Origin of the sequence: Peptidiphaga gingivicola, from assembly GCF_001652275.1 — a bacterium.
GTDB lineage: Bacteria > Actinomycetota > Actinomycetes > Actinomycetales > Actinomycetaceae > Peptidiphaga > Peptidiphaga gingivicola.
In genome coordinates this window covers 286,373-451,223 of record NZ_LVZK01000003.1, presented here as the reverse complement: position 1 = coordinate 451,223, position 164,851 = coordinate 286,373, and the positions used below count along the sequence as shown (strand labels likewise).

The 164,851-nt window shown below is 63.1% G+C and carries 125 protein-coding genes, 6 tRNA genes, 3 rRNA genes, 1 pseudogene and 1 CRISPR repeat array (1 of these 136 only partly in view); of the genes and pseudogenes, 84 read left to right on the top strand and 51 right to left on the bottom strand.

The annotated features are described in order from the left end of the window. The first annotated feature begins 276 nt into the window (after window positions 1–276). The 4 genes and pseudogenes from A4H34_RS10470 (at window position 277) to A4H34_RS11605 (ending at window position 6,395) form a co-directional block, all read left to right on the top strand. Window positions 277–1,814, top strand: a 16S ribosomal RNA gene (locus A4H34_RS10470). Window positions 1,815–1,979: 165 nt separating this feature from the next. After that, window positions 1,980–5,077, top strand: a 23S ribosomal RNA gene (locus tag A4H34_RS10465). Window positions 5,078–5,185: 108 nt separating this feature from the next. Then, window positions 5,186–5,306: ribosomal RNA gene (gene rrf, locus A4H34_RS10460) — 5S ribosomal RNA — on the top strand. Together the 16S, 23S and 5S rRNA genes form the textbook arrangement of a ribosomal RNA operon. A gap of 175 nt (window positions 5,307–5,481) precedes the next feature. Further along, a pseudogene (locus A4H34_RS11605) lies at window positions 5,482–6,395 on the top strand (endo alpha-1,4 polygalactosaminidase). Between the two features lie 246 nt (window positions 6,396–6,641). Here the strand turns inward: A4H34_RS11605 and A4H34_RS10445 are convergent. Both A4H34_RS10445 and A4H34_RS10440 read right to left on the bottom strand, forming a co-directional pair. Beyond that, window positions 6,642–6,989: a hypothetical protein gene (locus A4H34_RS10445; protein WP_009200044.1), complete on the bottom strand. Its 348-nt coding sequence runs from the start codon at window positions 6,987–6,989 to the stop codon at window positions 6,642–6,644. Window positions 6,990–7,230: 241 nt separating this feature from the next. Further along, the gene (locus tag A4H34_RS10440) at window positions 7,231–7,782 is read right to left on the bottom strand and encodes a TetR/AcrR family transcriptional regulator (protein ID WP_009200043.1); all 552 of its coding nucleotides are present in this window, start codon (window positions 7,780–7,782) and stop codon (window positions 7,231–7,233) included. 272 nt (window positions 7,783–8,054) lie between these two features. Between A4H34_RS10440 and A4H34_RS10435 the strand changes: the two genes are divergently transcribed. The 8 genes from A4H34_RS10435 (at window position 8,055) to A4H34_RS10400 (ending at window position 20,441) form a co-directional block, all read left to right on the top strand. Continuing rightward, window positions 8,055–9,500: a DUF1846 domain-containing protein gene (locus A4H34_RS10435; protein ID WP_064232079.1), complete on the top strand. Its 1,446-nt coding sequence runs from the start codon at window positions 8,055–8,057 to the stop codon at window positions 9,498–9,500. A gap of 230 nt (window positions 9,501–9,730) precedes the next feature. Next, the gene (locus tag A4H34_RS10430; protein ID WP_064232043.1) at window positions 9,731–11,479 is read left to right on the top strand and encodes an ATP-binding cassette domain-containing protein; all 1,749 of its coding nucleotides are present in this window, start codon (window positions 9,731–9,733) and stop codon (window positions 11,477–11,479) included. Next, the gene (locus tag A4H34_RS10425; RefSeq protein ID WP_231871038.1) at window positions 11,458–13,299 is read left to right on the top strand and encodes an amino acid ABC transporter ATP-binding/permease protein; all 1,842 of its coding nucleotides are present in this window, start codon (window positions 11,458–11,460) and stop codon (window positions 13,297–13,299) included. The genes A4H34_RS10430 and A4H34_RS10425 overlap by 22 nt, the downstream gene beginning before the upstream one ends. 67 nt (window positions 13,300–13,366) lie before the next feature. Further along, window positions 13,367–14,230 (top strand): iron uptake transporter permease EfeU, encoded by an 864-nt coding sequence (efeU, locus tag A4H34_RS10420; RefSeq protein WP_064232042.1) that lies wholly within the window; start codon window positions 13,367–13,369, stop codon window positions 14,228–14,230. Continuing rightward, window positions 14,223–15,431 carry an iron uptake system protein EfeO gene (efeO, locus tag A4H34_RS10415; RefSeq protein ID WP_064232041.1) on the top strand — a complete coding sequence of 403 codons (1,209 nt, stop codon included), beginning with the start codon at window positions 14,223–14,225 and terminating at the stop codon, window positions 15,429–15,431. The genes efeU and efeO overlap by 8 nt, the downstream gene beginning before the upstream one ends. 15 nt (window positions 15,432–15,446) lie before the next feature. Then, a complete protein-coding gene (efeB, locus tag A4H34_RS10410) occupies window positions 15,447–16,778 on the top strand; it encodes an iron uptake transporter deferrochelatase/peroxidase subunit (protein WP_009200036.1) in 1,332 nt (443 codons plus the stop codon). Between the two features lie 86 nt (window positions 16,779–16,864). Next, window positions 16,865–18,655 (top strand): dihydroxy-acid dehydratase, encoded by a 1,791-nt coding sequence (ilvD, locus tag A4H34_RS10405; protein ID WP_231871042.1) that lies wholly within the window; start codon window positions 16,865–16,867, stop codon window positions 18,653–18,655. Window positions 18,656–18,818: 163 nt separating this feature from the next. Beyond that, window positions 18,819–20,441, top strand: a complete 1,623-nt coding sequence (locus A4H34_RS10400) for an aspartate:alanine exchanger family transporter (RefSeq protein WP_064232039.1) — start codon at window positions 18,819–18,821, stop codon at window positions 20,439–20,441. Between the two features lie 127 nt (window positions 20,442–20,568). On the opposite strand, the gene A4H34_RS10395 is transcribed toward A4H34_RS10400, so the two are convergent. Then, window positions 20,569–21,906 carry a threonine/serine exporter family protein gene (locus tag A4H34_RS10395; RefSeq protein ID WP_082903212.1) on the bottom strand — a complete coding sequence of 446 codons (1,338 nt, stop codon included), beginning with the start codon at window positions 21,904–21,906 and terminating at the stop codon, window positions 20,569–20,571. Between the two features lie 289 nt (window positions 21,907–22,195). On the opposite strand from A4H34_RS10395, the gene A4H34_RS10390 reads away from it, so the two are divergent. The 5 genes from A4H34_RS10390 (at window position 22,196) to A4H34_RS10370 (ending at window position 26,845) form a co-directional block, all read left to right on the top strand. Further along, complete coding sequence (locus tag A4H34_RS10390) at window positions 22,196–24,016, top strand: acetolactate synthase large subunit (protein ID WP_064232038.1); 1,821 nt, start codon at window positions 22,196–22,198, stop codon at window positions 24,014–24,016. 11 nt (window positions 24,017–24,027) lie between these two features. After that, window positions 24,028–24,546 carry an acetolactate synthase small subunit gene (gene ilvN, locus A4H34_RS10385; RefSeq protein WP_064232037.1) on the top strand — a complete coding sequence of 173 codons (519 nt, stop codon included), beginning with the start codon at window positions 24,028–24,030 and terminating at the stop codon, window positions 24,544–24,546. A 131-nt stretch (window positions 24,547–24,677) separates the two neighbouring features. Continuing rightward, on the top strand, window positions 24,678–25,709 hold the full coding sequence (gene ilvC, locus A4H34_RS10380) for a ketol-acid reductoisomerase (protein WP_009200029.1): 1,032 nt from the start codon (window positions 24,678–24,680) through the stop codon (window positions 25,707–25,709). 298 nt (window positions 25,710–26,007) lie between these two features. Beyond that, complete coding sequence (locus A4H34_RS10375; protein WP_009200027.1) at window positions 26,008–26,571, top strand: flavodoxin domain-containing protein; 564 nt, start codon at window positions 26,008–26,010, stop codon at window positions 26,569–26,571. A gap of 4 nt (window positions 26,572–26,575) precedes the next feature. After that, on the top strand, window positions 26,576–26,845 hold the full coding sequence (locus tag A4H34_RS10370; RefSeq protein ID WP_064232036.1) for a hypothetical protein: 270 nt from the start codon (window positions 26,576–26,578) through the stop codon (window positions 26,843–26,845). 358 nt (window positions 26,846–27,203) lie between these two features. Here A4H34_RS10370 and A4H34_RS11125 read toward each other — a convergent pair whose 3' ends face one another. Next, window positions 27,204–27,494 carry a hypothetical protein gene (locus A4H34_RS11125; protein ID WP_040323521.1) on the bottom strand — a complete coding sequence of 97 codons (291 nt, stop codon included), beginning with the start codon at window positions 27,492–27,494 and terminating at the stop codon, window positions 27,204–27,206. 165 nt (window positions 27,495–27,659) lie between these two features. On the opposite strand from A4H34_RS11125, the gene A4H34_RS11120 reads away from it, so the two are divergent. Both A4H34_RS11120 and A4H34_RS10360 read left to right on the top strand, forming a co-directional pair. Beyond that, window positions 27,660–28,319: a SanA/YdcF family protein gene (locus A4H34_RS11120; protein WP_040323520.1), complete on the top strand. Its 660-nt coding sequence runs from the start codon at window positions 27,660–27,662 to the stop codon at window positions 28,317–28,319. A gap of 169 nt (window positions 28,320–28,488) precedes the next feature. Next, entirely contained in the window at window positions 28,489–30,093 is a 1,605-nt protein-coding gene (locus A4H34_RS10360) for a low temperature requirement protein A (protein WP_064232035.1), read from the top strand. 95 nt (window positions 30,094–30,188) lie between these two features. Here the strand turns inward: A4H34_RS10360 and A4H34_RS10355 are convergent, their stop codons facing one another. Then, window positions 30,189–31,061 (bottom strand): patatin-like phospholipase family protein, encoded by an 873-nt coding sequence (locus tag A4H34_RS10355; protein ID WP_009200022.1) that lies wholly within the window; start codon window positions 31,059–31,061, stop codon window positions 30,189–30,191. A 226-nt stretch (window positions 31,062–31,287) separates the two neighbouring features. Further along, window positions 31,288–32,784 (bottom strand): mannitol dehydrogenase family protein, encoded by a 1,497-nt coding sequence (locus A4H34_RS10350; RefSeq protein ID WP_064232034.1) that lies wholly within the window; start codon window positions 32,782–32,784, stop codon window positions 31,288–31,290. An 856-nt stretch (window positions 32,785–33,640) separates the two neighbouring features. Here A4H34_RS10350 and A4H34_RS10345 point away from each other — a divergent pair. From A4H34_RS10345 to cas2e, 10 genes are all read left to right on the top strand, one after another. Further along, the gene (locus A4H34_RS10345) at window positions 33,641–34,636 is read left to right on the top strand and encodes an SPFH domain-containing protein (protein ID WP_009200017.1); all 996 of its coding nucleotides are present in this window, start codon (window positions 33,641–33,643) and stop codon (window positions 34,634–34,636) included. A gap of 7 nt (window positions 34,637–34,643) precedes the next feature. After that, complete coding sequence (locus tag A4H34_RS10340; protein WP_009200016.1) at window positions 34,644–34,949, top strand: putative AT hook motif protein; 306 nt, start codon at window positions 34,644–34,646, stop codon at window positions 34,947–34,949. A 437-nt stretch (window positions 34,950–35,386) separates the two neighbouring features. Then, window positions 35,387–39,385: direct repeats of the CRISPR family, unit length 28 nt; unit sequence GGATCACCCCCGCATGCGCGGGGAAGAC. 118 nt (window positions 39,386–39,503) lie between these two features. Further along, entirely contained in the window at window positions 39,504–42,632 is a 3,129-nt protein-coding gene (gene cas3, locus A4H34_RS10335; RefSeq protein WP_231871036.1) for a CRISPR-associated helicase Cas3', read from the top strand. Further along, the gene (gene casA, locus A4H34_RS10330; protein WP_064232033.1) at window positions 42,632–44,281 is read left to right on the top strand and encodes a type I-E CRISPR-associated protein Cse1/CasA; all 1,650 of its coding nucleotides are present in this window, start codon (window positions 42,632–42,634) and stop codon (window positions 44,279–44,281) included. The genes cas3 and casA overlap by 1 nt, the downstream gene beginning before the upstream one ends. A gap of 59 nt (window positions 44,282–44,340) precedes the next feature. Next, a complete protein-coding gene (gene casB / locus A4H34_RS10325; RefSeq protein ID WP_231871035.1) occupies window positions 44,341–44,958 on the top strand; it encodes a type I-E CRISPR-associated protein Cse2/CasB in 618 nt (205 codons plus the stop codon). A gap of 49 nt (window positions 44,959–45,007) precedes the next feature. Beyond that, entirely contained in the window at window positions 45,008–46,147 is a 1,140-nt protein-coding gene (gene cas7e / locus A4H34_RS10320) for a type I-E CRISPR-associated protein Cas7/Cse4/CasC (RefSeq protein ID WP_064232032.1), read from the top strand. 3 nt (window positions 46,148–46,150) lie between these two features. After that, complete coding sequence (cas5e, locus tag A4H34_RS10315) at window positions 46,151–46,996, top strand: type I-E CRISPR-associated protein Cas5/CasD (protein WP_082903209.1); 846 nt, start codon at window positions 46,151–46,153, stop codon at window positions 46,994–46,996. Window positions 46,997–47,012: 16 nt separating this feature from the next. Further along, entirely contained in the window at window positions 47,013–47,945 is a 933-nt protein-coding gene (gene cas6e, locus A4H34_RS10310; RefSeq protein WP_064232031.1) for a type I-E CRISPR-associated protein Cas6/Cse3/CasE, read from the top strand. A 4-nt stretch (window positions 47,946–47,949) separates the two neighbouring features. Beyond that, window positions 47,950–48,897 (top strand): type I-E CRISPR-associated endonuclease Cas1e, encoded by a 948-nt coding sequence (cas1e, locus tag A4H34_RS10305; RefSeq protein WP_064232030.1) that lies wholly within the window; start codon window positions 47,950–47,952, stop codon window positions 48,895–48,897. 14 nt (window positions 48,898–48,911) lie between these two features. Next, window positions 48,912–49,316 carry a type I-E CRISPR-associated endoribonuclease Cas2e gene (gene cas2e / locus A4H34_RS10300; protein ID WP_064232072.1) on the top strand — a complete coding sequence of 135 codons (405 nt, stop codon included), beginning with the start codon at window positions 48,912–48,914 and terminating at the stop codon, window positions 49,314–49,316. A 141-nt stretch (window positions 49,317–49,457) separates the two neighbouring features. Here cas2e and A4H34_RS11115 read toward each other — a convergent pair whose 3' ends face one another. Next, window positions 49,458–49,826 carry a hypothetical protein gene (locus tag A4H34_RS11115; protein ID WP_138587077.1) on the bottom strand — a complete coding sequence of 123 codons (369 nt, stop codon included), beginning with the start codon at window positions 49,824–49,826 and terminating at the stop codon, window positions 49,458–49,460. A 1,153-nt stretch (window positions 49,827–50,979) separates the two neighbouring features. On the opposite strand from A4H34_RS11115, the gene A4H34_RS10290 reads away from it, so the two are divergent. The 4 genes from A4H34_RS10290 (at window position 50,980) to A4H34_RS10275 (ending at window position 55,371) form a co-directional block, all read left to right on the top strand. Then, the gene (locus A4H34_RS10290; protein WP_156510326.1) at window positions 50,980–51,945 is read left to right on the top strand and encodes a hypothetical protein; all 966 of its coding nucleotides are present in this window, start codon (window positions 50,980–50,982) and stop codon (window positions 51,943–51,945) included. Between the two features lie 228 nt (window positions 51,946–52,173). After that, the gene (locus tag A4H34_RS10285; RefSeq protein ID WP_064232027.1) at window positions 52,174–53,238 is read left to right on the top strand and encodes a 3-isopropylmalate dehydrogenase; all 1,065 of its coding nucleotides are present in this window, start codon (window positions 52,174–52,176) and stop codon (window positions 53,236–53,238) included. A 134-nt stretch (window positions 53,239–53,372) separates the two neighbouring features. Further along, entirely contained in the window at window positions 53,373–54,506 is a 1,134-nt protein-coding gene (locus tag A4H34_RS10280; RefSeq protein ID WP_064232026.1) for a branched-chain amino acid aminotransferase, read from the top strand. Beyond that, complete coding sequence (locus A4H34_RS10275) at window positions 54,460–55,371, top strand: lipoate--protein ligase family protein (RefSeq protein ID WP_064232025.1); 912 nt, start codon at window positions 54,460–54,462, stop codon at window positions 55,369–55,371. The genes A4H34_RS10280 and A4H34_RS10275 overlap by 47 nt, the downstream gene beginning before the upstream one ends. A 146-nt stretch (window positions 55,372–55,517) precedes the next feature. On the opposite strand, the gene A4H34_RS10270 is transcribed toward A4H34_RS10275, so the two are convergent. Both A4H34_RS10270 and A4H34_RS10265 read right to left on the bottom strand, forming a co-directional pair. Then, on the bottom strand, window positions 55,518–56,417 hold the full coding sequence (locus tag A4H34_RS10270) for a YggS family pyridoxal phosphate-dependent enzyme (protein ID WP_082903208.1): 900 nt from the start codon (window positions 56,415–56,417) through the stop codon (window positions 55,518–55,520). A 293-nt stretch (window positions 56,418–56,710) separates the two neighbouring features. Beyond that, window positions 56,711–59,599 carry a DEAD/DEAH box helicase gene (locus A4H34_RS10265; RefSeq protein WP_407946345.1) on the bottom strand — a complete coding sequence of 963 codons (2,889 nt, stop codon included), beginning with the start codon at window positions 59,597–59,599 and terminating at the stop codon, window positions 56,711–56,713. A 129-nt stretch (window positions 59,600–59,728) separates the two neighbouring features. Here A4H34_RS10265 and A4H34_RS10260 point away from each other — a divergent pair. Beyond that, a tRNA-Lys gene (locus tag A4H34_RS10260) sits at window positions 59,729–59,800 on the top strand. Window positions 59,801–59,860: 60 nt separating this feature from the next. On the opposite strand, the gene A4H34_RS10255 is transcribed toward A4H34_RS10260, so the two are convergent. Then, window positions 59,861–60,418: a DUF4865 family protein gene (locus A4H34_RS10255; protein ID WP_064232023.1), complete on the bottom strand. Its 558-nt coding sequence runs from the start codon at window positions 60,416–60,418 to the stop codon at window positions 59,861–59,863. A gap of 70 nt (window positions 60,419–60,488) precedes the next feature. Next, the gene (locus A4H34_RS10250; RefSeq protein ID WP_231871034.1) at window positions 60,489–61,055 is read right to left on the bottom strand and encodes a TetR/AcrR family transcriptional regulator; all 567 of its coding nucleotides are present in this window, start codon (window positions 61,053–61,055) and stop codon (window positions 60,489–60,491) included. Window positions 61,056–61,352: 297 nt separating this feature from the next. On the opposite strand from A4H34_RS10250, the gene A4H34_RS10245 reads away from it, so the two are divergent. The 3 genes from A4H34_RS10245 (at window position 61,353) to A4H34_RS10235 (ending at window position 62,910) form a co-directional block, all read left to right on the top strand. Next, window positions 61,353–61,425, top strand: a tRNA-Lys gene (locus A4H34_RS10245). Window positions 61,426–61,674: 249 nt separating this feature from the next. Further along, a complete protein-coding gene (locus A4H34_RS10240; RefSeq protein ID WP_064232021.1) occupies window positions 61,675–62,598 on the top strand; it encodes an ATP-grasp domain-containing protein in 924 nt (307 codons plus the stop codon). A gap of 236 nt (window positions 62,599–62,834) precedes the next feature. Then, window positions 62,835–62,910: transfer RNA gene (locus A4H34_RS10235), tRNA-His, on the top strand. 108 nt (window positions 62,911–63,018) lie between these two features. Here the strand turns inward: A4H34_RS10235 and A4H34_RS11110 are convergent. Beyond that, window positions 63,019–63,159, bottom strand: coding sequence for a hypothetical protein (locus A4H34_RS11110; RefSeq protein ID WP_156510325.1), 141 nt, complete (start codon window positions 63,157–63,159; stop codon window positions 63,019–63,021). Between the two features lie 159 nt (window positions 63,160–63,318). Here A4H34_RS11110 and A4H34_RS10230 point away from each other — a divergent pair, with 159 nt between their 5' ends. The 3 genes from A4H34_RS10230 to A4H34_RS10225 are packed head-to-tail and all read left to right on the top strand — an operon-like array spanning window position 63,319 to window position 66,230. Then, complete coding sequence (locus A4H34_RS10230; protein WP_231871033.1) at window positions 63,319–64,284, top strand: ABC-three component system protein; 966 nt, start codon at window positions 63,319–63,321, stop codon at window positions 64,282–64,284. Next, complete coding sequence (locus A4H34_RS11510; protein ID WP_082903207.1) at window positions 64,268–64,522, top strand: ABC-three component system middle component 6; 255 nt, start codon at window positions 64,268–64,270, stop codon at window positions 64,520–64,522. The genes A4H34_RS10230 and A4H34_RS11510 overlap by 17 nt, the downstream gene beginning before the upstream one ends. After that, window positions 64,509–66,230: an ABC-three component system protein gene (locus A4H34_RS10225; protein WP_064232020.1), complete on the top strand. Its 1,722-nt coding sequence runs from the start codon at window positions 64,509–64,511 to the stop codon at window positions 66,228–66,230. Before A4H34_RS11510 ends, A4H34_RS10225 begins: the two co-directional genes overlap by 14 nt. Window positions 66,231–66,550: 320 nt before the next feature. Here A4H34_RS10225 and A4H34_RS10220 read toward each other — a convergent pair whose 3' ends face one another. Further along, the gene (locus A4H34_RS10220; RefSeq protein ID WP_064232019.1) at window positions 66,551–67,378 is read right to left on the bottom strand and encodes a hypothetical protein; all 828 of its coding nucleotides are present in this window, start codon (window positions 67,376–67,378) and stop codon (window positions 66,551–66,553) included. A gap of 497 nt (window positions 67,379–67,875) precedes the next feature. Between A4H34_RS10220 and A4H34_RS10215 the strand changes: the two genes are divergently transcribed. The 6 genes from A4H34_RS10215 (at window position 67,876) to A4H34_RS10190 (ending at window position 75,267) form a co-directional block, all read left to right on the top strand. Then, entirely contained in the window at window positions 67,876–68,643 is a 768-nt protein-coding gene (locus tag A4H34_RS10215; RefSeq protein ID WP_082903206.1) for a TetR/AcrR family transcriptional regulator, read from the top strand. A 53-nt stretch (window positions 68,644–68,696) separates the two neighbouring features. Continuing rightward, complete coding sequence (locus tag A4H34_RS10210; protein ID WP_082903205.1) at window positions 68,697–70,316, top strand: MFS transporter; 1,620 nt, start codon at window positions 68,697–68,699, stop codon at window positions 70,314–70,316. Window positions 70,317–70,642: 326 nt separating this feature from the next. Next, on the top strand, window positions 70,643–73,063 hold the full coding sequence (locus A4H34_RS10205; protein WP_064232018.1) for a serine/threonine-protein kinase: 2,421 nt from the start codon (window positions 70,643–70,645) through the stop codon (window positions 73,061–73,063). Window positions 73,064–73,289: 226 nt separating this feature from the next. Continuing rightward, window positions 73,290–73,730, top strand: coding sequence for a PadR family transcriptional regulator (locus tag A4H34_RS10200; RefSeq protein ID WP_064232017.1), 441 nt, complete (start codon window positions 73,290–73,292; stop codon window positions 73,728–73,730). Then, entirely contained in the window at window positions 73,727–74,575 is an 849-nt protein-coding gene (locus tag A4H34_RS10195) for an ATP-binding cassette domain-containing protein (RefSeq protein ID WP_064232016.1), read from the top strand. The genes A4H34_RS10200 and A4H34_RS10195 overlap by 4 nt, the downstream gene beginning before the upstream one ends. Then, complete coding sequence (locus A4H34_RS10190; protein ID WP_064232015.1) at window positions 74,572–75,267, top strand: hypothetical protein; 696 nt, start codon at window positions 74,572–74,574, stop codon at window positions 75,265–75,267. The genes A4H34_RS10195 and A4H34_RS10190 overlap by 4 nt, the downstream gene beginning before the upstream one ends. 253 nt (window positions 75,268–75,520) lie before the next feature. Here the strand turns inward: A4H34_RS10190 and A4H34_RS10185 are convergent, their stop codons facing one another. The 4 genes from A4H34_RS10185 to A4H34_RS10170 form a co-directional block, all read right to left on the bottom strand. Further along, window positions 75,521–76,483, bottom strand: coding sequence for a PfkB family carbohydrate kinase (locus A4H34_RS10185; protein ID WP_064232014.1), 963 nt, complete (start codon window positions 76,481–76,483; stop codon window positions 75,521–75,523). Between the two features lie 28 nt (window positions 76,484–76,511). Further along, entirely contained in the window at window positions 76,512–77,903 is a 1,392-nt protein-coding gene (locus tag A4H34_RS10180) for a sugar porter family MFS transporter (RefSeq protein WP_050758855.1), read from the bottom strand. Between the two features lie 131 nt (window positions 77,904–78,034). Then, on the bottom strand, window positions 78,035–79,117 hold the full coding sequence (locus A4H34_RS10175; protein ID WP_064232013.1) for an alpha/beta fold hydrolase: 1,083 nt from the start codon (window positions 79,115–79,117) through the stop codon (window positions 78,035–78,037). Between the two features lie 20 nt (window positions 79,118–79,137). Further along, window positions 79,138–79,983, bottom strand: a complete 846-nt coding sequence (locus A4H34_RS10170) for an SDR family oxidoreductase (RefSeq protein ID WP_009199983.1) — start codon at window positions 79,981–79,983, stop codon at window positions 79,138–79,140. 487 nt (window positions 79,984–80,470) lie between these two features. On the opposite strand from A4H34_RS10170, the gene A4H34_RS10165 reads away from it, so the two are divergent. The 4 genes from A4H34_RS10165 (at window position 80,471) to A4H34_RS10150 (ending at window position 83,996) form a co-directional block, all read left to right on the top strand. Then, window positions 80,471–81,649 (top strand): transporter substrate-binding domain-containing protein, encoded by a 1,179-nt coding sequence (locus A4H34_RS10165; protein WP_064232012.1) that lies wholly within the window; start codon window positions 80,471–80,473, stop codon window positions 81,647–81,649. A gap of 133 nt (window positions 81,650–81,782) precedes the next feature. Then, the gene (locus A4H34_RS10160; protein WP_064232011.1) at window positions 81,783–82,442 is read left to right on the top strand and encodes an amino acid ABC transporter permease; all 660 of its coding nucleotides are present in this window, start codon (window positions 81,783–81,785) and stop codon (window positions 82,440–82,442) included. Further along, window positions 82,423–83,100, top strand: coding sequence for an amino acid ABC transporter permease (locus A4H34_RS10155; RefSeq protein ID WP_064232010.1), 678 nt, complete (start codon window positions 82,423–82,425; stop codon window positions 83,098–83,100). The genes A4H34_RS10160 and A4H34_RS10155 overlap by 20 nt, the downstream gene beginning before the upstream one ends. Next, a complete protein-coding gene (locus A4H34_RS10150; RefSeq protein ID WP_407946339.1) occupies window positions 83,097–83,996 on the top strand; it encodes an amino acid ABC transporter ATP-binding protein in 900 nt (299 codons plus the stop codon). The genes A4H34_RS10155 and A4H34_RS10150 overlap by 4 nt, the downstream gene beginning before the upstream one ends. On the opposite strand, the gene orn is transcribed toward A4H34_RS10150, so the two are convergent. Together orn and A4H34_RS10140 are read right to left on the bottom strand one after the other, a co-directional pair. Beyond that, window positions 83,993–84,637 carry an oligoribonuclease gene (gene orn / locus A4H34_RS10145; protein WP_009199976.1) on the bottom strand — a complete coding sequence of 215 codons (645 nt, stop codon included), beginning with the start codon at window positions 84,635–84,637 and terminating at the stop codon, window positions 83,993–83,995. The genes A4H34_RS10150 and orn overlap by 4 nt on opposite strands. 123 nt (window positions 84,638–84,760) lie before the next feature. Next, window positions 84,761–84,833: transfer RNA gene (locus A4H34_RS10140), tRNA-Arg, on the bottom strand. A 250-nt stretch (window positions 84,834–85,083) separates the two neighbouring features. Here A4H34_RS10140 and A4H34_RS10135 point away from each other — a divergent pair. From A4H34_RS10135 to ettA, 4 genes are all read left to right on the top strand, one after another. Beyond that, window positions 85,084–86,637, top strand: a complete 1,554-nt coding sequence (locus tag A4H34_RS10135; RefSeq protein WP_064232009.1) for a GTPase — start codon at window positions 85,084–85,086, stop codon at window positions 86,635–86,637. 11 nt (window positions 86,638–86,648) lie between these two features. After that, window positions 86,649–88,175 carry a GTPase gene (locus A4H34_RS10130; protein WP_009199974.1) on the top strand — a complete coding sequence of 509 codons (1,527 nt, stop codon included), beginning with the start codon at window positions 86,649–86,651 and terminating at the stop codon, window positions 88,173–88,175. A 213-nt stretch (window positions 88,176–88,388) separates the two neighbouring features. Then, window positions 88,389–89,084 carry a single-stranded DNA-binding protein gene (locus A4H34_RS10125; protein WP_064232008.1) on the top strand — a complete coding sequence of 232 codons (696 nt, stop codon included), beginning with the start codon at window positions 88,389–88,391 and terminating at the stop codon, window positions 89,082–89,084. Window positions 89,085–89,264: 180 nt separating this feature from the next. Next, window positions 89,265–90,947, top strand: coding sequence for an energy-dependent translational throttle protein EttA (gene ettA, locus A4H34_RS10120; protein ID WP_009199972.1), 1,683 nt, complete (start codon window positions 89,265–89,267; stop codon window positions 90,945–90,947). 103 nt (window positions 90,948–91,050) lie between these two features. Here the strand turns inward: ettA and A4H34_RS10115 are convergent, their stop codons facing one another. Beyond that, window positions 91,051–91,959 carry an acyl-CoA thioesterase gene (locus tag A4H34_RS10115; RefSeq protein WP_009199971.1) on the bottom strand — a complete coding sequence of 303 codons (909 nt, stop codon included), beginning with the start codon at window positions 91,957–91,959 and terminating at the stop codon, window positions 91,051–91,053. A 292-nt stretch (window positions 91,960–92,251) separates the two neighbouring features. On the opposite strand from A4H34_RS10115, the gene malQ reads away from it, so the two are divergent. The 3 genes from malQ (at window position 92,252) to A4H34_RS10100 (ending at window position 95,332) form a co-directional block, all read left to right on the top strand. After that, on the top strand, window positions 92,252–94,414 hold the full coding sequence (gene malQ, locus A4H34_RS10110) for a 4-alpha-glucanotransferase (RefSeq protein ID WP_009199970.1): 2,163 nt from the start codon (window positions 92,252–92,254) through the stop codon (window positions 94,412–94,414). Between the two features lie 225 nt (window positions 94,415–94,639). Continuing rightward, window positions 94,640–94,876, top strand: a complete 237-nt coding sequence (locus A4H34_RS10105) for a glucose PTS transporter subunit EIIB (RefSeq protein ID WP_064232007.1) — start codon at window positions 94,640–94,642, stop codon at window positions 94,874–94,876. A gap of 3 nt (window positions 94,877–94,879) precedes the next feature. Next, window positions 94,880–95,332: a PTS sugar transporter subunit IIA gene (locus A4H34_RS10100; RefSeq protein WP_064232006.1), complete on the top strand. Its 453-nt coding sequence runs from the start codon at window positions 94,880–94,882 to the stop codon at window positions 95,330–95,332. Here the strand turns inward: A4H34_RS10100 and A4H34_RS10095 are convergent. From A4H34_RS10095 to A4H34_RS10070, 7 genes are all read right to left on the bottom strand, one after another. Continuing rightward, entirely contained in the window at window positions 95,319–95,765 is a 447-nt protein-coding gene (locus tag A4H34_RS10095) for a very short patch repair endonuclease (RefSeq protein ID WP_231871032.1), read from the bottom strand. The two genes, A4H34_RS10100 and A4H34_RS10095, sit on opposite strands and share 14 nt — an antisense overlap. A gap of 15 nt (window positions 95,766–95,780) precedes the next feature. Further along, window positions 95,781–95,978 (bottom strand): DNA (cytosine-5-)-methyltransferase, encoded by a 198-nt coding sequence (locus A4H34_RS11310; RefSeq protein ID WP_009199966.1) that lies wholly within the window; start codon window positions 95,976–95,978, stop codon window positions 95,781–95,783. Window positions 95,979–96,004: 26 nt separating this feature from the next. After that, on the bottom strand, window positions 96,005–96,895 hold the full coding sequence (locus tag A4H34_RS10090) for a DNA cytosine methyltransferase (protein WP_197480476.1): 891 nt from the start codon (window positions 96,893–96,895) through the stop codon (window positions 96,005–96,007). Window positions 96,896–97,126: 231 nt separating this feature from the next. Continuing rightward, window positions 97,127–99,682, bottom strand: a complete 2,556-nt coding sequence (pepN, locus tag A4H34_RS10085; protein WP_064232004.1) for an aminopeptidase N — start codon at window positions 99,680–99,682, stop codon at window positions 97,127–97,129. 249 nt (window positions 99,683–99,931) lie between these two features. Next, a complete protein-coding gene (locus A4H34_RS10080; RefSeq protein WP_197480475.1) occupies window positions 99,932–100,783 on the bottom strand; it encodes a hypothetical protein in 852 nt (283 codons plus the stop codon). 92 nt (window positions 100,784–100,875) lie between these two features. After that, on the bottom strand, window positions 100,876–102,861 hold the full coding sequence (locus A4H34_RS10075; protein ID WP_064232066.1) for a M13 family metallopeptidase: 1,986 nt from the start codon (window positions 102,859–102,861) through the stop codon (window positions 100,876–100,878). A gap of 175 nt (window positions 102,862–103,036) precedes the next feature. Then, entirely contained in the window at window positions 103,037–105,112 is a 2,076-nt protein-coding gene (locus A4H34_RS10070; protein ID WP_064232003.1) for a M13 family metallopeptidase, read from the bottom strand. A 148-nt stretch (window positions 105,113–105,260) separates the two neighbouring features. Between A4H34_RS10070 and A4H34_RS10065 the strand changes: the two genes are divergently transcribed. Continuing rightward, complete coding sequence (locus A4H34_RS10065; RefSeq protein WP_009199960.1) at window positions 105,261–105,713, top strand: ribose-5-phosphate isomerase; 453 nt, start codon at window positions 105,261–105,263, stop codon at window positions 105,711–105,713. A 26-nt stretch (window positions 105,714–105,739) separates the two neighbouring features. Here the strand turns inward: A4H34_RS10065 and epsC are convergent, their stop codons facing one another. From epsC to A4H34_RS10050, 3 genes are all read right to left on the bottom strand, one after another. Beyond that, a complete protein-coding gene (gene epsC / locus A4H34_RS10060) occupies window positions 105,740–106,315 on the bottom strand; it encodes a serine O-acetyltransferase EpsC (protein ID WP_009199959.1) in 576 nt (191 codons plus the stop codon). Window positions 106,316–106,408: 93 nt separating this feature from the next. After that, on the bottom strand, window positions 106,409–107,344 hold the full coding sequence (gene cysK, locus A4H34_RS10055; RefSeq protein WP_009199958.1) for a cysteine synthase A: 936 nt from the start codon (window positions 107,342–107,344) through the stop codon (window positions 106,409–106,411). 423 nt (window positions 107,345–107,767) lie between these two features. Further along, complete coding sequence (locus tag A4H34_RS10050) at window positions 107,768–108,430, bottom strand: IMPACT family protein (RefSeq protein WP_064232002.1); 663 nt, start codon at window positions 108,428–108,430, stop codon at window positions 107,768–107,770. 318 nt (window positions 108,431–108,748) lie between these two features. On the opposite strand from A4H34_RS10050, the gene rpmF reads away from it, so the two are divergent. After that, window positions 108,749–108,916: a 50S ribosomal protein L32 gene (gene rpmF, locus A4H34_RS10045; protein ID WP_009199956.1), complete on the top strand. Its 168-nt coding sequence runs from the start codon at window positions 108,749–108,751 to the stop codon at window positions 108,914–108,916. A 162-nt stretch (window positions 108,917–109,078) separates the two neighbouring features. After that, on the top strand, window positions 109,079–111,481 hold the full coding sequence (locus A4H34_RS10040) for a MaoC family dehydratase (protein WP_082903202.1): 2,403 nt from the start codon (window positions 109,079–109,081) through the stop codon (window positions 111,479–111,481). A gap of 38 nt (window positions 111,482–111,519) precedes the next feature. Here the strand turns inward: A4H34_RS10040 and A4H34_RS10035 are convergent, their stop codons facing one another. Together A4H34_RS10035 and A4H34_RS10030 are read right to left on the bottom strand one after the other, a co-directional pair. Then, window positions 111,520–113,742 carry a YhgE/Pip domain-containing protein gene (locus A4H34_RS10035; RefSeq protein WP_064232000.1) on the bottom strand — a complete coding sequence of 741 codons (2,223 nt, stop codon included), beginning with the start codon at window positions 113,740–113,742 and terminating at the stop codon, window positions 111,520–111,522. 10 nt (window positions 113,743–113,752) lie between these two features. After that, entirely contained in the window at window positions 113,753–116,422 is a 2,670-nt protein-coding gene (locus A4H34_RS10030) for an MMPL family transporter (RefSeq protein WP_064231999.1), read from the bottom strand. 221 nt (window positions 116,423–116,643) lie between these two features. Here A4H34_RS10030 and A4H34_RS10025 point away from each other — a divergent pair, with 221 nt between their 5' ends. Then, window positions 116,644–117,279: a TetR/AcrR family transcriptional regulator gene (locus tag A4H34_RS10025; protein WP_175407083.1), complete on the top strand. Its 636-nt coding sequence runs from the start codon at window positions 116,644–116,646 to the stop codon at window positions 117,277–117,279. Window positions 117,280–117,599: 320 nt separating this feature from the next. On the opposite strand, the gene A4H34_RS10020 is transcribed toward A4H34_RS10025, so the two are convergent. Then, a tRNA-Gly gene (locus A4H34_RS10020) sits at window positions 117,600–117,673 on the bottom strand. A gap of 249 nt (window positions 117,674–117,922) precedes the next feature. Here A4H34_RS10020 and A4H34_RS10015 point away from each other — a divergent pair. The 4 genes from A4H34_RS10015 (at window position 117,923) to A4H34_RS10000 (ending at window position 120,242) form a co-directional block, all read left to right on the top strand. After that, window positions 117,923–117,995: transfer RNA gene (locus A4H34_RS10015), tRNA-Pro, on the top strand. A gap of 106 nt (window positions 117,996–118,101) precedes the next feature. Then, window positions 118,102–118,644, top strand: a complete 543-nt coding sequence (locus A4H34_RS10010; RefSeq protein ID WP_064231998.1) for a GNAT family N-acetyltransferase — start codon at window positions 118,102–118,104, stop codon at window positions 118,642–118,644. A 204-nt stretch (window positions 118,645–118,848) separates the two neighbouring features. Further along, window positions 118,849–120,000 (top strand): DUF222 domain-containing protein, encoded by a 1,152-nt coding sequence (locus tag A4H34_RS10005; RefSeq protein WP_064231997.1) that lies wholly within the window; start codon window positions 118,849–118,851, stop codon window positions 119,998–120,000. Then, complete coding sequence (locus A4H34_RS10000) at window positions 119,997–120,242, top strand: HNH endonuclease signature motif containing protein (protein ID WP_064231996.1); 246 nt, start codon at window positions 119,997–119,999, stop codon at window positions 120,240–120,242. Before A4H34_RS10005 ends, A4H34_RS10000 begins: the two co-directional genes overlap by 4 nt. Window positions 120,243–120,285: 43 nt before the next feature. Here A4H34_RS10000 and A4H34_RS09995 read toward each other — a convergent pair whose 3' ends face one another. After that, window positions 120,286–120,957, bottom strand: a complete 672-nt coding sequence (locus A4H34_RS09995; RefSeq protein WP_009199945.1) for a type III secretion system chaperone family protein — start codon at window positions 120,955–120,957, stop codon at window positions 120,286–120,288. A 379-nt stretch (window positions 120,958–121,336) separates the two neighbouring features. On the opposite strand from A4H34_RS09995, the gene A4H34_RS09990 reads away from it, so the two are divergent. The 8 genes from A4H34_RS09990 (at window position 121,337) to A4H34_RS09955 (ending at window position 128,619) form a co-directional block, all read left to right on the top strand. Then, window positions 121,337–121,981 (top strand): hypothetical protein, encoded by a 645-nt coding sequence (locus A4H34_RS09990; protein ID WP_156510324.1) that lies wholly within the window; start codon window positions 121,337–121,339, stop codon window positions 121,979–121,981. Next, window positions 121,978–122,616, top strand: a complete 639-nt coding sequence (locus A4H34_RS09985; protein WP_064231994.1) for an OmpA family protein — start codon at window positions 121,978–121,980, stop codon at window positions 122,614–122,616. Before A4H34_RS09990 ends, A4H34_RS09985 begins: the two co-directional genes overlap by 4 nt. A 170-nt stretch (window positions 122,617–122,786) precedes the next feature. After that, window positions 122,787–123,629, top strand: a complete 843-nt coding sequence (locus A4H34_RS09980; protein WP_009199941.1) for a LamG domain-containing protein — start codon at window positions 122,787–122,789, stop codon at window positions 123,627–123,629. 354 nt (window positions 123,630–123,983) lie between these two features. Next, window positions 123,984–125,453: a trigger factor gene (tig, locus tag A4H34_RS09975; protein WP_064231993.1), complete on the top strand. Its 1,470-nt coding sequence runs from the start codon at window positions 123,984–123,986 to the stop codon at window positions 125,451–125,453. A 166-nt stretch (window positions 125,454–125,619) separates the two neighbouring features. Then, on the top strand, window positions 125,620–126,213 hold the full coding sequence (locus tag A4H34_RS09970) for an ATP-dependent Clp protease proteolytic subunit (RefSeq protein WP_009199938.1): 594 nt from the start codon (window positions 125,620–125,622) through the stop codon (window positions 126,211–126,213). A 14-nt stretch (window positions 126,214–126,227) separates the two neighbouring features. Continuing rightward, window positions 126,228–126,905: an ATP-dependent Clp protease proteolytic subunit gene (locus A4H34_RS09965; RefSeq protein WP_009199937.1), complete on the top strand. Its 678-nt coding sequence runs from the start codon at window positions 126,228–126,230 to the stop codon at window positions 126,903–126,905. 146 nt (window positions 126,906–127,051) lie between these two features. Continuing rightward, complete coding sequence (clpX, locus tag A4H34_RS09960) at window positions 127,052–128,311, top strand: ATP-dependent Clp protease ATP-binding subunit ClpX (RefSeq protein WP_064231992.1); 1,260 nt, start codon at window positions 127,052–127,054, stop codon at window positions 128,309–128,311. Next, window positions 128,311–128,619 (top strand): chorismate mutase, encoded by a 309-nt coding sequence (locus tag A4H34_RS09955; protein ID WP_064231991.1) that lies wholly within the window; start codon window positions 128,311–128,313, stop codon window positions 128,617–128,619. The genes clpX and A4H34_RS09955 overlap by 1 nt, the downstream gene beginning before the upstream one ends. Here A4H34_RS09955 and A4H34_RS09950 read toward each other — a convergent pair. Both A4H34_RS09950 and valS read right to left on the bottom strand, forming a co-directional pair. Further along, complete coding sequence (locus A4H34_RS09950) at window positions 128,616–130,448, bottom strand: AMP-dependent synthetase/ligase (protein WP_064231990.1); 1,833 nt, start codon at window positions 130,446–130,448, stop codon at window positions 128,616–128,618. The genes A4H34_RS09955 and A4H34_RS09950 overlap by 4 nt on opposite strands. Before the next feature lie 288 nt (window positions 130,449–130,736). After that, window positions 130,737–133,421, bottom strand: coding sequence for a valine--tRNA ligase (gene valS / locus A4H34_RS09945; protein WP_064231989.1), 2,685 nt, complete (start codon window positions 133,419–133,421; stop codon window positions 130,737–130,739). A 661-nt stretch (window positions 133,422–134,082) separates the two neighbouring features. Between valS and A4H34_RS09940 the strand changes: the two genes are divergently transcribed. Both A4H34_RS09940 and A4H34_RS09935 read left to right on the top strand, forming a co-directional pair. Beyond that, window positions 134,083–135,381, top strand: coding sequence for an AAA family ATPase (locus A4H34_RS09940; protein ID WP_197480474.1), 1,299 nt, complete (start codon window positions 134,083–134,085; stop codon window positions 135,379–135,381). A 20-nt stretch (window positions 135,382–135,401) separates the two neighbouring features. Next, window positions 135,402–136,043 carry an RloB family protein gene (locus tag A4H34_RS09935; RefSeq protein WP_064231987.1) on the top strand — a complete coding sequence of 214 codons (642 nt, stop codon included), beginning with the start codon at window positions 135,402–135,404 and terminating at the stop codon, window positions 136,041–136,043. 61 nt (window positions 136,044–136,104) lie between these two features. On the opposite strand, the gene A4H34_RS09930 is transcribed toward A4H34_RS09935, so the two are convergent. The 3 genes from A4H34_RS09930 to proC all read right to left on the bottom strand — a co-directional run bounded on the left by A4H34_RS09930 (window position 136,105) and on the right by proC (window position 138,204). Beyond that, window positions 136,105–136,710 (bottom strand): DUF998 domain-containing protein, encoded by a 606-nt coding sequence (locus tag A4H34_RS09930; protein ID WP_064231986.1) that lies wholly within the window; start codon window positions 136,708–136,710, stop codon window positions 136,105–136,107. 14 nt (window positions 136,711–136,724) lie between these two features. Further along, window positions 136,725–137,144, bottom strand: coding sequence for a MarR family winged helix-turn-helix transcriptional regulator (locus A4H34_RS09925; protein WP_082903199.1), 420 nt, complete (start codon window positions 137,142–137,144; stop codon window positions 136,725–136,727). A gap of 247 nt (window positions 137,145–137,391) precedes the next feature. Then, window positions 137,392–138,204 carry a pyrroline-5-carboxylate reductase gene (gene proC / locus A4H34_RS09920; RefSeq protein ID WP_009199930.1) on the bottom strand — a complete coding sequence of 271 codons (813 nt, stop codon included), beginning with the start codon at window positions 138,202–138,204 and terminating at the stop codon, window positions 137,392–137,394. Between the two features lie 387 nt (window positions 138,205–138,591). On the opposite strand from proC, the gene A4H34_RS09915 reads away from it, so the two are divergent. Further along, window positions 138,592–139,416, top strand: a complete 825-nt coding sequence (locus A4H34_RS09915) for an SDR family oxidoreductase (protein ID WP_009199928.1) — start codon at window positions 138,592–138,594, stop codon at window positions 139,414–139,416. Between the two features lie 288 nt (window positions 139,417–139,704). Here the strand turns inward: A4H34_RS09915 and A4H34_RS09910 are convergent, their stop codons facing one another. After that, entirely contained in the window at window positions 139,705–140,724 is a 1,020-nt protein-coding gene (locus tag A4H34_RS09910; RefSeq protein WP_064231985.1) for a hypothetical protein, read from the bottom strand. Between the two features lie 1,014 nt (window positions 140,725–141,738). On the opposite strand from A4H34_RS09910, the gene A4H34_RS09905 reads away from it, so the two are divergent. The 3 genes from A4H34_RS09905 to A4H34_RS09895 all read left to right on the top strand — a co-directional run bounded on the left by A4H34_RS09905 (window position 141,739) and on the right by A4H34_RS09895 (window position 149,309). Continuing rightward, entirely contained in the window at window positions 141,739–143,766 is a 2,028-nt protein-coding gene (locus A4H34_RS09905; protein WP_064231984.1) for a DUF5979 domain-containing protein, read from the top strand. 512 nt (window positions 143,767–144,278) lie between these two features. Beyond that, a complete protein-coding gene (ileS, locus tag A4H34_RS09900; RefSeq protein WP_064231983.1) occupies window positions 144,279–147,533 on the top strand; it encodes an isoleucine--tRNA ligase in 3,255 nt (1,084 codons plus the stop codon). A 60-nt stretch (window positions 147,534–147,593) separates the two neighbouring features. Continuing rightward, window positions 147,594–149,309: a bifunctional folylpolyglutamate synthase/dihydrofolate synthase gene (locus tag A4H34_RS09895; protein WP_064231982.1), complete on the top strand. Its 1,716-nt coding sequence runs from the start codon at window positions 147,594–147,596 to the stop codon at window positions 149,307–149,309. Here A4H34_RS09895 and A4H34_RS09890 read toward each other — a convergent pair. Next, window positions 149,306–149,509, bottom strand: coding sequence for a hypothetical protein (locus A4H34_RS09890; protein ID WP_064231981.1), 204 nt, complete (start codon window positions 149,507–149,509; stop codon window positions 149,306–149,308). The two genes, A4H34_RS09895 and A4H34_RS09890, sit on opposite strands and share 4 nt — an antisense overlap. Window positions 149,510–149,534: 25 nt before the next feature. Here A4H34_RS09890 and ndk point away from each other — a divergent pair, with 25 nt between their 5' ends. Together ndk and A4H34_RS09880 are read left to right on the top strand one after the other, a co-directional pair. Continuing rightward, the gene (gene ndk, locus A4H34_RS09885; RefSeq protein ID WP_009199920.1) at window positions 149,535–149,951 is read left to right on the top strand and encodes a nucleoside-diphosphate kinase; all 417 of its coding nucleotides are present in this window, start codon (window positions 149,535–149,537) and stop codon (window positions 149,949–149,951) included. A gap of 18 nt (window positions 149,952–149,969) precedes the next feature. Continuing rightward, window positions 149,970–150,251, top strand: a complete 282-nt coding sequence (locus A4H34_RS09880; RefSeq protein WP_009199919.1) for an HPr family phosphocarrier protein — start codon at window positions 149,970–149,972, stop codon at window positions 150,249–150,251. A gap of 189 nt (window positions 150,252–150,440) precedes the next feature. On the opposite strand, the gene A4H34_RS09875 is transcribed toward A4H34_RS09880, so the two are convergent. Genes A4H34_RS09875 through A4H34_RS09860 form a run of 4 tightly spaced genes read right to left on the bottom strand, consistent with a single transcriptional unit; the run spans window position 150,441 to window position 154,075 of the window. Further along, window positions 150,441–151,424: a glycine betaine ABC transporter substrate-binding protein gene (locus A4H34_RS09875; protein ID WP_064231980.1), complete on the bottom strand. Its 984-nt coding sequence runs from the start codon at window positions 151,422–151,424 to the stop codon at window positions 150,441–150,443. A gap of 2 nt (window positions 151,425–151,426) precedes the next feature. Then, window positions 151,427–152,176: an ABC transporter permease gene (locus tag A4H34_RS09870; protein WP_009199916.1), complete on the bottom strand. Its 750-nt coding sequence runs from the start codon at window positions 152,174–152,176 to the stop codon at window positions 151,427–151,429. Then, on the bottom strand, window positions 152,173–153,525 hold the full coding sequence (locus A4H34_RS09865) for an ABC transporter ATP-binding protein (RefSeq protein WP_064231979.1): 1,353 nt from the start codon (window positions 153,523–153,525) through the stop codon (window positions 152,173–152,175). Before A4H34_RS09865 ends, A4H34_RS09870 begins: the two co-directional genes overlap by 4 nt. After that, the gene (locus A4H34_RS09860; RefSeq protein ID WP_231871031.1) at window positions 153,518–154,075 is read right to left on the bottom strand and encodes an ABC transporter permease; all 558 of its coding nucleotides are present in this window, start codon (window positions 154,073–154,075) and stop codon (window positions 153,518–153,520) included. The genes A4H34_RS09865 and A4H34_RS09860 overlap by 8 nt, the downstream gene beginning before the upstream one ends. A 308-nt stretch (window positions 154,076–154,383) precedes the next feature. On the opposite strand from A4H34_RS09860, the gene smc reads away from it, so the two are divergent. From smc to ftsY, 3 genes are all read left to right on the top strand, one after another. Continuing rightward, window positions 154,384–157,935: a chromosome segregation protein SMC gene (smc, locus tag A4H34_RS09855; protein ID WP_064232064.1), complete on the top strand. Its 3,552-nt coding sequence runs from the start codon at window positions 154,384–154,386 to the stop codon at window positions 157,933–157,935. A 379-nt stretch (window positions 157,936–158,314) separates the two neighbouring features. Then, complete coding sequence (locus tag A4H34_RS09850; RefSeq protein ID WP_040323497.1) at window positions 158,315–158,674, top strand: hypothetical protein; 360 nt, start codon at window positions 158,315–158,317, stop codon at window positions 158,672–158,674. 461 nt (window positions 158,675–159,135) lie between these two features. Then, the gene (ftsY, locus tag A4H34_RS09840; RefSeq protein WP_009199910.1) at window positions 159,136–160,353 is read left to right on the top strand and encodes a signal recognition particle-docking protein FtsY; all 1,218 of its coding nucleotides are present in this window, start codon (window positions 159,136–159,138) and stop codon (window positions 160,351–160,353) included. A gap of 399 nt (window positions 160,354–160,752) precedes the next feature. Here the strand turns inward: ftsY and A4H34_RS09835 are convergent, their stop codons facing one another. The 6 genes from A4H34_RS09835 to A4H34_RS09810 all read right to left on the bottom strand — a co-directional run. After that, a complete protein-coding gene (locus A4H34_RS09835) occupies window positions 160,753–161,448 on the bottom strand; it encodes a hypothetical protein (protein ID WP_231871030.1) in 696 nt (231 codons plus the stop codon). Then, window positions 161,445–161,801 (bottom strand): hypothetical protein, encoded by a 357-nt coding sequence (locus A4H34_RS09830; RefSeq protein ID WP_040323495.1) that lies wholly within the window; start codon window positions 161,799–161,801, stop codon window positions 161,445–161,447. Before A4H34_RS09830 ends, A4H34_RS09835 begins: the two co-directional genes overlap by 4 nt. Before the next feature lie 69 nt (window positions 161,802–161,870). Further along, a complete protein-coding gene (locus A4H34_RS11105) occupies window positions 161,871–162,968 on the bottom strand; it encodes a hypothetical protein (protein WP_156510323.1) in 1,098 nt (365 codons plus the stop codon). 3 nt (window positions 162,969–162,971) lie between these two features. Beyond that, the gene (locus A4H34_RS11100) at window positions 162,972–163,379 is read right to left on the bottom strand and encodes a hypothetical protein (protein WP_009199906.1); all 408 of its coding nucleotides are present in this window, start codon (window positions 163,377–163,379) and stop codon (window positions 162,972–162,974) included. Window positions 163,380–163,933: 554 nt separating this feature from the next. Next, window positions 163,934–164,641 (bottom strand): hypothetical protein, encoded by a 708-nt coding sequence (locus tag A4H34_RS09815; RefSeq protein WP_064231975.1) that lies wholly within the window; start codon window positions 164,639–164,641, stop codon window positions 163,934–163,936. After that, window positions 164,638–164,851 carry the 3' portion of a hypothetical protein gene (locus A4H34_RS09810; protein WP_064231974.1) on the bottom strand. The gene runs 209 nt beyond the window's last position, so only the last 214 of its 423 coding nucleotides appear in the window; its start codon lies beyond the right edge, outside the window; it ends in the stop codon at window positions 164,638–164,640. The genes A4H34_RS09815 and A4H34_RS09810 overlap by 4 nt, the downstream gene beginning before the upstream one ends.

Sequence of the window (164,851 nt, the reverse complement as noted above, 5' to 3'; positions counted from 1 at the left end):
GTCACGTGGGTGGGGGTTGTGGGGGTGGGGGGTGGGGGTGTAGTGTTGTTGTCTGCTGCCGGGCTTGGTTGTGTGGGTGCGGTGGTTGTGTTTCTTCCTTGTGCGTGTGCCTGTGGGGGTGTGTGTGCGGGGTGTGGGTGTGGTGGTTGATTGCTTGATAGTGCGTGTGGATGACGATTGTGTCGTCGGGTCTTTTTGGGGGTTCGGCGGCGTGTCCGGCCTGTTTGGGGTCGGGTTTTGGTGGGCCTGTTTTGGGCTGTCTGCAATGTTTTGTTTTTTGTGGAGAGTTTGATCCTGGCTCAGGACGAACGCTGGCGGCGTGCTTAACACATGCAAGTCGAACGATGAAGCGCTGTCTTTGTGGTGGTGTGGATTAGTGGCGAACGGGTGAGTAATACGCGGGCAACCTGCCCCTCTGCTTCGGGATAAGCTTTGGAAACGGGGTCTAATACCGGATGTGCCTGTCTGGTCGCATGGCTGGGCGGGGAAAGATGTTTTTCGGCGGGGGATGGGCTCGCGGCCTATCAGCTTGTTGGTGGGGTGACGGCCTACCAAGGCGTCGACGGGTAGCCGGCCTGAGAGGGTGGTCGGCCACACTGGGACTGAGATACGGCCCAGACTCCTACGGGAGGCAGCAGTGGGGGATATTGCACAATGGGCGCAAGCCTGATGCAGCGACGCCGCGTGGGGGATGGAGGCTTTCGGGTTGTAAACCCCTTTCGGCGCGGGACAAGGCTCCGTTTGGCGGGGTTGAGGGTACGCGTCAAAGAAGCGCCGGCTAACTACGTGCCAGCAGCCGCGGTAATACGTAGGGCGCGAGCGTTGTCCGGAATTATTGGGCGTAAAGGGCTCGTAGGCGGCTTGTCGCGTCTGCTGTGAAAACGCGGGGCTCAACTCCGCGCGTGCAGTGGGTACGGGCAGGCTGGAGTGCGGCAGGGGTGGCTGGAATTCCTGGTGTAGCGGTGGAATGCGCAGATATCAGGAAGAACACCGATGGCGAAGGCAGGCCACTGGGCCGTCACTGACGCTGAGGAGCGAAAGCGTGGGGAGCGAACAGGATTAGATACCCTGGTAGTCCACGCTGTAAACGTTGGGAACTAGGTGTGGGGTCTGTTCCACGGATTCTGCGCCGGAGCTAACGCGTTAAGTTCCCCGCCTGGGGAGTACGGCCGCAAGGCTAAAACTCAAAGGAATTGACGGGGGCCCGCACAAGCGGCGGAGCATGCGGATTAATTCGATGCAACGCGAAGAACCTTACCAAGGCTTGACATGTGCCGGGAGGGCGCGGAGACGCGTCTGCCTTCGGGCCGGTTCACAGGTGGTGCATGGTTGTCGTCAGCTCGTGTCGTGAGATGTTGGGTTAAGTCCCGCAACGAGCGCAACCCTTGTCCCGTGTTGCCAGCGCGTTGTGGCGGGGACTCACGGGGGACTGCCGGGGTCAACTCGGAGGAAGGTGGGGACGACGTCAAATCATCATGCCCCTTATGCCTTGGGCTTCACGCATGCTACAATGGCCGGTACAGAGGGTGGCGATGCCGTGAGGCGGAGCGAATCTCGTAAAGCCGGTCTCAGTTCGGATCGGGGTCTGCAACTCGGGCCCGTGAAGTCGGAGTCGCTAGTAATCGCAGATCAGCAACGCTGCGGTGAATACGTTCTCGGGCCTTGTACACACCGCCCGTCACGTCACGAAAGTCGGCGACGCCCGAAGCCCGTGGCTCTGCTTGTGCGGGGAGCGGTCGAAGGCGGGGTTGGCGATTGGGACGAAGTCGTAACAAGGTAGCCGTACCGGAAGGTGCGGCTGGATCACCTCCTTTCTAGGGAGTTTTTGTGGTGGTGTTGTCTGCGCGTGCTGTCAGGCTGTCGGGCGCTGTGCCTGTGCCTGCCTGTGGGGTGGGTGTGGTGTTTGGGAATCGTATAGCGGATGCGAGCATCTTGTAGTTGTGCGTCGTCTGCGTTCTGTTGTGGGGCGGGGCGGCGTGTGTTGGGTGTGTGCAGGGCGTTCGGTGGATGCCTGGGCATCAAGGGCCGAAGAAGGACGTGGCAGTCTGCGATAAGCCTCGGGGAGTTGGCAAGCGAGCGGTGATCCGGGGGTGTCCGAATGGGGGAACCTGGCCGGGGTTGTGCCTGGTCGCCCGTGTGTGAAGTTCATAGCGCGCGGGTGGGAACGCGGGGAAGTGAAACATCTTAGTACCTGCTGGAGAAGATATTCCGTTAGTAGTGGCGAGCGAAGGCGGAGGAGCCTAAACCGTGTGCGTGTATCAGCCGCCGGGCGGTGCGTGTGCGGTGTTGTGGGCATGCTTGTGGCCGTGCCGGTGTGCGGCCGGGCAGTGAGAAACCGTCGGGGTAGGCGAAGGGTCTGGGAAGGCCCGCCGGAGTGGGTGAGAGCCCCGTAGCCGAAATCGCGGCGGCTGTCTGAGTGTGTTCCTGAGTAGCACGGGGCTCGTGGAATCTCGTGTGAAGGTGGCAAGACCACTTGTCAAGGCTGAATACCCTTGGTGACCGATAGTGGATGAGTACCGTGAGGGAAAGGTGAAAAGTACCCCGGGAGGGGAGTGAAAGAGTGCCTGAAACCGGGCGCCTGCAATCCGTCAGAGCCCTTTGTTGTGGGGGTGATGGCGTGCCTTTTGAAGAATGAGCCTGCGAGTTAGGGGCGTGTGGCGAGGTTAACCCGTGTGGGGCAGCCGTAGCGAAAGCGAGTCTGAAATATGGCGGTCAGTCGTGCGTTCTAGACCCGAAGCGGGGTGATCTACCCATGTCCAGGGTGAAGCGCGTGTAAGAGCGTGTGGAGGCCCGGACCCACCGGGGTTGAAAACCCGGGGGATGAGGTGTGGGTAGGGGTGAAAGGCCAATCAAACTCCGTGATAGCTGGTTCTCCCCGAAATGCATTTAGGTGCAGCGTTGCGTGGTTCTTTGCGGAGGTAGAGCGACTGGATGGCTGATGGGCCCCACCGGGTTACTGAGGTCAGCCAAACTCCGAATGCCGCAAAGTGTGAGCGTGGCAGTGAGACGGCGGGGGATAAGCTTCGTCGTCGAGAGGGAAACAGCCCGGATCGTCGGTTAAGGCCCCTAAGGGTGTGCTAAGTGGGAAAGGATGTGTCGTTGCTGTGACAGCCAGGAGGTTGGCTTAGAAGCAGCCATCCTTGAAAGAGTGCGTAATAGCTCACTGGTCAAGTGGTGATGCGCCGACAATGTAGCGGGGCTTAAGCACACCGCCGAAGCCGCGGCGCCCTCCGTGTGGGGGGTGGGTAGGGGAGCGTCCTGCGTGGGGGGAAGCCGTCGTGTGAGCGTCGGTGGACTGCGTGGGAGTGAGAATGCAGGCATGAGTAACGAGTGGCGGGTGAGAATCCCGTCCGCCGATTGACTAAGGGTTCCAGGGCCAGGTTGATCCGCCCTGGGTTAGTCGGGTCCTAAGGCGAGGCCGTCAGGCGTAGTCGATGGGCAACGGGTTGACATTCCCGTACCGGACGGCGGCCGTCCGATGTCTGCTGGGTGGGGCGTTGTCGTCCCTGTGCGTCGTTTCTGCGCCTTTCGGGGTGTGGGGGGCGTGCGGGNGCGGGGCGTGCCTGTCTGGTGTGGCAAGCGTGGTAACAGGTGTGACGCAGTGAGGTAGCCTGTCCGTGTCTTATGGCTTGGCACGGCCAAGGGTGTGGCCCCTCGCCGTGGTAAATCCCGGCGGTGTGTGGGTGAGGCCTGATGGGGACCGTTGATGGGAAGCGGGTGATCCTGTGCTGCCGAGAAAAGCATCGACGCGAGGCCGTTGTCCGCCCGTACCCGAAACCGACACAGGTGGTCAGGTAGAGTATACCGAGGCGTTCGAGTGACTCGTGGTCAAGGAACTCGGCAAAATGCCCCCGTAACTTCGGGAGAAGGGGGGCCCTGCGCGTGGTCCGTCCGTGCGGCGGGGAGCGTGGCGGGGCCGCAGAGTCCAGGGAGAAGCGACTGTTTATCAAAAACACAGGTCCGTGCCAAGCCGCAAGGCGATGTATACGGACTGACGCCTGCCCGGTGCTGGAAGGTTAAGCGGACCGGTCAGCCCCTCTTTGTGGGGGTGACGCCGGGAAGTTAAGCCCCAGTAAACGGCGGTGGTAACTATAACCATCCTAAGGTAGCGAAATTCCTTGTCGGGTAAGTTCCGACCTGCACGAATGGCGTAACGACTTCTCCGCTGTCTCGACCACGAACTCGGTGAAATTGCAGTACGAGTAAAGATGCTCGTTTCGCGCAGCAGGACGGAAAGACCCCGGGACCTTTACTGCAGCTTGGTATGGGTGTTCGGCGCGGTTTGTGTAGGATAGGTGGGAGACGGTGATCCGCTCGCGCTAGCGGGCGGGGAGTCGCTGGTGAAATACCACTCTGGCCGTGTTGGGCTCCTAACCTCGGCCCGTGATCCGGGTCAGGGACAGTGCCTGGTGGGTAGTTTAACTGGGGCGGTTGCCTCCTAAAGGGTAACGGAGGCGCTCAAAGGTCCCCTCAGCCTGGTTGGTCATCAGGTGGCGAGTGCAAGTGCACAAGGGGGCTTGACTGTGAGACTGACAGGTCGAGCAGGCACGAAAGTGGGAACTAGTGATCCGGCGGTCGCGTGTGGAAGCGCCGTCGCTCAACGGATAAAAGGTACCCCGGGGATAACAGGCTGATCCTGCCCAAGAGTTCATATCGACGGCATGGTTTGGCACCTCGATGTCGGCTCGTCGCATCCTGGGGCTGGAGTAGGTCCCAAGGGTTGGGCTGTTCGCCCATTAAAGCGGTACGCGAGCTGGGTTCAGAACGTCGTGAGACAGTTCGGTCCCTATCCGCTGCGCGCGCAGGAGAATTGAGAAGGGCTGTCCCCAGTACGAGAGGACCGGGACGGACGAACCTCTGGTGTGCCAGTTGTTCCGCCAGGAGCACGGCTGGTTGGCTACGTTCGGGAGGGATAACCGCTGAAAGCATCTAAGCGGGAAGCCCGCTTCAAGACGAGTTCTCCACCACCCTCGCGGTGGGAAGGCCCCCCGAAGACGACGGGGTTGATAGACCGGACGTGGACGCCCCGCAAGGGAGTGAAGCCGACCGGCACTAATGGGCCGACCAACCCAACACACTTTTCCTCTCTCTCCATTCGTTGGGGGGAGGGCGATTCGCGTCCGCTATGCGATACCCGAACCCCACACCCCCCGCGGGGCAGGGGTGTGGCAGCCCGGGACCGCGTGGCGGCGGTCATAGCGGCAGGGACACGCCCGGACCTTTCCTTTCCGAACCCGGAAGCTAAGACTGCCAGCGCCGATGGTACTGCACCCGCCAGGGTGTGGGAGAGTAGGACACCGCCGCCCACACCACAAAGGGGGGGCCGCCCAGCGGCCCCCCCCTTTCTTGTCGCCTGCCACCGCACGCACGCGGCTGCCCCCGCCCCCGCCGCCAACCCGCCAGACACCGCGGCAGACAACGCACCGCCAGACACCGCGGCAGACAACCAACACACCGCCAGACGCCGACGCGGCTGCCGGCGTGCTCAGCGTGAACCCAGCCATAAACACCGCCCGCCAAACAACCAACACACACCGATGCAGTAGTGTACAAGACGTGCGTTTAACCCGATACTTCACGCTTGTTATCGCCATTCTCAGCACTGCGAGCTGCGCTCTCGGGGCGCGGCTGACATCGATTCCCGGCTCGACGTCGGGTACCGCAGACACATTTCAGGACTCTCGGATCAAACGGCCAAAGCCGGGCTCTTCCTTCCAGGTCGAGATCGCCTCTTACACGGGGAACGTCACGGCCCAGGTTGTAGATCTGGACCCGGAAGACGTCACGTCCGATCAGGTCCGCGAGCTTCGAGCCAGAGGCGCCTACCCCGTCTGCTACGTCAACGTCGGTGCGTGGGAAGACTGGCGAGCTGATGCAAAGTTGTTCCCAAAGGAAGTCATAGGGAAAGGCTATCCGAATTTGCCGGGCGCGCATTGGCTCAATGTCAGCAAGCAGAACGAGTTTTTCCACCTGATGGAAAGTCGGATCAAGGTGTGCGCGGACAAGGGCTTTCTGGGAGTGGACGCAGACAACGTCGACAGTTGGAAGCGCGACACCGGCTTTCGAATAACGGACCAAGAAGAAATTCGTTACATTGAAAAACTCTCAGCCACGGCCACAACCAAGGAATGGCCTTCTCGCTGAGAAACAATCTAGAACAAATCGATCATCTCATTGGCAACATCGATATGGCCATAGTCGAAGACTGTCACGGAGGCAACGCCTGCAAGTATTGGTCAACAGTCCTAGGAGACGGCAAGGCCGTTTTCGTCATCGAGTACAGCGATGAAAACTTTGCTCAGTGCAAAGACGACCCACCAGGAATGACGACTATTCGCAAGGCTATGAAACTCGACTCTTGGGTCAGGGATTGTTCGGGCAAGGAGCAGCCGTAGAGGGCAAACGCCATAAGAGGCACGTAGGCATATGGCCTTTAGAAACACGGCACGCCGAGTCTCGTTAGGCATTCGTTCCGAATTCGTTCCTCTGTTTACTCGAAGCGAACGCCAGCAAGGCCGTCGCTCTCTCGCTGCCGAAGCGGAAGCGGATGTGAAGACGCGTGGTGCTCGTCGGCGAGGGCCCGGCGTGGAGCCAAGGCGAGCCAAGGCCCACGCCGTGTGCTTGTCTAGCCGGGCCTGTGTCTACTTGAGCAGCTTCACGGTCAGCCATATTGCGAAGGCAATGAGCGGCACAAAACTTATGATCCTCACAGGCAGTTCCATTTTGGGCAGCCACCAGATGTAGATCATTGTGGTCAGCGTTGCCGCCCAAATCCCGACGACTGACACTGCGGTCGGGACTGCCGAAATAAAACATAGGCCGATAGCAGCAAGGATGATCCCGCTCGTCGCGAAGGACATGAATCTGGACTCGGTTAAATCGGGGCGGAACAAGGTCGCCCCCCAAATGACCGTGAGGACGCCGACAATTGTCAGGCAATAGCCCAGAATGCTTGGTCCGTTCATCGTAATTCCTTTCGATTTGGTCATGGTGTTTCCTGTCCGATATGAATGAACATAATTTATCGTTCATTCATTTGAGGGTGAAGAGGTTTCAGTCCTTTGGGAAGCCTTCGCCTCTTGTGGATCTACTGGCACATCCGGCATCGCGCGGTCCCGCTCCAAGGGCGGCCTCGTCGTTGGAAGGGCCTTTTAAGGTCGGTCGGAGTGATTGCGCGGGAACCTCGGCTCCGTCGTTAGAGGGCTCATCCCGGAAGTTGGAAGGCATCTGTTAGAAGAGTCCCTTGACGAAGTATGCCGCAAGGGTCTCGAGCGCCTGTCCGACGCCTGGAAAGTCCTTTTCGGTTACGTGTGTGTCCACGTAGATCACGAGTTCGCACACTCGCAGGACTTTGCGGGACTTTTCTTCGTCAAACCCTGCGTCGTGCATCCAGCTTTCGAATGTTGCGAGGAGGAAATGTAGGAAGAAGTCTTCCTTCCCGTCGCCTGCGCGGTAGTGTTCGCGCAGGCGTTTCCCGATGGCGGGGCTGTTCCACTCGGACAGTATCCTGTTGGCGGACATGCACTTGAAGGTGTAGTCGAAAATCGCGGGGATCACTTCCGTCGGATCGGCGGACCAGTCGATCTCGTTCACCATCTCGGCGCGAATCCGGTTGTTTTCTTCGGCGTATATTTCGAGGAAGATGGCCTCCTTTGACGGGTAGCAGTTGTAGAAGCTTCCGACGGCGACGTGGGCGTCGCGGCAAATGTCGGAAATGCTCGTCGCCTTGTAGCCCTTCTTGGCGAAGCTGCGCTTCGCCGCTCGTTGCAGGGCTTGTTTCATGTTGTCCACGAAATGCCTTACTCGACGGTCCCTCGAGAAGAGGTGAATGAATAGTTCGAAATGTTCATTCACATTCTAGACCGCACCAAATCACCCGTCAAGATGCACGTGCGGTGCTCGGGAATGCGCGGCTCGCGAGGGGCGACGGGCGATTGCAAGGCGATTTTGGGAGGCGCCGCGGACTTGGATGGCTTATCATTCCAGAGGTTGTCTACTACAGGAGGATTACGGTGGCGCAAGCGATCGGGTTTGACCGAGAACGATACATTTCGATGCAGTCCGAGCATATCGGCGAGCGGCGTCGGAAGATCGGAGGAAAGCTGTACCTCGAAATGGGAGGCAAGCTTTTTGACGACATGCACGCTTCTCGCGTACTTCCAGGGTTCACCCCCGACAATAAGATCGCGATGCTCGAGAGGCTGCGAGACGAACTTGAAATCGTCGTCGCCGTCAATGCCAACTTACTGGCCAAAGTCAGGGCGGATCTCGGAATCTCGTATCAGGAGGACGTGCTCCGGCTGGTGGACGTATTCCGTGAAAGGGGCTTCCTGGTTGAGAACGTCGTGCTCACTCAAATGGAGGATGACAACACGCCGGCAAAGACGTTCAAGAGGCGGATGGAGCGCCTCGGCCTGAAGGTCGCCCAACATCGGCGCATCGAGGGGTATCCGGGCAACACGAAGCTCATCGTGTCCGACGAAGGGTTTGGAAAGAACGATTACGTCGAAACGAGCAGGGATCTTATCGTCGTCACTGCGCCCGGGCCGGGGTCGGGAAAGCTCGCGACGTGCCTGTCGCAGCTCTTTCACGAGAATCGCAGGGGGATCAAGGCCGGGTATGCAAAGTTCGAGACATTCCCCATTTGGAACCTTCCCCTCGGCCATCCGGTCAATGTGGCGTACGAGGCGGCCACGGCCGACCTTGAAGACGTCAACCTCATCGATCCCTTCCACTTGCAGGCTTACAACGAGCAGGTGGTCAGCTACAACCGCGACGTCGAAGTGTTTCCGCTGCTGGTGACGCTGCTTCGGGAAATTGCCGGCGAATCGCCGTACCAGTCGCCCACAGACATGGGCGTCAACATGGCGGGCTACTGCATCAGCGACGACGCCGTTTGCCGCGAAGCGGGGAAGCAGGAAATCATTCGACGCTACTACAAGGCCTTGGTCGATGAGCGGCGGGCGGAAGCCGATCCGGTGGTCTCCGGGCGCATTGCGCTCATCATGGGGCGGTTGGGCCTGGCCAAGGAAGACCGCGTCGTCGTCGAGCCCGCCTTGAAGAAAGCGGAGGCCACGGGCGGGCCGGCCTCCGCAATCGAACTTCCCAACGGGAAGATCATCACAGGCAAGACCTCAGGGCTCCTCGGATGCTCGGCGGCCATGCTCTTGAATGCGCTCAAAGTTTTGGCCGGGATCGAGGACGACGTCGACCTTCTGGCTCGCGAGTCCATTGAGCCGATCCAAACCCTCAAAACCGAGCACCTCGGCAGCAGAAACCCAAGGCTCCACACCGACGAGGTGCTCATTGCCCTGTCGGTGTCCGCGACGCGCGACGACAACGCGCGCAAGGCCCTGGACGAGCTGCGCAACCTCCGAGGCTGCGACGCTCACACGACGACGATCCTCGGCTCTGTGGACGAGGGGATCTTCAGGAACCTGGGGGTGCTCGTGACGTCCGAGCCGATTTACCAGAGGAAATCTCTTTACCGCAAGCGCTGAGAGCGCCGCGAAGGACGGGTGCGCCGGAACGGCGGCGGCCCTTCCTCTGCGACGCAATGACGCCCAGGATTTCTTCGATTCGGCGTAAAAACGTCCCTGAGGCCAAATCGCCGCGACGGCACGCAGACCTTCCAAACTTTCCAATTTGAAGGTAAGGTTCCACTTACAACAGGCGGCCGAAATGGGGTAGCGTTGCCCTGTAGGAGACGCGTGTCGCTAAGGAGAGTGTGATGGCGTCGAAGACTCCGGTGATCTCACCCGCGGGAGTCCGCGATTCGTGCGTAGTCGCGGCGCTGAGAATCGCCAGCGCCGCATTCACGGGCGCCGCGCTGGTCGGCGTCGCCGGCATTGCAGACGGGCGGGAGAGTTTCGCCGGTCCTCTGGCCTGCGCCTGCGCAGCCGGCCTTGCGGCATTCGCCGAGATCCTTTTCGGGGGGCATGCGGCTCGAGCTGAGGAACGGCGCATCCGGCGAAGTCTGCTCTCACGTCTTTTTGCCTCCCGAAACCAGGAGTCTTCGGGAGCGCACGCGGTTCAGCTTCTGACCGACAATGTCGAAAGGGTGACCGAATACCGCCAGATCTATTTAGGATCGACCCTTGCCGCTTTTCTAATACCTTTCATCGCTCTCGCTTACATTTCAGTCTCGTTCGATCCTGTTCTCGGATTGACGATCATGGCTCTATGTCCGCTCATTCCCGTTCTGCTCGCAGTTTTCATGCGTTTCTTCAGGAAGACGTCGGCTAAATCGCGTAAGGAGCGCGCGATTTTGGCCGGAAAGTATCTCGACGCCATTCGCAACCTCGTGACGATACGCCTGCTCGGCGCCGGACCTCGAATTGAACGCCAGCTCAAAGACCAGGGAGAGCGCAACCGCGGGGCCATCATGAAACTGCTCGCGGGGAACCAGCTTGTCATCATCGTCGTGGACGGCCTCTTCTCTCTCATTCTCATCTGTGCCACGTGCACGCTGGCCGTTGTCCGCTTCAACGCCGGCGCAGTGACGGCGTCGCAAGTTCTCGCAACGGTGCTTCTGACTGCGCTTCTCATCGAACCGCTTGTGCAAGTCGCTGGATTCTTCTACATCGGAATGGGTGGAATCGCCTCCCAACGCGCGATAAGGGCATATATCGACAACCACGCGGATCCGAGTGCGGAGGGCGCGGCGGCCAAGGGCGGCGCGGGCGGCGACGCCGACGCAGGCGCGAACGTTGATGCGGCCACGCAGGCCGATGCCGGCGCAAGCGGCGACGTCGGCGCGGAAGACGGGGCGGACGAGGGCGGGGGCCCTGGCGCAGCTGACCGCGTCGGCTGCCCCGTCGTCGTGCGAAATGTGAGCTTTGACTACGGGCGCGGAGAGGTCCTCCACGGAGTCGATCTCGCGGTCGCATCGGGAAGCAAGATCGCCGTCGTCGGCCGTTCGGGCGGCGGCAAGTCGACGCTCATGGGGCTTATGGGCGGGGCGCTTCGGCCTGCCCGCGGGAGCGTGCTGATCGACGGCAAGAACCTCGCTTTTGCGAGCGCCGAAGAAGCGGCCGCCTTGACGGCCCGAGTGGCGCAGACGACGTGGCTTTTCACAGGCACGATTGCCGACAACCTTCGGCTGGCGAAGGAAGACGCGACCCAGGAGGAAATGTGGAATGCCCTCCGGGGAGCGCAGATCGCCGATGAGATTGAGCGGATGCCCAAAGGACTTGACACTGACGTGGGCGAGCAAGGCGCGTTCCTCTCAGGAGGCCAGGCTCAGAGGATCTCCATCGCGCGGGCCCTGCTTTCCGGGCGGCGAATCCTCCTCTTGGACGAACCGACGTCGCAGGTCGACATCGAATCCGAAGCCAGAATCGTCGACGCTCTGCGTTCCTTGGGCCGCGACCTGACCGTGGTTCTCGTCACCCACAGGTCTGCGCTGCTCGACGTCGCAGACAAAGTGTATGAAATGAAGGACGGCATGCTGTTCGAATGCGCGGGGGAAACGCTGTGAGCGCCGACGGTCCGAGGCTTGAAGAGGCGGCAAACGGCGAATCGGCAGAGAATGGGCGCGCGTTCTCTGCGGATCGTGTCGGCGGCGCCGCGGGTCGGGACGCCGCGGGGCTGGCGGAGCCGACCACGCGCGAGCTCATCAGATGGCTGACCTCCCAGACGCGGCCCGTCCACAGGCCTCTCTTCGTTTCGACGCTTCTTCGCATCGTCAATCTCAGCCTTGACGTGGTGCTCTTCGGGCTCGCTGCGGCCGGCGCCGTTTCCTCCGTCCAAGGAAAAGGCCTCGGAAGCTATCTTCCCGCGCTCGTGCTCGTAGCCATGGCCAAGGCCGCCGCATACTATCTGGAACAGCTCACAGGGCACTATGTGGCCTTCAAGGCCCTGGAGTTGCTGAGAACCATGGTTTTCTCCAACCTGTGGCCCAAAGCTCCTGCCATTGTCGGGGCAACGCGCTCCGGCGACGTGCTCGCGAGCCTCACGCGCGACGTCGACCGAATCGAGGTCGTCTATGCCCACACATTCGCCCCGGTCGTTTCCGCACTCGTCGTCCCGCCCGTTTTCGTGGTCGGCGCGGGACTCGCGGCGGGGTGGCAGGCCGTCGCAATTCCCGCGGCGTGCGTCGCACTGGCTCTGACGGTCGTCCCATTCGTCGGCCTGCGCGCTTCAATGCGGGCGACGCGGCGCACCCTCGAGCTGCGGCGGGAACTTGCCCATCACGTCACCGACAGCGTGTTCGGGGCCGAAGAAATCATTGGATACGGGCGTCAACTCAGGCGATTGGAGGAGACGGACGCCTTGGGGCGCTCGATCGGGCAGTCGGCGGGAACCGCACGCCGCGCAAACGCCTTTCGCAGGGGAGCAAACGTCTTCCTTGCCCTGGCAAGCTCCATCGGCGCGGCGGCGGTCGCGACGTCGCAGGGGTGCTCGCCTGTGACGGTCGCTGCCCTCGCGGCCGGGTGCCTGCGCTTGTTCGAAGGGCTGCGCGGGGTAGAAGACGCGGCAGGATATCTCGACCACTCGCTGGCGGCCGCTCGCCGTCTGTGGGAGATATGCCACGAACCTCCCCGAGTGGCAGACGGGCAAGAGACCCTTGAGCTTGCCGGCCCCGCCGAAGTGTCCTTCAACGGCGTCAGCTATACGTATGCCGGATCTCCTGCGCCCGCCCTTTCGGACTTTTGTCTGGACGTCGCCGCAGGAGGGCACGCCGTCCTCGTCGGCCCGTCAGGCTCCGGAAAAACGACGGCTGCCTCCCTCCTTTTGCGCTACGACGACCCCGACGCCGGCGAAGTGTTGCTTGGCGGGACCCCCCTCAGCCGCTACACGCTCGACTCCCTGCGGCGCTGCATCGTCGGCGTGTCCCAGAAGTGCGAGCTTCTCGACGCGAGCATTCTCGAGAACGTGACGTTGGGCATGCCCGATGCGAGCGAGGAAGAAGTGTGGAACGCACTTGAAATCGCGTGTTTGGCCGACGAAGTCCGTCAGATGCCCGATGGGCTGGCCACCGGCGTGGGCGTGGCGGGCCGCGAACTTTCGGGGGGCCAGGCCCAGAGGCTGTGCCTGGCTCGCGCGCTCCTCATGCGCCCCAAGATCCTTGTCCTCGACGAGTTCACCGCCAATCTCAATGCGGAGCTTCAATCGAAAGTACGCGTCAATCTGCGGAAAATTCCGTGTACGATCCTCGAGATCACCCATCGCCTCGACGCCGTTGCCGAAGCGGACCTCGTTCTCCTCCTCGATCGCGGACGCACGGTCGCTTCAGGTCCTCTTGACGCGATCGAAAGCGAAGGGTCTCTGAGGGACTTCTTCACGAAAAACCTCTGACGGGTTTCACTACCCCCTCCCGAGATAGTAAGGTAAGCAATGCCTAACTTAGTCCGAGGGGGTTTCCATGCTCAGCGCCTTTGTCATCGCTCTGAGAGAGGGCGTCGAGGCCTCGCTTATCGTCGGCATTCTGGTGGCCTACCTTGTCAAGGCCGGACGCAAAGACGTCCTGAAATACCTGTGGATCGGCGTCGCTGTCGCCGTCGCCGTTCCCGCAGGCGCCGGGGCCTTCATGACGTGGGGCCCGTCCACATTGACCTTTGCGGCTCAGGAGATCATCGGCGGAACGCTGTCGCTCGTCGCCGTCGGCTTTGTCACATGGATGATCTTTTGGATGGGAAAGAATGCGCGCACTCTTTCCAAAGAGCTTCGCAAGGCGGCGGACAGCGCCTTGCAGGGCGGGTCGGCGATGGGAATCGCATGGGTCGCCATTCTCGCAGTCGGCAGAGAGGGCCTCGAGACCGCGCTGTTCATATGGCCGACAGTCAAGTCCGGCGTCGAGAAAGGAAACGGCGCGGCGCCGATCGCCGGGCTCGTTTTGGGGCTCGCCGCCGCCGTCGTCATCGGGTATCTCGTCTACAAGGGGTCTGTCGCCGTCAATCTCAGGTCCTTCTTCACGGTGACGGGCTACCTCCTCATCGTCGTGGCGGCGGGAATAGTCGCATACGGGATCAACGACCTCCAAGAGTCCGGATTGATTCCGGGGCATGGACACACCGTCTACGACTTCACCGAGACGATCGCGAACCACGCCTCGTCGTGGTGGTTCAATCTCTTCGACGCTTTCTTCCAGCTAAAAGTCCTCATGGGCCCTACGCTCTTGCAGATCCTCGGCTGGGCCGTCTATCTCCTTGTGTGCCTGCCGCTGTTCACACGACAGGTGCGCGGAAAGTCCTCTGTTTCAAACCAGGTAAGGAACAACAATGCGTAAGTTGCTATCTTCGGCGGCCGTTGCGGCCGTTCTGCTGGCCGGCTGCGTGTCGAACGACAACGCCTCCGACAAGGGCGGATCGAGCGGCTCTCAGAGACTGAGCGTGACCATCGCCGACGACAAATGCGACGTTTCTGCGGCGAAGACGGAATCCGGCAGGGTCGTCTTCACCCTCAAGAACGAGGGCACGGTCAAGAACGAGTTTGAGATTCTGGCCCCGGACAAGCTTCGAATCGTCGGCGAGCGGGAGAACCTGGCTCCCGGAACCACCGTGAAGTACACCGTGGTGCTGGAGTCCGGCAGCTACTACACAGCTTGCAAAAAGAACATGGTCGGCGCGCTGGTCGGGGCGAAGAAGTTCACGGTCAGCGACTCGGGCAAGAAGGTCGAGGCCGGCGGCGACGAGAAGAAGCTCCAAGACCAGGCCGTTTCGAACTACAACGCCTACAACCGCGACCAGGCCGGCCAGCTCCTCGAGAAGACAAAGGCGTTTGCCGAGGCGTACAAGGCGGGCAATCTCGACAAGGCGCGCTCCCTCTATGCCGCGACCCGCCAGCACTACGAGAGGATCGAGCCGACGGCGGAGAAGTTCGGCGACCTCGATCCGGCCCTCGACGAGCGCGAGGCCGATTGGCAGGAGACGGAAGACAAAGACACCCGTGCGTGGAAGGGGTGGCATTACATTGAGAAAGACCTCTGGCGCCCCGACGGCTTCGAGGGGTTGAACGACGAGCAGAGGGCGAAGGCTTCCGAGCAGCTCGTCGCAGACACCCAGAAGCTTTACGATCTGGTGTACGCCAAGGACTTCTCCATCAAGCTCGCCGACATCTCGAACGGCGCCATCAACTTGCTCGAGGAAGTCGCGACCACGAAGATCACGGGTGAAGAGGAAGCCTTCTCCCACACCGATCTGTGGGACTTCCAGGCCAACGTGGAAGGCGCCAAGGTCGCCTACGGCAACGTCGAGGCAATCGCCAAGAAGAAAGATCCGGCGCTGGCCAAGGAGATCTCCAAGCGCTTCGACCAGCTCCAGGCCGAGCTTGACAAGTACAAGCAGGGCGACGGCTACGTCTACTACGACAAGCTCAACGAGGCGCAGCGCAAGCAGCTTTCCGACTCCGTCAACGCCCTGCGCAAGCCGTTGGCCAAGCTGACCGAGGCGATCCTCAAAGACGCCGGGGAATCGACGTCTAAGAAATGAGGTGGAATCGAAGCAATGAGCTCCGAGGATTCGGAATTTGAATCGTCCGAGGTTTCCGAGCCTAAGGAAGAGGCGCCCCGAGGAGTAAGCCGCCGCGCTGTGCTCCTCGGGGGCGGCCTCGCCGCACTCGGCCTCGGCGCGGGCGCCGCCGTCGGCTATCCGTTCGGGCGCTCCAGCGGCGTCGAGGAAGGCGAGAAGAAAGCCGACGTCGACGGGGTGCGATACCCGTTTCGCGGCAAGCACCAGAGCGGCATCGTCACTCCGCAGCAGCAGCAGATGCACACGGCGGCCTACGACGTCACGACGAAATCCCGCGAGGACCTCGTCGAACTCCTCAAGGATTGGACGCTTGCGGCCGAGAAGCTCATGGCCGGAGAGCTCGTCAATCCGATGAAGTCTTTCAAGGAGGTTCCGCCCGATGACACGGGCGAGACCATGAACTTGGGCCCTTCGGGCTTGACGATCACCTTCGGCTTCGGTTCGACCCTGTTCAGGACCGCCGACGGCGTCGACCGGTTCGGCATCGCAAGCAAAAAGCCAGAGCTCCTTCTCGCCGAGATTCCGCGCATGTCCGCGGAGAAACTCGATCAGGCCAGGTGCGGCGGAGACCTCGTCGTGCAAGCGTGCGCCGAAGATCCCATGGTCGCCATGCACGCGATCCACAACCTCTCGCGAATCGCCTTCGGGAGGGCCTCGGTGCGCTGGAGCCAGCTCGGCTACGGGCGGACGTCGTCGACGTCGAAGTCGCAGGCGACTCCCCGCAATCTCTTCGGCTTCAAGGACGGGACGAACAACATCAAGTCCGACGAGACGGACTATCTCTCCCAGAGCCTGTGGATTCAAAAGGGCGACCCAAACGGGGACGTCTGGGAGGGCGGCACTTACATGGCATGCCGCAAGATCAAAATGATGATGGAGGTGTGGGACGACCTCGTCCTCTCCGAGCAGGAGAACATCATCGGCCGCGACAAGATCGAGGGCGCCCCGCTTTCAGGCGGCAAGGAGTTCACCGCACCGAACTTCAAGAAGAAAGACGAGAAGGGCGAAACCGTCATCGACAAGGAGTCGCACATGGCGCTCATGCACCCCGACCACAACTCGGGGCACAGGATGCTCCGGCGCGGCTACAACTTCATGGAGGGCTCGGACAGCCTGGGGCGGCTCCAGGGCGGTCTGTTCTTCGTCGCCTTCGTGCGCAATCCTGAGAACAACTTCATACGAATCCTCAGGAAGATGTCGAGCGACCTGCTGACGGAGTACCTGCAGACCACGGCCTCGGCGCTGTTCGTGATTCCGCCCGGGATCAAGGAGGGGGACGAGTACGTAGGGCAGGCTTTGTTCTCTTAAGACCAAGAGTATGCTTGTGGCGTTGTTCTTCTGGAAGGAAACCAATGCCGCAGCTGCGATCCGCTACGTCCACCACCGGACGGAATATGGCCGGCGCCCGCGCACTCTGGCGCGCCACCGGAATGAAAGGCTCCGATTTCGGCAAGCCGATCATCGCCGTCGCCAACTCCTACACGGGTTTCGTCCCCGGGCACGTCCATCTGAAAAACATGGGTTCGCTCGTGTGCGAAGCCATCGCTGAGGCCGGGGGCGTGGGGCGCGAGTTCAACACCATCGCCGTCGACGACGGCATCGCGATGGGCCATTCGGGCATGTTGTACTCGCTTCCTTCCCGCGAGGTCATCGCCGACTCGGTCGAGTACATGGTCAACGCGCACACGGCGGACGCACTCGTATGCATATCGAATTGCGACAAGATCACGCCGGGGATGCTCATGGCGGCCCTCCGGCTCAACATTCCCGCGATTTTCGTTTCCGGCGGGCCCATGGAATCGGGGGCGCCGGTCGACGGCGTCATCGAGCACCGCACCGATTTGATCGACGCCATCGCCTTGTCAGCCGACGACGAGCTGACCGACGATCAACTCGGACTCGTCGAGGAAAGCGCGTGTCCCACATGCGGCTCGTGCTCGGGCATGTTCACGGCCAATTCCATGAACTGCCTGACCGAGGCCCTCGGGCTCTCGCTCCCGGGAAACGGCTCGACCCTTGCAACGGCGCGCCGCCGCCGCGATCTGTTCGTGGAGGCAGGGCGGCGCATCGTCGATCTGTGCAAGCGATACTACGAGCGGGACGACGATTCGGTGCTTCCCCGCAGCATCGCCACCCGCGACGCGTTCCTCAACGCCATGTCGATGGACATCGCCATGGGAGGATCCACGAACACGATCCTCCACACCCTCGCCGCCGCGCAGGAGGGCGAGGTTGACTTCAACCTGCGCGACATCGACGATCTCTCCCGCAAGGTGCCGTGCCTGGCGAAAATCGCGCCGAATTCCTACGACTGGCACATCGAAGACTTCCACCGCGCCGGCGGCATCCCGGCGCTTCTCGGCGAGCTCGACCGCGCCGGACTGCTCCGCCGCGACGTCCATGCCGTCCACGCCGACGACCTCGAGGCGTGGCTCGGCCGCTGGGACGTCCGCGGCGGCAATCCCTGCGAGGAGGCGCTCGACAGATTCAAGGCCGCGCCGGGGCGCGTGCGCACCACCAAGCCGTTCTCGCAAGACGCCACGTGGGAGAGCCTCGACACCGACTCCGTCTCCGGATGCATCCGATCGGTCGAGGAAGCCTATACGAAGGACGGCGGGCTCGCCGTGCTCTTCGGCAACATCGCCGAGGACGGCGCCGTCGTCAAGACCGCCGGCGTGGACGAGTCGCTCTTCCACTTCGAGGGCCGCGCCCGCGTCGTCGAGTCGCAGGAGGCCGGCGTCGAGCTCATCTTGTCCAAGGCCGTTGAGCCCGGCGACGTCGTCGTCATCCTCTACGAAGGCCCTAAGGGAGGCCCGGGCATGCAGGAGATGCTGTACCCGACGACGTTCCTCAAGGGCCTAGGGCTGGGGAAGGCGTGCGGGCTCATCACCGACGGGCGTTTTTCCGGCGGCACCTCCGGGCTGTCGATCGGCCACATTTCGCCGGAGGCAGCGGCCGGCGGCGCCGTCGGGCTGATCGAAGAGGGGGATCTGATCGTCATCGACATTCCCTCGCGAACGCTCAAGCTCGACGTCTCCGACGACGAACTCGCCCGACGCCGCGAAGCCAAGGGTTCGCTTCCGTGGAAGCCGAGCGCCCGCGACAGAAAGGTCTCCAAGGCTCTGCAGGCGTACGCTGCGATGGTCACGAGCGCGGACAAAGGCGCCGTCCGCCGGCTCCCCTGAGTCCGCCCCCGAGTTTCATCGCCGAGGTCTCATCAGGGGAAAAGTTGCATCCTGCTGCGGGAAAATGTGCGATTTTAGGACTCCCGCCCCAGACGCCCGTGTGTTGTAGGGAACACAATAGGTGGTGTTCCCCTCAAGGTGACTGACCGCTCGGAGGCCGTTCGTGAAAACTGTTCTGGAGTACCTGGCAAACCATCACGTCCTTTTCACCTTCCTTCTGGTGGGTGTTGGCATGTACCTGGGAGAAAGGAAGATAAAGGGGGTCGGCCTAGGCGCCGCGGCGGTGCTCTTCCTGGCCATCGCCGTCTCGGCCTACGGGGTTCACCTCGGCGTTCCGGCCAACGCGGACAAGGGCGGGATGATCATCTCCCAAGAGGTCGGCATTTTGGGCTTGGCCATCTTCGCCTTTGCCATCGGCAACAGTTCGGGCAGGAGCTTCTTCCAATCCCTTAAACACGCGGCGCAGCCGATTGCTGCGATGGTGGGAATCCTCATCGTCGCGGCCGCCTGCACCTTCCTCGTCGGCAGGTACGTGTTCGCGATGGACCCGGGAATCATAGCGGGAACGTTCGCCGGCGGCATCACGAACACCCCCGCGCTCGCCGCCGCGGGCGAGGCGTCCGGGCAGGAGTCGCTCGCGACAGTCGGGTACGCCGTCTCCTATCTGTTCGGGGTTTTGGGCATGATCGTCGCCGCGCAGCTGGCATTGCGCAAGGCCCCTGGAGACACCGACACGCCCGATCCCGTCACGCATTACAACGTGTGCGTCGAACGCGACGACCGCCCCACGATCGAGCAGGTCGAGGCCGAACTGGGCGGTCCCATTGAGATCTCGCGCATGCGCCGGGGAGAAGAGGGGCCGATCTGGATTCCCGACAATGACGAGGTGCTCGAGAAAGACGACCTCGTGACGGTCGTCGGCACGATCGAAAACGTCAACGACGCGCTCAAGCACCTCGGGCACAAATCGAGCCATTCGCTGCGCTCGGATCGCCGAATGCTCGATTTCCGGCGCATCACGGTGTCTAAGCACAGCCACGCGGGAAAGACGGTGGCCGAACTCGACAAAGAGCTTGAAGAGCGATGGGGCGCCAAGATATCGCGAGTTCGCAGGGGCGACGCCGACATGCTCGCCATGCCGAACTTCATGGTCGAGTTGGGCGACCGCGTGCGCGTCGTCGGCCCCACCCTCAAGCTCAAAGAAATCTCGAAGTGGCTCGGCGACTCGTCGAAGGGCCTGAGCGACATCAATCCAGTGACGCTGGGCCTGGGCCTTGCCCTCGGATACTTCATCGGCGAAATCGAATTCCCCATCCCGGGCGGGGGCCACTTCGCCCTGGGGTACGCCGCCGGCATCCTGATCGTGGGCTTGATCATGGGAAAAGTGGGCAGGATCGGGCCGTTCATAACCGCATTGCCGAGCACCTCGAACGCTGTTCTGGCCGAGTTGGGGCTGCTCATGTTCCTCGCGCGCGCCGGGACCAACGCCGGAACCCAGATCCTCGAGGCCTTCTCGGGAGGCCACTGGTGGAAGATCTTCATCCTGGGCTTCATCACGACGACGGTCGTGGCGGCCTTGCTCTATATCGTCATGCGCGGCGTGTTCAAGATGGGTGGGACGAAGCTTTCCGGCTTGCTCGGAGGCGCGCAGACCCAGCCGGCCGTCCTCGCCTTCGCAAACGGCAGGACCGGGGCCGATCCGCGCGTTGCGCTGGGATACGCGCTCGTCTATCCGGTGGCGATGATCGTGAAGATTCTGCTGGCGCACATCCTCGGAACTTTGTGACCGCTCGTTTGACCCCGGCTGCCGACTTGACCCGGCTGCCGGCCCAGCTGCCGTCAAGCATTCTCCGCAGCCAGGTTTTCTGCTGCCGGGCCCGTCGCAGCTGCCGCGATCCTTCGCCGCAGGGCGGTCAGTGGCGGAAAGGCTCGGGGATCGTCGGGGTTGAGTCTCCCAAGGTCGGGACCTCTGGGGGCTCCTCCATCCGCCAGTGGCGGTCGGTGACGACGCGGGCCAGCGCGAGGCCGACGCCGATCGCCGTCGTCGTCAAAAGCAGCGTGACCGTCGACTCGAGGGCCGTCAGCACGTCTTGACCGGCGCTCATGGCCGTCATCGCGCGGTAGAGCGGGACTCCCGGAATCATGACGACGACCGCCGGAACCGACAGGGTGACGCGTGAAAAACGGGAATGGCGAGAGAAGACATGGGCGATGATGCCGGCGAAAAATGCGGCAATGCCGACGGCGCCTACGGGGTTGAAGTCGGCGTCCTGGCCGACGAGCCTGGCGACGTTGATGATCGTGCCGTTCAGCCCGGCGAGCAGGCAGGCCTGCGCGGGCGCGTTGAACAGCATGGCGAAGCCGTAGGCGGCGATGAAGGTCGCCAGTGCCCGGCCCGCGGCCAGCGGCAACGGCTCGAGGCTGTAGCCGGGCTGGGTGGTGGAGATCGACCAGTCGAAGATGCTCGAGACGGCCCAGACGGACGCCGCCGTCGCGATGATCAGCATGACGACGTAGGTTCCCCGGGAGATGCCCGCTATGAAGTCTTGGCGTATGAGGTCCAGTATCGATGTGACGAGGGGGAAACCGGGAACCAGGAAGAGGACGGCTGAGACCATGCCCGCTTGATGCGTCGCGTCGATGACGTCGGTGCTCTGGAGGGAGCCGACGATGGCCATGTAGAGGCCCGACGCGGCGAAGCCGCAGACCATCCACGTCATGAAGTGGTTGACGTGGCGTTTGAGAAGCAGCCTGCGAACCGCCTGCCCGATGAGTGCGGCGACGAGCACGGCCAGGCATTCGACGAGCCCGCCTTTGTTGAGGAAGGCGAAGCCCGCGCAGGCCAGGCCGGAGGCGATGGAGGAGACGGGAATCGAATAGAGCACCGGTCGCCTGTGAATCTTTTCGATGTCCCTGATGGCGTCCTCGACGAGGAGCGAGGCGGGCAGGGACTGAACGTACGCGTTGAAACGGTCGATGCGGTCGGCGTTTACCCCGAGGTTTCGCTGTTCGACGACCTCCGTGCGGAAGGTCCCGTTTGCCCAAGCCGTCGCCGTGATGGTTGTGTACGTCATTTGGACGTGGAGCCTTTCGATGCCCACGGCTCGCGCGAGGCGCTCCATGCCGTCCTGCACTCGAAAAGCGGACGCTCCGGAGGCCAGCATGTACTGTCCAAGCCTGAGGACGACGTGCGTTTGATGAGCCAAACGCGTGTGCACGGCAAGGGATTCGGGGCGGTGTTTCTCGGTCACTCTTCAACTTTACTTCGCCTCGGAGAGTGTTTCACATCCTGATACCGTTATCCAAAATATGAGATAAAAACGCGGCGGCTTGGTTTATGGCGACATGCGAGTTAACCTCTTGTTCATGAAGATCCTTTCGGTACGAAACGGGCGCGTGGCAAACGCTTGCTAGTTTCGTGCTGCGCGCCCCTCGTCGGAGGGGCTTTTTTCATGCCCTTGCCCGGCTTGTGCCGGGCGAAGGCCCCCGGCGGGAGCCGGACAACTGAAAACGACGCAAAAGACGCATAAGGAGGAGCCCATGGCCAAACCGACACCGGCCGATGTGGCCGCCAGCCACGCCGAAAAGGCGCAAGGTCCGATTCGGGAGAAATCCACGGGTGCACGTTCGATCGTTCGCTCGCTCGAGGAGCTTGGCGTCGACGTCGTATTCGGCATGCCCGGAGGGGCGATCCTCCCCACGTACGATCCGATCTTTCAGTCGGACAAGCTTCGCCACATCCTGGTTCGCCACGAGCAGGGCGCCGGCCACGCGGCAGAGGGCTACGCCTTGGCGACCGGGAGGGTGGGCGTGTGCATTGCGACGTCGGGCCCCGGGGCGACGAATCTCGTGACCTCGCTTCTGGACGCCCACATGGATTCGGTGCCGATCGTCGCCATCACGGGCCAGGTGGGGACAAACGCCATAGGCTCCGACGCCTTTCAAGAGGCCGACATTGTGGGCATAACGATGCCGGTGACCAAGCATTCCTTCCTCGTCACGAGCGCAGAGGAGATCCCCGCGCGCATCGCCGAGGCGTTCCATCTGGCTTCGACGGGAAGGCCGGGCCCGGTGCTCGTCGACGTCACGAAGTCGGCGCAGGTGGAGGAGGCGGACTTCGTGTGGCCTCCGGAGACGGACCTTCCCGGGTACCACCCCGTCGTCAAGCCCAACGCCCGCCAGGTCCGCGAGGCCGCGCGGCTCATCGCCACTGCCGCGCGTCCCGTCCTGTACGTCGGGGGCGGGGCCATTCGCTCGGGCGCCTCGGAGGCGATCGTCGAGCTTTCCGAGCTTGGGAACCTTCCGGCGGTCACCACGCTGACCGGGCGCGGCTCCGTTCCCGATTCCCATCCGAATCATTTGGGAATGCCGGGAATGCACGGCTCGGTCCCCGCAGTGGCGGCCCTCCAGGAATCCGATCTCATCGTCGCGCTGGGCGCGCGCTTCGACGACCGGGTCACGGGCCTGGTCGAGGGATTCGCCCCCTCGGCGAAGGTCGTCCACATCGACATCGACCCGGCTGAAATCTCAAAGAACCGTTTCGCGGACGTGCCGATCGTCGGGGACCTGAAGGAAACCGTGGGCGAACTCATCTCCGAGCTGCGGCAGGCGCAGGCCCATTACGGCAAACCCGCGCTCGCCGAGTGGTGGAAGCACATCGAGGGGCTGCGCGAGAAGTTCCCTCCCGGGTGGGAAGAGGTCGACGACGGGCTGCTCGAGCCCCAGCACATCATTTCCCGGTTGGCGCACGTGGTGGGCTCCGAGGGCGTCGTCTACGTCACCGGCGTCGGCCAGCATCAAATGTGGGCCAATCAGTTTCTCCGGCACGAGCACCCCAGGCAGTTCATCACCTCCTCCGGTGCGGGGACGATGGGGTTCGGAGTTCCCGCCGCCATGGGCGCGAAGGTGGGTTGCCCGAACAAGACGGTGTGGGTGATCGACGGCGACGGCTCCTTCCAGATGACCAATCAGGAACTCGCCACTTGCCGCATCGAGGGAATCAACATCAAAGTGTGCATCATCAACAATTCGTCGCTCGGCATGGTTCGCCAGTGGCAGACGCTCTTCTATGGCGGAAGGTACTCGCACACCGATCTCAACACCGGCCACGGCACCGTGCGCGTCCCGAACTTCGTCAAGCTGGCCGAGGCCTATGACTGCGCCGCCTGGAGCGTGAAGGAGGGAGACGACATCGACGCCGCCTTTGCCAAGGCGATGGAGATCGACGATCGGCCGGTCCTCTTGGAGTTCATCACCTCTCCCGACGCCGAAGTGTGGCCGATGGTGCCCGCGGGCGTCTCCAACGACGACATCATCTACGCCCGTTCGTTCCGGCCGGCCACGGACCCGAACGCCGCCTGAGGAGGAGAAACATGAGTACCCGTCACACGTTGTCCGTTCTGGTCGAGAACAAGCCGGGCGTGCTCACGCGAGTCGCCGCCCTTTTTGCGCGCCGAGCCTTCAACATCCATTCCCTCGCCGTCGGAGAGACCGAGGACCCGCGCATTTCCCGCATGACCGTCGTGGTGGACGCCGCCGAGCTTCCGATTGAGCAGGTGACCAAGCAGCTGAACAAGCTCGTCAACGTCCTGAAGATCGTCGAGCTGGATCCGGCCGCGGCCGTCGAGCGCCAGCTCTTGCTCGTCAAGGTCTCGGCGAACGACTCCTCGCGGGCCAATGTGCTTCAGATCGTCGACCTCTTCCGCGCCCACGTCGTCGACGTGGTCCCAGACGCCGTGACCGTCGAGGCGACCGGATCCGATGCGAAGGTCGAAGCTTTCCTCACGGCGCTTGAACCTTATGGAATACGGGAGATAGTTCAGTCCGGCGCGGTGGCAATCACCAGGGGCGCGCGTTCGCTCTCAGAACGAGTCGCCGCCGAATTGAACTGACTCGGTGGATAATTGACGGCGACGGCGCGATTTCATTGACCGCCTAAGCCGCAGGAACGCCGGTGCGTGCGAGCGAGCGCAACCGGCCGGAGTTCCGAACTGTCGCTCATTACCGATCAAGGAGAGTAAACGTGGCTGAAATCTTCCACGATGCCGATGCAGACCTGTCGCTGATCCAGTCCAAGAAGGTAGCCATCATCGGCTACGGATCGCAGGGCCACGCCCATGCGCTGAACCTGCGCGATTCGGGCGTCGAGGTGGTTGTCGGGCTCCGCGAGGGTTCGAAGTCGATCGCCAAGGCCGAGGAGCAGGGCCTGGAGGTCGCATCCGTCGCCGACGCCGTCGCCCAGGCCGACGTCGTCATGGTCCTGGCGCCCGACCAGTCTCAGCGGGCGATCTGGGCCAACGACATCGAGCCGAATCTCAAGGAGGACGCCGCGGTGTTCTTCGCCCACGGCTTCAACGTCCACTACGGCTACATCAAGCCCGGCCCGACCCACGACGTCTGCATGGTCGCCCCCAAGGGCCCGGGCCACACCGTCCGCCGCCTTTTCGAGGAGGGGCGCGGCGTTCCCTCCCTCGTGTGCGTGGAGCAGGACGCCTCCGGCCAGGCCTTCGAGCTCGCCCTGTCGTACGCCGCGGCCATCGGCGCCGCCCGCGCGGGCGTCATCAAGACGACCTTCCGCGAGGAGACGGAGACCGATCTGTTCGGCGAGCAGGCCGTTCTTTGCGGCGGCGTCTCCCAGCTCATCCAGTACGGCTTCGAAACGCTCGTCGAGGCGGGATACCAGCCCGAGATGGCCTACTTCGAGGTGTGCCACGAGATGAAGCTCATCGTGGACCTCATCAACGAAGGCGGTCTGACGAAGCAGCGCTGGTCCTGTTCGGACACTGCCGAATACGGCGACTACGTCTCTGGCCCGCGGGTGATCCGCCCCGACGTCAAGGACCACATGAAGGAAGTTCTGGCCGACATTCAAAACGGCTCTTTCGCCAAGCGCTTCATCGACGATCAAGACGCAGGCGCCCCCGAGTTCCTTGAGTTGCGCGCCAAGGGAATGGCCCATCCGATCGAGAAGACCGGGCAGGAGATCCGCAAGCTCTTCGCGTGGAACAACTCGAATCTCGACAAGGATTACACCGACGGCGAGGCGGCTCGCTGAGCGGCGGACCTTGTCCGGTGCGGCGTCCGGTGCGGCCTGGTAGAGCCGGTCGGGCGGAACGACTCGACCGAGCGCATGCCTAGGCGAAGCTCTCGGCGAGGGGCGGGAATCATCCTGCCCCTCGCCTTGTTTTTGCGACGCTTCTCTTTCTTAATACGCCATGACGGCAGCAAGATGGCGAATTGTCGCCAATCGCGTCGTGGCGGGTTGGCGACACTGCGAGCGCGTCCCGCGCATCGAGTCTAAAGTGGGGGAGGGGCGGCGCCGTCGTCCTCGACTCGACAAGCGGAGACAAACAATGAGCATTGCCGTCGTCTACAACACCGTCACGGGATTCAGCCGCACATACGCGGAATGGATCGCCCAGGATCTGGAGGCCGACCTTCTTTCCTGGGACGAGGCCAAGGGAATGAACTTAGCCGCGTATCGCCTGGTGGTCTACGGGGCGGGGGTTCGGATGAGCGCCGTCCGGGGCTTCAAGGATTTCAGACGAAAGATCAAGCGCGACGGGCTGTACGGAACCGGCCGTGTGATCGTCTTCGCCACCGGCGGCACACCCGTGCATCCCGACCGCGACTGGCGTTCGCCCGCGGCGACCTTGACGAAGGAGGAACTCGCGCGCGGCACATTCCCCTTCTTCTACTTCGAGGGCGGCATTGCCTATGACGGTCTGAATTGGCCGGAAAAGACGCTTCTGAAGATCTTCTCCAAGCGGGTTCAGAGGCATCGCCATCGCGGCGAGTGGGCCGAGGCCGTGGCCAACGGCATCGTCGAAGGCTACGACCACACTGACCGCAAAGCCGTCACGCCGCTGGTCGAGGAGGCGAGGCGCATTCTGGCGTCCGAACAGGCATGCGGCTGACGGGATGCGCGACGAGAATCTCGGCCTGAAGTTCAACGGCACCACAAAGTTCGGCCGGGTTCGTCCGGGCGGTTTCGCCAGACTGGAGAAGAAACTCGGGGCCGACGGCGCCGACCTCGAATCGCTTGCCGAGGAGACGGTCAATGCCGTTCTCGGCAACCTTGAGGCTATGAGAGATCGCCATTCCGACGTCGTTCGCGAACTCGATTGGATTGAGAAGAATGCCGCTGCTATGCGGCGGCAGCTGTTTTTGCCCTCGCTTGGTTCCAAGTGATCTTGCTTCGGTCGAAGCGACGCTTCGCCCTGTCTCGCTCGCGGCGGGCCTGTGATGAAAATCGTCGGCAAGGCACAGATTCTGCCTGTATGTTTGAAGGGAGACCAGGCAAAACGACCGGGGAGGCGAGATGGACAACTCCAACGGAAGCGCGAGATCGTCCCGCGAACGGCCGGATGATTCGCGTGTGCCGTCGAGGGCGGCGTCCGGGCTTTTCGGCGACGCCGGGAACACCTCCCGAATCCCTGCCCGCAGAGGCTCCAGAGGCAGACATTCCCATGCCTCTCCGTCTACAGCGTCATCCAGCGTGACGCCCCCATCCTCCGACGCGGCGCCGCCTTTGGCTGACACGGCTCCCTTAACGGCCGACCCCGCCGATTGGCCCGTCGGCGTCCCCGGGCAAGGCGTCGACGATCTGGACGTCGTCTCGAAGGGCGCCGATGATCTGCATGGACCGCAGAGCGCCGACGATCTTCACGGCGGGAACTCGGGCGGGAACGTGGAGCCTGGCGAGAGGATCGAACTCGGCGGAGACGGGTCCTCCTTCGATTTCCGCCCGTCCGCCGACGATCGGCAGGACACGGCGGTGATGGGTTTGGGAACCGGTCGGCGCCGGCTCGCCGATTCGCCGCCTGCGGGCTGTTCTCACACTCCCACGGCAGTTGAGCGCGGACTCGGCTCAGTTTCGGCGTCTTTCGCCGGCAGCCTCCCCGAAAACGACGGCTCCGCGGATATACTTGAGAACTCATCGGATATAACCGGGAACTCAACCGGGCCGGGCGACAAGGCGTCCGCGCCACGAAAGAAGAGCCTAGTGAAGAGACTTGCGAAAGTGTGCATTGCCATCGTCGTCACGGGAGCCCTCGTCTTCACCGGTCTAAACGTCTATATGACAACGTCGACCGACGACTCCGTAGTGACCGTCAACTCGGTGCCTTCGGAAGCGAAAGCCGACTGCATTCTCATTCTCGGCGCCTCGGTGCGCGCGAACCGCAAACCGAGCCCCATGCTTCTCAAGAGGCTCGAACGCGGGCTGGAGCTGTATCGCAAAAAGGCCGCGCCGAAGGTTTTGGTTTCGGGGGACAATGCAACCGTCGCATACAACGAAGTCAAGGTCATGCGCGAATGGCTGCAGGCCAAAGGCGTTCCTCCCCAAGACATCTTCGAAGACCACGCTGGCTTTTCGACCTACGAGTCCATGTACCGCGCCCGCGACGTGTTCAAGGTCAAGCGGATGATCGTCGTCACTCAGCGCTACCACCTGGCGCGGGCGATATACACGGGCGATGCCTTGGGGCTTAAGGTCTGGGGCGTCGCGGCCAACGGAAACAACTACTCGGGTCAGATCAAACGCGACATGCGCGAATGGGTCGCCCGCGTCAAGGATCTCGGAAAGACCGTCTACAAGCCCGAACCTAGGTTCCTCGGGCCCGCGCTGCCGATCTCCGGCGACGGCAGGGCGACGATGGGCTGACCGCCCCTGCGCTTTGGAGGAGGGGCGGCGCTCTGTTGGGAAGCGGGTGACGTTCTGTTCGAGGCGTTCTGGGCGGACGGCGACGTCGCGCACGCCCTCCGCCAGCGTGTAGCATCGACGGCGCAGACATCCACGCTTCGCTGGCGCACGTGACGAAAGGGAGACAGCAGTGTCGGAATCGATAGTGGGCACCGGGCGGCGCCTCGACGTCCACCCGGGCAGGAAACAAGAGGTCACTACCCTCGAGCTGCTTTTCGATCTCGTCTATATACTCGCGCTGGCGCAGCTGTCCGAGCATCTTTTGAAGAATCTCGACTGGCGCGGAGTGCTCGAGACTCTCGTTCTGCTTCTCGCCGTTTTCTGCGTATGGTCTTTGACCGTTTATGATTCAACCACCGTTCTCATCAGGTCGCGCGCCGTCTATCCCATCGTCGTCGCGGCCATGCTCGTGAGCCTCGTCATGAACACGGCGATTGGCGGCGCTTTCGGCGGCTCTCCGTGGATGTTCGTGGCGCCCATGCTCGTCGTCCAGTTCGGCAGGACGTTCGTCGCCAGGCGCATGGACGTATACGAGGCGCTTCGCAGGCAGCGGACGGCTGTGGCGATCTGGCTTGGCTTCTCCTCGCTTCTGTGGGTTGCGGGGTGCTTTGCGAGTCGAGAGCAGCGGCTCTGGCTGTGGCTCGCGGCCGCGCTGATCGACCTTGCCGGACGGTGGACCCAGCATCCCCTCCCGAGGTTCGACCGGAGCGAGCTTTCTCGCGTGCCCTTCGATCTGGGGCATCAAGTCAGGCGCTGCCGCCTCTTCTTCATCGTCTGCCTCGCCTCGGGCTTCCTAGCCGTCGGCAACGCGATGAAGCGTCACCTTGACGCGCCGCTGAGCGTCGCCGTCGGCCTCCTGTCCCTGACCGCGATCGTCTGCCTGTGGTACATCTACTTCTGGCGGACAGCCGTCATCGACGGATTAATCTCCGGCGAATCCGGCCACTCGACCAACGGCATCGGACTCGGCCTCCTCGTCGCCGAGGGGCAGCAAATGCTCGCCGCGGGCATCGTTGCGTTCACCGCCGGAATGGAAATGGCAGTCGGCCAGCCGCGTGAGAGGATCTCCGCCTCCGTCGGTCTTCTTTTGGGCTGGGGGCCGGCGCTGTGCCTGATTGCGCTGTGGTTCGTCTTCGTGAAGAGGAAAGTGCGCCCGGAAGGGCTGAACTTTGCCTGCCTGACGATGCTCGGCGTAGGCGTCCTTCTTGCGCTTTTGCGCCCTGCCGGGGCCATAGCCGTCATCGAGGTCGCGATCGTCGCGGTGTGCGCATGCCTCGTGTACGGAAACGGCGTAGGAAAGATGCGTCCCTTTGAGCAGGCCGATTCCAAGGACTCGCAGGATCCAGGAGACTCCCTTCGCCTGGGCGATTGGACCGATCCCAAAGCGGTCCGATTGGACGGCCGTGAACAGAAGCCAAACAGCGGGGAAGGCAACCTTGGCGGCCGAGACGGCGAGCTAGAGGGCCGGGCCCCCAAGCTGGCTCATGGGGGCAGCAAGCTCGCTGATAGGGCCCCCAAGCTGGCTGACGAGGGCCGCAAGCTAGCTGATCAGGACGACAGAACGGACAGCCGAGGTCTCAAGAAGGGCGATCGGATGCTCGACGATCGGATGCTCGACGGACACGGCCTTCGGTTCGACGGTTCGACGTCGGATAAGCGGATTGTCAGACCGACGACGCGGGTGCAAGGCCGCGAACCGGGCGACCCAGAATGCGGCCGCCGCTCAACAGGTTAGCGAACCGCCATTCAGCCGGTTAGCGTGCCGCCCTGCCCGGCCCTGCCGGATAGAGCGCCATCGGCGATTGGCCAGGTTCAATCAGCCAGGCCCAATCAGCCGGCTAGGAACTCTTTGATCGCGGGGAGGTCTCGCCGCGCCTGCTGCATGCCCTCTTCGTAGGCCGCTTGGATGCGCACGGCATTGCGCTCGCCGTTGGACACCGGCATTGTTTCGGGATAGTAAAGGTAGGCTTTCCCCTCGGCCTGGAGCTGTTCGAGTTCGTCGAGGGTGGCGTTGTAGCGTTCGGGACGCTTTAGTATCGCCTCGACGACGGCGGGATACTTCTTAAATATCTTCTGGTAAATCGCGGCAGGGGCCCTGACCGGCCCTTTCCGATACCCGCGAGGGCGCGTCATGACAACGAGGAAGCGCTCGTACCCGTCGGCTCTGGCCGCATCGACGGCGAAGCCTCCCGTCTCGCCTATCGCGCCGTCGAGATAGGCGGTCCCGTCAAGCTGAACCATTGGCATCGCGATCGGTATAGAAGACGAGGCCTGGCATCGCGTCGTGAAATCCGAATTGTCCTTCACGTCGTCTCGGCCCCAGTAGACGGTCTTTCCTGTTGCGCAGTCGAAAGAGCCGATCTTGAACGGCGTGGAGCTGGCCGAGTACGCCTCCCAGTTGTAGGGAAGAAGCTCGCCGGGCGCCGTCGTCTGGTGGTAAATGTAATCCGAATTGAAGTAACCTTTGCCTCTTATGAAGCTGATCGGGCCTCCGATCTTCGGGTCTTTCGCAAGCTCGACAAAGCATGCACGGGCCCGCCAAGCGTCGCGGGCCAAAAAATTCGCCGTGTGGGTCGCTCCCGCAGAAATCCCGCCCACCCAAGGGACCTCGACTCCCGATTCAATCATTGCGGCAACCAACGCGGCCGTGTACGTGCCGCGCATCCCGCCGCCTTCGAAGATCAATGCAGTGCCTGTAGCCATAACACCCTCAGTTTAGCGCGAGTTCCCGAAGGCATGCTGCGGCAGAAGCCGTGCGACGCCGGAGGGGATTCGGACGACGGCGGTGTGGGCGGCCGCGACGTTTTCGCCGCGACCGCCCACACCGGTCACTTCTATCCAGTCAGCCCGAAAGGGTCAGCAGTCCTCGGACGAGGCGGCTTCCTCGGTTTCGGCGGCGCCTCCGCCAAAACCGCCGCTCTCGGCCGGCTCAGTCTTCCGCGACCAGGCGCTTCATGACCGCGCGTGCGCCGTCGGCCCGAATCGCCCTCAAAGCCTCCGTGAAAGCCTCAACGAAGCGCGGGTCCGAGCCGAGCTCGCCGAAGACCGCCTCGTCGGAGATTACAGCGGTGTCCTCGCCGTCGCGCTCGCGGGCGGCCAAGGCGACCAGACGATCGCCCTGCTGGTCGTCGACCACGATCTCCGAGCCGTCCTCGGCCTTGCCTTCCATCCCCAGAGCCCACGCGGCGCACATGGCCGCGCCGAGCTTGATCGAGCGGTTCTCCTTGAGGTTGTCGCGAACCGTCGGAAGAACGAACTTCGGCATCCGATCCGAGGCGTCCTGCGCCAACCTCGCGAGGGTGTCCGCGATCGAGGCGTTCGTGAAACGCTCGAACAGCGTGTTGACGTACTGCGGGAGGTCGATGCCCGGCACGGGAAGAAGCGTCTCCAGCGCCTCCTTTTCCAGATAGGCACGCGTAAACGCGGCGACGTCGGGGTCGGCTGCGGCGTCGTGGGCGAACTCAAAGCCGAGCAGACGCCCCCAGTGTGCGAGCGACTGGTGAGAGGCGTTGAGGAGGCGAAGCTTCATGAGCTCATACGGGACGACGTCGTCGACGAGCTGGACCCCCGCGTCCTCGAACGGGGGCCGCCCCAGGGTGAACTTGTCCTCCAGGACCCACTGCGCGAACGGCTCGGCCGTCACGGGCCAGGCGTCCTCGATGCCGTAGCGCTCGCGGACCATCTCGACGTCCTCCGGCGTCGTCACCGGGGTGATCCTATCGACCATGCCGTTGGGGAAGGCGACGTTTGCCCGAATCCATGCCTCGAGCTCGGGATCGGTGAGCTTCGCCTGGGCGAGGACCGCGGCCTTTGCGATCGAACCGTTGCCCGGGAGGTTGTCGCAAGACATGACGGTGAAGGGAGGAATTCCGGCGTCGCGGCGTCGGCGCAACGCCTCGACGATGAAGCCGAAGGCCGTGGTCGGCTTGTCGGGATGCTCGGCGTCGTGCTTCGCGGCGGGATTCTCGGTGTTGAACTCACCGGTCGCGTCGTCGATGTTATAGCCGCCCTCGGTGACGGTCAGGGAGACGATCCGGGTGCCGGCGTCGGTCATCTTGTCGAGGACCTTGCTCGGGTCGTCCGGTGCGTAGAGGTATTCGTGGATGGAACCGATGACTTTGGGCTCGAGCGTCCCGTCGGGATGCTTGAGGACCAGAGTGTAGAGGCCGTCCTGGTTCTGCATGACGTCGCGCATCCGCTTGTCGGATGGCATGACGCCCACTCCGCAGATGCCCCAGTCGAGCGCCTCGCCTTCGCTCATGAGGCGGTCAAGATACATGGCCTGGTGGGCGCGGTGGAAGTTTCCCAGTCCGAAATGGACGATTCCGGACGTTACGGCCGAACGGTCATACGTGGGCGCCAAGAAGGCGCTGGCGAGCGACGCCGCCACCGACGACTGCGTAGAGGTGCCAAATGTGCTGGTCATGTTTGTGCTACTTTCCCATAGCGGCGTCAGCGGCTTCGTGGTAGACGCCGAACCGGCTATGTTGCCCAGTGCTTACCCTGCGTGCTGCGGCGGGACAAAGCGCCCCGCCGACGCGGCCGAGGTCCGCGAAGAGCGGCTTTCGGCCTTGCGCAGCCATTCTTTCACGGTATTGCCGGTGGCGAAAGGGGGAGGAATCCCGCGTTTTGGGCCCCTGCCCGTTTATGCGCAGTTTTCTTACGGCTTTGTAAGGGGCGCTGCGGTAAGGTTCCGCACACCCGCACGCCTACACACCGGGCGAGGCTTCTTTTGGGACGCATTGACGACGGCTTGGGTCTATTCGGTTCGGCGACGGGCGAGTGGCCGGTCCTTTTCGAAAACGGGCGAGTGGCCGGTACTTTTCGAACCGGCAAGGATGTGGCTCTTTCGGCCCGACGGCGACGGAGGAAGCCGTCTGTGCGGCACGTCCTCATCCGCGCTCATCGGCCGGAAGCTCCTCAAACCTATTGACTTTTCGGAGCGGCATGCCTGCATATGGGCGCATTGGGCGGCAACTACTTCCGCATGGAGAGTCCGACGTTCGGCATGTCTTCATCCGGGCGGGTTGGGCACAGCCTTCCGGCCGAGGGCAGCTCTTGCTTTTGAGGGGATCAGTTCTTGCTTTTCGCCCAAAAATAGATATCATATTGATATCGCCAAGGTTCGCGGGGCCAAAGCGGCGTTCTCGACGTCGGGCATCGAATGTTTCCGACGCCGCCCCCGAACGTTCCAGGCGCCGGACTTTAGATAGGAGAGGGAAATGCCTGCCAACGACAATCCAGAAGCGGATTCTGGCGAATCCGCGAAACCGCGCGAATCTATGAAACATCGGCGGTCCGCAAAGCCGCGGGAATCGGCGAAACTGCCCGAGTCTGCAAAACTGCAGGCGGAGGCGGCCGAGTTCCGCGCTCGCGTTCACATCGACGAGAAGATTGTTTGGTCTGCGGGTTCGGGCCCCGCTTTCCTCGCCGCCGTCGGCCTACTTGCCGCGCTGGCGGGTTTCATCTACCTGATCGTCGTCGGCGCCATTGATTCGGCCGATGGCATTGTGGTCTCTGGGGCGATCAAGATAGCCATAGGGACGGTCGGGGTGATCGTCGTCTGCTTGCTCGGCACATGTTTTTACATCGTTTCTCCGGGTGAAACCAGTGTTCGCCAGTTCTTCGGCAAGTACATCGGAACCGTCCGGCGGACCGGTCTGGTGCTGATCCCTCCGCTTACGTACGGCAAGAGGGTTTCCGTGAAGGTCCACAATTTCGAGACGTACGAACTCAAGGTCAACGACCTTGACGGAAACCCGGTGAACATAGCGGCGATCGTCGTATGGCAAGTTGCGGACACTGCTCGGGCGGTCTTCGCCGTCGAGCAGTACGAGGCGTTCATCAAGGCACAGGCTGAGTCCGCGCTGCGCCATGTGGCTACGACGCATCCGTACGACGGGCCTGGTCCGGGGGAGACGTCGCTGCGCGGGGGAACCGACCTCGTTTCTTCCGAGCTGGCCGAGGAGGTCGCTGCGCGTGTCGCGCTTGCGGGGCTGGAGATCATCGAGGTTCGCATCTCCTCGCTCGCCTATGCTCCCGAGATCGCGCAGGCGATGCTCCAGCGCCAGCAGGCCGGAGCCGTCATCGCGGCGCGCGAACAGATCGTGGAAGGCGCCGTCTCCATGGTGGACCAGGCGCTCAAGCGCCTTGAGGATTCCGACATAGTCGTCTTGGACGACGAACGCAGGGCCCAAATGGTTTCGAATCTGCTTGTCGTTCTGTGTTCGGACCAGCGGACGCAGCCCGTTGTCAACGCTGGCTCCCTTTACACGTAGGGTGTCAGTGTCCGGGAGGGACGAGCAGGCCGGAAGCGCTGTGCCGCCCGAGAAGGGCAAGCGTGCGGCTGCCGGCAAAGGGGCTGAAACCAAGCGTAAACAGCTCCTTCTCCGGCTGGATCCGGCAGTCCACGAGGCGATAGCCAAGTGGGCTGCCGACGATCTTCGGTCGGTCAACGCTCAGATTGAAATCATTCTGCGTCGCGCTCTCGTCGAAGCTGGAAGGGATCCTCGCCCGAAGCCGATGCGGGGCAGGGGAAGGCCGCGCAAGGAGCCCGACGACGAAGCTGGCCAGGCCGATGGGAAGACATGACCCTCCGCGGCTTTCGAGGCTTGAGGCTCTGCGTTTTCGAAACTTGAGGCTTCGCGCTTTCTTGTCCGTTGGGGCGTGAAAAGGACAGTGGGAATTGGTTGCTCTGTTAAGTGGTTGTGAGCGGCCATCTGTGGGACGTTGAGCAGTGCGGCTAGCACCGCTGTCATGGCTGTGGCAAGGCAAAAGCCTTGATCCGCGTAGTTTTGCCAGTGCGCGCGGCATCCGGGCTTTTGCCTTGTTGGGCAAGGATTGCTTTTCCATCGCCCTCACCTCTTTCCTGGACTCGAAACCTTGGCGTTCCGGAAGTGTGAAGGGTCCGGTCCGGCTTCGATAAGGCCATCCTCGAATCTGCCCGACCGCGAAAGTCCAGGACTGACAGAGGATTGTAATGTGCGCAGAATGGTATTGTGTTTTTCCCGCTGTCTATGAGGATTTCTGGATCACCCCCGCATGCGCGGGGAAGACATGCAGTGGTTTGGGCCGCGTGCGGTGAATATCGGATCACCCCCGCATGCGCGGGGAAGACGTCATCCCCACGCGCGGAACCCCATGGCAAGGCGGATCACCCCCGCATGCGCGGGGAAGACTTCAGGTGAAGCCGCACCTGGACTATAAGCCTCGGATCACCCCCGCATGCGCGGGGAAGACCACAATGTTCACCAATATCATGTCTGATAGGAAGGATCACCCCCGCATGCGCGGGGAAGACCTTAAACAAGGGCGCGAATGGTCGGAGGCTCAGGGATCACCCCCGCATGCGCGGGGAAGACAGATGCCGAAAACATTGCGCTCAAGGCCGCCAAGGATCACCCCCGCATGCGCGGGGAAGACGAGGACGCTTGACCTCCTCCGACGTCGCCAAACGGATCACCCCCGCATGCGCGGGGAAGACGATCCGCGCCCAGGATCACCCGGTCACGGCTTGGGATCACCCCCGCATGCGCGGGGAAGACACGAGAACACGGCAAAAACGCGGACGCCACAGCGGATCACCCCCGCATGCGCGGGGAAGACCTCGACAGCCCTTCGCATGGCATTGTTGACCGGGGATCACCCCCGCATGCGCGGGGAAGACAACTACATGGCGTCGAACGCCCATCAGATCGCCGGATCACCCCCGCATGCGCGGGGAAGACACGAACGTTGTGTTGACGAACACGTAGGAAGTGGGATCACCCCCGCATGCGCGGGGAAGACTCCGTCGCCAAATCCGCGCGGCGCTGCATCTGGGGATCACCCCCGCATGCGCGGGGAAGACGCCGACTACAAGGCGACGATCGGGTCTTCGACGGGATCACCCCCGCATGCGCGGGGAAGACTTTCCTTTATGACGTTTTTGAATGCGTGTGGCCGGATCACCCCCGCATGCGCGGGGAAGACACAGAGCCCGACCGTTGGAGTGTGACGAGAGAGGGATCACCCCCGCATGCGCGGGGAAGACGGGGATTTCAACCCGCCGGCTGGCGTGCCCGTGGGATCACCCCCGCATGCGCGGGGAAGACCTAACACTGTGAAGTCTATACGTCAAGTCGTTAGGATCACCCCCGCATGCGCGGGGAAGACCGCTCATATGCGTCTCTCCTGTCGGTCGCCGAGGGATCACCCCCGCATGCGCGGGGAAGACAACCGTGAGAAGCACGCCGGCAACAGCCTGCCAGGATCACCCCCGCATGCGCGGGGAAGACCCGTTGCCGGATTGGCATGAGGTTGAGGTGTTGGGATCACCCCCGCATGCGCGGGGAAGACTCCGACGGTCGTGGCGGCTGGGTTCCGGCTGTGGGATCACCCCCGCATGCGCGGGGAAGACCAAATATGACAAGCGGTATTCTCATTTGTGGAAGGGATCACCCCCGCATGCGCGGGGAAGACTCAGGGTTTTTCCGTCTGCGGTCGTTCGTGTACGGATCACCCCCGCATGCGCGGGGAAGACTTTCCGAGAACGGCAAGTGGCAGACGATGGGATAGGATCACCCCCGCATGCGCGGGGAAGACGTTCTTGCCGTTGCGCATCCGCACCAGCAGACGAGGATCACCCCCGCATGCGCGGGGAAGACACGGCGCGGCCGCCACGCAGACGGTCATGCACCGGATCACCCCCGCATGCGCGGGGAAGACCTCGTCGCCGCTCACGTCCACGCTACGGGTCTCGGATCACCCCCGCATGCGCGGGGAAGACGACGACGGCGAGCCCCTGTGGATCCGCGCCGACGGATCACCCCCGCATGCGCGGGGAAGACTTCGCTGCTGCCAATCGGTGGCTTCCTTGGGAGCGGATCACCCCCGCATGCGCGGGGAAGACCTTAGCGTTTCGATACAAGGCCTCAAGCTGAGGGGATCACCCCCGCATGCGCGGGGAAGACACGTGTTCGAAAACGGCCCCGTCGTCTCCTGCAGGATCACCCCCGCATGCGCGGGGAAGACGCGACGATCATGGGATGGCGCAAATTCAGCGCGGGATCACCCCCGCATGCGCGGGGAAGACGGCGAATACGCTGGCGTTCGGCGCGAAGGAAGAGGATCACCCCCGCATGCGCGGGGAAGACGCTCCCCCGGGCGGATGTCCACCGTTCGTTTGAGGATCACCCCCGCATGCGCGGGGAAGACAAACTCAAAGAATTCACCGGCCGACGCGTGCAGGGATCACCCCCGCATGCGCGGGGAAGACTCGAATTCGTTGGGAAGATACCGTGCATACCCCGGATCACCCCCGCATGCGCGGGGAAGACGAGCTCGACGTTCGTGGACGCGTAAGGAGGATGGGATCACCCCCGCATGCGCGGGGAAGACCCCCATCGTCAACCACTTGTCTGCAATCTTGCAGGATCACCCCCGCATGCGCGGGGAAGACAAGATGAACGAAATCATGCCGTACTACAATAAGGGATCACCCCCGCATGCGCGGGGAAGACACGCTGTCGATGGACATTGCCCTCATCCCAGACGGATCACCCCCGCATGCGCGGGGAAGACAAGCACGAGATGTTTTTCGACTCTGCCATGTACGGATCACCCCCGCATGCGCGGGGAAGACCGCAGTTTGAGCTGGTCATGATCCCCTCCCGGGGGATCACCCCCGCATGCGCGGGGAAGACGATCCGGTTCCTGTATTTGCCGAGAACGGGCTCGGGATCACCCCCGCATGCGCGGGGAAGACGCTGTGGCGATCCTGCCGGACGGCGAGAGATACGGATCACCCCCGCATGCGCGGGGAAGACAACTCGTACAAAACGTCCATGCAAAATGCCGACGGATCACCCCCGCATGCGCGGGGAAGACTGCTCCGGGAGATCGCTCACGAGACTCCCGAAAGGATCACCCCCGCATGCGCGGGGAAGACCGGAACGGACGTCAACACGTCGGCGACGCACGGGGATCACCCCCGCATGCGCGGGGAAGACACCCTCTATATGACGAACGTCGATTTCGCTTTGGGATCACCCCCGCATGCGCGGGGAAGACTCCCTGTGGGTATCCCTCTACGGCGGCGATCCCGGATCACCCCCGCATGCGCGGGGAAGACGCGTTTGGAAGTTTCATCATCTACCCCATTAAAGGATCACCCCCGCATGCGCGGGGAAGACGCAATCGAGCATAAAGGGGCCGGGGAAGTCGCGGGATCACCCCCGCATGCGCGGGGAAGACGCGCGGATCTCGCCAATCAACCAGTTAGCGTACGGATCACCCCCGCATGCGCGGGGAAGACTCAGCGCCTTCTTGACGTGCGCGGAGGGCCGAGGGATCACCCCCGCATGCGCGGGGAAGACATGATTTCATCCATTGAGAAGCCCTTCGATCGCGGATCACCCCCGCATGCGCGGGGAAGACGTGAGTGTGACGTGCTGGCCGCAGCCTGCACATGGATCACCCCCGCATGCGCGGGGAAGACGGTATTTCATTGTTGTTTTCCTTTCTTTGCTGCGGATCACCCCCGCATGCGCGGGGAAGACGGCGGGAGTCTTCTCGTCCAAGCTCATTTCGTCGGATCACCCCCGCATGCGCGGGGAAGACGGCGATGCGTGCGTGGAGGACGCCGACGGGACGGGATCACCCCCGCATGCGCGGGGAAGACTCCATCAGCTGATGAGCGAGCGAGCGCTTCGCAGGATCACCCCCGCATGCGCGGGGAAGACGTCTACATTCAAGGAGCCGCGAATTTGTTGTCGGGATCACCCCCGCATGCGCGGGGAAGACGTTGAGGTTTCGGTCACGTATGTCATCGAACCGGGATCACCCCCGCATGCGCGGGGAAGACCGCATCAACGTGAAACGCCCCAAGGAGCAATCCGGATCACCCCCGCATGCGCGGGGAAGACTACATTTCGAAGGTGAAGGTGGGTCGATTTTTCGGATCACCCCCGCATGCGCGGGGAAGACAACCGAGAAATCTCCAAGACGCGTTTTGCACAGGGGATCACCCCCGCATGCGCGGGGAAGACAGTTAGATTCCCCCGGGAATCCGGCAAAGTCGTCTTCCAGCCTACCAGTTTTCCTTCACTCCCAACCTAATCCTTTAAAACGATTCCTTCGCCGGGTTTTAGGACTATGATTGACCTCGTGGAAACAACGCTGATGTTGAGTTCTAAGTCACGCTCTGTCTGGGCCAAGTCGAAATACGACAACGATTCACCTGGCTTGGCTTGGTGGTTGCCTCTGTGGTTGCACCTTGCCGACGCAGCTGAGGTTGCACGTCACCTGGCAGCGAACTGGCTTGCTCCTTCCATTCCCGATCTGATCGAAAGGGAGTTCGCGGGATCTGCTTCTGGGCTCCTCCCGGCAGACGAATTCAAAGCGTTGGCGTCGTGGTTGGCCGGCATTCACGATATCGGCAAAGCCACTCCGGCTTTCAGCACTAAAGTCGGTGCTTTGGACGATTGCATGCGAGAAGCTGGGCTTTGCCACGAGCTGATCGATGCGAGCGAACGCCGCCAAGCGCCCCACGGTCTGGCAGGCCAGATGATCGTGGAAAAATGGCTTAGGAAGACGATGCGTTGGGGCATTCAATCGGCCCGTGCGCTTGCTTCCGTCGTCGGTGCGCACCACGGCATTCCCGCTACAACAAAAATGGTCCTCAACATGCACGGGCGCGACCATCTTCTCGGAGACAGCGAATGGAGTGCGGTCCGCTCCGAACTTCTCGAGATGGCGATCAACCGTGCCGGCGTCGCCGATTTGCTTGACGAATGGTCGCATAGAAGTTGGTCCGAGCCTTTTCTTGTCGAAATCTGCGGACTTGTAATCGTGTCGGATTGGCTTGCTTCAACGGAAGCTTATTTTCCGCTTTGCCGCCTAGAGGACGACGGCAGCGAGTTTCTTGATGCTAAACAGCATCAAGAACGAGTCGAAAGCGGACTTGCGAAAATAGAGCTTCCCTCGCCTTGGCGTCCGCGGGACGACGGTGAAGACGCTGACAGCCTCGTTCAGACGCGATTCGATTTGCCCGACGGTGCCAAAGCCACGGCGGCCCAGCGCGCGGCCGTGGAGGCTGCACGTTCGATGGAACTTCCTGGACTCATGATTGTTCAGGAGGCCACTGGTTCGGGGAAGACGGAGGCGGCCCTCTTGGCGGCCGAGGTCTTGGCTGCTCGAACTGGACGCTCGGGGGTTTTGTTTGCGCTTCCAACACAAACGACGACGGACGCTATGTTCTCGAGAGAATTGGACTGGCTGGGTCATATTGAGGAGAGCTATCGCGATGCTGGAGCGCCCTCTGCGTTCGCCGTTCAGCTCCAGCATGGACGCGCTAAGCTCAACGAGGAAGCCCGAGCATTGCGAAAAACAGGATATGCGATCCGCGATCGTCTTCTCGGGAGCCTGGGCGGCGATGGCGATCCGGCTACGGATCCCCTGTCCTCGTCGCTTCCGGTGCCTCGACAGATCGGCTTGGACGAAGAAGACGGCTTGGGCACGCGTACAAGCCCGGGCGGGAAAGGGGCGCGAAGAAACCAGGACGGGGAAAGAAAGGGAACTTGCCTTCGTGACGAGGGCACAGACGCCGATCTCGCGATCATGGCCTGGTTTTCGGGCCGGAAGAAGTCTATGCTTGCGGATTTCGTTGTGACCACGATTGACCATCTCCTCTTCGCCTCGCTTTCTGCGCCACACCTCATGCTTCGGCATTTGGGGCTTAGCCGGAAGGTCGTTATCGTCGACGAAGTTCACTCTTACTCGACCTACATGAACTCTTACCTCGATAGATCCCTGACTTGGCTGGCCGCATATGGAGTTCCCGTCATTCTTCTCTCCGCCACTCTTTCCGAGGCGCGATGTTCGGCGCTCGCCGATGCCTATGATCGAGGGCTGCAGTTAGTCTCGGACAGTGATTCGTGCAAAGAGAAGCAGGATGAAGTACCCGACGAGACCCGGAAAAGCGTGTGCGAAAAGAGACGAGATAAAGTGCCCGGGGAAACCCAAACCCGGGAAGAGGCACGAGAAGCGCATATGCCTTTTCCGTGTCTCGTGACGTCCGGGGAAGGCGGTACGAAGGTCGTCGCCGTTGAGGCTGCGGGCCGCCGCAGCTCGGTTGAGATCAGACGGATGGACGAGGGGACCGACGTCGTCGCCCTGCTCAAAGACAATTTGTCCGACGGCGGGTGCGCCCTCGTCGTCCGCAACACCGTGCGTCGCGCGCAAGAAACGTATGACGAACTGCGCAAGGTCTTTGGCGACGACGTCAGCCTCAATCATTCGCGATTCACCATTTCCGACAGGCTGAGTAAAGACGCCGACCTGCTTCGGCGGTTCGGTCCTCCTCGTAAGAGCCCCAAGCGCCCTAAACGCGCGATCGTCGTTGCCACCCAAGTCGTAGAGCAGTCGCTGGACGTCGATTTCGACGTGTTGGTGACCGATCTTGCGCCAATCGATCTTGTTCTCCAACGTATGGGGCGTCTGCACAGGCACGAACGGCGTCGTTCTGGGAAATTGAAGCGACCGGTCTGTTACGTCGACTGTCTTCCGTTGGCCTCGGACGATGAGCCTGAGATCGACAGGGGTGCGAAGCACATCTACGGTGAGAGAGACTTGCTCTTAACGGCTGCGGCACTGAATAAGATCGCAGCAGAAGGCGGAGTGGTCCGTGTGCCGGACGACGTGCGCGAACTAATTGAGGCAGTGTACGGGATGAACCCCGATGTTCCAGCGCAATGGAATCAAGCGGTGGCAGAGGCCTGTGATAAAGCGGAGGAAGCCGAACGAAAGAAAGGGGATGCCGCCAAGGGCTATCAGCTGTCCGAGCCGAAGAATGACAACCGCGTTTCTCTCATCGATTGGCTGCGCACGCTCGCCGATGACAGCGAAGAAAAGGCAAGAGCGCATGTGCGCGACGGCGAAGACTCCCTCGAGGTGATCCTTCTCGAAGTGTGCAAAGAAGGAAGCCAAAAGAGCTTGCGAACCCTCCCGAGCGCCCAAGGCTTTCCCAGTATTGAGATTCCTACGGGTCGCGAACCTGATCGCGCTTTGGCACGAGCCATGGCGATGTCGGCCGTCAGGCTCCCACCCAGATTCTCGAATCAGTCGGCGATCGATCGCGTGATCGGCGAGCTTGAAGGGTTCTATGTCGATTCGTGGCAAACGAACCTCGATCTGCGCGGGCAGCTATTTCTTTTGTTAAACAACGGACGCGCCGAACTGGATGGCGCTACCATTGAATACACGTCAACAACCGGGCTAATGGAGGTCCAGGATTAATGGCCGACAGTTTCAATCTTCTCGACGAACCATGGATTCGAGTCACGCGTTTGAGCGGAGAACCTGATGAGGTGTCCCTCGTTACGGCATTCGAAGAGGCATCTGACATTTCTGGGATTCACGGCGAGATCGCGTCGCAAGATGCTGCTATTCTGCGCTTGCTTCTGGCAATTGCGCATCGGGCAATGGGAGGCCCGAAGGACGTTGAAACGTGGGAAACATATTGGAACGATCCCGAACTTCTGGCTGTTGATACGGTTGCGTATCTTGAACGATTTAGGGAGCGATTTGATGTGCGCGATCCTGTGGCGCCCTTCTTCCAAGTGGCCGGTATCCATGCAAAATCGGGCAAGATATCGGATCTCGAGTCGCTAATCGTCGACGTTCCCAACGGAGCGCCCTTCTTTACCACCAGAATCGGCCCGGGCCTCGATCGGATTGATTGGTCCGAAGCTGCTCGATGGCTCGTTCATGTTCACGCCTTTGACCCTTCAGGCATCCGCTCCGGTGCCGTAGGGGATCCAGAGGTCAAGGGAGGCAAGGGCTACCCAATCGGCCCCGGATGGAGCGGTCAAATCGGCGTCGTGATGATCGAAGGAAATAACCTGGCCGAGACGATACTTCTCAATACGGTCGTGGTGGGCGTCGTCGATTCTCTCAAGGAAAAAGTCGACGCGGATAAGGATCTGCCACCGTGGGAATGCGAACCCGGCGGCCCCGCAGGCAACCGAGACCTGGACCCGACGGGCCCTGTTTCTTGCTACACCTGGCAAACCAGACGCGTACTGCTCCACGGCGACGACTCTGGTGTGACGGGACTTTTCCTTGGAAATGGCGACAAGGCGACTCCACAGAACCGTTATCTTTACGAACCCATGACAGCCTGGCGGTACTCCGATCCTCAAACAAAGAAGTTTAAGTTCGACGTTTTCATGCCGTACAAGTTCCCCAAAGATCGAGCGATGTGGAGGGGCTTGTCCACCTTGGTCTCCGAGCTCAGCGAAACCGTCGTTCGAATGGACGGCAAGAAGGAAACGAAGTACAAGGCGGCCGGAGTCATCGACTTCTACCAGCAGCTGTTGTTTGATGAAATAGTTCCCAACGACGGCTTGATTCCCGTTCATTGCGTCGGAATTGAGTACGGGGCCCAAGAAGCGGTCGTTGAGGAGCATGTCGACGACGTCCTCAAGGTTCCCGCCAAGCTGTTGGAAAAGGACAATTCCCGTTATCTCGCGATTGTCCGAGACGCCATGAAAGAGACGGACAGAGTTGCCTCGTCGCTGCGGAACCTCGGCGGAAATCTTGCAAAGGCGCAGGGCGCCGACCCCGACAGGGTGCAGGCTGCACGGGAACAAGCTGCGACTGCTTTCTATTTGGTCATTGACGAGGAATTCCCGCGATGGCTCGCGTCGCTAGCCGGTGAGGAGGCCCCCGACGAAGCAAAGTGGCGGTGGCGCGAGAGGCTTCGCAAAACCGCCACTGGGCAATGCGACAGACTCGTCGAGTCGGTGGCGCCGTCGGCGTATGCCGGACGGGCGGACGGGAATCGCCATATCGACGTCGGAATCTCGCTTGCCTGGTTTGAAGCTTCAATCCGTGAGACTCTACCTGCCCGCCCTGATTCGCAACCTGAATCTAAAAAGGACTGACAATGAATGCCATAGAAACTCAACCCGCGAAAAATGTGTCTCCCTCTAGGAGGCGATACTTGAGCAAGACTGCTGTTGCCGTCGGCCGCCGCATTGAAGACTTGCAAAAAGGCGTCTTGACCGACAAAGCGTCGGCTCGCGCAGCTCTCGCGAAATTGCGCCGAGGAGTAAACGCGGATCCAGGCGAGATCGCCGACATCTGGGACTATACGCATGTGAATGATGTTCCCGACAGCGCTTCCGACGCTCCGACGCCGGAAGAGACGGCCGTTCATATCGCCATGACTCTGTACGCGATTCACCAGCAATCGCGGTCCGGCCCGATGCATAAGCCAGGCTTCGGATTTGGAAGAGCTGCCCGCGAGTTGATCGGAACGGAAAATGAGAACCCTTCCGCTCGCAGTCGCTTCAACGCTTTGGTCACCGCTTCGACTGTTGACGAGCTGCGCAGCCACCTCCGTTCTTTCGTCCAGCTCCTTCGATCGAAAGACATCGGTTTTGACTACGCTGCCTTTGCCGACGACCTCGTGATGTTCCGACGTCCGGGTGGTGATAAGAAAGTCAGACGCAGATGGTCGCGTGACTTCTACAATCTTCGGAAACCAGATGGCAACGAGGCCGAGTCCGTCGACGTCGAAGCTCCTGCTAGCTCCAGCCCGTCCTCGGATGCCAAATAAAACTCGGGCGTTAAAAGCGCCACAAAACAACCTAAAATAGGGGAAGAAAATGAGCACTTACATCGATGTTCACATTATCCAGAACATCCCGCCCAGCTGCGTCAATCGTGACGACACGGGTTCGCCGAAGTCCGCGATGTACGGCGGCGTGAAGCGCCTGAGGGTCTCGAGCCAGGCGTGGAAACACGTCACACGGAGCTATTTCGACGCGCACCTCGACAAAGAGGATCTGGGCATGCGGACCAAACGCGTTGTCAGCATTCTCGCCAAAGAAATAGGCCGTCAGGCGGAAGACCTTGAAAACGATGCTCAGGGGTTGGCCGAAGAGGTCTTCAAAGCCGCCAAAATCAATCTGAGCGAGCCGAGGGCGAAGAAGAGCGAGGAAGCATCAAAGAAGGCTAAGGAATCCAGCTATCTTCTGTTCCTCTCCAACAGACAAATAGCACAGCTTGCGGAACTGGCCGTGGAGAGTGCCCGTTCTGGCGAAGAGTTGGACAAGAAGGAAGTTAAGAAGGTCTTCAAGTCCGAGAACTCGATTGACGTTGCCCTCTTCGGCCGCATGGTCGCTGATGACGCCGACCTCAATGTCGATGCCGCCTGTCAAGTGGCCCACGCGATCTCGACGCATGCGGCCGAGAACGAGTTCGATTTCTTCACCGCCGTTGACGACGACAAATCTCGCGCCGAAGAAAGAGAGGACGCTGGCGCAGGAATGATGGGAGCCATCGAGTTCTCATCCGCAACGATGTACCGGTACGCCACGGTCAATCTCGACTTGCTGCATGAGAATCTGGGTGATGCTGAGGCGACGCTTCGAGCGCTGACCTCCTTCATCGAAGCCTTTGTCAAGACGATGCCGACGGGCAAGCAGAACACCTTCGCCAATCGGACGCTGCCCAGCATGGTGGCTGTTCAGGTGCGCGACGACCAGCCTGTTTCACTCGTTGGCGCCTTTGAAAGACCGGTCCTCAAAAGCGACACCGAGGGATTCGTGGCAAAGTCTGTACGCAAACTCGTTGAACATGAGAAGCAATTGGAGGAAGCCTTTGGCGTTAAGCCGCGGCGCGCCTTTGTGGTGAGCCTCGGGGACTATGAAGGGGCGGAGTCTCTCGGGGAGCAAGTCGCTTTCAACGACCTCACAGGCAAAGTGCGCGACGTCGTCGAGTCACGCCTTCCAGCCTCGGAGTGAGCGATGGCGGTACTGCTCTTGCGGCTCGCGGGCCCGTTGCAGGCCTGGGGCGTCAAATCCCGATTCACGGTGCGCGCTACAGAACTCGCCCCCTCAAAAAGCGGAATTCTCGGCATGCTGGCCGCCGCTGCCGGCAGGCGGCGCACTGACCCAATCGAGGACCTGTTGACGCTGCGTTTTGGCGTGCGAAAGGACCAACCGGGAACCGTGGTGCGCGACTTTCATACGGCGCACACGCTCGACGGTTCCAAATCGATGCCGCTGTCCAACCGCTACTACCTTTCCGATGCGGTTTTTTTGGCAGGAATAGAGGGGGAGAGCGCAGTGATCGAGCGGCTCGACCACTTTGTGCGGCACCCTTCTTTCCCTCTCTATCTTGGACGGCGTTCGTGCCCGCCGGCTCTTCCCGTTTCGCTTGGTCTGCGCGATGCGGATCTTCTCGAGGCTCTTAAAGATGAGCCCTGGCTGGCTTCGTATTGGTACCGAAAACGCAATCCCGACATCGGGGAGGTCGAGATTCTCCTTGACAAAGACGCTGTGCCCGAAGGAGAGCACACAAACGACCTTCGGGGCAGTCGCGATGTTCCACTTTCCTTTGATCCGCGACGACGTGAGTATTCCTTCCGGGATATCGAGCGGCACATGTTGAGAGTGAAAGACGAAGCCTTGCAGGAAGGCTCGGCGACGCGCTCTGGGCAGGGCGAAGACCATCATGACCCGATGGCGGAACTAGACGTTGTACCAGGGCGTGATTCCGAAGTCGGCTTGGACATGGGCCTTGGCGATGCGTCTGGGGAAACCGGGCCCGACCATCATAATCCGATGGCGGAGCTGTCTGAGGAGAATTAGCCATGCGAGGTGGAAGATGTATCTGACGAAGATAGAACTCGATCCGCGGCGTCGGTTCGCGAGAAGGCTGCTCGGCTCGCCGCAGGTGATGCACGCGGTCGTCATGAAGGCGTGCGATCTCGGCCGGAGTATCGACGGCGACCGGGGAGATCCGGCCGGAAGCACGTCGGAGGATTTGCCTGCACATGCCGAAACCCCGACGTCGATTGGTGTTGAAGCGTCGTCGGCCCGCGCAGAAACTTCTGCGGCTGGACGTGTGCTGTGGCGGGTCGACCAGGGGGGCTTCGGCGTCGCCCTGTACGTGCTCTCGCCCATGCGTCCGGACATGTCGCAAATTGAGGCGGACGCGACTTCGTCGCAGCTGGCTCGCACGCTCGATTATGAAGGTTTCCTTTCCCGGCTCGCCGAAGGTCAAACGTGGGCATTCAGGCTCGCGGCGAATCCCGTTCACAACGAGAACAGGGGGCCGGACAAGCGGGGCAAACGGTACGGACACGTGACTGCGAGGCAGCAGAGAGACTGGCTGCTCAGGCGCGCTGAGAAGCAGGGGTTCTCGATCCCGATGGCGTCCGCCGGGCCGGGGCTCACGAGGCACAGCGGGGATGGCCGGGCCGAGCGCGTCGAATTGGGGGAGAACGGCAAACTGGGAGGCGCCGCTGCACGCGAGCAAAACGTCGTTGCTGCCGAGGCGCTCGAAGGGTCAGCCGAGCAAGACGATGATCCGAATGATCGCGCCTCGCTCTTGGTTATCCGGCGCGAAAAACCTGTGTTCGACAGGAAGGATCGCGAGACCCAGAAGTCAGGCAGGGTTACGATTGGACGCGTCGTCTACGAAGGCATTCTCCGAATCGAGGACGTCAGGGCCTTTCGCCAGATGCTCATCAACGGGCTCGGCCCGTCGAAGGCATACGGCTGCGGTCTCATGACCTTGGCGCTCCCGAGGGAGTAAAGCGATGGCGCGCCTGCTTCCCGTTCCCGTCACGGCGCTTCCTCGCGCAGCCGACCGGATGTCCTTTCTCTACTTGGAGCATTGCGTCGTCCATCGTGAGGACGGCGCTGTGACGGCGCGCGACGACAAGGGCTTGGTTCGCGTTCCGGCTGCGTCGCTTTTGGCGGTGCTGCTGGGCCCGGGGACCTCGGTGAGCCACCAGGCGATGTGCCTTTTGGGCGAGTGCGGCACCACCGCAGTGTGGGTCGGCGAGCGCGGGGTTCGCTACTACGCTCACGGCAGGTCCCTGGCGACGTCGAGCAGGCTGCTCGTGGAGCAAGCGGCTCGTGTCTCCTCTCCGCAAAAGCGGCTGGCGGTTGCGAGGAAAATGTACACGATGCGTTTTGCAGGCGAAGACGTTGACGGATTGACAATGCAACAGCTGCGGGGACGGGAAGGCGCCCGCATTCGTTCCGTCTACCGTGAGAACTCGAAGCGTACAGGGGTGCCGTGGAAGCGCCGCGAGTACGAGTACGACGATTTCGACGCCTCAGATCCGATCAATCAGGCGCTGTCTGCCGCGCACGCCGCACTATACGGGGTGATCCACGCCGTCGTCGTTTCACTGGGATGCTCGCCGGGGCTGGGATTCGTTCACACAGGTCACGAGCGTTCCTTCGTCTACGACGTCGCCGATCTCTACAAGGCGGACGTGACGATACCGATCGCCTTCGACGTCGTCGCCGAAGACATGAGCGACATTGCCGCGACAACCCGACGCCGGGTCCGCGACCGAATATTCGAACTGAAGGTCATCGAGCGGTCGGTGCGCGACATCCACAAGCTTTTCGAGGTCGACGAGGAGGAAGACCTCCAGGTGAACGTCGTCTCTCTGTGGGACTACCAGCGCAAGGTCATCGCGGGCGGCATGAACCACGCGCTTGCCTTGGAGTCTTTGGACGACGAAGAGTAAGGTTGGGCAGCCGCATGGTCGTAATCATCCTTTCTGCGGCGCCCGCCGGGCTTCGCGGCGCGTTGACCCGGTGGCTGCTCGAAGTCTCGACAGGCGTATTCGTGGGGCATCTTTCGGGGCGCGTCAGGGATCAGGTGTGGGAGCTCATCGCAGAGAATCTCGGCCAAGGCAGAGCGTTGATGATCTATCCGGTCAGGTCGGAACAGCGATGTGCGATTCTCTCGCTTGGGCACGACCGCACGCCGCTCGACGTCGAAGGAATGCTCGTCATGCAAAGCCCTTGGAAGGCAGTCGAAGGCGGCGGGCGCAACGGCAAAGGGGCGCAGAGCTTCTCCGCGCCGGGCGTTTCGTCGGCCCCGAAAGAGTCATGGTCGATCGCCGCGCGAAGGCGTCGTTTCGGAGGCTCTCGACGACGATAGGACCGCATTTTAGTAAGAGAAGAGTTTGTGCTATCCGCGACAGTCGGCACCGCAGGATGCTTTGAGGCGTTTAGACGTCGAAGTGCACGATTCACAGCGGTTTCGGCGTCGCCGAGACCTTTGATTGTCAATGGTTTTCGCTTATGAGCAAAACAAACTTGAGGCGTTTCGCACCGTGGACGTGGGTGGCGGCGGGTGGGGGAGGGCGTGGGACAATGGCATCGTCGTTTCACGCACCACAGGAGTGTTGCTCATGTCCAAAAGATTCAACCCACCGCCGAACTGGCCGCCGGCGCCCGACGGGTGGACCCCTCCTGCTGGTTGGAGGCCCGATCCCGCTTGGGGCCCGGCCCCCGCTGGCTGGAACTTCTGGGTGGAGGACATCGACGTCGATGCCACCCTTCTTCCTTCGGCCTCGTCGCCGGCCGATTCGTCCGATTCGCCGTACGCGCCCGAGTCTTCATACGCATCCGACGACACTCGTTTCCCCGACGATTCGAACTCCTCCACGTCGCCTTCCCGGGGAGGTTCACTTTCCGCCGGAGATTCCGGCGACTTTGACCGGAGCACGAACTCTGCCGACGAAACCATTTCCCGCTTGCCGAGGCGTGCCTCGAGGAGAAGGAACGGCTCTGGCGCGCACGCAGCGCCGCCCGAGCAGCCGAGTTCGCAGCAGCGGACTCCGGATCATTCCGGGCAGGCGAATGCCGCGCCCGGCCCCGCTTTCAAGGCCGGCGCCGCGCCAGAGTCTTCGCGCCCGAGGTTCGCGTCCGCGGGCTCTGCCGGAGGCGGACAGCCTTTCGTCCCCGGAGGGCGAAACGTCCCGGCCGGGGGCCAAGCCCCCTCAGACAGCGGTTCCGCCCCGGGTGCCTTCTCGACGCCGTCGGCCTACTCGGCGCCAAGCTCGGAACGTCCCGCTTCCGCGCCTGGCTCACGGCAATTCGAATCTGGCGGCGCGCAGCCGACGTCTGCTTCGGGACAAGTGGGCTCTGACTCCGAGCAGTCTCCGGGGCAATCCGCCTTCCGCCCGGGGCGGCCTCCGTTCCATCCGGGACCGGCAGGCTCCGGGCAGCCAATCCCCGGTGGCGGTCAGTCGGAGTCACGTTCGGCTCAGTCGGCGCCTGGCTTAGGCCGGTCGGCGCCTGGTTCTGCGCAGTCGGCACCTGGTGCGGGTCGGTCGGGTCCTGGTACAGGTCGGCCAGCGCCTGGTTCTGCGCAGTCGGCGCCCGGTGCAGGGCAAGCCGCGCCCGCGCGGCCTCCGTTCGGCGCACCCGCGCCGGGTCCTTCACAGGCTGGGCCGGCGCCGTCGGCTTCGTCGTCGTCCTCTGCTCAAAGTTCCGGTTATCAACCCACCGAGCGATACAGCTTCGCCGACCAGCCGGGTTTCCAGCAGCCGGGCTCGTCAGGCCAACCGGGTTTTCCGCAGTCAGGTGCGTCAGGCCAGCCGGGGTTCCCTCCATCGGTTTCTTCGGCTCCATCGGGTTTTGGGGGTTCGGGCTCGTCAGGCCAGTCGAGGCTCCAAGGGCCCCCAAGCCAGCAGGGGCTCGAGGGCTCCTCGGGGCAGCCGGCATTTACGCCGTCGGCCGGCCCGCAAGCGGGATTCGCCTCGCAAGCCGGGATCGGGCAGTCCGCGGAACCTGGAACTTCGGCCCCCGAAAGCCAAATGGCGGGAGGGGCGTTGCCGAGTTCGGGAGTCGATTACTCCGCTCAGGGCCAGGGCCCGAGCCAGCCGACCTACGGAGCCTCGTCGGACTTCGGTACCGGTATGCCCTTCGGCCTTGACGGCACGCCTCGAAAGTCCTTCCTCACAAGCAAAGCCGGTTTGGCGGTTATATCGGTGGTGGCCGTCATCGCCATCGCCGCCGCGATCATCTTCTTGCCAAAACTGATGAAGGACGACAAGGAGGAATCCACCGGCAAGTCTTCGCCGTCCACGTCCACGACGACGTCGCCCCGAAGCAAGAGTCCCGACCCCCATAAGCCGACGGACGACGAAAGCACTCCGGCGAGCACGGTCGCCCCCTCCAAACCGACCCGGCCTGCGCTCACCGGCACGTTCAAGGAATACCAGGGCGACGGTCCTCAAACGATAGACATCCAAAAGCCCCAGGGAAGCCGGCCTGTTCTTCTTTACTTTGAAGTCAATCCGGCGTCGAATTACGGACTCTTCCTTTTTGAGGCTGAGGACGCCGGCGGATCGGAAACGGAGCGTTTTGGCGGAATGGTCAAGGACGAGAAGGCGACGGGCACCTTCCCGCTCGACGCCTTCGCCAACGGGAAACAGACGTCGAAGATCAAGGTGACGGCCCCCGGCCCATGGATGATCCGCGTTTATCCGATCTCTTCTATTCCAACGATTTCGCAGGGTGCGACTATAGCCGGAAACTCATATGAGACCTTCTTGTATCGCGGGGGCGAGGCATCGGCGACCTTCAAGTACGTTGGCAACACCTCCAAAGGGCGAATCACCGGCACTCTGTGGCCCACCGACGGCAGCTCCAAGGCGAATTCTTTCATCAAAGAACAAAAGGCAGCCGTTGAAAAGGATGTCACTATCCCGGCAAAGACCAGCGAAAGTTTGATTTTGATCGACACCACGGGAGGCAATTGGTCCCTGGAGATCCCCTAAGCTTGGGGATCGCCTGAACCTGGAGATCCCGCAAACCTCGAAAGCCCACGGAACGGCGTTTCTACAGGCCGCCTGCGTGGCCCCTAAAGCCCGTTGTCGATGCGAGCCCGCCAAGGCCGGGCTCGCATCCCGTTCGCCTTGGCTTCGAACGCAAGCAGACCTGACGCGCAGACCGTCCGAATTGTGAGATGAGAATCCCGTATTTTGAACAGCCGATATCCTAGATCCATGACGTCCATAGACCTCGCAGTGATTCCCGGCGACGGAATCGGCCCTGAAGTTGTGGCAGAAGGCCTGAAGGTTCTCGATGCGGTGTGCGAAGCCCTCGGCGGGCCGGAAATCGCAACCCACACATACGACCTTGGCGCACGCCGGTACCTCGCAACGGGCGAGACCCTCACGGACGCGGACCTCGAAGACATCAAGGGGCGCGATGCGATCCTCTTGGGGGCGATAGGCGATCCCCGAGTCCCCTCGGGCGTGCTGGAGCGCGGCCTCCTCCTCAAGCTGCGTTTTGCGCTCGACCATTACGTCAACCTCCGGCCAAATAGGCACTATCCGGGAGTGCCGACGCCGTTGGCCGACTCGGGCGGCATCGACTTTCTCGTGGTTCGCGAAGGGACCGAGGGGCTTTACTGCGGCAACGGCGGCGTCGTCCGGCAGGGAACCCCCCACGAAATAGCGACCGAAGTGTCAGTCAACACCGCCTACGGCGTAGAGCGCGTGGTGCGATACGCCTTCGCCAAGGCTCAGGCGCGTCCCCGCAAGAAGCTCACATACGTGCACAAGCACAACGTTCTGGTCAACGCCGGCGGACTGTGGCGGCGCGTCGTCGAGGAGGTCGGCGCGGAATATCCCGACGTCGCAGTCGACTACATGCACGTGGACGCCGCGACGATCTTCCTAGTCACCGATCCCGCCCGATTCGACGTGATCGCGACGGACAACCTGTTCGGCGACATCCTCACCGACGAAGCCGGCGCGATAACAGGCGGGATAGGGCTTGCCGCCTCCGGGAACATCAACCCCGAGAAGGCCTTCCCGTCCATGTTCGAGCCGATCCACGGATCGGCCCCCGACATCGCGGGCAAGCAGATCGCCGACCCTACGGCGACAATCGCCTCGGTGGCTCTCATGTTCGACCACCTCGGGCTCGCCGAGCACGCCCGGGCGATCGAGGACGCGATCGAATCCGACATGGCCGCAAGGGCTTCCGCAGCCGAGGCGGGCGCACCTTTGAAACGTTCGACGTCGGACGTCGGAAACGCCGTTGCGGCTCTGGTCCGCGGCTGAGATACGAGCCTTGCTGCACGCTGAAACGGGCGTGCCGCGAACCGTGCGGCACGTGGATCGCCGAGGCGATCGGAATCGCCCGGTGCCGATCTGGCACTAGAATCGACTCATTGCCCCGAGAAAGAAGTGATCTTATGAGTTACACGGATCTTGAACTGGCGTCGATGGAGGCCGTGCCCGCCGCCGACGACCTTGTCGGCACGTGGGATGTCAGGCCCAACCCGCATCCGGCGAGCGACGCCGAACGCGAAGGAGTGCTTGCCGCCCCGGGATTCGGAAAGCGGTTCTCCGATCACATGGCCCACGCCGTGTGGACGCCGGACAAAGGGTGGCACGACTTCAGGATCGAAGCATACGGCCCGCTTTCCTTGGACCCCGCCGGCGCGGTGCTGCACTACGGCCAAGAAACGTTCGAGGGGCTGAAGGCCTACCGTCACGAGGACGGTTCGATCTGGACGTTTAGGCCCACGTACAACGCGGCCCGCCTCAACCATTCCAATCGGCGGTTGGCAATACCCGAGCTCGAACACGAGGCCTTCATCGGATCGCTCGTCAACCTCGTGCGCCAAGACGCCGCGTGGGTTCCCAACGCGCCCGGCTCCTCCCTCTACCTCAGGCCGTTCATCTTCGCCTCCGAAGCGTTTCTGGGCGTCCGCGCCGCCGAACGCTACGAGTACTTGGCAGTCGCCTCGCCCTCGGGCGCGTACTTCACCAACGGCTTCCAACCGATCGACGTGTGGGTAGAACGCGAATTCCACCGCGCCGGCCCTGGAGGAATGGGCGACGCGAAGACCGGAGGCAATTACGCCTCCTCCCTCTTGCCCAAGACGATCGCGCACGAGGGCGGATACGACGAGGTCATGTTCCTCGACGCAGCCACCGACACGAACATCGACGAGCTCGGCGGCATGAACGTCTTCGTCGTGATGTCCGACGGGTCGATCCGCACCCCGAAGCTCACCGGCAACATTTTGGCGGGCTGCACCCGCTCGTCGATTCTCCAGCTTCTGCGCGACGACGGCGCGGACGTCCGCGAAGAGACCCTTGCCTTGGCCGATGTGCTGGCCGGAATCGAGAGCGGCGCCGTCGCCGAGATGTTCGCCTGCGGAACGGCTGCGGTCATCACGTCCATCGGCTCCCTCTCCGGCAAAGACTTCCGAGTGGAGATCCCCGGAAACAAAGTGACGAGAACGATTTACGACCGAATCACGGGAATCCAGCTTGGAAAGGTCGAAGACCGCCACGGTTGGCTCTATCGGCTCGCTTAGTCGAGCGGCAGAGCCTGGCGTCGGCCGCTCGTCAAAGCCCGGTGCCTACCGCTTTCCGGAGGCCCACGGCGTCCGCCTTCCGGAGGCCGACGGCGCCGCCGGCCTCCCCTCCCGATTCGACCTGCTCGAATCGCGCCCTCTTTCGGTCGCTTTGAACTTGGCGCTTGACCACGCCGTCGCAGAGAGCGTCGCAGGCGGCGTGCGCCCGGCGGCTGTTCGCCTCTGGAATTGGAGTGAAACGGCGGCGGTGATCGGCTCCTCGCAGTCGTTGAGCAACGAGATCGACGTCGAAGCCGCGAAAAAACGCGGAATCGCACTGGCGCGGCGGGCAAGCGGGGGAGGGACGATGTATATGGACCCCGCCCGGGCGGTCGCCTACTCGGTGATCGTGCCAAGCGCGGCCCTTTCAGGCCTGAGCCTGCGCGAATCCTATGCCCTGTGCGATTCGTGGGTTCTGCGTGCCCTGAAGGAAATGGGGGTGCCGGCCTTCTACATGCCGATCAACGACATCGCCACCCTCGACGGAAAGATCGGCGGCGCCGCCCAACGCAGGCTCGCCGGGGGAGCGACGATCCATCACGCCGTCATGAGCTGGGAGATCGAAACCGAGCAGCTGCTGGCCGTCACCCGGCTCTTCCGGCCGGACACCGGCGCGCGCGGCACGAAAAGCGCGCAGAAGAAGGTGGTGGGAATCCGCTCCTACGTCGACGCGGCACGCGAGGACGTCATCGACGCGCTTCGCCAATCGCTGGCGCGCGGGCGCACGGTGAGAAGAGCAAAGTACCGCCCCGACGAGCTGATCGCCGCCGAGAGCCTCGCCAAGGCCAAATTCGCCGACCCGGCCTGGCTGGCGCGCATTCCGTAGTGCCCTTAGGCCGGCAGCTGACGATACTTCATGGCGAAGCGTGCCTTCTTCATGGCGTTGTCTTGCCTCATTGCGAGCGGGTTTGCTTCATTGCGAGCGGTTTTGCTTTATGATTTTTGTCTTGCTTTACCGCGAGCGGGTTTGTTTCATTGCGAGCGGGTTTGCTTCATGACGGGACGCGGCCCGAACACGGCCGTGCCGATTCGAACCTCCGTCGAGCCTTCGGCAATGGCGATTTCCATGTCGCCCGTCATGCCCATCGACAATTCTGTGCAGCTGGCGACGCCGGCGGCCTGAACGGCATCCCGCAGCTCGCGCACGCGCGCATGGGAGGCGGCCACCGCGGCGACGTCGTCGGTGTTCGCGCCGATGAGCATGAGCCCGACGAGGCGCAGGTTCGGCAAGTCCGCAACGGCGCCGGCGAGGTCGACGACGCCGCTCGGATCCACGCCGTGCTGAGATTCGGAGCCCGCAGAGTTGACCTGGATCATGACGTCGAAGGGGCCGAGGGGGCTGCCGTCCTTTCGGAGCTCGCCCGCTGAGATGCGTTCGCCTTGCAGCCGGTCGAGGCGCGCAGCGAGCTTGGGCGAATCGACGGTTTCGATGCAGTCGGCTGCCCGGATTGCCTTGCCGGCCTTGTTCGCCTGCACGTGGCCGATGACGTGGACTCGGTGGAAGGGCGCGCCCAGCTCGGTCAGAGCCCTTTCGCCCTCCTCCAACTGCTGGATGTAGTTGTGGCCTATCAGGCTGCCTCCGGCACGCAAGGCTGCGGCGACCCGTTCGGGCTCCTGGAACTTGGCTGCCAGCAGAATCGAGACGGCATTCTCCTCGCGCCCCGCGCGCGACGCGGCTGCGGCCACTTTGTCGCGCAGACTCTCCCAGCGCCCCGCGATCTCGCTTACATCCGGCCGAGAGATGCCCTCGAAGCTGGTCTCCTGGCCGGACCAGTTGACGCCGTTCGTCTCGACGCCGCCTGCCCGGCCGCCGTTTGCGTCGACTCGGCTCGTCTCGATGCCGCCGGTGCCTTTGCCGCCGTTTTCGTTCATCTATACCATCCCTTTCGACCCTTGAATTCTAGCGGGCGCCCGTACCCGGCAGGTGCGCAAGGCCTCGAACGGGCCGGAGCCTGGAGACTCGTCTGCGGGCGAGAGCCGGATTGCGCAAGGAATCCAGACGATTACGGAGCATGCAGCCCTCGTCTGCGGGCGAGAACGCGTGGCGCGGTCGCCAAGGTTGCGACGTTCGATCCCCTGCAGCCCTCGTCTGCGGAGAGCGCGTCGGCGCACCGAGTTCCGCGGGTGCGTCCGGACCATACAGCGCACTCGGGCTGGACCGGGGGTCACAGCTCGCCGACGTGGACGACCCGAAGCTTCGCCGCACCCAGCTCGTCGCATTCGTCGAGGTCGACGAATGCGCGGAAGCCCCAGCCGCCGTCGCCTTCGCCGTCGTCGAAAACCTGCGTGACGATCCACAGGCGGCCGGGTTGCTTTCCCTCGACGAGGGCTTCGGCGACCTCGCGGGGCACGCCCGTCTCGGCGAGGTCTGCGGCATCGGCCTGTTCTTGTACTCGGAAGAACTCGTTTCCGCGGGCGTGGGAGTCGATGCCGACGCTCTCGTAGACGTCGAAGTACGGATCGGTGGCGTCCATCCAGGCGTCGCCGTCCCATACGGGCCCCGCTTCGCGGTTTGCGAGCGTCGCCCGGCTTCCTTCGTCCCCTGCTTCGCTGCGTGCGTCTTGTGCTTCGCTGCGTGTGGCCCCGGCCGCGCCGCCCACAGCCTCGGCCTCGCCGCTCTCGTCCCCGACTTGGCTGCCGGCGTCCCCGAACCGGCTGGATTCCGTCCACGCGGGCTCGCCGTCGAGGCGGTCCAAGGATTCGAGGTCCTCGAATTGAACGGCCTCGACCCTGCGAAACGCTGCGTTGCGGACCGCGGCTTTGAAGGCGTGGCGGTTGCGGGTAAAGGCAGCGGCGCCGTTCTCGTCCGCCCCGAAGGCGACCTCGTCGAGCCCGCCTTCGGCCTCGCCGGACATGCGCGCGGCCTCCTCAGGCGTCACCCTGCCGTCTGCTAGGGCCTCCCATTCGTCGAGGAGCGAGGAGTCGACCGAGCGCACGAGAGTCCCCAGCCACTGCGTGATCTCGTCGACCTCGTCCGTGCGGGCCTCGAGCGGCACGGTCTGCCGCAGGGCCTTGTAGACGTCCGAGAGATAGCGCAAAAGCACGCCCTCGCTGCGCGCCAGGTCGTAGCGTGAGACGAACTCGGAGAACGTCTCGGCGTGCTCCACCATTTCCCGCACGATCGATTTCGGCGTGAGGTCGTAGCCGTCCACCCATGGATTCGTCTGACGGTAGACGGCCAACGCCCCCTCCAAAAGCTCCGCGAGGGGCCGCGGCCACGTGATGGAGTCCGCCTCGGCCATCCGCTCCTCGTAGCCCATTCCGGCGGCCTTCATCCGCCCGATCGCCTCGCCGCGCGCTGCGCGCTCCTGCGCATAGAGCACCTGCATCGGATTCTCTTGGACGGCCTCTACCACCGAGACGACGTCGAGCGGATAGTCGGGGGACTCGCGTTCGAGCAGGTCGAGGGCCGCAAGCGCGAAGGGAGCCAGAGGCGAGTTGAGGGCGAAGTCGCTCGGAACCTCGCGAGCGAAATCGACCGCGGACTCGCCGGGGTGGGCGGCCTGCCATTGGACGTCGTGGTGGACGAGGACCCCCGCCGAACGGAGCGTTTCGTAGATTTCGACCGCCCTTCTGAGCAGGGGGTTCGACTCGGTTTTGGGCTCGTGGTTGTCCGTCAGCAGACGGACGGCGGCGGCCACCGAATCCCCGGGGCGTTGCAGAAGGTTGAGGATCATGGCGTGGTTGACGCGCATCTGCGAGGCCAGCTTCTCCGGCGCCGCGTTCTGCAGGTGCGCGAGCGTCTTCTCTCCCCACAGCACCACGCCTTCGGGGGCTTTCTTTCGAACGAGTTTCTTGAGCTTCTTGGGGTCCCCGGCGGCTTTTTCCAGGGCTTTCGCGTTTTCGATCTCGTACTCGGGGGCTTGGACGACGACGTCGCCCGCCGTGTCGAACCCGGCCCTGCCCGCCCGGCCCGCGATCTGGTGGAACTCGCGGGCCGAAAGGTGGCGTGAACGGGTTCCGTCGAACTTCGACAGCGACGTCAGGAGCACGGTTCGAATGGGGACGTTGATCCCGACGCCGAGGGTGTCCGTGCCGCAGACGACCTTGAGCCGTCCGGCTTGCGTGAGCCTTTCGACGAGCCGGCGGTAGCGGGGGAGCAGCCCCGCGTGGTGGACGCCGATGCCCGATCGCAACAGTTTGGACAGCGTTTTTCCGAAGCCGGGGCCGAAGCGGAAATCGCCGATCTCCTTGGCTATGAGCTCGCGCTCGGCCTTCGTCGTCAGGTTGATCGGAAGCAGGGCCTGCGCTTGGCTGACGGCCTCCTTTTGTGAGAAGTGGACCACGTAGACGGGGGCGCGGTGGGTGTGGACGAGTTCGAGGACGACTTCGCCGAGGGGCTCGCGCGAGTAGGAGAACGCGAGGGGGACGGGGCGCTCGGCGCGGTCGACGACGGATGTGTTCCTGCCGGTGCGTTTGCTCAGGTCTTCCGCGAGGAAGGACGTGTCGCCGAGAGTGGCGGAGAGGAGGACGTGCTGGGTCGAGGCGAGCTCCAGGAGGGGGACCTGCCATGCCCACCCGCGCTGGGGATCGCCGTAGAAGTGGAACTCGTCGGCGATGAGCACGCCGATGTCCGCGGCGTCGCCCTCGCGCAACGCGATGTTCGCGACGATTTCCGCCGTTGCGCACACGATCGGCGCCCCGGCGTTGATGGACGAGTCACCCGTGACCATGCCCACGTTGTGCGCGCCGAAGGCCGCGATGAGCTCGAAGAACTTTTCCGAGACGAGGGCTTTGAGCGGTGCCGTGTAGTAGGCGCTCCGCCCGTGTGCGAGGGCGGTGAAGATCGCCGCGAGCGCGACCATCGACTTGCCCGATCCCGTCGGCGTGGAAACGATCAGGTTGTCGCCTGAAACGGCAGCCAGAAGAGCCTCTTCCTGGTGGGGGTAGAGGGGGCGTCCCGTCGATTCGGCCCAGTTCGAGAACTCCTCGTAGACGGCGTCGCCGTCGGGCGTGAATCCGAAGGCGTCTTCGAGCCTGTCAAGCGCAAGGTTGAGGGCTGGGGCGTCGGGCTTTTCGTTCGTCACCCCACAAGATTGCCACAAGGACGGCATCGGAACGGCGACGTCGGTTTCCCGCGGCTCCTGCGGCGCCGGCGTCGGAAGGGCGAGTGCGGCGACGGTGTCGCGCGCCACGGGATCGGCGTTTGCCTGCGCCGCGATCGGCGGGTAAAGTTGGAATCCGCACCGCTAGCTCAATGGTAGAGCAACTGACTCTTAATCAGTGGGTTCTGGGTTCGAGTCCCAGGCGGTGTACGGGTCAGGCCCGCAGTCGAAAGACTGCGGGCCTTTCGATTTTCTTCGGACCTTGTTCGGTCACGAGCCTTCCGAGACGTGAAGGACTTCGTAGACGGTCCGGCCTGCGGCGCTCTGTTCGGCGTGTGCGGCGCTCAGCTCGACCAAGACGAGGTTCCATGCGGTCACGTCGACGGCGGCGACTCGTGCGACGGTCTCGCCGTCCTCTTCCGAGAGGAATGGGGCCGAGAGGTTTTCGACGCAGGCGGAGGGGGCGACGTCGTCCGGAAGCGAAACGGTCTGAAAGGACAGGCTGCGTGCGCTCGCGTAGGAAGACGGGCCGCGAGCGATCTTGTGCACGGTCCAGTCTTGAATGGAATGGCGCCCGAAGTCCCGGACGATCGACGAGTAGCCGGGCTCGCCCCAGCAGAAACTGCGCATGCCGGCGGTGTCTCGCCACACATAAAAGGGGGCGTAGGCGTTCCGCGGCGCGCCCTCGGCCTTTTCTTGTACGAGGTAAGCCTTGAACTCCAGTCCGGGAAACCCGTCCATGAGACGGCCCGTCGCTCGGACCCTCTTGCGAATGACGTCCATGTCGTAGTCGGCGGGCAAAGCGATCTGGTATTGCATTGCATACATCGGTTCTGTTCCTTCGTTGCTTGTGTTTCGGTCAATTGCGAGCCGACGCCGGCGAGGCGGCGCCCGAGGCTCAGCCGCCGGCCTGTTGGCGTATGAGCGACGCCGCGCCGGCGACTGCGGCGTCGAAGGCCGCTGGATTCTGCTGGGCTCGCGCGAGCACATATCCGCCTTGGACGGTCGCGACGACCATCGAGGCGAGTTGCTCGGGATCTGTCTCGTGCCGGAATTCCCTGGCTTCGATCCCCTGGCGGACGACGTCGGCGAGAGCGCCTACGATCCACCCGAGAGTCTCGGCGACCGGGCGGAGAAGCTCCGGGGTTGCCAGCACGTCGGCGTCGTACGTCATACGTCCCATGCGGCAGCCCCGCAGCGAGTCTCGCTGCCGTTCGAGGTAGGAGATCACGCGCTCGACGGACGTTCCGTCTGCGGCCAGAAGGGCCTCTGCCTCGGCGCGCATCGCCGCGGCGCTCTGTTCCAAGGCCGCGGCAGCCAGGTCTCGCTTGCCCGAGAAGTGGTGGTACATGCTTCCCTGGCCCACGTTGGCGCGGTTGAGGATTTCTTTGGAGCTGGTCGCTGCGTACCCGCGCTCCCACAGGAGGTCTTGCGCGACGTTCACCAGCCGGGTTCGTGTGTCCATGCCAAGATTGTACATAGTGGTTGGTACAGAAGGCGAACTGAGAAAGGAGGTGAGGAGGGGTGCCGTGCGGGTCTGGGCGAGAGGACGACGGAACGTCAGCCCCAGCAAGAGTGGCGAGGGGTGCCGTGCGGGTCTGGGCGAGAGGCATTCAGGCAGCCGGGCGGACGGGCATATTGAGTCAACGGCGTCACGGACTCTTCGTCTGCGGCCAAGGCCGCCTCAGGGCGGCGCGGTGGAGCTAGATCACACGAGGCCGGCTTGCGCGGCGGCGGGCGCCTGAGTAATCTAGCTTTGCAAGCACTGCTAGCTCAATTGGCAGAGCAACTGACTCTTAATCAGTGGGTTCTGGGTTCGAGTCCCAGGCGGTGTACGAACAGGGCTCCGCGGCCGCAAGGCTGCGGGGCTTTTCGTTTTCCGGGACGACGTCGGATGCGACGAAGTGCGGCCCGCGATGCGGCCCGGCCCCGAGGCGTCGCAGCCCTCGGGGCCGCTTGGGCACGCGTTTCGGATGCCGTGTATGCGATTGGGCCGAATTCGTACGGGTTTCGCCCGAGTTCGCATTTGATTGACTTGAGCTTGGGCGTGATCCGCGCAATCGCCATCGGGTAAAGTTGGCTGCGTGTCTGATCCGATCGTGACCTTGGCAACGTGCGCCGAATTGCCAGACCTTGACGCCGACGAGCAGGGCCTTCCCGACGCCCTGCGGGAGCGCGGGCTCGAACCGAGGATCTCCGTGTGGAACGACCCCGACGTCGACTGGTCGCAGGCGGGAACCGTGGTCGTCCGCTCCGTGCGCGATTATGCGGCCCAGCGCGAGGAGTTCCGCGCCTGGGCGCGTTCTATTCCGCGGATCCTCAACCAGGCGCAGGTCATGGACTGGAATTCGGACAAGCACTACCTGCGCGAGCTGGAGGCCCGCGGTCTGCCGGTCATTCCGACGGTGTGGCTCGAGCCCGAGCAGAATCTGACGAAGCATCAGCTGCACACTCGGTTCCCCGCGTACGGGGATTTCGTGGTCAAGCCGGCCATTTCCTCGGGCGGGCGCGGGACCGGGAGGTATACGGCGATCGACCCGAACTCCCGCGGCGAGGCCATACGCCATGCGATGAGCGAGCTCGAAAACGGCCGCCCCGTCATGGTGCAGCGCTACCTCGACCAGATCGACCGATCGGGGGAGACCTCGCTCATCTACCTCAACGGACTAGCTTCGTACCAGGTCGAGAAGGATCCGATGCTGCACCCCAGCTTCCGCTCCACCGAGGAGTTCCACGAGGAAGTGGTCCGCTCGGACGCGACCAACTCCCAGGAGTGGCGTTGGGGCGAGCAGATTCGCGAGATCGTGCACGGATACATCGTCGATACGTGTGGCCGCGACGAGCTGCTCCTGTACAACCGCGTCGACATCGTCCGCGGCGGCCCCAAAGACGCCCACGAGTTCTACGTCCTCGAGGTCTCCCTCATCGACGGATCGCTCTACCTTTCGCAGAACCCCACGCATCTGAAGAAGTTCGCCGACGCCATAGCCATGCGCGTGCATTGGTGACGGTGCATGCCAGCGCATCGCCCTCGTGAGACGCGAAGAAGCGGCTCTCGTGCGAGGTGGAGCGGCTCTCGTGCGAGGTGGAGCGGCTCTCGAGCGACGTGAAGCGCGGCGCCGTCGTCGGACAGTTTGTTGCGCTGCGGTGGTGCGGATCACCCGGGGGCGTTTCGTCACGACGCAGAAGCTAGGCTACACTTGAACAGTGCCCCAGGCGAGCGACCCTGCCTGGGGCACGTACGGTGGTTGTAGCTCAGTCGGTAGAGCACCTGGTTGTGGTCCAGGGGGTCGCGGGTTCGAGCCCCGTCATCCACCCCACGTCGGTCGGGCATTCCCCCCAAGTCAGTTGGGCTGAGATTTCTGGCTGAATGCGAGATTCTCGATTGCATAATCGCCCGGTCTTCCGTTGTGGCTCGGCTCCTACCCCTATTTTGCATGGCAAAGCTTGGCATTGACTTTCGTTGCTGCATAGCGAAACGCGACGGCGTCCTTTGTCGCTGCTTGGTGAAGCGCGGCGTCGGCCTTCGCTTTCACATGAAAAACGCCGCCGCGCATTGCAAGGTCCAAAATTTGGTCCTTATACGGTGCCAAGGTGCTTTTCGTGTGCGATTCAACGCCGACTACTTCGAAAGCCTCCTGGTAGGGTAAAATTTTAACAGTAACAGATTCGGCGCAGATGCGTCATTCTTCGAGCGTCGAACACCTGTCATCGAAGGGAGGAGAGTCATGGCATTGCCCGATTCGGCTTGGAAGTTCTGGTTTCGAGCGCGACACGATCAGCTGTGCCTTGCCGCCGGCGAAGAGTTTGAGAACTACGTGAGCAAGGTGCTCTCCCATCTGCACAAAGACTACGTCAATCCAGAGGCCATGGGCAGCCTCGGGGACGGCGGCTGTGACGGAATCGCCGAAAACGGGTCCATCCTTTACGCCTGCTACGGACAACGTGCAGTAACAAATCTCGACCAGAAGACCAAAAAGAAGCTGGAAGATGACTTCGCTAGAGCTTACGCCTTTTGGCCGGAGTTCAGGGTGTGGCGGTTTGTGACGAATGCGTCTTTTGGCCCTGCCTCAACTGACAGTCTGCTTAAGTTGCGGAAGAAGCACGGTCCAGACTCCAAACGTCCGATAGCTCTCGAGCTTTGGAAAGCTCCGGACGATCTGTGGTGGGAGGCCGTGAGTAAACTAGCTTGGGATCAGCTGGATGAAATCATACCGGGTTCCCCGCACGCGCAGAATGTGGAGCTTGACGATTTGGTTGAGCTCATTGAAATGCTTGAAGGGGTCGAGGGTGGCGATGTTGATCACCTTCTCGAAGACATCAGACCTGTCTCTTCAACTAAGATGGACTTCAACAGGCTCCCGAGGACGACGAGGACTGAGTTTGATGAGGGGAGGCTTCTGTCCCTACGTATTGACAAGTGGTTCGCCGGGCAGCCCGATCCTGGTCTTCGCGATGCGAAGGCTCGACGTTTTCGTCAGATTTATGAGGAAGCACGTCGGGTGACGTCCGATGTGCGTGAGATTGTGCGGCGCGTATACGTCGCTCTGGGCGGACCAGACTTCGACATGTGGACGAAACGCGCCAACGCAGTTTACGCCGTTACCGTATACTTTTTCGATTCATGTGACATCTTCGAAGAGCCTCCCGCGGACTTTTCTATAGGAGAAACTGGCGATGTTGCTTCCGACTAAGGGGATACGCCCCGAACGTGCTTTGCTGACGCTGGGGGCGAAGCTTCTGTCTCTGCTGGATTCGCCGACCACCGTATCGGGGCTTTGGGAACGATTCTCACGAGAAACGAGATCGGGACATGCCGGAGGCGCCATCACCTTCGACTGGTTTGCCATGGCTTTGTCGATGTTATTCGCCATCGGGGCCGTCGCATGGAATGCCTCCGATCAGTTGGTGAGGCACCATGTTTCTGTATGAACTCGGTTCCTCCGATTGCCGATTTAAGACGCTGCGCTTCCACGAAGGCATGAATGTACTGCTCGCGGATAAAACTCAGGGCTCAAAACTGGGTGATAGTAGAAACGGCGCCGGGAAGACAAGCTTTGTCCGCATCCTTCGCTATCTCCTAGGCGGAAAGCTCGATGACAGTCTCAAATCCGCCGAGCTGGCTCATTTCTCTTTCTGGGGCGATCTTGAGATGGAGAACGCCGTCGACGACCTGACGAGAGGCGTTGCTGATGTCAAGCGAATCGAACGCGCGGTCAAACCTCAAACGAAAGTGCGCGTCGACGGCGTCTCGACAAGTATCGACGCTTGGAAGCTTGACGTTGGCCAACTATTTCGGCTTCCTGCGGATGCGAATCGCCCCACGGTCGGTCAGCTTGTCAGTCAGCTGGTCAGGGATTATTTTGGCGATCCGCTTAAGACGTTTGCTGCAGAATCGGCATGGGAGTCGGGGGCTAGAATCGGATACCTTTTAGGGTTCACGCCAGAAATTCTCGCCAAGGCGGGTGAGGCTTCCGCCCTTGAGAAGAATCGCAAAGCGCTCAAGAAGGCGATTGCCGAGGGAGCTCTTGGAAACGTTTCGATGAATGAGCCGGAGCTTCGTGCACGCCTGGCTAAATTGCGCCAGCGCCGGTTGCGCCTCGAATCGAAACTGTCGGGATTCCGCGTCGACGAGCAGTATGCCGAACATCAGGCTGAAGCCGACCGTCTTACCCAGGCGATCAGGGATCTCAATGACGAGGGTCTTGTGCTGGAGCAACGCAAACGCGACCTCGAATTGGCAATGCAAGAAGAGAGGCCGACGGCTTCTAGTGCCGACATGGCCAAGCAGCTAGAGACGATGTATGTAGAGATCGGCATCGTCCTGCCCGACGTCGTAGCGCGACGATTCGAAGAGGTGGCGGACTTCCATTCGTCCGTAGTGCGCAATCGTCGGTTGTACCTTGAATCGGAGCGTGTCAGCGTCCTTGACAGGCTCAAAGCGATTGAGGCCGAGCGTAGGGCCTTGGACCGCCGCCGAGCGGATGTGATGAACCTTCTAAACGACTCAATGGCACTCGAGACTTTTCGCAATGCGGAAAGGGAACTTGCGGAGGTCGATTCTACCGTCGCGGATCTGGAGCGAAGGCTGGAGCTCGTGCAGTCGGTGAACGACGCCGGGCTACGCCTGCGTTCAATCACGGCTGAAGCGGAGGCCAGCGTCCGAACCGAGATGGCCGAACGGGAAGAATTTATCGAAGAGGCGATCTCCCTGTTCCAACAGCTTGGCGAAGAGATCTACGACGATCGCGATGTTTCCTTGCTCATTGACGCAAACAAGGGGGTACTCAAAGTCACTCCTGAGATCGATGGCGATGCCTCGTCCGGCATTCGCGGAGTGAAGACCTTCCTGCTTGACGTCGTCTGCCTCGTCATGGCCATCAAGGCCGGTCGGGCTCCGCGCATCCTTGTGCACGACAGCCTCCTCTTCGACTCCATGGACGACAGGCAAGTCGCCTCCTGTCTCAATATCGGAGCCCGCCTCGCAGACGACGTGGGATTCCAGTACATCGTCACGCTCAACTCGGATCGTTTGCAGGCAGCTGAGGCCGAAGGGTTTGATCGACGGGATTACGCCATCGATCCCGTGTTGACGGATGCAGGCGAAGACGGTGGGCTCTTCGGTTTTCGCTTCAAGTAGGACTGCTCGACATCTGGGCCATACCGACGTTGGCCTTCGAGATTTCAGGGGAGCTTTATTGCGACAGAGCATCGGGGTGGCAAGGTTCGGCGTCGGCCTTCGCTTTCACATGAAAAACGCCGCCGCGCATTGCAAGGTCTAAAATCTGGTCCTTATATGGTGCCAAGGTGCTTTTCGTGTGCGATTCCGAGTTCGTCCGCGATTCCAAGTTTGTCCGCGATTCTGAACTCGTGCGACGGCTGGTTTGTGTGCGCTTCTGGTTTCGTGCGCGTCGGCGAGTTCATGCGCAACGGCGCACCCGGCGAGCGTCGTTGGCCCCGTCATTCGACGTCGGCGATGACTCCGGTTCTTGCCCACCGCCAAAGGGTGAAGGACTCTTGCGAGGAACACAGCCGTTTGATCGACCCGCGAGGGCCGTCGTCCCACACGCCCAGGCGAGATATGAACTCGAAAGTTTCGTCCCGCCCGTTCGCGTGGCGCAGGACGAACGTGGTCTTGGCGTCTCCGTTCTTATACGAGGGCCACTCCTTGAACTCCGTGCACACCACGCCGGTCTCGCCTCGCGGGCCCGCCTGCAGATCCAGCGCCAGTTCGACGTCGTTGGCGGCCGCCTGCAACAAGAACATTAAGCCGAGGGCAGCGCCCAGGATCGCCGCCTTTTTCCCGAACAAGGGAGCGCGGTTCATCAGACGGCGCAGCCACGTCTGCCGCGGATCCTTGCGGCTTGCCCACGCCCACGTCAACGCCAGACACATGAGCCCCAGCCAGGGCCACACGTTCCACAAAAGCGTCCGAGCCCACATCTCCGTCGCGCCGAGCGGCTGCCCCCAATAGAACAGGTAGAGAGTGGTTGCCAAGAGGTAAAAGATGAAGCCGAGAGGGACCACGCGCGTCGTGGCGGCGTCGATCAGCGGAACCCAGTCCCGGCTCGGAGCGCCGACTCCCGCCCCTGCCCTTGCCGCCGCTCTCACCCCAGTTCGCGTTCCCTCGCCCCTTTTGCTCTTTGCCCATGCGGTGCTCGCGCTGGCCCCGGCCCAGGCGCCCTTGATCGCGGTGTCCGTGGCCATGGTGTCCGTCTCCTCCTTGGCCTCCCTTCCGAAGCGGGCGCGGCGGGCAGACCGGCCCGGTTGAGAGCGGTTCCTCTCCATGGCTTTCCCTTCCTTGCGTGCTCCTCGCATATCTCCTGCCGTCTTCGTAGAGAACCGACGCCTCCGTCGTGGTGGCTTGCGTGTACGCCGTGACGGGTTGAGAATATCGGCGCAATCGCTTCCTTTTCCATTGAAAACGTGGGGACCGCTCATCGATTTGTCCTTCGGCCCGCGATTTTCGAGGGCGGCGCGTTGCCGGGGCAGACGCGCCGACGGCGGGCGAAGGGCCGACGTCGGCCGTTTCCGCCGGACGATTCCCTGTTATGCCCGACGTCTCGGCTTCCCCTCTGGACTTCTCGAGTTCTGTGCCAATAGTGTACATTTTGTACATGTACAGAACGTACATTTAAGGTGTGCGCAGAAGGCGTTCCCGAACCGCGGGGAGATAGCTTCCAAGGGATGGAGGGGGCTCTCCGAAAGAACGGGAAGCCTTCCTTGAAAGGCCGTGCGTTCGCCTAAAACAAGGCGTTCGTTCGAAGGATGAGAGGTGTGGGCCGATGAAGGGAAACGGTCAGCCGCGATCCGCGCGGGCTCAACCTTCCAAAGCGGAAGGCGAGGCGCCGGAAGCGGAAGGCGAGGCGCCGGAGGCGGGAGGCAAGGGGAAACGCGAGTTCGCCCAGGAGGAAAGCTCCGCGAAAGAGCGAGGGCCTGTGGGGGAGCGGCCCGATCGACTCTGCTCGCTCACGTCGCGAAAGCGCGACCCCGAGGCGCGGCGCCGCGCAATTCTCAACGCCGCCATCGACGTGATAGTCGAGAAGGGCGCCGCCGCGCTCACCCACCGGGCCGTCGCTGCCCGCGCGGGCGTTTCCCTGGGATCGACCACCAAGTACTTCTCATCCATCGAGGACCTGCGAGAAAACGCGATGGATGCTCTGGTCAGGGAGATGGACGCCGGCGTCGACGCTTTCGAATCGGAGCTTGAAGCATGCGACGACGTTGAAAGCTACTGCATCGGGCTCGCTTACGAGTATTTGCGGGACGTTCGGCAGGTCAGGGCCGATGTCGCCCTGCTCAACGCCGGCGCCCGGGACGACGGGCTGCGCGAGATCGCGCTGCGCAACCCAGACCGGCTCATCGCCGCCCTCGCCCCTCATTTCGGCGCGGAGCGCGCAATGGCCCTCGAGCTGTGCCTCGAAGGCGCCGTCGTCCACTCGGCGCTGAGAAGCACGCCCATAGACAAAGAGGTGATCGAGCGAATCTTCCGGGCGATCATATCCGCGCCGTGGCCCGGACAAACAGAGGCGCGCGAACGGCGGGCGCTCTGAATGCGGCAAACGAACGGCAAATTGGAACGAAGGCCGTGAAGGAGAAACGAACAATGACAGAAAAAGTTGAGCGATTGCAGTCAACGACCGACGAAGGCATCCGGTCGGCGGGATCCGAGGGCGCGCGGCCGAAGGCGGGCCCCGTGCCGACACAGTCGCTGTCCACGGCTCGCCGGTGGATGGCCACGGTCGTGCTCAGCGCGAGCGTTCTGGTCATAACCATGGACATGACGATCTTGAACATCGCGCTTCCCGACCTGGCCAAGGACCTCAAGCCGAGCGCCACCCAGCAGTTGTGGATCGTCGACGTCTACTCGCTGGTGCTCGCCGGCCTTCTCATATCCTGGGCGGCAGTCGGAGACCGTTGGGGCCGCAAACGCATGCTCATGCTCGGTTACGCCATTTTCGGCGTGGCCTCCCTCCTGGTCTTCTTCGCCGACTCTCCGGGCATTGTGATCGCCGTGCGAGCCTTCCTCGGCGTGGGCGGCGCGATGATCATGCCCACCACGCTGTCGCTCATCCGCGTCATCTTCACGAACTCGAAAGAGCGGGCGACGGCGCTGAGCATCTGGGCGGCCGTCTCCGGTTTGGGGTCGGCCATCGGCCCCCTGCTGGGAGGGTACCTGCTCGAACACTTCTCGTGGCATTCAGCCTTCCTCGTCAACGTGCCGCTCATGGCCGCCGCCGTGATCGCGGGGATGCTTCTGCTTCCCGAATCTCGCGTTGAAAAACCGGGGAAGCTCGACCCGCTGGCGGTCGTCCTCTCGCTCGTCGGCATGACGCTGCTGGTGTGGTCGATCAAAGAGTTCGGCGACAAAGCCAGCCTGCTCCTGCCCGCGCCGTGGATCGCCTTCGCGATCGCCGCCGTAGCCCTCGGCGCGTTCGCCCGCCGATGCCTCCGAAGCGACGAACCCCTCCTCGACCTCGCCCTCTTCCGCAATCGGCAGTTTTCCGCCGGCATCCTCGCGGCGCTGGGCACCACGTTCTCGCTGCTGGCCGCGATCCTCCTCATCTCGCAGTGGCTTCAGCTGGTGCAGGGAGACACCCCGGTGCAGGCGGGGATCCATCTTATCCCCGCGGCCGTGGCGGGCGCGGTGGCGTCTATCGCGGCGCCGCCGCTCAGCAGAGTGTTCGGGGCACGGGCCGTTCTCGCCGGCGGGCTTGCCGTGGCGGGCCTCGGCATGGTCTACGTGGGCCTTCGGGGAGCGGGCCTCAGCATGGTTGCGGTGATGGCGGCCCTCGTCCTCGTCGGCTCCGGAACGGGGACCCTCGCCATCGCGTCCGCCATGATCATGGGCGGCTCGCCAGAAGACCGAGCGGGCAACGCCGGGGCCCTCGAAGAGACCTCCTATGAGCTTGGCGGCGTCATGGGCGTGGCCGTTCTGGGCAGCGTCTCGGCTCTCGTGTACAAGGCCGAGATCGTCGCCGACCCGCTTTTCTCCCAACTTCGGGAATACAGCGCCGACGTCGCAAACCAAGCCAAAGAGTCGCTCGGGGCGGCGGTGACGATAGCGAACGAGACCAATATTCCCGAGCTCGCCGAGCGGGCGGGGGCAGCCTTTACGCGGTCCTTCGAAGTGACGGGGGCCGTGGGCGGAGCGCTGATGATCGCCGTCGCCGCCGCGGTCTTCTTCCTCACACCGAAAGGAACGAAGATCACGGGAAGCCACTGATTGCACGCGGAAGGCCGCTGGCTGTACGCGGGAGACCGCTGATTGCACGCGAGAGGCGGCTGACCGGACGCCCGTGCCAAAGATGAAGGGCGGCACATCTGCGAGGTTGCGCAACGGCGAGGTTGACTCGTCAACTGGTGGAAGTTCCTCGCAGAATAGGGGAGAAGCCGTTGCAAAGATGAAAATCCGAGGGTGCGGAAGGCGACATGGCTCACGTAGGGCCCTCCCGCACTCGCTTGTGGCGCCTCCGCACCGCTGGCACACTACGAATAGGGGTTCAAAACCTGTAGATTTATACTGTCACGTGTCGAGAACCTGGAGGGTACATGCGTCGGCTTGGAAGCAGATACATCCTCGATGAGCGCATTGGGAAGGGCGCCCAAGGAGAGGTGTGGATCGGTCGTGCTTCCAGCGAGGGCTCTCAAGACACCGTGCCCGAGGTTTACGCCTTCAAAATCCTTCGGACCGACCTCGCCGAGGAGCCCGGTTTCGTCGAGCGTTTCATCAAGGAGCGGTCGACCCTTTTGCGCGTGTCCTCGCCTTACGTCATCGGCGTTCACGACTTCGTTGTCGAAGGGACGACGCTCGCATTGGTCATGGACTACGTCCCCGGCGGCGACCTGCGCGGCTACCTCAAGGAGTCGGGGCCGCTGCCGCCCGCGGAAGCCGCTCAACTTGGCGCTTCGGTGGCCGAGGGGCTGAGCGCCGTCCACAACGCAGGCATCCTTCACCGCGACGTCAAGCCCGCCAACATCCTGCTCGACTTTTCGACGACGCCGATGACCCCGCGCGTCGTCGACTTCGGCATCGCCCGCATCATCGACGTCGCGGGCGCGAGCCACCTCACGGGCGTCATCGGCACCCCGCTGTACATGTCTCCGGAAGTCCTCTCGGGCGAGGTCCCTGGAACGCAGGCCGACGTCTACTCCCTCGGCATCGTGCTATATGAAGTCGTTTGCGGCGTGACGCCCTTCGTCGGCAGCATTTCGGAGCTGCTTGGACAGCATATGCATCGCACGCCCGGGCGTCCCGGGGGCGTGCCCGACCGAATGTGGGGCCTCATCGCCTCCATGCTCGTCAAGACCCCGGACAAGAGGCCGACGGCGACCGACGTCGCGCGCGAGCTCCGCGCAATGGCCTCCGAGCTGGAAAACGTCCCGGCAGCGACGAAGCTCGCGAAGCCTCCGCCGTCGACCCCTTCGACGGAGCTTGCCGACATGGGCGTCTCTCCGGCGGCGGGGCACTACCCGCAGGCGGCCTTCGCCTCCGCATCGCCGCATTTTTCGGCTTCCAGCCCTGCTTCCTACATTCCCAATCGCTCCTCTCAATCGGCGCCCGAGGCGGCCTCCTCCTACGCGGGGCCCTATACCGTTCCGTACTCGCGCACGCAGACGGGGGCATATGGCTCGCAGACTCAGACGGGCGCTTACGGATCGCAGACTTTCCCATTCACTCCGCAGACAGCTGGGGACGCCCGCGGTCCAGGGCGCTCGCGCCGGCGCAAAAAGCGGAGCAAAAAGACGATCGCCCTCGTGTCCCTGCTTTCCGTCGCCTTGGTCGGCGCGGGCGTGTGGGGCATTAGCATGCTGACGCACGAGGAAAAGACGCCGGAGTGGTACGTCGCGAATTTGCCTGCGGGCAAGAAGTTCGTAGAAGAGCACCGTATCTCTAAGGCTTACAAGGTGGCGGTCTCTCCCAACCGAAGTTTGGTCGCCGCCAACGCCGTGAGCGATTGGACGCTTTACAGCCTCAGCGGAACGGGAACTTCGAAGATCGCAAAGAAGGACTGTTACGACAACAAGTCGGGGTTCTGGAACAATTCTTCGTTCCTCTGCCACACGGGAAACTCGGCGACGGTCATTCGTTCCAACGGAAACATCTACAAGCCGCCGGGCCCGAGTTCTCACAACCTCGTCGGCACGGACGGCGAGATCACGGTCATGATCTCCGACGCCAACTCGGGAGACCTCGTCGGCATCGACTCCTCTGGGAAGGAAGTCTGGCGCGCGCTGGGAAAGTACAGCGAGGCCATCGTTCAGAACGGCTTCATTCTCTCCTACGACACCGAAAAGAAATCCTTGCGCATACTTTCCGTCGCCTCGGGCGAAGTGTTGAAATCTAAGGACGCCGAAGACGATTTCGAGTCGCTCAGCGACAATCCGCATCCGCTTGGCTTCGGAATCGATGCTGGAACCAAGGCGTTTTACCAGGTCGAAAGCGGTTCCTACACGATCTGGGACGAGAAGGGCGAGCGTAAATTCGGAGGCAAAGCGAAGGTGACCACGAACAACTGGGTCATATCCTCCCCAAACGTCTCGCCCGAAGACCTGAAGGATCTGTTCGAGGCGTCGCCCGCCACCGAGGCGGTCAACATCCGGGGTGAAAGCGACATCAGGGTGGCGAGGGTGGACGGCGCCAACTGCCGGGTCGAGATCGACGGCGTCCGTTTCAAGGTCCCGAAGGTGAACGATCAGAGCAGATGCTACGTCGACATTCTGGGGCTCAGCGGCGACGATGACACGTTGTTGCTGGAGTCCTCCAACGCCTCCGACGAGAGAAGGCATTGGAAAACCGGAACGGTCGCCCGCGATAACGAGGGGAAGGGCAAGGTAGTCGCCTACTCTCTTTCCAGCGGAAACGAGCTGTGGAGGGCGGACGGCTCCTTTGTCGCCCTGCTCGGCGGGAATCGCATGGCCATCCGACCGAACAGCGACGAGATCATCCTTGGCACCGTCAGGGACGAATGACGTCCGAGGAGCCGGGGCCTGCTGAACTCGTTCCAGGGTTATCGTCAAGCGGGAAGCGCAGTTCCGCCTGGGTCGAAAGCGCCTAGACGGGCGCGGAGGCGGCCAGGCTTGGAATGTCCAGAGGCCGAACGGAGCTTAGGCCAATTCGTCGTGGAGCAGCCAACAGCTAAACCGATCACGAGTAGTTAGCTAGACTTACTATTGGTGGATAGGTAGACTAACTAGTATGGATGTGAAAACTCAACAATGGCTGCATGGCTTTTTAGATTTCTGCCTGCTCGGCCTCATTGACGCCCAACGAGATTACGGGCGCGGCCTAGCCGAGCGGCTTGCGCGATCCGGTTTCGGCGAGATTCCTGGAGGCACCCTTTACCCCGCGCTCGTTCGCATGGAGCGCCAGGGTCTCATAGCGGCTTCGAAGGAGCCGTCCGCGGCCGGGCCTCCCAGAAAGTACTACGAGACGACGGCGAAAGGCCGCGAGGCTTTTCACGAGCTCGTGGAGACGTGGGAGCAATTCAAGGCGGCGGTCGAAGCGACCGTCGACGGTAAAGCGATTCCTCGGGAGGCGATTGCCCGACAGGCGACGATTCGCGGGGGTGAGGCGACTGGCCGGGAAGAGGCGATTCGCCAAGACGAGCCGATTGGCCGGGAAGGAGACTGGCGATGAGCGAGGATCGGGCCCTTGAAACGGAGGGCTGGGCCCTTCGATTGGAACGTGGGCTGGCAGGCGCGGGAATCGACGGCCGCCGCGCTCGCAGACTTGCGGAAGAGGCCGTTGCCGAAGCCAGCGACTACGCCCTGCCGCCGGAGGAGGTCTATGGGCCGGCCGAGGCCTACGCGCGGGAACTGGCGAGGGCCGCGCGCGCTGCCGTCAGAGAAGAGCGGCGTCTGGACGAGTCGCGTTCGGGTGCGCCGGTTCTGCGGCTGCGGGACGTAAGCAAACGGTACGGGAGGAAGACGGTTGTGCGGGACGTGAGCCTGGAGCTCGGGTCGGGTCAAATCGGCGCGATCGTAGGCGCCAACGGCTCTGGCAAATCGACGCTGCTCAAGATATGCGCGGGGCTCGTGCGTGCGACGTCGGGAAGCGTCGAGCGAGTCGAAAACGTCGGCTACGTCCCGCAAGCCGGGGGCCTCTCGCCTCTGCTGACCGCCTCCGAGCACTTCCGGCTTTTCGGTTCGCTCGACGGGAAGAATGAGCGAGAATCCCTCGTCGCGGGAACGCGCTTGGCCCAAAGCCTGGGGTGGCGGCCCAACCGCAAGCTCGGTGCGGCTCGCCTTTCGGGCGGCACACAGCAGAAGCTCAACGTGGTGCTCGGCGGCATCAATCGCCCCCGGCTCATCCTGCTTGACGAGCCGTATCAGGGATTCGACCAGGGGACGTACACGGACTTTTGGGAGCAGCTGTTTTCCTGGCGCGAGGCTGGAGCCGGCGTGCTCGTCGTCACCCATATCCTTCACGACCTCGACGGCGTCGACTGGACGTGTGAACTGCATCCTCAGGAGGAATCATGAACGTGTGGACCATCGCAAAGATCGGCGTCAAAGAGACCCTGCGGCGTCCTCTCGCCGTCTTCTTCGTCTTCCTGCTGCCCATGGTCTTCTATCTTGTTCGGCTCGACGTGCAGTGGCAGGCGATACGACTGCTCGCGATCGGCGTGGGCTGGGCGGTTGCGACTCTCTCGCTCTTCAGCGGCGTCGTAAGCAGCCAACTCGACAGGCGGCTGTGCGTCATGGGGGCCAGGCCGTCCGTGCTTTTCGCCGGGCGGCACATCGCCCAGGTGGCCATCGGCTTGACGGTTTCAGGCGTGTACTTCGTGGTTGTGGCGGTGACCCAGGACGTCGTGCACCTGTCCGCAGTAGGCCTTCTCCTCGTGACGACTGTGCTCATATCCGTTCCGCTGGGAGCTCTCATGAGCTTCGCGGTGGCCAAGGAGCTCGAAGGGGCGCTTGCTCTTCTTTCGGTCATGGCCCTCCAGCTCCTGGTCGACCCCGACGGCTCGAAGGCGAAGCTTTTGCCCCTGTGGTCGACGCGCAAGATCTCAGCCTACGCGATCGGAGCTGAGGATGCCGGGGCGCTGAAGGCGGGAATGCTGCATTTCCTCTTCGTCTTTGCGCTGTGTGCGCTGGCGGCGTGGGGAGCGAGCGTGGCGAGGCTCGGGATTGTGCGAGCGTCTGGGCTTCCCGCGGCTGCACAGGAAAGCTAGGCAGCTGCGGGGCGACGTCGGAAGGCTGGGACGCAGCGAGAGAAAGTTCCAACTGAACGGCTAGGGAAGCCTTGGCCGCCGGGCGGCGAGGCGACGTCCGGCGGCCGGCGTCAAAGATGTGTGGCGCCGAGCGAAGGGACGACGTCCGGCGGCCGGCGGCAAAGATGTGTGGCGCGAACGAAAAAGATGTGTACAGCGCCGAACGAAGGGGCGGGCACGTATGTGCCCGCCCCTTCGTCAATAGGATTCGACGTCAGGAAGCCAATTTCGGATCGGACTTGACGACGTCGGCCACTTCGGTCGCGGACGGCGCGTATGCGCCGGCCTTGCTCACGGTCAGGCCGGACGTCACCGTTCCGCGGTGTAAAGCGGGGAGAATCTCGCTCCACCTGGCCTCGCGCAGCCTGGCCTTGGCCTCGATCGAGCCGAGGAATCCGGCGTCGAGAAGCCCCGACAGCAGGCCGCCCATGAACGAATCCCCGGCGCCCACGGTGTCTACTACGTCGATCGTCAGCGGATCGACGACGAGCATGTCGCGTTCGGCTGCCAGACGCGCGTAGGAACCCCACGGCCCGCGCGTCACCACCACGAGTCCGGGGCCGAGCTTCGACCAGCGCCTCATGACCTCCTCGACGGGGGTCTCTTCGCCGTAGAGCCAAGCGAGGTCTTCGTCGGACGCTTTGACGACGTCGGAGAGCGCGACGATCTCCTCGATGCGGCCGATGACCTTTTCCGGGGACTCCATGATCGCTGGCCTGGCGTTCGGGTCGTAGGAGACCGTCCCTTGAGCGGCGAAGTCCTTGACGGCTTGAAGCACCGCCGAGCCGCCCGGCTCAAGGGTCGCAGCGAGGCTTCCCGTGTGCAGGTGGGCGATGTCGCCGGGATGCGGCAGCGGCGGGACTTCCCACGTCAGATCGAATTCGTACCTGGCGCGGCCGAGCTCATCCAGCAGGGCGTAGGCCAGGGACGTTTTGAAGGCGCCGTTGCTGCCGGGGACGACCCCTACCTTGTGCTCGGCGGCGAAGTCCTCGATCAGCTTCCCGTGGCGGTCCTTGCCCCACCACGCGCCAATGAGCGCGGGCCTGTCCAGATTGGCCAGCACGCTGGCCACGTTCAGCGGGCTTCCTCCCACGTGTTCCGCGGACTCCTCGCCCCTGATGACGACGTCAATGAGGGCCTCTCCGAGGCAGAGAACTGGTTTGTTTGCTGTGGTCACGTTGTTTCCTTCGGTCGGAGCGTCGCTGCTACTTCAAGCCTAGCTTGGATTCCATCTCTTCGAGCGGGACCCCCTTGGTCTCGGGCATCATCTTGAGGACCCAGAAGAGCTGGCCGCACATGCAGACGAAGAAGATGAGGAAGGCGAATCCGCCGCCCCAGCTGCCGATGACCGTCGGGAAGGCAAAGGTTGTGATCGCCGCGAACACCCAGTGTGTGAGGGAGCCGAAAGATTGGCCCAATCCACGGACCTTGTTCGGGAAGATCTCCGATATGAAGACCCAAATGACCGAGCCCTGGCCGAAGGCGTGGGCCGCAATGAAGAAGAGCAGGCCGACGAGCACCAGCATGGACGACGTCGAATCGAAATGCCCCTCGTACATGAACATGACGCCCGTGAGGAAGCCCAAAGACAGCAGGTAGCCGATCGAACCGACGATCATGAGCGATCGGCGCCCGATCTTGTCGATGACCGTCAGGGCGGCCATGGTGGCGATGAGGTTCATGACGCCGACGGCCACTGACATGAGGTATCGTTGGTCTTCGCTTGCCCCTGCCTTTTCTAGAACCTTGGGGGCATAATAGAGGATCGCGTTGATGCCTGAGAGCTGGTTGCACATCGCGATGATGAAAGCAAAGAAGACGACCTTGCGATAGCGCCGCGAGAAAAAGTCGGACAGGCTTCCTTTCGTGCGGTCCGCTGCCAGCTGCTGGCGGATCTCTGCGATCTGCTCCTCGGATTCGGCCCGGGTGCTGCACAGCCGACGGCTGATTTCGACAGCCTCTTTGTCGCGCCCGCGGGACATAAGCCATCGCGGAGTCTCGGGCACCGAGAACAAAAGGAGGAGGAAAATGGCGGACGGCACGACCATGACTCCCAACATCCACCGCCAGGCTTCCATCGGATCGGTGATGGTCTGCTGGATGATGTAGTTGGACAGGTACGCCAGCAAAATGCCCAAAACGATGTTGAACTGCACAAGGCCGACCAGTCGCCCGCGTATGCGTGCCGGGGCGATTTCGGCGGTGTAGATGGGGGCGCATACGGAGGAAAGGCCGACTCCGATGCCTCCGACGAACCTGAAAGCCAATAGGACTGCGTGAGTCCAGGCAACGGCAGTTCCCAGAGAGCCCAGAACGTAGAGGATGCCGATGGCGAACAGAAGGTTCTTCCGTCCGTATCGGTCTGCCAGGCGCCCTCCGATGAGGGCACCGAAAATGGTGCCGACCGTTGCGATGGCGACGGTTAGCCCGATTCCAAAATCATCAAGTTTGAATCTGTCTTCCAGGGCATCGTTGGCGCCGGATATGACGGCGGTGTCAAAGCCGAAGATCAGACCGCCGATGGCGGCCACGACGGCGCTTCTGATAACGAGGGCATTCACCCTCTCCCGAGGTGCTGATATAGGCCTACTCGACATCGAGGGACTCCTTGTGGAAAAACGCACGCCACGCCCGTTGGAAACAGGGCGACGAAGGTCGGCGGGGGCGACCTACCGTCACTCTACGTCCTCCTCAGAACGACGCAAATCCGTCCCACAATGTGGGCACTTCAGCTTCTCGAATGCTGGGCAGCCCGCTTGTTTTCAAGCATCTGCCTCGTCAAGGAGTCCACGGACGAGGCGAACTCGTCGGGATGGCTGAGCATGACCTGGTGCCCTGCCCCACGGATGATCCTTTCGGGCGGATTGCCCAGATTCTGGCGGGTTCGCACGAGGTACCCGCCGGAGACGTCCTCCGATCCCCAAATGATGGAGCTCGGAACGGAGATTGACTGAATTTGTTTAGGCGTCAAATGGAGGATCGTGAACTCTTTCATAGTGTCGGAAATGGTGCGTTCGGCGCTCCTCGATGTGAGAGGCCGAGTTATTCGCTTAGTGAAGCCCTTTCCCTTTTCCCCATCGAACATCGTGCACGTAGATCCGCAAGAGCGCTTGAATATCTTTTGATCGAGCCAGGTCCACCGCGAGCCGATCCGGTACAGGCTGGTTAAGTAGGGAGACTTTGCCATCCATCTGGGAATGCGCCGCGGAACCTGGATGTCGAGGCCGTCGCCGTCGGCGAAGATCACCCCGCCTGTGGACTGCGGGTGCCACAATCCGACGCCTCCGGCTACAGAGGCGCCCATCGAGTGCCCCGCGACGATCGGACGGTCAAGCCCCATTTTCTTCGAAAAGCCCGCGACGAGATCGGCTTGCCTGCGAATGTCGCGGGCGTCGCCGCCGCGCGTGTAGCCGAATCCCGGCAGGTCGACCGCGTAAACGGCGTATCCTTTGGCCGCGAGCTTGGGACCGGCGTAGTCGTAGGCGACGGACGATCCGGCGAAGCCCGGAAGCAAGACGACCGCTTGGCCTGTGCCGCCCCACTTTTCGTAATGGACGTCCGCGGATCCGACCTTGACCGTGTGGCCGGTTGTCGCCTCGAGATACTCGGGAGGTTGCGAAACGGCGTTGAATATGAGGCTTGCGGCCGTGACCGCGACGAAGGAACGGAGGAGGAACACCCCCGTTCCCCGAAGGACCCGATACGGGCGGCTGCGCGTCTTGATGCGTTCGCGTTTGCGGGCGCGGCGCTCTTTGCGGCTTGTTCTGAAGTCGCGAAGACGGTCGATGGCCGGGTTGAGGGAAAGTCTCACTTATTCTGTTCTTTCGATTGTCAGGATGCTCTTTGCTGCGTCAGTACCTCGCTTAGAGACAGAGGCGCGCGGCCGGTGATCTTTTCGACTGAGTCGGTGACGACGTCAAGCTGGCCCGCGCGTATCGCGGTGTATGTGGTGATCCACGCGGCCACCTCCCATTGGGGGACCCCGTAGGGCTCGCGCGAGGCCCAGGCCTGCTCGATCGTCTCGTCGATGTATTCGACCGGGTTTCCGGAGACCTCGGTTCCAATGCGCGCGGCCTCGGCCATCGTGAATGCCTCCGGCCCTGTCAGATCGTAGGTCTTGCCCGCATGTGCCCCGGGGTCGGCGAGAACGGCGGCGGCGACGCGGGCGACGTCGGACCTGGAGACCCCGGCGCATGCGCCGTCTCCAGCGGGGCCGCGGATCTCGCCAGAAGCCAGGAGCGCGGCGAAGAACTCGAGGTAGAACGAATCGCGCAGAAAGGTCCAGTCGATGCCGGATGCCTTGATGTGCTCCTCAGTGAAGAAATGGTCGCGGGCGTGAGTGAAAATAGCCTCGGGGGCGGCGCCCAGGAAAGATGTGTAGACGATGGAGCCAACGCGCGCCCGCGAAGCGGCGTCGATGAAGGCCCTGTGATCGGCGACGCGGCGGGGGCTCTCCTTGGCCGAGACCATCAGCAGCGCGTCGACGCCCTTGAGCGCGGCCAGCGCGGCCTCGTCGTCTGCGTACGTGCAAACGGCGTAGGGAAGTCCTTTGAGTTCGTCGGGTATCTTGGCGGCGGATCGCACAAGCAGCCGCACGTCGTCAACCCCCGAATCGATGAGTGAGAGCGCGGTCGCCCGGCCGATGTTGCCGGTGGCGCCGGCGATTGCGATGGTCATGATTGCTCCTTACGAGGATTCGATTGTCCCCGTCGCAGTGCGGGCGGCAGATCCACCGAGCCGAGTCGCGAGCTGCGAGAACGGCGACTTCGCCCGACAAGCACGGGAGACGATTGCCACACTTGACCTTGTCGATACGTGCAGCCATTATTCCAGGAAAATCGCGGAACTTCAGCGTAAATGCGCGGTGAGAGGAAAAACCGTTTTCTTCGCCGTCCGCGACGTTCGATTAACGGTCGCCGGTCCAAAGCGTGCTAACGTCTTGCCCATGACCAACGACAACACGTGCCGAATGTGTCCGCTCGCCGCGGGCATTCGCTGTTGTCGCCTTTGAAACTCCGGTAGAAATTCCCGGATTGCGCGCCGACGTGAGCCCGCGGGAGGCTCCGAGGCGCATTCCGCTGCGACGCCGTAGCCGCGCCTCTCAGTCTCTCTAGTTTCACGTTTTCTCTAGTTCCACGCTTCTCCAACGAGAGTGAGAAAAACCATGTCAAATAACTCAGACAACAAGAATTCCGACGTCTCAGGCGGCAAGGATTCCGAAGCGGTCGACGAGCCCCAGGCCGAAGAGAGGTCTCACGACATCGACGAGCTGGTGGCCAAGGCCTCCTCCCGTTCGGGCAAGGGGCTGAAGGTTGCCGGCCTCGCGCTTCTCGCCGCGCTCGTCTTCGTTCTGGCGTACTTCGGCGCTCGGAGCCTGACGTCGAAGGACGCGTCGGACGACGCCTCGGGCGGAACCTCGGAAGGGACGAAGGGGGCCGGCGGATCCTCCGTCAAGCCCGTGGGGGCGCGGACTCCCGAGCAGATCAAGGCCGCGGGAACCGTTCGCATCGGCGTTTTCGGCGACAAGGCGCCCTTCGGGTACACAGATTCGGATGGGACGAACGTCGGCTACGACGTCGAATACGCCAAGAGGATCGCGAAGGATCTGGGCGTCAAGCTCGAGCTTGTGCCCGTCGTGGCAGATTCGCGGGTCGAGTACCTGACCTCCGGCAAGGTCGACGTCATCTTGGCCAATTTCACGGTCACGCCCGAGCGCGCGGAAAAGGTCGATTTCGCAAAGCCCTACATGAAGGTTTCGCTCGGCGCCGTCTCGCGCAAAGACGCCCCGATCACGTCCGAGAGCCAGCTCTCCGGCAAGAAGATCCTGGTGGTCAAAGGAACCACTGCGGACTCCTACATTCAGGCGAAGCACCCCGATTGGAAGCCCGCCAAGTACGACCAGTACTCCGACGTCTACAACGCGCTCGCCGACGGCCGCGGGGACGTGTGGGTCACCGACAACACCGAGGCCTTGGCCTTCTCCAGGCAGGGTGAGAACAAGGACAAGTTCGTCACAGGCATTACGCAGCTCGGCCCCGTGGACACCATCGCGGGAGCCGTCCAGAAGGGCAACGCCCCCCTTCGCAGTTGGCTGAACAAAGAGCTTGAAACCCTCGGCAAGGAGAAGTTCTTCCACAAGGCTTACGAGAAGACGCTCGCGCCCGTCTACGGAGACTCGGCCAAGCCCGACGAGCTCGTCGTCGAGGGCGGCGAGGTCGACGGCGCAGGCAAGGGCGAAGAGTCCGGCAAGGGCCAAGAATCGGCCAGCCCCGAGGCGTCGGCGGGAGCCGCCGGCTCCGAAGCGCCCGATTCGGCGGCCGAGTCCCAGGCGGCCGGCAAGTGACCTCGGAGGGCGGGGCGCAGCCTCAGGCGCGGCTTCCCGCCCTCGGCCACGGCGTCGGCGAAACCGTCGGCGCGCAGTATGTGCGGCTGCAGACTCAACGGTCCAGGCCGCCCCAAAGAAAGGTCACGCGAAGGTGAATTCCCAGGTCTTGCGCGAGTACCTGCCCTACTTCCTGGAGGGGGCGCTCGTCACGGTGCGGGTGGCCGCCGTCGGAATCGCGGCGTCGCTCGCCATCGGGCTTGTGTGTGCGATCATCCGGTATCTCGACGTTCCCGTCGCCAAACGCGCGGTGGGCCTCTACATCGAGCTCTCGCGCAACACTCCGCTCATCGTCCAGCTCTTTTTTATCTACTACGGCCTGCCGAAGGCGGGCGTCGTCCTTTCCTCCGAAGCCTCCGCGATCATCGGGCTGAGCTTTCTCGGAGGGGGATACATGGCCGAGGCCTTCCGGTCCGGTTTCGACTCCGTCGGGACGATCCAGTGGGAATCCGCCCGGTCTCTGGGCATGACGCGGGTCAACGCGATGGTCTACGTGATCGTCCCGCAGGCTCTTTCGCGATCGGTGGCGGCTCTCGTCGCCAACGTCATCTTCCTCGTCAAAGAGACGTCCGTTGTCTCCGTCGTCGCCCTCAACGATTTGGTGTATGTGGCTCGGGAGAAGATAGGAAACGACTACGACACGACGGAGGCGCTCTTCCTCCTGGTCGCCTTCTACATCGCCATCATTCTGCCGGTCTCCCTCGCCGGCGCCTACCTCGAAAGGAGGGCGCGCCGTGCAGAATTCGGGAATTGAGGTTCTGTGGCAGGGAAGAAACTTTCTTCGGCTCCTCGAAGGCCTGTGGACCAGCGTGTCCATCGCTCTGCTTGCCCTGGCGATCTCCATTTTCTTCGGGCTCTTCGTCGGAATTGCGATGACGAGCAAGAAGCGTTTCCTGCGTTTCCTGACGCGGGCATACCTGGAATTCGTCCGCTTCATGCCGCAACTGGTCCTTCTTTTCGTCGTCTACTTCAGTCTGGCGACGCACACCGGCGTCAACCTCGGCGGATTCACGACCGCGGTCATCGTCTTCTCTGTGTGGGGAAGCGCCGAGATGGGCGACCTCGTTCGAAGCGCCGTGCAGTCGATCCCCGCCCATCAGTACGCCAGCGGCTTCGCTTTGGGAATGACGAAGGCGCAGGTCAACCTCAACGTCATTCTTCCCCAGACTGTCAGGCGGCTCCTGCCTCTGACGATCAACCTGGCCAACCGCATGATCATGACCACCTCGCTGGTGGTGCTCATCGGCGTGACCGAAGTGCTCAAGGTGGGCCAGCAGATCATCGACGCGAACCGCTTTGCCTACCCGAAGGCCGCGCTGTGGGTGTACGGAGCGATTTTCCTGCTCTACTTCGCGGTCTGCTATGTCATCTCTCAGTTCTCCAAATACCTCGAACGGAAGTGGAACAAGTGACCGATTCGACCATCGCCCCTCGCAGCGGGGCCGACCGCCATGCCGACGCGTCTTCTCCCGGCAGCGCTTCTCCCGCCGACGTCGCCCGCGCCGAAGCAGCCTCAGCCGACAAAGGCGAAGCGGCGCGGACCCCGGCCCTGTCCGTGCGCGACGTCGTCAAGGTCTACGACGGCGATTTCACGGCCCTCGACGGGGTGTCGTTCGACGTCGCCCGCGGCGAAGTGATCGTCGTCGTCGGGCCGTCCGGTTGCGGCAAGTCGACGCTTCTGCGGACGCTCAACGGCCTGGAGCCGATCCAGGGCGGTTCCATTGAGTTCAACGGCGAGAAAGTCCCGAGCAAATCCCTGCCGTGGAGTCTTTTGCGGCAAAGGATCGGGATGGTGTTCCAAAGCTACGAGCTATTCCCGCATCTGAACGTGCTGGAGAACCTCCTGCTGGGCCCGTCGAAGGTTCTGGGCGAGAAGCGGGCCGAATCCGCCAGGCGCGCCGGCGAGCTGCTCAAACGAGTGGGCCTGCTGGACAAGGCTGAGTCCTTCCCCCGCCAGCTTTCGGGCGGACAGAAGCAGCGCGTGGCCATCGTTCGGGCGCTCATGATGAAGCCCGAGATCCTTCTTCTCGACGAGGTCACCGCCTCGCTCGACCCCGAGATGGTGCGCGAGGTCCTCGACGTCGTTCTGGAATTGGCGCGCGACGGCATGACGATGGTGATCGTCACCCACGAAATGGGCTTCGCCCGGGCCATCGCCGACAGGGTGATCTTCATGGACGCCGGCAAGATCGTGGAAGAGAGCGCCCCGAAGGAGTTCTTCAGCCATCCGGCCACCGAACGGGCCAAGAAGTTCCTTGACATCTTCTCCTACGAGGAGATCGCGGGGGAGTGGTGCTCCAGCCTCTAGCCGCGCGGGGAGCCGGCGGCGTTCGCCTTGGCGACGAGGCGCGCCGTCGTTCCCGCGTAGCGCGTGCCGAGCGACCGCGCCTCGTCGGTCGTCAGGCCGTCGCCGGCGGGCATGAGCGCGTCGCGATAGTAGTGGAGCTCGTCGATCGAATCGTAGATGTCTCCCAAGGCGCGATGGTTGCCCGTCTTTTCAGGCGCCGCGAAGTACGTGCGCGGGTACCAGCGCTTGGCGAGCTCCTTGAGGGAGGAGACGTCGATGAGGCGATAGTGGAGGTGGGCGACGACGTCGGGCATGTACTTTTCGAGGAAAGCCTTGTCCGTTCCCACGGAGTTGCCGCCGAGCGGGGCCTTCTGGGCCTCGGGGATGTGCCTTCGGATGTAGGCGAGCACTTGCTCGCGCGCCTCTTCGAGCGTGAGGCCGTTCTTCCATTCCTCGATGAGCCCCGAGGCGGTGTGCATCTGGCGCACGAAGTCTCCCATGTGTTCGACGGCGGCGTCGCTGGGCCGGATGAGGACGTCTATCCCTTCGTCGACGGGATTCAGCTCGGAATCGGTTATGACGACGGCGACTTCGACGAGTTCGTCGACGTTCAGATCGAGACCGGTCATTTCGCAATCGATCCAGACGATGGGGTTGTTCATATCACGGTAGCTCACACGGGTATCCTACTCGCTGCGCGAGCAAGCGCTATCGGCTTTTGGTACCCATGGATGTCACGCGTGCGTCGGACGCCTCCGACGCCGTCGACGGACCCGGGGACTTAGTGCCCCCATCCGGACTCGAACCGGAAACCTGCGGATTAGAAGGCCGTTGCTCTATCCATTGAGCTATGGAGGCTTGCGCGCCAAGCATGGAGGCTTGCGCACCAAATGTACCGGACGCTGGGGGAGGCTCGCATGCCGTGCCCGCTGTGTGGGGTGAAGCTCATGGGCCGCGCGGGGCGAAGTTCGCGCGGCGGGTGAGGCAAAGCTCATGAATTGCGTCGAGAGCCTCCCCTCGGCAGCTCGCGGAGGAGTTCTTGGTTGAAAAGGTCAACTGTTGGGCGAGTGACTTCTACTCGCGTCTAATGATGGTCGATAATGAACGGGTGAAGACACCGCAGAACCGAAGCGACCTTGCCGACCTCATCGCTCGCACGATCTCGGCGCTGGACAACGCGCGTTTGCCGCTCGATCTTCCCGGATCGATGCAGTTGAACGACGCGCGCAAACGGCTGCGCACACAGTTGGCCGCGAGGATCCTTCCGCACCTGAGAACCGACGGGCTTCCCACCGTCACGGTTCTAGGCGGATCCTCCGGCGCTGGGAAGTCGACGATATTCAACTCGCTGCTGGGTGAGGACATCTCTCCGGCGTCGGTCATCCGCCCGACGACGCGCACACCGGTCATATCGGTCCATCCGAAGGACACGAAGGTCATGGAGGATCACGCGATCGCCGAGATGGGCCGCGTCGTCGTCACAGACAAGGCGATTCCCGGACTCATTCTCGTCGACGCCCCGGACCTGGACTCCGTCGACGCGAACAACCGCGAAATTTCGCGGCGATTGCTCGACGCCGCCGATTTCTGGCTCTTCGTCACAACCGCCTCGCGGTATGGGGACGCCCTCGCGTGGCAGACCCTCGTGGACGCGAACGAGCGCGGCATGAGCACCGCCATAGTGCTCAACCGGGTCTCGCTCGAGGCCCTGCCGAAGATCCGAGCGGACCTCACGGAAAGGCTCGACGCCGTCGACATGGGCGAGGTTCCGCTCCTCATTGTGCCCGACGCCGGGCCGCGCGATTCGCGCCTCGACCCCGACGACGTCACAGAGATCCGCGACTGGCTCCACGTCATCGCCTCCACGAGAGTCGGCGAAGTCCTCGTCGAGAAGATGAGCGACGCGATGCTGCCCGATCTGCGCCGCCAGCTCATCGAGTTGTCGGAGGCCGTCGAGATGCAGGCGAACTCGGTGCAGAGCCTCGCCGACAGGGCCAAGGCGGAGGCCGAGCAGCCGATGTCGAAACTCGCTTCGAACGCCCGCTCGGGCAGGTACGGCCAGGGCGCGCCGACGACGTCGTGGCTGACCTTCGCCTCGACGGGCGGCGTGCTGGACTCCCTCGTGGCCGGGGAGAAGCCGCGAGTTTCGGACGGGCGTAAAAAGTCTCAGCGCGACGCCGCCGCCAAGACGGTGTTCGAAGGCGTCCGCGGCGCCATAGAGGTAGGCTTCAGCCAGGCCGTCGTCACATTGCAGGGCAAAATCGACAAGAGCTGGCGGGAGGACATGGTCAACACCGAAGAGTATCGCGACGAGGCAGCCAAGAGGATCGATACGTCCGAGATCACCAAGGACGTCGTCGAGCAATGGCTGGAGGATCTTGCGAAGGCGGTGGCGGCGGTGCCCGAAAACCCCTGGTTCACGCGCGAGGGGACGGCCGCTTTGCTCGGCTCTGCAGCCGGCGGAGTGAACGGCGCCGAGACGGCTCTGCGCACCGTGGGACTCGGCGAGGCGCTTCGTCCGGCCAGGGAATCCCTCGCCGTCCGCCTGGAGGATGGCATATCTCGGGTCGTTGACGCATACACTTCGGTACTAGACGAGATTCCGGTGGGCAACGGACGACAGCTTCGCCTTCGGGCGAGCGAGTACCGCGATCGGGTGTAATAAGGAGACGAATGAACGATCACGCACAGGACTCCGCGGGCGCCACGCAGCCCGACGGCGTTTTCGAGGAGACCCCTGCCTACGGGCAGAGCCCCCTTTCACGAGAGCCCGCCATGCGGGGGGTGGCCGAGAGGATCGCGAAGCTGCGCGAGGCGATCGACGCCGGAGGCGACGCCTTCGACCCCTGGGTGGCGGCGCGCGCCAACGAGGAGCTGCAGGCCGTTGAGGCCCGCGCATGGGCCGGTTTCGGGGTGACCGTGGCCGCTCTGGCGGGCGGAACGGGAGGCGGCAAGTCGACGCTCTTCAATGCGATAACGGGACTGAACTTCGCCGATCCCGGCGAGCTGCGCCCGACCACGGAAGAGGCTTCCGCCTGCGTGTGGAACGCCGACGCCGACGCCGTGCTGGACATGATAGGCGTCCGCCCCTCGCGCAGGATCGACTACCATTCGATCCTCACGACCGGCAAGCACGACCTCGATTCCCTCGTGCTCCTCGATCTGCCCGACCACGATTCCGTGCAGATCGGAAACTCGGTCCTCGTCGATCAGGTTCTTCCGCAGGTCGACGTGCTCATTTGGGTTCTCGATCCGCAGAAGTACGCCGATCACCTCATCCATGAAAGCTATCTCGCGGCCATGCGCGAGCGGCGCGACCACATGATCGTCATCCTCAACCAGGTGGACACCATTCCCGAATCCGTTGTCGACACCCTGTTGGCCGACGTCAAAGTCTTGCTCGACCGCGACGGGCTGGGGAACGTGCCGGTCTATCCGACGTCGGCGCTTTACCGCATCGGCCTGGAGCCCATTCGGGCGAAGCTGCGCGAGGCCGTCGAAGGGACCGAGGCCGTCGTCGCCACCGCGCAGGCCGAGCTGGACGCCATCAGGCGGCGCCTGTCGGTGAGCGTCGGCACGCGCGAGCCGGACGTCCGGGGCGAGGCCCTCAGGCGCGTCAACCGCTCGCTGTATGAGGCGACCGGCGCGCCCGCCGTCGTCCAATCCCTCCGCCAGGCCGGCTACAGCCTGGGGCAGACGGCCATTGCAAACGCCGATCAGCCCGCGGCGTCCATGGTGGTGGCGACGCGCGACGCCTGGATCGCCCACGTCAGATCCGGCCTGCCCGACCGCTGGCAGGAGGCCGTCACCGAGGTCATTCCCGAACCGGAGAGGATTCGACGCACCATCGGCGCGACGATTCGCAAGGTCGAGACCCCCAAGGTCCCGCGGTTCGGCGCCCTTGCCCTCGTTGCCCTCGGCTTCATTCTGGGAGTGGCGGGGATCGTGTGCGCCGCGCTGGGCATCCCGGTCGGGGCGCCCGCCGCGCGGATAGCGTTCGGCGTGGCCGGCGTGGTCTGCGCGGCTGCCGGATGGTTTTTCGGAAGGCGGGCTCACATAAGCGCGGCGGAGAAGGCCGCGCTGGCCTACGGGGACATCGCCATGGCCGCCCTTTACGACTCGGCGAAGAAGCTGCTGGTGGACCCCGTGGCAAAAGTTCTCGAGCGGCATCGCGAGGTGCGTGAGTCCCTTCAGGTCTAGACCTTCGAGGCCGCGGCCGCGCGGGCTGGATTTGCGCGTCCGAGGCGGCTGCCCGCGGCCGGTGGCCTCGGGCACTATTCGTTTGAAATCCGGCGGTCCACAGGTTGCGCTCGCGTCCGCTTCCTCCACAAACGATGTTTGCGCTGCGCGGGATCCGCGTCCCGTGGGCGAAGCTGGCTCCATGCCGGATGGTCCGGCGGAAAGGAGCCAGCAATGTCCAACGAAACCTACATCACCGTCAGAGGTTACGCGGGGGCCGATCCCGTTGCCTACGACAACGGCAATGGCCTGACCACCGTGGTGGCGAGGGTCGGGGTGACCGCTCGAATCCGCGACCGCGAGACGCATCGTTATCGCGACGGGACGACGTCGTGGTACTCGGTGCGTTGTTACGGAGACCTCGGTCTGAACGTCAGCCGTTCGGTGCGCCGCGGAACGCCGGTGCTCGTGCGCGGACGCTTGGTGGAGAGGGCGTGGACCGCCAAAGACGGGGCGGAGCGCACCGATCTGTCCATTATCGCCGACGCCCTCGGCGTCGAGCTCTCCTCGGGGGTCGCCACCTTCGTCAAGGTGCGTCACACAAGCGTCGATTCGAACGGCCGCCCCGTTCCGGAGGCCAGGCTGGAAGAAGGCATGAGCGGCGGGGCCGCGGCGGCCGCGGCCCCAAAAATCGCCGCCGAGGGGCAGGCTCCCGGCACGTCGACCGTCGTTGTGCGGGGCGGCTTTTCCGCCGCCGGGAAAAGCGACCCGGAATCCCCCTTCGACGGAGTCGAACAGACGCCTTCTTTCGCCGGGCGCAGCGGCGGTGCCGAACGCGGCCCGTACGATTCTGCGCCGAGCCTGTGTGACGCCGAACAGTTCGCAGCCTCCGCCGATCCGGCCGGCGTCCTCGAAAAGGTGGCGTCGTGATGGCCGCATAATGGACGGCGGCGGAACGGACGCGGCGGGAGCCGGCGTCCGCAGTGAGACACAGGGCGCACAGCCGGTCTCGCGGCGGGCTGGCGGACAGCGGAGGCACAAGCTGTATCCTTGGTACGGGGCCGGCCGCACACCCGCGCCGGCGACGTACGCACAAGCGGATGGAGCCTCGTGGCTGAGTACATTTATCAGATGATCCACGCCTACAAACGCGTGGGAGACAAAACGATTCTCGACGACGTCACCATGGCGTTCTACCCGGGGGCCAAGATCGGCATGGTCGGCCCGAACGGCGCAGGAAAGTCGACGATTCTCAAAATTATGGCGGGGCTCGACGAGCCTTCGAACGGCGAGGCGCGCCTGTCCCCGGGCTACTCGGTGGGAATTCTGCTTCAGGAGCCCCCTCTCGACGACGACAAGACGGTTCTCGAGAACGTCGAGTTGGGGCGGGCGGACATGATCGGCAAACTCCGGCGGTTCAACGAGATCGGCGAAGAGATGGCCGATCCCGACGCCGATTTCGACACGCTCATGGAGGAGATGGGCAAGCTCCAAACGGAGATCGACGCCGCAGGAGCCTGGGATCTGGACGCCCAATTGCAGCAGGCGATGGACGCCCTGAGGTGTCCGCCGCCCGATGCGCCCGTCAACGTGCTGTCGGGAGGCGAGCGCCGCCGCGTGGCCCTGTGCCGCCTGCTTCTCGAGCAGCCCGACCTGCTCCTGCTCGACGAGCCGACGAACCACCTTGACGCGGAGTCGGTGTTGTGGCTGGAGCAGCATTTGGCCCAATACCCGGGCGCCGTGATCGCGGTGACCCACGACCGCTACTTCCTTGACCACGTTGCCAGCTGGATTGCAGAAGTCGATCGCGGAAGGCTCTACCCCTATGAGGGCAACTACTCGACTTACCTTGAGACGAAGGAAAAGCGGCTCGAGGTCCAAGGCAAGAAAGACGCCAAGCTCGCCAAGCGGTTGAAGGACGAGCTCGAATGGGTGCGCTCCTCAGCCAAGGGCCGCCAGGCCAAGTCCAAGGCCCGCCTGGAGCGCTACGAGGAGATGGCGGCCGAAGCCGAGCGCACGCGCAAGCTTGATTTCGAGGAGATTCAGATTCCGCCCGGGCCGCGCCTTGGCAGCATCGTCCTCGAAGCGACGAAGCTGAAGAAGGGCTTCGACGGAAGGGTCCTCATCGACGGCCTGTCGTTCTCCCTCCCTCGCAACGGCATCGTGGGGGTCATCGGCCCCAACGGGGTCGGAAAGACGACCCTTTTCAAGACTGTTGTGGGTTTGGAGCCGCTCGACGCTGGCGACCTCAAAATCGGCGAAACGGTGCAGATCTCGTATGTCGATCAGACGAGGGGCGGCATCGACCCCGAAAAGACCGTGTGGCAAGTGGTCTCTGACGGGCTCGACTACATCCAGGTCGGCAACGTCGAAATGCCGTCGCGCGCCTACGTCTCGGCCTTCGGCTTCAAGGGACCAGACCAGCAAAAGAAGGCGGGCGTGCTCTCGGGCGGCGAACGCAATCGCCTCAACCTCGCGTTGACCCTCAAGCAGGGCGGAAACCTGCTCCTGCTTGACGAGCCGACGAACGACCTCGACGTCGAAACGCTGTCGTCCCTTGAGAACGCCCTGTTGCAGTTCCCCGGATGCGCGGTGGTCATCACCCACGACCGTTGGTTCCTTGATCGCGTTGCCACGCACATTCTGGCCTACGAGGGAACCGACGAGGATCCCGCAGCGTGGTACTGGTTCGAGGGGAACTTCGAATCCTACGAGAAGAACAAGATCGAGCGTTTGGGGCCCGAGGCTGCGCGCCCGCACGCCGTGACCTACAGAAAGCTCACACGCGACTGAGCGCGGGCGACCCGCGGGGGCTTGCACGCCGCTTGAGGAAGGTTTGCACGCGCTTGAGCCTCAAGGCGTTTGGGCGGGGTCGTCGCATGGGAAACGGCCCCGCTTATTCTTCCGTGTGGGTGACGTTCCGCAGGCGGACCATGCCTTCTTGGGACATCGTGGCTATGTGCTTGCCGCCCTGGAAGAACTTTGCGATGGTCAAGCCGCGCCCGTTCTGTGCAGACGGGCTGACCAGCTCCGCAAGGATCCAATCGGACAGGTCGAAGTTTCTGTGCCACCAGATGGAGTGGTCGAGGGTGGCCATGGAGGCTTCGGGATGCGCCCAGTAAATGCCGGTGGCGCGCATGACCGGTTCGAGCATAAACTGATCGGCCGCGTAGCCGAGCATCGCTCGCTGGAGCAGCTTGGAGGAGCCCTTCGGCATCGCCGAGCGCGACTTGAACCAGATAAGGTGCCGGTTCGTCCTCTCCTTCGCGGGGGCGGTGAAGATAAATCCGCCCACATGGCGCATGTCCAGCGAGTTCGTCGTCGAAACGATGTGCCCCCAAGGGGTGTTCATCGCGGCGAAGAAATCGACGGAAGATTCCAAGGTTTCAGGGGCCGGGGCGTCCGGCTGCTCCTCGCCGAAGGAGGGGCCGGGCTGGTGGAGCTGCGCCGAGATGCGGGCCGTGAAAATGATGTGATCGTCTTGCAGAGCGTTGACGTTGCGCGTGGAGAAGGAGCGGCCGTCGTTCAGCTCGGTCACTTCGAAGAACAACGGTTGGTCGATCCTTCCCGGACGAAGAAACGCGGCCGTGATGGAGTGGGCGAGGCGATCGTCGTCGGCCGGAAGGGTGTCGGCCGCCACCATCGTCGCCTGCGCGAGAACCTGGCCTCCATAGATCCGCTTCGACATTTGAGGCAGGCTCTCGCCCCTGTAACGTTTGCCGCCCAAGCGCTGCAGCCGCAGAGTGCCGAGCACCTTAGCCAATGGTTCGACGTCGGTTTCGGGAATGCTGAGGAAGCTTGCCATCGACTCGCCTTCGTTGACTCGTAGTTGTTCTCCACAGCAATGGTATCCGCCGAGGAAGGTTTTTCAGCAGTCAATTTCCTGGCCCGCGCATCACACCTCTTTCACCCGAGCGCCGCGTCTGTCTGGCCCAGGCGACGCGTCTGTCTGGCCTGCATATCACATCACGAAAATTCTGCAACCGATTGCATATTCTGGCAGACTTGTTTCCTAGTGGCTCGGGCCTTTCCCAGCTGGAATCTCAACGGGTTTCTCAGCGGGCCGGCGCCGATCGTCGAGCAGCGTAGGAGAAACCATGACCGACAACGCGCCAGACCGTTCCCTGCTGTGCGAGCTCGCCGAGGCGCTGGGAGTGGCGACTGAATATTGGGGATACGACGGCAACCTCAAGGCCGTCTCCGACGACACGCTCATCAAGGTCTTCGCCGCGCTCGGAGTCGACGCAGGAAGCACCGACCTTGCCTGGCGGGCCCTTGCAGATATTCGTTTGCGGCCTTGGCGGGAGGTCGTTCCCGCCTGCTCCGTCGTCCGAGCGGGGGTCGAAGGCAAGGTCGCCGTCCACGTGCCCCACGGGGAGTCTGCGACCGCCGAGGTCGAACTCGAAGACGGCAGGATTCGCGCGCTCGCTCAAGCCGAGGACTTCACCGAGCCGCGAGAGGTGGACGGGACCCTCGTCGGACAGGCCTCCTTCGTCGTGCCGCCCGACCTTCCTCTGGGCTACCACATCTTGCGAGCCCGAGTTGGGGACGCGGACTCCGTGGGCTCGCTTCACTCGGCGCCGCTTGTCGTCGCTCCGCAGCGCCTGGATTCGCCCGCAGAGCGGGGAATGACCGGGTGGGGGGTCATGACGCAGCTGTACTCGGTGCGCTCGCGAGACTCGTGGGGGATAGGCGACACCGCCGACCTGAAGGAGATGTGCTCGCTCTTCGGCGACCTCGGGGGCGACTTCGTCCTCATCAACCCGCTTCACTCGGCCGAGCCGGTGGGACACATGACTCCCTCGCCGTACCTTCCCGTCACCCGACGCTTCTTCAATCCGATATACATCCGCCCCGAGGACATCCACGAAGTCGGCTACATGCCGGGGGCCCGCCGCGCGCTCGTGGAGCTTGCCGGCGAGAAGGTAAAGGAATCCTCTACAAAGGACGAGACGATTGACCGCGACGCCTCCTGGGCGGCCAAGCTTCAGGCCTTGGAGGTCATCTACTCCTTCGGCCGATCCGAGGCGCGCCAGCGCGCTTTTGAGCGCTTCCGCGCCGCCGAAGGCCAAGGGCTGGAGGACTTCGCATTCTGGTGCGCGCTCAGGGAGAAGTACGGCGAGGCCTTTCCGGAGGAATTCGCCCACCCCGACACTCCTCAGGCGTCCCGTGAGCGCCGCGAGCTGTCCGGAAGGGTCGATTTTTACGCGTGGCTTCAATGGATCATCGACGCGCAGTTGAGCGAAGCCCAGCGCGACGCCGTCGAATCCGGAATGGGACTCGGCATCTTCCACGATCTCGCCGTCGGAGTCCATCGAATGGGATCCGACGTGTGGTCCCTGCCCCGAGCCTTTGCCCAGGGGGTGGCCGTGGGCGCGCCGCCGGACATGTACAACCAGCACGGACAGGACTGGTCGCAGCCTCCGTGGCGCCCCGACGCTTTGCGCGACATGGCTTTTGCCCCCCTGCGGGACATGGTGCGAACGGTCCTCAGGCACGCCGGCGGCCTTCGGGTCGACCACGTCATGGGCCTCTTTCGCCTGTGGTGGATTCCCGAAGGCAACGATCCGGCCAATGGCACGTACGTGCGATTCGACCACGAGGCGATGGTCGGCATCCTCATGCTCGAGGCGTATCGGGCGGGTGCCGTCGTCGTCGGCGAAGACCTCGGAAACGTCGAACCGTGGGTGCGCGGATACCTGGCTGAACGGGGCATTCTCGGAACCTCCGTTCTCTGGTTCGAAACATACGGGGACGGGACGTTCAAACAGCCGTGGGACCTGCGCCGTGAAACCCTCGTCACCGTCGACACTCACGACCTTCCACCCGCCGCCGGTTATTTGGCGCTCGAACACGTCGACCTGCGTTCGCGCTTGGGCGTGCTTACCGAGCCGGTTGACAAGGTGAGGGACGATGCCGAACGGGAACGCGAACGGATGCTCGCCCGGCTCCGCGAGCACGGGCTCATCGGCGAGGAGGCGACGGAGCAGGAAATCGTCGAGGCGATGCACCGTTACATTGCGAAAAGCCCGGGCGAGCTGCTGGCGATCGCGCTCGTGGACGCGGTCGGGGAACGGCGCGCCCAGAACGTTCCCGGAACGAACAACGAGTATTCCAATTGGCGCGTGCCTTTGGCCGACGGCGCAAACGAGGTCGTTCTCATCGAGGACCTTTCCGGCAATTCTCGTCTGAATTCGCTCATCGACGCTTTCACGACGCAGCTGTACGAGAGCCGGGGGCGGCCCGAGCCCCGTTCGTGAGGGGCTCCGCCGAGGGGCGCGACGGCTCCGTCCGCGCGTTTCGCGGACGCTGCAACGACTCTCTTTTTGCGCTCAGGGATGCAATGGCGGCCTTCTCAGCGCGTTTGTGGCGCAATAGCGGGCGCATCGGGAGGCAAAATCTGCGCTCAAGGTGTACGATCTCCCGCGGGCACAGTAGGCTTAACCTGAGACTCGCGACACACGCGAGGAAAGGATCGGAGGAATATGAGCGAGAAAGCCGAGGCCATTTTGGCCGGAATCGGCGGCAAAGGCAACGTCAAGGACATTGAGGCGTGCATTACGCGCATCCGTGTCGAGGTTGCCGATCCCGCGCAAGTCGACGAGGCGGCTTTGCGTGAGGCGGGAGCTTTTGGCGTGGTGCTTCAAGACTCCGTCGTGCAGGTCGTCGTCGGCCCGGAAGCCGACCAGCTGAGCGAGACGTTGGAGTCGCTGCGCAAGTAGTCCATGTCGATTGCTGTCTACGCGCCGGTGTCGGGAACTGTCGCCGCTTTGACTACGGTTCCCGATCCGGTTTTTTCCGCTGGGATCGTCGGGCCGGGGTGGGCTGTCGACCCTTTTCCCGGCGGTCTCACGGTTCTTTCGCCTTGCACCGGCGTCGTGAAGAAGGCGACGCCGCACGCCTACATCATCGTGACCCCAGAAGGCCACAACGTTCTCGTCCATCTGGGGGTCGACACCGTGAAGCTGAAGGGGCAGGGTTTCCTTTCGCTCGTGGGCGACGGACGCGAAATTTCCGCCGGTCAGCCCATTGCCGTGTGGAACACGTCCGTGGCGCAGAAGGCGGAGCTGAGCATCTGCACCCCTGTCGTATGCATGGGAAAAATGCTGCCGACGCGGCTTTCTCTGCAGGCCGAGGCAAAAATCGAGGCAGGAAAGCCTCTCTTCACGATCGACTGAGGCGGGCGCGTTTCACCTCCGTTTCGATTGCGTCTGCGACGTCGCCGGGATCTTCGTGTTCCCAGAAGCGCAGAGCCGTCCACCCTGCGTCAGCCAGCCGCTCATTGGCGTCGGCGTCGCGTCTGCGGTTCTTTCCGATTTTTTCCTGCCAGTATTCCGCGTGCGCCTTGGGGGCGGTGAAGTGAGTGGGGCAGCCGTGCCAGAAGCACCCGTCGATGAACACGGCCATCTTGATTCTGGTGAAGACGATGTCCGCTTTTCTGCGGATGGAGGAATCTGGTCGCATATCGACTCTGTAACGCATGCCGCGCATGTGCAGGAGTTGCCGAACGGCCAGCTCCGGCCCCGTGTCACGCGATCGATTTGCCTGCATCGACCTGCGGGTTTGCTCGCTGGACGCCCAGGAGTCCGCTGGCACACAATCTGTCGGCACATAAAGAGTCTATTCTCATAGCGCGGCAGAGGAAAAGGCGGCGTCTGCGGCCAGCTGGCCGCGCAGAAGGGGCAGCAGATAGTTCTCTGCGAGCCACGTAACCGCGGGCACCGCCACTGCGTCACCGAAGCCGAACAAAGCTTGATTGGTGCGGGCTTTGCTCAAATCATAGTTTTCGGCACCCATAAGCCTGGCATACTCCAACGGAGTCATCCACCGGATTTGTATGCGTCCGTCGCCTAGCTTGACCACAGCTTGTTTGGAAGAGCCTCCGCGGGCGGTTCTGAGGCATCCTGAAATATCATCGGGACGCATCTCCCACACCGGAATTCCTCCTCTAGTTCTTCGATAGGCGGTGCGGTACTTTGTACCTTTTTCTGATTTAAGAACATCCAATCGTTCGCGTTGAACCGGTGATAGCGAAGCCACGAAGGACTTCCTGCGTTGGTCGCTCCACCACCGGTCGTCGTCTGTGGGAAGGACTTCGACTGAACGATGCAGTCCGTCGATTCGGGGAGCAGGGGGAAGCGGAAGGGGAGCGCGGTGCGTTTGCAAGCTGCTGTCGTCGTAAATCCACTGAAGCCAATCGGGCCGCAACTCAAAATCACGTTCCGGGGAGTCAGCCGGGGGGTCTGCGCGCCGACGAGGAACAGCCTTGGGCGCGACTGGGGCAGGAATCGACGCGCGTCGATGGCAAGCGCGTCGACCGAGTAGCCGAGGCGGTTGAACGCTTTAATCGCGGCTATCAAATCATCGCCGCCGTGCGAGGTTGCAAGCCCGGTGAGGTTCTCAAGAACCGCGATCTGAGGGCGGCCGTCCTCCAGTTCTTCAAGCAAACGGACGAAATGCCAGAACGTTCCCGACTGGTTGCCTGCTAGGCCTGCGCGCCCGCCGGCGAGCGACAGGTCCGTGCACGGCGACGAGGCCCAGGCCAGCGCGGCGTCTCTCGGGAGCTCGTCGGCCGTGATCTTTCCGATGTCCCCTAGGGCGAAGACGTGATCGCCCGCGTCTTCGAACTGGGCTTCGTACATCGCCTTCTTGTCTGGATCGAAGTCATTCGCCCAAGTCACACGGAACCCAGCGGCCTCCAAACCGATGCGCGCCAGGCCGATCCCCGCGAAGAACTCCAAGGCGCCGGGCGTGGCGCTGTCGATTGAGCCCACTCTTTCCATGGACGGGATCGTACCCGGTGGCTCCGACACACTTCACTTTCGGCATTCCTGCAGAGCAACCCCGGACGGGGCGGACGCCGCTCGTGTCCGCCCCGTTTCGCCTGTCAGCTTCCTTCACTGGCCAGATCGAGTCTCATTCGCCGACGTCGGCGAGTGACGACGTCGGTCCAAAATCGCCGGAGTCGGCGCCTACTTTCCGGCGTCGACGGCCTGTGCACGCACCGCGCGCTGGGCCGAGTCGACCGACTCGGAAACCAGGCGGACGCACGCGGGGGCGGCGTCCTTGTTGTCCTCCAGCCATTTCTCGCCCAAGGCGACGATGTCCACGCCCAGATCCGTGCGCCCGGCAAGGACGATCGGGAAGGCGTACTCCAGCATGTTGCGTGCGATTTCCACGGAATGGTTATCCCACTGGGCGCGCGCGTCCTCGTAGTAGCGCGCCCCGTAGGGGACGAGCGACTCCGGCGTCGCACGCCGGGAACCGAGCGCGAGATTGCGCTGGACGGTGTTGGATTCGAAGTCTCCCGTGATCTCCTTCCACACCTTCTCGCGGACGGCGGGATCGGGCAGGGCTCCGCGCGCCTGAGCCGAGAAGATCTGACCGTAGGAGGTCGAATCCTTGGCGTACTCCTCGGCGATTTCGGCCTCGCCGATGCGACCCGCGGCGGCCAACGCTATGACGATTCCCCAGCGGACCTCGGCGTCGACCACGTATCCCTCGGGCAAGCTCTCGCCCTCCAGCCATCCGGCGATGCGATCGAGCTGCTCCTCCGTCTTCGCCAGGCGCATGGCGGCCGAAGCTACCTGAAGCTGGTTGTCGGAGCCGGGTTCGGCCCCCTCGAGAATCTCGAAGATGCGCGAGGCGACGGCGTTGTGAAGGGTCTCGCGATTGGCGGGGTCGGAGTAGACGGTCACCGCCGTCGCGAGCTGGCCGAGAATGAAGCGCAAGACGGTGCCGTCCGTTTCGTCGGGCAGCGCCTTAAGGACGATGTTGGCATAGTCGGTGGCGCTCATGAGGCCGTCGCGGCACATATCCCAAGCGGCGAAAACCACGCTGGTCCGCGCCAGGCGATCCTCGAAAGCGTCGAGATGCTCGACGGCGGTGGCCAGCGACTTCTCGTCCAGGCGAATCTTTGCGTACGCCAAATCCTCGTCGTTGACCAAGATTAACGCAGGCCGCTTGGCGCCCGCGAGTTCGGGCACTTCCGTGAGGCCGCCGTCGATGTCCAGCTCGGCGGAGAAGGTGCGGGTGAGCTTCCCGTCGATTACGTCGAAGCCGCCCACGCCGATGCGGTGGGGGCGCAGCGAGGAGCGCCCGTCGGACTCCTGGCGGATCGCGAAGGATTCGACGACGCCGCCCTTCTCGACGATCTCGGGGGAGAGGACGTTGGCGCCCGCCTCTTGGAGCCACACCTTCGTCCAGCGCGAAAGGTCGCGGCCCGACGTCGCCTCCAACTCGGCCAAAAGATCGGCCAGCGTGGCGTTGCCCCACGCGTACTTGGCGATGTAGGAGCGCACCCCGGCGAGGAACTCCTCCAGCCCCACCCACGCCACGAGCTGCTTGAGCACGGAGGCGCCCTTGCCGTAGGTGATCTGATCGAAGTTGACCAGCACGTCCTCGATGTCGCGGATGTCGGCTGCCACAGGGTGCGTGGAGGGGAGGAGGTCCTGCTGAATGGCCCCCGACTTCTCCGAGGCCAGGAAGGTCACCCAGGCGTCCTTCCACCGCGTGTTCTTCACTGCGGCCAGGTGGCTCATGAACTCGGCGAAGGACTCGTTGAGCCACAGATCGTCCCACCACTTCATCGTCACCAGGTCGCCGAACCACATGTGCGCCTGCTCGTGGAGGATTGTGATGACCCGGCGGTCGATGAGCGCGCCGGTCGGCTTCGTGCGGAAGATGTAGGACTCGACCAACGTCACGTTGCCGGGATGCTCCATCGCGCCCGCGTTGTACTCCGGGCAGAAGATCTGATCGTACTTGCGGAACGGGTAGGGGAACCCGTAGTTGGCCTCGTAGAATTCGAAGCCCTGCTTCGTGACTTCGTAGATCTCATCGGCGTCGACGTACTCGATGAGCGACTTGCGTGCCCAAATGCCCAGAGGGATCTCGCGGCCGTCCACCGAATGATAGACGTCGCCTTTCACGCTCGCGTAGGGGCCGGCGATGATCGATACGAGGTAGGTGGATATGCGCTCGGTGGGCGTGAACGGCCAGGTGAAAATGCCTTCGCGTGTGGCAACCGGCTCGGGCGAAGGGGAATTGGACAACACGGTCCAAGAATCGGGCGCGTCGACCGTCAAAGAGAAATCCGCTTTGAGGTCAGGCTGCTCGAAGCAGGCGAAGACGCGCCTGGCGTCGGCCACCTCGAATTGCGAGTAAAGGTAAACCTCGCCGTCGGCCGGATCGACGTAGCGGTGCAGGCCCTCGCCGGTGCGCGAATAGTTCATCGTCGCCTCTATGCGAACGGTGTTGTTCGGCGCGAGGTCATCGAGCGGGAGGCGGGAGTCGGCAAAGGCGTTGACGTCGAGCACGTTCCCGTTGAGAACTGCCTTGTTCACTGATTCGGCCACGATGTCGAGGAACGTCGAAGCCCCCGCTTCCGCAGTGAAGTCGATTTCTGTGATCGAGACGAAGGTCGTTTCCGACCCCGTCGCCAAATCGAGGTAGATGCGATACGAGTCCGTCTGGATCTGGCTAGAGCGCTTTGCTGCTTCGTCGCGGGTGAGGTTGGTCCCTGGCATGAATGTCCTTTCGAGTAGTCAGTGTGATCGAACGGTCGGTCCGACGCCAAGTTAGTCGGTCCGACGCCGAGTCTCGGGCAGGTTGTCCGTTACAAGGGTACGCGTTTTGTGCGAAGAGAAAAGCGGGGTATCGCGCACTTGGCGCGCGGGCCCCGCTTTCCCCGTCGTTCTTCTCCTCGTCGGCTTCGCCTACTCCTTCGGCTCGGCGCCTGCTTCTTTGACCTGCCGCCAGTTGCTTCGGCCCGGCGCCTATCTCTTCGACCCGGCGTCGGGCTTGCCGCTCGCCGTGTCGATGATTCCCGCCGAGGTCGGCCTTTCGGTCACGCCTTCCGCGCCTTCGGCCGGCTTGACCGTCTTGTAGTCGGCGAGCACATAGGGCGAGGAGGGGGAGCCGAATTGGTTGCCGGATCGCTGGTAGGCCTCGGGGACGGGGACCTTGTAGAAGGCCCCGTCCCGGTAGACGACCGGGCCGTTTGTGCAGCCGAAGGAGACGACGTCGCCGTTTGCGTTGGACTGGGCCGCCGCCTCCCCGTGGACTCCCGGGCAATCCGTTGTTTCCGCCACGACCTTGCCGCTCGGATCGACCTCCTGGATCGTGTGGCGCTCCTTCTCGGTTCCCTTCGTTGTCAGCATGTTGCCGTTGGACAGCGGCACGGCGACCCCGTGGTGGGCGTCTCCTCCTTTGAACGCCTTGATTTCCGAAGGGTCGAGCTTCCCGTCCTTGAGGGCGTCTGCTGCGAACGTCTGGACTGTGCCGTCGCCGTCGGAGAATAGGGACGTGCGCCCGGCGTGGTTGACGACGTGCCCGGCTTTGGGCGCTTTGATTCGCGCGGACGTGAGCCTGGGGGAGTCGACGTAGTAGTGGTAGTGGTCCTCGTGTCGCTCCGCAATGAGGCCGACGTCGAAGAGCCGGAAGACGTCGCCGTCTGAGACGACGACGTGGCGGCCGTCGCCCGCAGGGTTCAGACGGAGGAAACCGCCCCTTTTGACGTCCGCCAGAACCTTGCCCGTTGCGCCGTCGAGGGTGAGAAGCCCGCCGTCGTAGGAGACGACAAGGCGCGGCTTGAGCGAAGAGACTTCTTGGCTGCGCTCACGAAACACGCACGCGGTCAGCGGATGCGCACACGGTCAACGGACGCGGTCAACGGACGCGCACTCACCGGAGGCAGGCGCGCCATCAGAGGCGGTCGCTCCTACCAGATGCGCACGCGTTCCTCGGGCGGCAGGTAGAGGGCGTCGCCGGGTTGGAGGCCGAAGGCCTCGGCGAAGGCGTCGATGTTCTTAACCACTCCGTTGGTGCGGAATTCCTGAGGCGAATGAGGGTCGGTGGCCAGTTGCGTCTCCGCTCTTTCCACCCGGCTCTTGGATCGCCACGCCCGCGCCCAGGAAAGGAAGAAGCGCTGGGCGGCCGTGTGTCCGTCGATGACGTCGGCGTCGTCGAGGGTTTTTCCTTCGCGTTCGAGGGCGATTTCGTAGGCTTTGAGGGCGATGGACAGGCCGCCGAGGTCGCCGATGTTTTCGCCCAGGGTCAGGCGTCCGTTGACGTGCGGCCCGTCGGGGCCGAGCTCGGCCGGGATGTAAGCGTCATACTGGGCGACCAGGGCGCGAGTGCGTTCCTCGAAGGCGGCGCGGTCGGCGTCGGTCCACCAATTGCGGATGGCGCCGTCGGCGTCGAACCTCGATCCTCGATCGTCGAATCCGTGGCCGATCTCGTGGCCGATGACCGCCCCGATCGCGCCGTAGTTCAAAGCGGCGTCGCGTTCGGGGTCGAAGAAGGGAAATTGGAGGATGGCGGCTGGGAAGACGATCTCGTTCCACACGGGATAGTAGTAGGCGTTGACAGTCTGCGGAAACATCAGCCATTCGGAACGGTCCATCGGCTTGCCGAGCTTGGCGAAGTCCCTTGCGTTTTCCCACCTGTTTGCGGCGCGAATGTTGTCGACGAGGTCCTCGCCCATCTTCAGATCTGAGTAATCCCGCCACTCGTCGGGGTATCCGATCTTGAGCGAGAAAGCGTCCACTTTCGCCAGGGCTCTGGCCTTGGTTTCTTCGCCCATCCAGTCGAGGGCAGAGATCGATCGGCGGTAGGCCTCCAGCAGGTCGCCGACCAGCTGGAGCATCTTTTCCTTGTGTTCGGGAGGGAAATGCCGGGCGACGTACTCTCTTCCCAGGGCCTCGCCGAGCGCGTCCTCGACGACGGCGACCCCGCGCTTCCACCGCTCGCGCTGCTCGGTGGACCCCGCCAGCACCTTGCCGTAGAAGTCGAAGTTCGCGCGGTCGATCTCCTCGGTGAGGAACGTGGCCCTCGCACGGAGAACGCGCCAGCGAGTGTAAGCCTTGAGGTCGGCGAGGTCGGTGCGCGCCCATATCGCCGCCGACGTTGTGAGCGTGCGCGGGGTTGAGACAAGCAAGGAGTCGATCGTCTCCATGGGGGCGCCCGCGGCCCTCAGCGCCTTCTCCCATGCGAAGCCGGGCGCCGATTCGACGAAGTCGGACCATGCGAAGGGATTGTTGTATTTCTCGGGATCGCGCCGCTCGACGAGCGTCATGTGCGTCGAGGCGAATTCCGCCTCCAGGCGCAACGCGGCGGCGGCGTCCGACGCGGCGGAAGCGGCTGGGCGGATCCCGCTGAGCTCCAGGAGGCTCGGAACGAAATCTGTGTACTTGGCGAGGGTTTCGGCATGCTGTTCCTCGCGGTAGTAGGCCTCGTCGGGGAGGCCGAGGCCGGACTGCCCCAGGAATGTCACGTACCGGCTGGGGTCGTTGATGTCGGTGCCGACGCCTACGGAGAAGAACGATGCAACGCCGGTGGCCATGAGCGAGCCGACGGCTTCGGCGAGTTCGTCGTGGCTCGAGGCAGCCTCGACGAGCTCAAGGTCTTTGCCCAACGGAGCCACGCCCAGCCGGTTGAGCGTGTCCGTGTCCATCCAGGAAGAGAAGAGGTCGGATATCTTCTTGGCGTCCCCTTCCTGCTCGCCTGACGCGAGGTCTTCGATGATTGCCCGCACATTCGCTTCCGATTCGAGCCGAAGCTTGACGAAGGAGCCGTAAGATGCGAGGTCGGCAGGTATCTCCTTGTCTCGTATCCACGCGCCGTTCACCGCGCGGAACAGGTCGTCTTGCATTCGGACAGCGGGGTCCGCGCCGTCGAGGACGCGGGCGAGGGTTTCGTTGGACATGAGAGTAGTGTCCCAGAGCCCGTCTGCCCAGGCGAATTCGCCGCGCGGACATTGCGCAATGCGCGCGGTGTTTTCCACTAATTGTCATGCGCAGTGTTCCGCTAAGTTGTCACGCGCACGGCGTCTGCCGTCAAGGTGGGGCGCAGCGTCCGCCGCCTGGGCCGGGTTGCAGCGCTTACCAGATGCGCACGCGCTCCTCGGGCGGCAGGTAGAGGGCGTCGCCGGGTTGGAGGCCGAAGGCTTCGGCGAAGGCGTCGATGTTCTTAACCACCCCGTTGGCGCGAAACTCGCTCGGCGGATGCTCGTCTGTCGCCACGGTCGTTTCGAGGAACTCTCGCCTCATTTTCTCCCGCCAGGACCGGGCGTAGGAGAGGAAGAAGCGCTGGGCGGCCGTGTGTCCGTCGAGGACCTCGGCGTCGTCGAGGGTTTTTCCTTCGCGTTCGAGGGCGATTTCGTAGGCTTTGAGGGCGATGGACAGGCCGCCGAGGTCGCCGATGTTTTCGCCCAGGGTCAGGTGGCCGTTGACGTGCGGCCCGTCGGGGCCGAGCTCGGCCGGGATGTAGGCGTCGTATTGGGCGACGAGCGCGCCGGTGCGTTCTTCGAAGGCGGCGCGGTCGGCGTCGGTCCACCAATTGCTCATCCGCCCGTCGGCGTCGAATTTTGAACCCTGGTCGTCGAATCCGTGGCCGATCTCGTGGCCGATGACCGCTCCGATCGCGCCGTAGTTGAGGGCCGCGTCGCGTTCGGGGTCGAAGAAGGGAAATTGGAGGATGGCGGCTGGGAAGACGATCTCGTTCCACACAGGGTAGTAGTAGGCGTTGACAGTCTGCGGAGTCATGCGCCATTCGGAACGGTCCATCGGCTTGCCGAGTTTGCCGAGTTTGGCGAATTCGAAGGCCGTGTTGAATCGCTCGGAGGCGCGCACGTTCTCCACGAGATCGTCGCCGACGGCGAGGCCCGAGTAATCCCGCCACTTGTCCGGGTATCCGATCTTGGCGACGAACGAGGAGACCTTCTCCAGCGCGCGGACCTTGGTTTCTTCGCCCATCCAATCGAGGGCAGAGATCGATCGGCGGTAGGCCTCCAGCAGGTCGCCGACCAGCTGGAGCATCTTTTCCTTGTGTTCGGGAGGGAAATGCCGGGCGACGTACTCTCTTCCCAGGGCCTCGCCGAGCGCGTCCTCGACGACGGCGACCCCGCGCTTCCACCGCTCGCGCTGCTGGGCGGTTCCGCGCAGCACTCTGCCGTAGAAGTCGAAGTTCGCGCGGTCGATCTCCTCGGTGAGCAGGCTCGCCCGCGAGCGCAAAATACACCAGCGCGTGTAAGCCTTGAGGTCGGCAAGCGGGGTTTCTGCCCACAGGCGCGCGGCTTCGCGCAAAGCGTGCGGCTGCATGACGATCACGTCGGAGGAGCCGTCCAACGGCATCTTGGCGCCCGCCAACGCGGCGTTCCAGGCGAATCCAGGCGCGGAATCGACGAAATCGGCCCAGACGAACGGATTGTTGAGTTTGTCGGCGTCGCGCGCGTCGACGACGTTCATGTGGGCGGAGGCGATCGCGGTTTCCAAGCGAAGGACGACGTCGGCCTGGGCTCGCGCCGCCTCCTCGCTCAGGCCGTAGCCGAGGGCTAGGAGCTTCGGCACGAAATCCGAGTACTTGGCCAAGGTTTCGGCATGCTGTTCCTCGCGGTAGTACGCCTCGTCGGGAAGGCCGAGGCCGGATTGTTCGAAGAAGGCGACGTATCTGTCGGGGTCCGCCAGATCGGCGTCGATGTCCCAGTTGAAGAAGGTCGGCACTCCCGCGGCCCGGAGTTCGCCGACGACGTGCGCGAGGCCCTCGCGGTCCGTTGCGGCCTCGACCGGGGCGAGGTCGGCCCGCAAAGGAGCGGTTCCCTTGGCATTCAGAGCGTCGACGTTCATCCACGAGGAGAAGAAGGCCCCGATTTTGTGTGCGTCTTTGTGCGTTTCGCCGCTTTGCTTGGCATTTTCATTCGTCTGAACGGCGCCGTCGCGCTGGGCGTGCGTGCCCGGATGCGCGTCGGTTTCTTCAGACTTCGCGAGGTCCTCGATGATCTCCCTCACGTGCTTTTCCGCTTGAAGGACCAGTTCGACGAAGCTGCCAATCCACGGAAGGTCTTCGGGAATCTCGGTCGTTTCCATCCATCCGCCGTTGACGGCGCGAAAGAGGTCGTCTTGAACTCGCGTCTTCGGATCGTTGCCGTCAAATATCGGTGTTCGCTCACTGTATGCCATGGGGCAATCCTAGCTGCTGGCCCCAATCCTAGCTGTTGGCCCGCGGGCGCGTATTGTCCGCGTCTGCCGGGCTTCGGTGGAGCCGGCGCGGACCGGCTGAACAGCGGGCGCGTATTCTCGGCTTATCAGTGACCGGTATCATGTTTGCATGCGGATACACATTGCAACGGACCATGCGGGGTTCGAACTGAAAGAATACATTGCGGGCAAGCTCCGCGAGGGGGGCCACGAGGTGATCGACCACGGCGCCCATTCATATGATCCGATGGACGATTACCCGCCCATGTGCATCGCCTGCGGCGAGGCCGTGGTGGCCGACCCCGGCAGCCTGGGGATCGTCATCGGAGGCTCTGGAAACGGCGAGCAGATAGCGGCGAACAAGGTCAGGGGAGTGCGGGCGGCCCTCGCGTGGAACCTTGAGACCGCGAGGCTCGGGCGGGAGCACAACGACGCGAACGTCGTCGCGATAGGCGCGCGCCAGCACGGCCACGAGGAGGCGCTTTCGTTCGTCGAGCTGTTCATCGGCACGCCCTTCAGCGGAGACGAACGGCATCAGCGGCGCATCGACCTCGTAGCGCAGTACGAGTCCTCGGAGCGCTGACGGGTTTCAAAGAGCGCCGGCGGTCCTCAGATCCAGATCGCCGGATCGATGTAGAAGGCGTCTTCCCGCTTTCTGCTGCGGGACGTGGCGGGAACGCCGACGGCCGTCGAATCGTCCGGCACGTCTTTGATGACAACGGCATTGGCTCCGACGTGGGAGCCGTTGCCCACGGTCACCGGACCCAGTATTTTGGCCCCGGCGCCGATGACGACGCCGTCGCCCAACGTCGGGTGCCGCTTCTTGTCCACGAGTGCCGTCCCGCCCAGGGTCACGCCGTGGTAGAGCATACAGTCGTCTCCCACCTCGGCAGTTTCGCCGATGACGACGCCCATTCCGTGGTCGATGAAAAAGCGCCGCCCGATGGTAGCGCCGGGGTGAATTTCGATCCCGGTCAATGCGCGCACCGCCTGCGAGACGAGCCGGGCCGGCACGCGGAGCTTTGGCGATTTCTTCCACATGGCGTGGGCGAGGCGGTGGCCCCAAATCGCGTGAATTCCAGGGTAGGAGAGCACCACCTCGACGTTCGATTTCGCGGCGGGGTCGTGTTCGCGGACGGCCTGAATGTCTTCGCGGGCGGTTTGGAGGAAGCGGGGCAGGCGCATCGAGCTGGTCCTTTCTTGTGAGGGCCCGCGTTTGCAGGCGGACGGTCTCCTGTGAGGGCGTGGGCGGCGCCTCAGCGCCGCCCACGTTGTTCGTCAATCGACCAAGCCCTCGAAGAGCGCCGTCGAAACATAGCGCTCACCGAAGTCAGGGATGATAACGACGATCGTCTTGCCCGCGGCCTCGGGCCGCTTGGCGATCTCGACGGCGGCGGCGAGGGCCGCGCCGGAGGAAATGCCCACGAGCAGGCCCTCGTCGGTGGCGGCCCGCCGCGCCTGCGCGATGGCCTCGTCGGAGGAGACCGTGACAACCTCGTCGTAAAGGTCGGTGTCGAGGACGTCGGGAACGAAGTTCGCTCCGAGCCCTTGGATCTTGTGGGGGCCGGCCTTGCCGCCCGAAAGGAGCGGGGATTCGGCGGGTTCGACGGCGATGAGCTTGATCTGCGGGTTGTGGCGGCGCAGCGCGCGGCCGGCGCCCGTGATTGTGCCTCCCGTGCCGATGCCGGAGACGAGGTAGTCGACTTTGCCGTCGGTGTCTTCCCAGATCTCTTCGCCGGTCGTTTTCTCGTGGACGGCGGGGTTCGCCTCGTTCGCGAACTGCGAGGCGAGAATGGCGCCGTCCGTCGAGGCTACGATCTCCTTCGCTTTGTCGACGGCCCCGCGCATTCCCAGCGCGGGCTCGGTCAGAACGAGCTCCGCCCCGAAGGCGCGCAGCAGCGCGCGCCGCTCTTTGGACATCGAGGAGGGCATCGTGAGAATGACCTTGTATCCGCGGGCCGCTCCAACCCAGGCGAGACCGATTCCCGTGTTGCCGGAGGTTCCCTCGACGATCGTCCCTCCCTCGGGGAGCTTGCCCGCGGCGACTGCGGCGTCGATGATGGCGACCGCGATGCGGTCCTTCACCGAATTCGCGGGATTGTAGAACTCGAGCTTCGCGAGGACGGTCGCATCGGCGCCGTCGGCGAGCCTGTTGATGCGGACGAGGGGCGTGCGGCCAACGAGTTCCGTTGCGTTGGAGTAGATTTTCGACATGTTTTTCCTTGGGTTCGACGTGAATGGATGAAAAATGCGCTGTTTCGTCGGGAGCGCAGTGTGCGTGGGCCGTAGCCGCCCACAAACCGTCGTGAGCGCCGAGAGCGTGCGCGTCCGCGCACCTATAAAGCTCGACGCCCTATAGACACATACAGCACATGCACGGAACCGAGGTGGGAGCGATGGTGAAGACCATGGCCTCGTCCTTTCCGTCATGTCGTTTACTCGCGTTACTTTTTCACACCGAGGGCGCAATGTCCAGTCGATTCGCCGCAGTGCGGCGTTTGTCTCGGTCCAGCGGATCCGCGTCTGTATGCGGTTGAGCTCCCCTTGGCGATCGGCTTGCGCGGCGGGACGTCCGTCTCTCGGCGCGGCGCGGGCCATCGTCTCTCGGCGGGCCAGCCTTTCGCTCAGCCGTTTCCCTCAGCGTTTCGCCGAGCCGTTCCGGATCGCGCCCGCTGGAGCCTCGATGGTCCTCGTCCCCTCCGGTTTGGGCCGGATGCTTCCCGAGGACAGCCGGGCGAAAAGGCTGGCGACGGCGTCGGCGTCGGGGTGGGCGACGACGACGCGGACCCCGACCGCCTCGTACTCGGGTTCGACGCTCGCGCCGATTCCGGCCAGCTCGGAGAGGTAGCGGCCGGCGTCGGCGTGGGGGAGGGCCGCGGACCACGCGGGCACGCGATCGCGGACGACGACGGGCGCGCCTTCGAGGCATTCGCGCACGGAATCGGAGTAGGCGCGCACCAAGCCGCCCGTGCCGAGCAGGGTTCCGCCGAAATATCGCGTGACGACTGCTACGACGTCGACTAGTCTCGAACCGGCGAGCACGTCGAGCATCGGACGCCCGGCCGTTCCCGAGGGTTCGCCGTCGTCCGAAGAATGGGAGACCGGCTGGGCGTCGCCGGCCGAGACGACGAAGGCGGCGCAGTGGTGGCGGGCATCGGGCATGGCGGCTTTCCTCTCGTTCACGACCTCGCGGGCTTCGGCGGGCGTGGAGACCCTGGCGACGAGGGTGAGAAAACGGGATTTCTTCACCTCGATCTCATGAGAGAGCCGTGCGGACGGAGTAAGGAGGAAATCGCTCACGGTTCCATTGTCCGCCCTGAAGGATGGTCAGCCTTGAAGCCGCTGCGGGCGCTGCCTGCCGCAGCGGGCGGCGACCGCGCCCGTTTTCCGTTCGCGCCGCGGGGTCTGGCCGTATAAGCTCGCTCGGGCGGCGTTTCGCCGCTGGAGGGCGCGGATGTGAGCAAATCCTCCTCGTGGAGGCTGGAGAAGCCTTTGGCCAGATGGCGTCGGCTGCGCTTCGTGGAGTAACATATCCATTCGTGCGTGTTGGGCACACCGCCCGCTCGCGACAGACCACGTGCCGCACGAGGCGGCCATTAAGAGAGAGGAGCGGTGCACATGGCAGTTCCCAAGCGCAAGATGTCCCGCAGCAACACTCGCTCTCGCCGTTCCCAGTGGAAGGCTGAGCTCACCGAGCTTCAGTCCGTCCGCGTGCGGGGCCGTGAGGTGCGCATTCCCCGTAGGCTCGCCCGGGCTTACAAGGACGGTCTGCTGTCGGAGGACTGACGCGGAAGAACTTAGGAAGAAGGCTCGCCTCGGCGGGCCTTCTTTCATGCGCGGCAGGCACTCGGATTTTTGGTTATGTCGACTATTTCGGTGATTTTCATTCCGCGCCGCGTGGGAAAACGATAGGGTTGCGTTGTCAATGCAGCGAAAGGGATTCGAGCAATGGTTGAACTGACGCACGTTACTCGTTTTGCACGATTGATGGCGACGTCCGTGAGAAAATCGGTGAGTCGAGTCGATTTCCCCGAACGAGAAGAGATCGCGGGAGAGGCCGGAGCCGCATATTTGCCTGACAAGGCGCCCGAAAGCCTTGAGGATTTCTTGAAATCCGGCGTGGACGAAGCCGAGAATGCGCAAGACGAGCTCGAAGGATTGCGAAGCGGTCGCGAAGGAATGCGAGGCGAAAGCGCCTACGCCACGCCGAGCCAGCTGCGCGCGCTGTGTTTCGCGCCGTCGGTCAAGGCGCTCAGCGCGCCTGAAATTCCCGTTCCCATGGCTGGGCTCGTCGTGGCCGAATCGTTGTGGACGCTTGCGGCGCCGATTCTCCTCGGCGGCAAGGTGGAGGTCGGTGCCACCGTCGCTTCGATCCGCCGCAGCGAGCGGGGCACCGAGGTGACGGTTCGAGGGGCAGTCTTCGACGACGGCGGGCTCGTCTATGCCGAAGAGACCCTCTACATCGCGAAAAAACTCACGGGAGAGCCGCGCGAGTGGGGCGAACGGCTGCCTTTCGGAGGCTTCGACCTGAGGCGCCGACGCGGAGTCAACTCTTTGGGCCGCCTCGACGTCGGCAATCGGCCCGCCGTCGCGGAGCGGGAATTCACCGTGGCGGATTCCCGACTGTGGGCGCGGTACACGGGCGACGTCAACCCTATCCACATGTCGAGCGCTGCGGCGAGGGTTTTCGGCTTCCGTCGTGCGATTCTCCACGGAGCCGCGGTCGAGGCGTGGGCGATGGACCGGCTGGGCCTAGACGGGACGGCGCGGTGCTGGGGCCAAGCGAAGTTCCGCGCGCCCGCGCTCCTCCCCGCGCGCCTGGAGCTGATCGACATGGGGCGCGCCTCCTCCGATTCCCGCGCCTCCTCCGATTCCCGCGATTTCGCCGTTCTCGATGGAAAAAGCGGCCGCGACCTCGTCCATTTGTCATACGGCGGCGCCGGCCTGGAACGGTACAGCAAGGGGGGCGATCGCCCGTCCGGCCGGATCGTTCTGCCTCGGCAAAACGGGCGCACAAGTTCGAGCGTCCTCGCTCGGGGAATGGCGCTGGCTGCGGCCACCGCCGACCCGCGCCTGGCCGAGAGGGTAAAAAGCGCCGAGCCGTGGCGCGAAGGCTATCGCGCCGCGATGACGGACCTCAGCAGGGTCGACGCCCCTTCTCGCGGGAGCGAGGCGGCCCGAGCCGGCCTCGCCTGGCTGACGAAGGGCCTGCATTTCGCCGACGGGCGCAGAATAGGCGAGGCCCGCGCCGTCGAAGTCCGCGGCGGCCCTTGGAAGGTGAGCGGGAGCCGAGAGCCTCGACGCGAGCTGTCCCTGGAGCTCAACGGACGCGATTACAGGGGGCGGAGTCTCCTGGCCTTGCTGGATGCCTGGCACCGCCGCGGATTCATACGTCGCGGCGCGTATGACGCTCTGGCCGAGGTCATCGACGATCCGGGGATCCTTGACCTCGAGGGATGGACGTTCGCGTGCCTGGGGGCGTCCGCCGCGCTTTCTCCTGCGCCTTCGCTTCTGGCGTGGGGCGCCGACGTCGCCGCGCCCGTCCGCGCGGGCCAGGAGAAGAACTCCGCGCTCATCGACGCGGCGAAGTCCGGGGCGGGAACCCTCATTCTTCCTCCCGCCCCGCTTGACGTCGTCCGCGCACCGGAGGCCGTCGCGGGATGGATCGCCGCTCTGGACGGGCGCATCGCGATAGTCGACACCCTGTACGCCCCCGGGGCGAAGTTCCTCTTGGCGGAGGCCGGCGCCGACGTCGTCGAGAGCCTTGTCACGCGTGCCCGCCCCGACACCGCGCTCGCCTGGTATGGAAGCCCCACGGACGCCTACGTGCTGTCGGAGCCTCCGAAGGCGCATTTTGGACGGGGCCCGGCCGCCTCGGCGCTGGCGGCCTACGCGAAGGCACGGGGCCTCGGCCCCTCGCGCGTCGACGGCGTCTATCCCGGATACATCGCGGTTCAAGGCCCCAATTACGCCGCCGCGAAGCGGATCGGCAGATGGCGGGCAACCGTCGAACGCGAAGCGGGCCGGACGGTCTCCTACAACGTCGGCCCGCTGTCGACGACCCGCTCCGTCCTTGTCTCGCGGCCTTTGCGGGCGGCCTACGGCGGCCTTCGACGCCTGGGGATGGCGCCTTTGCCCGCCGCTGCCTCGGCCGAGCTCATGGCTGCGCTCCTCGCTTGGGACCTCAAGAATCCGCGAGCCGCCGCCGAATCTGATACCTTCCTCACGGACAAGGCAATCGACTGCGGCCTGTTCTCCTGCCCGTATGAGCCAAACGGCCTCATGGCCTTCGCCGTCGCGCTCGGCGCGGACAAGGCGCTCAAACGGGCCTGGGTGCCAAAGCGGGGTTAGGCGTTCAAGCGGGCGGCAGACGCCCGCCCGAGTTCGCTTCACACGGCCGCGGCCTGCGCCAGCTCCCTTCTGATGGCGTTCACCGACGTGGCCCTCCTCCTCTTGACGCCCACAATCGAGAGTCCGAAAGCCACTGCGGCCCACGCGCCGAGGATGACCGCCGCCGCCGAGGGGGATGAGGGTCCGCCCGTGATCAGCCCATGAAGGGCCGAAGCCGCCCTCGGCAGAGGCGTCGATCCATTGACCGCGCCGAAGAACCCGGTGTGGCTCGCGGAGGGGAGGACGATGTCGAGGCTGAGGATTTGCACCGCCAAAAGGGTCAATGAGGCGGTGACCCCGCCGCGGCGGGCGAAGACGGCCATAAGCGCGTCATTGACGATCGTGAAGGTGACCGACGCGAACAGCATCATGGCGAACGCCCCTGGTTTGTCGGCGACGTCGACGTCCCACGCCCACATAGCCGCAGCCGTCGCGACGCATTGGCCCAGAGACATGATCAGGGACGGCTTCAGCGACTCCCATGCCAGCCGGAGCGGCGTGGCCGCCTCGAATATGCGGTCCCGCTTCATCTTGCCCAGGGCGAGCACGGACATGAGCGACCCGATCCACAGGGCCGCGGCGATCGCCCCTGGGGCGAGCGAGGCGGTCGTCGAAACGTCGCCGCCGGACGAGGCGACGCCGACGGGGCTGGAAAGCGCGCGGGCGTGAGCCGCGGGGTTCGGATCGGCGGGGATGCGCGAGTATGCGTCGCTCAGGCCGCTGTGCAGAGAATTCGCCCCATTGTTCAATTGCTGGGCGCCGCTGCTGAGCCGGGCGGCGCCTTGGCCGAGCTGATCGGCTCCTCCGGCTGCCGTGGCGGCGTTCTTGTTGACGGCAGACGCGCCCTCGGCGACTTTGCCCGCTCCCTGGTTCAAAGTCGAAGAATTGCCCGAGAGGGCCGCCAGGCCTCCGGCCAGATTCTTGTTCCCCTCGGCGACCTGGTTCGCGCCCGCGACGAGGCTGTTCCCGTTGGCGCCGGCCAGGTTCGTGCCCATCGCCCCCGCGACTTGGTCGAGGCCCTGTGAAACCGACTGCGCCCCCTGCGCGAGCTGGCTGACCGAAGCCTTGAGCCCGTTGAGTTGCCGAATCATTCCGAGGGAGCCGGAGCCTCCCGTCCCGATGCGCGAGGAGACGGAAGCGGCAGCCTGCTTGACCTGGAGCGTGGCCTGCTCGGCTGCGGCGCACGCCTGCGCGTTCCCGGCGCCGCACGCCCTGATGAGGGCGACCGTTCGATCGGCCCCTGACGAAACGGAGCCCATCGTCGAGGAAAGCTGAGTCAAATTTCCTTCGATCTGCGTCAGCGAGGACAGATCGACGTTTTGCACGAAGGAATTGAGCCTCTGGAGCCCGCCAGAGACCTGCGCCGCGCCGCCGACGAGGCTCCGCGGGCCGTTCCCGGCGATTGCGGCGTACATCTGGTTCACGCCGGCCGTGTACCGAGAGACGTTCGCGCTCAGGGTCTGAGAGCCGGCCGACAGCTGTTGGGCGCCCGCGGCGGCCTGGTCGACCTTCGAGGTGTAGGTCGAAACGCCTCCGGCGAGGTTTGAGGCGCCCGACGACAATTCGCCGGCTCCTCCCTGGAGAGTGTGGAGGCCGGAGGCGAGCTTTCCCGTGCCGTCGGCGAGCTCCTGGCTGCCTTGGGCGGCGTTGTGCTGCCCGTCGGCGAGCTTTTTCGCGCTGTCGGCCGCCTTGTCTATGCCGGATTTCATCGCGTTGGTTGCCTTGAGACTCCCGTCGATGTAGGCGACCGTCAGGCTCGTGCCCAAGTCCTTCGCCGCGGCTTCCGTGACCGCCGTCGAAATCCTTTTCGTCACCGGGTTGCTGCCCGACGACTCGATCGAGACCCGGGGGACGCCCGTGCGCCCTTTCTCAAGAACCGCCGCGGCCTGCCGCGAGAAGTCCTTGGGTATCGTGACCACGGCTTCGTATTTTCCACTTTTCAGGCCGTCCCGCGCGGTCTCCAGGCTGACGACGTCCCAGGCGATGCGGCGCGCATGGGAGGATTTCGACGCCGCGTCCTTCGTGAGGCTCGCGATCATCTGGCGTCCCGCCGGCAGGGTTTTGCCCGAGCTGAGTTTGGCGGGCTCGTCGAGGTTGACGACGGCGGCCTTGGCAGGATTGTCGCCGTCGACGGTCGAGGACGTGCTCGCTAAGGCGAGGAGGCCGATAACCGCCGGGAGGATGAGGACGAGGCTGAAGAACAGGGAGCGTGCTTTTTTCACGGTTTTCTCCTTATCGGATCGCAGCGCCGACGCGGTTAGACGGAGAGGCGTCCACGCGGTTTGACGGAGGGAAGATCGTAGCTTGCGCGGAAACGCAAAGATCGGGAGGGACAGTCATGGACGCCGGCCCCGTTGCCAGGACGGTCCGCCCCTGGTCGAGCAGTTGGCGGACGCGCTCCCAGCGGCGTTTGCCAGGATCGTCGACCACCACGACCGAGGCTCTGGCCGAGACCGGACCGTCCCAGCTGCGCAGGGCGGTGGTCATGCCCTGGACTTGCGAGCGCCCGTCGGGCAGCGTGTGGGAGCCGATAACCGCGATTCCCGCGTCCGGCAGCAGCCTTCCCTCGACGACGGCGGAAAGAGCCCGCCGCGCCACGGCGTCCTCGCCCCTGACGACGGCCAACTGGCCGGGCCCCGCGGCGAGGCTGAAGGAGTCGACGAGCGGCTCGTCGCCGTCCAGAATGGTGAGGCCTTCGAGGCGCACGGCGCTCTCGCCGTGGTCGGCGACCCACGCTTCGTGTTCGAGGGAGCGGGCGAGCCCGTCGCCTTCGACGTCGACCGCGGGAAGGGCGGCGTCCAGCCAGCGCGGAATCCACCACGCCTTCCTGCCCAAAAGAGCCATGATCGCGGGAATGAAGGTCATTCGGACGAGGAACGCGTCGGCGGCTATCCCCGCCGTCAGGGCGATGGCGATCGGCTTGATCTCGACGGAGCCGTGCGGGATGAACGCCGCGAATACCCCCGTCATGATGACAGCCGCGGCCGTCACCACTTTCGCCGATCCCACGAAGCCCTCTCGGGTGGCGCGGCCGGCGTCGCCCGTGCGGATCCACTCCTCGCGCATTCGCGAGACGAGGAACACCTGATAGTCCATCGCGAGCCCGAAGAGGATGCCGATGACCAGGATTGGCATGAAGGATATGACGGGACCGGTTTTCGTGACGTTGAGGGCGTCCGCGAGCCACCCGTAGCCGTAGACGGCTCCGACGGCCCCCATGCCCGCGGCCAGGGACAGAAGGAACCCGAGGGTCGCCGTCAGCGGCACAGCGATCGAACGGAAGACGACCAGGAGGATGGCGAGCGACAGTCCCACGACGACGATCCCGAAAGGAAGAAGGGCCTGGCCGAGTTTGTCCGAAATGTCGATGGCGACCGCCGTCTTGCCCGTCACCATGACGTTGGAGATCCCGTACTGCTTTTCCCAGGAGGGCGCCAGGCCTCTGATCTCTTTGACGAGGTCGGCTGTGGCCTTGCTCGTCTGGCCCCCCGTCGGGATGATCTGGACGAAGGCGAGCGAACCGTCCCGGTTGGGCGTGGCGAGGGCGACTCGCTCCACGCCGTCGAGCTTGCCGATCTTCTCGCTCAAGGTCTTGACCAGACCGATGGGATCCTGGCTCTGCACGATGTCGGCGAGCACCGCGATCGGCGCGTTGTAGCCCTCGCCGTAGGCCTTGGCCACCGCATCGTATGTGTCTCTTTCGACGGTTCCCCGGGCCGCCTGCCCGCTGTCGGGCAGAGCGGTGGCCAGATCCAACGCGGGAACCGCCGCGACTCCCAGAGTCCCCAAGACGACGGCGACGGTTGCGGCCGGACGCCGGGTGACGGCACGCACCCACGCGCGGGCAATCCTGCCGCTGCGCCGTTCCTTGCGAGGCTTCGGCGAGAGTCGGTGGCCCAAAAGCCCGAGAAGCGCGGGAACGGCGGTCACCGCGACGAGGACGGCCACCGCGACCACCGCGGCTGAGGCCGCCCCCATGACCGCCAGGAAATGCAGACCCGTGACAGAGAGGCCGCACAGCGCGACGATGACGGTCCCTCCCGCGAAGACCACGGCCGATCCCGCGGTGGCCGTCGCCCGGCTCGCCGCCGACCTGGGATCGATTCCTTCGGCCAGATACTCGCGTGCCCGCGACATGATGAACAGCGCGTAGTCGATGCCGACGGCCAGTCCAATCATGACGGCGAGCACCGGTGTGACGGAGCTGACCTCCACGAAGGATGCAGCGACGACGATTCCGAGCAGCCCGGTCCCCACCCCGATGATCGCCGAGACGATCGGCGATCCTGCTGCGAGCAGGGAGCCGAAAGTGACAAAAAGGACGATCGCGGCGATGAGCACGCCGACGATCTCCGTTGCCGACAGGGCGATCTCCGTTTTGTGCCCGACGGCCCCGCTGCGTTGGACGGTCAAGGAGGCGTCCGCGGCGCGCGCCTGTGCGACGAGCGAATTGAGCTTCGCCGAAATGGCCGCGGCCTTTGGCCCGACGTCGCCCTTGGCGTCCCCGGCGCTCTTGTCCGTCTGAACGGCCGCCAACGCGTGCTTCCCGTCGGAGGAAACGCTGCCGGTCGCGGCGGCGAAGGGGTCGGAGACGTTCGTGACGCCGCCGATCTTCTTCGCCTCGTCCACGAAGGCTTTGATCGTCTCCTTGTGGGACTTGATTGAATCGTCGGAAGAAAAAAGGACGGATTCGCTCACGCCGGAAGCCTGGGGCAGGCGCTCGGACAGAACGTCGACGCCCTCGATCGACTCCAATCCGTCGATCTTGTAGCTGCTGGAGAGGTTGATTCCCGTCTGCGCCACGACGACGCCGAGAAACGCAATGAGGAACAGCCATGCGGCCAGAACGCGTTTGGCGTGGGCGGCGCAGAAGTTCCCGAGCCGGTAGAGCGAAGAAGACATAGGCGATCCCGCAATCTCAATTCATTTGTAAATCGAATACGATACAGAAGTGTACTGGAATCTCGGGCCGAGGAACCGCCGTCGCTGTGTGAACGTGGACACTTCGCGCGCGGCGGCTTTGGGCTCGCGAGTCTGTCCCGAAACGGCGCGAGGCGATAAGCTGGACAGAGGCAGGGCTTGGAAAGTTGAGCTTAGAGGGAAATGCTCGGAAGGGGATGCTCTTGTGCGCTGAAAGGCCGCTTCGCAAACGCGAGAATACGCGTGCGCGCCTCATTGAGGCAGCGACCTCCGTTTTCGTCGAGAAAGGATTTGCGGGCGCGAAAATTGACGACGTCGTCCGCGCCGCCGGCTTCACTCGAGGGGCCTTCTATTCAAATTACTCCTCGATGGAAGATCTGCTGGGGGAGGCGGTGATCGCCTACGGACGCCGCATACTGGCCCGTTTTCGCGAGACCATCGATTCGTCTTGGGACCCTTCCGTCGACGGGCTCATGGAGGTCCTGGAAGCCATGCGCGCCGACGGACGGACGATGTACATCCTCACCTCGGAGCTCAATCTCTACGCGATGCGCCACCCTGAGACGTACAGCAAGTTCGATGACTATCACGTCGGACTGAATCGGGAAGTGTACAAGTTGGTCGAGAGCGTCTTGGCCAAGATCGGCCGCGAACCGACAACGGACATCGACAGGGTGTCGAATGCGCTCGTCTCGGCGTTCCTCGACGGCGTCTCGTACGACTTCATGCGCTGCACGGAATCTGAGGATTCGACGGTTCTGCACTCCCTCATCGAGGCGATCCTGTACGGCATGAGCAGGCCGATCGACGGGTCTGCCGAACCAATTTCGAAGGAGTGAATACGACGGGGGCGATGAGTCAATCCGATGTAACTGGTTTTCGCGAGCACGTCGCTCGCGGGGGCGATCTCGTGCCCGGCGAGTGGCCTTACCGATTCATGCACGAACGGGCCGTACAGGTCCGTCTCTTATGCCAGAAGCTCAACTGATGAACACACCGCCAGAGCTGAGCCGCTCGTGGAGCTCGCCAAGATAGGCCCGAGCCAGTTCCCGCCGAAGAGGCCCGTTCTGCGTCTTGGCCGTCAAGCAGAGTGACAAACTGGATTGTTAGGGACAGGGCGGGCACGCCAGCGGGATCCAAATCGAATGCGGCGAGGAAATGGAGCGAGTGACGGGAATCGAACCCGCGTAGCCTGCTTGGAAGGCAGGGGCTCTACCATTGAGCTACACTCGCGTGCTCAATGAGGATAGCAGGTTGCGCGGGGCAGTGCCACGCATCGAAGTGCGCCGTGCCGCCGGGGCGGTCTTTTCGCGCATGCGCGGGGCGTTGTTCGCGTCCGCCTCGTCGATCGAAAACTGCAGTGACCTTTTCGCGCATGCGCCGGGGTTTGGTGCGGGTTTTGCCGCGTCGGCGCGCCTTCGGCTTCGCGCGCATGCGCGGCGGCTTCCGTTGCATTAAGATGGGGCGAGTCCGGCAGGGCATCGGGGTATGGCGCAGTTGGTAGCGCGCCCGCTTTGGGAGCGGGAGGCCGTGGGTTCAAGTCCCGCTACCCCGACAGGCGGTTGGGCGACGGCGGTCGCCACTCGTCCTCGTTCTTTTTGCTCACCTTTCTCCCCAAGATCCGCCGGGGCATGTTCGACGGCGGCTGATAGCATGCACGCATGGCCGTAGACGTCGAACCTTTCTCGCTTGTCGATCCGAGCGGATGGGAGGAGTTTGTTCGCTTCATGACGGCGAACGCATTTCCCTTCCACATGAACCCGTCGCCCACTCGCGAGGACCTTGAGTCACGCAGGGAGGAAGGCGATTTCGACGGCCCTGACAACGAGGTTCTCGCCGCCCGAGTTCAAGGCGAGCTCATCGGCTTCGTCGTCGTCGAAGACCTTGAAAGCATCGTGCCGCTATTCGATATTCGCCTCGCGAACGAAGCGCGCGGAAAGGGGTTGGGAACGGAGACTGTCCGGGAGCTCGTGCGCTATTTGTTCCGCGAGCATCCGAACATCGTGCGGATCGAAGGGCAGACGCGCGAGGACAACGTGGCCATGCGCAAGGCGTTCCTCCGCAGCGGCTTCGTCAAGGAGGCGCACTATCGAAAGGCATGGCCGACGGCGGAAGGGCCGCTGCGCGACGCCGTCGCCTATGGTTTGCTTCGTTCGGATTTCGAAACCGGTCAGACGACGCCGCTCGTGTGGGACGAGCTTTGACGCGCAGCTCCCGCGGGCCTCTGGATTTGCACGCCCTGTCGGCGGCGGGACATTTTTGACGCGTCGGGCCCGCAGGTTTCCAGGGGTGGGAAGGCCGTAGGAACGAGAGGTCTGCGCAGGCTCTGATGCGCGGGGCGGGTCCTTGTCGATGGGGCCGCGGTCTTGGCCAAAGCCATCTCGCGGTTGGGAGCGGTCCGTGGGAACATGCTCGTCGCCATTGGGGAACAGGAAAGTTGGCGCGTTTCGGGCGTGCGCACGTTCGCGCAGTGGAATGAGAAAGCTTCGGGGCAATCCCCTTCTGCCGCGATGAAAGAGATCAAACGGGCGCAGGCTCTCGGGGCGGACCTGCAGCACATGTCCGCTGCGTTGAAGGACGGCGAGCTGTTCGCCGAGCATGTCGATATCGTTCGTCGCATATTTTCGACTCCGATGTTGAAAGGCAAGCTGAGCGCGGTCCCCGAGGGTGAATTTGTCGCTTGGGCGCGTGAGTGCGCGCCGCGTCAGTTCGAACGGCGCGTCAAGGCTCGGGCCTTTCAAGAGGATCCCGCTTTCGGAGTCGAGAATGAGAAGGCGGAGGCGAGAAAGGAGAACGTGGCTTTCGCCAAAGCCGGGTCCGGCGTGCGAGTCACCGGTTGGCTGTCGGACGAGTCTTCGACGCTGGTCGATGCCGCCTTTTCGGCGGCCATGGGGCGCAAAAGCGCCGACGATTCCAGAACTTTGCCGGAGCGTCGAGCAGAAGCGCTCGTCGAACTGATCGGCGCAAAGCCCGAGGGGGAAAGCTCTGCGATCGGGACGAGAGTGCGAACGCACCTGTCTGTGCATGTCCCGTTGGCGACCCTCGTCGGCGTCGAAGAGTCACTTGGCTGCCCCGTTGTCGCCGACGACGCCGAAAAAGCGGTCGGTCGGGAGTCGCGAAGCGGATCTCTGACCGGAGCCGGGAGGGTCGGCGAGCCGAGCGGCGGCGTCAGGCGGATGCGTGAGCACAGTGAAGCCGGGTTGGGCGGTGAACGCGACGACATCGGGTCAGGATGTGGTCGCGTCGAAAATCCAACTCGTTGCCCATGCCCAGAAAGAGGAGGAGGCCAGGGCCGTCTCGGCCGGTGTCTAGACGTCGTCGCGGGGCAGAAAAGAGACATCGGCAAAGTCCTGGGATGGATTCCCGCGCTTTCGAACGTCGATGCTTTTTCTGGGCTCGAACCGGCGACCCTGGACGACGGATCGCCACTGTCGGCCAGCCAGTTGGCCAGGCTCTTATGCGACTCGACGCTTTCCCGCGTCGTCCTCTCGGCAAGCGGGGAAGTCCTCGACGTCGGAAGAAATAAACGCCTTTTCACCCCGGTCAACGGCGGGCCGTGATCGCCAGAGACCGGACGTGCCGATATCCAGGGTGCAACGACACGATAGCCCACGGACAGATCCACCACGCCCTGCCTTGGCAAGCTGGCGGGCGCACAACCCTCGCAAACGCCGTCCTGCTGTGCTGGCACCATCACGCCATGGTCCACCGGGAGGCGATCGCAATCTCCCACCACGACGGAGGCTTCGTCTTCACCTCGCCCGACGGCACGGTAATAGGGGTGCGGAGGCACGGAATGTGAGAACCGGCATCCCGAGAGGCTTTCAGAGAAATTTCAGTCCTCTTCAGTCCTCCGATTTGCGAGAGTCGTCTTCCTCTGCCTGCGGCTGATAGGAGGAATCGTGGAAGGGCGGCTCGGGCAGGGCCAGGGAATCGGGCCTCGTCAGGTCTTCCTCGGGCCGATCCGAATCGCCCTTGAAGTTGTAGCGGGCATCCGCCTCGGCTTCCGCAACCGCCTGGGCTTCCGCCACGGCGATCGCCTGGGCCTCGGCCTGCACTTGGTATGCCTCCCACTCCTGGGGGAAGGTTTCGTTCAGATACTCGAAGAACTGTGTGCCGGTGGAGATCGCGCAGGCAATGTGCTGGCTGATCTGGGCGTCGGTGACCCCGTGTTCGTAATCCACGGAATGCTCGGTCATGATGACCACTTCGTTGACGTCGTTGGCCACCGCGTAAGTCTTGGGCCAAATCGTGTGGATGTTCCACTCGTTGCAGGCCTGAATGGCTTCTCCCAGGCGGTCCGTCGACAACGAGGCGTACCAGCGGCCCTGGACGCGCAGGTACTCGTCCGACTCGCCTCCGATGAGGAAGAAGAACCCGCCATGCTCCCAGCCCGCGGCCAGGTCGTTGTCCGAATCGTAGGCGTAGATGATCTTGTCGCGTTCCAGCGCGGCAACGATGCGTTCCTGGGAAAGGGGCGCGAGCGTCGCCGCGCCGTCGTTGTCGACGAAGGCCATGATGCTGTCTCCTTTAAGACGATGCTGAGTTCTACTCGACATCGTACGTCCGGGGGCCGCCCCGAGGCGAGTGCCGTCTCGCTCTCGCGGCTCCGGGTGTTCGCTTTCACGGCTTCGGGTGCCCTCTCTCGCGGCTGCGCACGGCTCGCTCTTGGAGCGCAGGCAACCCGCGAAAATCCATCGCTGGGGAGCAGTTCCCATTTTCCTATTATGAACACTGAGTTGTGTTAGCGTGGAGGGCATAAAGAGCCGTTCTGCAAGAAGGCCAAGCCGTTGTCATCTCAGTAGTTGCCGCGAGGATGTCACGCACAATTCCCCGCGCTTGCCGTCGATGAGGGCTTGGACCGAGACGGCTAGGATCCTAAAAGGAGATACAGTCATGCGTAAATCACGCTATATTGCGGCAATTATGGCGGTGTGTGCGAGCTTCACGCTCGTGTCATGCAGCAGCGACGCGTCCAACGAGAGCGACGCGTCCAACGAAAAGGCCGCGAAAACCAATTCACAGGTCGAGAAGGCCAAATCCGAAGCGGTCGACAATGCGGGGGAACAGCCCGTCTCCTCGAACGCGAAACTCCCCGTCATCGCCTCGCGCAACGCCGGAGACGGCTTGCGAATCGATCTCAACGAGGTGACGACCTCCAGCGCGGCGACGACAGTCGTTTTCACGGCGGTCAACACGAATAAGTCCGGCGAGGAGCTATCCGTCGGGGGGCGTTTCGACGACGGCACGCACCAGGTGCCGGTGAACGACAAGGGGCGTACCAAGGACGGAGGGTATCACCTGTGGTACACGACCGACGGCGTGAAACTCATCGAAGGAAAACACGCGAAGGTCTACCGCGCCGCTTATGACACCTCGGGGGAGTGCCTGTGTTCCACGGACCTTGGCGCACTGTCGATCAAGGGCGGTGAGTCCGTCGTTCTCCAGACGATCTTCGCGGGGCTTCCGAAGGATGTGACGACCGTCGACGTGACGATCCCCGAGGCGGGAGTGTTCAAGAAGGTCAAGGTGTCGCGATGAGCGCCCGACGGTCGGCAGCGTGCAGCGCCCTCCTCGCGATCGGGCTTGCCGCGGCGGGCTCATTCGGGGCCCGCGCCGCGGCAGACCCGAGCTCGGAATCCTCTGCGAGCCCGTCCGCGAGCGGTCCTAAACAGATGATCGTTCCCCTCGGAGGAAAGAGTTTCAAGAACATGGCGGCGCCGGTCCTTGGCGCGGATGAGCTGAATGCGCCGGTTCTCGATTATTACGCACCGATCGGATCGGCCGATGGCGCGGAGACGACGGTCGAAGGCGAGGGGAAGACGACCACCACGCTCTCCTCCGACGTGAACTTCGAGGTCGATTCCGCGAACCTGACCCCGCGGGCGCGCGAGGTGCTTGACGGCCTCGTGTCCAAGTGGCGGAAGAAGAAGCCGAAGGAGATCTCGATCACCGGCCACACCGATTCCGTCGCCGACGACGACCACAACCAGAAGTTGTCCGAGGATCGCGCCAAGGCGGTGCGCAGCTACGTTGCGCCGAAAGTCTCCGGCGTCTCCATCGAGGTTGAAGGAAAGGGGGAGAAGGAGCCCGCCGCCTCCGAAACCAACGAGGACGGATCTCCGAACGAGGCCGGCAAAGCGGCGAATCGCCGCGTAGTCATCGTCTCCAAGTGAGGGGATATTCTAATCGAGCATCCCTCCCCTCGCAAAGGGGAGGGACATCCCTTCACAATGGACTCATGAAGAGAGATCATTAAACCAAGGTGGTGGTGAGGGAGTCGAAGCACGCATCTCGACCCTTTTCCCAACGCCGTATATGTCCATACGACGAAGGAGAAACATCGATGAAGAAAAGGCACCTGACACTGGCCGCGGCGCTGTGCGCTGCGTCCATGGTGTTCCCAGGTGGGCCCGCGAACGCGAGCTCGCCCGCAGGCGACGGCCATTCCGACGGGTCTGGCACGTGGGGGAGCCTGCTGGAGACCCTTCCCACAAGGGAAAACTTCGACGGCGCGCGCACCTTCGAGTGGGCAGGCCAGAAATGGTATGCACGCGACACCAGTTGGAAGCCCGGCGGTCCGATCAAGAGCGGCGAGTGGAATAAAGACCAGGCCCACGTCGAAGGCGGCAGCCTCTACCTGTCCGCGAGGTACAACAACAAAAGTAAGAAGATGGCGGGCTCCGAAGCCGTCAGTTCGCAGACGGTGGGCTACGGCGATTACCACTTCGCCTTCGAGACGGGGACCACCGGCTTCGACGAGCACGCCATTTTCGGCGCATTCACCTATGACTGGGGTGAGCAGGCAAAGGAGGGATTCACCGAAATCGACCTGATTGAAGCGTCGAGGTGGAGCGAAAAGGGCGCCAAGATCCACAACAAGTTCACCTATTATCAGGACAACGGCGGCCGCAAGCACAACATTGGCGATTACGTTGTCGCTCAAGAGGGAATCTACAAGTTCCAGGTGGACGTCAAGTGGGAAAAGGGAAAGATCACCTGGAAGCTGTGGGACGGCAACCGCAGCAGGCTCCTCCACAGCGGCAGCCTCACCGAGGGCGTGCCCGTGCCCACAAAGACCACGCGCATGCACATGAACGCCTGGTGCCACGGGCTCAAGGCTGAGAACGAAAAGTCTAAGAACTTCTCCGTCAAGGTCAGCGACTACAAGTACACGCCTGCTAAGTAGCTTCGCGACGACGTCGCGAACGGAAAACGTCGGGAATGGAAAAGCATGCGGCGGACCCGCGCTGGAAGGGCGCGGGTCCGCCGTTTCGGTCGAAAGGGACTCGCCGCCTTCACGGGAGCTAGACGTTGCTCTCGGGGCGACGATGGAGTCGCCTTCGGGGCAGCAATCGCAGCGGCAATGGCGTAGTATTAGCGGGTATGCGTGCACGCGGCGTAGCGGGTTGCGGACGGGACGGACGACGTCGGCGCCGCGCCCCCGCCGACGTGCAGTCCACAGCCATGTGGAATCGGCGTTCCGCGCCGATTCCAAGAATCGCCCGGGCGGCCGCGGCCGCCCCTTACGCTTGGAGAATTAGTGAAGAGCTCCGTCGAGAATCTCGATCCCACCAAGGTCAAGCTGACCGTTGAGGTGCCGTTCGAGGAGTTCAAACCCGCCATCGATGCGGCAGCCAAGGAGATCGGCAAGCAGGTCAACATCCCCGGCTTCCGGCGCGGCCACATTCCCGCCCGCGTCATTGAAGCCCAGTTCGGACGCGGCGTCATCGTCGAGGAGGCGGTCAACAGCTCGCTCGACCGCTATTACGGCGCCGCGGTCGAAGAGAATTCGCTTCACCCCATGTCCCGTCCGGAGGTCGATGTCACCGCCGTTCCCGCGGAGAAAGGCTCCACTGAGGATCTCGTCTTCACGGTGACCGTCGAGGTGCGTCCCGAGATCGCCATTCCGGAGCCGTCTTCGTTCACGATCGTCGTCGATCCCGCGGAGGTCACCGAGGACGACGTCGAGGAGCGCCTCACGGCCTTGCGCGAGCGTTTTGGCACTCTCAAGGCGGTTGAGCGCGCAGCGAAGGACGGCGATTACGTCACGGTCGACATGGTCGCGAAGATCGACGACGAGGAGGTCGACTCGGTCTCCGGAGTCTCCTACAAGATCGGCTCGGGAACGATGGTCGATGGCATCGACGGCGCCCTCACCGGCTTGAAGGCAGGGGAATCGGCGACGTTTACGACCGAGCTGGCCGGCGGCGAGCACGAGGGCGAGGAAGCCGAAGTGACCGTTGTCGCCAACGACGTCAAGGAATCCGAGCTTCCGGAGGCCGACGACGATTTCGCCCAGCTCGCTTCCGAGTTCGACACGATCGAGGAGCTGCGCGAGGATTTGCGCGGCGAAGCTGAGAAGGCCAAAGCCTCCGCCCAGGTTTACGCGGCGCGCGACCTTTTGAGCGAGAAACTGCGCGACGCGGTCGACTTCCCGCTGCCCAAGGAGGCGCTCGAGGAAGAGGTCGTCCGCCACCTCGAGATGGAAGGCAAGGAGCTCGGCGACGAGCACGAACCCGAGGCGCGCGCCGAGTCCGAGCGTCTCATGCGCGACCAATTGCTTCTCGACGTCCTCGCCGAGGCCTTCGCCGTCGACATCGAGCAAAACGAGCTCTTCAACTTCATGGTTCAGCAAGCGCAGGCTTACGGCATGGATCCCAATGAGTTCATCCAGGCCGCCGCTCAGGCGAACCAGGTCAGCTCGTTCGCGGCCGAGCTCGCGCGCGGCAAGGCGCTGATCGCCTATCTCCGCCTCGTCAACGTCGTCGATTCCAACGGCGAGGCGGTCGACGTCGCCGCCGTCGTCGGCGAAGCCCCCGAGGACCAGCCGACCCCCGCGTTCGGCGAGAAAGCCTCCAAGGCCCCGGAGCCTTTCGACCCGGCATCGGCGAAAATCGATGACGTGCTCGCCTACGTAGCAACGGCCGACGATGCGGAGAAGGCGCGCATCATCGAGGCCGAGAAGGCGGGCAAGGCGCGCAAGACGCTGCTCGAAAAGCTCGAAGGCTGACTCTCCGGGGACGGGGCTCAGGCTCCGTCCCTCAAGACCATGCGCCTACAGCGAAAAGTCCCCATCCGGCGGTGAATCGAGGGCCGCGACCGGCTATCGTCGAGGGGTAACAACGGCCGGGAACCACCCGGATGAGGAAGGACGACGCGTGAGCACTACGCCCGCTATGAAGGGACAGACGCCGCAGCACGGCATGCTGGAGGAGTCGGTCTACACCCGGCTCCTCAAGGAGCGAATCATCTGGCTTGGCGAGGAAGTCCGCGAGGACAACGCGAACATCATCTGCGCCCAGATGCTGCTTTTGGCCGCCGAGGACCCGGAGAGGGACATTTACCTTTACATCAATTCGCCCGGCGGCTCGGTGACCGCAGGCATGGCGATCTACGACACGATGCAGTTCATCCAGCCGGACGTGGTGACGGTGGGCATGGGCATGGCGGCGTCGATGGGGCAGTTCCTGCTGTCGGCGGGGGCGAAGGGGAAGCGGTACATCACCCCCCACGCCCGCGTGCTCCTGCACCAGCCGCTCGGAGGCGCCGGCGGAACGGCCACGGACATTCGCATCAACGCCGATCTCATCTTGCAGATGAAGAGGGAGCTCGCCGAGATCACCGCCGAGGCCACGGGAAAGACGCCCGAGCAGGTCATCGAAGACGGCGATCGCGACCATTGGTTCAACGCGCAAGAGGCGCTCGAATACGGTTTCGTCGACCGCATAGTTTCCAGCGCCAACGCCATCGGCGGATCGAACGAGGAATGAGAGTCCAGCGAGGAATGAGGATCGACGGAGGAATGAGCAATATGAACTCTCCACACTTTTCGGGCTTGGCGCCGGCCATGCCGTCCGCCCGTTACGTCCTGCCCAACTTCGAGGAGCGCACGCCCTACGGGTATAAGAGGCAGGATCCGTACGCCAAGCTTTTCGAGGACCGAATCATCTTTCTCGGCGTCCAAGTCGATGACGCGTCCGCCGACGACATCATGGCTCAGCTTCTCGTCCTTGAGTCCCAAGACCCGGATTCGCCCATCACGATGTACATCAATTCGCCCGGCGGATCTTTCACGGCGCTGACCGCGATCTACGACACGATGCAGTACATCAAGCCGCAGATACAGACGGTGTGCCTGGGCCAGGCGGCGTCGGCCGCGGCCGTTCTGCTCGCAGCGGGCTCGCCCGGGCGGCGTCTCGCCCTGCCGAATGCGCGCGTCCTCATTCACGAGCCAGCCATGGAGGGAATGCAGGGGCAGGCATCGGACATCGCGATCGTCGCCGACGAGCTCGAGCGGATGAACGATTGGCTGTGCGACACGCTGTCGCATCATTCGGGCAAGCCCGCCGACGAGATCAAAAACGACATCAAGCGAGACAAGATTCTTACCGCCAACGACGCCAAAGAGTACGGACTGGTCGATCAGGTCCTGACCTCTCGCAAGGCGCCGTCGGGAAGCTGACTGTCTCCAAATCCTCGCCGAGAAGCGAGAGGGCTCGAACTTCCGCCCTTCGCTTCTCGGCGTATCCTTTCCACACGTCCGCGATCCCGTGATAGCCTCACCTAGCGAGGTATCACGATAGCCTCGACACATATAGAGGAGTTTGGATGGCACGCACCGTAGACGCGGCGGACACTCTCAAGTGCTCGTTCTGTCAGAAAAGTCAGCGGCAGGTGAGGAAGCTCATCACGGGATCCGGCGTCTATATATGCAATGAATGCGTCGATCTGTGCAACGACATCATCGCCGAGGAACTCGCACAGGACGAAAGCTCGGATTTTTCGCTTGACGCGCTGCCAAAGCCCAGGGAGATTTACGAGTTTCTCAACGAGTACGTCATCGGGCAGGATACGGCGAAGCGAACGCTCGCCGTCGCGGTGTACAACCACTACAAGCGTATCCGCGCCCAGGGCGGGCCGAAGCGCTCTCAAGACGAAGAGGTACAGATCGGGAAATCCAATATTCTGCTTCTCGGCCCGACAGGCACCGGAAAAACGTATCTGGCTCAGTCCCTCGCCCGAATGCTCGACGTTCCGTTCGCCATAGCCGACGCCACGGCGCTGACCGAGGCCGGGTATGTGGGCGAGGACGTCGAGAATATACTCCTCAAACTCATTCAGGCCGCCGACGACGACGTCAAGCGGGCCGAGGTCGGCATCATCTACATCGACGAGATCGACAAAATTTCGCGCAAATCCGAGAATCCCTCGATCACCCGGGACGTTTCGGGCGAGGGCGTGCAGCAGGCCCTTCTCAAAATCATTGAGGGAACCGTCGCCTCGGTGCCCCCGCAGGGAGGGCGGAAGCACCCGCAGCAGGAGTACCTGCAACTCGACACGTCGAATATCCTCTTTATCTGCGCGGGTGCCTTTGCGGGGATGGAAGAGATCATCTCCTCTCGCACCGGCAGGCGCGGGATCGGCTTCGGTTCGGAGCTGCACGTCGCCGACAACGGGGCCGAGGTGTTGAGCGAGGCCACGCCGGAGGACCTCCACAAGTTCGGGCTGATTCCCGAGCTTGTGGGGCGCCTTCCGGTCGTCGCGGCCACAGAGGAGCTGACGGAAGGCGATCTCATCCGCATTCTCACCGAGCCGAAGAACGCCCTCGTACGCCAGTATGAGCGCATGTTCGAGCTCGACGGGGTCCGGCTTCAGATCGACGGCGAAGCTCTGCACGAGATCGCACGTGAAGCCATCGCGCGGGGGACGGGCGCGCGCGGCCTTCGCTCTATTATGGAAAGCCTGCTCAAAGAAGCGATGTTCGAAGTCCCCTCGCGCAGCGACGTCGAGAAGATCGTTTTCGACGCGGCCGCAGTCAAGGACGGCGGAGAACCCACGCTTGTGCTCAAGAAAGCGAAGAGCGCCTGATGGAGATCTCAGGCGACGAGGCGCGTAAACTCCTGGAGGAACATCGCCGAACGATTGACAACCTCGACGCCGCCCTGATCCACATTCTCGCCGAGCGCTTCCGCTGCACGCAACAAGTCGGCAGGCTCAAGGCCACGAACTCGATGCCGCCCTCGGATCCCGAGCGTGAGGAGCGGCAGATCCGCCGCCTGCGAAAGCTGGCTGCGGATGCCGGGCTCGACCCGGTTTTCGCCGAGAAGTTTCTCCGCTTCATCGTCTCCGAGGTGATCCGCCACCACGAGCGGATAGCCGACGAATTCTCCCACTAGCCCGCCGCGTAGATCCTCTCGATCTCCTCGTTGAAGTCTCGAATCACCGACGCGCGCTTGACCTTCATTGAGGGCGTCATATACCCGTTGGCGACCGTGAAGTCGATGGGAAGGATCCTGAACTTGCGGATCGACTCGGCCCGGGAGACCGAATCGTTCGCGCGTTTGATCGCCCTGTCGATAGCGGCGAGAACCTGAGGATCCTCGGATGCCTCGCTCGCGCTCATCTCTGGAAGCCCGTGATTTCTCAGCCAACCGGGCAGCATTTCGGAGTCCAACGTGACGAGGGCTCCGATGAAGGGTTTCTGGTCGCCGACGACGACCACTTGGGAAATGAGCGGATGGCCCCGCAGCCTGTCCTCGAGGACGGCGGGGGCGACGTTCTTGCCGCCGGCTGTGACGATCAGCTCCTTCTTGCGGCCGGTGATGAAGATGAATCCGTCGTCGTCGATCTCACCCAAATCGCCGGTGCGGAACCACCCGTCTTCCGTGAAAGCGGCGGCCGTCGCCTCAGAGTTGTTGTTGTATCCGACGAAGATGTGGTCGCCTTTGCCGAGGATCTCGCCGTCGTCGTCCACGGACACATAGCAGCCGGGGTATGCGGGGCCCACCGAGCCGATGCGCATGAAATGCGGAGTGTTGACGGAGGTCGGTGCGGACGTCTCGGTCAATCCGTAGCCTTCGTACACATTGATGCCGACGCCGCGGAAGAAGTGGCCGAGGCGCGCTCCCAGCGGCGCGCCTCCCGAAATGCTGTTGCGCAGATTCCCCCCGAGGATCGAGCGGATCGAGGAATAGACTAGGCGTTCGCCCAGGCGGTGCTCGGCCTTGAGGGCAAGCGAAGGCCCGCCGGGTTTGTCGAGCGCGCGCGAGTATTCGATCGCGACCTTGGCGAAGTGCCTGAAGAGTTTGAGTTTGAGGCCCTTGCCGGCTTTGGCGTCCGCCGCGTTGTAGATTTTCTCAAAAATCCGCGGAACGGCCAGGATATAGGTCGGACGGAAGCTCTGAACGTCGGAGACAAGGTTCTTGGCGTCAGGTGCGAACCCCGTGACGTTGCCCGAGTACATCGACATGAGGCAAATGAAGCGCGCGAAGACGTGGGCCATGGGAAGGGCCAGGAGGCTGCGCTGCATTCCGCCGATGATCCGCGAAAGGCCGTCGTCCAGGGGGCCGTTGATGGCCACGTGAAGGAGGTTGCGATGGGTCAGACGTGCGCCTTTGGGAAGGCCGGTGGTGCCGGATGTGTAGATGATTGTGGCGAGGTCGTCGGCTGTCGTCGCATCGATCCTCCGGTCGATCTCGGGGTCGAGCGCGAGGGAACCCTTTGCCGAGATTTTCTCGACGGCGTTTTCCTCGACGACGTGGATCGCCTCGAAATGGTCCAGCTCCGGGAGCAGGGGTGCGAGGACGTCGCGGATCTGGGGAGTCTCCGCAATCGCCATTCGGCACTGGGAGTCTTTGACGATCCATCTGGCCTGATCGGTCGAATCGGTTTCGTATATGGGAATGAGCTGCGCGCCCACGGCCCACGTCGCCTGATCGAAAAGCGCAAACTCGTAGCGTGAATGGCTCATGATCGCGATATGGTCGTTGGGTTCGACGCCGAGGGCGAGGAGGCCTCGCGCCAGCGCGCGAACTTCGGCGTAAAACTGGCGCCACGTCACGGGAACCCAGGTGTTGATGGAAGATTTGCGCTCAAATACGATCTGTTCGGCGCGATCGTGTGCGTGATTGCGCATGACCCACGGAATGGACATCGATTCGGTGATCGTGATCTTTCCGGCGCGATAGGCGGCCCGCCGGCCGTCGATTTCGACAACGTTGCTCATAGCATCCTTTCTACCCCTCAGTAGGATAGCGGACTGTCGGGAAGTTTGCTTCCAGCCTAACGAAGATGAGGCTTTTTCGGGCACTGCAACTGCAAGCGGATCAGTGGGAGGCGACGCCGCCGCGCGGTTCACGCTGCCGATTTGTCCGTGTATGCAAAGGCGACGCCTTTAAGGGGGCGGCTTGGCGAGGTGTAAGGCGGTTAACAAGGCGCAGTTTCTCAAAATGGGCGTCGGAGCCGCAAAGCGACGATTCGCGGCTCCGACGCCCGTTTGCGACGCCCCTGCTTCTTAATGTGCCGAGGCGGGCTTTTTAGGCTCGGGCGGGTCCAGCTCGTAGGAGGCGACCGCCACCGGCGCCTCGCCCGCCACCGAACTGGCGTTGAGATCGCCGCGGACGTGCGCGGCCCGCACGAGATCGGCGTGCACCGCGTCGAGCCGTGCGCGGTCGGCTTCGGCCACCTCGATGGAGACCGCAGCGTACGTCGTGCGCTGGGAGACCTTGTTCTCCGACTTCACCTTCCGCAGCGCGGTCAAAGCCTCGCCCGCCACCCGCAGGATCTCGGCGTCCGCGCCCGCGGCCGCGGCGCGCAAGGGCTCCGAGCTCGGCCAGGCGGCGCGATGGACCGAACCCGTGCGGAACCAGCTCCACACTTCTTCCGTTGCGTATGGGATGAACGGTGCAAGGAGCCGCAGGAAAACGTCCACAGCGACGTTGAGGGCCACTCGGGCGGACCGCGAGGAAGGCTCGTCCGAGTAGGCGCGGTCCTTGACGAGCTCCAGATAATCGTCGCAGAAGGACCAGAAGCAAGACTCGGCAAGTTCGAGCGCACGGGTGTGGTCGTAGGCGTCGAAGGAGGCGGTCGCCTCATCGACGACGTCGGCGAGGCCCGCGAGGACCGCGCGGTCCGCCGGCTCGGTCACGGCGGCGACGTCGACGTCCGCAGGCCCCCCCTCGCCGCCCATCGACAGGGCGAATTTCGAGGCATTGAGCACCTTCATCGCCAGACGGCGCCCGATCTTCATCTGCTGTTCGTCGAAGGTCGCGTCCACGCCGAGCCTGGCGCTCGCGGCCCAGTAGCGCACCGCGTCCGACCCGTGCTTTTCGAGCAGGGCCATCGGGGTGACCACGTTGCCCTTGGATTTGGACATCTTCTTCCGGTCCGGATCCAGGATCCACCCGGAGATTGCGGCGTGCCTCCACGGGTTCTCCCCGAATTCCAGGTGGGCGCGCACCATCGAGGAGAAAAGCCACGTGCGGATGATGTCCTGGCCTTGCGGGCGCACGTCCATCGGGTAGACGCGCGAGAACAGGTCCTCGTCCGTCAGCCATCCGCCCGCGATCTGGGGGCTGAGAGAGGACGTGGCCCACGTGTCCATGATGTCGATCTCGCCGACGAAGCCGCCCGGCTCGCCGCGCTGGGCCTCGCTGAAGCCTTCGGGGGCGTCCGACGAGGGGTCGACGGGAAGGCGCTCGACGCCGGGCACGATGACGTCGTCGTAATCGACCTCGCCGGACTCGCGCACCCGATACCACAGCGGGATCGGCACGCCGAAGAAGCGCTGGCGGGAGATGAGCCAATCGGTGTTGAGGCCTCCGACCCAGTTGTCGTAGCGCACGTGCATGAAATCAGGGTGGAAGGCGAGCTCGTTTCCGGCAGCGATCAGGTTCTCGCGCAGCTGCTTGCCGTTGGCCTCGATGTGGTCGCGCCCGCCGTTGCGGATGTACCACTGGCGCGACGTGACGATCTCCAGCGGTTTGTCGCCCTTCTCGAAGAAGTTCGTCATGCGGGACGTGGGCTTGGGCTCGCCGAGCATCTCGCCGCTGTCGGTCAGCGCCTCGACGAGCGCCTTTCGGGCGGAGAAAGCCGTTTTCCCGGCCATGGCCTCGTAGGCGGCGACGCCGCGTTCGGACGCAATCCACTCCGGCGTCTGCGCGAGGATGCGGCCGTCTTTGCCGAGCACCGAGCGCATGGGCAGGTCCAGTTCGCGCCACCACACGACGTCGGTCAGGTCGCCGAAGGTGCAGCACATGGCGATTCCCGCGCCCTTCTCGACCTCCGCCGCGGGGTGGGCGAGGACGGGAAGCTCGACGTCGAAGATCGGGGACGTCACGGTTGTGCCGAAGAGGTGGCTGTAGCGTTCGTCGTCGGGGTGCGCAATGAGCGCGACGCAGGCGGGAAGCAGCTCCGGGCGCGTAGTTTCGATGACGACGTCGCCGCCCTCGCCGTGGAACGCGAGCGAGTGATAGGCCCCGGGGTATTCGCGGGCCTCCAACTCCGCCTGGGCGACGGCCGTTTGGAAAGTCACGTCCCACAGCCCGGGAGCCTGAGCCTGGTATGCCTCGCCGCGTTCGAGGTTCCGCAGGAACCCAGCCTGGGCGATCTTCTGAGCCTTCGGCCCGATCGTCTGATAGTGCTGGCTCCAATCGACCGAGAGTCCCAGGTAGCGCCAGAGCGCCTCGAACTGCGCCTCGTCCTCCTCGGTCAGCTTCCAGCACAGCTCGATGAAATTGCGCCGCGAGATCGGCATCTGGTCGGCGTATTTGATCGACTTGCCGTCGCCGCCGTCGTGGGGAGGGACGAAATCGGGGTCGTAGGGCAGCGACGGGTCGCAGCGCACGCCGTAGTAGTTCTGCACGCGCCGCTCGGTGGGCAGGCCGTTGTCGTCCCAGCCCATAGGGTAGAAGACCGACTTGCCGCGCATGCGCTGGTAGCGCGCCATCGTGTCGGTGTGAGTGTAGGAGAAGACGTGGCCCACGTGCAGGGAGCCGGACACGGTGGGCGGGGGAGTGTCGATCGAATAGACGTTCTCGCGGGTCGCGGTGCGGTCGAAGACGTACGTGCCGTCCTCTTGCCAGTGCCTTCCCCAGCGGTTTTCGAGGCCCTCGAGGCTTGCCTTGCCGGGAACCTCCACGCGCTCGCGAAGCTCGCCCCCGAAATTGGCCGCCTTGAATTCGTCTGTCGATTTCGTCATAGGCTCTATTCTTCCATGAACGGTTGAACTTGGCGCATGTGAGGGCTCCTGCGGGCGCGCGTTGTTCGCCACGTCGCGCATCGTCTTGGACGTTCTCGGAGGGATCGGCGGCTCCGACAACTTTGCCGACAGCCCCAAAAGATTCGGGAGCTCCGTTTGTTCGCCAGTTGTGAGAGTCTCGGGGGCGCGTGCGAGAGCTATGTCGGCTTGCTTGGGCGGGGGCCCGCTGGGGTGCGCGGATAACGTCTAATTTCGACGACGCATGCGTAGGCCCAGGTGCGGCCCGCCAATCACCCACTTTCTCTTGGGTATAAGGCCTTTGCGTCCGCTCGTCGCGATAACCGGTCTACCACACGCAACGCCAGATCCGCTCCTCAAGAAGCACCCGATTCGCTGCCCAAACAGCTTCTGTGGCTTGCTATCTATCTAACCTCCTTGATTTGTCCGGAGCATGGTGCGCACATCGACTCTCTCATGAACTCTGCTTTAACGGACGTTGCCGATGCTCTAGAAATTTCTGAAAGCCTCTCGTCATATGAGCAAGTATTAAGATAGTTGATTATCTTTGCGGAGACTGAGATGATGATTCCGTTCACGGAAACACTTCTGCGCATGTAGAACTGAAGAACCGGAGTCGTGTCCGATGCTCCATTATTTTACAGTGTCCAACTGGAAGTCGATCTACGAGCCTGTGGAGTTTTCCATGGTGGCGACGAAAGAAGAGAGGCAGCACAGCGAACGTCTTTCTTGCGTGGAACACTCGCAAATTTTACCCGTTGCCGCAATTTACGGCACCAACGCGTCGGGCAAATCAGTGTTCATCAAAGCCCTTGCCAAGCTTCAGGAAATTGTTCTCAAGGGGATAGAATGGGATCCTATTGTTCCGCATTTGCTGCGCGGCGCTGACGAGCCGACGAAGTTCGAGATTGAGTTCTCCGTCGAGGTGGGTGCTCTGAACGGAGAGAAGCGGGAAGAGACGCTAATCTATGAACTCCGCGTGGATGAGGGGGAAGTGCTCGAAGAATCGCTTCTTCGCACGCGCGCTGAAGACGAGATTGTTATATTCGAACGAGAAGGCAACCGGATCGAACTCTACGAAGAGTTAGTGGGAAACGATGTTGCCGAAGCGTATGCAAAGACCGTGGGCATCAAGTCAAATGCGACGTTCCTTGGTGTTATGGGAGACCAAGATACAGAAAGGTCTCGGGAGAATATCGTTGCTGTTGCGCGCAGTTGGTTCAGTGAGAAACTGCATGTCATGGGACCTGAATCCGGTGCACAAGGATTGCCGGTCCGTGCCCTGACCGACGATGGTTTTGCGGAGGCTGTCGGCGAATTGCTCTCATGGGCGGACATTGGAATCGCGAACATCGGCTTTAAAAGTATTCCTTTCCATCCGTTAGGGTACGGGCTTTTAATGGAAGCACCTGCTTCTGAAGATGGGAGAAGGGTTGCAGCTATATCCGGTCGTGGAGATGTTGTTTTTGAATCGGACCATTCGGGCCAGGTGGAGGCTCGAAGGTTCGTTGCGATTCATCGTGATTCTGATGGAAAGGAGTTCCCTCTCAGTTTTGCTGACGAATCCGATGGAACAGTTCGCTTTCTCAATCTTTTGCCCATGTTGATTCAGCTCCAGGATCCTAAAAGCGATGTCGTTTTCGTTGTAGACGAACTTGAGAATTCCATGCATCCAAAGCTGACGGAAGCTCTCATTCGCTTGTTTCTCAGCAGTTTGTCGACGGAGGGAGACAGCCGTCGACAGCTTGCTTTCTCGACGCACGAACTGCAGCTGTTGAGGTCAGACCTTCTGCGTCGCGATGAAATATGGTTGGCGGACAAAGTCGATGCGCAAACACGTTTGACGCGGTTATCTGAGTTTTCGGAAGAGAGTGTGCACAAGGACGTGGATTGGCTGGGCCTCTACATGTCTGGCAGGCTCGGCGGCGTTCCCAAGGTGTGACAATTTTATAGGAGGCAAACATGCCGAAGAAGTCTAAGGTCCGCCCCCGTCGTGAGCGTCGTCAGCGAACGGGGACAAAGAGGCCCAAGCCCCTCGTCGTTTTTTGCGTCGAGGGGCAGTCGGAGGAATCGTACATCAAAGCGTTGAGGGAGTTTCGCTACAACAACGAGATCGCATTCCAGTTCCTTAACGAGCGAGGAACTTCTCTGAAGAACCTCATGGAGGCCTGCCGTCAGGCAGTGAATAAACCAGATTTGCGCGACTGCGCCGCGTACTGGATCGTCTGCGACGTCGATCGCAATAGGGACCATGCCGATGATCTCGACGGGTGGCTGCAAGAGGCAAGGAACAGAATCGCACTGTCCAACCCTTGTCTGGAGTATTGGCTCCTTCTCCACTTCACCTCTTCGCCGAAGTGCTCAAATGCGAAGGCGGCTCTAGATAAACTCCGGCAACATTGGCCTGAGTACAAGAAGGGACTGCAACCATTCAAGAGATTCGAAGAGATTGTCGGGAAGACCGAGGGTGCCGTGAGGTATGAAACAGCAAGGCAAAAATCGATGGAGCGAAAGCCGAGTGTCTGGCCCGACGGTCCGGGATCTCGGATGCCCGAACTCATTGCGTGGCTTGATGGGCTGGCCGAAGGAGCCGTCAAGGCCTAGCGTCAGATTTAGTTGCCAAGCTCGAAGGAATCGACAGGGTCGAGAGGCCGGCAGCGTCTAGTCAAAACTTCCCGCCGGTCGCCAGAATCGCCGCCGCGAAGACCGCGTAGAACAGGACGATCGAGACGAGGTAGGCACGCTCGGGCAGCCCGAAGCACCTGTTGCGAAAGCGCGGCAGAATCGCGCACATCAGCGCAACGAGGGAAACGAGCGCCGCGTAATAGAGCCCGTTGGCCGCCGCGGCCACAATGCCGCCTTCGGGCGCGATGAGCCGCCGAATGTTTCCCGCCAGGCTGAAGGCGATCGCGAACCATCCGATCGCAAGGGCGTAGTGCGCCGCGCCTATTGGCGTGAGCCGCTGCCCCTCCAACGTCGTGGGGAACGCCGGGAGAATCGCGAAGATTGCGGCGAGAATCAGCAAAAGGACGGTCGCGGTGCCGCTGTAGTCCCAGCCGCGAAGGCCGTGCGCGGCGCCGGCCAAGGCGAGCCAAGTTGCGGACGTCAGCCACGTCGTGGCCGTTGCGAGCCTGCGTGTGGGGCCGACGGCGTAGTCGCTCACCGCGTGCCGAACAGGGCTGTAAGGGCTTTCGACCGTGTGAAGGCGGATGAAGAGGGCGAATCGAATGATCGTGAGAATGAGTGCGAGGGAAGACAATGCGGTTGTCATGGTCCGTTCCTGAGTTATCCGTTTTTGAGTTCGTTGTGTATTGATCGAATGGTTTGCGCGAGGCGAAGCGGGTCGAAGCCGAGCCTTCGCACGACGTCGTCGAAGGCCCCGCCCAGTGCGTGCGACGCATTTCCCCGCAGCAGCTCCCCGTTTTCCGTGAGTTGGAGTCGGCGCACGTTTCCGCTGCCTTTTTCCGCCAGGTCCGCCGCGAGGCCGTCGGCGATAAGGCGGCGGACGAGGGCTGAGCAGGAGGCCTCGGTTATGCCAAGCGCCCGAGCCAGCTGGGCGCCGGAGACCCGCGGGTGCTCGCCGACGATCTCCAAAGCCAGGTATCTGTTGTACGTCAAGTTCAGTGGGCGGAGCATGCGCTCCGCCTGCCGATCAAGGGTTCGCACCAGGTCGTGAAGTTCGTAGGCGAGGTCCATAATCAGCATCTTAGGCTCCTAAGTTAGTTGCCGGCAAGCGCGGTTGCAGAAGGAATTTCATGCGCATAGTTGCGGGATCGACCCGGGTCTTGGCGACAAACATGCCTCAAAGGCGAACGGGTCTCAGCAACAAACATGCCCTTGCGACGGATTGGGTTCAGCGATGGAATTGGGGTTCGGCGGCGAACACGCGCCCGCAAAAATGCAAGAAAAGGACGGCCGCTGCAGCGTTCTGCGTCTTTTGACCGCCTGCGCCCTAGCCGAGCAGTTCCTTGTCGCGGTCGATGGACGCCTGGACGCCCCGCACCACCGCGGCCCCGAAGCCGGCCTGCTCCAGCTCCACCACGCCCGCGACGGTGGTTCCGCCGGGGGATTGCACGGCGTCGGCGAGAGAGGCGGCGCTCGCTCCGTCGTCGAGCTTCGCGAGCAAAAGCCTCGCGGCTCCGTACACGGCCTGGGCTGCAATGCGGGTAGCGGACGCCTTGGGCAGCCCGTTCTTCACGGCAGCCCTCGCCATGGCGTCGATGTAACCGAAGGTGAAGGCCGGCGAGCATCCCGCGATGGCGCTGAACGCCGAAAAGTCATTCTCGGCCATCGGTTCGGCGATGCCGATCGAGGCGAGGACATCTGCGACGTCGTCAGCGCGCGGCGCGGCGGCTGGATTGCAAGCGTAGGCGGTGACGGAAGCGCCGACGGCGGCGGCCATATTCGGCATCGTCCGCACGACAGGCTGGCCCGGCTCCAGACGGGACTCGAGGAATTCGATTGGCGTTCCTGCCGCCACGGAGACGATGACGCTTCCGCGCTTCGCGGCGGCCTTTCGGATCTCGTCGAGCACGCCGCCGACCGCAAAAGGCTTGACGGCCACAACGACGATCGCGCCGTCGCCCGCCCGCTCAACCAGATCGACGTTTGAATATGCCAGCTTCGCGCCGGTTTCATGCACGAATCGGGCGTTGGCCTCGACGTTCGCAGAATAGACGACTAACTCGCCCGGCGCGGCGCCCGCCGCGATGAGCCCGCGGGCGATCGCTCCACCCATGGCGCCGATGCCGATGATGCCGATCATGAATGTCCCTCCGCCGGTTGTCCTGTTTCTGTCAATCCTATTGCAATGCGGCTATTCCGTGCCGCTTAGCCTGGTCGGGTGCATTCGTGCCGTCCGGCTCGGTTGCCCGTATTCGTGCCGCACGGCCTGGTGCGGTTCGGACCGGCCCCGCATTTGCGCCGCTTGGCCCGGCGCCGTCCGGCCCAGTTATCCGCATCCATTCCGCCCGGCGCGACGGAGGCCTGGAAAGGAAGGACGCGCTGGAGGTCGGCCCGAAGGCCGGTGCGAAATGCCGCGCATAGCTGGGAAGCCCGATGTGAGACGCTGGGATTGCCGGGTGCGAGACAATGGACTTGCCCGGAAAGCGGGCGGAAACTTCGAAGAGAAAGGGGAGACATGGCACGCGGAATGACAACGGCACGGGGAAGGACAATCGTGACGGGAGCGTCCACCGGCATCGGCGAGGCGACGGTTCGCAGGCTCGTCGCCGAGGGGTTCGACGTCCTCGCCACGGCGCGGCGCGAGGAACGCCTTCGGGAGCTCTCGCGCCAAACGGGATGCGACTGTCACGCAGCCGACCTGACCGACGAGGCCGACGTCGAACGCCTCGTCGAATACGCGGCTTCGCAAGGAGCTGTGACCGGGCTCGTCAACAACGCGGGCGGGGCGATCGGCGTCGATTCGGTCGCCGACGGCGATCCCGCCGCCTGGCTCGGAATGTATGAGAAGAACGTGCTGGCGACCCTCAGGCTGACAAAGGGGCTCTTGCCGCACCTGCGCGAGGCGGGCGGCGACGTCGTCTTCGTGACGTCAATGGCGGCCTTCGAAATCTATCCCGGCGGGGCTGGCTACGTGGCCGCCAAGCACGCCGAACGTGTGCTGGCCAGAACCCTTCGCCTCGAGCTTCTGGGCGAGCCGGTCCGCGTCGTCGAGGTGGCCCCCGGGCTCGTGAAAACGGAGGAGTTCTCACTCAACCGCCTTGGCGACGCGAAACGGGCGCAAGCCGTCTACGCGGGCGTCGAGGGGCCCCTCGTGGCCGACGACGTCGCCGACGTCATCGCCTGGGCCTTGACCCGCCCGCCTCACGTCAACATCGACCTGGTGCGGGTGATGCCGCGCAACCAGTCAGACGCGCGGACGCTCGTGCGCGATTCCGACGCCGACGGCGCGTTGCCCGTTTCGTCGCTCCAAGTCGATTCGTCGGGCGAAGAGCCGCCCGGCGAAACGCTCTGATCCGAGCGCGCCGCCCCGCGCGGGCGGTGTGGCGAGCCTGAGGAGCCTCCCGAGCCGACTGAAGGCGCTCGCCTCGGGGCAGGGCGGTGCGGCGCGCCCAATCTAGCGGCGTCGGCAGCCTAGCGGCCTCGGCAGCGGAAGCCTCATCCCCTCGGCCAAGGCTGACCTGTCCTCGAAAAAGGGCACGGGCGGCAAAGGGCCCGTCCTAAATGGACGGGCCCGAGGCGATGAATTGTTAGACGCCGGCTCGAATGTCGGACGTCCGCTGTTGTGTGGCTGACTTGCCTGTCAGATCTTGTTCAGGAGATTCTTGAGCGTCGGCCACATCTGGGCGTTGCGGGTGACGGCGTCCTCGTAGAAGTACCACCAGAAGTAGCCTCCGACGTACCTGCTGCCCACGGCCTCAGCCAGCTCGTTGTGCATGCCGTAGTAGCGCTTGGCGATGCGCTTCTTGGTCGCGAGGTCGGATTCGGCCTTCTCGTCGTCCGGGCCGTTGGCGGCGATCTCGCCGATTCCAAGCTTCGCCGACGGGAAGGTCTTGCCCAGGCTCTTCAGCGCCTCAGCAAGGTCGCTGGAGCTTGGCTGTTGCGCGGGGGTGCAGGAGAACTCGTAGACGGACAGGAACATGTAGTCGACCTGATGCAGCTTCTCCGGCATGGTGCCGACGTAGGAGTCGAGGTCCTCCCAAGACTTCTCGTAGCATCCCCTGTGAGACCAGTAGTTGAGGGTGATCGCCGTCCGCCCTCCGTGGCGCTTGACCACGTCGTACGTCGCCTCGACCTTCTGGTTGATTTCCTGCGGGGAGTTGCCGAGCCACGAACCGTTGAGCTCGTTGCCGACCTCCCAGATGTCGACCTTGTCGCCAAAGGCTTCGATCGCTTCCTCGGTGAGGTTGCTGAGCGACTCGGCGCTTGCGGGCGCCCAGTTGTTGGCGTCGAGGATCTCAACCATGATGTAGGCGTGCGGGCGGAGAGTCTCGATGGCCTGCTTGTACTCGTCCATGCTGACGTTGGGCCGGATCACCACGCGCACGGTCAGCTTCTTCTCGCTCGAGCGAATCACGGACAGGGTCTGGTCGATGTCCTTGATCGAGGTGATGGTGATCCCGCGCAGCGGAGCCTGAGGGGCGCTGGCTTGATGCTGCTCGTTGCCCGAATTGTCGGCGTCGGAATTGTCTCCGTTCTCGTCGAAGTCGTTCCCGTCGTCGTCAGATTCCTCATCGTCGGAATCGTCGTCGCCCTTGGAAAGAACGTTCGCAGAAGCGAGCTTCTGAAGCGAATTCGAAGTGGAAGAGGCTTCAGCAAGCAAAGAGGCTTCATTTGTCTTGTTTTGATTGCCAGCAGAATCTTGTGCCACAGAGAAACCCGTGCAAAGAGGTATAGCCAGTGCAAGGGTTGCAAGTGCGGCGTGTAAGCGTGCTTTTTTGTGTTGCATACTGCGATTGTGTAGCATCATTCGATTAAGTCAAAGGCCAAGAGGCGGTGTCTTTCTACCCATGCCCTCGGCATAAGGTTGGAATAGCGGGGATATGTCCCCGTTTTCCCGAACTGTGGTCTTCGTCCAGTATTTACAAAAACGGAACTGTCTGCTACGGAAAAGTAATATGGCATTCTCGGGTCGGCCTTCGATGAGGGCTCGGTTCGGTTGGATATCCCGCCCGATCCCTGCTATCATCTTTACCATCCCAAGCGGAATTTCACGCCTCCCTTGGGTATCCTCTCCGTGGCTGGAATTTCACGCCTCCCTTTCCACGCCACGGGCGCGCAACCAACACTCGCGGTGGCGGTTGGCGACGAGGAAGTCGGCGCGCCCGCACGGTTGCGAGCGGTGCGCGCCGTCGTCGCCTGTGGAGCCTTCGGGCGATGCCGAATAGCGGGAGTCGGCCTTCTTGTGGCGGTCTTCGCCTTGACGAGCAACCCCGCCTTGACAAGCAGATCCTCACCCTAGCGGGCGACGCGCGTGCATCAACGGTGCAGGCCTCGCGGGTCTGCGGCTCGAATGGATTTTGCTTCATCGGATTCTGGGCAGTCGGCGTCACAGATCTCCCGGACGGCGCGGTCCCCCTGAGGGCTGATCGGCCCTCGGCTTGCCCAAATGCGCGCCCGCGGGCTGCGCTTCGCCGCAGACGGCCAAAATGCGGGGCGGACAGGGGCGCGTCTCGGTTAGTTTCAACGGGTGGGACTACGACTTCCGCTTCATTCTCAGGTTGTATGTTTGCGCCGAAAATCCTGGAAATGCGGTGTTATCGTGTCTGGGTAATTTACCGACCGGACCCGCTGAGACGCACGGGCCCGGGCTTTTCAGCGAAAGGCAAAGAAAAGAATGGGCACAAAGAAAAAGGGGAGACTCGCTGCCCCTGCCCGAGCGTTGGGTGTGGTTGTCGCGTCCGCCCTCTCCCTGGGCGCGCTCGTCATTCCCGGCGTGGACTCGGCGCATGCGGACCCCGCCACCGGCAATGAAACAACCGGGGGAACAGGGGATTCACAGCGGACCGTTTCCATAGGCGGCATCGCTTCTTCGGGCCTTGGCAGCATAGTCGCCCCGGGGGCCTCCGGCGCAAAGGCGACGCCTTCGGCCAAGCAGAGCGCTGCGGGGAAGAAGGCGGGAACTGCAACCCCGGCCGCTTCAAAGGCCGCCGCCGGCGCAAGGCCCGTCGCATCCGCAGGGACGACGGCGCCCGCCCAGGCCAAAGCTTCCGCGAAAGCGGCGGCCACGTCGGCCCCGATCGCTGCTGCGCAGGCGACTTCCGGGAACCGTCCCGCGGCGACCGCAGAGGACAAGCCCGCTGAAGCGACCGGCGAATTCACCGTCGTCAAGAACGTATACTCGCCGCCGAACTTCGTGGCGCCCTCGACTTTCACCGTCAATTACGTCTGTCGCAATGCGGCAGGGGCGACGACGAAGGAAGCCGCTCTCACGTTGACGCCGGGCACTCCTGTGAGAGTCGCCGACGTCCCCGAGGGAACCTGCACGGTGACCGAGCAGGACGCTTCCGTTCCGAACGCTTACTGGCGCTACGATATCGTCGCGTCCACCAGCCCCGCCCCGCCGCCTCCCGGCGGCCGCAGCCCCCAGTCCGTCCCGCAGGCCGGTCAAAGCAACAAGGCTCAGCAATCGACCGATTTCGCGATTGTCGCGAACCGTCCGGTGGGAGTGCGAGTCAATAACTTCTATCGCCCGTACAGCGGCGTCGTGTCTATCTCCAAAGAGGTCCTCGGAGATGGGGCGAAGCTCGCCCCCGCGACTTTCGAGTATGAGTATTCGTGCACGGACGACGACGGCAAGGTCCTTTCCAGCGGCACGGTGAAGGTCGAGCCCGGCAAGGAAGTCAAGATCGACAAGCTCGGCGGCGATCGCTGCAAGGTGACTGAGAAAGACGCCAGCGTAACCGGAGCGACGCTCGCCGTGGAAATGTCCCAGGCGCGCGAGTGCCAAGGGCCTCCGCCCGGACAGTCGCCTCAGAGCCGTCCGGCGTCGGTCGCGAAGACGGCTTCCTCCGCCGCAGCAAAGAAAGCGTCCACTTCCAAGGCCGCATCCCGTGCGTCGTCGGCGAAAAAGGCCGCAGTGGACGTCGCAGCCCGCTCGATCGATTTCGACCTGCCCCGCGGGCCGATGCCGTGCGAAATCAAAGTCAAAGCAAAGAACACCTACACCATGGACTACGCCTCGTTCTCCGTGGCGAAGAAGATAGAAGCCCCCACGGACGTCGACCTTTCCAAAAAGAAGTTCGTCTTCGGCTACATCTGCAAGCCGGCCGGAGAAGACGAGGTCAAAGGCAAGATGGAGGTCTCCGGAGACGGAACCGCGACGCCCTTGGGCAAACAGCTTCCAGTGGGAACCTCCTGCACCGTGACCGAAGATGAAACTTCGGCGCAAAACGGCGATTACAAAGTCAAAATCGCCGAGCCTCAAACCTTCACCTTGGAGGAGAAGGACGCCGTCAAGGCCCTGACCTTCACGAACGTCTACACCAAGCCGACCCCCTCGCCGACGCCGTCGCCTTCGGAGACCCCGTCGCCGTCGGAGACCCCGACGCCGACGCCGTCCGTCACATCGACGCCTTCGGTCACGGCCACCCCCTCGGTGACGCCTTCGACCACCCCTTCGAAGCCGGTCGCCGATCCGTCGAAGCCGGTCGCCGATCCGTCGAAGCCGGTTCCGCCGATGTCGAATGCTGGAAAGCCCGTTCCTCCGAACGCCGCCAAGCCAATGGCGCCGAAAGTCGAGCAGAAGGCGGCCAATCGCGGCAGGTCCCTTCCCAACACCGGAGCCTCGGTCGCGGGAATGGCAGCCGTCGCACTGATTGCCGCAGCGGGAGGCATCCTCATCCTTCGTCGTAAGAAGGCATGATCCTCCTGTGAGAGCCGGAGCCGAAAAGCCGCGGCTTCGGAGACGGCTCCCGTAAAGCCCGTAAAACGGCCGGGAGCGTGAACCCTTCCTCTACGTCCCCCGAGGATCGACGGGCACAATAAGTCGGCCCTGTCGATTCTCGGGGGACGCCTTTGTCGTTTTCCGGGAAGGATCGACAAGCCTTCGTGGTTTCCTGGCGAAGTTTCTGGCCAGGGGAGAAGGTTTCCAACGTCACTTCTCTGCCTCTTTCGATCTGCCGAAAACATCGCTAGAATAAATTTTCGCGTTGACCCGGCTATCACCGGCGAGCTCCCGGAAGAACCGGAAGGAACATCGTCCTTCGAAATGAGATCTTCGAAGTTCAGTGTTTCCGTCCCAAGTAGAACCGGGCGGTTGGACCCGTCATCGTCCCAATGAGAGGCCACGCATCGCGCGGGGCAAGCGGGGTGGTACCGCGGCTTAAGGCAACCGCTGAGAGTCGTCCTCGCTCGGGCGATGTATGAGGAGCAACAATGGGTGCTAAAGGCCACTATCCCCTGGACCGTCAGGCGCGCGTCGAGGCGTCGCCGGACTTCCCGAAGATTGAGGAGGGCATTCTCGCCTTCTGGAAGAAGGACGGGACCTTTCAGGCGTCCATCGACAACCGGCCCGCGGGACCGAACGGCTCCAACGAGTTTGTCTTCTATGACGGCCCCCCTTTCGCAAACGGGCTGCCCCATTACGGCCACCTGTTGACGGGGTACATCAAGGACGTCGTCGGGCGTTATCGGACGATGAAGGGATGCCGCGTCGAACGCCGCTTCGGTTGGGACACCCATGGGCTTCCCGCCGAGCTCGAGGCTCAGCGCCTTCTGGGAATCGAGGACGTTTCGGAGATCACGCGCGAGGGAGGAATCGGAATCGAGGCCTTCAACGAGGCCTGCCGGTCCTCAGTGCTCCGCTACACCGACGAATGGCAGGAATACGTCACCTGCCAGGCGCGATGGGTCGACTTCGACAACGACTACAAGACCCTCGACCCCACCTACATGGAGTCCGTCATGTGGGCGTTCAAGACGCTCTACGACAAGGGCCTCGTCTACAAGGGCTACCGGGTCCTTCCATACTGCTGGAACGATCGCACCCCGTTGTCCAATCACGAGTTGAAGATGGACGACGAGGTATACCAGGACCGCCAGGATGAGACAGTCACCGTCGGCATGCGGCTGGTCGAGCCCGTCCGCGAGGGGGCGGAACGCCCCGAGTTGATCCTCATCTGGACGACCACGCCGTGGACCCTTCCGTCGAATCTCGCCGTCGCCGTCGGGCCGGACGTCGACTACGCCGTCGTCCGCGTCCCCGAAGCCCTCGACTCGCCTGTGGCGGGCGAGGACGTCATCGTCGCCGAGTCGCGTCTCAAGGCTTACGCGAAAGAGCTCGGGGAGGAGCCGGACGTGCTCGCTCGGATTCGAGGCAGCGAGCTCGCAGGCCGCAGGTACCATCCGATCTTCGACTACTTCAATGCGCCCGAATATCTCGAAGAGGGCGCGGATCCCGGGCCGAACGTATGGACCGTCGTCGGGACGGATTTCGTCACGACGGAGGACGGCACCGGTCTGGTCCACCTCGCGTCCTTCGGCGAGGACGACATGATCGCCTGCCAGGAGGCCGGAATCGGCACGGTCGCCCCGGTCGACGAAGGAGGCTGCTTCACCGCCGAAGTCCCCGATTACGAGGGCTTGCATGTCTTCGATGCCAACAAGCCGATCATCGCTGATTTGCGCGACTCGAGCGGGCCGCTGGCTGCGATCGAGCGCGACAGGCGAGCCGTGCTCGTCCAGCGCAAGAGCTACGTCCACAGCTATCCGCATTGCTGGCGCTGCCGCAAGCCGCTCATTTACAAGCCTGTGTCTTCCTGGTTCGTCAAGGTGACGGCCATACGGGACCGCATGGTCGAGCTCAACCAGGAGATCACGTGGACGCCCGAACACGTCAAAGACGGAATCTTCGGCAACTGGCTGGCCGGAGCGCGCGATTGGTCGATCTCGCGAAATCGCTACTGGGGCGCCCCGATTCCCGTGTGGGCAAGCGACGATCCGGACTTCCCCCGCGTCGACGTCTATGGCTCCTTCGCCGAGCTGGAGAGGGACTTCGGCGTGGAAGTCACCGATCTGCATCGTCCGTTCATCGACACCTTAACCAGGCCCAACCCCGACGATCCGAGCGGGAAATCGACCATGCGCAGGGTGAGCGACGTCCTCGACTGCTGGTTCGAATCCGGCTCAATGCCCTTCGCCCAGGTGCATTATCCGTTCGAAAACAGGGAGTGGTTCGACAACCACTACCCCGGCGACTTCATCGTCGAGTACATCGGGCAGACCCGCGGCTGGTTCTACACCCTCCACGTCCTCGCTACGGCGCTTTTCGACCGGCCGGCTTTCCGCAACTGCGTCTCGCACGGCATCGTCCTGGGCGACGACGGGCGGAAGATGTCGAAGTCTCTTCGCAACTACCCTGACGTCTCCGAGGTCTTCGCCCGGCACGGCTCTGACGCCATGCGCTGGTTCCTCATGAGCTCGCCCGTGGTGCGAGGGGGCAATCTTGTGGTCAAGGAGGCCGCGATCCGCGACGCCGTGCGGCAGGTGCTTCTTCCGCTGTGGAACGCCTACTACTTCTTCACCCTCTATGCCGGGGCGGCCGACGGCGGCCAAGGCTATCTCGCCGAGAGCATCGACCTTGCCGACGCGCAGGCCCTCGCCGCGCTCGACGTGCAGGACCGGTACGTTCTGGCGCATACGAAGAGGCTCGCCGACGCCGTGCGCGAAGACCTTGACGCCTTCGACATATCGTCGGCGTGCCAGAGCGTTCGCGATTACATCGACATGCTGACGAATTGGTACGTCCGCACTTCGCGCGACCGTTTCTGGAACGAGGATGAGAGGGCTTTTGACACGCTTTACACGGTGCTCGTCAACGTGTCGAAGATCGTAGCGCCGCTTCTGCCGCTTCTGGCGGAGGAGATGTACAAGGGACTGACGGGCGAGCGCTCGGTGCACCTGACGGATTGGCCTGAGCTTCCCGAAACATGTGACGACCCCGAGCTGGTCGCTCAGATGGACGAAGTGCGCGAGATCGTCTCGGCCGGGCATTCGTTGCGCAAGGCGAACAAGCTCCGCGTCCGACTCCCGCTGAGGACTCTCTGGATCGTGTCGAATCAAGACCTCTCCGAGTTCTCCGACCTCGTCGCTTCGGAGGTCAACGTCAAGGAGGTTCGCCTCGAAAGCATCGAGACCTGCGGCATGACGGCAACCCGGGAGCTCGCCGTCCTTCCGCGCGAGCTCGAGCCCGAGCAGCGCAAGCTCACGTCGTCTCTTTTCAAGGCGGCCCGCGAGGGTGCCTGGGAGGAAGTCGACGGGGGAGCGGTGCTTTACACGGATCCTCCGGTTCGCCTCAGGGAGGGCCAGTACACGGTGACGACGTCGGTCGTGGCCGACGACGGCGCCGTCGCGACGATCCTGCTTTCCGGCTCGTACATCGCCCTCGACGTGAACGTCGACGACGATCTTGAAGCCGAGGGGTATGCGCGCGACGTCGTGCGGGCGGTGCAGGAGGCCCGCAGAGCCGCCGGCCTGCACGTCTCCGACAGGATCGCGCTCACGCTCGGCGTCCCTGAGCCGCGAATCGGCGCGGTCGAGGCGCACATCGACTTCATCGCGGGAGAGACGCTCGCCGTGCGCACCGACGTGCGGGCGGCTTCCGATCTCACAATCGACGTCGAAAAGGCTTGATTCGAAGCCGAAGCGAACAGACATGCGGGGAACGGCCAGATGACGACGAACGGAGGTCCGATGCAAGGCCAAGGCGGCCCCCTCGGGAACGGCCCTGACGACAAAGGTCCCGACGGGCGAGGCTTCGATGGGAGGGAGGGCGCCCGCGGCGAAATGCGGGGCTTTCCGGGTGAGGGCGAGCTTCAAGGCGGAGAAGGAATGGGCTCCGCCTTGAAAAGGGAGCCAGATGAGCAGACTCGAGACGAGGAGGCCGCGCGCCTGGCGCGGGAGGCCGCGGAGGACGAGGAGTTCGACGCCGCCGTCAAAGCCATCGTCTCCTCGGGGCTTGTCGCGGGCCCCGATCCGAGCGTCGTTGCGGACGTCGTCGCGGACGATTCGAAACCCGGCCCTCCGCCGGACGCGGTCGCCGAGGCGGAGAGGATTGCTCTGGACGGAGCGGTCGACGCCGTCTACCGCTCGATCCTCACCCGCGCGCCCGAGCACAAGGTGCAGCCCTCGCTCGAACGCGTGCGCAAGGCTCTGGCGATGCTGGGCAATCCCGAGCGTGCGTTTCGGTCGATTCACATCACGGGAACCAACGGAAAGACCTCCACCGCCCGGATGATCGAAGCCCTTCTGCGCGAGCGCGGCCTGCGCACGGGCAGATTCACCTCGCCTCACCTGACGTCGGTCCGCGAACGCATGGCCATCGACGGCGCAGCGATTTCCCGCGAGGACTTTCTTGCCGTGTGGGAGGAAGTCAATCCCGTCGTCGAACTGGTCGACCGCGAATCGACGGCTGCGGGCGGGCCGCGGATGAGCTTCTTCGAGGTCTTCACCGTCATGGCCTACGCGGCCTTCGCAAATGCGCCCGTCGATGTGGCCGTCGTCGAAGTCGGAATGGGCGGGCTGTGGGACGCGACAAACGTCATCGAGGCCGACGTCGCCGTCATCCTTCCCGTGGCCATGGACCACGAGCGGTGGCTCGGCCACACGATCGAGGAGATCGCGCGGGAAAAGGTCGGAATCGTCAAGCCCGGCTCGTTCGTCGTCTCGGCGGAGCAGGAGGACTCCGTCGCGCAGATCGTGATGGACGCGACGCGCGAGGCGAAGGCCCGCCTCGTCGCGGAGGGCCCCTCGCTGCACCTCGTCTCGCGCGAAACTGCCGTCGGCGGCCAGCTCGTCACCCTTCAAACCCCGGCGGCCCGCTACGAAGACGTCCCGCTCGCGCTCAAGGGGGAGCATCAGGCTCGCAACGCCGCCATCGCCCTCGCAGCGGCGGAGGCCTTCTTCGGGGGCGGCGCCTTTGCGGCCGACGTCGTCGAGCACGCCTTCATGTCGGTTTCGTCTCCGGGGCGTCTGGAGATCGTTCGAAGCTCGCCGACGGTCGTGGTGGACGCCGCGCACAATCCGCACGGCGCGCAGGCGACGGCCGACGCTCTGCGCGAGTACTTCCCGGGCAGGCTCGTCGGCGTCGTTGGGATGATGGCGGACAAGGACGTCGAGGGCTTCCTCGGGGTCCTCGAGCCCGTCTTGGACGCAGTCGTCGTCACGGACATCGCGTCGGATCGGGCGATGGACGCCGACGAACTCGCAGACATTGCGGGCGGCGTTTTCGGAGACGGACGAGTTTTCGTCGAGCGAAACCTGGCCGAAGCGATCGACCGCGCCGCTGGTCTGGCCGAGTCCGACGACGGCGCGCCGATGGCCTCGCCTGCCGTGGTCGTCCTCGGCTCCATTCAGCTGGTCGCCGCCGCCCGCACGCTCATGGGAAAGCCGGGGGCGGACGGAGCCTAGTGCCTGCGCGCGTCCGCACGCAGCGTTCGCATGCGGTATCCGGCGGTGTCCGCGTGCACCCCGGGCGCCGTCGAACGCCGGTGAGGCGGCGGCAGAACGCGGCCGACGCCCAACGCCGAGGCCTCTAAAAGCAGCCTCGAGGGCGGCCCCAGCGAGCCTTCTGAGCCCGGTATTCTCGGGACGATGGGCGTGCCTTCCATCCCGCTTCCATGAAACAATTAGCCCATGGATTCCCAGCGCATCTTCATTCTGGTCAAGCCCGACGGCGTCGAGCGGGGGCTCGTCGGCGAGATTCTCGGGCGCATCGAGGCCAAAGGATACAAGCTCGAAGACCTCAGATTCATGCGGGCGAAGGAAGAGGTTCTCCGAGTGCACTACGCGCATCTCGCCGATAAGCCGTTCTTCCCCGAAATCGTCCGATACATGACTCGCGGCCCCGTAGTCGCCGCCATTTTCAGTGGCGCGAACGTCATCGAAGGCGTACGGGCGCTGGCGGGCGCCACGAACCCGACCCAAGCTGTTCCCGGTTCCATCCGCGGCGATCTGGCCCGTGAATGGGGTCACGGAAACATCGAGAACCTCATCCACGCCTCCGATTCCGACGAGAACGCGGAGAAGGAAATCTCACTCTGGTTCAACTGATTCGAAAGGAAACCACATATGTCAGACAAGAGCACGGGGTATTCGCGAGAGGTCGTTGTCACCGACGACGGCGGCCTTCACGTCAGGCCCGCAGCTCAGCTTGCCCAGCTTGTGAAAACTCTGGGCGGGAACGTTTTCATCGACGGCGTTTCGGCGGATTCGGCCACAGAGCTCATGGCAGCCGGTTTCCGCGAGGGCCAAAAGGTGACCGTCTCCAGCCCGAACCCGGACAAGCGCGAGGCGGTCGACGCGATCGCGGACCGCATCGCCGGGGGCTTGGCCAACGCCAGGTGGGAGTGAGCCGAACGGTCGGCTAGCCGTCGGCCGTTTGGGCAGGCATTGCCGAGGCGCCCGGGCGAGAGTCTGGACGCACAAATCCGGAAGCATAAGAGACACATAAATGGGGGCAGCGGAAAGCGCGCTGCCCCCATTTATGTGTCTCTCAGGCTTCTCCTTGCGGCGTACGCGTGACGTCGGTGCCCGCAATGCTCACTTTCTGGTGATGAACCCCTTGGAAACCAGCCAATCGCGGGCGACCTTCGAGGGATCCTGGCCTTCGACGTCGACCTTGAGATTCATCTCCCGCATCTCGTCGTCCGTCAGCAGCGGCGCCATCTGATCGAAGTATGCGCGGAGCTTCGGGAACTTCTTGACGAGTGACGTCGCGTATATGGGAGAGACGTTGTAAGCCGGGAAGAAACCGAGATCGTCTTTGAGCACCCGCAAATTGAGTGACTTGATGCGCCCGTCGGTCGAAAAGACCTCGCCGAAGTTACACGATCCTCTGTCGGTTGCCGTGTAAATCGTTCCCGTGTCCATGACGGAAACGTTCCGCTCCGGCACGCCGTTGGAGCTTCCGCGTGGAATTCCGTACTTGCTGAGCAGCGGATTGAGGCCGTCGGTGCGGGAATTGAACTCTGCGTCGACGCACAGAGTCCGATCGGCAGGAGGAAGCTTCGCGATGTCCGAGAGTTTCTCAATCCTCTTTTCCTTCGCGTATTCCTCGCGCACCGCCAATGCGTAAGTGTTGTTGAGCTTCGAGGGTTTGCCCCAGGTGATTCCGTTGGACCGATCCTGGTCGCTCACTGCCTTCCACTGCGCCTTCTGGTCTGCCATTCCGCGTGTGTGACCCATATAGGTGAGCCATGCGGTTCCGGTGTACTCCCAGCCCAGATTCGTCTTGCCGTTGACCATGAGCTGACGGGCGGGCTGAGAGCCCGGGACGCTCGTCATGTCGACGACGTCGAAACCGGAGGCCTCGGCGGTGTAGACCGCAATTTTGCCGAGGATCAGCTGCTCCGTGAAAGCCTTCGACCCCACGGTGACTTTCGTGCCCTTGGCCCCGGGAATCGGCTTGATCTTGCCGGGGCCGACGGGCTTGATGCCGGAAGTCGACGGCTGGAGCCCGCACGCCGTCAGGCTCATCAGGCAGGCAGTCAGCAGCGCGAGTGCGCCTTTTCGTTTCGCTCTCATATTCACAGCCCCTTCGGGTAGAAGACGAATTCGACGACGCGTGCCGCCCAATCGACGGCGAGTGCCAGAACGGCGACAAGCAAGGAGCCGAACACGAGCACTCGGGTCAGGCTGAGGTTGACCCCCGTCGTGATGAGGAGGCCGAGGCCGCCGCCCTTGACGAATGTGGCCAGCGTGGCGCTTCCTACCAGGAGGACGAGCGCCGTGCGGATGCCCGCGAGCATGACCGGAACGGCGAGAGGAAGCTCAACCTTGGCGAGAATGGCAGGGCTTGACATTCCCATGCCCCGGGCTGCCTCGACGAGCTTCGGGTCGACCGCCCGCAGGCCCACCATCGTGTTCTTCAGTACTGGCAGGAACGCGTAGACCACCAGGCTCGCGAGCGCCGCTTTGTATCCGAAGTCGAGCCAGAATGCGAAAAGGACGACGAGGCCCACCGTCGGAGCGGCCTGTCCGATGTTCGCGAGCACCATGACGGGTGTGGACAGGCGTCGGAACGGCTTTCTCGTAAGGATGATACCTATTGGAATGGCCAACGCGAGCACGATCACCGCTGACACAACTGTCAGATTGAGGTGCTCCAAAGTCAGCTTTTGCAGCTGGGCGGGGGCGAGGGTGACTCTTTCTGTTTCGCTCAAATCCGCGGTATTCCGCCATGTCAACATGACGATGAGGATGATGAGCAGGGCAATGGGCTGGACGAGCAGGCTCCTCCACGTCAATCCATTGACCTTTTTCCTTGCCTTGGTCATACGCTCTCACCGCTGTTCTCGAGGGTCGCGTCTGCCTCGGGCGCCTCGGCGGCCGGGGAGCTCCCGGAAGCTTGCGATTCGTCCTCGGAATCGGCGTCCTCGGAATCGGCGTCCTCCGTGGAGGCTCCCGCGTTGTGCCCCATCGGCGCGTCAGGAGTGTCTTCCGGATTCTTCGAGGAGATCTCTTCCATGGCTCGAATGACGGTGTTGACTGTGATGAGTCCGAGGAACCGGCCCCGTTTGCCGTGGACGAGCGCTTCGGTCGATCCTGCAACCAACATGGCGTCAAGGGCGTCGTCGAGTGACGAGCTGGCGCCCACCAGCGGGAATTCGTCGGAGTACTTGGTCTTCACCCGGTCTGTGCGCAAAAGCTGCTTGGGCGTGACCCATCCCACCGGGCGTTCTTTGAGATCGAGAACCACCGCGTGGCGCACTTTGGCGTCCCTGATCCGCTTCGCGACCTCGCGTGTGTCTTCGCCGGGGCGGGCGCGAACGGCTTCCTTGAGCTGAACCGCGCTGACCCTCGCGAGGCCGAGCTGGCGCAGACCCGCGCCCGAGCCGATGAAGTCTTCGACAAATTCATTTGCGGGGTTCGCCAAGATCTGGTCGGGGGTGTCGTACTGCATGATTTGGCCGCCGACGTTGAAGATGACGATCCAGTCGCCGAGTTTGATGGCCTCGTCGAAGTCGTGCGTGACGAAGACGACCGTCTTGTGGAGTTCGGACTGGATATGGATGAGCTCGTCTTGGAGACGCTGGCGGGTGATGGGATCCACGGCGCCGAATGGCTCGTCCATGAGGAGGACCGGCGGGTCCGCGGCGAGGGCGCGTGCCACGCCGACGCGCTGCTGCTGGCCTCCCGAGAGCTCCTTGGGGTAACGGCTGCGATATTCGCTGGGTTCGAGCGAAACGAGGTCCAAAAGTTCGTCGACGCGTTCGGATATCCGCTTCTTGTCCCATCCGAGAAGTTTGGGGACGATGGCGATGTTTTCAGCGACCGTCATATGCGGGAGGAGGCCTCCTGCCTGGATGACGTAGCCGATGTGGCGGCGCAGTTTGTCGCCGTTCATCTGCGTGACGTCGTCGCCGTTGATGACGATGCGGCCGGATGTGGGCTCGATGAGCCGGTTGATCATCTTCAGCGTCGTCGTTTTGCCGCACCCCGACGGGCCGACGAACATGACTGTTTGGCCGGCGGGGATTTCAAGCGTGAGATGGTCTACTGCGGGCTGAGCGCCGCCGTAGTCCTTCGTCACCTCCTCCAAGATGATCGTGGCGCCGGTGATTGAAGGGTCGTCGGTCGCGGAATCGGTCCCGAGGATCGGGTTGGCAGAATTGTTCTCAGACATTGATACCTCGTGAAATCGTCAGACGGCCGAGCAGAACGAGGAGACCGTCAAGTATGAACGCCAGCAAAATGATGGCCACGACGCCGGTGAGGACGGACTCGAAGGAGTTCGCCCCGCCGAGGCGCGAAAGGCCGGAGAAGATGTATCCTCCGAGCCCGGGGCCGAGCACGTACGCGGAGATCGCCGCGATGCCCATGGACATTTGCGCCGAAACCCGCATTCCCGCCAATATAACGGGCCAAGCGAGCGGAAGCTCGACCTTGAGGAAGGTCGCGGACTTCGACATCCCTTGGCCCCTGGCGGCTTCCACTGTGTTGCGGTCGACGCCGGAAAAGCCGACGAGGGCATTGCGCAGAATTGGCAAGGCCGCGTAGAACGTCACGACGACGACCGCGGGCAAAACGCCGAAGCCTGCTGGCGCAATAAGCAAGCCAATGAGGGCAAACGACGGTATCGTCAACCCTATGGCGGAAACATTGTTTGTAAGGGATGTAAACAGACTGCTCCGATAGCTCAGCGCCGCAACGACCGTTCCGATGACGGTTGCCAACAGCAAGCACTGCGTGACTAGCGAAAAGTGCTGCCAGGCGGCGAAGAGTATCTGATCCCTTCTTTCTAAGATAAAACTAACCATTGGGTATTCTCACTCCCCGTGTAGTGGCACGACTTTTGGGGATTGTCTCGTACGGTGACATATCATTCCTCATTTTATCCGATAGGTCAAGGGGTGTGCTCACACTTGACATATAGCTTTTCGACGGGTATGGCACCGTTAAATTCCGCGAAAAATAAGGGATATGTTATAGCCTGCGGGCCAGAAAGATCACGTAATTTGCCTATGTGTCTTATTGTGTGTACGTGCACCTGAAGTCTTTGACGCTCCGAGGGTTCAAATCCTTCGCGACCGCCACCATTCTGAGATTCGAGCCGGGAATCAACTGCGTCGTAGGCCCGAACGGATCCGGCAAGTCGAACGTCGTCGACGCGTTGGCTTGGGTGATGGGCGAACAAGGCGCAAAGAATCTTCGCGGAGGCAACATGGCCGACGTCATCTTTGCGGGAACTTCCAAGCGCCCCGCCCTCGGCCGGGCGGAGGTCTCGCTCACGATCGACAACTCCGACGGGGTTTTGCCGATCGACTACACGGAAGTGACGATTTCCCGAACGCTTTTCCGCAGCGGGGGATCCGAGTACGCGATCAACGGCACATCCTGCAGGCTGCTCGACATTCAGGAGCTCCTTTCGGACACGGGCATGGGGCGGGAGATGCACGTCATCATCGGCCAGGGCAAGCTCGATGAAGTGCTCAAAGCCGGCGCGGAGGACCGAAGGGGGTTCATCGAGGAGGCGGCAGGAGTCCTCAAGCATCGGCGGCGGAAAGAGAAGGCCTTGCGCAAACTCGAATCGATGAGCGGGTCTTTGGCGAGGATTGAGGATCTTTCGGCCGAATTGCGCAGGCAGCTCGGGCCCTTGGCGAGGCAGGCGGAAGCCGCCCGCAAGGCCCAGGTGATGCAGGCCGAGGCCCGCGACGCCAGGGCGCGGCTGCTGGCCGACGATCTCGCGCAGCAGCAGGCGAGGGTCGAATCGCACGAGGTCGACGAATCGAAGCTCTCGGAACGGCGAGCGGCCGAAAGGGCGCGAGTGGGCGACGCCCAAGCGCGGCTCGCCCGGCTCGAGGCCGAGGCCGCCGCAGCGAGCCCCGAGCTGGCGGCGCTCGTCGAAAGGTGGGAGAAAGCGGCCTCTCTCGAAGAGCGCTTCCGTTCCTTGAGACAGCTCGCCGGTGAAAGGCAGCGCTCCCTTGCGTCTGCGGCGAGGCCCTTCCATGGGGAGAGGCCCGAGGACATCGTGCGGCGGGCCGGTCGGGCGCGCATCGAAGAGGACGAGCTGAGGGCGCGGGCCGCGACGGCGCAAGACGCCCTCACGGCAGCGATATCCGAACGTGAAGAGGCGGAGGACGCCGAGCATCGGGCCGAACGCGAGCGCGCCGCCCTCGCCAAGGCCGCCGCCGACAAGCGCGAAGACGCTGCGAGGATGGCCGGGCAGATCTCCGCTGCGTCAAGCCGGGTCGAAGCCCTCGAAGCCGAGAAGCGCAGGGCGGGCGAAAGCCTGGAGGCGGCGAAACGGCGGGCCGATCAGGCAAAGGCCGAAGTGGCTCAGCTCGAGCAGGACATTGTGGCTGGAGCCCAAGCCGAAGACCCGCTGACCGAGCGGCACGAGGCGAACTCCGCGGAGCTCAGCGCCGCGGCGGCCGCGCTAGAGGCGGCCCGCTCCCGCTTGCTGGAGGCGAGATCCCAGACCGCTTCGTGGGAGGCGAAGGCGCAGGCGCTCAAGGAAGCCCTCGCCCCCGAAGACGCCACGGCGTGGGCATGGGGCAATTGCGCGGGAATAGACGGGCTCGTGCGCGAGAGCCTAGCCGTTGACGGGGGATGGGAGGCCGCTGTCGAAGCGGCCCTTGCGGGAACCGCAGGAGGCCTCGCCGCCGAAAGCCTTGATTCCGCGGTTGACGCGTTGCGGGCGGCCCGCGAGGCGGAGGCCGGAAGGCTCCACCTCGTCCACCCCGGCGGAGCGAGGCGAGAAAGCGCGGAGCGCCTTGTGCGTGAGGCCGTCGCAGCGGCGGGTTTGGGTCCGGATCGCGCGGTGGCCGCGGGCGACGTCGTCCGCGCAAGCGGCTCATCGGCCGATTCGATCGCGAGGTTCCTCGCAGAATACGCCCTTGCCCGGGACCTTGAGGACGCTCGTCTTTTGATTCAGGCGGGCGCTCCGGCCGCGGCAACGCTCGCGGGAGACGTGATCGATCGCGAATTCGCACGGGGCGGCGAGGTTTCGCGGGCTTCGACCTTGGCCCGCAGAGCGGCCTTCGAAAGCGCGGAGCGGGAAGCGGAGAAAGCCCGCCGGGAAGGTGAGACCGCCGAGGAAGGCGTGCGTCGCTGTCAGGAGCGTCTTGCCAGGGCTCGTTCGGAACACGAGAAAACCGGGGCGGAATTGGCCGCCCGGGATTCGCGCGAGGCGGCGGCAGCAGCGCGGCTTGGCGTTTTGAGGCAGTCCCTGTCGGCGTCGCGCAGCGAAGCCGAGTCAAACGCGTCACGCCTGGACGCCCTCGACGTCGAGTTAGGCAGCAAGCGCGAGGAACTCGAAATTCTGTCCGCCCGGCGCGACGCCGTGCAGGCGGACCCCGACGACCTCGCCGAACGGGTCGTCCGAGCCGCAGAGTCCCAACGCGCCGCCCACGAACGCACGCGCGAATGCCGCCACCGCGAAACGGAGGCGCGGCTGGCTCTGCGAACGGGTGAGGAACGGCTGCGAGCTGTGGCCGGGCGCGCCGACGCCCTCATGAAAAGCGCGCAGGCGCTCGCGGAAAGGATCGAACGCGAAGAGCGTCAAGCCCGGCGCAGGGAGCGCGCGGCGGAGCTGGCGGGCCGTGTGGCCGAGTGGGCTTCCCGAGCGTCGGCGGTGGCGCAGCGGGTGCGCGAATCGGCCGAGAAGAGGCGAAAGAGCGGGGAAGAGGCGCGCGAGCTTCGCAATTCCGCCCTGAAGGCCGTTCGGCGGGAGCTTGAGGAGGCGAACGCCGCTTTGCGCGAGCTCGAAGACGCCGCGCACCGCCACGAACTGCTTCGGGCTGAAACCCGAATGCGATACGAGCAGCTTGCCTCCAAGTCCCTGGAGGAACTCGGAGTCGAAGCGCCTGTGCTCATCGAGGAGTTCGGACCGCACCGTCCGATTCCCCTCGACGAGGGAGTCGAGGTTCCCTATGTGCGCGAAGAGCAGGAAAAGCGCCTGAAGAAGGCCGAGTCCGGCATGGCCCGCCTCGGGAAGATCAATCCCCTCGCCCTCGAAGAGCATGCCGCCCTCGAAGAGCGGCAAAAGTACTTAGCGGGGCAGTTGGCGGATCTCAAGCGGACACGCGAGGACCTTCTTGGAATCGTCCGCACGATCGACAGGCGCGTGCAGGAGGTTATGGCGAGCGCGATAGAGGACGTGTCCGAGCGCTTCGCCGACGTCTTCGCGCGCCTCTTTCCGGGCGGGGAAGGCCGCCTAGTCCTTACCGACGACGACGTTCTCACCGCCGGCGTCGAAATAGAGGCGCGTCCTCCCGGCAAACGGGTCAAGCGGCTGTCCCTTCTTTCTGGAGGCGAGCGTTCGCTCACCGCCGTGGCATTCCTCGTTGCCATCTTCATGGCCCGGCCCTCTCCGTTCTACGTCATGGACGAGGTGGAGGCGGCGCTCGACGACGTCAATCTGTCCCGACTGATCGAGATATTCTCCGAGCTTCAAAGCTCGTCTCAGCTGCTGGTCGTCACCCACCAGAAACGGACGATGGAAACGGCAGACACGCTTTACGGCGTGACCATGCGGGAAGACGGCGTTTCCACTGTCGTTTCGCAGCGCCTGCGCGACGTCTCGCCCGCCTGAAGCGCTTCGAACGGAGGTCCAAGCAAGCGAAGACGCTCGAATGGACGCAAATGCGGCCGAACTTGCACGACGCCGCACGAACTGGAGAGAAGCACTGTGAAAGAAAGCGAAGGCGTTCGAAATGACGCGAAGGTCTCGGAGCGGACGCGAAGGCCTTCCAACGGGTGTGAAGACCTCGGTGGGAACGACGTCGCCTCGGAGCAGACGTCGGTGTACACAACGGCTACATGCGCCCGAAAGTTCCCGCGAAGTCGCCCATTGGTCATGGCTTTGACAGAATATAACAATGTGATATCATTTCCGGTTCTGTAATCGATTTCACTTTGTTTTTGGGCACTTGTTCTTAAAGATTCCCAGCTTTTCGGCTGATAATGAAGGCGTGTTCATTCTGATCCTCGTCGTAATAGCCATCCTCGCTGTAGTGGGCCTCCTCTACGGGATGATTCTTTCGTCGCGCCAGGAGGACGTCAGAGGCTGGGTCGCCGAGTCGGTTTCGAATTGGCGATCCGAGAACCTCGGAGTCGAAGACTTTGAGGTGCAGATGAATGACGCGTCGTTGGGAGAGCTTTTCGCAGCCTTCCCGGAAGACGAGACGGCCTACTACACGCCAGAGGACGTCAGTTCCCAGATAAACAGGGTCGTTGACGCTGAAAAAGGCGCCGTCGCCCAGGTCAAGCCGAGGCTTCCGAAGGTGAAGACCGCCAAGGCCACTCGTGCCAGGCGCGTGAAATCCGCATAGCGCGCAGGGCATGCGCGAGTGCGGATTTCACGCAGACCCGCAGTTTCAGCGCTCAGCCGCCCGGCATTCGAAAGGAGCCACCCTTCGTGAGGGTGGCTCCTTTCCGTCTGCACGTCGTCCGGGCGCACCTCAGGGGTCGTGCGGGCGATCCGCTGCGGGGCGGCCCGAAGCATGCGTGCGTGTTTGCAGAGAAGTCCCTGGCGATCCCCTCTACACGTGGGCGATCCTCGGTGTCGTTGGTGTCGTTCGCCGACGTCGATACGGTTGTGGGATCCCCTCTGCACGTGGGCGATCTCTTCTAGAAAAGGACTCGTGAACTGCCTCCGCGCACGCCGACGAGGCGTCCGCATCAGACGAGGCGTCCGCATCAAGGGTCCGTTTGCACCTCGGCTGGCCGTGGATCGGATTACTCTTGGCTGCGTTCCGGTGCGATCGAGGCCGTAGTCTGGGAGACTGGCAGCGTGAACGATACGATCTACTACGTTGTTGGAGCCATAGTCCTGTTGTGCCTCGTCGCCGTGGCCGGACTGGCTATTAAGAAGCGAGGGGAGAGGCGACGCCCCGAGATTCCGACGACGCCGAAACCGCCGGCCATCGAGGGACCCGAGGGCGAAGCGGAGGAAGCTCTCGCTCCGGATGCCGCCGGCGCCGTTCAAGCGGAAGTTCGCGAACCGGAGACCGGTGAAGCAGAGAGCGGCGAAGCGGACCTTGCAGAGGTCGAACCCGAGGAGATCACCGCAGCGCCTATAGAGGCGCCCGAATCTGTTCCCTCCCGCATGCAGCGCCTTCGCGCCCGCCTCGCGCGGTCCGGGGGCTTTGGAAACGCGCTCCTGAAGATCCTCTCCCGCGGAGATCTCTCGCCCGCCGATTGGGAGGAGATTGAGGACACGCTTCTCATGGCCGACGTCGGCCTGGAAGCCACCACGCAAATTATGGACAATCTGAAGAAGCGCACGAAGGTCGAGGGAACCCGCGACCCGGAGCGCGTGAAGGCGATTCTCCGCGAGGAACTCCTCGAGCTCATCGACCCCGCCGCGGACAGGAGCCTTCACCTCGAGCGGATCGACGGCGACCCGGCCTCAATTCTCATGGTCGGGGTGAACGGAACGGGGAAGACGACGACGGTCGGCAAGCTTGCACGGGTGCTCGTGGCCGAGGGCAGCCGCGTGCTGCTCGGGGCCGCAGACACCTTCCGCGCCGCGGCGGCAGACCAGCTCCAGACCTGGGGCGAGCGCGTCGGCGTAGACGTTGTGCGATCCGACCGCGAGGGCGCCGACCCCGCGTCCGTCGCCTTCGACGCCATCGACAAGGGGCGCGAGACCGACGTCGACGTGGTCCTCGTCGACACCGCCGGCCGTCTGCAGAACAAGTCGGGGCTCATGGACGAGCTCGGAAAAATCAAGCGGGTGATGTCCAAGCGCGTTCCCGTCAACGAGGTGCTTCTCGTCCTCGATGCAACAACCGGCCAGAACGGCATGCGCCAGGCTGAGGTGTTCGCCGAAGTCACGGGCATCACCGGCATTGTCCTGACCAAGCTGGACGGCACCGCCAAAGGCGGCATCGTCATTTCCGTCCAGCGCGAACTCGGGGTTCCAGTGAAGTTCGTGGGCTTGGGAGAGGGCGTGGACGACCTGGCGCCCTTCGACGCCGAGGGCTTCGTCGACGCGCTCACTGCCTGAAAAGCAGACGTCCGGTGCTTCGCCTGGGTCGTAGTTGCGCGGCAGCGCAGAGAGGGGCGCCTGAGGCCGACCACCCCGGAAACGACGAGTGTTTGACGCGACGGCACACAGGGGTCGCCCCCGCTGATATGGCGGGGGCGACCCCTTCCATGTGTCTGTTTCGAGCCTTGCCGCTCTGAATCCGAGACTTTGTTTCTTAAAGTCACGTGAGGCAAATCGGAGCGAGCATATGGTTACATCCGACAAGCAAATGATTAAGACAAAAAGACTAAGGACAAAAGCAAGTTTCATGCCTAGGAAAAGTGTCTTAGTCGATCATCAGTTCCAAAACTTGACCGCGTTAAAGAACAAAGGTGCTTTTCATGGAAAACTGCAGAGGCTCGGCAGGCCGGTGAACACTCAGCAGGCCGGGGCGATCATCTGGGTCAAGGCCTCCCAAATCGTTGCTGAGCGCAGCGGCATGGCGATGAGCGCGTCCGGGTCCGATGCATGCGGCAGAAAGCCGAGAAATCCCCCTGGAGTCACGAGCACGACTAGCGCATCGCTTGTGCGCGGGGAGCTCTCGCGGAGCTCAGTGACTGCGACCGACCAGAGGAGCCAGTCGCCGTCTATGACGGCGCGCGACACATCGGGCGCAGCCTCACGGAGGGAATCGGCGAGCCTCTCATCTTCGCCTTCGACTTCGGCGTCGGCGAGCAATGATGTCACGGGGCGGCTCTTGACGGCGGCGACGTCTGCTTTGGCGAGCGGCAAGGGGCCGATCCTTAGAAAGGGCAGCAGAAGCATGGGAAACGCCCCGGGCCTGCATTCTTGAAAAATGAGGCCCTCGCCGTCGTCAATCATGATGGTTCCTGCCCTGGACTGGCCGAACCACGCTTGGCAGGCCTCCGTTTCGAATCGATTCCTTCTATGCACCGTGACTCGGCCGGTGCGCTCTGCAAATCCCTTGAAAAGACTGACGGCCTCGGCGGTCAAAGCGCCATTGCTCCAAAGGCCGAAAGGAGCCAGAGAACCGAGGATTCCGCAGTCGCCCGAACCGCCGGCCAAAACACGCTGGATCTCTTGCCACTCACGATTGTTCATGCGTGCTTTCACGGGATCGCCTCCAGCGACTGCGCACACTTTGCAAATGTCTCGCTGAGCCTGGAAAAATCAGCCGAACTGCACGTGAAAACGAGGATGACCCCCGATTCTTCGGTTAGGAGCAGATACTCGATCTGAGTGGTGCTGAACTCAAAGGTTCGGGTCGCCCAGATGACGTGGGCTGTAACGCCGCCCAGGTGAGTCTGAGCAACATCGATCAAGCGCAAGGAAGGAAAATCACGTTTGAGCTTGCTCAAGGCTTGCCGCGTCCAGTCCTCCAGCGATACACCAGGGTGGCTGATTTCTTCGAGAATGAGGTTTGGTTCAATCTTGAAAGCGCCGGGAGGGCCTACGGCTTTGCGCACTAGCCCTCCATCGATGGGTAGGCGGTTGCGCCATGACCATTGATCGGGCAATGTAAGGTGCACCATGCGTCAATCGGTCCAATCGAGCCAATCGGGTATCCCGATGGAGTTGATGCCAGACTCTACAACGCCTTCGGCGGAGTCGAGCAGTGGTTTTCCCTCTTGTTCCGTGACGGTTCCCAGGAGCAAGGATCCGAAAGGAGACAGCGCCTCCCCGCCGACGCCGGCGGCGACGTTGAGGACATGCGGTCCGGTTTCCCACGTCCCGCGGAGCGTGGCTTGCAGCGTGCGCTCCAAAGGCGAGTTTTCCGGGTTCTCCGATGCCATGGAGTATTGTTCCTGATAACCCGCAGAAAAAGCATCAATGCCCTGAAGCACGTTCACTCCGATGTCTAGGACGCCTGACAGCTTCCCGGCGCCCTTGAGCAATGTCTTCGCGACACCCCCTCCAGGTATGAATCCAAACACCTCGTCCGCTATCGATACCGCCTTTTCCGTCAATCCGAACCCTTTAGTCGCATTCGCTATATTTGGATGACTGTCTACGTCGTCAGGAATATCCGGCTGCACTTCATCAATTGCTCGCTTAAGCACACTCGGCGATCCTCCTATTTTTACACTTATTTCACTTTCGTAGTACTCCGCCAAGGGATCAATGGTTCCGCGCAGGACTAACTTACAATTTGCCTGGAATGAAGCGTGCGCTTGTGATTCTGTAGTTCGAATGTCTTTAGAACGATTTTTAAGCGAGTTAAATAGCTCTTTTTTATTTTTGTAGTCTGAGTCGCTCTTATCGTCACTATCTTCTCCAGGTTTCTCGGGTTCGGTTATTTTGAAGCCTGATATGTCTAGTTGACCATTCTGTGCGTCAGCTAAGATTGAATCAAGTTCCGACTTAACGGAAGTGAGCGAATCATAAAGATCACGGACGTAACCTTTGTACGTATTTATATCGTCTCGTGCGTCTTGGAGGTCTGAAGAGTAGTTGTAGACCTTCTTTTCGGCTTCGCTTGCGGTATCGCCCAAGAAGGAAATTTTTATGCGTTTTTGGACGCCGCCGATATCGTTGAAGCACTCATCAAGAGTGTTAGCGAGTTTTGCGAGATCATAGAACCGCATCTCGATTCTCGCCAGATCCGCCTTGAATTCAGTGTCTATGCTAGCCATGAGTCACATATACCTTTCCCGATCGTTTCTTTCCCCTGGAGTCGAGGTCCAGTCGCCGCCTCGCTCTCCGGGATACGGCTCTGTTGGTTGCGGATGCATAGGATCGGGTTTGGAGCGGCTGCCAGGAGTCTCTTGCCAGGGAAAGCGATATTTCTGCCGTTCGCCCTCATCGGCGTTTTCGATGTCTTGAGCCCCTGTTTTCAAATTGATATTTAACTCGTTGAGGTCCTCGCATAGAATCCGAAGCATTTTATTGAAGACTCGGCTAACTTCAGAGTCATAATGCTGCGAACGATCAAATCCGCTCGAAAAAGGAAGTCTTAAACTACATACAGTTTCTTTTATGTCGTTCGATATAGAAACGGCATGATATATCTGCGGAAAGTCTATTTTTAGTAGATCGTGAGACATCGATCCTCCTAGCAGTTATTTTATGTGTAGAAGCACATTTTTGGGCCTTCGTAGAGTCCTTATGCCTCTATCCCTTTTGTATAGAAAATCTAACATTGCTTCGCGGAAGATGTCAATACACAAAAGCTGCACACAATAACTTTTTTTAACTGTAGTAGTACCAAATCTATGTGAATAGTGTCTTTTTAACGCTTATTTAATTTGTTTCGCTATTCTAATTTAAGTTGAAATTGAAGCGTGTTTCCACAATGTCGCGTTTCTGCTTCGTCGCTGACCCGTCGAAACGGGAGTTTTGCGGAGGCTGTCGCGCGAGAAGCCCAAAGAACCCTTCAGGACGTGTGGACAAGAGACTCTTCAGTTCCAAAGCGCGCCCCTGGGCAGTTTCACAAGCATTCTCAACAAGCGGCAAGCCCGCGTTCAATGCTCTTTCTTGTCGTACTGCCGATGGTGCGAAAGCCTCCAGCGTAGAAAGAGCCTCTCGGTCCCTGACGTCGAGAAGACAATCTCGCTAAGCCGGATGCCGGCGAGAAAGACGGTTTGACTGGATGGGCTATTCAGCAGGCCGGGGCGATCATCCGGGTAAGAACCTCCCAGATCGTGGACGAGCGCAGCGGCACGACGGCAGCGATGCTCGCGTTTCTCCCGCCTGGAAGGACGCCGAGGGATCCGTGCGGGGTTGCAAGCACGACGAGGGCGTCGCCCGCGCTCCGGCGACCCTCGCGAACTCTTCCGGCTGTCACCGACCAGAGCCGCCAGTCCCCGTCCACGACGGCGCGCCACACTTCGGGAGCAGCCTCGCGGAGGGAGTCGGCGAGCCTCTCGTCGTCGCCTTCGAGTCCGCCGTTGTCTTCTTTCGCTTCCAAAAGCCTTGTCACGGTCTCGATTTCGATGACGGCGCCTTCGCTTTTGGCGAGCGGCAACGGGGCTATTCGCAGGAAACCACGGAGGAAAACGGGGAAGAATCCCGGGGCGCACTGTTGGAAGACTAGCGCTTCGCCGTCGTCAATCATGATGGTTCCGGCTCTTGACTGCGAAAACCAAGCTTGGCAGGCGACAAGCCCGGAACGGCTTCTCAGGCGCGCGGTCACACTGCCCCTGCGCTCGGCGAACCCCCGGAAAAGGCCAAGCGCCTCAGGGGTCAGCGCGCCGTCCGTCCACAATCCAAAAGGGGCGAGAGCGTCAAGGACGCCTGGGGCGCCCTTGACGCCTGCCAGGACTCGTTGGATTTCCCGCCACTCGGTCGCATTAATCCGTGCTTTCAAGCTTCGGTCTCCAGAGATTGCGCGCACCGCGCGAACTCCTCGTTGAGGGCCGCGAAATCGGCGGAGCTGCATGTGAACAGAAGGATGATCCCGGAGCTTTCTGTCAGGGTCAAGTACTCGACTTGGGTTAAGTTGACGGCGAGGCTTCGGGTTGCCCAGATGACGTCCGCGGCGACGTCGCCCAATCGCGTCTGGGCGACGTCGATGACG

Excerpts from the sequence above, each read along its gene's own strand:
- A4H34_RS10445 (WP_009200044.1), bottom strand. The coding sequence starts at position 6,989 with ATGACCAAATCGAAAGGAATTACGATGAACGGACCAAGCATTCTGGGC.
- A4H34_RS10440 (WP_009200043.1), bottom strand. The coding sequence starts at position 7,782 with ATGAAACAAGCCCTGCAACGAGCGGCGAAGCGCAGCTTCGCCAAGAAG.
- A4H34_RS10435 (WP_064232079.1), top strand. The coding sequence starts at position 8,055 with ATGCAGTCCGAGCATATCGGCGAGCGGCGTCGGAAGATCGGAGGAAAG.
- A4H34_RS10430 (WP_064232043.1), top strand. The coding sequence starts at position 9,731 with ATGGCGTCGAAGACTCCGGTGATCTCACCCGCGGGAGTCCGCGATTCG.
- A4H34_RS10425 (WP_231871038.1), top strand. The coding sequence starts at position 11,458 with ATGCGCGGGGGAAACGCTGTGAGCGCCGACGGTCCGAGGCTTGAAGAG.
- efeU (WP_064232042.1), top strand. The coding sequence starts at position 13,367 with ATGCTCAGCGCCTTTGTCATCGCTCTGAGAGAGGGCGTCGAGGCCTCG.
- efeO (WP_064232041.1), top strand. The coding sequence starts at position 14,223 with ATGCGTAAGTTGCTATCTTCGGCGGCCGTTGCGGCCGTTCTGCTGGCC.
- efeB (WP_009200036.1), top strand. The coding sequence starts at position 15,447 with ATGAGCTCCGAGGATTCGGAATTTGAATCGTCCGAGGTTTCCGAGCCT.
- ilvD (WP_231871042.1), top strand. The coding sequence starts at position 16,865 with ATGGCCGGCGCCCGCGCACTCTGGCGCGCCACCGGAATGAAAGGCTCC.
- A4H34_RS10390 (WP_064232038.1), top strand. The coding sequence starts at position 22,196 with ATGGCCAAACCGACACCGGCCGATGTGGCCGCCAGCCACGCCGAAAAG.
- ilvN (WP_064232037.1), top strand. The coding sequence starts at position 24,028 with ATGAGTACCCGTCACACGTTGTCCGTTCTGGTCGAGAACAAGCCGGGC.
- A4H34_RS10375 (WP_009200027.1), top strand. The coding sequence starts at position 26,008 with ATGAGCATTGCCGTCGTCTACAACACCGTCACGGGATTCAGCCGCACA.
- A4H34_RS10370 (WP_064232036.1), top strand. The coding sequence starts at position 26,576 with ATGCGCGACGAGAATCTCGGCCTGAAGTTCAACGGCACCACAAAGTTC.
- A4H34_RS10355 (WP_009200022.1), bottom strand. The coding sequence starts at position 31,061 with ATGGCTACAGGCACTGCATTGATCTTCGAAGGCGGCGGGATGCGCGGC.
- A4H34_RS10350 (WP_064232034.1), bottom strand. The coding sequence starts at position 32,784 with ATGACCAGCACATTTGGCACCTCTACGCAGTCGTCGGTGGCGGCGTCG.
- A4H34_RS10345 (WP_009200017.1), top strand. The coding sequence starts at position 33,641 with ATGAAACATCGGCGGTCCGCAAAGCCGCGGGAATCGGCGAAACTGCCC.
- casA (WP_064232033.1), top strand. The coding sequence starts at position 42,632 with ATGGCCGACAGTTTCAATCTTCTCGACGAACCATGGATTCGAGTCACG.
- cas7e (WP_064232032.1), top strand. The coding sequence starts at position 45,008 with ATGAGCACTTACATCGATGTTCACATTATCCAGAACATCCCGCCCAGC.
- cas5e (WP_082903209.1), top strand. The coding sequence starts at position 46,151 with ATGGCGGTACTGCTCTTGCGGCTCGCGGGCCCGTTGCAGGCCTGGGGC.
- cas6e (WP_064232031.1), top strand. The coding sequence starts at position 47,013 with ATGTATCTGACGAAGATAGAACTCGATCCGCGGCGTCGGTTCGCGAGA.
- cas1e (WP_064232030.1), top strand. The coding sequence starts at position 47,950 with ATGGCGCGCCTGCTTCCCGTTCCCGTCACGGCGCTTCCTCGCGCAGCC.
- cas2e (WP_064232072.1), top strand. The coding sequence starts at position 48,912 with ATGGTCGTAATCATCCTTTCTGCGGCGCCCGCCGGGCTTCGCGGCGCG.
- A4H34_RS10290 (WP_156510326.1), top strand. The coding sequence starts at position 50,980 with ATGGCGGGAGGGGCGTTGCCGAGTTCGGGAGTCGATTACTCCGCTCAG.
- A4H34_RS10285 (WP_064232027.1), top strand. The coding sequence starts at position 52,174 with ATGACGTCCATAGACCTCGCAGTGATTCCCGGCGACGGAATCGGCCCT.
- A4H34_RS10280 (WP_064232026.1), top strand. The coding sequence starts at position 53,373 with ATGAGTTACACGGATCTTGAACTGGCGTCGATGGAGGCCGTGCCCGCC.
- A4H34_RS10270 (WP_082903208.1), bottom strand. The coding sequence starts at position 56,417 with ATGAACGAAAACGGCGGCAAAGGCACCGGCGGCATCGAGACGAGCCGA.
- A4H34_RS10265 (WP_407946345.1), bottom strand. The coding sequence starts at position 59,599 with ATGCCGTCCTTGTGGCAATCTTGTGGGGTGACGAACGAAAAGCCCGAC.
- A4H34_RS10255 (WP_064232023.1), bottom strand. The coding sequence starts at position 60,418 with ATGTATGCAATGCAATACCAGATCGCTTTGCCCGCCGACTACGACATG.
- A4H34_RS10250 (WP_231871034.1), bottom strand. The coding sequence starts at position 61,055 with ATGGACACACGAACCCGGCTGGTGAACGTCGCGCAAGACCTCCTGTGG.
- A4H34_RS10230 (WP_231871033.1), top strand. The coding sequence starts at position 63,319 with ATGGCATTGCCCGATTCGGCTTGGAAGTTCTGGTTTCGAGCGCGACAC.
- A4H34_RS11510 (WP_082903207.1), top strand. The coding sequence starts at position 64,268 with ATGTTGCTTCCGACTAAGGGGATACGCCCCGAACGTGCTTTGCTGACG.
- A4H34_RS10225 (WP_064232020.1), top strand. The coding sequence starts at position 64,509 with ATGTTTCTGTATGAACTCGGTTCCTCCGATTGCCGATTTAAGACGCTG.
- A4H34_RS10220 (WP_064232019.1), bottom strand. The coding sequence starts at position 67,378 with ATGGAGAGGAACCGCTCTCAACCGGGCCGGTCTGCCCGCCGCGCCCGC.
- A4H34_RS10215 (WP_082903206.1), top strand. The coding sequence starts at position 67,876 with ATGAAGGGAAACGGTCAGCCGCGATCCGCGCGGGCTCAACCTTCCAAA.
- A4H34_RS10210 (WP_082903205.1), top strand. The coding sequence starts at position 68,697 with ATGACAGAAAAAGTTGAGCGATTGCAGTCAACGACCGACGAAGGCATC.
- A4H34_RS10205 (WP_064232018.1), top strand. The coding sequence starts at position 70,643 with ATGCGTCGGCTTGGAAGCAGATACATCCTCGATGAGCGCATTGGGAAG.
- A4H34_RS10200 (WP_064232017.1), top strand. The coding sequence starts at position 73,290 with ATGGATGTGAAAACTCAACAATGGCTGCATGGCTTTTTAGATTTCTGC.
- A4H34_RS10195 (WP_064232016.1), top strand. The coding sequence starts at position 73,727 with ATGAGCGAGGATCGGGCCCTTGAAACGGAGGGCTGGGCCCTTCGATTG.
- A4H34_RS10190 (WP_064232015.1), top strand. The coding sequence starts at position 74,572 with ATGAACGTGTGGACCATCGCAAAGATCGGCGTCAAAGAGACCCTGCGG.
- A4H34_RS10180 (WP_050758855.1), bottom strand. The coding sequence starts at position 77,903 with ATGTCGAGTAGGCCTATATCAGCACCTCGGGAGAGGGTGAATGCCCTC.
- A4H34_RS10170 (WP_009199983.1), bottom strand. The coding sequence starts at position 79,983 with ATGACCATCGCAATCGCCGGCGCCACCGGCAACATCGGCCGGGCGACC.
- A4H34_RS10165 (WP_064232012.1), top strand. The coding sequence starts at position 80,471 with ATGTCAAATAACTCAGACAACAAGAATTCCGACGTCTCAGGCGGCAAG.
- orn (WP_009199976.1), bottom strand. The coding sequence starts at position 84,637 with ATGAACAACCCCATCGTCTGGATCGATTGCGAAATGACCGGTCTCGAT.
- A4H34_RS10130 (WP_009199974.1), top strand. The coding sequence starts at position 86,649 with ATGAACGATCACGCACAGGACTCCGCGGGCGCCACGCAGCCCGACGGC.
- A4H34_RS10125 (WP_064232008.1), top strand. The coding sequence starts at position 88,389 with ATGTCCAACGAAACCTACATCACCGTCAGAGGTTACGCGGGGGCCGAT.
- A4H34_RS10115 (WP_009199971.1), bottom strand. The coding sequence starts at position 91,959 with ATGGCAAGCTTCCTCAGCATTCCCGAAACCGACGTCGAACCATTGGCT.
- malQ (WP_009199970.1), top strand. The coding sequence starts at position 92,252 with ATGACCGACAACGCGCCAGACCGTTCCCTGCTGTGCGAGCTCGCCGAG.
- A4H34_RS10105 (WP_064232007.1), top strand. The coding sequence starts at position 94,640 with ATGAGCGAGAAAGCCGAGGCCATTTTGGCCGGAATCGGCGGCAAAGGC.
- A4H34_RS10100 (WP_064232006.1), top strand. The coding sequence starts at position 94,880 with ATGTCGATTGCTGTCTACGCGCCGGTGTCGGGAACTGTCGCCGCTTTG.
- A4H34_RS11310 (WP_009199966.1), bottom strand. The coding sequence starts at position 95,978 with ATGACTCCGTTGGAGTATGCCAGGCTTATGGGTGCCGAAAACTATGAT.
- pepN (WP_064232004.1), bottom strand. The coding sequence starts at position 99,682 with ATGCCAGGGACCAACCTCACCCGCGACGAAGCAGCAAAGCGCTCTAGC.
- A4H34_RS10075 (WP_064232066.1), bottom strand. The coding sequence starts at position 102,861 with ATGTCCAACGAAACCCTCGCCCGCGTCCTCGACGGCGCGGACCCCGCT.
- A4H34_RS10070 (WP_064232003.1), bottom strand. The coding sequence starts at position 105,112 with ATGGCATACAGTGAGCGAACACCGATATTTGACGGCAACGATCCGAAG.
- A4H34_RS10065 (WP_009199960.1), top strand. The coding sequence starts at position 105,261 with ATGCGGATACACATTGCAACGGACCATGCGGGGTTCGAACTGAAAGAA.
- epsC (WP_009199959.1), bottom strand. The coding sequence starts at position 106,315 with ATGCGCCTGCCCCGCTTCCTCCAAACCGCCCGCGAAGACATTCAGGCC.
- cysK (WP_009199958.1), bottom strand. The coding sequence starts at position 107,344 with ATGTCGAAAATCTACTCCAACGCAACGGAACTCGTTGGCCGCACGCCC.
- rpmF (WP_009199956.1), top strand. The coding sequence starts at position 108,749 with ATGGCAGTTCCCAAGCGCAAGATGTCCCGCAGCAACACTCGCTCTCGC.
- A4H34_RS10040 (WP_082903202.1), top strand. The coding sequence starts at position 109,079 with ATGGTTGAACTGACGCACGTTACTCGTTTTGCACGATTGATGGCGACG.
- A4H34_RS10030 (WP_064231999.1), bottom strand. The coding sequence starts at position 116,422 with ATGTCTTCTTCGCTCTACCGGCTCGGGAACTTCTGCGCCGCCCACGCC.
- A4H34_RS10010 (WP_064231998.1), top strand. The coding sequence starts at position 118,102 with ATGGCCGTAGACGTCGAACCTTTCTCGCTTGTCGATCCGAGCGGATGG.
- A4H34_RS10005 (WP_064231997.1), top strand. The coding sequence starts at position 118,849 with ATGCTCGTCGCCATTGGGGAACAGGAAAGTTGGCGCGTTTCGGGCGTG.
- A4H34_RS09995 (WP_009199945.1), bottom strand. The coding sequence starts at position 120,957 with ATGGCCTTCGTCGACAACGACGGCGCGGCGACGCTCGCGCCCCTTTCC.
- A4H34_RS09990 (WP_156510324.1), top strand. The coding sequence starts at position 121,337 with ATGCGTAAATCACGCTATATTGCGGCAATTATGGCGGTGTGTGCGAGC.
- A4H34_RS09985 (WP_064231994.1), top strand. The coding sequence starts at position 121,978 with ATGAGCGCCCGACGGTCGGCAGCGTGCAGCGCCCTCCTCGCGATCGGG.
- A4H34_RS09980 (WP_009199941.1), top strand. The coding sequence starts at position 122,787 with ATGAAGAAAAGGCACCTGACACTGGCCGCGGCGCTGTGCGCTGCGTCC.
- A4H34_RS09970 (WP_009199938.1), top strand. The coding sequence starts at position 125,620 with ATGAAGGGACAGACGCCGCAGCACGGCATGCTGGAGGAGTCGGTCTAC.
- A4H34_RS09965 (WP_009199937.1), top strand. The coding sequence starts at position 126,228 with ATGAGGATCGACGGAGGAATGAGCAATATGAACTCTCCACACTTTTCG.
- clpX (WP_064231992.1), top strand. The coding sequence starts at position 127,052 with ATGGCACGCACCGTAGACGCGGCGGACACTCTCAAGTGCTCGTTCTGT.
- A4H34_RS09955 (WP_064231991.1), top strand. The coding sequence starts at position 128,311 with ATGGAGATCTCAGGCGACGAGGCGCGTAAACTCCTGGAGGAACATCGC.
- A4H34_RS09950 (WP_064231990.1), bottom strand. The coding sequence starts at position 130,448 with ATGAGCAACGTTGTCGAAATCGACGGCCGGCGGGCCGCCTATCGCGCC.
- valS (WP_064231989.1), bottom strand. The coding sequence starts at position 133,421 with ATGACGAAATCGACAGACGAATTCAAGGCGGCCAATTTCGGGGGCGAG.
- A4H34_RS09935 (WP_064231987.1), top strand. The coding sequence starts at position 135,402 with ATGCCGAAGAAGTCTAAGGTCCGCCCCCGTCGTGAGCGTCGTCAGCGA.
- A4H34_RS09930 (WP_064231986.1), bottom strand. The coding sequence starts at position 136,710 with ATGACAACCGCATTGTCTTCCCTCGCACTCATTCTCACGATCATTCGA.
- A4H34_RS09925 (WP_082903199.1), bottom strand. The coding sequence starts at position 137,144 with ATGCTGATTATGGACCTCGCCTACGAACTTCACGACCTGGTGCGAACC.
- proC (WP_009199930.1), bottom strand. The coding sequence starts at position 138,204 with ATGATCGGCATCATCGGCATCGGCGCCATGGGTGGAGCGATCGCCCGC.
- A4H34_RS09915 (WP_009199928.1), top strand. The coding sequence starts at position 138,592 with ATGACAACGGCACGGGGAAGGACAATCGTGACGGGAGCGTCCACCGGC.
- A4H34_RS09905 (WP_064231984.1), top strand. The coding sequence starts at position 141,739 with ATGGGCACAAAGAAAAAGGGGAGACTCGCTGCCCCTGCCCGAGCGTTG.
- ileS (WP_064231983.1), top strand. The coding sequence starts at position 144,279 with ATGGGTGCTAAAGGCCACTATCCCCTGGACCGTCAGGCGCGCGTCGAG.
- A4H34_RS09895 (WP_064231982.1), top strand. The coding sequence starts at position 147,594 with ATGCAAGGCCAAGGCGGCCCCCTCGGGAACGGCCCTGACGACAAAGGT.
- A4H34_RS09890 (WP_064231981.1), bottom strand. The coding sequence starts at position 149,509 with ATGGAAGGCACGCCCATCGTCCCGAGAATACCGGGCTCAGAAGGCTCG.
- ndk (WP_009199920.1), top strand. The coding sequence starts at position 149,535 with ATGGATTCCCAGCGCATCTTCATTCTGGTCAAGCCCGACGGCGTCGAG.
- A4H34_RS09880 (WP_009199919.1), top strand. The coding sequence starts at position 149,970 with ATGTCAGACAAGAGCACGGGGTATTCGCGAGAGGTCGTTGTCACCGAC.
- A4H34_RS09875 (WP_064231980.1), bottom strand. The coding sequence starts at position 151,424 with ATGAGAGCGAAACGAAAAGGCGCACTCGCGCTGCTGACTGCCTGCCTG.
- A4H34_RS09870 (WP_009199916.1), bottom strand. The coding sequence starts at position 152,176 with ATGACCAAGGCAAGGAAAAAGGTCAATGGATTGACGTGGAGGAGCCTG.
- A4H34_RS09865 (WP_064231979.1), bottom strand. The coding sequence starts at position 153,525 with ATGTCTGAGAACAATTCTGCCAACCCGATCCTCGGGACCGATTCCGCG.
- A4H34_RS11105 (WP_156510323.1), bottom strand. The coding sequence starts at position 162,968 with ATGGCTAGCATAGACACTGAATTCAAGGCGGATCTGGCGAGAATCGAG.
- A4H34_RS11100 (WP_009199906.1), bottom strand. The coding sequence starts at position 163,379 with ATGTCTCACGATCTACTAAAAATAGACTTTCCGCAGATATATCATGCC.